At 74.6% G+C, this 226,913-nt stretch carries 216 protein-coding genes, 6 tRNA genes and 1 other RNA gene (2 of these 223 cut by a window edge); 121 read left to right on the forward strand and 102 right to left on the reverse strand.

Annotated elements, in window-relative coordinates; translation table 11 throughout:
• A protein-coding gene (locus tag OKX07_RS06580; protein ID WP_265631039.1) for a ThuA domain-containing protein crosses the window boundary here: on the reverse strand, positions 1-648 show its 5' portion. Its footprint begins 39 nt before the window's first position; the window shows 648 of its 687 coding nt (coding positions 1-648); the start codon lies at positions 646-648; its stop codon lies off the left edge, out of view.
• Between the two features lie 83 nt (positions 649-731).
• On the reverse strand, positions 732-1,745 hold the full coding sequence (locus OKX07_RS06585; RefSeq protein WP_265631040.1) for a LacI family DNA-binding transcriptional regulator: 1,014 nt from the start codon (positions 1,743-1,745) through the stop codon (positions 732-734).
• A gap of 95 nt (positions 1,746-1,840) precedes the next feature.
• On the opposite strand from OKX07_RS06585, the gene OKX07_RS06590 reads away from it, so the two are divergent.
• The gene (locus OKX07_RS06590) at positions 1,841-4,108 is read left to right on the forward strand and encodes a beta-L-arabinofuranosidase domain-containing protein (protein WP_265631041.1); all 2,268 of its coding nucleotides are present in this window, start codon (positions 1,841-1,843) and stop codon (positions 4,106-4,108) included.
• A gap of 78 nt (positions 4,109-4,186) precedes the next feature.
• Here the strand turns inward: OKX07_RS06590 and OKX07_RS06595 are convergent, their stop codons facing one another.
• Positions 4,187-5,098 carry a 3-methyladenine DNA glycosylase gene (locus tag OKX07_RS06595; protein ID WP_265631042.1) on the reverse strand — a complete coding sequence of 304 codons (912 nt, stop codon included), beginning with the start codon at positions 5,096-5,098 and terminating at the stop codon, positions 4,187-4,189.
• A gap of 60 nt (positions 5,099-5,158) precedes the next feature.
• On the opposite strand from OKX07_RS06595, the gene OKX07_RS06600 reads away from it, so the two are divergent.
• The 4 genes from OKX07_RS06600 (at position 5,159) to OKX07_RS06615 (ending at position 8,367) form a co-directional block, all read left to right on the forward strand.
• Positions 5,159-5,803 (forward strand): pyridoxine/pyridoxamine 5'-phosphate oxidase, encoded by a 645-nt coding sequence (locus OKX07_RS06600; RefSeq protein ID WP_265631043.1) that lies wholly within the window; start codon positions 5,159-5,161, stop codon positions 5,801-5,803.
• 284 nt (positions 5,804-6,087) lie between these two features.
• On the forward strand, positions 6,088-6,873 hold the full coding sequence (locus OKX07_RS06605) for an amino acid ABC transporter substrate-binding protein (protein WP_265631044.1): 786 nt from the start codon (positions 6,088-6,090) through the stop codon (positions 6,871-6,873).
• Between the two features lie 31 nt (positions 6,874-6,904).
• Positions 6,905-7,573: an amino acid ABC transporter permease gene (locus OKX07_RS06610; RefSeq protein WP_265631045.1), complete on the forward strand. Its 669-nt coding sequence runs from the start codon at positions 6,905-6,907 to the stop codon at positions 7,571-7,573.
• Positions 7,574-7,602: 29 nt separating this feature from the next.
• Positions 7,603-8,367 carry an amino acid ABC transporter ATP-binding protein gene (locus tag OKX07_RS06615; protein ID WP_265631046.1) on the forward strand — a complete coding sequence of 255 codons (765 nt, stop codon included), beginning with the start codon at positions 7,603-7,605 and terminating at the stop codon, positions 8,365-8,367.
• 2 nt (positions 8,368-8,369) lie between these two features.
• Here the strand turns inward: OKX07_RS06615 and OKX07_RS06620 are convergent, their stop codons facing one another.
• Positions 8,370-9,479, reverse strand: a complete 1,110-nt coding sequence (locus tag OKX07_RS06620) for a heparan-alpha-glucosaminide N-acetyltransferase domain-containing protein (RefSeq protein ID WP_265631047.1) — start codon at positions 9,477-9,479, stop codon at positions 8,370-8,372.
• 114 nt (positions 9,480-9,593) lie between these two features.
• Here OKX07_RS06620 and OKX07_RS06625 point away from each other — a divergent pair, with 114 nt between their 5' ends.
• The 3 genes from OKX07_RS06625 to OKX07_RS06635 all read left to right on the forward strand — a co-directional run bounded on the left by OKX07_RS06625 (position 9,594) and on the right by OKX07_RS06635 (position 12,752).
• Positions 9,594-10,412, forward strand: coding sequence for a methyltransferase domain-containing protein (locus OKX07_RS06625; RefSeq protein ID WP_265631048.1), 819 nt, complete (start codon positions 9,594-9,596; stop codon positions 10,410-10,412).
• A gap of 28 nt (positions 10,413-10,440) precedes the next feature.
• Positions 10,441-11,229 (forward strand): fumarylacetoacetate hydrolase family protein, encoded by a 789-nt coding sequence (locus OKX07_RS06630; RefSeq protein ID WP_265631049.1) that lies wholly within the window; start codon positions 10,441-10,443, stop codon positions 11,227-11,229.
• A 65-nt stretch (positions 11,230-11,294) separates the two neighbouring features.
• The gene (locus OKX07_RS06635) at positions 11,295-12,752 is read left to right on the forward strand and encodes an alanine/glycine:cation symporter family protein (protein ID WP_265631050.1); all 1,458 of its coding nucleotides are present in this window, start codon (positions 11,295-11,297) and stop codon (positions 12,750-12,752) included.
• A gap of 3 nt (positions 12,753-12,755) precedes the next feature.
• On the opposite strand, the gene OKX07_RS06640 is transcribed toward OKX07_RS06635, so the two are convergent.
• Positions 12,756-13,445, reverse strand: a complete 690-nt coding sequence (locus OKX07_RS06640; RefSeq protein WP_265631051.1) for an Ltp family lipoprotein — start codon at positions 13,443-13,445, stop codon at positions 12,756-12,758.
• A gap of 138 nt (positions 13,446-13,583) precedes the next feature.
• On the opposite strand from OKX07_RS06640, the gene gltX reads away from it, so the two are divergent.
• The gene (gltX, locus tag OKX07_RS06645) at positions 13,584-15,095 is read left to right on the forward strand and encodes a glutamate--tRNA ligase (protein ID WP_265631052.1); all 1,512 of its coding nucleotides are present in this window, start codon (positions 13,584-13,586) and stop codon (positions 15,093-15,095) included.
• Complete coding sequence (locus OKX07_RS06650; protein ID WP_265631053.1) at positions 15,092-15,829, forward strand: HAD family hydrolase; 738 nt, start codon at positions 15,092-15,094, stop codon at positions 15,827-15,829. The genes gltX and OKX07_RS06650 overlap by 4 nt, the downstream gene beginning before the upstream one ends.
• A 52-nt stretch (positions 15,830-15,881) precedes the next feature.
• Here the strand turns inward: OKX07_RS06650 and OKX07_RS06655 are convergent, their stop codons facing one another.
• The 5 genes from OKX07_RS06655 to OKX07_RS06675 all read right to left on the reverse strand — a co-directional run bounded on the left by OKX07_RS06655 (position 15,882) and on the right by OKX07_RS06675 (position 20,537).
• A complete protein-coding gene (locus OKX07_RS06655; protein ID WP_265631054.1) occupies positions 15,882-16,625 on the reverse strand; it encodes a class I SAM-dependent methyltransferase in 744 nt (247 codons plus the stop codon).
• A 44-nt stretch (positions 16,626-16,669) separates the two neighbouring features.
• Entirely contained in the window at positions 16,670-17,449 is a 780-nt protein-coding gene (gene hisN, locus OKX07_RS06660) for a histidinol-phosphatase (RefSeq protein WP_265631055.1), read from the reverse strand.
• An 84-nt stretch (positions 17,450-17,533) separates the two neighbouring features.
• Positions 17,534-18,619 carry a ribosome small subunit-dependent GTPase A gene (gene rsgA, locus OKX07_RS06665; RefSeq protein WP_265631056.1) on the reverse strand — a complete coding sequence of 362 codons (1,086 nt, stop codon included), beginning with the start codon at positions 18,617-18,619 and terminating at the stop codon, positions 17,534-17,536.
• Positions 18,619-19,950, reverse strand: coding sequence for a 3-phosphoshikimate 1-carboxyvinyltransferase (gene aroA, locus OKX07_RS06670; protein WP_265631057.1), 1,332 nt, complete (start codon positions 19,948-19,950; stop codon positions 18,619-18,621). The genes rsgA and aroA overlap by 1 nt, the downstream gene beginning before the upstream one ends.
• Positions 19,951-19,985: 35 nt before the next feature.
• The gene (locus OKX07_RS06675; RefSeq protein ID WP_265631058.1) at positions 19,986-20,537 is read right to left on the reverse strand and encodes a DoxX family membrane protein; all 552 of its coding nucleotides are present in this window, start codon (positions 20,535-20,537) and stop codon (positions 19,986-19,988) included.
• Positions 20,538-20,658: 121 nt separating this feature from the next.
• Here OKX07_RS06675 and OKX07_RS06680 point away from each other — a divergent pair, with 121 nt between their 5' ends.
• A complete protein-coding gene (locus OKX07_RS06680) occupies positions 20,659-21,450 on the forward strand; it encodes a sigma-70 family RNA polymerase sigma factor (RefSeq protein WP_416220838.1) in 792 nt (263 codons plus the stop codon).
• Positions 21,447-21,788: a mycothiol system anti-sigma-R factor gene (gene rsrA, locus OKX07_RS06685; RefSeq protein WP_265631060.1), complete on the forward strand. Its 342-nt coding sequence runs from the start codon at positions 21,447-21,449 to the stop codon at positions 21,786-21,788. Before OKX07_RS06680 ends, rsrA begins: the two co-directional genes overlap by 4 nt.
• A gap of 145 nt (positions 21,789-21,933) precedes the next feature.
• Here rsrA and OKX07_RS20455 read toward each other — a convergent pair whose 3' ends face one another.
• The gene (locus OKX07_RS20455) at positions 21,934-22,008 is read right to left on the reverse strand and encodes a 50S ribosomal protein bL37 (RefSeq protein WP_099052597.1); all 75 of its coding nucleotides are present in this window, start codon (positions 22,006-22,008) and stop codon (positions 21,934-21,936) included.
• A gap of 137 nt (positions 22,009-22,145) precedes the next feature.
• Here OKX07_RS20455 and OKX07_RS06690 point away from each other — a divergent pair, with 137 nt between their 5' ends.
• The 3 genes from OKX07_RS06690 (at position 22,146) to OKX07_RS06700 (ending at position 24,870) form a co-directional block, all read left to right on the forward strand.
• The gene (locus OKX07_RS06690; RefSeq protein WP_265631061.1) at positions 22,146-23,234 is read left to right on the forward strand and encodes a type IV pilus twitching motility protein PilT; all 1,089 of its coding nucleotides are present in this window, start codon (positions 22,146-22,148) and stop codon (positions 23,232-23,234) included.
• 128 nt (positions 23,235-23,362) lie between these two features.
• Positions 23,363-24,265, forward strand: a complete 903-nt coding sequence (locus OKX07_RS06695) for a DUF4097 family beta strand repeat-containing protein (protein ID WP_265631062.1) — start codon at positions 23,363-23,365, stop codon at positions 24,263-24,265.
• Positions 24,265-24,870, forward strand: a complete 606-nt coding sequence (locus tag OKX07_RS06700) for a PadR family transcriptional regulator (RefSeq protein WP_265631063.1) — start codon at positions 24,265-24,267, stop codon at positions 24,868-24,870. The genes OKX07_RS06695 and OKX07_RS06700 overlap by 1 nt, the downstream gene beginning before the upstream one ends.
• A 57-nt stretch (positions 24,871-24,927) precedes the next feature.
• Here the strand turns inward: OKX07_RS06700 and OKX07_RS06705 are convergent, their stop codons facing one another.
• The 3 genes from OKX07_RS06705 to OKX07_RS06715 form a co-directional block, all read right to left on the reverse strand.
• Positions 24,928-25,416 (reverse strand): hypothetical protein, encoded by a 489-nt coding sequence (locus tag OKX07_RS06705; RefSeq protein WP_265631064.1) that lies wholly within the window; start codon positions 25,414-25,416, stop codon positions 24,928-24,930.
• Between the two features lie 4 nt (positions 25,417-25,420).
• Complete coding sequence (locus OKX07_RS06710; RefSeq protein ID WP_265631065.1) at positions 25,421-26,026, reverse strand: GDSL-type esterase/lipase family protein; 606 nt, start codon at positions 26,024-26,026, stop codon at positions 25,421-25,423.
• Between the two features lie 146 nt (positions 26,027-26,172).
• Positions 26,173-26,328, reverse strand: coding sequence for a hypothetical protein (locus OKX07_RS06715; protein ID WP_265631066.1), 156 nt, complete (start codon positions 26,326-26,328; stop codon positions 26,173-26,175).
• Positions 26,329-26,420: 92 nt separating this feature from the next.
• Here OKX07_RS06715 and OKX07_RS06720 point away from each other — a divergent pair, with 92 nt between their 5' ends.
• Entirely contained in the window at positions 26,421-27,404 is a 984-nt protein-coding gene (locus OKX07_RS06720) for a GlxA family transcriptional regulator (protein ID WP_265631067.1), read from the forward strand.
• Positions 27,405-27,432: 28 nt separating this feature from the next.
• On the opposite strand, the gene OKX07_RS06725 is transcribed toward OKX07_RS06720, so the two are convergent.
• The 3 genes from OKX07_RS06725 to OKX07_RS06735 form a co-directional block, all read right to left on the reverse strand.
• Positions 27,433-31,218 carry a multifunctional oxoglutarate decarboxylase/oxoglutarate dehydrogenase thiamine pyrophosphate-binding subunit/dihydrolipoyllysine-residue succinyltransferase subunit gene (locus tag OKX07_RS06725; protein ID WP_265631068.1) on the reverse strand — a complete coding sequence of 1,262 codons (3,786 nt, stop codon included), beginning with the start codon at positions 31,216-31,218 and terminating at the stop codon, positions 27,433-27,435.
• A 237-nt stretch (positions 31,219-31,455) separates the two neighbouring features.
• Positions 31,456-32,574: a sensor histidine kinase gene (locus OKX07_RS06730; RefSeq protein WP_265631069.1), complete on the reverse strand. Its 1,119-nt coding sequence runs from the start codon at positions 32,572-32,574 to the stop codon at positions 31,456-31,458.
• A complete protein-coding gene (locus OKX07_RS06735; RefSeq protein ID WP_265631070.1) occupies positions 32,571-33,326 on the reverse strand; it encodes a response regulator transcription factor in 756 nt (251 codons plus the stop codon). Before OKX07_RS06735 ends, OKX07_RS06730 begins: the two co-directional genes overlap by 4 nt.
• 193 nt (positions 33,327-33,519) lie before the next feature.
• Here OKX07_RS06735 and OKX07_RS06740 point away from each other — a divergent pair, with 193 nt between their 5' ends.
• The 3 genes from OKX07_RS06740 (at position 33,520) to OKX07_RS06750 (ending at position 36,960) form a co-directional block, all read left to right on the forward strand.
• A complete protein-coding gene (locus tag OKX07_RS06740; protein WP_265631071.1) occupies positions 33,520-34,839 on the forward strand; it encodes a hemolysin family protein in 1,320 nt (439 codons plus the stop codon).
• Entirely contained in the window at positions 34,839-35,963 is a 1,125-nt protein-coding gene (locus OKX07_RS06745; protein ID WP_265631072.1) for a hemolysin family protein, read from the forward strand. The genes OKX07_RS06740 and OKX07_RS06745 overlap by 1 nt, the downstream gene beginning before the upstream one ends.
• 262 nt (positions 35,964-36,225) lie before the next feature.
• A complete protein-coding gene (locus tag OKX07_RS06750; RefSeq protein ID WP_265631073.1) occupies positions 36,226-36,960 on the forward strand; it encodes a M15 family metallopeptidase in 735 nt (244 codons plus the stop codon).
• 113 nt (positions 36,961-37,073) lie between these two features.
• Here the strand turns inward: OKX07_RS06750 and OKX07_RS06755 are convergent, their stop codons facing one another.
• Positions 37,074-37,982, reverse strand: coding sequence for an aldose 1-epimerase family protein (locus OKX07_RS06755; protein WP_265631074.1), 909 nt, complete (start codon positions 37,980-37,982; stop codon positions 37,074-37,076).
• A gap of 92 nt (positions 37,983-38,074) precedes the next feature.
• Positions 38,075-38,419 carry a SelT/SelW/SelH family protein gene (locus tag OKX07_RS06760; protein ID WP_265631075.1) on the reverse strand — a complete coding sequence of 115 codons (345 nt, stop codon included), beginning with the start codon at positions 38,417-38,419 and terminating at the stop codon, positions 38,075-38,077.
• Positions 38,420-38,589: 170 nt separating this feature from the next.
• On the opposite strand from OKX07_RS06760, the gene OKX07_RS06765 reads away from it, so the two are divergent.
• From OKX07_RS06765 to OKX07_RS06800, 8 genes are all read left to right on the forward strand, one after another.
• A complete protein-coding gene (locus OKX07_RS06765) occupies positions 38,590-39,813 on the forward strand; it encodes a CpaF family protein (RefSeq protein ID WP_265631837.1) in 1,224 nt (407 codons plus the stop codon).
• A gap of 3 nt (positions 39,814-39,816) precedes the next feature.
• A complete protein-coding gene (locus OKX07_RS06770; RefSeq protein ID WP_265631076.1) occupies positions 39,817-40,677 on the forward strand; it encodes a type II secretion system F family protein in 861 nt (286 codons plus the stop codon).
• On the forward strand, positions 40,674-41,603 hold the full coding sequence (locus tag OKX07_RS06775; protein ID WP_265631077.1) for a type II secretion system F family protein: 930 nt from the start codon (positions 40,674-40,676) through the stop codon (positions 41,601-41,603). The genes OKX07_RS06770 and OKX07_RS06775 overlap by 4 nt, the downstream gene beginning before the upstream one ends.
• Positions 41,604-41,666: 63 nt before the next feature.
• Positions 41,667-41,885: a hypothetical protein gene (locus OKX07_RS06780; RefSeq protein WP_265631078.1), complete on the forward strand. Its 219-nt coding sequence runs from the start codon at positions 41,667-41,669 to the stop codon at positions 41,883-41,885.
• A gap of 32 nt (positions 41,886-41,917) precedes the next feature.
• Positions 41,918-42,268: a TadE/TadG family type IV pilus assembly protein gene (locus tag OKX07_RS06785; protein WP_322746847.1), complete on the forward strand. Its 351-nt coding sequence runs from the start codon at positions 41,918-41,920 to the stop codon at positions 42,266-42,268.
• A 49-nt stretch (positions 42,269-42,317) separates the two neighbouring features.
• Positions 42,318-42,794, forward strand: a complete 477-nt coding sequence (locus OKX07_RS06790) for a pilus assembly protein (protein ID WP_265631079.1) — start codon at positions 42,318-42,320, stop codon at positions 42,792-42,794.
• Positions 42,791-43,297, forward strand: coding sequence for a pilus assembly protein TadG-related protein (locus OKX07_RS06795; protein WP_265631080.1), 507 nt, complete (start codon positions 42,791-42,793; stop codon positions 43,295-43,297). Before OKX07_RS06790 ends, OKX07_RS06795 begins: the two co-directional genes overlap by 4 nt.
• Before the next feature lie 141 nt (positions 43,298-43,438).
• On the forward strand, positions 43,439-43,885 hold the full coding sequence (locus tag OKX07_RS06800; RefSeq protein ID WP_265631081.1) for a DUF4345 family protein: 447 nt from the start codon (positions 43,439-43,441) through the stop codon (positions 43,883-43,885).
• 20 nt (positions 43,886-43,905) lie between these two features.
• On the opposite strand, the gene OKX07_RS06805 is transcribed toward OKX07_RS06800, so the two are convergent.
• Both OKX07_RS06805 and OKX07_RS06810 read right to left on the reverse strand, forming a co-directional pair.
• Entirely contained in the window at positions 43,906-44,970 is a 1,065-nt protein-coding gene (locus OKX07_RS06805) for a LacI family DNA-binding transcriptional regulator (protein ID WP_265631082.1), read from the reverse strand.
• 77 nt (positions 44,971-45,047) lie between these two features.
• Complete coding sequence (locus OKX07_RS06810) at positions 45,048-45,293, reverse strand: hypothetical protein (RefSeq protein ID WP_265631083.1); 246 nt, start codon at positions 45,291-45,293, stop codon at positions 45,048-45,050.
• Between the two features lie 178 nt (positions 45,294-45,471).
• Between OKX07_RS06810 and OKX07_RS06815 the strand changes: the two genes are divergently transcribed.
• From OKX07_RS06815 to OKX07_RS06850, 8 genes are all read left to right on the forward strand, one after another.
• Positions 45,472-46,356 (forward strand): universal stress protein, encoded by an 885-nt coding sequence (locus tag OKX07_RS06815; RefSeq protein WP_265631084.1) that lies wholly within the window; start codon positions 45,472-45,474, stop codon positions 46,354-46,356.
• Between the two features lie 37 nt (positions 46,357-46,393).
• On the forward strand, positions 46,394-47,506 hold the full coding sequence (prfB, locus tag OKX07_RS06820) for a peptide chain release factor 2 (RefSeq protein WP_265631085.1): 1,113 nt from the start codon (positions 46,394-46,396) through the stop codon (positions 47,504-47,506).
• 216 nt (positions 47,507-47,722) lie between these two features.
• Positions 47,723-48,412: a cell division ATP-binding protein FtsE gene (gene ftsE / locus OKX07_RS06825; protein WP_265631086.1), complete on the forward strand. Its 690-nt coding sequence runs from the start codon at positions 47,723-47,725 to the stop codon at positions 48,410-48,412.
• A gap of 11 nt (positions 48,413-48,423) precedes the next feature.
• Positions 48,424-49,338: a permease-like cell division protein FtsX gene (gene ftsX, locus OKX07_RS06830; RefSeq protein WP_265631087.1), complete on the forward strand. Its 915-nt coding sequence runs from the start codon at positions 48,424-48,426 to the stop codon at positions 49,336-49,338.
• A 2-nt stretch (positions 49,339-49,340) separates the two neighbouring features.
• A complete protein-coding gene (locus tag OKX07_RS06835; RefSeq protein ID WP_265631088.1) occupies positions 49,341-50,738 on the forward strand; it encodes a M23 family metallopeptidase in 1,398 nt (465 codons plus the stop codon).
• Positions 50,739-50,868: 130 nt separating this feature from the next.
• Entirely contained in the window at positions 50,869-51,342 is a 474-nt protein-coding gene (smpB, locus tag OKX07_RS06840) for an SsrA-binding protein SmpB (RefSeq protein WP_265631089.1), read from the forward strand.
• Entirely contained in the window at positions 51,339-53,255 is a 1,917-nt protein-coding gene (locus OKX07_RS06845; RefSeq protein ID WP_265631090.1) for a DUF2207 domain-containing protein, read from the forward strand. The genes smpB and OKX07_RS06845 overlap by 4 nt, the downstream gene beginning before the upstream one ends.
• Before the next feature lie 137 nt (positions 53,256-53,392).
• On the forward strand, positions 53,393-54,166 hold the full coding sequence (locus tag OKX07_RS06850) for a YwiC-like family protein (protein WP_265631091.1): 774 nt from the start codon (positions 53,393-53,395) through the stop codon (positions 54,164-54,166).
• A gap of 6 nt (positions 54,167-54,172) precedes the next feature.
• Here OKX07_RS06850 and OKX07_RS06855 read toward each other — a convergent pair whose 3' ends face one another.
• On the reverse strand, positions 54,173-55,234 hold the full coding sequence (locus OKX07_RS06855; RefSeq protein WP_265631092.1) for an ATP-dependent DNA ligase: 1,062 nt from the start codon (positions 55,232-55,234) through the stop codon (positions 54,173-54,175).
• Positions 55,235-55,439: 205 nt separating this feature from the next.
• Here OKX07_RS06855 and ssrA point away from each other — a divergent pair.
• The 3 genes from ssrA (at position 55,440) to OKX07_RS06870 (ending at position 57,887) form a co-directional block, all read left to right on the forward strand.
• Positions 55,440-55,807, forward strand: a transfer-messenger RNA (tmRNA) gene (ssrA, locus tag OKX07_RS06860).
• 122 nt (positions 55,808-55,929) lie between these two features.
• Positions 55,930-57,156 carry a PP2C family protein-serine/threonine phosphatase gene (locus OKX07_RS06865; protein WP_265631093.1) on the forward strand — a complete coding sequence of 409 codons (1,227 nt, stop codon included), beginning with the start codon at positions 55,930-55,932 and terminating at the stop codon, positions 57,154-57,156.
• Positions 57,153-57,887, forward strand: coding sequence for a spermidine synthase (locus tag OKX07_RS06870; RefSeq protein WP_265631094.1), 735 nt, complete (start codon positions 57,153-57,155; stop codon positions 57,885-57,887). Before OKX07_RS06865 ends, OKX07_RS06870 begins: the two co-directional genes overlap by 4 nt.
• Positions 57,888-57,893: 6 nt before the next feature.
• On the opposite strand, the gene glsA is transcribed toward OKX07_RS06870, so the two are convergent.
• From glsA to OKX07_RS06885, 3 genes are all read right to left on the reverse strand, one after another.
• On the reverse strand, positions 57,894-58,832 hold the full coding sequence (gene glsA, locus OKX07_RS06875; protein ID WP_265631095.1) for a glutaminase A: 939 nt from the start codon (positions 58,830-58,832) through the stop codon (positions 57,894-57,896).
• A 65-nt stretch (positions 58,833-58,897) separates the two neighbouring features.
• Entirely contained in the window at positions 58,898-60,292 is a 1,395-nt protein-coding gene (locus tag OKX07_RS06880; protein ID WP_265631096.1) for a pyridoxal phosphate-dependent decarboxylase family protein, read from the reverse strand.
• Complete coding sequence (locus OKX07_RS06885) at positions 60,289-61,698, reverse strand: MFS transporter (protein ID WP_265631097.1); 1,410 nt, start codon at positions 61,696-61,698, stop codon at positions 60,289-60,291. Before OKX07_RS06885 ends, OKX07_RS06880 begins: the two co-directional genes overlap by 4 nt.
• Before the next feature lie 232 nt (positions 61,699-61,930).
• Here OKX07_RS06885 and OKX07_RS06890 point away from each other — a divergent pair, with 232 nt between their 5' ends.
• The 9 genes from OKX07_RS06890 (at position 61,931) to OKX07_RS06930 (ending at position 72,940) form a co-directional block, all read left to right on the forward strand.
• Entirely contained in the window at positions 61,931-63,016 is a 1,086-nt protein-coding gene (locus OKX07_RS06890) for a response regulator (protein ID WP_265631098.1), read from the forward strand.
• The gene (locus OKX07_RS06895; protein ID WP_265631099.1) at positions 63,013-63,981 is read left to right on the forward strand and encodes an ATP-grasp domain-containing protein; all 969 of its coding nucleotides are present in this window, start codon (positions 63,013-63,015) and stop codon (positions 63,979-63,981) included. The genes OKX07_RS06890 and OKX07_RS06895 overlap by 4 nt, the downstream gene beginning before the upstream one ends.
• 17 nt (positions 63,982-63,998) lie before the next feature.
• A complete protein-coding gene (locus tag OKX07_RS06900; RefSeq protein WP_265631839.1) occupies positions 63,999-64,712 on the forward strand; it encodes a PHP domain-containing protein in 714 nt (237 codons plus the stop codon).
• A complete protein-coding gene (locus tag OKX07_RS06905; protein WP_265631100.1) occupies positions 64,709-66,196 on the forward strand; it encodes a glycosyltransferase in 1,488 nt (495 codons plus the stop codon). Before OKX07_RS06900 ends, OKX07_RS06905 begins: the two co-directional genes overlap by 4 nt.
• Positions 66,193-66,372 carry a hypothetical protein gene (locus tag OKX07_RS06910; RefSeq protein WP_265631101.1) on the forward strand — a complete coding sequence of 60 codons (180 nt, stop codon included), beginning with the start codon at positions 66,193-66,195 and terminating at the stop codon, positions 66,370-66,372. Before OKX07_RS06905 ends, OKX07_RS06910 begins: the two co-directional genes overlap by 4 nt.
• A gap of 53 nt (positions 66,373-66,425) precedes the next feature.
• Complete coding sequence (locus OKX07_RS06915) at positions 66,426-68,132, forward strand: sensor histidine kinase (RefSeq protein WP_265631102.1); 1,707 nt, start codon at positions 66,426-66,428, stop codon at positions 68,130-68,132.
• Between the two features lie 210 nt (positions 68,133-68,342).
• Positions 68,343-70,454, forward strand: coding sequence for a family 43 glycosylhydrolase (locus tag OKX07_RS06920; RefSeq protein ID WP_265631103.1), 2,112 nt, complete (start codon positions 68,343-68,345; stop codon positions 70,452-70,454).
• A 115-nt stretch (positions 70,455-70,569) separates the two neighbouring features.
• A complete protein-coding gene (locus OKX07_RS06925; RefSeq protein WP_265631104.1) occupies positions 70,570-72,072 on the forward strand; it encodes an endo-1,4-beta-xylanase in 1,503 nt (500 codons plus the stop codon).
• A 187-nt stretch (positions 72,073-72,259) separates the two neighbouring features.
• The gene (locus OKX07_RS06930) at positions 72,260-72,940 is read left to right on the forward strand and encodes a VOC family protein (protein WP_265631840.1); all 681 of its coding nucleotides are present in this window, start codon (positions 72,260-72,262) and stop codon (positions 72,938-72,940) included.
• Here the strand turns inward: OKX07_RS06930 and OKX07_RS06935 are convergent.
• From OKX07_RS06935 to OKX07_RS06945, 3 genes are all read right to left on the reverse strand, one after another.
• Positions 72,895-73,380 (reverse strand): hypothetical protein, encoded by a 486-nt coding sequence (locus OKX07_RS06935; RefSeq protein ID WP_265631105.1) that lies wholly within the window; start codon positions 73,378-73,380, stop codon positions 72,895-72,897. The genes OKX07_RS06930 and OKX07_RS06935 overlap by 46 nt on opposite strands.
• Positions 73,381-73,429: 49 nt before the next feature.
• Positions 73,430-75,094: a hypothetical protein gene (locus tag OKX07_RS06940; RefSeq protein ID WP_265631106.1), complete on the reverse strand. Its 1,665-nt coding sequence runs from the start codon at positions 75,092-75,094 to the stop codon at positions 73,430-73,432.
• Positions 75,095-75,211: 117 nt separating this feature from the next.
• Positions 75,212-76,012 (reverse strand): SDR family NAD(P)-dependent oxidoreductase, encoded by an 801-nt coding sequence (locus OKX07_RS06945; RefSeq protein ID WP_265631107.1) that lies wholly within the window; start codon positions 76,010-76,012, stop codon positions 75,212-75,214.
• 210 nt (positions 76,013-76,222) lie between these two features.
• On the opposite strand from OKX07_RS06945, the gene OKX07_RS06950 reads away from it, so the two are divergent.
• From OKX07_RS06950 to rlmC, 3 genes are read left to right on the forward strand one after another with little or no spacing between them, the layout of a single operon-like run.
• Positions 76,223-76,660, forward strand: a complete 438-nt coding sequence (locus tag OKX07_RS06950) for an ArsR/SmtB family transcription factor (RefSeq protein WP_265631108.1) — start codon at positions 76,223-76,225, stop codon at positions 76,658-76,660.
• Positions 76,657-77,145 carry an SRPBCC family protein gene (locus OKX07_RS06955; protein ID WP_265631109.1) on the forward strand — a complete coding sequence of 163 codons (489 nt, stop codon included), beginning with the start codon at positions 76,657-76,659 and terminating at the stop codon, positions 77,143-77,145. The genes OKX07_RS06950 and OKX07_RS06955 overlap by 4 nt, the downstream gene beginning before the upstream one ends.
• A 39-nt stretch (positions 77,146-77,184) precedes the next feature.
• Positions 77,185-78,312 (forward strand): 23S rRNA (uracil(747)-C(5))-methyltransferase RlmC, encoded by a 1,128-nt coding sequence (rlmC, locus tag OKX07_RS06960; RefSeq protein WP_265631110.1) that lies wholly within the window; start codon positions 77,185-77,187, stop codon positions 78,310-78,312.
• An 88-nt stretch (positions 78,313-78,400) separates the two neighbouring features.
• Here the strand turns inward: rlmC and OKX07_RS06965 are convergent, their stop codons facing one another.
• From OKX07_RS06965 to OKX07_RS07000, 8 genes are all read right to left on the reverse strand, one after another.
• Positions 78,401-79,435 carry an LLM class flavin-dependent oxidoreductase gene (locus OKX07_RS06965; protein ID WP_265631111.1) on the reverse strand — a complete coding sequence of 345 codons (1,035 nt, stop codon included), beginning with the start codon at positions 79,433-79,435 and terminating at the stop codon, positions 78,401-78,403.
• Between the two features lie 168 nt (positions 79,436-79,603).
• On the reverse strand, positions 79,604-80,947 hold the full coding sequence (locus OKX07_RS06970; protein WP_265631112.1) for a patatin-like phospholipase family protein: 1,344 nt from the start codon (positions 80,945-80,947) through the stop codon (positions 79,604-79,606).
• Positions 80,944-81,381, reverse strand: coding sequence for a hypothetical protein (locus tag OKX07_RS06975; RefSeq protein ID WP_265631113.1), 438 nt, complete (start codon positions 81,379-81,381; stop codon positions 80,944-80,946). The genes OKX07_RS06970 and OKX07_RS06975 overlap by 4 nt, the downstream gene beginning before the upstream one ends.
• On the reverse strand, positions 81,378-81,854 hold the full coding sequence (locus OKX07_RS06980) for a hypothetical protein (protein WP_265631114.1): 477 nt from the start codon (positions 81,852-81,854) through the stop codon (positions 81,378-81,380). The genes OKX07_RS06975 and OKX07_RS06980 overlap by 4 nt, the downstream gene beginning before the upstream one ends.
• On the reverse strand, positions 81,851-82,852 hold the full coding sequence (locus OKX07_RS06985; protein WP_265631115.1) for an acetoacetate decarboxylase family protein: 1,002 nt from the start codon (positions 82,850-82,852) through the stop codon (positions 81,851-81,853). Before OKX07_RS06985 ends, OKX07_RS06980 begins: the two co-directional genes overlap by 4 nt.
• The gene (locus OKX07_RS06990) at positions 82,849-83,961 is read right to left on the reverse strand and encodes an alpha/beta hydrolase (protein ID WP_265631116.1); all 1,113 of its coding nucleotides are present in this window, start codon (positions 83,959-83,961) and stop codon (positions 82,849-82,851) included. Before OKX07_RS06990 ends, OKX07_RS06985 begins: the two co-directional genes overlap by 4 nt.
• The gene (locus OKX07_RS06995; protein WP_265631117.1) at positions 83,958-85,838 is read right to left on the reverse strand and encodes a hypothetical protein; all 1,881 of its coding nucleotides are present in this window, start codon (positions 85,836-85,838) and stop codon (positions 83,958-83,960) included. Before OKX07_RS06995 ends, OKX07_RS06990 begins: the two co-directional genes overlap by 4 nt.
• On the reverse strand, positions 85,835-88,306 hold the full coding sequence (locus tag OKX07_RS07000; RefSeq protein ID WP_265631118.1) for a GMC oxidoreductase: 2,472 nt from the start codon (positions 88,304-88,306) through the stop codon (positions 85,835-85,837). Before OKX07_RS07000 ends, OKX07_RS06995 begins: the two co-directional genes overlap by 4 nt.
• Positions 88,307-88,567: 261 nt before the next feature.
• Here OKX07_RS07000 and OKX07_RS07005 point away from each other — a divergent pair, with 261 nt between their 5' ends.
• Positions 88,568-89,212: an alpha/beta fold hydrolase gene (locus tag OKX07_RS07005; RefSeq protein WP_265631841.1), complete on the forward strand. Its 645-nt coding sequence runs from the start codon at positions 88,568-88,570 to the stop codon at positions 89,210-89,212.
• 87 nt (positions 89,213-89,299) lie between these two features.
• Positions 89,300-89,731: a DUF5684 domain-containing protein gene (locus OKX07_RS07010; protein WP_265631119.1), complete on the forward strand. Its 432-nt coding sequence runs from the start codon at positions 89,300-89,302 to the stop codon at positions 89,729-89,731.
• Positions 89,732-89,799: 68 nt separating this feature from the next.
• Here the strand turns inward: OKX07_RS07010 and OKX07_RS07015 are convergent, their stop codons facing one another.
• Complete coding sequence (locus OKX07_RS07015) at positions 89,800-91,254, reverse strand: NYN domain-containing protein (protein ID WP_265631120.1); 1,455 nt, start codon at positions 91,252-91,254, stop codon at positions 89,800-89,802.
• A gap of 87 nt (positions 91,255-91,341) precedes the next feature.
• Here OKX07_RS07015 and OKX07_RS07020 point away from each other — a divergent pair, with 87 nt between their 5' ends.
• The gene (locus tag OKX07_RS07020) at positions 91,342-93,261 is read left to right on the forward strand and encodes a threonine/serine ThrE exporter family protein (RefSeq protein ID WP_265631121.1); all 1,920 of its coding nucleotides are present in this window, start codon (positions 91,342-91,344) and stop codon (positions 93,259-93,261) included.
• Between the two features lie 43 nt (positions 93,262-93,304).
• On the opposite strand, the gene OKX07_RS07025 is transcribed toward OKX07_RS07020, so the two are convergent.
• From OKX07_RS07025 to OKX07_RS07035, 3 genes are read right to left on the reverse strand one after another with little or no spacing between them, the layout of a single operon-like run.
• The gene (locus OKX07_RS07025) at positions 93,305-94,189 is read right to left on the reverse strand and encodes an ABC transporter permease (protein ID WP_265631122.1); all 885 of its coding nucleotides are present in this window, start codon (positions 94,187-94,189) and stop codon (positions 93,305-93,307) included.
• Positions 94,176-95,189, reverse strand: coding sequence for an ABC transporter ATP-binding protein (locus OKX07_RS07030; RefSeq protein ID WP_265631123.1), 1,014 nt, complete (start codon positions 95,187-95,189; stop codon positions 94,176-94,178). The genes OKX07_RS07025 and OKX07_RS07030 overlap by 14 nt, the downstream gene beginning before the upstream one ends.
• A 56-nt stretch (positions 95,190-95,245) precedes the next feature.
• Entirely contained in the window at positions 95,246-96,508 is a 1,263-nt protein-coding gene (locus tag OKX07_RS07035; RefSeq protein WP_265631124.1) for a LolA family protein, read from the reverse strand.
• A 94-nt stretch (positions 96,509-96,602) separates the two neighbouring features.
• Between OKX07_RS07035 and OKX07_RS07040 the strand changes: the two genes are divergently transcribed.
• From OKX07_RS07040 to OKX07_RS07055, 4 genes are all read left to right on the forward strand, one after another.
• Positions 96,603-97,259 (forward strand): response regulator transcription factor, encoded by a 657-nt coding sequence (locus OKX07_RS07040; protein WP_265631125.1) that lies wholly within the window; start codon positions 96,603-96,605, stop codon positions 97,257-97,259.
• Positions 97,256-98,656: a sensor histidine kinase gene (locus OKX07_RS07045; protein ID WP_265631126.1), complete on the forward strand. Its 1,401-nt coding sequence runs from the start codon at positions 97,256-97,258 to the stop codon at positions 98,654-98,656. Before OKX07_RS07040 ends, OKX07_RS07045 begins: the two co-directional genes overlap by 4 nt.
• Before the next feature lie 79 nt (positions 98,657-98,735).
• Positions 98,736-99,539, forward strand: a complete 804-nt coding sequence (locus OKX07_RS07050) for an alpha/beta fold hydrolase (RefSeq protein WP_265631127.1) — start codon at positions 98,736-98,738, stop codon at positions 99,537-99,539.
• Positions 99,536-100,279: an esterase/lipase family protein gene (locus OKX07_RS07055; protein ID WP_265631128.1), complete on the forward strand. Its 744-nt coding sequence runs from the start codon at positions 99,536-99,538 to the stop codon at positions 100,277-100,279. The genes OKX07_RS07050 and OKX07_RS07055 overlap by 4 nt, the downstream gene beginning before the upstream one ends.
• A gap of 58 nt (positions 100,280-100,337) precedes the next feature.
• Here the strand turns inward: OKX07_RS07055 and OKX07_RS07060 are convergent, their stop codons facing one another.
• From OKX07_RS07060 to OKX07_RS07090, 7 genes are all read right to left on the reverse strand, one after another.
• On the reverse strand, positions 100,338-101,828 hold the full coding sequence (locus OKX07_RS07060; RefSeq protein ID WP_416220839.1) for a DHA2 family efflux MFS transporter permease subunit: 1,491 nt from the start codon (positions 101,826-101,828) through the stop codon (positions 100,338-100,340).
• A 161-nt stretch (positions 101,829-101,989) separates the two neighbouring features.
• A complete protein-coding gene (gene mtnN, locus OKX07_RS07065; protein ID WP_265631129.1) occupies positions 101,990-102,739 on the reverse strand; it encodes a 5'-methylthioadenosine/S-adenosylhomocysteine nucleosidase in 750 nt (249 codons plus the stop codon).
• A complete protein-coding gene (locus OKX07_RS07070; RefSeq protein ID WP_265631843.1) occupies positions 102,736-103,188 on the reverse strand; it encodes an S-ribosylhomocysteine lyase in 453 nt (150 codons plus the stop codon). The genes mtnN and OKX07_RS07070 overlap by 4 nt, the downstream gene beginning before the upstream one ends.
• 86 nt (positions 103,189-103,274) lie before the next feature.
• Positions 103,275-104,156, reverse strand: a complete 882-nt coding sequence (locus OKX07_RS07075) for an NAD(P)H-hydrate dehydratase (RefSeq protein WP_265631130.1) — start codon at positions 104,154-104,156, stop codon at positions 103,275-103,277.
• Positions 104,149-104,892: a histidine phosphatase family protein gene (locus OKX07_RS07080; RefSeq protein WP_265631131.1), complete on the reverse strand. Its 744-nt coding sequence runs from the start codon at positions 104,890-104,892 to the stop codon at positions 104,149-104,151. The genes OKX07_RS07075 and OKX07_RS07080 overlap by 8 nt, the downstream gene beginning before the upstream one ends.
• Positions 104,889-105,128, reverse strand: a complete 240-nt coding sequence (locus tag OKX07_RS07085) for a hypothetical protein (RefSeq protein WP_265631132.1) — start codon at positions 105,126-105,128, stop codon at positions 104,889-104,891. The genes OKX07_RS07080 and OKX07_RS07085 overlap by 4 nt, the downstream gene beginning before the upstream one ends.
• 138 nt (positions 105,129-105,266) lie before the next feature.
• Positions 105,267-106,187, reverse strand: a complete 921-nt coding sequence (locus OKX07_RS07090; protein WP_265631133.1) for a DNA-3-methyladenine glycosylase family protein — start codon at positions 106,185-106,187, stop codon at positions 105,267-105,269.
• Between the two features lie 353 nt (positions 106,188-106,540).
• On the opposite strand from OKX07_RS07090, the gene OKX07_RS07095 reads away from it, so the two are divergent.
• The gene (locus tag OKX07_RS07095) at positions 106,541-106,894 is read left to right on the forward strand and encodes an STAS domain-containing protein (RefSeq protein ID WP_265631134.1); all 354 of its coding nucleotides are present in this window, start codon (positions 106,541-106,543) and stop codon (positions 106,892-106,894) included.
• 9 nt (positions 106,895-106,903) lie between these two features.
• Here the strand turns inward: OKX07_RS07095 and OKX07_RS07100 are convergent, their stop codons facing one another.
• The 3 genes from OKX07_RS07100 to OKX07_RS07110 all read right to left on the reverse strand — a co-directional run bounded on the left by OKX07_RS07100 (position 106,904) and on the right by OKX07_RS07110 (position 110,870).
• A complete protein-coding gene (locus OKX07_RS07100) occupies positions 106,904-107,278 on the reverse strand; it encodes an RNA-binding S4 domain-containing protein (RefSeq protein ID WP_265631135.1) in 375 nt (124 codons plus the stop codon).
• A gap of 456 nt (positions 107,279-107,734) precedes the next feature.
• Complete coding sequence (gene pgi, locus OKX07_RS07105; RefSeq protein WP_265631136.1) at positions 107,735-109,417, reverse strand: glucose-6-phosphate isomerase; 1,683 nt, start codon at positions 109,415-109,417, stop codon at positions 107,735-107,737.
• A 151-nt stretch (positions 109,418-109,568) separates the two neighbouring features.
• A complete protein-coding gene (locus OKX07_RS07110; RefSeq protein WP_322746831.1) occupies positions 109,569-110,870 on the reverse strand; it encodes a pectate lyase in 1,302 nt (433 codons plus the stop codon).
• A gap of 176 nt (positions 110,871-111,046) precedes the next feature.
• On the opposite strand from OKX07_RS07110, the gene OKX07_RS07115 reads away from it, so the two are divergent.
• From OKX07_RS07115 to nagB, 7 genes are all read left to right on the forward strand, one after another.
• A complete protein-coding gene (locus OKX07_RS07115) occupies positions 111,047-111,973 on the forward strand; it encodes a PfkB family carbohydrate kinase (protein ID WP_265631138.1) in 927 nt (308 codons plus the stop codon).
• A 228-nt stretch (positions 111,974-112,201) separates the two neighbouring features.
• Entirely contained in the window at positions 112,202-113,380 is a 1,179-nt protein-coding gene (locus OKX07_RS07120; protein ID WP_265631139.1) for an ROK family transcriptional regulator, read from the forward strand.
• A gap of 126 nt (positions 113,381-113,506) precedes the next feature.
• Positions 113,507-114,793, forward strand: coding sequence for a sugar ABC transporter substrate-binding protein (locus tag OKX07_RS07125; protein ID WP_265631140.1), 1,287 nt, complete (start codon positions 113,507-113,509; stop codon positions 114,791-114,793).
• A 67-nt stretch (positions 114,794-114,860) separates the two neighbouring features.
• The gene (locus OKX07_RS07130) at positions 114,861-115,817 is read left to right on the forward strand and encodes a carbohydrate ABC transporter permease (protein WP_265631141.1); all 957 of its coding nucleotides are present in this window, start codon (positions 114,861-114,863) and stop codon (positions 115,815-115,817) included.
• A complete protein-coding gene (locus tag OKX07_RS07135) occupies positions 115,814-116,746 on the forward strand; it encodes a carbohydrate ABC transporter permease (RefSeq protein WP_265631142.1) in 933 nt (310 codons plus the stop codon). Before OKX07_RS07130 ends, OKX07_RS07135 begins: the two co-directional genes overlap by 4 nt.
• 36 nt (positions 116,747-116,782) lie before the next feature.
• Positions 116,783-117,742 (forward strand): ROK family protein, encoded by a 960-nt coding sequence (locus OKX07_RS07140; RefSeq protein WP_265631143.1) that lies wholly within the window; start codon positions 116,783-116,785, stop codon positions 117,740-117,742.
• Positions 117,742-118,524 carry a glucosamine-6-phosphate deaminase gene (nagB, locus tag OKX07_RS07145; protein ID WP_265631144.1) on the forward strand — a complete coding sequence of 261 codons (783 nt, stop codon included), beginning with the start codon at positions 117,742-117,744 and terminating at the stop codon, positions 118,522-118,524. The genes OKX07_RS07140 and nagB overlap by 1 nt, the downstream gene beginning before the upstream one ends.
• Positions 118,525-118,652: 128 nt before the next feature.
• Here nagB and OKX07_RS07150 read toward each other — a convergent pair whose 3' ends face one another.
• Together OKX07_RS07150 and OKX07_RS07155 are read right to left on the reverse strand one after the other, a co-directional pair.
• The gene (locus tag OKX07_RS07150) at positions 118,653-119,015 is read right to left on the reverse strand and encodes a GntR family transcriptional regulator (protein WP_265631145.1); all 363 of its coding nucleotides are present in this window, start codon (positions 119,013-119,015) and stop codon (positions 118,653-118,655) included.
• On the reverse strand, positions 119,012-119,944 hold the full coding sequence (locus OKX07_RS07155) for a hypothetical protein (protein WP_265631146.1): 933 nt from the start codon (positions 119,942-119,944) through the stop codon (positions 119,012-119,014). The genes OKX07_RS07150 and OKX07_RS07155 overlap by 4 nt, the downstream gene beginning before the upstream one ends.
• Positions 119,945-120,076: 132 nt before the next feature.
• Here OKX07_RS07155 and OKX07_RS07160 point away from each other — a divergent pair, with 132 nt between their 5' ends.
• From OKX07_RS07160 to OKX07_RS07170, 3 genes are all read left to right on the forward strand, one after another.
• Positions 120,077-120,451: a DUF3039 domain-containing protein gene (locus OKX07_RS07160; protein WP_265631147.1), complete on the forward strand. Its 375-nt coding sequence runs from the start codon at positions 120,077-120,079 to the stop codon at positions 120,449-120,451.
• On the forward strand, positions 120,448-122,253 hold the full coding sequence (locus tag OKX07_RS07165) for a DEAD/DEAH box helicase (protein ID WP_265631148.1): 1,806 nt from the start codon (positions 120,448-120,450) through the stop codon (positions 122,251-122,253). Before OKX07_RS07160 ends, OKX07_RS07165 begins: the two co-directional genes overlap by 4 nt.
• 304 nt (positions 122,254-122,557) lie before the next feature.
• A complete protein-coding gene (locus OKX07_RS07170) occupies positions 122,558-122,713 on the forward strand; it encodes a hypothetical protein (protein ID WP_203670364.1) in 156 nt (51 codons plus the stop codon).
• A 100-nt stretch (positions 122,714-122,813) separates the two neighbouring features.
• Here the strand turns inward: OKX07_RS07170 and OKX07_RS07175 are convergent, their stop codons facing one another.
• On the reverse strand, positions 122,814-124,214 hold the full coding sequence (locus tag OKX07_RS07175) for a nicotinate phosphoribosyltransferase (RefSeq protein WP_265631149.1): 1,401 nt from the start codon (positions 124,212-124,214) through the stop codon (positions 122,814-122,816).
• A 71-nt stretch (positions 124,215-124,285) separates the two neighbouring features.
• Here OKX07_RS07175 and clpS point away from each other — a divergent pair, with 71 nt between their 5' ends.
• The 8 genes from clpS to OKX07_RS07215 all read left to right on the forward strand — a co-directional run bounded on the left by clpS (position 124,286) and on the right by OKX07_RS07215 (position 131,196).
• Positions 124,286-124,579 (forward strand): ATP-dependent Clp protease adapter ClpS, encoded by a 294-nt coding sequence (gene clpS, locus OKX07_RS07180; protein WP_416220840.1) that lies wholly within the window; start codon positions 124,286-124,288, stop codon positions 124,577-124,579.
• Positions 124,579-125,220 carry a DUF2017 domain-containing protein gene (locus tag OKX07_RS07185; RefSeq protein WP_265631150.1) on the forward strand — a complete coding sequence of 214 codons (642 nt, stop codon included), beginning with the start codon at positions 124,579-124,581 and terminating at the stop codon, positions 125,218-125,220. The genes clpS and OKX07_RS07185 overlap by 1 nt, the downstream gene beginning before the upstream one ends.
• 10 nt (positions 125,221-125,230) lie before the next feature.
• Entirely contained in the window at positions 125,231-126,043 is an 813-nt protein-coding gene (gene murI, locus OKX07_RS07190) for a glutamate racemase (protein ID WP_265631151.1), read from the forward strand.
• A complete protein-coding gene (locus OKX07_RS07195; RefSeq protein WP_265631152.1) occupies positions 126,040-126,828 on the forward strand; it encodes an MBL fold metallo-hydrolase in 789 nt (262 codons plus the stop codon). The genes murI and OKX07_RS07195 overlap by 4 nt, the downstream gene beginning before the upstream one ends.
• A 164-nt stretch (positions 126,829-126,992) precedes the next feature.
• Complete coding sequence (locus OKX07_RS07200) at positions 126,993-127,904, forward strand: type IV toxin-antitoxin system AbiEi family antitoxin domain-containing protein (protein WP_265631153.1); 912 nt, start codon at positions 126,993-126,995, stop codon at positions 127,902-127,904.
• 153 nt (positions 127,905-128,057) lie between these two features.
• On the forward strand, positions 128,058-128,897 hold the full coding sequence (gene rph / locus OKX07_RS07205; RefSeq protein WP_265631154.1) for a ribonuclease PH: 840 nt from the start codon (positions 128,058-128,060) through the stop codon (positions 128,895-128,897).
• Complete coding sequence (rdgB, locus tag OKX07_RS07210; RefSeq protein ID WP_265631155.1) at positions 128,894-129,538, forward strand: RdgB/HAM1 family non-canonical purine NTP pyrophosphatase; 645 nt, start codon at positions 128,894-128,896, stop codon at positions 129,536-129,538. The genes rph and rdgB overlap by 4 nt, the downstream gene beginning before the upstream one ends.
• Positions 129,535-131,196, forward strand: a complete 1,662-nt coding sequence (locus OKX07_RS07215; protein WP_265631156.1) for an ABC-F family ATP-binding cassette domain-containing protein — start codon at positions 129,535-129,537, stop codon at positions 131,194-131,196. The genes rdgB and OKX07_RS07215 overlap by 4 nt, the downstream gene beginning before the upstream one ends.
• Before the next feature lie 25 nt (positions 131,197-131,221).
• Here OKX07_RS07215 and OKX07_RS07220 read toward each other — a convergent pair whose 3' ends face one another.
• The gene (locus OKX07_RS07220; RefSeq protein WP_265631157.1) at positions 131,222-131,776 is read right to left on the reverse strand and encodes an NUDIX hydrolase family protein; all 555 of its coding nucleotides are present in this window, start codon (positions 131,774-131,776) and stop codon (positions 131,222-131,224) included.
• Positions 131,777-131,901: 125 nt separating this feature from the next.
• Here OKX07_RS07220 and trxA point away from each other — a divergent pair, with 125 nt between their 5' ends.
• Both trxA and OKX07_RS07230 read left to right on the forward strand, forming a co-directional pair.
• Positions 131,902-132,270, forward strand: a complete 369-nt coding sequence (trxA, locus tag OKX07_RS07225; RefSeq protein ID WP_265631158.1) for a thioredoxin — start codon at positions 131,902-131,904, stop codon at positions 132,268-132,270.
• Positions 132,271-132,580: 310 nt separating this feature from the next.
• Positions 132,581-135,607, forward strand: coding sequence for a glycosyl hydrolase (locus OKX07_RS07230; RefSeq protein WP_265631159.1), 3,027 nt, complete (start codon positions 132,581-132,583; stop codon positions 135,605-135,607).
• Between the two features lie 57 nt (positions 135,608-135,664).
• On the opposite strand, the gene OKX07_RS07235 is transcribed toward OKX07_RS07230, so the two are convergent.
• A tRNA-Leu gene (locus OKX07_RS07235) sits at positions 135,665-135,747 on the reverse strand.
• Positions 135,748-135,788: 41 nt separating this feature from the next.
• On the reverse strand, positions 135,789-136,256 hold the full coding sequence (gene bcp, locus OKX07_RS07240) for a thioredoxin-dependent thiol peroxidase (protein ID WP_265631160.1): 468 nt from the start codon (positions 136,254-136,256) through the stop codon (positions 135,789-135,791).
• A gap of 129 nt (positions 136,257-136,385) precedes the next feature.
• On the opposite strand from bcp, the gene OKX07_RS07245 reads away from it, so the two are divergent.
• The 4 genes from OKX07_RS07245 (at position 136,386) to OKX07_RS07260 (ending at position 138,982) form a co-directional block, all read left to right on the forward strand.
• On the forward strand, positions 136,386-136,682 hold the full coding sequence (locus OKX07_RS07245; RefSeq protein ID WP_265631845.1) for a GroES family chaperonin: 297 nt from the start codon (positions 136,386-136,388) through the stop codon (positions 136,680-136,682).
• A gap of 116 nt (positions 136,683-136,798) precedes the next feature.
• Positions 136,799-137,131, forward strand: coding sequence for a hypothetical protein (locus tag OKX07_RS07250; protein WP_265631161.1), 333 nt, complete (start codon positions 136,799-136,801; stop codon positions 137,129-137,131).
• A gap of 78 nt (positions 137,132-137,209) precedes the next feature.
• Positions 137,210-137,285, forward strand: a tRNA-Lys gene (locus tag OKX07_RS07255).
• Between the two features lie 134 nt (positions 137,286-137,419).
• Entirely contained in the window at positions 137,420-138,982 is a 1,563-nt protein-coding gene (locus OKX07_RS07260) for a dihydrolipoyl dehydrogenase family protein (RefSeq protein ID WP_265631162.1), read from the forward strand.
• 42 nt (positions 138,983-139,024) lie between these two features.
• On the opposite strand, the gene OKX07_RS07265 is transcribed toward OKX07_RS07260, so the two are convergent.
• The 3 genes from OKX07_RS07265 to OKX07_RS07275 all read right to left on the reverse strand — a co-directional run bounded on the left by OKX07_RS07265 (position 139,025) and on the right by OKX07_RS07275 (position 141,596).
• Complete coding sequence (locus OKX07_RS07265; RefSeq protein WP_265631163.1) at positions 139,025-140,035, reverse strand: glycine betaine ABC transporter substrate-binding protein; 1,011 nt, start codon at positions 140,033-140,035, stop codon at positions 139,025-139,027.
• Between the two features lie 80 nt (positions 140,036-140,115).
• Positions 140,116-140,886 carry an ABC transporter permease gene (locus tag OKX07_RS07270; protein ID WP_265631164.1) on the reverse strand — a complete coding sequence of 257 codons (771 nt, stop codon included), beginning with the start codon at positions 140,884-140,886 and terminating at the stop codon, positions 140,116-140,118.
• Positions 140,874-141,596 carry an ABC transporter permease gene (locus tag OKX07_RS07275; RefSeq protein ID WP_265631165.1) on the reverse strand — a complete coding sequence of 241 codons (723 nt, stop codon included), beginning with the start codon at positions 141,594-141,596 and terminating at the stop codon, positions 140,874-140,876. The genes OKX07_RS07270 and OKX07_RS07275 overlap by 13 nt, the downstream gene beginning before the upstream one ends.
• Positions 141,597-141,854: 258 nt before the next feature.
• Here OKX07_RS07275 and OKX07_RS07280 point away from each other — a divergent pair, with 258 nt between their 5' ends.
• The 3 genes from OKX07_RS07280 to OKX07_RS07290 all read left to right on the forward strand — a co-directional run bounded on the left by OKX07_RS07280 (position 141,855) and on the right by OKX07_RS07290 (position 144,121).
• Complete coding sequence (locus OKX07_RS07280) at positions 141,855-142,868, forward strand: ABC transporter ATP-binding protein (RefSeq protein WP_265631846.1); 1,014 nt, start codon at positions 141,855-141,857, stop codon at positions 142,866-142,868.
• Positions 142,869-142,971: 103 nt separating this feature from the next.
• Complete coding sequence (locus OKX07_RS07285) at positions 142,972-143,895, forward strand: ATP-grasp domain-containing protein (RefSeq protein ID WP_416220841.1); 924 nt, start codon at positions 142,972-142,974, stop codon at positions 143,893-143,895.
• A gap of 149 nt (positions 143,896-144,044) precedes the next feature.
• A tRNA-His gene (locus OKX07_RS07290) sits at positions 144,045-144,121 on the forward strand.
• A 104-nt stretch (positions 144,122-144,225) separates the two neighbouring features.
• Here the strand turns inward: OKX07_RS07290 and orn are convergent.
• The 3 genes from orn to OKX07_RS07305 form a co-directional block, all read right to left on the reverse strand.
• A complete protein-coding gene (gene orn, locus OKX07_RS07295; protein WP_416220864.1) occupies positions 144,226-144,819 on the reverse strand; it encodes an oligoribonuclease in 594 nt (197 codons plus the stop codon).
• 130 nt (positions 144,820-144,949) lie between these two features.
• Positions 144,950-145,255 (reverse strand): hypothetical protein, encoded by a 306-nt coding sequence (locus tag OKX07_RS07300; protein ID WP_265631167.1) that lies wholly within the window; start codon positions 145,253-145,255, stop codon positions 144,950-144,952.
• Positions 145,256-145,324: 69 nt separating this feature from the next.
• The gene (locus OKX07_RS07305) at positions 145,325-145,519 is read right to left on the reverse strand and encodes a hypothetical protein (RefSeq protein ID WP_265631168.1); all 195 of its coding nucleotides are present in this window, start codon (positions 145,517-145,519) and stop codon (positions 145,325-145,327) included.
• 185 nt (positions 145,520-145,704) lie between these two features.
• Between OKX07_RS07305 and OKX07_RS07310 the strand changes: the two genes are divergently transcribed.
• Positions 145,705-147,318 carry a DUF2079 domain-containing protein gene (locus OKX07_RS07310; protein WP_265631169.1) on the forward strand — a complete coding sequence of 538 codons (1,614 nt, stop codon included), beginning with the start codon at positions 145,705-145,707 and terminating at the stop codon, positions 147,316-147,318.
• A 12-nt stretch (positions 147,319-147,330) separates the two neighbouring features.
• Here OKX07_RS07310 and OKX07_RS07315 read toward each other — a convergent pair whose 3' ends face one another.
• The 4 genes from OKX07_RS07315 to OKX07_RS07330 form a co-directional block, all read right to left on the reverse strand.
• Entirely contained in the window at positions 147,331-148,161 is an 831-nt protein-coding gene (locus OKX07_RS07315) for an NUDIX hydrolase (protein WP_265631170.1), read from the reverse strand.
• Entirely contained in the window at positions 148,158-148,754 is a 597-nt protein-coding gene (locus OKX07_RS07320) for an isochorismatase family protein (protein WP_265631171.1), read from the reverse strand. The genes OKX07_RS07315 and OKX07_RS07320 overlap by 4 nt, the downstream gene beginning before the upstream one ends.
• The gene (locus tag OKX07_RS07325; RefSeq protein WP_265631172.1) at positions 148,751-150,112 is read right to left on the reverse strand and encodes a nicotinate phosphoribosyltransferase; all 1,362 of its coding nucleotides are present in this window, start codon (positions 150,110-150,112) and stop codon (positions 148,751-148,753) included. Before OKX07_RS07325 ends, OKX07_RS07320 begins: the two co-directional genes overlap by 4 nt.
• Positions 150,113-150,231: 119 nt before the next feature.
• Positions 150,232-150,304: transfer RNA gene (locus OKX07_RS07330), tRNA-Arg, on the reverse strand.
• 166 nt (positions 150,305-150,470) lie between these two features.
• Between OKX07_RS07330 and OKX07_RS07335 the strand changes: the two genes are divergently transcribed.
• From OKX07_RS07335 to OKX07_RS07365, 7 genes are all read left to right on the forward strand, one after another.
• Positions 150,471-152,171, forward strand: a complete 1,701-nt coding sequence (locus OKX07_RS07335; RefSeq protein ID WP_265631173.1) for a dynamin family protein — start codon at positions 150,471-150,473, stop codon at positions 152,169-152,171.
• Positions 152,168-153,802, forward strand: a complete 1,635-nt coding sequence (locus OKX07_RS07340; protein WP_265631174.1) for a GTPase — start codon at positions 152,168-152,170, stop codon at positions 153,800-153,802. Before OKX07_RS07335 ends, OKX07_RS07340 begins: the two co-directional genes overlap by 4 nt.
• A gap of 165 nt (positions 153,803-153,967) precedes the next feature.
• Positions 153,968-154,588, forward strand: a complete 621-nt coding sequence (locus OKX07_RS07345; RefSeq protein WP_265631175.1) for a single-stranded DNA-binding protein — start codon at positions 153,968-153,970, stop codon at positions 154,586-154,588.
• Between the two features lie 143 nt (positions 154,589-154,731).
• On the forward strand, positions 154,732-156,414 hold the full coding sequence (ettA, locus tag OKX07_RS07350; protein ID WP_265631176.1) for an energy-dependent translational throttle protein EttA: 1,683 nt from the start codon (positions 154,732-154,734) through the stop codon (positions 156,412-156,414).
• Between the two features lie 128 nt (positions 156,415-156,542).
• On the forward strand, positions 156,543-158,492 hold the full coding sequence (locus OKX07_RS07355; RefSeq protein WP_265631177.1) for a dynamin family protein: 1,950 nt from the start codon (positions 156,543-156,545) through the stop codon (positions 158,490-158,492).
• Positions 158,489-160,135, forward strand: coding sequence for a GTPase (locus OKX07_RS07360; RefSeq protein ID WP_265631178.1), 1,647 nt, complete (start codon positions 158,489-158,491; stop codon positions 160,133-160,135). The genes OKX07_RS07355 and OKX07_RS07360 overlap by 4 nt, the downstream gene beginning before the upstream one ends.
• 130 nt (positions 160,136-160,265) lie before the next feature.
• The gene (locus tag OKX07_RS07365) at positions 160,266-160,760 is read left to right on the forward strand and encodes an acyl-CoA thioesterase (protein ID WP_265631179.1); all 495 of its coding nucleotides are present in this window, start codon (positions 160,266-160,268) and stop codon (positions 160,758-160,760) included.
• Here OKX07_RS07365 and OKX07_RS07370 read toward each other — a convergent pair.
• The 5 genes from OKX07_RS07370 to ptsP form a co-directional block, all read right to left on the reverse strand.
• Positions 160,741-162,372 (reverse strand): SDR family oxidoreductase, encoded by a 1,632-nt coding sequence (locus OKX07_RS07370; RefSeq protein ID WP_416220865.1) that lies wholly within the window; start codon positions 162,370-162,372, stop codon positions 160,741-160,743. The two genes, OKX07_RS07365 and OKX07_RS07370, sit on opposite strands and share 20 nt — an antisense overlap.
• A 218-nt stretch (positions 162,373-162,590) precedes the next feature.
• The gene (locus OKX07_RS07375) at positions 162,591-163,583 is read right to left on the reverse strand and encodes a DNA topoisomerase IB (protein ID WP_265631180.1); all 993 of its coding nucleotides are present in this window, start codon (positions 163,581-163,583) and stop codon (positions 162,591-162,593) included.
• Positions 163,584-163,667: 84 nt separating this feature from the next.
• A complete protein-coding gene (locus tag OKX07_RS07380; protein ID WP_265631181.1) occupies positions 163,668-164,549 on the reverse strand; it encodes an acyl-CoA thioesterase in 882 nt (293 codons plus the stop codon).
• A gap of 4 nt (positions 164,550-164,553) precedes the next feature.
• On the reverse strand, positions 164,554-164,937 hold the full coding sequence (locus tag OKX07_RS07385; RefSeq protein ID WP_416220842.1) for a globin: 384 nt from the start codon (positions 164,935-164,937) through the stop codon (positions 164,554-164,556).
• Between the two features lie 92 nt (positions 164,938-165,029).
• Complete coding sequence (ptsP, locus tag OKX07_RS07390; RefSeq protein ID WP_265631183.1) at positions 165,030-166,715, reverse strand: phosphoenolpyruvate--protein phosphotransferase; 1,686 nt, start codon at positions 166,713-166,715, stop codon at positions 165,030-165,032.
• A gap of 262 nt (positions 166,716-166,977) precedes the next feature.
• Between ptsP and OKX07_RS07395 the strand changes: the two genes are divergently transcribed.
• Together OKX07_RS07395 and OKX07_RS07400 are read left to right on the forward strand one after the other, a co-directional pair.
• Complete coding sequence (locus OKX07_RS07395) at positions 166,978-167,208, forward strand: PTS glucose/sucrose transporter subunit IIB (protein WP_265631184.1); 231 nt, start codon at positions 166,978-166,980, stop codon at positions 167,206-167,208.
• Positions 167,209-167,221: 13 nt separating this feature from the next.
• Positions 167,222-167,689, forward strand: coding sequence for a PTS sugar transporter subunit IIA (locus tag OKX07_RS07400; protein ID WP_265631185.1), 468 nt, complete (start codon positions 167,222-167,224; stop codon positions 167,687-167,689).
• 4 nt (positions 167,690-167,693) lie between these two features.
• Here OKX07_RS07400 and OKX07_RS07405 read toward each other — a convergent pair whose 3' ends face one another.
• Genes OKX07_RS07405 through OKX07_RS07420 form a run of 4 tightly spaced genes read right to left on the reverse strand, consistent with a single transcriptional unit; the run spans position 167,694 to position 173,032 of the window.
• Positions 167,694-168,938 carry a mechanosensitive ion channel family protein gene (locus OKX07_RS07405; RefSeq protein WP_265631186.1) on the reverse strand — a complete coding sequence of 415 codons (1,245 nt, stop codon included), beginning with the start codon at positions 168,936-168,938 and terminating at the stop codon, positions 167,694-167,696.
• Complete coding sequence (locus OKX07_RS07410) at positions 168,935-171,115, reverse strand: prolyl oligopeptidase family serine peptidase (protein ID WP_265631187.1); 2,181 nt, start codon at positions 171,113-171,115, stop codon at positions 168,935-168,937. The genes OKX07_RS07405 and OKX07_RS07410 overlap by 4 nt, the downstream gene beginning before the upstream one ends.
• A gap of 34 nt (positions 171,116-171,149) precedes the next feature.
• Entirely contained in the window at positions 171,150-171,926 is a 777-nt protein-coding gene (locus OKX07_RS07415; RefSeq protein WP_265631188.1) for a hypothetical protein, read from the reverse strand.
• A 44-nt stretch (positions 171,927-171,970) separates the two neighbouring features.
• Positions 171,971-173,032 (reverse strand): DUF6782 family putative metallopeptidase, encoded by a 1,062-nt coding sequence (locus tag OKX07_RS07420; protein ID WP_265631189.1) that lies wholly within the window; start codon positions 173,030-173,032, stop codon positions 171,971-171,973.
• Positions 173,033-173,152: 120 nt separating this feature from the next.
• On the opposite strand from OKX07_RS07420, the gene malQ reads away from it, so the two are divergent.
• Positions 173,153-175,279, forward strand: a complete 2,127-nt coding sequence (gene malQ, locus OKX07_RS07425; protein WP_265631190.1) for a 4-alpha-glucanotransferase — start codon at positions 173,153-173,155, stop codon at positions 175,277-175,279.
• Complete coding sequence (locus OKX07_RS07430) at positions 175,276-175,818, forward strand: AAA family ATPase (RefSeq protein ID WP_265631191.1); 543 nt, start codon at positions 175,276-175,278, stop codon at positions 175,816-175,818. Before malQ ends, OKX07_RS07430 begins: the two co-directional genes overlap by 4 nt.
• A gap of 75 nt (positions 175,819-175,893) precedes the next feature.
• On the opposite strand, the gene pepN is transcribed toward OKX07_RS07430, so the two are convergent.
• Positions 175,894-178,500, reverse strand: a complete 2,607-nt coding sequence (pepN, locus tag OKX07_RS07435) for an aminopeptidase N (RefSeq protein WP_265631192.1) — start codon at positions 178,498-178,500, stop codon at positions 175,894-175,896.
• Between the two features lie 232 nt (positions 178,501-178,732).
• On the opposite strand from pepN, the gene OKX07_RS07440 reads away from it, so the two are divergent.
• Entirely contained in the window at positions 178,733-179,362 is a 630-nt protein-coding gene (locus tag OKX07_RS07440; protein WP_265631193.1) for a DsbA family protein, read from the forward strand.
• Positions 179,359-179,895 carry a hypothetical protein gene (locus OKX07_RS07445; protein WP_265631194.1) on the forward strand — a complete coding sequence of 179 codons (537 nt, stop codon included), beginning with the start codon at positions 179,359-179,361 and terminating at the stop codon, positions 179,893-179,895. Before OKX07_RS07440 ends, OKX07_RS07445 begins: the two co-directional genes overlap by 4 nt.
• Before the next feature lie 76 nt (positions 179,896-179,971).
• On the opposite strand, the gene OKX07_RS07450 is transcribed toward OKX07_RS07445, so the two are convergent.
• Positions 179,972-181,966, reverse strand: coding sequence for a M13 family metallopeptidase (locus tag OKX07_RS07450; protein WP_265631195.1), 1,995 nt, complete (start codon positions 181,964-181,966; stop codon positions 179,972-179,974).
• A gap of 58 nt (positions 181,967-182,024) precedes the next feature.
• Here OKX07_RS07450 and OKX07_RS07455 point away from each other — a divergent pair, with 58 nt between their 5' ends.
• Positions 182,025-182,477, forward strand: coding sequence for a ribose-5-phosphate isomerase (locus tag OKX07_RS07455; RefSeq protein WP_265631849.1), 453 nt, complete (start codon positions 182,025-182,027; stop codon positions 182,475-182,477).
• A 39-nt stretch (positions 182,478-182,516) separates the two neighbouring features.
• Here OKX07_RS07455 and OKX07_RS07460 read toward each other — a convergent pair whose 3' ends face one another.
• On the reverse strand, positions 182,517-183,764 hold the full coding sequence (locus OKX07_RS07460; protein WP_265631196.1) for a GNAT family N-acetyltransferase: 1,248 nt from the start codon (positions 183,762-183,764) through the stop codon (positions 182,517-182,519).
• 88 nt (positions 183,765-183,852) lie between these two features.
• On the opposite strand from OKX07_RS07460, the gene OKX07_RS07465 reads away from it, so the two are divergent.
• Together OKX07_RS07465 and OKX07_RS07470 are read left to right on the forward strand one after the other, a co-directional pair.
• On the forward strand, positions 183,853-184,929 hold the full coding sequence (locus OKX07_RS07465; RefSeq protein ID WP_265631197.1) for a PP2C family protein-serine/threonine phosphatase: 1,077 nt from the start codon (positions 183,853-183,855) through the stop codon (positions 184,927-184,929).
• A 2-nt stretch (positions 184,930-184,931) separates the two neighbouring features.
• The gene (locus OKX07_RS07470; protein WP_416220843.1) at positions 184,932-185,294 is read left to right on the forward strand and encodes an MGMT family protein; all 363 of its coding nucleotides are present in this window, start codon (positions 184,932-184,934) and stop codon (positions 185,292-185,294) included.
• Between the two features lie 14 nt (positions 185,295-185,308).
• On the opposite strand, the gene OKX07_RS07475 is transcribed toward OKX07_RS07470, so the two are convergent.
• From OKX07_RS07475 to cysK, 12 genes are all read right to left on the reverse strand, one after another.
• Positions 185,309-185,794, reverse strand: coding sequence for a CoA-binding protein (locus tag OKX07_RS07475; RefSeq protein WP_265631198.1), 486 nt, complete (start codon positions 185,792-185,794; stop codon positions 185,309-185,311).
• The gene (locus tag OKX07_RS07480; RefSeq protein WP_265631199.1) at positions 185,791-187,113 is read right to left on the reverse strand and encodes an O-acetylhomoserine aminocarboxypropyltransferase/cysteine synthase family protein; all 1,323 of its coding nucleotides are present in this window, start codon (positions 187,111-187,113) and stop codon (positions 185,791-185,793) included. Before OKX07_RS07480 ends, OKX07_RS07475 begins: the two co-directional genes overlap by 4 nt.
• Before the next feature lie 49 nt (positions 187,114-187,162).
• Positions 187,163-189,205: an acetate--CoA ligase gene (acs, locus tag OKX07_RS07485; protein WP_265631200.1), complete on the reverse strand. Its 2,043-nt coding sequence runs from the start codon at positions 189,203-189,205 to the stop codon at positions 187,163-187,165.
• Positions 189,202-190,104, reverse strand: a complete 903-nt coding sequence (locus OKX07_RS07490; protein ID WP_265631201.1) for an ABC transporter permease — start codon at positions 190,102-190,104, stop codon at positions 189,202-189,204. The genes acs and OKX07_RS07490 overlap by 4 nt, the downstream gene beginning before the upstream one ends.
• Before the next feature lie 77 nt (positions 190,105-190,181).
• Positions 190,182-191,231 (reverse strand): aliphatic sulfonate ABC transporter substrate-binding protein, encoded by a 1,050-nt coding sequence (locus tag OKX07_RS07495; RefSeq protein ID WP_265631202.1) that lies wholly within the window; start codon positions 191,229-191,231, stop codon positions 190,182-190,184.
• 83 nt (positions 191,232-191,314) lie between these two features.
• Complete coding sequence (locus OKX07_RS07500; protein ID WP_265631203.1) at positions 191,315-192,151, reverse strand: ABC transporter ATP-binding protein; 837 nt, start codon at positions 192,149-192,151, stop codon at positions 191,315-191,317.
• A gap of 304 nt (positions 192,152-192,455) precedes the next feature.
• Entirely contained in the window at positions 192,456-194,390 is a 1,935-nt protein-coding gene (locus tag OKX07_RS07505; RefSeq protein WP_265631204.1) for an acyltransferase family protein, read from the reverse strand.
• A gap of 68 nt (positions 194,391-194,458) precedes the next feature.
• Entirely contained in the window at positions 194,459-195,544 is a 1,086-nt protein-coding gene (locus OKX07_RS07510; RefSeq protein ID WP_265631205.1) for an LLM class F420-dependent oxidoreductase, read from the reverse strand.
• 53 nt (positions 195,545-195,597) lie between these two features.
• A complete protein-coding gene (locus OKX07_RS07515; protein ID WP_265631206.1) occupies positions 195,598-196,593 on the reverse strand; it encodes a DUF1648 domain-containing protein in 996 nt (331 codons plus the stop codon).
• Entirely contained in the window at positions 196,590-196,943 is a 354-nt protein-coding gene (locus OKX07_RS07520) for a GntR family transcriptional regulator (protein WP_265631207.1), read from the reverse strand. Before OKX07_RS07520 ends, OKX07_RS07515 begins: the two co-directional genes overlap by 4 nt.
• A gap of 99 nt (positions 196,944-197,042) precedes the next feature.
• Positions 197,043-197,627 carry a serine O-acetyltransferase EpsC gene (epsC, locus tag OKX07_RS07525; RefSeq protein ID WP_265631208.1) on the reverse strand — a complete coding sequence of 195 codons (585 nt, stop codon included), beginning with the start codon at positions 197,625-197,627 and terminating at the stop codon, positions 197,043-197,045.
• 97 nt (positions 197,628-197,724) lie between these two features.
• Complete coding sequence (gene cysK, locus OKX07_RS07530) at positions 197,725-198,660, reverse strand: cysteine synthase A (protein ID WP_265631209.1); 936 nt, start codon at positions 198,658-198,660, stop codon at positions 197,725-197,727.
• Between the two features lie 528 nt (positions 198,661-199,188).
• On the opposite strand from cysK, the gene OKX07_RS07535 reads away from it, so the two are divergent.
• From OKX07_RS07535 to OKX07_RS07545, 3 genes are all read left to right on the forward strand, one after another.
• A complete protein-coding gene (locus OKX07_RS07535) occupies positions 199,189-199,710 on the forward strand; it encodes a hypothetical protein (RefSeq protein ID WP_265631210.1) in 522 nt (173 codons plus the stop codon).
• A gap of 78 nt (positions 199,711-199,788) precedes the next feature.
• A tRNA-Pro gene (locus OKX07_RS07540) sits at positions 199,789-199,862 on the forward strand.
• 110 nt (positions 199,863-199,972) lie between these two features.
• The gene (locus tag OKX07_RS07545; RefSeq protein ID WP_265631211.1) at positions 199,973-200,428 is read left to right on the forward strand and encodes an iron chaperone; all 456 of its coding nucleotides are present in this window, start codon (positions 199,973-199,975) and stop codon (positions 200,426-200,428) included.
• Here the strand turns inward: OKX07_RS07545 and OKX07_RS07550 are convergent.
• The 3 genes from OKX07_RS07550 to OKX07_RS07560 all read right to left on the reverse strand — a co-directional run bounded on the left by OKX07_RS07550 (position 200,373) and on the right by OKX07_RS07560 (position 203,543).
• Positions 200,373-201,602, reverse strand: coding sequence for a glycosyltransferase (locus tag OKX07_RS07550; RefSeq protein ID WP_265631212.1), 1,230 nt, complete (start codon positions 201,600-201,602; stop codon positions 200,373-200,375). The two genes, OKX07_RS07545 and OKX07_RS07550, sit on opposite strands and share 56 nt — an antisense overlap.
• A gap of 7 nt (positions 201,603-201,609) precedes the next feature.
• A complete protein-coding gene (locus OKX07_RS07555) occupies positions 201,610-202,734 on the reverse strand; it encodes a glycosyltransferase family 4 protein (protein ID WP_265631213.1) in 1,125 nt (374 codons plus the stop codon).
• 116 nt (positions 202,735-202,850) lie between these two features.
• Positions 202,851-203,543: a TetR/AcrR family transcriptional regulator gene (locus OKX07_RS07560; RefSeq protein ID WP_265631214.1), complete on the reverse strand. Its 693-nt coding sequence runs from the start codon at positions 203,541-203,543 to the stop codon at positions 202,851-202,853.
• Between the two features lie 99 nt (positions 203,544-203,642).
• Between OKX07_RS07560 and OKX07_RS07565 the strand changes: the two genes are divergently transcribed.
• The 3 genes from OKX07_RS07565 (at position 203,643) to OKX07_RS07575 (ending at position 205,501) form a co-directional block, all read left to right on the forward strand.
• Positions 203,643-204,110 carry a DUF6326 family protein gene (locus tag OKX07_RS07565; RefSeq protein WP_265631215.1) on the forward strand — a complete coding sequence of 156 codons (468 nt, stop codon included), beginning with the start codon at positions 203,643-203,645 and terminating at the stop codon, positions 204,108-204,110.
• An 80-nt stretch (positions 204,111-204,190) separates the two neighbouring features.
• On the forward strand, positions 204,191-204,646 hold the full coding sequence (locus OKX07_RS07570; RefSeq protein WP_265631216.1) for an iron chaperone: 456 nt from the start codon (positions 204,191-204,193) through the stop codon (positions 204,644-204,646).
• A 255-nt stretch (positions 204,647-204,901) separates the two neighbouring features.
• Positions 204,902-205,501 carry a hypothetical protein gene (locus OKX07_RS07575; RefSeq protein WP_265631217.1) on the forward strand — a complete coding sequence of 200 codons (600 nt, stop codon included), beginning with the start codon at positions 204,902-204,904 and terminating at the stop codon, positions 205,499-205,501.
• Between the two features lie 359 nt (positions 205,502-205,860).
• Here OKX07_RS07575 and OKX07_RS07580 read toward each other — a convergent pair.
• Positions 205,861-205,931, reverse strand: a tRNA-Gly gene (locus OKX07_RS07580).
• 298 nt (positions 205,932-206,229) lie between these two features.
• On the opposite strand from OKX07_RS07580, the gene tig reads away from it, so the two are divergent.
• From tig to OKX07_RS07610, 6 genes are all read left to right on the forward strand, one after another.
• Positions 206,230-207,615: a trigger factor gene (tig, locus tag OKX07_RS07585; protein ID WP_265631851.1), complete on the forward strand. Its 1,386-nt coding sequence runs from the start codon at positions 206,230-206,232 to the stop codon at positions 207,613-207,615.
• A gap of 247 nt (positions 207,616-207,862) precedes the next feature.
• Positions 207,863-208,483: an ATP-dependent Clp protease proteolytic subunit gene (locus tag OKX07_RS07590; RefSeq protein ID WP_265631218.1), complete on the forward strand. Its 621-nt coding sequence runs from the start codon at positions 207,863-207,865 to the stop codon at positions 208,481-208,483.
• 33 nt (positions 208,484-208,516) lie between these two features.
• On the forward strand, positions 208,517-209,212 hold the full coding sequence (locus OKX07_RS07595; protein WP_322746832.1) for an ATP-dependent Clp protease proteolytic subunit: 696 nt from the start codon (positions 208,517-208,519) through the stop codon (positions 209,210-209,212).
• Between the two features lie 264 nt (positions 209,213-209,476).
• A complete protein-coding gene (gene clpX, locus OKX07_RS07600; RefSeq protein ID WP_265631219.1) occupies positions 209,477-210,757 on the forward strand; it encodes an ATP-dependent Clp protease ATP-binding subunit ClpX in 1,281 nt (426 codons plus the stop codon).
• Positions 210,754-211,068 (forward strand): chorismate mutase, encoded by a 315-nt coding sequence (locus OKX07_RS07605; RefSeq protein WP_265631220.1) that lies wholly within the window; start codon positions 210,754-210,756, stop codon positions 211,066-211,068. The genes clpX and OKX07_RS07605 overlap by 4 nt, the downstream gene beginning before the upstream one ends.
• Positions 211,069-211,206: 138 nt before the next feature.
• Positions 211,207-212,403, forward strand: a complete 1,197-nt coding sequence (locus OKX07_RS07610; RefSeq protein ID WP_265631221.1) for a hypothetical protein — start codon at positions 211,207-211,209, stop codon at positions 212,401-212,403.
• A 54-nt stretch (positions 212,404-212,457) separates the two neighbouring features.
• Here the strand turns inward: OKX07_RS07610 and OKX07_RS07615 are convergent, their stop codons facing one another.
• The 8 genes from OKX07_RS07615 to OKX07_RS07650 all read right to left on the reverse strand — a co-directional run bounded on the left by OKX07_RS07615 (position 212,458) and on the right by OKX07_RS07650 (position 221,606).
• The gene (locus tag OKX07_RS07615) at positions 212,458-214,278 is read right to left on the reverse strand and encodes an AMP-dependent synthetase/ligase (protein ID WP_265631222.1); all 1,821 of its coding nucleotides are present in this window, start codon (positions 214,276-214,278) and stop codon (positions 212,458-212,460) included.
• A gap of 67 nt (positions 214,279-214,345) precedes the next feature.
• Positions 214,346-215,122 carry an amino acid ABC transporter ATP-binding protein gene (locus OKX07_RS07620; protein ID WP_322746833.1) on the reverse strand — a complete coding sequence of 259 codons (777 nt, stop codon included), beginning with the start codon at positions 215,120-215,122 and terminating at the stop codon, positions 214,346-214,348.
• Complete coding sequence (locus tag OKX07_RS07625; RefSeq protein WP_265631223.1) at positions 215,119-215,958, reverse strand: amino acid ABC transporter permease; 840 nt, start codon at positions 215,956-215,958, stop codon at positions 215,119-215,121. Before OKX07_RS07625 ends, OKX07_RS07620 begins: the two co-directional genes overlap by 4 nt.
• A gap of 57 nt (positions 215,959-216,015) precedes the next feature.
• Positions 216,016-216,804, reverse strand: coding sequence for an ABC transporter substrate-binding protein (locus OKX07_RS07630; RefSeq protein WP_265631224.1), 789 nt, complete (start codon positions 216,802-216,804; stop codon positions 216,016-216,018).
• Positions 216,805-216,930: 126 nt separating this feature from the next.
• A complete protein-coding gene (gene valS, locus OKX07_RS07635; protein WP_265631225.1) occupies positions 216,931-219,588 on the reverse strand; it encodes a valine--tRNA ligase in 2,658 nt (885 codons plus the stop codon).
• 47 nt (positions 219,589-219,635) lie between these two features.
• Positions 219,636-220,343, reverse strand: coding sequence for a DUF305 domain-containing protein (locus tag OKX07_RS07640; protein WP_265631226.1), 708 nt, complete (start codon positions 220,341-220,343; stop codon positions 219,636-219,638).
• Positions 220,340-220,981 carry a DUF3105 domain-containing protein gene (locus OKX07_RS07645; RefSeq protein ID WP_265631227.1) on the reverse strand — a complete coding sequence of 214 codons (642 nt, stop codon included), beginning with the start codon at positions 220,979-220,981 and terminating at the stop codon, positions 220,340-220,342. Before OKX07_RS07645 ends, OKX07_RS07640 begins: the two co-directional genes overlap by 4 nt.
• 79 nt (positions 220,982-221,060) lie before the next feature.
• Positions 221,061-221,606 carry a CGNR zinc finger domain-containing protein gene (locus OKX07_RS07650; RefSeq protein WP_265631228.1) on the reverse strand — a complete coding sequence of 182 codons (546 nt, stop codon included), beginning with the start codon at positions 221,604-221,606 and terminating at the stop codon, positions 221,061-221,063.
• A 177-nt stretch (positions 221,607-221,783) separates the two neighbouring features.
• Here OKX07_RS07650 and OKX07_RS07655 point away from each other — a divergent pair, with 177 nt between their 5' ends.
• The 7 genes from OKX07_RS07655 to cofE all read left to right on the forward strand — a co-directional run.
• Positions 221,784-222,761 (forward strand): EamA family transporter, encoded by a 978-nt coding sequence (locus tag OKX07_RS07655; RefSeq protein WP_265631229.1) that lies wholly within the window; start codon positions 221,784-221,786, stop codon positions 222,759-222,761.
• 96 nt (positions 222,762-222,857) lie between these two features.
• Positions 222,858-223,277 carry a hypothetical protein gene (locus tag OKX07_RS07660; RefSeq protein WP_265631230.1) on the forward strand — a complete coding sequence of 140 codons (420 nt, stop codon included), beginning with the start codon at positions 222,858-222,860 and terminating at the stop codon, positions 223,275-223,277.
• 1 nt (position 223,278) lies between these two features.
• Positions 223,279-223,506: a helix-turn-helix transcriptional regulator gene (locus OKX07_RS07665; RefSeq protein ID WP_265631231.1), complete on the forward strand. Its 228-nt coding sequence runs from the start codon at positions 223,279-223,281 to the stop codon at positions 223,504-223,506.
• Positions 223,507-223,529: 23 nt separating this feature from the next.
• Positions 223,530-224,543 carry an NAD(P)-dependent alcohol dehydrogenase gene (locus OKX07_RS07670; protein WP_265631232.1) on the forward strand — a complete coding sequence of 338 codons (1,014 nt, stop codon included), beginning with the start codon at positions 223,530-223,532 and terminating at the stop codon, positions 224,541-224,543.
• A 100-nt stretch (positions 224,544-224,643) separates the two neighbouring features.
• On the forward strand, positions 224,644-225,258 hold the full coding sequence (locus tag OKX07_RS07675) for a uridine kinase (protein ID WP_265631233.1): 615 nt from the start codon (positions 224,644-224,646) through the stop codon (positions 225,256-225,258).
• A gap of 104 nt (positions 225,259-225,362) precedes the next feature.
• A complete protein-coding gene (locus OKX07_RS07680) occupies positions 225,363-226,199 on the forward strand; it encodes an LLM class flavin-dependent oxidoreductase (protein ID WP_265631854.1) in 837 nt (278 codons plus the stop codon).
• Positions 226,196-226,913, forward strand: the 5' portion of a protein-coding gene (gene cofE / locus OKX07_RS07685; RefSeq protein ID WP_265631234.1) for a coenzyme F420-0:L-glutamate ligase. It continues 77 nt past the right edge of the window; 718 of the gene's 795 nt are visible here — the first part of the coding sequence; its start codon is at positions 226,196-226,198; the stop codon falls past the right edge of the window. Before OKX07_RS07680 ends, cofE begins: the two co-directional genes overlap by 4 nt.

The raw sequence follows: 226,913 nt of genomic DNA on the forward strand, positions 1-226,913 counted from the left end.
GCGGACGCTGGGGTGCTCGAGCACGTCCAGGCTGTGGCCGGGCGTGACCACGCAGATGCGTCCCGCGCCCCACTGGCGCGTCCACACGGCGGGGCACGTCAGCGGCCGGTGCCACGGGTGCCACGGGGGTGCGGGGTGGGTCGTGGTGGCCAGGACGTCGCACAGGCCGTCGGTCAGCACCCAGTACTGCTCGGTGGTGAGCTCGAACGACGCGATGCCGGCGGTGACGGGGTGCTCCGCGGCCTCCGGGAGCATGTCGACCGTGTAGGGCAGGTAGTTGTCGGACTGGTCGCCGTGGACGTCGTCCGGGTGCTTGGACGGGTGGGTGGCGAACTGCCCGCCGACGAGCTGCAGGTAGTCGGAGCTGGCGCGGAACGAGTCGGCGATCCCGCCGTGCCAGCCGACCAGGCCGGTGCCGGCCCGCACGGCGTCGCGCAGCCCGGCGACGGCCGCGCCGGAGGCCTCGCCCATCGTGTAGCACTGCACGATCAGGTCGACGTCGGCCATCGCGGCCTCGGCGTAGACCTCGGGGGTGTCGACGATGCGGACGGTGAAGCCCGACGCCTCGAGATGGGGGAGGAACATGTCCGTCGCGGCGACGGGCGCGTGCCCGTCCCAGCCGCCCCGGACCACCAGAGCCTGCTTCACGTGGAGCCTTTCGTGGGTCTCGCGTCGGTGAGAGATCGATCTCTGATCGACGCTACCCCGCGCTCGGGACGATGGCCAGCGGGTCAGACGGACTCGCGCGTCGTGAGCGTCGTGGGCAGCACGACGTGCTGCGGCGCGGCGCCCGGATCCCGCAGCACGTCGAGCACGAGCTCGGCGGCGCGCGCCCCGAGCTCGCGCAGCGGCTGGCGGACCGACGTCAGCGGCGGGTCGCAGGTCTCGGCCACGACGGTGTCGTCGAACCCGACGACGGACACGTCCTCCGGGACCCGGCGACCGCCCGCCGCGAGCACGCGCAGCGCACCGAGCGCCATGTGGTCGGAGCCGGCGAACAACCCGTCCACCGCCGGGTCGCGGCGCAGCACCGACGCCGCCGCCGACGCGCCCGACGACATCGAGAACGACCCGTGCACCACCGGGCCCGGTCGGACGTCCCAGGCCGCGAGCTCGTCGCGGAAGCCGCGCGTGCGCGCGTCGGCCGGCGCGTATCCCGCAGGCCCGGCGATCGTCGCGAGGCGGCGTCGGCCGGCCTCCAGCAGGGCCCGGGCCGCGAGGCGTCCGCCGCCGTAGTGGTCGCTGTCCACCGAGGTCAGCGCGTCGTCCATGGTCGCGCGCGGCCGCCCGACGAACACCACGGGCAGCGGCAGGTCCCCGAGCTCGGCGAAGAGCGGCTCGGACTCGCGCTGCAGCACGACCACCGCGGCGTCGACGTGCCCCGAGGTGAGGTAGCGCAGCAGTGGGGCCCGGTCGCGGGCGTCGTCGAGCAGCAGGACGGGCTGCACGGACCGCGCGAACAGCACGGCCGTCGCACCCCGCAGCGGGGCGCCCACGAACGGCCCGCCCTGACCCTCGAGCTCGCTGCTGGGCGCGACCAGCGCAACCGACCCCGTCGCGCCGCTGCGCAGCGCCCGCGCCGCGGCGTTGGTGCGGTAGTCCAGGTCGGCGGCGGCGTCGCGGACGCGCCGCGCGAGGGCGGCGTCGACGGTGGTGAGCCCCGCCAGGGCGCGTGAGGCCGTCGCGCGCGAGACGCCGGCGGCGCGCGCGACGTCGAGCAGCGTGGGACGCGCGGACGGGCTCATGGGGGCATGGTGCCACGGCGGGGGTCCGCGGCGCGCAAACGGGAAATCGATCTCTGGCGCGTGACGAACGGGGCGCGGGATGCCAGGCTGGCGACGTGAGCACCGTCGCCGCCCCCACGTCCTCCGCGACCGCACCGTTCGGCCTGTCCGCGGTGCGGCTCACCGACGGGCCGTTCGCCGCCGCGCAGCGCACCGCCCGGGAGTACCTGCTGGGCCTGCGCCCGGACCGCCTGCTGGCGCCCTTCCGGCGTGAGGCCGGCCTGCCGGCGCTCGCCGAGCCGTACGGCAGCTGGGAGTCGATCGGCCTGGACGGGCACATCGGCGGGCACGCGCTGTCCGCGGCGGCGCTGCAGTGGGGCGCGACGGGCGACGGACGGGCGGCGGAGATGGCACGCACGCTCGTCGACGGGCTCGTGACCTGCCAGGACGCGCTCGGCACCGGGTACGTCGGGGGAGTGCCGGGCGGGGTCGCGCTGTGGGAGTCGGTCGCGGCCGGCGGGGCGCAGGCCGGCACGTTCGACCTGGGCGGCGCCTGGGTGCCCTGGTACAACGTCCACAAGACGTACGCCGGGCTGATCGACGCGGCCCGGTACGCACCGGACGACGTCGCCGCACGCGCCCGGGACGCCGCCGTGCGGCTGGGGGACTGGGGCGTCGCGCTGTCCGACCGGCTCGACGACGACGCGTTCGCCCGCATGCTGCGCACCGAGTTCGGTGGCATGTGCGAGGCGTACGGCGACCTCGCGGAGCTCACCGGTGACGCGCGGTACGCGGCGCTGGCCCGGCGGTTCGCGGACGACTCCCTGCTGGGTCCGCTGCGCGAGGAGCGCGACGCGCTCGACGGGCTGCACGCCAACACCCAGGTCGCCAAGGTCGTCGGCTGGCCCGGGATCGGGGAGGTGGACGCTGCGGCGGCCTTCGTGCGGACCGTCCTGGACCACCGGACGCTCGCGTTCGGCGGCAATTCTGTCTCCGAGCACTTCACGCCCGACGCCGCGGCGCACGTCACGCACCGCGAGGGCCCGGAGTCGTGCAACACCGCCAACATGCTCGAGGTCGAGCGGCGGCTGTACGCGGCCACCGGCGACGTGACGCTCCTCGACGCGGCCGAGCGGCAGCTCGTCGACCACGTGCTGTCCGCGCAGCACCCCGACGGCGGGTTCGTGTACTTCACGCCCGCGCGACCCGGGCACTACCGCGTCTACTCGACGCGCGACGCGTGCATGTGGTGCTGCGTCGGCACCGCGCTGGAGACGTACGCGCGGCTCGGGGAGCTCGCCTACGCACGGTCCGGTGACGACCTGCTGGTGAACCTGCCGGTGCCCTCGACGCTCGAGTGGGTCGAGCGCGGGGTGCGGGTGCGGCTCGCGTCGACGTACCCGACGCCCGCGCCGGTGACGGACGTCGCGCTGACCGTCGACGTCGACACCCCGACCGACCTCGCGGTGCACGTCCGCCGCCCGGCCTGGGCACGCGAGGACGTCGGGCTCACCGTCGACGGGGTGGCGGTGGAGCCCGTCGCCGAGCGCGACGGCTACGCGACCGTGCGGCGGACCTGGCACGGCGGCGAGACGCTCGCGTGGCAGCTGGTGGCCGGACCGGCCGCGGAGCGGTTGCCCGGCGACGACGGCTGGGTCGCGCTGCGCTGGGGCCCCGCCGTGCTCGCCGCCCGCGGGGACACCGACGACCTCGTCGGCCTGCGCGCCGACGACTCCCGCATGGGTCACGTCGCGCACGGCCCGCTGCGCCCCCTGGCCGACGCACCGCTGCTCGTCGGGTCGGACGACGACCTCGCGGCTGCGCTCCACCCGCGGGACGACGGCACGTTCGCCCTCGACCGCGGGGCCGACGGACCGCTCCTCCTGGAGCCGCTGCACACGCTGCACGACGCCCGCTACACGCTCTACTTCCCGGCCGCCCGCGACGCCGCGGACGTGGCGGCCCGGCGCGCCGGCCTCGCCGCCGTCGACGACGAGCAGCTCGGCCTGGCCGCCCGCACGGTCGACGCCGTCGCGTGCGGCGAGCAGCAGCCCGAGACCGACCACCACTACGCGGGCTCCGACACGTGGACGGGCGCCGTCGACGGGCGGCACTGGCGCGCGACGCGCGACCGGTTCTCCTACCGCCTCGCCGACCCCGACGCGCGCGGCGCGGTGCTGCGGATCACGTACCTGGCCGAGCCGGGCCGCGCCCGCGTCGTCGTCGACGGCACCGAGGTGGGCGTCGTCGACGTCGCGGAGCCGGCCCCGGGCCTGCGCACCCTCGACCTGCCGGTCCCCGCCGGCCCGCACGAGCTCACGATCACCGCCGACCCCCCGACACCCACGCCCCCGATCGTCGCCCTCCGCCTCCTCAACCGCTGACACGACCCGACCCGACCACCGACGCCGGCGGGCCGCGTGATCGAACCACGGGTCCGGTGGCTCACCGGAGACGATGCGCTACCTGATCCGCGGTTCGTCGGAGGCTCGGACGAGGTCGAGGAGGCGGTGCCGGAGGACGTTCGACCGGGCCGCGTAGTCGCGCTGGTGGTGCACGTACTCGGCCTTGCCGTCGGGGGTCTCGATCGCGATCGGGTCCAGACCGTAGGACGTCACGTCGTACGGGCTGGCGCGCATGTCGGTCGTGCGGATCTCGCGCGCCAGGTCGAAGCAGTCGAGCAGCAGGCCGCCCGGTACCAGCGGGCCCAGCTTGAGGGCCCACTTGTACAGGTCCATGTTGGCGTGCAGGCAGCCCGGCTGCTCCATGGCGGTCTGCGTCTCGCGCGTCGGGGTCAGCGTGTTGCGTCCGACGGCCTCGGGCGTGAAGAAGCGGAACGCGTCGATGTGCGTGCAGCGGATGCGGTGCGCCTCGACGACGGCGTCCGTGCCGGCGCCGCCGAGCCGCAGCGGCAGCGGGTGGCGGTGGGAGTCGGGGCGCTCGCGGTAGACCATCGCCCACTCGTGCAGGCCGAAGCACCCGGTCGCGGCGGGACGGCCGGCCGTCGCCGTGAGCAGCCCGGCGACGAACCGCACGGCGTCGCCGCGGGCCGCGAGGAACGCGTCGACGTCGAGGGTCACCGTGCCGGCGTCGTCCGTCCGGTACCACTTCCACGCCCCCTGCGGCGCCGGGCCCTGCGGACCGGCGGCCAGCCCGACGTCCGCGCCGGGGTGCCAGCGGCGCAGCTGCGCGGGCGACGCCGGGTAGTACTCGAAGAGGAAGTCCTCGATCGCGTGCTTCTCGTGCCGCGACCGGCGACCCCGGTGCCCGGCGGTGCGCGCGTCGGCGCGCTCGGCGTGCGCTGCGGCGTGCGCCGACCACGTGACCGCGTCGAGCACGGTCACGGCGGGGACGGCGGGCGGGGCGGGACGCACCGTCCCAGGGTAGGTCGCGAGCGGTTGCCCGGTCCCCGGGCACCCGGCAGTGTGACGCACGTGCGCGACCTGCTGCGGTCCCTGCCCGCCCTGTCCGGGACGTCACCGGGGTTCGACCCCGACGCGGCCCCCGACGACCCCCTCGACCTGTTCGCCGCGTGGCTCGCCACCGCGGTGGAGCGCGACGTGCCCGAGCCGCACGCGGCCACCCTCGCGACCGCCGACGCCGACGGCCGGCCGTCGGCGCGCGTCCTTGTGCTCAAGGACGTCGGCCCCGAGGGCCTGGCGTTCGCGACGGACGCGCGCAGCACCAAGGCCGCCGACCTCGCGGCGAACCCGCGGGCCGCGCTGACGTTCTGGTGGCAGCCGGTCGTGCGGCAGGTGCGGTTCGCGGGCGCCGCGCGGTACCTCGGCGACGACGTCTCCGCCGCCGACTACCTGGCGCGGTCGCCCGCGTCCCGGGCGGCCGCCGCCGGGGTCCGGCCGGGGGAGCCGCTGGGGTCGGTCGACGAGCTGCGCGCCGCGATGACGCAGGCGCGGGCGCGCGTCGACGACGACCCCGGGTTCGTGCTCCCCGCGTGGCAGGCCTGGCTCGTGGTGCCGGACGTGGTCGAGTTCTGGCAGGGGGCGGCAGACCGCGCGCACGTCCGGCTGGTGTACCGACGCACGTCGCAGGGCTGGTCGCGCGGGCTCGTCTGGCCGTGAGGAACGCCACGACCGCACCGGGTGGACGCGGTGCTAGGGTCCCCGCATGACCACGACCGAGGGCGCCACCTGCGCCGCCGCGTGTCGTCGTCGTCGCACCTGTCGCCGCTGTCGCTGAGACCGCCGACCCACGCCGGATCGTCCCGGCCCCCGCCCCGCGCGACCGCCCCGCGGTCCACTCCGGTGGCACCCGTCCCCGCCCCGTGGTGCTCTCTCCTCATCCCCCTGTCCGGGGTGGACGAGCCCGCGCGGCGCATCTCCGCCCGCCTCGAAAGGTCCAGCCCATGCTCCGCACGTCCCACCGCCTGCTCGCCCTGCCCGTGATCCTCGCCGTGGGCGCGCTGGCCGCGTGCTCGTCGGGCGACCCCGCGCCGCAGGGCGAGGGCTCGGCGGACGCGGAGGTGCTGCGCGTCGGCACCGAGGGCACGTACTCGCCGTTCAGCTTCCACGACACCGACGGCGAGCTCACGGGCTACGACGTCGAGGTCGTCACGGCCGTCGCCGACGAGCTCGGGCTCGAGGTGGAGTTCTCCGAGACCACCTGGGACTCGATCTTCGCGGGCCTGGAGGCCGAGCGGTACGACGTCGTCGCCAACCAGGTGACGATCAACGACGAGCGCGCCGCGGTGTACGACTTCAGCGAGCCCTACACGGTGTCGACGGGCGTCGCCGTCGTCGCGGCGGACGACGACACCGTGACGTCGCTCGACGACGTCGCCGGGCTCACGGCGGCGCAGTCGGCGACGTCGAACTGGTCCCAGGTCGCCAAGGACGCGGGCGCCACGGTCGAGGGCGTCGAAGGCTTCACGCAGGCCGTCACCCTGCTCACGCAGGGCCGCATCGACGTGACGTTCAACGACGACCTGGCCGTCCTCGACTACCTCAAGCAGTCGGGCGACACGTCGGTGAAGATCGCGTTCGAGACCGGTGAGACCGTCGAGCAGGCGTTCGCGCTGCGCAAGGACTCGGAGCTGACCGCACGGATCGACGAGGCGCTGGCGACGCTGCGCGCCGACGGCACGCTCGCCGAGATCTCGGAGAAGTGGTTCGGCGAGGACGTCTCGCAGTGAGCGAGTCCCCGACCCGGGCGGAGGGGCCGCGGTGACCGGGGACACCTGGGACCTCGTCGCGTCGTCGATCGGCCCGCTGCTGTCGGGGGCGATCCGCGGGACGATCCCGCTGACGCTGATCTCGTTCGCCATCGGCCTGGTGCTGGCGCTGGTCGTGGCGCTCGCCCGGCTGTCGCGCCGACGCGTCGTGTCCGGCGTGGCGCGCGCCTACATCTCGGTGATCCGCGGCACGCCGCTGCTCGTGCAGCTCTTCATCATCTTCTACGCGTTGCCGTCGTTCGGCGTCGTCATCGACCCGTTCCCCTCGGCGGTCGTGGCGTTCTCGCTCAACGTCGGCGGGTACGCGGCCGAGACGATCCGCGCGGCGATCCTGTCGGTGCCGAAGGGGCAGTGGGAGGCGGCGGTGACCGTCGGGATGGACCACACCCTGACGCTGCGGCGCGTCGTGCTGCCGCAGGCCGTGCGCGTCGCGGTGCCGCCGCTGTCCAACACGTTCATCTCGCTGGTCAAGGACACGTCCCTGGCCTCGACGATCATGGTCACCGAGCTGCTGCGCAAGGCGCAGGAGATCGCGGCGCCGACGTACGAGTTCATGACCCTGTACTCGCTGGCCGCGGTGGTCTACTGGCTCATCTGCCTGGTCCTGTCGACCGGGCAGTCGCAGCTCGAGCGCCGGCTCGACCGGTTCGTGGCGCACTGATGGCGACGCGCCACGGCGAGGAGGATCCGATGACGAGCGACGCCCGCCCCCTGGTGGAGGTCCGCGGCCTGACCAAGTCCTTCGGCGACAACCACGTGCTGCGCGGCGTCGACCTCACGGTCGACCCCGGCAGCGTGACCGTCCTCATCGGCCCGTCCGGGTCCGGCAAGACGACGCTGCTGCGCTGCCTCAACTCCCTCGAGGTCCCCGAGGCGGGCACGGTGCGCGTCGACGACGTCGAGCTCGACCTGGTGCGGCCGCCCTCGCGCGCCGACCTGCGCCGCCTGCGCGCGACGTCGGGCATGGTCTTCCAGTCCCACCAGCTCTTCCCGCACCGCACGGCATTGCAGAACGTGACCGAGGGCCCGCGGTACGCGCAGCGCCGCCGGGTCGCCGAGGTCACGGCCGAGGCGACCGCGCTGCTGGCCAAGGTCGGCCTCGCGGACAAGGCCGACGCCTACCCGCACGAGCTGTCGGGCGGCCAGCAGCAGCGGGTCGGCATCGCGCGCGCCCTCGCGCTGCGCCCCCGGCTCCTGCTGTTCGACGAGCCGACGTCGGCGCTCGACCCCGAGACGGTGGGCGAGGTGCTGGCCGTCATGCGGGACCTGGCGGCCGAGGGCTGGACGATGGTCGTCGTCACGCACGAGATCCGGTTCGCGCAGCAGGTGGCCGACCACGTCGTGTTCCTCGACGGCGGCGTCGTCGTGGAGGAGGGGCGGCCCGGCGACGTGCTGGGCGACCCCCGGCACGAGCGCACGCGGCGCTTCCTGCAGCGGATCCTCGACCCGCTCTGACGTCAGCGCGGCGGCACGGGAGCCGCGGGCGACGCGGCTGCCTCGGGAGGCGCGGCGGCGTCCGTCCCGGTCTCCCGTCGCGGCGGCAGCGGGTCGGGGGCGACGTCGGCCGCGCGCACCGACACCGCGTGCAGGATCGTCTCCAGGGGTCCGCGTCCGACGGTCGCGTGCCACAGCCAGCACAGCGCGAGCGTGACCAGCAGGAACCAGAGCCAGCCGGTGACGGTCGCCTCGTAGACGACGTCGTCGCCCAGCACCGCGATGACCAGCAGCTGCCCGACGTACGCGGTGAGCGCGAGCGCCCCCGTCGCCGACACCGGCGCGAGCGCCCGCGGCCAGCGCACGCCCACGGCCAGGCAGACGGCCAGCACCAGCAGGCACGTGCCGACGTTGCCGGCGACCTCGAAGGTCGTCGACGAGTGCGGCTCGGCGGTCAGGAGCCCGGCGGTGGCACCCAGCACGAGCCGTGCGGCCCACGCGCCCCCGTGGCCCGCGACGACGAGCCCCGCACCGACGGCGGCGAGCACCGCGTGGGTCCGTCCCGCCCGCAGGTCGCCGCGGGCGACCGCGAGGCCGACCAGCACGTACGCGAACCACACCACGGCGGGGTAGTACTGCCCGATCAGCACCGACATCAGGTCCAGCGGGCGCTCGTCGGCCACCTCGAGCCGGAGGTCCACGACGAGGACGCGGCGCAGCAGCGGACCCAGCACCGCGACCGCGACGGCGGCGACGATCAGCGCCCAGCGCGGCCACCGCAGCACGGCGACACCCGCGGCGAACAACCCGGCGTAGACGACGAGGATCACGACGACGGGCGTCCCGAGCAGGACGATCCCGGTGCCGAGCACGACGAGCAGGACCGCGCGCACCAGGATCCGCAGCCGCGCCTGGACCAGACGGGTGCCGTCGACGGGGTGCGCACCGCCCGACAGGAGCCCGAGCCCGACGCCGGCGAGCAGCACGAACAGCGCCGACGGGCGCCCGTCGGCGAGCTGGGACCAGCCCCCCGGCGGCCACGTGCGCCACGGGTCGTCCGGTCCGACGTGCGCGGTGACCATGCCGAGCACGGCAAGACCCCGGGCCGTGTCCACCCCGACGATGCGTCGCATTCTCGGCATGCTAGACGTGCCGGCTGGGTGCGGCCCACCCAGCGTTCTCAGCATCTGACCTCATCCGTCCCGGCAGGTGGTCCGATGGCGCGCGCGACGCCTACAGTTCGGCGTGTGACCACGCGGACCCAGGACGCCTACACGCACGGCCACCACGAGAGCGTGCTCCGCTCTCACCGGTGGCGCACGGCGGAGAACTCCGCCGCGTACCTGCTGCCCGCGCTCGCCCCGGGCAGCCGGCTGCTCGACGTCGGCTGCGGCCCCGGGACCGTCACGGTCGACCTCGCGGCGCGTGTCGCACCCGGTGAGGTCGTCGGCATCGACCAGTCCGCCACGGTCCTCGCCGTGGCCGAGGAGCACGCCGTCGACGTCGGTGCCGCCAACGTGCGCTTCGCGGTCGGCGACGCCTACGCGCTGGACTTCGAGGACGACGCGTTCGACGTGGTGCACGCCCACCAGGTGCTGCAGCACCTGACCGACCCCGTGGCCGCCCTGCGCGAGATGCGGCGCGTGACGCGGCCCGGTGGCGTCGTCGCGGTGCGGGACGCCGACTATGCCGGCATGACCTGGTACCCCGCGCACCCCGGCCTCGACGAGTGGCAGGCGCTCTACCACGAGGTCACGCAGGCCAACGGTGCCGAGGCCGACGCGGGCCGTCGCCTGCTGTCGTGGGTGCGGCAGGCCGGCTTCGACCCCGCGGGCGTCGCGCCCGGCGCCGGCGTGTGGTGCTACGCCACCCCCGAGGACCGCGCGTGGTGGGCCGGTCTGTGGGCCGACCGGTGCGTCGCGTCGAACTTCGCGGTCCAGGCGATGGGTCACCGGCTGGCCGACGAGGTCGCCCTGGAGCTGCTCGCCGACGCCTGGCGCGAGTGGGGCACGTCGCCCGACGGCTGGTTCCTGGTGCCCCACGGCGAGGTCCTCGCCCGCGTCTGACCCGAGCCGGACCGCCTAGGGTGGTCGGGTGCGCATCGCCAGGTTCACCAACGGTTCCGACCCCCGCTACGCGCTCGTCGAGGGCGAGCCCGGTCGCGAGGAGCTCGTCGTCATCAGCGGCGACCCCATCTACACCCCCGTGCAGCCGACGGGGGAGCGCCTGCCCCTCGACGACGACGGCGTGCGCCTGCTCGCACCCGTCATCCCGCGGTCCAAGGTGATCGGCGTCGGCCGCAACTACGCCGCGCACGCCGCCGAGCACGGCAACGAGGTGCCCGCCGCACCCCTGCTGTTCCTCAAGCCGAACACCTCCGTGGTCGGCCCGGACGACCCGATCGTCCTGCCGGACTGGACCGACCACGTCGAGCACGAGGCCGAGCTGGCCGTCGTCATCGGCAAGGTCACCAAGGACGTCACGCCGGAGCGCGCGCTGGCCCACGTGTTCGGCTACACGGTCGCCAACGACGTCACGGCACGCGACGTCCAGCGCTCCGACGACCAGTGGACGCGCGCCAAGGGCTTCGACACGTCGTGCCCGCTGGGCCCGTGGATCGTGCCTGGGCTCGACGTCGACGACCTGGCGGTCACCGCACGGGTCAACGGCAGCACCCGCCAGGACGGGCGCACGTCGCAGATGGTCTTCGACGTCGCCTACCTCGTGTCGTACATCTCCGAGGTGTTCACGCTGCTGCCGGGCGACGTCATCCTCACCGGCACACCGGCGGGCGTCGGCCGGCTCGAGCACCGTGACGTCGTCGAGGTCGAGGTCGAGGAGATCGGGGTCCTGCGCAACCCGGTGCTGCGCCGCACGCCGTAGGCCTGGCAGCGCGGTGGTGACGCCCCTACGCTCGGCCCCACGGGACCGGCGGACGGGGGCGCGGCATGGACCTGCAGGTGGGGATCGACTGGCTCACGAACGCGCTGTACTCCTACTGGCTCGTCTACGTCCTCGTCGGCGTCGGTCTGTGGTTCACGGTGCGCACGGGATTCGTCCAGGTGCGGATGTTCCCGGCGATGATCCGGCAGATCGCGTCGTCGCGCGAGGACGCGGCCGGTGGCATCTCCTCGTTCCAGGCGTTCGCCGTCGGCCTGGCCTCGCGCGTCGGCACAGGCAACATCGCGGGCGTCGCGGTCGCGCTGACGCTCGGTGGCCCCGGCGCCATCTTCTGGATGTGGGTGGTCGCCGCCGTCGGCATGGCGACGGCCCTGGTCGAGGCGACGCTCGCGCAGGTGTTCAAGGTGCGTGCCGACGACGGCTCCTACCGCGGCGGCCCCGCGTACTACATCCAGCGCGGGCTCGGCTCGTACCGGTGGGGTGCGGTGTTCGCGGTCCTGCTGGTGTTCACGTTCGGGTTCGCATTCAACATGGTGCAGGCCAACACGATCGCGGACACGTTGTCCTCCAGCCACGACGTGCCCGTCGCGTGGAGCGCGGTGATCCTCATGATCCTCGCCGCGCCCGTGCTCTTCGGAGGCGTCCGGCGCGTCGCCCGCGTCGCCGAGGTCGTGCTGCCGCTGATGGCCGGGGCGTACCTGCTCCTCGCGCTCGTGATCGTCGCGCTCAACCTGTCGGCGCTGCCCGACGTCCTCAGCGACATCCTCCGGGGAGCCTTCGGCCTGGACAGCGCCCTGGCCGGGACCGCGGGCGGGATCCTCGCGGCCGTGCTCAACGGCACCAAGCGCGGCCTGTTCTCCAACGAGGCGGGCATGGGCTCGGCGCCCAACACGGCGGCGACGGCCACGGTCTCGCACCCCCTCAAGCAGGGGCTGGTGCAGTCGCTCGGGGTGTTCGTCGACACCATGCTCGTGTGCTCCGCGACGGCGTTCATCGTGCTGTCGGCAGGTCCGGAGGTGTACGTGCCGGGCGAGACCGGCGCGAACGCCGGCGCGGCGCTGACGTCGCAGGCGGTCGCGCACGAGCTGGGGACGTGGACGACGTTCCCGATGACCGTGCTGGTGTTCACGTTCGCGTTCAGCTCGGTCCTCGGCAACTACTCCTACGCCGAGATCAACCTCACGTACCTGGGCATCCGCGGGCGCGGCGTGACCGCGCTGCGCACGCTCGTCCTGGCGGCCGTCGGCGTCGGCTCGCTGCTCGCGCTGACCACGGTGTGGGCCGTCGCGGACATCGCGATGGCGTTGATGGCCACGGTCAACCTCGTCGCGATCCTGCTGCTGTCCCGCTGGGCGCTGGGCGCCCTCGCGGACTTCCGCGCGGCGCGGCGGGCAGGCACCGACGAGCGGTTCGTGGGGCACGGCAACCCGCTGCTGCCCGGCGACGTGCCGGGCGACGTGTGGGCGGCCGGCGTGCGCGACGGGGAGCCCGTCGCCGCCCGCTAGCCGCTAGCGCAGGCCCGTCGTGCTCACGCCGTGCTCGGCCTGCGCGGGGCTGAAGCCCTCGGCGACGAGCTGGTCGACCAGCTCGGACCGCGAGAAGGAGGTGTACTCGAGATACCGGGCCGCACCCAGCGCGGCCTGCGCGTCCCAGTCGACGCCACCCTCCGCCTCCAGGCGGGCGACGGCGAACTCCGCGTCCGCGGCGACGTGGCCCTCGAGCTCGAGCTGCGCGACGAGCCCTGCGCGCGAGAACGCGGTGTAGTGCAGGGAGCGCACCGCGGCCTCGTGGGCCTCCTGCTGGGCGACGGTGCCCGGCCCGGCTGCCGCGGCCGCTGCCTGCGCGGCGGCGACGCGCTGCTCCTCGGCCAGGCGTTGCTCCTCGGCCAGGCGCTCCTCCTCGGCACGGCGCGCGGCGTCGGCCTCCTCCGAGGCGGCGACCGGCTCGGCGGTGGGCTGCGCCGTCGACGTCCTCGGCTCCGCACGCGTCCCCTGCGCAGTGGCGTCGACGCCAGGGAGCTCGTCGGCAGTGCCGCGCCCCCCGTTCAGGGCGGCGACCACGGTGACGAGGAGCACGACCACCCCCGCCCCGGCGAGGAGCCGGTGGCGAGCGGACCACCGCTGCGACGTCTGCCGGCCGGTGCCGGGGACGGCGCGGGGCGCCGGCCGGCCGGGCGGGTCGTTGAGGTGCTGGGCCACGGGCCCTCCACGGGTGACGAGCACGAGAGACAGCAGCACGCAGTCTGACACGCAGCAGGAGCCGCCCCCGCGCGGGCACGACGCGCCACGCTGGGTAGGCTGACGACGGTCCCCGTCCCTGCCCTCCTGAGGTGTCCTGTGCCCGCCAGCAGCCCCGTGCGCGTCCGTTTCTGCCCGTCCCCGACCGGCACCCCCCACGTGGGGCTGATCCGCACCGCGCTGTTCAACTGGGCGTACGCCCGCCACGTCGGCGGCGCGTTCGTCTTCCGCATCGAGGACACCGACGCCGCGCGCGACTCCCAGGAGTCGTACGAGCAGCTGCTCGACGCGCTGCGCTGGCTCGGCCTGGACTGGGACGAGGGCGTCGAGGTCGGCGGCCCGCACGCGCCGTACCGGCAGTCGCAGCGCATGGACCTGTACCGCGACGTCGTGGCGCGCCTGCTCGACGGCGGGTACGCCTACGAGTCCTTCTCGACGGCCGAGGAGGTCGAGGCGCGGCACCGCGCGGCCGGGCGCGACCCGAAGCTCGGCTACGACGGGTTCGACCGTGACCTCACCGACGAGCAGAGGGCGGACTACCGCGCGCAGGGGCGCGAGGCGGTCGTGCGCGTCCGCATGCCCGACGAGGACGTCACGTTCACCGACGTCGTGCGCGGCGAGATCACGTTCACGGCCGGGTCGGTGCCGGACTTCGTGATCGTCCGCGGCAACGGCCAGCCGCTGTACACGCTGGTCAATCCGGTGGACGACGCGCTCATGGGCATCACGCACGTGCTGCGCGGCGAGGACCTGCTGTCCTCCACGCCGCGTCAGGTCGTGCTGCACCGCGCGCTGCTGGACCTGGGCGTGGCCCAGGTGATGCCGCAGTTCGGCCATCTGCCGTACGTCATGGGGGAGGGCAACAAGAAGCTCTCGAAGCGCGACCCGGAGTCGAACCTGTTCCTGCACCGGGACCGCGGCTTCACCCCCGAGGGGCTGCTCAACTACCTCGCGCTGCTGGGCTGGTCCATCGCGCCGGACCGCGACGTGTTCACGGTGGCCGAGATGGTGGCGGCGTTCGACGTCGCCGACGTCAACGCCAACCCGGCGCGCTTCGACCTGAAGAAGGCCGAGGCGATCAACGGCGCGCACGTGCGGCTGCTCGCGCCGGACGACTTCCGCGACCGCCTGGTGCCGTACCTGCACGCCGCGGGCCTGGTGCCCGCCGCCTCGGCTGCCGACCTGTCGGTCGAGCACCGCGCGCTGCTCGACGCGGGCGCGCCCCTGGTGCAGGAGCGCATGACGCTGCTCGGTGAGGCGGTCGGCATGCTCGGCTTCCTCTTCGTCACCGACGACGCGCTCGAGGTCGCCGAGGACGCACGCGGTGCGCTGCGCCCCGAGTCGGCCGACGTGCTCGACGCGGCGGCGCGCGTGCTGGGCGCGATCCCCGCGGGCGGCTTCACGACGGACGCGACGCAGACCGCCCTGGCGGCTGCGCTCGTCGCACCCGCGGAGGAGGGCGGCCTGGGGATCAAGCCGCGCTTCGCCTACACGCCCCTGCGCGTCGCGCTGACGGGTCGCCGCATCTCGCCCCCGTTGTTCGAGTCGATGGAGATCCTCGGCAAGGACGCGACGCTCGCACGCGTCGCCGCGCTGCGCGCGAGCCTGTGAGGGCTGTCGACGGCGTCCTGTTCGACATCGACGACACCCTCGTCGAGACCCGCGCGGCGTTCCGCGTCGCGCTGGCCGCGGTGCTCGACCGGTACGTGCCGGGGGCCGACGTCGACGTGGCGCTGGCGATGTGGCGCGCCGACGCGGGCGGGCACTACCGCGCCTACACGCGCGGCGAGCGCACGCAGCGCGAGCAGCGCATGACGCGCGCGAACGAGCTGCATGCCGCGCTCGGGGGCCCGGTCCTCGACGAGGACGCGTACGACGCGTGGGACGCGCTGTTCGACGACGCGTTCGCGTCGGGCTGGACGGCGCACGCCGACGCCGACGCCGTGCTCGTCCGGCTGCTCGACGCCGGGATCCGCGTCGGCGCGCTGACCAACGCGGGCCACGCCCACCAGACCGCCAAGCTCGCGCGCGTGGGCCTGGGGGAGCGGCTCGAGGTGCTCGTCGGCGTCGACACCCTCGGCTACGGCAAGCCCGACCCGCGCGTGTTCCTCGAGGCGTGCCGCCGGCTGGGCACCGCGCCCGACCGCACGGCCTACGTCGGCGACGAGCTCGACGTCGACGCCGTCGCTGCGCAGCGTGCCGGCCTGGTCGGCATCTGGCTGGACCGCCCCGGCCCACGCCGGGTCCCGGTGACGGACGCGGAGATCGCCGCGGCCGACGTGACGGTCATCCACACCCTCGCCGACCTCCCCGGCATCCTCACCCGTCCGCCGACCGGAACCTGACTCCTCGTCCGGGGTGCCGTTCGGTGAGCCAGGTTCCGGTCGGGGGGGCGGGTCAGCGGACGCGGGCCGTGTAGACGCGGGTGAGGTACGGGACCGGGATGTGGGCCTGGCCCGCGATGGCCGGGTGGGTGGTGACGAGGTCGCGGACGCGGGCCAGCAGGGCGGCGCGCTCGGCGGGGGGCAGGACGAGGGCGTAGGAGCGGGTGCCCGCGAGGCGCACGAGCTCGTCGGGGGTCAGGACGTGGTCCCACCGCACGTCGGTGCGCACGACGTCCCCGAACGCCTCGCCGAGCGTCGGACGCGTCCCGCGGGCGAGCTGCGGTCCGGCGATCTCGTGCAGCAGCGCGCCGTACGCGCCGACCCACGGGACGTCCTCGTCGCGGTCGTTCCACACGACGCCGACCTGGCCGCCCGGGCGCAGGACGCGCGCGACCTCGGCGGCCGCCGCCGGCTCGTCGAACCAGTGCCACGCCTGCGCGACCGTGACGGCGTCGACCGACGCGTCGGGCAGCGGTATCCGCTCGGCGGTGCCCGCGTGCACCTCGACCTGCGGCAGGCGCGCGACGAGCTGCGCGCGCATCCCGTCGGCCGGCTCGACCGCGACGACACTCAGCCCGCGCGCGACCAGGGACTCGGTCAGCTTGCCGGTGCCGGCGGCCAGGTCGAGCACGGCGGTCGCCCCGGCGGGCACCAGCAGGTCGACCGCAGCAGGCGGGTAGCCGGGGCGGACGGCCGCGTACTCGTCGGCGTTCTGGGTGAAGGACGCCGCGTGCGCGGCGTGCCGGTCGTGGTCCACGGGTTCTCCTCGCGGGGGCGCGTCAGGTCGTCGTGAGGTCGGCGTCAGACGGACAGGGCGGCCAGCACCTCGTCGTGCAGCAGGCCGTTGGTGACGACCGCGTTGCCGCCGTGCGGGCCGTCGACGCCGCGCAGCGACGTGAACCGACCACCCGCCTCGGTGACGACGGGCACCAGCGCGGCCATGTCGTACAGCGCCAGCTCGGGCTCGACGGCCACGTCGACGGCGCCCTCGGCGACGAGCACGTACGACCAGAAGTCGCCGTAGGCCCGCGTCCGCCAGACCCGCCTGCTGAGGTCGAGAAACTCTTCGAGCCGCCCCTGCTCCTCCCACTCCGCCAGGTCGGAGTACGACAGCGACGCGTCCTCGAGCCGCTCGACACCGGAGACGCGCAGCCGCGTCGCCGCCGCGAGCGACTTGCCGGTGAACGCGCCCGTGCCCTTCGCGGCCCACCAGCGACGGCCGAGCGCCGGTGCGCTGACCACGCCGAGCACGACCTCGTCGCCGTCCATCAGCGCGAGCAGCGTCGCCCACACCGGCACCCCGCGGACGAAGTTCTTGGTCCCGTCGATCGGGTCGACGACCCACCGGCGCGGCCCGTGGCCCGTGTCCGAGCGCTCCTCGCCGTGCACCGCGTCGCGCGGCCGCGCGCGCCCGAGCTGCGAGCGCACCAGGTCCTCGGCGGCGCGGTCCGCGTCGGTGACGGGCGTCAGGTCGGGCTTGGTCTCGACCTGCAGGTCCTGCGCCTTGAACCGCGACATCGTCAGCGAGTCGACCGTGTCGGCGACGACGTGCGCCAGCCGGAGGTCGTCGTCGTAGGCCATGGGGCTCCTCGTGCCAGATGCGGTCCCCGTCCGCCGTCGTCGGTGGTCGGTCCGCGCCGACAACCTACCGGGACGCCGCCGCGCTCACCGGCCGCGCGCGCCGTCGTGGTCGGGCTCGTCCTCGACGCCCAGGCGGCTCACCAGCAGACGCCGGAACGAGTCGAGCCGCGCGGCGCGGGCCGCACGCGTCACGTCGTCCGGTGCGTCGGCGACCCACTCGTCCAGCGTGCAGTCCGGGGAGTCCGCCAGGTGCGTGCACCCGCGGGGGCAGGCGCGGGCGACCGCGTCGAGGTCGGCGAAGGCGCCCAGCAGGTGGCTCGGGTCGACGTGGGCGAGGCCGAACGACCGCACGCCCGGGGTGTCGATGACCCACGTCGGGGCGTCCGTCCCGTGCACCTCGAGCGCGACCGCCGACGACGAGGTGTGGCGCCCGCGGCCCGTCACGTCGTTGACCACGCCCACGGCACGTCGCGCGTCCGGCACGAGTGCGTTGACGAGCGTCGACTTGCCGACACCCGAGTGCCCGACCAGCACGGACACCTCACCGGCCAGGATGTCGCGCAGCTCCTCGAACCCGTCGATGACGCTCTCGCCCGTCGCGGGGTCGACGCCCCGGCGCGTCACGACCACGCCGACGCCGATCGGGCGGTACATCGCGATCAGCTCGGCGGGGTCCGCCAGGTCCGCCTTGGTCAGCACGAGCAGCGCCTCCATGCCGGCGTCGTACGCCGCCGCGACGCACCGGTCGATCATGCGCGTGCGTGGCTCCGGGTCGGCCAGCGCGGTGACGATGACGAGCCGGTCCGCGTTGGCGACGATGATGCGCTCGACGGGGTCGGTGTCGTCGGCCGTGCGGCGCAGGACGGTGCGGCGCTCGCCGATCCGCACGATGCGCGCGAGCGAGCCGTCGTCCCCGGTGGTGTCGCCCACGACGTCGACCCGGTCGCCCGGGACGACGCGGTTGCGGCCCAGCTCGCGCGCCTTCATGGCGAGGATCCGCGTCTCGTCCGGACCGCCGGGGTCGATGAGCACCGTGTACCGGCCGCGGTCGACGGTGACGACCATCGCGGTGCGCGCGTCGGCGTGCTCCGGGCGCTGCTTGGTGCGAGGACGCGAACCGCGACCGGGACGGATCCGCACGTCCCGTTCGTCGTAGCGCCGCGTCGGCATCAGGCGGTCGGCTCCGTCGTCAGGCCGCCGCGTACCACTCCCCGGGCGCCGGCGGCGAGCATGCCGGACCACATGTCGACGAAGCCCGGCAGGGTCTTGGCGGTCGTCGCGACGTCCTCGACCTCGACACCGGGGACGCGCAGGCCGACGAGCGCACCGGCCGTGGCCATGCGGTGGTCGGCGTACGTGCGCCACACGCCACCGTGCAGGGGCCGCGGGGTGATGACCAGCCCGTCGGACGTCTGCTCGGCCTGACCGCCCCGGCGCGTGATCTCCGACGCGAGCGCCGCGAGCCGGTCGGTCTCGTGGCCACGCAGGTGCGCGATGCCGCGCAGCCGCGTGGGCGACGCGGCCAGCGTCGCGAGCGCCGCGATCGTCGGCGCCAGCTCGCCCGCGGCGCGCAGGTCGAGGTCGACGCCGCGCACCTCGCCCGTGCCGCTGACCGTCAGCACGTCGTCGTCGAGCGCGACGCGCGCACCCATGCGGGTCAGGATGTCGGGCAGCAATCCGCCCGGCTGCGTCGTGCGGGTGGGCCAGCCCGGGACGCGGACGGTACCGCCGGCGACCATCGCGGCGCACAGGAACGGCGCCGCGTTGGACAGGTCGGGCTCGACGTGGACGTCGCGCCCCGCGACGGGTCCCGGCTCGACGTGCCAGATCTCGGGACGGGAGTCGTCGACGACGACGCCGGCGGCGCGCAGCACGGCCACGGTCATCTCGATGTGGGGGAGGCTCGGCAGCGTCGGGCCGGTGTGCCGCACCGTGAGCCCGCGGTCGAACCGCGCACCGGCCAGCAGCAGGCCGGAGACGAACTGGCTCGACCCCGACGCGTCGACGTCGACCTGCCCGCCGCGGACGGCCCCCCGGCCGTGCACGGTGAACGGCAGGCGCCCCGCCTCGCCCTCGTCGTCGACGCGCACCCCGAGGGCGCGCAGCGCGTCCAGCAGGGGGCCCATCGGCCGGGCCAGCGCCTCGACGTCGCCCTTGAAGTGCACGGGCCCGTCGGCGAGCGCCGCGACCGGCGGCAGGAACCGCATGACCGTCCCGGCCAGGCCGCAGTCGATCGTCACGTGCCCGCGCAGCGGGGCGGTGGCCACCTGCACCACGTCGCCCCCGAGGTCGACCTGCACACCCATCGTCTCGAGCGCACCCGCCATCAGGCGCGTGTCGCGGGACACGAGCAGGGAGCGCAGCGTGCTCGGCCCGTCGGCGAGCGCCGCGAGGACGAGGTAGCGGTTGCTCAGCGACTTCGACCCGGGGACGGCGACCGTCGCGTCGAGCGGCCCGTCGGCGACGGGTGCGGTCCACAGGTCGGCGTGCTGGCTGGTCATGCGCCTCAGGCTAGCGGCGACGGGCGATGGTCACGTCAGTCGTCCACGTGCTTGGCGGCCTCGTGGACCCGCGCCGCCTTGAGCGCGGCGCGGTCCGCGCGCGCGTGCTGCAGGCGCCAGGACACGCCCGGGCGCCCCTCGAGGTCGACGCCCGCGAGGACGGCGCCCCCCGTGAAGGCCAGCGCGCGCACGAGGCGCTCCTGCCGGGCCTTGCGGGCCTCCGGGGTCAGGGCCCCGCGTCGCCCCAGCGGCAGGTTCACCAGGACGACCGGCACGGTGAGCCCCGCGAGCGTCAGCGCGGCCGTGCGCGGCGCCCGCCCGACGGCGAGCATCGCGCCGGCGACGAGCATCGCCGCGCCGTGGACCTGGGTGAGCGTCGCGAGCTGCTTGTCGCTGAGACCGCCGTCGAGGGCCTGTGCGACGGGTGCCGGGGCCGAGGCCCGGGCCGACGCGGGGATGCGCGTAGTCAGCCCGTCGAGCCCGTCCCGCACGACCTGCGCGTGCGCGCCCGGATGGCGCAGCGCGTCCACGCCCTGGCTGACGAACCACGAGGCGAACAGCGGACGGGCGATACGGCGCAGCAGCACGGGTTCCTCCTGGGGGCTCCACCGCCGACGGGCGGTGCCTCCCACGCTAGCGCCGTGCGTCGTCCGCGGCGCGCGCACGCGTCGGGGAATGCCCGTGCGGTCGGGCGGCGTTGGGTCGGTCATGAGCTGTGCTGTCGTGACCGCGACCCCGACCGTCGTGGGGCCCCTCGTCGCGGGTCCTGCCGCCGCCGTCCTGGCGTGGGGGGTGCCGGTCGCCCCCTCGGGTGGTCCACGCCGCGGCGCACTAGGCTCGGTGACGATGAGCGAGCACCCGCAGGACTTCGACGACGGTGAGGGCACCACGCGCGCCCCGGCCGGTGAGGACGACGCTGCTCGCAGCGACCGGTTCGAGGCGGAGGCGCTGGTCTACCTCGACCAGCTGTACGGCGCCGCGCTGCGCATGACGCGCAACCCCGCCGACGCCGAGGACCTGGTGCAGGAGGCCTTCACGAAGGCGTTCGCGGCGTTCCACCAGTACCGCCCGGGCACGAACCTCAAGGCGTGGCTCTACCGCATCCTCACCAACACGTACATCAACACGTACCGCAAGAAGCAGCGTGAGCCGCAGCAGTCCCGGTCGGAGGAGATCGAGGACTGGCAGCTGGCGCGGGCCGAGTCCCACACGTCGCGCGGGCTGCGCTCCGCCGAGGCGGAGGCGCTGGACCACCTGCCGGACTCCGACGTGAAGGACGCGCTGCAGCAGATCCCCGAGGACTTCCGCATCGCGGTCTACCTGGCGGACGTCGAGGGCTTCGCGTACAAGGAGATCGCCGAGATCATGGGCACGCCGATCGGGACGGTGATGTCCCGCCTGCACCGGGGCCGCGCACAGCTGCGCGAGCTGCTGTCCGACTACGCCCGCGGGCGCGGGCTGGCGGGCGCCGCGCCGTCGGCGCCGGACGGTGCGCGATGAGCGCGCACGAGGACGACGCGGCCGTCACCGACGCCCCGCAGGACCCGACCGTCGACGCACGCCGCCCCGCGGCCGGTGCGCCCTGCGGGTGCGACGAGGCCGTCCAGCGGCTGTGGGAGTACGTGGACTCCGAGCTGGAGGAGCTCGACCAGGTGCGCGTGGGCGCGCACCTCGAGGAGTGCGCGCGGTGCCTCGAGGAGGAGCAGGTCGAGCTGGTGCTCAAGCAGCTCGTCCGGCGCTGCTGCCAGGAGGAGGCGCCGGCGACGCTGCGCCTGCGGATCCACGAGCAGATCACGGTGCTGCGGCTGCGGACCGGCGGGTCGGCCGCCGACTCCTGAGGACGACGACGGGCCCGGAGCGATGCTCCGGGCCCGTCGCCGACTCCTGAGGACGACGACGGGCCCGGAGCGATGCTCCGGGCCCGTGACGTCACTGCTTCGCGCTCAGGACTGCTCGACTGGCGCTCAGGACTGCGTCGAACGCTCAGGCGTTGGGACGCTTGCCGTGGTTGGCGGCGTTCCCCTTGCGGGAGCGGCGCTTGCGGCCACGCTTGCTCATCGTGGTTCTCCTCGTGTCGCGGCGCGCGCGCACAGGGCACGGCACCGGGGATGTGGTCCCATCGTCCCACACCGCGCACGCGCGTCGCGACGTGCGTGCGCCTCAAGTGCGGGGGCGCAGGTCCCGATACCTTCTGGGTGACCCCGCAGCCACAGTCCGTCATCCCGTTCCTGCACGCCCTGGCCAGCACGGGCGGTTCCGACCTGCACTGCAAGGTGGGCTCGGCCCCCCGCGTGCGGGTCGACGGTCGTCTGCGCAAGCTGCAGGCGCCGGAGCTGCGGCCTGCGGACACGCAGAACATGCTCGAGGAGGTCCTCCCCGACGACATGGTCGACACGTTCCGTGCCACCAAGGAGGCGGACTTCGCCTACTCGCTGTCGGGCGTGGGTCGCTTCCGGGTCAACGCCTACCAGGCGCGGGGCACGTTCGGCATGGTCTTCCGACGGGTCGCGGTCGGCGCGCAGTCGCTGAGCGAGCTGGGGCTCCCCGAGGTCGTGGGCGAGCTCGCGCTCGAGCCGCGCGGCCTGGTGCTGGTGACGGGGCCGACGGGGTCGGGCAAGACGACGACGCTCGCGTCGATGGTCGACCTCATCAACTCCTACCGCGAGGTCAACATCGTCACGATCGAGGACCCGATCGAGATCCTGCACTCGGACAAGAAGGCGATCGTCTCGCAGCGTGAGGTGCGCCAGGACACGGCGGACTTCACGGTGGCGCTGCGCGCGGCGATGCGGCAGGACCCGGACGTGATCCTCGTGGGCGAGATGCGCGACGTCGAGACCGTGCGCGCGGCGCTGTCCGCGGCGGAGACGGGCCACCTCGTGCTCTCCACGCTGCACACCATCGACGCGGCCGAGACCATCAACCGCATCGTCGACTTCTTCCCGCCGCACGAGCAGAAGCAGGTGCGCATCGCCCTCGCTCAGGCGCTGCGCGGCATCGTCTCGCAGCGCCTGGTGCGCAAGGCGGACGGCAGCGGTCGGCAGGCCGCGATCGAGGTGATGATCAACACGGGCCGCACGGCGGAGGCGATCGTCGAGCCGCAGGAGAACCCGCCGTTGACCGACCTCATCAAGGAGGGCGACTTCTACAAGATGCAGACGTTCGACCAGCACCTGTACTCGCTCGTGCACGACGCGGTCGTGACGTACGAGGAGGCGCTCGCGGTCGCGTCCAACCCCCACGACCTGACGGTCGAGCTGCGCGGCGCCGGCATCGTGGCCTGACGCGCGGCGCACGACCGGACGGCCGGTGACCTACGGGTCGCCGGCCGTCGGCGTGCCTAGGGTCTTGCGGCCGAACAACTCGCGATATAGCGTGTCAGCCACACACGACATATCGCGTTGGAGGAACCATGTCGACAGAGTCCTGGGTCGTTGCCGGCCCGCAGGTGATCGAGGTCGAGGACGTGCGCGCGCTGCGCGTCGGGCTCGTGGGCGGGCGCGTCGACGTCGTCGCGCACGACGACCCGCAGGCGCGCGGTGCGCGTCTCGAGGTGCACCGCGTCGACGGCCGCCCGCTGGAGGTGACGCTGTCCGACGGCGAGCTGCGCGTCGGGTACAGCTTCACGCTCGGGGGGTGGGAGGGCTTCGTCGAGAAGTTCCGCAACTTCCAGGACAAGGACCGCGCCGACGTGCACGTGGCCGTGCCGCGCTCCGTGCTGGCCAAGGTCGCCACGGTCAGCGGGGACGGCCTCGTGGCCGGGCTGCGCGAGGACGTGTCGGTCTCGACGGTGTCGGGCTCCGTCGTCGTCGACGACGTCCGCGGGCGGCTGTCCACCAACTCCGTCTCGGGCGAGATGGTGGTGCGCCGGCACGACGGCGACCTGCGCTTCAACACCGTCTCCGGGGAGTTCGCCGCATCCGGCGACCTGACGCTCGTGCAGGGCAACTCCGTGTCGGGCGCGGTCTCGCTCGACGTCGGCGCCGGCACGTCCTCCCTCACGGTCACGACCGTGTCGGGCGACCTGACCGTCCGCCTCCCCGAGGGTGCGGGCCTGCAGGTGCGCGCGCAGTCCGTCTCCGGGCGGCTCGTCGTCGACGGGCGCGAGCACAAGGGCGCCGGCCCGGGCCACCGCACCGTCGACCTCGAGGCCGGCGAGGGCGGCGCGTTCGTCTCGGCGACCACCGTCACCGGGCACGTCACGGTGCTGCGTGCGGCCGTCGCCGACGACGTGCCGGACGACGTGCAGGACGACGTGCAGGACGACGTGCAGGACGTCGCGCCGGACGACGTCGTCACCGACCGGCCGGTCTGATGGTCAAGGTGTTCGCGCACGGCCAGCTGCGGCTGTACCTGCTGGCCCTGCTCGAGGACGGGCCCCGGCACGGGTACGAGCTCATCACGGCGCTCAGCGACCGGTTCGGGGGCACCTACCGGCCGAGCGCCGGCACGGTGTACCCGCGTCTGGCGCGTCTGGAGGAGGAGGGGCTGGTGCGCCGCTCCGACGACGGTCGCAAGGCGACGTACACGCTGACCGACACGGGCCGCGCGGAGCTCGACGAGCGCCGCGGCGACCTCGCGCACCTGGAGGCGGGGATCTCCGAGACGGTGCGCGACCAGGCGTCCGAGGTGCGGCACGACGTGCAGGCGGCGATGCGTGGCCTGCGGGCCGACCTCGCGTCGGCGGCGCAGCGGGCGCGCGACGCGGCGACGCCGGCGTCGGGGGAGCCGGACCCGCAGCGCACGGCCTCGCACCGCCGCCGCGTCGAGGCGGAGGCGATCGTCCGGCGGTTCGGGGACGAGGTCCGCGCGGACCTGCGCCGCGCGGACGCCGGTCGCGGCGTCGACGAGCTCACGGTCGAGACGCTGCGCACCGTGCTGGACACGGCGCTGCGCACGATGCGCGCGACGGTGCGCTGACGCGCCGGCGAGGTCCCGACGTGTGAAGGGTTGTTGCCGGATCCCGGCAACAACCCTTCACGCTTCGGTGGGGGCGCCGCGTGCGGCTCGGCGGCGGCGCGCGTGACCCGTCCACGCGCGGGCGCCGCCGGCGGACACCGCGCCCACGACGGCCCACACGACCGCAGCGCCGGCGAGTCCCGCGACGAGCAGGACGGCAGCCCCCAGCACGGCGCCGGCCAGCGCGAACGCCGCGACGTGGCGGGCCTCGGAGGCGTCGTGGCGCATCAGGTGCGCCGTCAGCAGGCCACCGGGCCAGCCGAGCACGAGCAGCGCGGCCAGGTGCAGGCCGTACATGAGCGCGACGATCCCTGCGGCGGTCCCGGCGTCGATCGCGTCGCCGGGTGCCGGTCGCTCGACCACGACGTACCCGACGTACAGCACCACCGCGCCCACCAGCAGGATCACCGCGGCGCGCGCGCAGACCTCGAGCACCGGGCGCGCCCCGACGACGCGCGCGTCGTCGGGGGCCAGGCCGGTCGGGGTGTCCGTCGGGACGTCGGGCACCGGCTCAGGCACCGTCGACCGGCAGGCCCAGCCAGGAGTGCCAGCCGGTGTGCAGGACGAGCCACGCCATGAGGCCGTAGCCGGCCTGCCCGGGCAGGCTGCGCGGCGACGTGGCCATGTCGGCGAGCCACTGGTCGTGCGCGGCGAGCGGCGAGTACATGTCGACGTACGGCACGCGGCGGCGCGCCGCGACGTCGCCGAGCGCGGCGGACAGCTCCGCGAGCCGGTCGCCCTCGTGCGCGGCGCCCGGCGGCGGGCCGACGACGAACGCGGGGATGCGCCGCTGGTCGGCGACGTCGAGCACGTTGGCCAGGTTCAGCCGGCTGCGCGCCAGCGACAGGCCGGCGGCGATGTCGGCACGGCCCAGCGCCACGACGAGCCGGTTGTCGGCGTGCGGCGACAGGCGCCGCGACACCTCGGCGTCCCAGCGCCCACCCAGGTCGGTGCTGGTCTCGCCCGGGACGGCGAGCGTGAGGACCGTCAGCGGGTCGGGGGTGCTCGTGCGCGCGGTGACGCGTCCGATCCACCCGAGGCCCTTCGGGTCGCCCGTACCCGCCACGAGCTCGTCCCCGACGACCGCGAGCCGCAGCGGCAGCTCACCCACGCGCATCACTCCTGCCCTTGGCCGCAGCGCCGGACGGCCCGGTGCGTGCTCGGCGACAGTCTCTCAGGCGCAGGGGCGCAGGGGTGTGCGGTTCGCCCGTGCGGGTGGTGCGTGTCGGCGGCGGTCGGGTGCCGCCGTGGGCCCTGCTCGGCTCAGCGGGAGAACACGTGTGTGACGGGTGCGGCGTCGTCGTGGTGCGACGGGGGAGGCGAGCGGTGGCCGAGGCCGTCGTCGCGCACGACGCGGGTGAGCCAGCCGAGCCAGGAGGCGACGGCGAGGAGCGTGACGACCAACCAGAAGATGTCCATGGCTGAAACTCTGCGCGCATCGATATCGCGCCACGAGTGGCAGAACAGACGATGCACGTTGATATCCCGCCACTCCCGTGCGATCGTGGAGCATGCTCCGAAGCGTCGCCGTGCTCGCCCTGCCCAACGTCGCCGCGTTCGAGCTGGGGACCGCGTGCGAGGTGTTCGGCATCGACCGCTCGGACACCGGGGGCCCCTCCTTCGACTTCCGCGTCTGCGGACCCACCCCCGGCGCGGCCGTGCCCACCAAGAGCGGGTTCTCGATCCTCGTCGAGCACGGCCTCGACGCCACGCGGGACGCCGACCTCGTCGTGGTCCCGGCCTACGGCATGCCGCCCGCGCCGCTGGGGGACGAGGTCCTCGACGTCCTGCGCGACGCGCACGCCCGCGGCGCCTGGATCCTCAGCATCTGCAGCGGCGCGTTCGCCCTCGGGGAGGCCGGGCTGCTCGACGGGCGCCGTTGCACGACGCACTGGATGCATGCGGCCGCACTCGCGGCACGCTTCCCGACGGCCACGGTCGACCCCGACGTGCTGTTCGTCGAGGACGACCGCATCATCACCGGGGCCGGCACCGCCGCCGGGATCGACGCGTGCCTGCACCTCGTGCGGCGCGAGCTCGGCGCGGCCGCCGCGGCGAGCGTCGCGCGGCGCATGGTGGTGCCCCCGCAGCGCGACGGCGGCCAGGCCCAGTACGTCGAGACCCCGCTGCCGCCCGAGGCCGAGACGCTGTCCCCGCTGCTCGCCTGGATGCTCGAGCACCTCGACGGTGACCTGGGGATACCCGAGCTCGCCGCGCGCGCGCTGATGTCGGAGCGCACGTTCGCGCGCCGGTTCCGCGCCGAGACGGGCGCGACGCCCGCCGCGTGGGTCGCCCGGCAGCGCGTCGCCCGCGCCCAGGAGCTGCTCGAGCGCACGGACGCCCCCGTCGACGAGGTGGCCCGCCGCTGCGGCTTCGGCAGCGGGGCGCTGCTGCGGCACCACTTCGCGCGGACGCTCGGCACCACCCCGCTGGCCTACCGCCGGCGCTTCACGTGCACGCAGGACGACCAGGTCGAGGACGAGCAGGCCTCCTGAGCGCACTGCGCGCAGGAGGCCCGGACGCTCAGCGGGCGAAGGCCTCCTCGATCAGCGCCCGCTGCTCCATCGCGTGCTTCTTGGCGGACCCGGCCGCGGGCGATGCCGACCCCGGGCGCGACACCGCGCGCAGCGGTCGGCCGACGATCTCCGGCAGGTGCGTGGACACGAACGTCCACGGGCCCTGGTTGCGCGGCTCGTCCTGCACCCAGACCAGCTCGGCGTCGCCGAACGGCGCGAGCACCTCCCGGATCACGTCGGGCTCGAACGGGTAGAGCTGCTCGAACCGCACGATCGCGGTCTGCTGGTCGCCGGACGACACGCGCTGCGCGAGCAGGTCCCAGTAGACCTTGCCCGAGCAGAGCAGGACCCGCGTCACCTGGTCGGCCTTGGCCGCGGCCAGGTCGTCCCCGATGACCGTGCGGAACGTGCCGGACGAGAAGTCCTGCACGTCGGACGTGGCGGCCTTGAGGCGCAGCATCGACTTCGGCGTGATGACGACGAGCGGCCGACGCGGCCGCTGGTACGCCTGGCGACGCAGCAGGTGGAAGTGCGAGGCCGGGGTGGAGGGCTGCGCGACCGTCATGTTGTCCTCGGCCGACATCTGCAGGAACCGCTCGATGCGCGCCGACGAGTGGTCGGGCCCCTGGCCCTCGTACCCGTGGGGGAGCAGCAGGACCACCGACGAACGCTGCGCCCACTTCTGCTGCGCGGAGGAGATGAACTCGTCGATGACGGTCTGCGCGCCGTTGACGAAGTCGCCGAACTGCGCCTCCCACAGCACGAGGGCGTCGGGACGCTCGACGGAGTAGCCGTACTCGAAACCGAGGGCCGCGTACTCCGACAGCGAGGAGTCGTACACCCAGAACTTGGCCTGGTCGCCCGACAGGTACAGCAGCGGCGTCCACTCGGCGCCCGTCTCGCGGTCGTGCAGCACCGCGTGGCGCTGCACGAACGTGCCGCGGCGCGAGTCCTGCCCGGCCAACCGCACGGGCGTGCCCTCGATGAGCAGCGAGCCGAACGCGAGGATCTCGCCGTAGCCCCAGTCGATGCCGCCCTGACGGCTCATCTGGTCGCGCTTGGCGAGCAGCTGCGCGAGCTTCGGGTGGACCGTGAAGCCCTCGGGCGGGCTGACGTGCGCCTGCCCGATGCGCTGCAGGACCGACGACGGCACGGCGGTCTGCCAGCCGACCATCATCCCGGCGTCCTCGAGCTGCGACTCCGGGCGCTCCAGCCCGGCGACCGTCTCGACGTCGGCGGGCGGCGGGGTCCAGCCGTCCTCACGGGTCTCCGTGAACACGCGCTCGAGCTGCGACTGGTAGTCGCGCAGCGCCTGCTCGGCCTCCTCGATCGTGATGTCGCCGCGGGCCACGAGGGTCTCGGTGTACAGCTTGCGCACCGAGCGCTTCGCCTCGATGAGGTTGTACATGAGCGGCTGCGTCATCGACGGGTCGTCGCCCTCGTTGTGGCCGCGGCGGCGGTAGCAGACCATGTCGATGATGACGTCGCGGTCGAACTGCTCGCGGTACTCGAAGGCCAGCTCGGCGACCCGCACCACGGCCTCGGGGTCGTCCCCGTTGACGTGGAAGATCGGGACCTGCAGACCCTTGGCCACGTCGGTCGCGTACTGCGAGGAGCGCGACGACGACGGGCCCGTCGTGAACCCGACCTGGTTGTTGACGATCACGTGGATCGTGCCGCCCGTGCGGTACCCGCGCAGCTGCGCGAGGTTCAGCGTCTCGAACACGACGCCCTGGCCCGCGAAGGCCGCGTCGCCGTGGATGAGGATCGGCAGCACGGAGAAGCCGTCGCCGCCTAGGTCGATGCGGTCCTGCTTGGCGCGCACGATGCCCTCGAGCACCGGGTCCACGGCCTCCAGGTGCGACGGGTTCGCCGCGAGGTACACGGCGGTCGTCGCACCGGACTCGGCCGCGAACACGCCCTCGGTGCCCAGGTGGTACTTCACGTCGCCCGAGCCCTGGACCGACTTCGGGTCCTGGTTTCCCTCGAACTCGCTGAAGATCTGCCCGTAGGACTTGCCGGCGATGTTGGCCAGAACGTTGAGCCGGCCGCGGTGGGCCATGCCGATGCCGACCTCGTCGAGACCGCCGTTCGCCGCCCGCGACAGGATCGCGTCGAGGAGCGCGATGAGCGACTCCCCGCCCTCGAGCGAGAACCGCTTCTGTCCCACGTACTTGGTCTGCAGGAACGTCTCGAACGCCTCGGCGGCGTTCAGGCGCCGCAGGATGCGCAGCTGGTCCTCGCGCGGCGTGCGCGCGTAGCCGGACTCCAGGCGCTCCTGCAGCCAGCGGCGCTGCCGCGGGTCCTGCAGGTGCATGTACTCGGCGCCGACCGTGCGGCAGTACGAGTCGCGCAGCAGGCCGAGGACGTCGCGCAGGGTCGCGCGCGTCTTGCCGGTGAAGCCCCCGGTGGGGAACGTGCGGTCCAGGTCCCACAGCGTCAGGCCGTGGTTCTGGACGTCGAGGTCGGGGTGCTTGCGCTGGCGGTAGGCGAGCGGGTCGGTGTCCGCCATCAGGTGCCCGCGCGAGCGGTAGGAGTGGATCAGCTCGGCGATGCGCGCCGGCTTGATGGCCTCCGCGTCGGGGTCGTGGTTCGCGTCGCGGACCCAGCGGACCGGCTCGTACGGCACGCGCAGGGCTGCGAAGACCCGGTCGTAGAACCCGTCCTCGCCGAGCAGCTTGCGCGACAGGATGCGCAGGAAGTCGCCCGACTGGGCGCCCTGGATGATCCGGTGGTCGTAGGTCGAGGTGATCGTCAGGACCTTCGAGACGCCCATGCGGTTGAGCTGCTCGTCCGACGTGCCGGCGAACTCCGCCGGGTAGTCCATGGCGCCGACGCCGACGATCGTGCCCTGCCCCTGCATGAGGCGGGGGACCGAGTGCACGGTCCCGATCGTCCCGGGGTTCGTCAGCGAGAGCGTCGTGCCCGCGAAGTCGTCGACCGTGAGCTTGTTGCCGCGCGCCCGGCGCACGACGTCCTCGTACGCGGTCCAGAACTGCGCGAAGTCGAGCGTCTCGGCCTTCTTGATCGACGGCACGAGCAGCTGCCGGGTGCCGTCCGGCTTCGCCAGGTCGATCGCGAGGCCCAGGTTGACGTGGGCCGGTGCGAGCACGCCCGGCTTGCCGTCGACCAGCGTGTACGACGAGTTCATCGCGGGCATCTCGCGCACGGCCTCGACCAGCGCGAAGCCGATCAGGTGCGTGAACGACACCTTGCCGCCGCGGCCGCGCGACAGGTGGTTGTTGACGACGATCCGGTTGTCGACCATCAGCTTGGCCGGCACCGCGCGCACCGACGTCGCGGTCGGCACCTCGAGCGACGCCTCCATGTTGGTGACGACCCGCGCGGCGGGACCGCGCAGCCGCTGCACGTCGTCGACGGCCTTCGAGCCGTCGTCCTCGGGGCGGCGCGTGGCGACCTCGGCGTACGGGGCGGTCGCGGGCTGTGCGGTGGCGACGGGGGACGGTGCGGCCTCGGCCGGCGGCGCGGGCGACGGGACGCTCGCCCCGGACGTGCCGGACGTCGTCGGCCGGGCTGCCGGTGCCGGCGCGCGCGACGGCACGGGCGCGGCAGCGGGGGCCGTCGGCGCGGGGGGCGCCGGTGGCGTGGCCGTGGTGGCGTCACCGTTCCTGGCAGCACCGAGCGTCTCGGGCTTGTAGCCCTCGAAGAAGTCCCACCACGCGGGGTCCACCGCGTTGCGGTCCTTCTGGTACTGCTCGTACAGCTCGTCGACCAGCCACTCGTTCGCGCCGAAGTCGGCACGGGTGGAGTCGGACTGCGCGTTCTGCGTCACGCTGGGATCGCCCACTTCCGGTGCGCGGTCACGGACCGCGCCGTCGTCAGTTCTGTTGACGACAACACTACGTGCTCGACGAGGCCGGAGGCCTCTTGCGGAGCGTGGTCGGCGATGATCTGCGCAGCCTCTTCACCCCGTGGTGGGCCGGGGGTCAACGACCCCTCAAGCCCGCCTGCGCGGGTTGTCAAGCCCGGGTCGTCGGCACCCCTGCCTGCCGGGCGCCGCCGGGGACCGTCAGCGTCGGACCGGGCTCACGCGCGGCGTGCCCGCCGTGCCGGGACGCGCCGGCAGCCGCACCCGCATGGTGCAGCCGGACGGGGAGTCCGCGACCTCGACCGACCCGCCGTGCAGCTCGACGGCCCAGCGCACGATCGCCAGGCCCAGCCCCGTGCCCCCGGTCGATCCCTGGCCGGTGAGCGCCGGGGTGTTGCCACGCACGAAGCGCTCGAACACGTGCGCGCGCTGGTCGCGTGCGATGCCCGGCCCGTGGTCCACCACGTCGATCCGCACGTCGTGACCGTCGCGGCGCGCCACGACGGTCACCTCGTCGTCCGGTGGCGAGTGCCGGGCCGCGTTCTGCAGGAGGTTCGCGACGACCTGGTGCAGCCGCTCGGGGTCGGCCAGGACCGTCAGGTCGGCCGGCTCGACGTCGACCCGGAAGCGCAGCCGCTTGTCCGCCCCGACCAGCGACGCCTCGTCGGCCGCCTGGCGCAGCAGCTCGCCGACGTGCACGTCCTCGATGCGCAGGGTCATCGCGCCCGCCTCGACGCGCGACAGGTCGAGCAGCGACGACACCAGGCGCGACAGCCGCTCCGTCTGCGCGAGCGCGACCGCGAGCGTCGCCGGGTCGGGCGGGCTGACACCGTCGACCATGTTCTCGAGCTGCGCCTGCAGCGCCGTCACGGGCGTGCGCAGCTCGTGCGAGACGTTCGCGACGAGCTCGCGGCGGAACGTGTCGAGCTGCTCGAGGTCGTCGGCCATGGTGTTGAACGCCTCGGCGAGCTGCCCGACCTCGTCGCGGCTCGTCGAGCGCACCCGGCGGCTGTAGTCGCCGCCCGCCATCGCACGCGCCGCCTCGGTCATCTCGCGCAGCGGCGACGTCATGCCGCGCGCCAGGACCTGCGTCACGACGAGGGACAGCGCGATCGCCAGCGGCAGCGTGCGGCTGGGGCCGAGCGCCTGCCCGTAGCCGACCCAGATCACGAACGCGGCGAGGGTGACCGTCGCCGCGACGACGACGCCCAGCTTGATCTTGATGCTGCGCAGCGGGTCGAGCGGACGGACGTCCGGGATCCGCCAGCGGTCGGCGTCGCCCCGCGCGTGGCGCGCCGGTGGCTCCGCGGGGGCGGTCACCGGGGTTCGTCCGCACCCGGGTCGTCGGCGTTCGGCGTCGGCTCGTACGCGTAGCCGACGCCGTGCACCGTGCGGATCAGGTCAGGTCCCAGCTTGCGGCGCAGCGCCTTGATGTGGGAGTCGACCGTGCGCGTGCCGCTCGCGTCGACCCAGTCCCACACGTCCGCGAGCAGCCGCTCGCGGGTCAGCACCGTGCGCGGCGAGGCCGCGAGCGTCAGCAGCAGGTCGAACTCGGTGGGCGTCAGGTGCACCTCGGTGCCCGCCCGCACCACGCGGCGCTGCGCGCTGTCGATCGTCACGTCGCCGACGACGAGCGGCGGGTCCGGCTGCTGCACGGTCGCGAGCTCGGCCGCACGGGCGGCGCGCTCGGTGCGCCGCAGCAGCACCTTCGTGCGCGCGACGAGCTCCCGCATGGAGAACGGCTTCGTCATGTAGTCGTCGGCGCCCACGCCGAGGCCGACGAGCATGTCGGTCTCGTCGTCGCGCGCCGTGAGCATCAGGACGGGCACGGGCCGCTCGGCCTGGATCTGACGGCAGACCTCCAGGCCGTCGATGCCGGGCAGCATGACGTCGAGCACGACGACGTCCGGCTGCAGCCGGGCGGCTGCGGCGACGCCCGCGTGGCCGTCGCCGACGGCCTCGACGGTCCAGCCCTCGGCGCTGAGCCGGTGCACGATCGCCTGGGCGATGGCGGGCTCGTCCTCGACGACGAGGACGGTGGTGACGCCCGGACGCGGCACGGTGGTGACCATGGGGCCAGCGTGGCACACGGACCCGTGGGCGGCGCTGTCCGACCCTCGGCAGCGTCCGCCGGTGTCCGTAGGATGTGCTCACCATGAGCAGCTCAAGTCGCTGCCGGCATCGCGCCCCGGTCCCGGTGGGACGCGAGAACGCCGGCCCCCCCTCGCCCCCTCGTACCGCGCGCCCACCGCGCGGGGTGCTCCCGTGCTGACCGACTGGCTGCTGGTCGGCCTCGGTGTGCTGCTGACGGCCGGCACCGCCGTGTTCGTCGCCGCTGAGTTCTCGCTCGTCACGCTCGACCCCGGGCTCGTCGAGCGGCAGACCCGCCCCGACGACGCGCGCGGACGCTCGGTGCTGGACGCGCTGCGCCGGCTGTCCACGCAGCTGTCCGGCGCGCAGGTCGGCATCACCGTCACCACGGTGCTGCTCGGCTACACGACGCAGCCCGCCGTCGTCCGGCTCCTGGGCCTGCCCCTGGAGGCGGGCGGTGTCGGTGCCGCGCTGGCCGGCGTGCTCGCGGTCGTGCTCGCGCTCGTGCTCGTCAACGGGTTCTCGATGCTGTTCGGCGAGCTCGTGCCCAAGAACTTCGCGATCGCCCGCCCGCTGGGCACCGCACGCTTCGTCGCCCCCCTGCAGGTCGGGTTCACCACGGCGCTGCGCCCGGTGATCGCGGTCACCAACGGCACCGCCAACGCGCTCCTGCGCCGGGTCGGCGTCGAACCGCGCGAGGAGCTGTCGGGTGCGCGCTCGCCGGCCGAGCTCGCCTCGCTCGTGCGCCGCTCGGCCGAGCAGGGGACGCTCGACCAGGCCACCGCGACGCTGCTGACCAACTCGATCGACTTCTCGACGCTCACCGCCGTCGACGTGATGACCGACCGCACCCGCCTGGTCGTCGTGCGGCGCGACGAGTCCGCCGCCGACGTCATGGCGCTGGCCCGGCAGACCGGGCACTCGCGGTTCCCCGTGATCGGCGACTCGGTCGACGACGTCGTCGGGCTGGTGCACCTGCGCAAGGCCATGGCGGTCCCGCACGGCCGGCGCGGCGAGGTGCCCGCCGGCGCGCTCATGGTCGAGGCACCGCGCGTGCCCGAGACCGTCGGCCTGGGCCCCCTGCTGGTCGACCTGCGCGCGCAGGGCCTGCAGATGGCGGTCGTCGTCGACGAGTACGGCGGCACCGCGGGCGCGGTCACGCTCGAGGACGTCGTCGAGGAGCTGGTCGGCGAGGTGGCCGACGAGCACGACCGCACGCGCGGCACCCTGGCACGGCAGGCCGACGGCTCCTGGGTGCTGCCCGGCGTGCTGCGGCCGGACGAGCTGCACGAGGCGACCGGCCTGCGGGTGCCCGAGGACGGCCCGTGGGAGACCGTCGGAGGGCTCCTCATGGCGCGCCTGGGGCGCATCCCGCAGGACGGTGACGAGGTCGTCGAGGGCCACGTGCGGCTCCAGGTGGAGCGCATGGACGGCCGACGGGTCGAGCGCGTGCGCGTCAGCGAGCTGCCCGGCGACGACGAGGGCGAGGAGTGATGGACAGCACGCTCGCGATCGCGCTCGCCGTGGTGCTGCTCGCCGCCAACGCCTTCTTCGTCGGGGCGGAGTTCGCGCTGATGTCCGCGCGGCGCTCGTCGATCGAGCCGCTGGCCGAGGCGGGGGACCGGCGCGCCGTCACCGTGCTGTGGGCCATGGAGCACGTCTCGCTCATGCTCGCCGCCGCGCAGCTCGGCATCACGGTCTGCTCGACGAGCCTCGGCCTGGTCGCCGAGCCCGCGATCGCGCACGCCATCGAGGGGCCGCTCGAGGCGCTCGGCGTCCCGGAGGCCTTCACCCACCCCATCGCGTTCGTCGTCGCGCTGCTCGTCGTGGTCTACCTGCACGTGGTGCTGGGGGAGATGGTCCCCAAGAACCTGGCCGTGTCCGGGCCCGAGCGTGCCGTGCTGCTGTTCGGCCCCCCGCTGGTGTGGGTGGCACGGGTGATGCGGCCGCTGATCAGGGCCCTGAACTGGCTCGCGAACCACGTGCTGCGGGCGTTCCGCGTCGAGCCGCAGGACGAGGTCGCCTCGGCGTTCACGGCGCAGGAGGTGCAGTCGATCGTCGAGCGCTCGCAGGCCGAGGGCCTGCTCGCCGACGAGCAGGGGCTGCTCTCGGGGGCGCTCGAGTTCTCCGACCGCACGGCGGCCGAGGTCATGGTCGCGGTCGACGACCTGATGACGGTCGACGGCGAGAGCACGCCTGACGACATCGAGCACCTGGTGGCCCGGACGGGCTTCAGCCGGTTCGTGGTGGTCGACGGCGAGGGTCGGCCGACCGGGTACCTGCACATCAAGGACGTGCTCTACGCCGACGACGCCACGCGCTGGCTGCCCGTGCCCTCGTGGCGCGTGCGGACGTTGGCCGTCGTGGCGCCGCAGGACGAGGTCGAGACGGCGCTCGCGGCGATGCAGCGCACCGGCTCGCACCTGGCGCGCGTCGACGACGACGGCCGCACGACGGGTGTGGTCTTCCTCGAGGACATCCTCGAGGAGCTGGTCGGCGAGGTGCGGGACGCGATGCAGCGCGGGCAGCTGCGGATGGACGTCGCGGGACGTGCGGTGCACGTCTTTCGGACGTCCGCGGGGCAACGAACGACCCCCGGGCCGGTGGAGGATCGGTGAAGAGGCGGCGTGTCGGGCGGCGTGTCGGTCGATGTGTCCACATTGCTACCGGTCTGTGACGTATCAGGGTCTTGGAGACGGCGGCCCGTTGCCGTTATGGTTTCGTGACCGCGTCGGGGGGAACCGATGACGAGCGGGACGAGTGAGCGGAGGTGTCGTGGGATCCCACCGAGCGGAGCAGACGACGCGTGCGCGCCGTCCTCGCGAACGCCGTGGCGGCAGTGCCGCCCCCACGAGCGGTGCACCCTCGGCCCTCGGCCCCGTGACGCAGGACGTCCCCCGTCGCCGCTCGACCCGGTTCTTCGGCCGTGCCGGCGTGCTCGCCGCGCTCGTGAGCGTGACCGTCGTCGTCCCGGTGTCCCAGGGCATGGCCGACGGCGAGATCCTCGTCGGGACCCCCGTCGCTGACGCCAGCCTCCCCTCGACGGTCGCCGCCCTGACAGCGCTCCCGCTCTCGGACCTGCCGCCCACCCCGCTCGTGTCCACCGACGGCAGCTCGCGTCTGCGGGCGCTCGCCGAGGTGTCCCGCGACGCCGAGCGCTCCGCGCTGCCGGGCTGTGACGGCACGGTGCGCCCCTCCGGCGAGAACGGCCTGCTGGCCACCAAGGACCTGTGCACGCTGTGGGACGGTCGCACGCAGATGCGCGCCGACGCGGCCGTCGCCCTCGCCGAGCTCAACGAGGCCCACGTCTCGCGCTTCGGCACCGACCTCTGCCTCAGCTCCGGCTACCGCACGCTCGCGCAGCAGCGGTCCGTGAAGGCGCAGAAGGGCGGCCTGGCCGCGACCCCCGGCAAGAGCAACCACGGCTGGGGCCTGGCGATGGACTTCTGCAGCATCCAGACCTCCGGCGCGCGGTGGACCTGGCTCAACGACAACGCCCCGACCTACGGCTGGGAGAACCCGAGCTGGGCGGTCCGGGGCGGCTCCGGCCCGTACGAGCCGTGGCACTGGGAGTACATCAAGGGCGTCCAGGCCGACGGCGAGTACTACGGCTGACGAGCAGGACGGGCTGACGAGAAGGTCGGCCGACGAGCAGGACGGCTGACGAGCAGGACGTTCGACGCCGACCGGCGGGACCGCAGCACGGGTCCCGCCGACCGGCACACTCGTCAGCGCAGGGACAGTCCCCAGCGGACCTCGTGCGACGCGCCCGGCTCGATCTCGACCAGCAGGTCGCCGGTGCGGAACGCGTCCGCCACGCACGTCATCGGCTCGACCGCGACACCCCGCCGCCCGATCCCGGGGATGCCGTCGCCCGTGCAGACCTGCCACGCGGGCAGGGTCGCGTCTGCCCACACCGCGACCGTCCGGCCGTCGCCGCCGGTCAGCGTCGCCCAGGTGAGCCCGTCGGCGTCGGGGGTGGCGCCCAGCCACGCGTCGTCCAGCGCGACGCCCGCGAGCGGGCGCCCCGCGCGCAGGTCGAAGTCGCCGACGACGGCCTGCGTGCCCGTGGGCAGCAGGCGTTCGTCGACCGTGACGCGGCGCGCGGCGTCGAGCTGCAGCGTGCACGCGTCGACCGGTCCGTCGCCGGGGGACAGCCACGGGTGGAACCCGACGCCGTAGGGTGCCGTCGTCGCCCCGAGGTTCGTCGCCGTGACGGTGACCGTCAGCCCGGCGTCGCCGAGGGCGTAGGTCACGTCCAGGCGCAGCGGCCACGGGTAGCCCGGGATCGGCACGAGGTCGTGGCGCAGCGTCACCGCGTCGTCGGCGACGGACACTGCCCCGAAGCGCTCGTAGGCGACCAGGCCGTGCAGCGCCGTGAGGCGCTCGTGCTCGGTCAGCGGCACCTCGTACGTGCCGTCGCGGTAGCGGTACTGCGCGTCGCGCAGCCGGTTCGGCCACGGCGCGAGGACGGCGCCGGAGAAGGCGGGGGCGATCGAGTCGACCGCGAAGGGCAGGACGACGTCGCGGCCGCCCACGCGGTACTCGCGCAGGCTCGCGGCGACGGACGCGACGACGGCGACCTGGTCTGCGTGCCGCAGCACGTGCTGGTCACCCGTGGGTGGGGGCGTGTTCACGCTCCCAACCTAGTCGCGGTGGGGGTGCGGGCCGCGGGACCCGCCGGTGATCCGCGGGGGGCTCGGCCGGGCGGCTCGGCTGGGCGGCGCGGTCAGGCGTCGGGTGCGTCGACGGGCACGGCCTGGGCCCCCGCGTCGCCCGCCGCGGCACCGGCGTCCGAGTGCCCGAGCGGCTTGCCGGGGGCGACGCGGTCGCGGACGAGCTGCTTGAGCGTCGTGATCTCGGGGAAGCCGCGCCGTTCCGCGCGGTCCCAGATCATCTCCCCGTCGACCTCGACGGTGAAGACGCCGCCGGTCGCGGGGCGCAGCGCGACCTCGGCGAGCTCGCGGTGGAACGTCGTCAGCAGCTCCTGCGCGAACCAGGCGGCCCGCAGCAGCCACCGGCACTGCGTGCAGTACGTGATCGTGACGCGCGGGTGCGGGACGTCGGCGCTCATGGCGGCAGTCTGGCGCACGTTCGTGACGTGGCGCCCGGGTGACGGGTGTCACGCGTTCGTTCCTCCCTGTGGACGAAGCCCCACGCGCCCGCCGACGATGCCCTACCGTCACTCTCGAAACGGACGAACCCGACATCGGTGGTCCGGCGCACGCGGGAGCGGGGGTGGACGTGGACGGGGTGGCGATCCTCGAGGGTGAGGTCCGTGAGCTGATCCGTCGCCGCGGGGTCGACCCCGTGCGCGACCGCGCCGGCGTCGTCGCGCTCGTCCACGCGGCGATGGCCGACTACGACGAGCGTTCCCTCATCGGCTCGGTGCCGGCGCTGGCGGACACGGCGGCCGCGCACAAGGCGGTCGTCGACGCGGTCGCGGGCCTCGGGCCGCTGCAGCGGTACCTCGACGACGACGAGGTCGAGGAGATCTGGATCAACTCGCCGTCCCAGGTGTTCGTCGCGCGGCGCGGCGAACCCGAGCTGACGACGACGATCCTCACCGAGTCGCAGGTGCGGGACCTCGTCGAGCGGATGCTCAAGGTGTCCGGCCGCCGGCTGGACCTGTCGAGCCCGTTCGTCGACGCGTCGCTGCCCGGCGGGGAGCGCCTGCACGCGGTGATCCCCGACGTCACGCGGCGGCACTGGTCGGTCAACATCCGCAAGTACGTGGTGCGCGCCACGAGCATGGAGGACATGGTCGCCCTGGGGTCGTTGACCCCGCAGTCCGCGGCGTTCCTGCAGTCCGCGGTGCGCGTCGGGCTCAACGTGCTGGTCTCCGGGGCCACGCAGGCCGGCAAGACCACGATGCTCAACGCCCTGGCCGGTGCCGTGCCCCCGCGCGAGCGGGTCATCAGCTGCGAGGAGGTCTTCGAGCTGCGACCCGCGGTGCGCGACTGGGTCGCGATGCAGACGCGGCAGCCGAACCTCGAGGGCACGGGCGAGATCACGCTGCGGCGCCTGGTCAAGGAGGCGCTGCGCATGCGCCCCGACCGGCTCCTGGTGGGGGAGGTGCGCGAGGCCGAGGCGCTCGACCTGCTCATCGCACTCAACAGCGGCGTGCCGGCGATGTGCACCATCCACGCGAGCTCGGCGCGCGAGGCGCTGGTCAAGCTGTGCACCCTGCCGCTGCTCGCGGGGGAGAACATCTCGGACCGGTTCGTCGTGCCGACGGTAGCGTCGTCGGTGGACCTCGTCGTGCACCTCGAGCTCGACTCCCGGGGTCGGCGCCGCACCCGCGAGATCGTCGCCGTCCCCGGGCGCGTCGAGGCCGGGGTCGTCGAGACCGCCGACCTGTTCACGACGCGCGGCGGCATGCTGGTGCGCGGGGACGGGTTCCCGCCGCACCCCGAGCGCTTCGCGCGCGCGGGTGTGGACGTCGTCGCGATGCTGCGGCAGGCCTGAGCCGTGGGCGTCGTCGTGGGGCTGCTGCTCGGGGCCGGGCTGGCGTGCGTGTGGTGGTCGTGGTGGCCCGTCGTCACCGTGGTCGGGGGCCGTCGCGACGGCTGGGCCGCACGCGTGCACGACACGCTGACGCAGGCCGAGGTCACGGGGGTCACGCCCGGCGGGCTGGTCGCCGTCAGCGCGCTCGTCGGGCTCGTGGTCGCGGCGGTCTCGTTCCTGGTCGTGCCCGTGGCGGCGGTGAGCCTGTGCTTCGGTGCCTTCGCGGCGACGGCACCGTGGACGCTCGTGCGCGGACGCGCGCGGCGCCGGCTCGCGAGCACGCGTGAGCTGTGGCCCGACGTGGTCGACCACCTCGCGTCGGGCGTCCGCGCGGGGCTGTCGCTGCCCGAGGCGGTCGCGCAGCTCGGCGACCGCGGACCGAGCGAGCTGCGCCCGCCGTTCCGTGCGTTCGCCGAGGACTACCGCGCCACCGGCCGCTTCACCGACAGCCTCGACGCGTTGAAGGACCGGCTCGCCGACCCCGTCGCCGACCGGATCGTCGAGGCGTTGCGCCTCACGCGCGACGTCGGTGGCACCGACCTCGGGCGGCTGCTGCGCACGCTGTCCTCGTTCCTGCGCGACGACCTGCGCACCCGCGGCGAGATCGAGGCCCGGCAGAGCTGGACCGTGTACGCCGCGCGGCTGGCGGTCGCCGCACCCTGGGTGGTGCTGGCGATGCTGGCGACCCGACCCGAGGCGATCCGCGCGTACGACTCGGCGGCGGGCGCCGTCGTGCTGCTGGTGGGCGCCGCGAGCACCGTGATCGCCTACCGGCTCATGCTGCGCGTCGCGCGGCTGCCCGACGACCCGCGGGTGCTGCGGTGAGCCCGGGAGTCGTGGGGGCGCTCGTCGGCCTGCTCGGCGGCTGCGGGCTCGCGCTCGTGGTGCTGCGGCTCGGCGCGCGACGCATCACGCTCGAGCAGCGCGTCGGGCCGTACCTGCGCACCCGCGGCACGTCGTCGCTGCTGCGGGTCGAGGCCGTCCGTGGACCCTGGGGCACGGTCGAGCGGCTCGTCGCCCCGTTCCTCGCCGACGGTGTGCGGCTCGTCGCGCGCATCGGCTCCCCGACCGCGGAGCTGCGGTCGCGGCTCGCGCGCGCCGGCCGCAGGGAGACGGTCGAGCAGTTCCGCGCGCAGCAGGTCGTGTCCGGCGTGGTCGGGATCGCCGTGGGGCTGCTGCTCGCGGTGCTGCTCGCCGCGACGCGCGGCGGCGCCCTCGTGCCGCTGGTCGCGCTCGTCGTCGTCGCCGGCTTCGTCGGTGCGCTCGCGCCCGACTGGGTCCTGGGGCAGCAGGTCGCACGGCGCGAGGCGCGCCTGCTCGCGCAGATGCCGACCGTCACCGAGCTGCTCGCCCTGGCCGTCAGCGCCGGGGAGGGTGCCACGGGTGCGCTCGAGCGCGTCGTGCGCCAGACGCATGGCGAGCTGGCCGACGAGCTAGCGCGCACCCTCGCCGACGCGCGGGCGGGTGCGCCGCTGACCACGGCCCTGCAGGGGCTCGCGGACCGGACGGGGCTGACGGCCCTGGCGCGGTTCGCCGAGGGGGTCGCGGTGGCCGTCGAGCGCGGGTCCCCCCTCGCCGACGTGCTGCGCGCTCAGGCGCAGGACGTCCGCGAGGAAGGCAGGCGGGCGCTCATGCAGACCGGTGGGCGCAAGGAGGTGCTCATGATGGTCCCGGTGGTGTTCCTCATCCTCCCGGTGACCGTCCTGTTCGCCGTCTTCCCCAGCGCGGTGATCCTGCGGGTGGGGCTGTGACCCCGGCCGTGACGCATGCGGGGCCGCCGACCGGCGCGCTCCTGACGACGACGGAGGTCGACGATGAGGTTCTGGGTCCGGACGTGGGGGGCGCTCGCGGAGCGGGTGGCGGCAGCGACGACGGAGGACCGGTACGACCGTGGCGACGTGCCCGGGTGGGTGCTGGTCACGCTGATGACCGCCGGGCTGGTCTCGGTGCTGTGGTTCGTGGCGGGACCCGCGCTGCAGACACTCTTCCTCGACGCCATCAACGGCGTGTCGTCCTCCTCCGGCGGCACCTGAGCCCGGGACCGGGGCGGGAGCGCGGGTCGGCGATCGTCGACTTCACGCTCGTCGGTGGGCTCGTCGTCGTCCTGTTCGTGTCGGTGCTGCAGCTGGCCCTGGTCCAGCACGTGCGGAACACGGTGGTCGACGCGGCCGGGGAGGGCGCGCGGTACGCGGCGCAGGTCGGGCGGACGCCGGCCGACGGTGCGCAGCGCACCACCGACCTGCTGCGCGCGTCGCTCGCGGACCGGTACGCGCAGGACGTCACGGCGCGCCGCGTCGACGCGGGCGACCTCGCCCTCGTCGAGGTCACCGTGCGCGTCCCCCTGCCCGTCGTGGGCCTGCTCGGCCCCGGGGGCGTCATGGAGCTCGACGGCCACGCACCGGTGGAGTGGCCGTGAGCAGGGCGAGCGCGGGCGGACGGGCGTGGGCGAGGCGGGCGTGGGCCGGGTGAGCTGCAGGGTGCGCCGGTGGTGGCGTGCCCGGACCGCGGATAGGCCCGGTGACGCGGGCAGCGCGCTCGTCGAGTTCCTCGGGATCTCGGTCGTGCTGCTGGTGCCGATCGTGTACCTCGTCCTGGTGCTGGGCCGGATCCAGGCCGCGACGTTCGCCGCGGAGAGCGCGGCGCGGGAGGCGGCGCGCGTGTACGTCGCGGCGGACGACGCCGAGCAGGGCGCCGCGCGCGCGGTGACGTCGGTCGCGGTCGCGCTCACGGACCAGGGGTTCGACGACGACCCGGCGGAGGCGCTCGACGTGCGGTGCTCGGCCGACCCGTGCCTGACTCCCGGTGCCGAGGTCGCGGCGACGGTGCAGGTGCGCGTGCCGCTGCCGTTCGTGCCGTCGTTCGTGCGGGACGTCGTGCCGCTCGAGGTGCCGGTCACCGCGCAGCGGGTCGCCCCGGTGGACACCTACCGGGTGGCGCGATGACGGGCCGCGGGCCGGCCGGGGGAGTGCGGCGCCGGTGGCGGGACGTGCGCAGCGGTGTCCGCGGCGGCGCTGACGACGGGCAGGTGATGATCCTGTCCCTGGGGTTCGGCGTGCTCGCGATCCTGCTCGTCCTGGTCATCACCGCCGCGACGGCCGTCCACCTCGACCGCAAGCGGCTGCTCGCGATCGCCGACCTCGCGGCGCTGGCCGCGGCCGACCAGGTGAGCACCCGCTACTTCGGTTCCGCCGACGACCGCGGCCCCGCGGGCATCCCGCTGACCGACGAGACCGTCCGTGCGGCGGTCGAGCAGTACGTCCGCGACCACCCCGAGCCGAGTGCCCGCTGGGACGGCGTGCAGGTGCTCGAGGCGACCGCGCCGGACGGGCGCTCGGCCTTCGTCCGGCTCGGCGCGGTCACCCGGCTGCCGGTGCTCACCTCCGTCCTCCAGCCGTGGTCCGACGGCATCGAGCTGGTGGTCGAGGGCACCGCGCGCGCCTCCTGACACTCCGGGTGCGGGCGTGGACGCGGCCGCGGACGCGGCCGTGGACGACCGGCATCGGATCGTGGACCCGCCGCCGTCGCGACCGGGGTGCCGACCGCGGGAGCGTGGTGCTGTCCGCACCGCACCACCTCGGAGGTCGCCATGACCGCAGCACCGTCCACCACCCGACGCACGAACGAGCTCGCCGAGACACCGCCCCCGACGCCCGCCCGTCGCGTGCTGCTCGTCGTCACGGGGGCGGTGGCCCTGCTCGTCGGGGCGGGTGTGGCGCTCGTTCCCGCCGCCGTCCACGCCGCGAGCGGCGGCACCGCCGTGCCGGACGTCGTCGCCCACTCGGACCTGCGCGGTGCGGGAGTGTTGCTCGCGGTCGTCGGTGTGCTCCTGCTGGTGGCGGGCGTCCGTGGCCGGCACGTCGACGCGGCGCTGCGCCTGGGCGCGGCGGCCTACCTCGCCTACGCGGCCGGCCGCGTGCTCGGCATCGTGCTCGACGGCCACCCCGGGACAGGTGTCCTCGTCGCCGGTGCCGTCGAGCTCGTGCTGGGTGCGGCGTGCGCGGTCGCGCTGCGGCGCGGACGCACCCCCGCCTGACCGCTCGGGCGGCGGTCGCGTCAGCGCGGGACGGGTCCCGTGCTGCCGCGCACGACCAGGTCGACGGGGACGACCACGGTGCCGGGGGCGGGTGCGGCGGCGTCGCCACGGGCTCGCGCCAGCGCGTCGGACAGGGCGCGTGCCGCGATGCGGCCCTTGGCGTCGAAGTCCTGACGGACCGTCGTCAGCGCCGGGGTGACGGACTGCGCGAGCACCGAGTCGTCGAAGCCGACGACGGACAGGTCGTCCGGGACGGCCAGCCCGGCCTCGTGCGCGGCGCGCACCAGGGAGGCGGCCATGAGGTCGGAGAAGCACACGACGGCCGTCGGACGGTCGCGCTCGGCGAGCAGGCCGCGGACGCCGCGTGCGACGTCGTCGGGGGTGTTGTCCCGCAGCTCGTAGACCCGCACGGGCAGGCCGGCGGCCTCGAGCGCGTCGACGGCGCCGCGGGTGCGCTCGCGGGCGACGTGGTTGGGGTTGTCGGCGTGCGGGGCCGTGCGCCAGCCGGGGGTGGTGCGCGTCGGGTCCATCGTCAGCACCGCGATGTCGCGGTGCCCCAGCGCCACCAGGTGCTCGACCGCGATGCGGCCGCCCCCGGTGTCGTCGAGGACGACGCCCGTGCTGCCGGGCAGCGGCGCCTGGTCGACGAAGACGAGGGGCAGGTGGCGGCGGGCGAGCCAGTGCACCGCCTCGGTCTCACCCGCGCAGGCGTACACGACGGCGGCGTCCACGGGCAGGTCGCGTGCGTGCAGGTGGCCGCCGACGCCCGTCGCGGGGATGAGCGAGACCGCGAGGCCCGTGGGGGCGAGCTCCTCGGCCAGCGCCCCGAAGAACGCGGAGGCGGCGGGGTCGCGGAACGCCTCGCCGACGGAGTTGGTCAGGACGACGCCCACGGCGCCGGTGGACCGGCGGGCCAGGGCGCGTGCCGTCGGGTCGGGGCCGGCGTACCCGAGCTCGGCGGCGGCGGCCAGGACGCGCTCGCGCAGCGCACCCGACAGCTGGTCCGGCCGGGAGAACGCGTTCGACACCGTCATGCGGCTGACGCCGACTGCGTCGGCGACGGTCTGCAGCGTCACGCGCCCCATGCCGTCCCCGTCCCCGTCGACCGTGTCACGGTCCCCAGGGTAGGCGGCGTGGCGCACCGCCGCGCCGAGCGGGCGCGTCATCGGACCGGGTGGCCGAGTCCGTCGTGCCGCGGGGTGAGGGCGTCGGCCAGGCGGTGCAGCCCCGACGCCGCCGCGAGGCGGATGTGCTGGGTCCGGGGCAGACGGGTGCGGCGTCGGTGGGCGCGACGCTCGGCGCGCAGGTCCCCGGGGGACGGCGCGACGACGGGGGCGTCACCGCGGGCGCTGGTCGCGCGCAGCTGGGCCGCGCGGACGCCGACGAAGGAGGTTCCGGTGGCGTGCATGGTGGTCCTCGTTCCAGTCTGTACCGCTCCAGTGGTCTGTATCGGTACAGTACGACGAGTATTCTGGACCGGTCAAGTGGACTGTGCGCCCTCACCTCCGACCTGGGTCGTCCGCCTGTTGCTGCGCACCACGGGGGGCGGGACGATCGAGGTGTCGCTCACTGCCGAGGAGGCCGTCATGGACGCGCACGTGGTCGTCGGGTACGACGGGTCCCCGGAGTCCGTCGCCGCCGTGCGGTGGGCCGCAGGCGCGGCCCGTCGGCGCGGGATGCCGCTGCAGGTGGTGCACGTGTGGGGCCTGGCCGGGCACCTCGACACCCCGCCGCTGCGCGCCACCTCGGCGTACGTGCGCGCCGGTGCGCAGGAGGTCGCGGAGGAGGGCGCCCAGATCGCCCGCGCCGCCGCGCCGGACATCGAGGTCACGGGGGTGCTGGACGACGGCCCGCCCGCGCGTGCCCTCGTCGACCGCGCCGCCCACGCGGCGCTGATCGTCCTGGGCCGCCACGGCGCCGCCCGCCTCTCGGGCGTGCTGCTCGGGTCCGTCGCGCTCGGGACGCTGCAGCACGCCCCGTGCCCCGTCGTCGTCGTGCCGCGTACGGACGGGGACCGCGCCCCCACGGGGCTCGTCGTCGTCGGGGTCGACGGGTCGCGGCACGCGCTCGGCGCGGTCGACGCCGCCGGCCGGTACGCCGCCGGGGCCGACGCGCACGTCCGGGTCGTGGCCTGCTGGCAGGTCCCCGTGCACGGGCGGTCCCTCATGGCGTGGCTGCGCGAGTTCCCCGAGGTGCCTCCCGAGGACCTCGCGGTGCAGGCGGCCGAGCGTGCCCTCGAGGGTGCGCGGGCGCTGATCACCGAGCGGTACCCGCAGGTCGAGGTCGAGCTGCTCGTCGAGGAGGGGCCGACCGCGCGCGTCCTGGCGCGGCACGCGGAGAAGGCCGACCTGCTGGTCGTGGGCACGCGCGGCCGCGGCGGGCTCGCCGGGCTGGTGCTCGGCTCCGTGAGCCAGTGGCTCGTCGCGCGGGCCGCCTGCCCGGTGGCGGTCTCGCGCACGGTCCCGGACTGACGGGCCCGCACGGGCGGAGCGGGTAGCCTGGACCGTCGTGGCCACCACCGACTTCCTTGCCGAGATCCGCGAGCTGCGCTCCACGCTGGAGTCGATCCAGGCGGTGAGCGACCCGACGGCGCTCAAGGCGAAGATCGCCGTCCTGTCCGAGCAGGCCTCCGTGCCGAACCTGTGGGACGACCCCGACGCCGCGCAGAAGGTCACCAGCGCGCTGTCCGCGACGCAGGCGGAGCTGGACCGCGTCGACCGGCTCCGCTCGCGCATCGACGACCTCGAGACGCTCGTGGAGATGGCGACCGAGGAGAACGACGAGGACACGCTGGCCGAGGCCGAGGCCGAGCTCGTCGCCATCCGCAAGGACATGGGCGAGCTCGAGGTCCGCACGCTGCTCGCCGGGCCGTACGACCAGCGGGACGCCGTCGTGACGATCCGCGCCGGCGCCGGTGGCGTCGACGCCGCCGACTTCGCCGAGATGCTGCTGCGCATGTACCTGCGCTGGGCCGAGCGCCACGGCTACCCCACGACCGTCCTCGACACGTCGTACGCCGAGGAGGCCGGGCTCAAGAGCGCGACGTTCGAGGTCAAGACGCCGTACGCCTTCGGGCACCTGTCGGTCGAGGCCGGGACGCACCGCCTCGTGCGCATCTCGCCCTTCGACAACCAGGGCCGCCGGCAGACGTCGTTCGCGGCCGTCGAGGTCATCCCGCTCATCGAGCAGACCGACTCGGTCGACATCCCCGAGTCGGAGATCAAGGTCGACGTGTTCCGCTCGTCCGGCCCCGGCGGGCAGTCCGTCAACACGACCGACTCCGCCGTCCGCATGACGCACATCCCGACCGGGATCGTCGTGTCGATGCAGAACGAGAAGTCGCAGATCCAGAACCGAGCGGCCGCGCTGCGCGTCCTGCAGTCGCGGCTGCTGCTCGTGCGCCAGGAGCAGGAGCGGGCCGCGAAGAAGGAGATGGCCGGCGACATCAAGGCGTCGTGGGGCGACCAGATGCGGTCCTACGTCCTGCAGCCGTACCAGATGGTCAAGGACCTGCGCACCGAGCACGAGGTCGGCAACCCGGCGGCGGTCTTTGACGGGGACATCGACGACTTCATCGAGGCGGGCGTCCGGTGGCGGCGGGGCCAGCAGGTCGACGCCTGAGGTCGTGACGTCGGGCAGCAGGCTGTCCCGTCCCGGACGCATGTCCGGGACGCACCAGGACGACCCGGACATCCGGGCCGCCCGGACCTCGATTCACAGGGACGCCGGCGGCGTGTCCTGCCCCCGAGCGGGTGATCGGCTTCCTACCCTCGATGAGGCCCGCGGTCCGCGGGTGACCACGGGTACGCCCGCGGCCAGGACGAGGCGAGGTCGGTCGTGATCCGGTTCGAGAACGTGACGAAGGTCTACGCGCGCGGCGCCAGGCCCGCGCTGGACCGGGTGTCGCTCGACGTCGAACGCGGCGAGTTCGTCTTCCTCGTCGGCGCGTCCGGGTCCGGCAAGTCGACCTTCCTGCGGCTCGTGCTGCGCGAGGAGCGGGCGTCGGCGGGCAAGGTGTTCGTCGCGGGCAAGGAGCTCGGGACGCTGTCGAGCTGGAAGGTCCCGCACCTGCGCCGGCAGATCGGCGCGGTGTTCCAGGACTTCCGGCTGCTGCCGACCAAGTCGGTCTTCGAGAACGTCGCCTTCGCGCTGCAGGTCATCGGCAAGCCGCGCCACCACATCCTCACGACCGTGCCCGACGTCCTCGACATGGTCGGCCTGGCGGGCAAGGAGAAGCGCCGCCCGCACGAGCTGTCCGGCGGTGAGCAGCAGCGCGTGGCCATCGCCCGCGCCTTCGTCAACCGGCCGTCGATCCTGCTGGCCGACGAGCCCACCGGCAACCTCGACCCGACGACGTCCCTGGGGATCATGCGCCTGCTGGACCGCATCAACCGCACCGGCACCACCGTGGTCATGGCCACGCACGACGACGAGATCGTCGACCAGATGCGCAAGCGCGTCATCGAGCTGAGCACGGGCGAGATGGTGCGCGACCAGTCGCGCGGCGTCTACGGCTCGGACCGCTGAGGGGGCGGGAGATGCGCGCCCAGTTCATCCTGTCCGAGATCGGCATCGGCCTGCGCCGCAACCTGTCGATGACGATCTCGGTCGTGCTCGTCACGTTCGTGTGCCTGACGTTCCTCGGTGCCGCCGCGCTGCTGCAGACGCAGATCGACAAGATGAAGGACGACTGGTACGACAAGGTCGAGGTCTCGGTCTTCCTGTGCCCGGCCAACTCCGCGGCGCCGACGTGCGCATCGGGTGAGGTCAGCGACGAGCAGCGCGCGGACATCGTCGCGGCGCTCGAGGCGCCCCAGGTCGCCGAGTTCGTGCAGGAGGTCTACCCGGAGTCGCAGGAGGAGGCCTTCGAGGCCTTCCAGCGGCAGTTCGGTGACCAGTTCTGGGCCTCGGCCGCCACCGCGGAGGACATGAACGCGTCCCTGCGCATCAAGCTCACCGACCCCGAGCAGTACCAGGTCGTCGCCGACGTGGTCTCGGGCAGACCCGGCGTCGAGTCCGTCGAGGACCAGCGCCGGCTCTTCGACAACCTGTTCCTCGTGCTCGACCGCGCGACGTGGGCGGCCGGCGGGCTCGCGGCCATCATGCTGCTCGCCGCCGTGCTCCTCATCACCACGACCATCCGGCTCTCCGCCATGAGCCGACGCCGGGAGACCGGCATCATGCGCCTCGTCGGCGCCTCGACCCTGTTCATCCAGCTCCCGTTCATGCTGGAGGGCGCCATCGCCGCCACCCTGGGCGCAGCCCTCGCCATCGCCGGGCTGTGGTTGGGTGTCGAGTACCTGGTGACCGACTGGCTGGGGCAGTCCGTGACGTGGATCCCGTACGTGGGGACGTCCGACGTGCTGACGATCGCACCGTTGCTCGTCGTCGTCGCGTTCGTGCTCGCCGCGATCTCGTCCCTGGTCACCCTGAGCCGCTACACGAAGGTCTGACCATGCGCCGAGCCGACCGCACGCCGCCCACCACCGCCCGCAGCCCGCTGCAGGCGGTCGTCGCGGTGCTCGCCGCGCTCGCGGTCGCGCTGCCGGCGCTCGCCGTCGGCGCCGGCCCGGCCCTCGCCGACGACCTCTCGAACAAGCGCGCCGCCGCCGAGGAGCGCGCCGCCGCGGCCGACCAGCGGGCTGCCGACCTGACCGAGGCGATCGAGGAGCTCAGCGGCGAGCTGGCCGACGCGCTGACGCGGCTGGCCGAGGTCGAGGCGCAGCTCCCCGCTGCGCAGGCGCGGCTCGACGCGGCGCTCGCCGCCGCGCAGGCCGCGCAGCGCGAGGCGGAGATCCTCGCGGCCCGCCTGCAGGCCGCGCGGGACGAGGAGGCGGCGATCACCGAGCAGATCGCCGTCGACGACACGCGTGAGCAGGAGATCCGCGCGGCCATCGGCCAGATGGCCCGTGAGGCGTACAAGGGCGGGCGTGACGTGTCCGGCATGAGCGTGATGCTCGACGCCGAGAGCTCGCAGGACTTCGTCGAGAAGTACGGCCTGGTCTCGACCGCGCTGCGCACCCAGACGCAGGTGCTCGACGAGCTGACCGAGCTCGCGGCCAAGAACAAGAACGCGCAGGCGCGCCAGGCGGCCGTGCGCGAGAAGGTCGACGAGCTCAAGGCCGCAGCCGACCTGAAGCTCGAGGAGGCGCGGGCGGCGCAGGCCGAGGCCGAGGCGGCGAAGGCGCAGGTCGAGGCCCTGCTCGCCGAGCAGCAGCAGCGCGCGGCGGAGATCGAGTCGCGCAAGGCCGAGGCGCAGCAGCAGGTCGCGGCGAACGACGCGGAGCGCGCCCGGGTCGGAGCCGAGCTCGCGGCGATCGTCGAGCAGCAGCGCGCCCAGCGGGAGGCGGAGGAGGCCGCCCGTCGGGCCGCGGAGGCCGCCGGTCAGAGCCCCGTGGGTGGGGGAGGTGGCGGCAGCCCCCAGCCCGGCGGTGCGCGGCCCGGGGCGATGTTCGCCAACCCCACGGCGCACAACCCCATGGTCGTGACGTCGGAGTACGGCAACCGGCTGCACCCCGTGCTCGGGTACTGGCGCATGCACGCGGGGATCGACCTGCGCGACCGCTGCGGCGAGCCGGTGTACGCCGGGCGGTCCGGCACGGTGCAGTGGGCCCGGTTCCGCAGCGGGTACGGCAACCAGGTGATGATCGACCACGGCTGGGTCGACGGGTCGTCGCTGATGTCGAGCTACAACCACATGTCGGGTTTCACGGTCGGTGCCGGGTCGCAGGTGAGCGCGGGCCAGGTCCTCGGCTACGCGGGCAACACCGGGACGTCGGCCGCGTGCCACCTGCACTTCGAGGTCTACATCAACGGCGCGACCGTCAACCCCCGCTCCTACCTGGGGCTGTGACCAGGCCCGAGGGCCGGGCCGACGGCGTGCGGCGCAGCATTGACCTGGGGCCTGCGGCGGGTCGCCGGTAGGCTGTCAGACCGGCACGACGCCCGTCGCGCCGCCCCTGCACCAGGACGGAGGCCGCGCCGTGGCCAAGGCGAAGACCGACCGCACGGTGGTCGCCAACAACCGCAAGGCGCGGCACGACTACCTCATCCAGGACGTCCTCGAGGCGGGGCTCGTGCTCACCGGGACCGAGGTCAAGGCGCTGCGCGCCGGTCGGGCGTCCCTCGTCGACGGCTGGGGCGAGATCGACGGTGGCGAGGCGTGGCTGCACGGCGTGCACATCCCCGAGTACTCGCAGGGCACCTGGACCAACCACGCGCCGCGGCGCAAGCGCAAGATGCTGCTCCACCGCGAGGAGATCGAGCGGCTCGAGGCGCGCACGCGCGAGAAGGGGCACACGATCGTGCCGCTCGCGCTGTACTTCCTGGGCGGCCGCGCGAAGGTCGAGATCGCGCTCGCCGTCGGCAAGAAGGAGTGGGACAAGCGCCAGGCGCTGCGCGAGCGTCAGGACAACCTGGAGTCGGAGCGGGCGATCCGCGAGCGGCGCGACCGGTGACGCACGACGGACCGACCGGCCCCGACGCCGATCTGGCCCGCGCGGTGCGTCGGCTCGGCGTGCTCGCGCTCGTGCTGCTCGTGGCGCTCGGGGTGGTGCTGCTGTCGCCGATGGTGGCCGTCGCCGCCGGCGCCCCCGGCGACCTGAGCAGCGGGCGGGAGATCACGCGCTACGACGTCATGGCCGACGTGGCCGACGACGGCACGGTGGCCGTGACGATCGACCTCGACTTCGACTACGGGGACGACCCGGGCCACGGCCCCTACCTGACGTTCCCGACGCGCGTCTCCTACGACGACGAGCAGGACAGGTTCTTCGAGTTCTCGGACGTGCGCGCCTCGAGCCCGACGGGGGCGCCCGCGCAGGTGAACCGCGAGGACGAGACGTCGGCGATGCTGCTGCGGATCGGCGACGAGGACGTCGACGACGTCTCCGGCGTCCAGACGTACCGGGTCGAGCTGACCGTCGACGGGTGGCTCAACCCGGCCAACGCGCAGCACTCGGGCGACGAGCTGTACTGGAACGTCATCGGCGCGGGGTGGGAGATCCCCCTGTCGGACGTGTCGGTCACCGTCACCGGGCCGGCGCCCGTCGCGGGCGCCGCGTGCTTCGTCGGACCCGCCGGGTCGACCACGCCGTGCGGCTCGGCGACGACAGCAGGTGCGTCCGCGACGTTCACGCAGGACGTCGTCGCCGTGGGCGACCAGCTCACGACCGTCACGGGCTGGCCGGGCGGCACGTTCCCCGGCGTCGAGCCGATCCTGCGCGACAAGCCCGACCCGCTGCTGCCCCTGCGACCGGTGAGCGTCGGCGGCGCGATCGCCGCGGTCGTCGCACTGCTGGGCGGGGCCTTCGCGGTCGCCCGCGTCCGACGGACGGGCCGCGACCGCGCGTACCTGGGCCTGACGCCCGGGCTGCGGCCCGCGGACGGCCAGGAGGTGCCCACCGGGCACCGGGACCGGCGCACACCGGTCGGCGTGCAGTTCCAGCCGCCGGCGAACGCCCGCCCGGGCGAGATCGGCACCCTCGTCGACGAGAAGGCCGACCCCGTCGACGTGACCGCCACGATCGTCGACCTCGCGGTGCGCGGGTGGCTGCGCATCGAGGAGGTGCCGCGCTCGAACCCCCGCAAGAAGCCGAAGGACTGGACGCTGGTGCGGCTGCGCCCGGGCACCGAGGGGTTGCTGCCGTTCGAGGCGTGGCTGCTGAGCGAGCTGTTCGAGAAGGGGGAGCAGATCGCGCTGTCGGACCTGCGGACGACGTTCGCGACGTCCCTCGCCAAGGTGCAGGACATGATGTACGAGCACGTCACGAGCGTCGGCTGGTTCCGCGCCAACCCCAAGAGCGTGCGCACCGGGTGGATCGTCACCGGCGTGCTGCTGGCGGTCGTCGGAGGGCTCGGGGTCATGGTCGGCATGGCCGTCGGCAGCGTGCCCGGGCTGGCGCTGGTCGGCGTCGCGCTGCTGCTGGTCGGCGTCCTCGTGCTCGTGCTCAGCGGCTCCGCACCCGCCCGCACGCCCGACGGGACCGCGGTGCTCGCCGAGGCCCTCGGGTTCCGGCGCTACCTGGCGACCGCGGAGGCGAACCAGATCCGGTTCGAGGAGGGCGAGGACGTCTTCAGCCGGTACCTGCCGTACGCGATCGTGTTCGGCCTCACCGACCGGTGGGCGCGGGTGTTCTCCGAGCTCGCCGCGCAGGGCCGCGCGGTCGCCGCACCCGGCTGGTACGTGGGCAGCTACGCCCCGACCGCGAACGTGTTCTGGGCGACCGGGTTCGTCGGCGCGATGGACCGCTTCGAGTCGATCGCCACGTCGGCGATCACGGCGCCGACGCCCGGGTCGTCGGGGGGGTCGGGCATGAGCGGCGGCTTCTCCGGCGGTGGCGTCGGCGGCGGTGGCGGCGGCGGTTGGTGAGGCGGGCCGGAGGCCGCCGCAGGAGCACACCCACGAGCCCGGACCCCTTCGTCGGCGACGCGAGGGGCCTGGCGGACTGACACGTCACGGACCTGGGTCCCAGCCCGGACGGGAAGCGTCGCCCTAGGCTCCGCAGGGTGAGCGCCACCTCGACTCCCACGCGAGGGCCACGGCCGCGCACGCGGCGACCGGGCCCCGGGTGGGTCCCGCGGCAGCACGGTGCGTGGGCGATGCTCGTCGTGCCTCCGGTCGTCGGGGGCGTCGTCGGTGGGTGGTCGTGGCGGCACCTGCTGCTGGTGGTCGCGTGGCTCGTCGGCTACCTGGCGTTCCACGCCGCCGGGCTGTGGCTGCGGTCCGGACGCAAGGCCCGCTACCGACCGCCGGTCCTCGCGTACGGCGCGCTCGCCGCCGTCCTTCTCGCTGCGCTCCTCGCGGTCGCGCCCGCCCTCGTGGCGTGGGCCCTCGTGTTCGCGCCGCTGCTGGCCGTCAGCCTCCTGGCGTCCGTGCGCCGTGCCGACAGGTCGTGGTGGAACGACACGGTCACCGTCGTGGCCGCCGCCCTGCTCACGCCCGTCGCGGCCGGCCTCGGCACCGGTCCGCCGCAGGCCGCGGCGGTGTGGACCGCGACGGCCGTCCTCGCGGCGTACTTCCTGGGAACCGTGCCGTACGTGAAGTCCCTGATCCGTGAGCGCGACGACCCGCGGGTGCGACGCGCCTCGGTCGGGTACCACGTCGTGGCCGCGGTGGTGGGCGCGGCCGTGCACCCGTTGCTCGGCGTCGTCGGCGCCGCGCTGGCGCTGCGCGCGTGGCTCGTGCCGCACCGGTGGCCCCAGGTCCGGCCCGCGGTGATCGGTGTAGGCGAGATCGTCGCGACGCTCGTCGTCACGGCGGCCGTCCTCGTGGTGGTGTGACGGGCGTCAGCCGCCGAGGACCTCGGCCAGGTCGAACCGTACGGGCTCGTCCAGCTGCGCGTAGGTGCAGGTCCGCGGGTCGCGGTCCGGGCGCCACCGGCGGAACTGGGCGGTGTGCCGGAACCGGTCACCCTCCATGTGGTCGTACGCGACCTCGACCACCAGCTCGGGGCGCAGCGGCACGAACGACAGGTCCTTGGTGGCGTTCCACCGGCTGACCGCGCCGGGCAGGCGACGGTCGGCGTGCGCCTGCTGGTCGGCCCACGCCCCCCACGGGTGGTCCGCCAGGTCGACGTCCCGGTAGGGCGCGAGGTCGTCGAGCAGGGTGCCGCGGCGCACCATCGTGAAGGACGCGCTGACGCCGACGTGCTGCAGGTTGCCCTCGTCGTTCCACAGCCCCAGCAGCAGCGACCCGACGACGTCGCCGGACTTGTGCCACCGGAAGCCCGCGACGACGCAGTCCGCCGTCCGCTCGTGCTTGATCTTGAACATCGCGCGCTTGTCCGGCTGGTACGGCGCGTCCAGCGGCTTGGCGACGACGCCGTCCAGCCCTGCCCCCTCGAACTGCGTGAACCAGCGCTGCGCCTCGGCCGTGTCACCCGTCGCGCGGGTCAGGTGCACCGGGGCGCGCGCGCCGGCCATGGCCTCGACGAGCAGGGCGCGGCGCTCGGAGAACGGTCGACCCGTGAGGTCGTCGTCGCCCAGGGCCAGCAGGTCGAACGCCACGAACGACGCGGGCGTCTGCTCCGCCAGGAGCGTGACGCGGCTCGCGGCCGGGTGGATGCGCTGCTGCAGCGCCTCGAAGTCGAGCCGGTCACCCGTCACGACGACGATCTCGCCGTCGACGACGCACCGCTGGGGCAGGTTCGCCTTGAGCTGCTCGACGAGCTCGGGGAAGTACCGCGTCATCGGCTTCTCGTTGCGGCTGCCGAGCTCGACGTCGTCCCCGTCGCGGAACACGATCGTGCGGAACCCGTCCCACTTGGGCTCCACGTGCCCCAGATCGGGGATCTCCTTCACCGACCTCGCGAGCATCGGTTTGACGGGCGGCATCACCGGCAGGTCCATGTGCCCATCGTGGAGCACCCCACCGACACCTGCACCCCACCGTCCGGGCGACGCGGGCGAGGAGGTCCCGGTGCGGGTCAGGCGTCGTCGACGGTCAACGGCGCAGGAATCCCGGCGACGCGGCGGGCGTTGTGACGTACGCTGGGCCCACGTCTCCCCGCCCCTCCAGGGCGGACGGGGCGGGTTGACAAGTGAATACACCCTTGGGGGTGATCGGTTTCGACGGTGATCGTCGATCCAGGTGAAGCGGGTCGAGGATGCACGGTTATCTCGTGAACGCTCCGTGCAACTTATAGGTGCCGATTCCAAGCGCACCGACTTCGCCCTCGCCGCCTGAGCGAGGCTTCGAAGTCCGTCGGCCTAGGCTTGCTTCCGTCCTAGTTCCCGGCGTCATCTAGGGAGCCACTGCTGTCCGTCCTCGTCGGTGGGACGGGCGGGACTCTTAGCCGACTGAGCCCGTCCACGTCTTGTTCGCGTGATCGTGGGGGCTGAGAAAATCTACTGCGGACTGCACCCGGAGAAGCCCTGGTTCAATGTCATCGGACGCGGGTTCGATTCCCGCCACCTCCACGTCGCGAGGCCGCCGTCCCACCGGGACGGCGGCCTTCGTCGTGCCCGGGGGAGCCGCTCGGTCTGCGCCAGGGGCGTATCGTCCGGGTATGGGCGACGCGATAGCTCCGGACTTCGCTGATGCGATGGCTGAGGTGGCGCGCGCCCTGCAGGCGGAGACCGACCCGCAGCACACCCTGCAGCGCATGGTCGACCTCGCGGTCACGACCGTGACGGGCTGCGACTACGCTGCGGTCTCCCTGTTCGCGCCCGACCGGATCTACACGCCGGCGGCGTCGCACGACGTCGCGCGGCAGGTCGACCTGATCCAGTACGACACCGACCAGGGACCGTGCCTGTCCGCGATCCGGGACCGCGACATGTACGTCACGGGGGACCTGCGGACCGAGGACCGCTGGCCGGCCTTCGCCACCCGCGCGGCCGAGGCGAGCGGCGTGCGGTCGATGCTCTCGCTCCGGCTCTTCGTCGAGGGTGACAACCTCGGTGCGCTCAACATGTGCTCCAAGCGGCCGGATGCCTTCGACGACCTCAGCATCGCCATCGGCCGCCTCTTCGTCGCCCACGCCGCGATCGCCCTGTCGGCCGCGACCGAGAACCAGCTCTCCGAGCACCGCGCGGACCGGTTCCAGGCACAGGCGGGGATCGCCGTCCAGCTGCAGCGGAGCATGATCACCGCGCTGCCGGACATGGCGCCGTTCACCGCGGTCGCCCGCTACGTGCCCGCGGTCGCCGCCGCGGAGGTCGGCGGCGACTGGTACGACGCGCTCGTCCTCCCGTCGGGTGACCTCCTGCTGGTCGTGGGTGACGTGACGGGCCACGACATCGCCGCTGCGACGGGCATGACGCAGGCCCGGAGCACGCTGCGCGCGCTGGCCGTCAGCTACGACGAGCCGCCCGGCGCCCTCCTCACCCGGCTGGACGAGACCCTGGGCTACCTGGGGGAGGAGCTCATCGGCACGTGCGCGGTGGTCCGCGTCGCGCACCGTGACGGAGGGTGGATCGCGCAGGTCGCGACCGCCGGTCATCCGCCACCCCTGCTCATCCGTGGCGACAGCACCGCGTACGTCGACATCTCGCAGGACGTCCTGCTCGGCGTCACCCGCTCGGCGACCCGCCGGACCACCGAGAGCACCCTGCCCCCGGGCTCCACCCTGCTGCTCTACACCGACGGCCTGGTCGAGCACCGCAACAGCGAGATCACCGACGGCATGAACGCGCTGCGTGCCCTCGCAGCCACCATGCCCGCCGACGACCTCGGAGCCCTGTGCGACACCCTGGTGTCCCGGCTCGCCCCCCACCCGACGGACGACGTGTGCCTGCTCGCGGTGCACCTGCCCGACGCGACCGCGTGACGGACGGACGGCGGCGCTTCGAGGAGCTCGATCACCAGGAGACCCGGATCGGCGCGGTCAGCCTGCGTCGCCGGATCGACCCCCGGACCGGCGAGGACGTCTACGAGGTCAAGCTCGACGACGACTTCCTCATGTCCAGCCTGTTCACGACGGCCGAGACCGAGCTGGCACGCATCGCCCTCCTGCACGCGCCGGACCGCCCGCTGGACGTCGTCGTCGGAGGTCTGGGCCTCGGCTACACCGCCGTGGCGGTCCTGGACGACGACCGGGTGCGCGAGCTCGTGGTGGTCGACGCACTGGCCCCGGTGATCGGGTGGCACCGCGACGGGCTCGTCCCGCTCGGACCTCGCGTCGCCGGTGACCCGCGGTGCCGGCTCGTGCTCGGCGACTTCTTCGCCCTCGTGCTGGGGACCGACGGTCCCGGCGTCGACGACGCGAGCGACGTGCCGCGCGTCGACGCGATCGTCGTCGACATCGACCACTCGCCCCGTCACCTCCTGCACCCGGGGCATGCCCCCTTCTACACCGCGGTGGGCATCGCGAAGGTCGTCGCGCGGCTGCGCCCGGGTGGGGTCTTCGCGCTCTGGTCGGACGACGCGCCGGACGCGGAGTACCTCGCGCGGCTGCGCGCCGCCATGCCGGACGCCGCCGCCCACGTCATCACGTTCCCGAACGAGGTGCGCACGGCCGCCACGAACACGGTGTACGTCGCGTCGGCGCCGCTGCCCTGACGCGCGTCAGGCCGCCAGCGACCCGAAGACGTGCAGGTCGAGCTCGGCGCTGAGCGCCTCGCAGGCGAGGCGGCCGCGGACGCTCGTGCCCTGCTCGTCGAGCGGCGGGCTGATGACGGCACCGCCGAGGACACCGGGCGTCGAGAGCACGATCCCCCCGGACACGCTGGACTTCGCCGGGATGCCCACGCCGCGCATCCACCGGCCCGACCCGTCGTACACACCGCAGGTCGCCATGACGGACACGACGTCGCGCGCGACGTCGGCCGGCACGACGCGCTCCCCGGAGACGGGGTTGACGCCGCCGCACGCGAGCGTCGCACCCATGACGGCCAGCGCCCGCGCGTCGACGAGCACCGCGCACGCGCGCGCGTAGACCGCGACGGCGTCGTCCGCGCCGACGCCCAGGGTGCCCTCGGCGCGCATGAGGTGCGCCAGGGCGTGGTTGCGGTCTCCCAGCAGGTGCTCGCTGCGTGCGACGCCCTCGTCGACCTCGAGGTCCTGGGCGGCGAACGCGGACAGGCCCCGCAGGATGCGGTCGTTGCGGGCCTCGACGTCGTCCCCGTCGACGAGCGCGGCCGTGAGCAGCGCGCCGGCGTTGACCATGGGGTTCGGGGGCCGGCCGGTGCCGGTCTCGAGCTTGATCGCGTCGAAGGCCTCGCCCGTCGGCTCGATGCCGATGAGGTCCAGCGCGTCGCCCCGGGTGTCGAGCAGCGCGAGCGCGAAGAGGAACGGCTTGACGGCCGACTGCACGCTGAAGCGCACGTCGGCCTGCGCGCTGGCCAGGAGCGTCCCGTCGGTGAGCACGAGCGCGAGCCCGCACAGGTCGGGATCGGCCGCAGCCAGCTGGGGGATGCTGTCGTCGACCGTCCCGCCGTGCTCGGCCATGACCCGGACCCGCAGGCCGTCGAGGTCGTAGTCGCGGGGATCGGGGGAGCGGGTCATCCGTCCATGCTGTCAGGGTCGGGACAACGCGGCCCGGGCCCGGCCTGCGCGCCGAGCCGTAGGGCTCAGCCGCCGACGGGCCCCGGGTCGATCGCCGCCTGCAGCACCGCGACGAGCGCGGGCCGGACCACCTCGGCGGGCAGCGCCTCCAGCGTCGCCATGACGCCCGCGACCTCGACGGGCAGGCCCTGCGTCAGGACGCGCTCGACGAGCGTCGGGTCGGGCGTGGCGGGGACCGCGCCGCGGACCTCGTCGGCAGCCCGCCGCAGGTCGCGGGCCAGGGTGTCCGCGACGTCGGCGGTCACGGCGGTGAGGGTCAGGTGCGCGGTGCGGGGCAGGACGGTGCCGTCGGGCTGGGTCATCGCCGGCTGGCACTGCGCGAGCCAGCCGTGGCCGCGCAGCGCGTCGACCAGGCGGAACGGGTCGACGCCGCCGTCGTCGGCCACGGCCAGCAGCGGACCGGTGGGCTCGCCGACGACCCGCAGGCCGGGGCACGCGTCGACGGCGGCCCGGACGGTGGCGGTCGCGGTCCGCGTGCGGGAGACGAGGTCCGCGTAGCCGTCGTCGCCCAGCGCCTCGCCCACCGCCCAGGCCGCGGCCATCGACCCGGCGGCGCGCGACCCCAGCACGGTCGGGTTGACGACGGGATAGCCGGGCCATGCGGTCGTCGCGAAGTACTGCGCCCGGTGCCGGTCGCGGCCGCGGTGCAGCACGAGCGACGCGCCCTTGGGCGCGTAGCCGTACTTGTGCAGGTCCGCGGACAGCGACGTCACGCCCGGCACGCGCAGGTCCCACGGCTCGACGTCGCCCCACCACGGCAGCACGAACGCGCCGATGCACGCGTCGACGTGGCACGCCACGCCCCGCGCGGCGGCACCTGCGGCGACCTCCGCCACGGGGTCGACGACGCCGAACGGGTACGACGGCGCGGACACCACGACCAGCGCCGCGCGCTCCCCGGCCTCGTCGAGCGCCGCGAGCAGTCCCGTCGCCGACGCGCGCCCCGACGCGACGTCGACGGGCACCGCCACCACGTCGAGGTCGAGGTAGGCCGCGGCCTTGTGGAACGCCGGGTGCGCGGTCGTCGGCAGGACCAGGACGGCACGCCCGACCGCGCGCGCCGGGTCCGCCCCCCGCCACAGGTCGCGCGCCGCCTTGACGGCCAGCAGGCACGACTCGGTCCCGCCCGACGTCACCGACCCGACGACCTCGTCGTCGCCCCCGAGCAGCGCGCGGCCCCGCGCGACGAGCGCGCGCTCCAGGACGGCGACGGAGCGGAACGTCGTCGGGTCCAGGCCGTTGACGGGCAGGAACGCGGTCGCCGCCTGCTCGGCCAGGCGGTCCAGCTCGGGACGGCCGTGGTCGTACACGTACGCCAGGACCCGGCCGCCGTGGGTCGGCGGGTCCGCGTCGCGCAGCGCGGCGAGCTCCGCGAGGACCTCGGGGGCAGGGCGGGTCATCGGGCGCTCCGGGGGTGGTCGACGTCGGCGGCGGACAGACGGTACCGGGACAGGGGTACGAGCGAGAGCGCCACCAGCGCCGCCGGGAGCAGCGAGAACGCGACGACGATCCCCGTCAGCGCCGACCCCGGCTGCGCGACGACCTCGTCGCCGGTGCGGGACACGAAGCCCGTGACGGCGAGCAGCGCCAGCACCAGGGTCGGTCCGAGCGCGAGACCCGCCGTCTCCCCGGCGGTCCACACGCCGGCCAGCACGCCCGCACGGTCCGCGCCGCGCTCGCGGGCGTCCACCGCGGCGACGTCGGGGAGCATCGCCAGCGGGTAGAGCTGGAGGCCCGCGTACGCGACCCCCGCCAGCGCGACGGGCACGTAGACCCAGGCCCCCGGGGCCGCGCGCGCAGGGATCAGCAGTGCGGCCGCGACCGCGAACAGCACGGACGCCGCGACCAGCGCGCGCTGCTTGCCGATCCGGTGCGCGAGCCGCGTCGCCAGCGGCATGACGAGCAGGGCCGGGGCGACGAGCGCGACGAACAGGAACGTCACCGCGGACTGCGACCCGAGCGTGTACGTCGCGACGTACTGCGCGGCCGCGAGCATGGCGCCCGTCGCCAGGGCCTGCAGGACGAACGTCGCGAGCAGCACCCGGAACGCCGGCACCTCGCGCAGCGCCGCGCGCCCCGCGCGCAGCGCGTCGCCCCGCCGGGCAGGCCGGGGGGCGACGGGCGAGGCGCCGGGCTCCGGCGCGGGGACGGCGGTGCGTCGCGGCGCACCCCACCACGCGGCGAGCATCCCGAGGCCGATGACGGCACCGCAGACGGCGCCCATGACGAGGTACCCGGAGCGGCCGCCGCCGGCCGCGTCCCGCAGCAGGGGGCCGCCGCCGCCGAACGCCAGGATCGCCACCGCCAGCACCGCGATGCGTGGGCCCAGCAGGCGGGTGCGGGCCGCGGACGTCGGCGCGATCTCGGCAGGCAGCGCGATGTACGGGACCTGGAAGAGGCTGAACGCCGACGCGGCGGCGACGAACGTCACCGTGACCCACGCCGCGGCGGCGGGACCGGTGAGCGCGGCCGGCGTCGCGAACAGCGCCGCGAACAGCAGCGGCAGGCTCAGCGCCCCGACGAGCAGGTACCGGCGGCGCGAGCCGTGCCGGGCGGCCGACGCGTCCGAGCGTGCACCGATGAACGGGTCGATGACGACGTCCCACAGCTTCGGCACCGTGACGACCAGGCTCGCGAGCCCGGCGGCCACGCCCAGGGTGTCCGTCAGGTAGTACGCCAGCACCAGGCCGGGCAGGGTGCCGAAGCCGCCCGTGCCGACCGAGCCGAGCGCGTACCCCGCGACGGCGCGGCGCGGCACGGCGCGCGGCGCCGCGGCGCCGACGTCAGGGTCCGGGCGGGCAGTCATGCGGCGCATCGTGCCGCGTCCCCGGCCCGGCCGACGGGCGGCGCGCCGGGGGGCGGGGGCCACCCGTTCGCCAACTTTCACCCGGTCGTGGTCACCGCGGGCGGCGCCCTGGCGGCCCTTTCGCGTCGATCGTCCCTTTCCGTCCGCGTGCGTGCGGCGCGGGATGAGGACGCGACCGCGTCGCCCCCGTAGCGTGGGTCACGGCGCTGCTCACGGGGGTGGGAGGCAAGCAGTGACGCAGAGACGGACACGTGTGCTCGTCGTCGAGGACGACGCGGACACCGCAGGATTCGTACGGACGGTGCTGGAGCGACGCGGCGGCATGGACGTCGTCGTGGCAGGCGACGCCATGACGGCGCTCGCCGAGGTCGACCAGCAGGTGCCGGACGTGATCCTCACCGACATCCAGATGCCCGGCATGTCAGGGCTCGAGCTGCTCGGGGAGCTGCGGTCGCGGGCTCCGGGTGTGCCGGTCGCGGTCATGACGGCGTTCGCGTCGGTCGACTACGCGGTCGAGGCGCTGCGCCGTGACGCCGACGAGTTCCTCGTCAAGCCCGTCGCGGCCGCGACGCTGCTCGACCGGGTGACCGCCCTGGCCGCCGTGGGTCAGGCACGGCGGGACGCGGTCGGGCCGCGCGACGTCGTGCTGGCCGTCGGCGCGCACCCGGACGACGTCGAGATCGGCGTCGGCGCGACGCTCGCGTCGCACCGTGCAGCGGGTCACCAGGTCGTCATCCTCACGATGTCGGGCGGTGCGGTCGGCGGCGACAGCCAGACCCGCCGGCACGAGGCCCTCGCTGCCGCGGCCGTCATCGGCGCCCGGCTGTTCCTGCACGACTTCGAGGACACCCGCATGCAGGCGGCCGGCGGTCTCATCGCCGTCGTCGAGGAGGCCGTGAGCGACCTGAGCCCCACGGTCGTCTACACGCACTCCGCGCACGACCGGCACCAGGACCACCGCGCCGTGCACGAGGCGGTCATGGTCGCGACACGCAAGGTGCCGTCGGTGGCGTGCTTCCAGAGCCCGTCGTGCACCCTCGACTTCCGGCCCACGAGGTTCGTCCCCGTCGACGGGTTCGTCGAGACGAAGCTCGAGATGCTCGCGGCCTTCACGTCGCAGTCGCACCGGGACTACATGGAGCCGGACGTCGTCCGCTCGACCGCGCGGTACTGGTCCCGGTTCGGCACGGGCGCCTACGCCGAGCCGCTCGAGACGGTGCGCGCAGCGGCGATGCTGTCCGGAGCGGGTGCGACGACCGGTGCGGTCGGCCTCGTCGCGCAGATGCCCGAGCCGCGGACGGGCGAGGCGCCGGCATGACGCGCGTGCTGGTGACCGGCGCGGGCGGGCCCGCCGGGGTCGCCGTCATCCGCTCGCTGCTGCGCCGCGGCGACGTCGACGTGGTGGCGGCCGACATGGACCGCTGGGCGAGCGGCCTGTACCTCGTCGCGGCGGAGCGCCGCCGGCTCGTGCCCGCGGGCCGCGCCGACGACTTCGTCGACGTCGTCCGGCAGATGTGCGCCGCCGACCACATCGACGTGCTCTTCCCGACCGTGGACGTCGAGCTGCCGCGGCTGGCCGCGGCACGCGACCTCCTCGCGGCCGCGGGGACGCTCCTGGCGTCGCCGTCGCTGCGGACCCTCGACACGTGCCTCGACAAGCTCGCCCTCGCCCACGCGTGCACGGGGGTCGTCCGGGTGCCGCGCACCGAGCTGTTCGGCACGCCGCAGGCCCTGTCGGGCTGGGACTTCCCGGTCATCGTCAAGCCGCGGCGCGGTGCAGGGTCGCGCGGTGTACGCACCATCGACTCAGCCCGGGAGCTGGACGCCGTGCACGACGACGACGACCTGCTGGTGCAGGAGATGCTGCCCGGCCAGGAGTACTCGGTCGACGTCCTCGCGGACGCGACGGGACACGTGATCGCGGCGGTGCCGCGCGCACGGTTGCGCGTCGACTCGGGAGTCGCGGTCGCGGGCGTCACGGTGCACGACGACGAGCTCGTCGCCACCGCGACGGCCGTGGCGCGAGCCGTCGGGCTGACGTCGGTCGCGAACGTCCAGCTCAAGCGCGACGCCGACGGCGTGCCCGGGCTCCTCGAGGTCAACCCGCGATTCCCGGGCGCGATGCCGCTGACGATCGCGGCGGGCGTCGACATGCCGTCCCTCGTGCTCGACGACGTCCTCGGCCGGGCCCTGCCGCGGCACCTCGACTTCGTCGAGCTGGCCAACGTGCGCTACCTGGAGGACGTGTTCCTGCCCGTCGCCGACGTGCTCCCCGAGCCGTGAGCGGCGCGACCACCGACATGCCGCGGGTCGACGGCGACCACCACGTCCACTCGACGTTCTCGGACGACGCCGTCAGCACGCTCGCGGAGAACCTCGACGCGGCGCGGCGCGCGGGTCTGCGCGAGGTCCGCATGGTCGACCACGTGCGCGTCTCGACCACGTACGTCCCCGAGATGCTCGCCGCCGTCCGGGCGCTGCCGCACGTGCCGGGGCTGCACGTCCTGACCGGGGTGGAGGCCAAGATCCTCGACGCGTCCGGCGCGATCGACGCACCGCCCCAGGTGCTCGCGGCGCTCGGCACCCCGGACGGGCCGGACCGCGTGCTGCTGGCCGACCACCAGGTGCCCGGGACGGACGGGCCGTGGAGCCCGGCGACCACGATGCGGCTCCTCACGCAGGGGCGCGTGACGTCGGCCGACGTCGTCGAGCTCGTCGTGACCGCGACGGTCAGGGCCGTCGGACGTGCCGGGCGGGCGCAGCTCGCCCACCCGTTCTCGATCCTGCCGAAGATCGGGCTCACCGAGGACGACGTGCCCGACGACCTGCTCGACGAGCTCGCCCGCGTGCTCGTCGCGACGGGCACCCCGGCCGAGGTCAACGAGAAGTGGCGCTGCCCCGGGCCGCGGATCACCGAGCGGTGGCGCGCGGCGGGCGTGACCCTCGTCGCGTCGACCGACGCGCACCGCGCGAGCGACGTCGGCGTGTACAGGTGGGTGGGGGCGGCGCCGTGAGCGACGGCACGTGGCACGCGCTGCTCGTCGCGGTGCTCGTGGCCCTCGTCGCGATCGGGTTGCTGCCCGCGGTCGGCGGCATCTACCAGTACCTGCTGGTGCCGGTGCACGGGTTCCGCAACCACCTGGACCGGGCCGCGCCGCGCCTGCCCCGCGTCGCCGTGATCGTCCCCGCGTGGAACGAGGGCGCGGTGCTGGCCGCGTCGATCGAGCGGCTCATGCGTCTGCAGTACCCGCCGGAGCGGCTGCGGGTCTTCGTCGTCGACGACGCCAGCACGGACGACACCCCCGACGTGGTGCGCGCCAAGTCGGCCGAGTACCCCGGCCGCATCGTCCTGCTGCGCCGCGAGCAGGGCGGCCAGGGCAAGGCGCACACCCTCAACCACGGGATCGCGCACCTGCTGACCGACGACTGGATGGAGGCGCTGCTCATCATGGACGCCGACGTCATCTACCGCCCGGACGCGCTGCGGCGCATGACCCGCCACCTCGCCGACGAGCGCGTGGGGGCCGTCACCGCGTACATCCGGGAGGGCAGCCGGCACCCGGGGGCCGTCGCGCGGTTCATCGGGTTCGAGTACGTGACCGCGCAGGCGTGCGCGCGCCGCGCACAGAACGTGATGGGCGCGATCGCGTGCCTCGCGGGCGGCGCGCAGCTGCACACCCGCGCCAACCTCGAGGCCGTGGGGGGGCGGATCGACACCTCGACGCTCGCGGAGGACACGTTCACGACGTTCCTCACCCAGCTCGACGGGCGCAAGGTCGTCTTCGACGGGCACGCCGTCGTGCTGGCCGAGGAGCCGGACTCGGTGCGCGCGCTGTGGAAGCAGCGGGTGCGGTGGGCGCGCGGGAACGTGCAGATCACGCACCGGTTCCGGCACGTGTGGTTCCGGCCCTCGCGCGTGCAGCGGCTCGGGAGCGTGGACTTCGGCGTGGTGTGGTTCTCGGTGTTCGCGCTGCCGTTCACGCTGATCGCGGCGTCCGTCGGGCTGATCGGGCTGTACTTCGCCTCGCCGGGGACGGCGGCCGCGATCTTCGGCGAGCTGTGGTGGTTCGGCATCGCCACGTACCTGTTCATCACGGTGACGACCCTGCTGGTCGACCTGGAGACCGCGCGTCGCTCGTGGTTCGAGGGCCTGCTGTTCCCGGGGGTGGGTGCGCTCGCGCTCGTCGTCGCGTCGGCGGACCCGCAGCTGTGGGAGGTGCAGGTCCCCGAGCTGCTGGGCCTGCAGATGACGCCGACGGGCATCGCCGTCGGGACGCTGCTGCTCTACTCCTGGCCCGTGCTGTCGATGGTGCTGGCCCGGCTGGTCCACGACCTGGAGGGCCGGCCGGTGCTCGGTGTGCTGTCCAAGCCGCTGCTGTACCTCGTGGGGTACGGGCCGCTGCTGTGCGCGATCACCCTGGCCGCGTACGTGCGCGAGTGGCGCGGGGCGGAGCAGACGTGGGACAAGACCGAGAAGACGGGGACGGTGGCGGGATGAGCACACCGGAGGTGGGGCCGGAGCACGGGGGGCGGTGGTGGGCGGCGCTCGACGACGACGCGCTGCAGGCCGAGGTGACGGCGAACCGCCGCGCCGAGCGCTGGGTCGCGGTGGCCGGGCTCGCGGGCGTCGTGCTGACCGCGCTCGTGCTGCTCGTCGTGGCGGCCGCCCGGTGAGCACCAGGCAGGCCCTCCCACGCGACCCGTCGAGCCGGGGGACCCTGGGGCCCGTGGCGCGGTACCTCGGGATGGGCGCGTCGGTCGTCGAGCGGCAGCTGCCCTTCACCGTCCTGTTCGCCCTGGCGATGCTCGGCCTGCTGGTCAACGGGCTGGAGCCGACGTCGAGCGTCGCGGTCGTGCTCGCCGCCGTGCTGACGGTGGCGATCCTGGTGCTCGCGGCCGCCGTCCCGTGGCGCCGGTTCCCCCCGTTGGCCTCCGAGGTGCTCACGCTGCTGCAGTTCGTCGTGGTCGGTGCCCTGCGGTACGGCACGGGCGGCCCCCTGTCGCCCTACGCCGGCATGGTGCTCCTGCCGGCCCTCATGCTGGCCATCCGGGCCGGGTTGCCGGGGGCCTTCGCGGGCTCGGCCATCGCGGCCATCACCGTCCTCGTCGAGTTCTGGCTCGGGACCTCCGGCATGACGTCCGGCCCCGTGCTGATGCGCAGCCTGTTCGTCGCGGCGATCGCGCTGATCATCGGCCTGTTCGTGCACGAGGCGACGACGCGGCTGCGGTCGCGCAACGACGCGCTCGCGGGCCTGCAGGCGGAGCAGGACGACCTGCTGCGCCACGCGCGCACGACGGCGGCGGAGCTCGAGCGCGCGGTGGCGATCCGGGCGGCCGCGTACGACCAGCTCGTCTCGGTCATCGACTCCGCGACGGAGCAGGCCATCATCGCCACGGACGCCAGGGGCCGGATCGAGGTGTTCAACGCGGGGGCGGAACGCCTCCTCGGCTACCCGCAGGGGGAGGTCGTGGGCCGTCGGCACCTGACGGACCTGCACCTGCGTGACGAGGTGCAGGCACGCACGGGCGAGGCGTCCTGGCGCGACATGCAGGACGCGCTCATCGCGGCCCTGGTCGCACCGCGCCGCGGCGAGGCCGGGTCGCCGGCGGTGGACTGGACGTACGTGCGGAGCGACGGGTCCCACGTGACGGTGCACCCGGCGGTGACGCGCCGCACTGAGCCGGACGGGAGCGTCGCCGGGTACGTCGTGGTCGCGACCGACGTGACCGCGGAGCGGGAGGCCGCGCGGCTCAAGGACCAGTTCGTCGGGCTGGTGAGCCACGAGCTGCGCACACCGCTGACGTCGGTCCTCGGGTACGTCGAGCTGATGCTCGACGGCACGGAGGAGCTCACGCAGGACCAGCGGGAGTACCTCGGCATCATCGACCGCAACGCACGGCGCCAGCTGCGGCTGGTGAGCGACCTGCTGCTGACGGCGCAGGTCGACGCGGGCACGTTCTCGATCGCTCCGCAGGACGTCGACGTCGCCACGGTGGCGCGGGCCTCGATCGAGTCGGCGGGCCCGGTCGCGTCGACGGCGGGTGTGACGCTCGCGGGGGACCTGCGCCCGGCGCCCGTGCGCGCGGACCCGGTGCGGCTGGGGCAGGCGATCGACAACCTGGTGGCGAACGCGGTGAAGTTCACGGGGCGCGACGGCGCCGTGCACCTCGCCGTCGCCCCGACCCGCGGCGGAGGGGCGACGGTCGTGGTGCGCGACACGGGCATCGGCATCCCCCCGGAGGAGCTGTCGCGGCTGATGGAGCGCTTCTACCGGGCGAGTACCGCGACGCAGCGCGCGATCCCCGGGGTGGGCCTGGGGCTGTCGATCACCAAGGCGGTCGTGGAGGCGCACGGGGGGACGGTCGAGGTGACGAGCACCGTGGGGGAGGGCACGTCGTTCACCGTCACGCTGCCGGCGCACCCTCCCCGCTGAGGCACGGCACGACGGGCCGGTCTCACCCGCACGGGTGACCGGTGAAACGCTTCGACGATCCGGTGGGTCTTGTCCGAGGGGCGGAGGGAAGGGCAGCATGGCGCCGATCCCCACGGCTGACAGCGCTGTCATTCCTGGCGGGTTGTGAACGATCACAGGCGCCCCTCGTGGCGCGTTCCGGCACGCTCGTCCCCGTCCTGAGGAGCACCGATGCCCGTCTCCGACCCGACCCCCCGCCGTCGTCGCCGGCTGGTCGCGTTCGCCGCCGCCCTGGCCACCGCCGCGGCCGCCGGTGTCCTCGGCACCGCGCTCGCACCGGCCGCGTCCGCCGCCACCGTCGACCCCGCGACGTCGTACGTGCTGGTCAACCGCAACAGCGGCAAGGCGCTCGACGTCTACAACTTCGCCACCACCGACGGCGCGCGCCTGACGCAGTGGACGCGGGGGACGGCCGCCAACCAGCAGTGGCGCTTCGTGGACTCCGGCGGCGGCTACTACCGCATCCGCTCGCAGCACTCGGGCAAGGTGCTCGACGTCCACGGCTGGTCCACCGCCGACGCCGGCAAGGTCGTCCAGTGGACCGACGGCAACGGCGCCAACCAGCAGTGGCGCCTGCAGGACACGACCGACGGGTACGTTTCCCTGATCAGCCGTCACTCCGGGAAGGCGCTCGAGGTGCAGAACGCCTCGCGCGACGACAACGCCGAGATCGTCCAGTACAGCCCCTGGGGCGGCACCAACCAGCAGTGGCAGCTCGTGCCCGTCGGGAGCACCGTGACACCCACCCCCACACCCACACCCACGACGACGACCCCGCCGGTCACCGGCTCGTTCACCAACCCGGTCGTCTGGCAGGACTTCGCCGACGGCGACATCATCCGCGTCGGTGACGCGTACTACTACTCCGCCTCGACGATGCACTACTCGCCGGGCGCGCCGGTCCTGCGGTCCTACGACCTCGTCAACTGGGAGTACGCCGGTCACTCCGTGCCGCGCCTCGACTTCGACGACGCGAAGTACGACCTGTCCGGCGGCAACCGGTACGTCAAGGGCATCTGGGCGTCGACGCTGAACTACCGGCCCAGCAACCAGACCTACTACTGGTACGGCTGCGCCGAGTTCAACCGCACGTACGTGTACACCGCCACGTCCGTCGACGGGACGTGGACCAAGAAGGCGCGCATGAACACCTGCTACTACGACGCGGGCCTGCTGATCGACGACGACGACACGATGTACATCGCGTACGGCAACGGCACGATCAGCGTCGCGCAGCTCAACGCCGACGGCACGCAGCAGGTGCGGGCGCAGCAGGTGTACCAGACGCCCTCGAACATCGGGACGCTCGAGGGCGCCCGGTTCTACAAGAAGGACGGCTACTACTACATCTGGCTGACGCGGCCCGCCAACGGGCAGTACGTGCTGCGCTCGCGCTCGCCGTTCGGCCCCTACGAGCAGCGCCAGGTGCTGCTGGACCTGCCCGGCCCCATCAGCGGCGGGGGAGTGCCCCACCAGGGCGGCATCGTGCAGACCCAGAACGGCGACTGGTGGTACATGGCGTTCACCGACGCCTACCCGGGCGGTCGCATGCCCACGCTCGCACCGCTGACGTGGACCGACGGCTGGCCCAGCGTCCAGACCGTCAACGGCCGGTGGGGCACGACCTACCCGCGGCCGAACATCAGCACGACGCGCACGGTGGCGCCCATGACGGGCAGGGACACGTTCAGCGGCACCCGCCTGGGGCACCGGTGGGAGTGGAACCACAACCCCGACACCAGCCGGTTCTCGGTCGGCAACGGGCTGCGACTGCAGACGGCGACGGTCACGAACGACCTGTACGCCGCCCGCAACACCCTCACCCACCGCATCCAGGGGCCGTCGTCCACCGCGACGGTCGAGCTCGACTACTCCGCCATGGCCAACGGCGACCGTGCCGGGCTCGCGATGCTGCGGCAGTCGTCCGCGTGGATCGGCGTGGTCAAGGGCGGCAACGGTGCCACCCGGGTCGTCATGACCGACGGGCTGACGATGAGCTCGTCGTGGGCGACCACGAGCACCGGCAGCGAACGGGCGAGCGCGGACGTCACCGGCGGCCGGATCTGGCTGCGGACGTCGGCGGACATCCGCCCGGGTTCGGGCCGGCAGGCGACGTTCTCCTACAGCACCGACGGGACGACGTTCCGGACCCTCGGGCCGGCGTTCACCCTCAACAACGACTGGCAGTTCTTCATGGGCTACCGGTTCGGCATCTTCAACCACGCCACGAGCAGCCTGGGTGGTGCGGTCACCGTCCGCAGCTTCGACCTCACGACGCCGTGAGCACCGCCGCCCGCACCCGCTGACCTCCCCACCCGCACCATCCCGATCCCCCACCGCTCGACCGGACGGGGCGCCCCGGCGCGCCCGCCCGCCCCCCGAGAAAGAGAGTGACGACGTGACCACGACACCACCACCCACCCGGCGCAGCAGGCTGCGCACGGCGACCGCCCTGCTCGCGGTCGCGGGCCTGACCGCGACGACCGCGCTCGCCCTGGCCGCACCGGCCGCGGCCGGCACCACCCTGGGCCAGTCGGCGAACGAGCGCGGCCGCTACTTCGGTGTGGCGATCGCGGCAGGCCGGATGAACGACGGGACCTACATGGGGATCGTCAACCGTGAGTTCGACTCGATCGTGGCCGAGAACGAGATGAAGATGGACGCCACGGAGCCGAACCAGAACCAGTTCACCTTCACCAACGGCGACCGGATCGTGAACCACGCCATCAGCCAGGGCAAGAAGGTCCGCGGTCACACCCTGGCCTGGCACGCCCAGCAGCCCGGCTGGATGCAGAACATGTCCGGCACCGCGCTGCGCAACGCGCTGATCAACCACGTCACGCGCGTTGCGACGTACTACCGCGGCAAGATCCACAGCTGGGACGTCGTGAACGAGGCGTTCGCGGACGGCAACGGCGGCGGCCGTCGTGACTCGAACCTGCAGCGCACGGGCAACGACTGGATCGAGGCCGCGTTCCGTGCCGCCCGTGCCGCCGACCCGGGCGCCAAGCTCTGCTACAACGACTACAACATCGACTCGATCAACCCGAAGTCGACCGGCGTGTACAACATGGTCCGCGACTTCAAGTCCCGTGGCGTCCCGATCGACTGCGTCGGGTTCCAGTCGCACTTCGGCACGACGATCCCCGGCGACTACCGGGCCAACCTGCAGCGGTTCGCTGACCTGGGCGTGGACGTGCAGATCACCGAGCTCGACATCGAGCAGGGGTCGAACCAGGCCAACGCCTACCGGCAGGTCGTCGAGGCGTGCCTGGGCGTGGCCCGCTGCACCGGCATCACCGTCTGGGGCGTCCGGGACTCCGACTCGTGGCGCACGGGAGCGAACCCGTTGCTGTTCGACGCCGCGGGAAACAAGAAGGCCGCCTACACCTCGACCCTCAACGCCCTCAACGCGGGGAACACCGGCGGCGGCGGCAACGGCGGGGGCGACAACGGCGGCGCGACGTCGATCGACACGAACGCCTGGTACGTGCTGGTGAACCGCAACAGCGGCAAGGCGCTCGACGTCTACAACCTGTCGACCGCCGACGGCGCCGACATCGTCCAGTGGGCCCGCAACAACGGCAACCAGCAGCAGTGGCAGTTCGTCAGCGCGGGCAACGGCGCGTACCGCGTCAAGTCGCGGATCTCGAACAAGATGCTGGACGTGTCCGGATGGTCGACCGCCAACGGTGGCGAGATCGTCCAGTGGTCCGACACCAACGGAGCGAACCAGCAGTGGACCGTGACCATCGCGAACGGTTACGCCTCGCTCGTCAGCAGGCACTCGGGCAAGGCGCTCGAGGTCCAGGGTGCCTCGACGGCGGACGGCGGCAACGTGGTGCAGTACACGAGCTGGAACGGAGCCAACCAGCAGTGGCAGCTCGTCAAGGTCGGCTGACGGCGGCTCGGCCGCGTCGATGAGCTGCTGACGGGTCGTGATCGCACCGGCTGCCTCCGCACCTCGTGCGGGGGCAGCCGGGCGTGGGCGTGTCGGACGGAGCGGCTAGCGTGCGGTCCGTGACCGTGACCTGGACGACCGCGTTCGTCGACCTGCCTGCGCCGTTGCACCCGGCCGGCAGCGCGTTCTGGGCCGCCGTCACCGCGACGACCCACTCGGAGCCCCGCGGCGAGGACGGGCAGTCCGGACGTTGCTGCCTGCCGAGGGGGACGCGTTCCTCCGGGTCCAGCAGCTCGACGCCGCGCCGCGCACCCATCTCGACCTGCACGTCGCCGACGTCGCCGCGCAGACCGGCCGCGCGGTCGGGCTCGGTGCGCGCGTGCTGCTGCGCGAGGAGCACGTCGTCCTGGCCTCGCCCGGGGGGTTCGTCCACTGCCTGGTGCCCGACGCGGGGGAGCGGGTCCGCCCGGAGCCGGTGACGGGTCCGCTCGGTGGGACCGCGCGGGTCGACCAGCTGTGCCTCGACGTCCCGTCCGCGCTGCTGGTGGTCGAGGTGGCGTACTGGACGGCGCTCACCGGGTGGCCCGCGCGCGCCGGGTCCCGTCCGGAGTTCACGGTGCTGCACCGGCCGGCGGGCGTCCCGCTGCGGCTGATGCTGCAGGAGCTCGGTGCGCAGGACCCGCGCACCACGGTGACGGCGCACCTCGACCTCGCGTGCGGCGCCGACGTCGACGTGGTGGCCGCCGAGCACCGGGTGCTCGGCGCGCGGGTGGTGGACGACGCGCACCCGTGGACCGTCCTGCGTGACCCCGCAGGGCTGGTCTACTGCCTGACGCCCCGCGACCCCGGGACCGGCACCGTCGGCTGAGCCCGCGCGGTGCGCCAGGCCCGCCACGCACCCGTGGACCACAGGGCCCACAGCACGAGGACCCCCTGGAACGGCAGCCGCGCGAGTCGCTTCGCGTCGGTGTCGAGCCCGAACCCGTCGTTGCCCTCGAGGTACTGCGCGACGTTCCCGGGGAAGATCGCGACGAAGAACGCGGCGGCCGCCGCACCCACCCACGGGCGGTACCGCCGCGGCGTCACGACCAGCGCGGTCCCCAGGGCGATCTCCACGACGCCCGAGCCGACGACGACCAGGTCGGCGTCGACCGGCACCCACGACGGCACCTGCGCCTGGAACTCCGCGCGTCCGGTCGTCAGGTGGCTGATCCCGGCGAACGCCAGGAACCCCCCGAGCACCACACGGCCGATCGTGCGGGCGATCCCGTCGCGTGCGGGGTCGTGCTGGTCGCTGTCGGTGCCCACTGCGTCCTCCTCGGCCGGTGCGTTCCCCCGAGGTTAGGACGCGCGCGGGTCACGCGCTCGGCGCCAGGAACGACCAGCTGGCTGCCAGGACGCGCGGGGCGGTGTCGTCGGGCACGAGCAGGACGCTCTGCACGACGCCGGAGGCGCGGATGTTCTGGCGTTCGCCGGTCTGGCCGGTCGCCTGGGCGAGCGCGTCGTCGGTGAGGCTGACGGTCCAGCCGGCCTCCATGCGCTGGTTGAACGTCAGGGACAGCGTCGAGGTGACCAGCACGCCGCCGTCGACCGGCACCACCTGCACGGGGCCGCCGGGGGCCGTGGGGTCCTCGGGTGCGCCGAAGACCGTGACCTGGGCGAGGTCGACCACGAGCTTGCCCTCGAGGTCGTTGCCCAGGAAGCTCCCGCGGGCGTCCGCCAGCTCGCCGAGCTCGACGCCCACCTCGGCGCCCGTCTCGAGGTGGGACCGCAGGAGCTCCACGCCCGCGAGCCCCGCCGCCACCTGCTCGGGCGTCGCGACGCTCGCGGCACCCGGCGCAGGCAGGGCCACCGTGTCGGCGGGCACCTCGAGCGCGAGGCTGGCCCGCCAGGGTGCGGTCGCCCGGTCCCGCTCGAACACCCGGATCTGGGGGTTCTCGCCGGGCGTGCCGTCGGTCGTCGGCTCGAGGAGCGCCACGAACCACATCGGGTACGACGTGAACTGCGGCACCGCTGCGTCGAGGGCCGAGTACGTCACCGTCGTGGCCGTCGGGGCCTCGCCACGTGCGGCAGCGAGCGTGGTGCGGAACTGCAGGAGCGCGAGCAGGCCGTCCGTGTCGGACGCCGCCCAGCCGCTGGCGTCGAGCTGCGAGGCGAGCGCGCTCGCCGCCGTCCTGCGCTCGCCGTACGACGCCAGTGCCGCGGCGATCTCGTCCTCGTCGGCGGCGATCCGCGCCGGGGCGGACGGGTGCTCGACGGCGGACGGCAGCGGGGTGCACGCGGTCAGCGCGACGGCGACACCCGCACCCAGCACGGCGGTGCGCGTGAAGGTGGGGCGCGCGGCGGCGGGGCGCGTGGCACCGACGGGTTCGGGCTCCGGCCCCGTGGACGTCCCTGCGCGCGACGTGGCCACCGCGGGTGGCCCCTCGGTGCGCACGCGGCGTCGGCGCACGAGCACGGCGCCGGCCACGAGCAGCGCGCCGACCGCGGCGACGCCGAGCGCCGCGACGAACGACCGCGGGACGAGCACGCCGAACGCCAGGGTGGTCGCCGCGGGACCACCCTGCGGCGCGACGACGAACGACACGGGCTCGTCCGCGAGCCTGACGTCGAGCGCCTGCGTGCCGTCGCCCGACGCGGAGTCGGTCCAGAACGTCGCCGCGGTCGGGTCCACCTCGGGTGCGTCGAGCTCGCCCTCGATCGCGTCGGTCCGCAGGGTCCCGGTGCGGTCCACGCCCCGCACCCAGGACGCGGCCACGCCGCGGACGTAGTCGCGCCCGTCGACGGGGTGGGCCGTGCCGAGGAACACCGGCCCGCCGGCCGACGTCGCCTCGACGTGCAGCGTCAGGTCGCGGACCGGGAACATGTCGAAGGCTGTCAGCGCGACGCCCGAGGGGGAGGGGACCTCGTCGGCGGGGAGCGAGGCGGTGTCGTCGGGACCGACGACCACGGCCACGGCACCGCCGACGAGCAGGAGGAGCCCGCCGACGGCCGACAGGACGATGGTGAGGAACGTGCGCACGGGAGCCCCCTGGGTGACGAATACGGTCAAACCGGGCGCGACGCTAGCAGCCCTCGGAGGCGCGGGGGGCGTGTTATCCACAGCCCCGTGGACAGGCCGCGCAGGCCGACCGGGTGCTCAGCAGGCGAGGAAGCCGCCGTCGACGGCGACCACGTTGCCGGTGACGTACCGCGCCTCGTCGGAGAACAGCCAGGCGACGGCGTCGGCCACCTCGCCCGTCGTGCCCGCTCGCCCCATGGGGAGCAGCGGCTCCCAGGCGTCGGCGCCGTCGGGGTGCAGGCCCGGCCCGGCGAAGAGCCCGGTGTCGATGGGACCGGGTGCCACGCCGTTGACGCGGATGCCCCGGTCGGCGAGCTCGACCGCGGCGCACCGGGTCAGGGCGTGCGCCGCGGCCTTGGAGGCGGCGTAGGGAGCGACGCCGCGGAAGACGGTGCGCACCGAGTGCACCGAGAGGTTGTTGACGATGGAGCCGCCGCCGGTGCGGGTCATGTGGCGGACCTCGGCGCGCATGCACAGCCACAGGGCGCGGGTGTTGACGGCGAAGGCGCGGTCGAAGTCCTCGGTCGTGGCGTCGGCGACCGTGCCGGGGCCGGTCACGCCGGCGTTGTTGAAGGCGTGGTCGAGGCGGCCCCAGATCGACGCCGCCTCGTCGATCGCGGCCTCGAGCCCGTCGTCGTCGCACAGGTCGGCGGTGACGAGCGCCGCCTGCCCGCCGGACGCGCGGATGCGCTCGACGACGCCGGCGCCGCGCGCGGTGTCGCGTCCCAGCACGACCACGCGCAGGCCGCGCCAGGCGAGCTCGAGCGCCGTCGCGGCGCCGATGCCGGAGGTGGCCCCGGTGACGAGGGCGACGCGTCGGGCGTCGTCGTCCCCCGGGACGCGGGCGTGCGTCGTGACGGTCTCCGCGGTGCGGTCCATCGGTGGTCCCCCTGGTGCCGTCGATGAGCAGGCTGCGGGCCGGCTCCGTCGGCAGCACGCGTGCGGGAGCGCTCCCGCGATCGTGACCCTAAAGGATGACGGGCGTCCGCCACAACACGATCCATCCCGTTCCGGGCGGGTTTGTCCGTATCCGTGAGAGGCGGCCGAAGGGCTTGTGCGGGCTGCCGTCCACCGCTAACGTACAACCTTGTGGTTGTAGATCAGCGGGCGCGCGAGGACCGGGAGGCCGACAGGCTCTTCCATGCCCTCGCCGACGGCACGCGGCGCGACATCCTGCGCCGCGTGCTTGTGGAGGGGGCCTCCGTCTCGGCCCTCGCCGCCCCCTACGCCATGAGCTTCGCGGCCGTGCAGAAGCACGTCGCGGTGCTCGAGCAGGCGCAGCTCGTCGTCAAGGAGCGGCGGGGGCGCGAGCAGATCGTGCGCGGCGACGTCGCCACGGTGCGCCGCGCAGCCGACCTGCTCACCTCGCTCGAGGAGCTGTGGCGCTCCCGCGTCGAGCGCATGTCCGCCGTCCTGGTGGACCTCGACGTCGCCGCCGACGCGCCGCACCCAGCCGCGGACGTCACGCCACCCGCACGACCCGCCCCGGAACGCCGGGACGGCCGACCCACCGGAGGAACGTCATGACCGTTCTGAGCGCCACACCCGACACCCAGGAGCTCACCCTCGTGGTCGTCGCCGACCTCGCCGCCACCCCCGAGCGCGCCTGGCGCCTCTGGGCCGACCCGACCCAGCTGCAGCGGTGGTGGGGCCCGCCGACGTGGCCGGCCACGTTCGACGCCCACGACCTGCGCCCCGGTGGCGTCGCGAAGTACCACATGACCGGGCCCGACGGCACGCGCGCGAACGGCCACTGGACGTTCTCCGACGTCGACGAGCCCCGCGGGCTCGAGATCGACGACCGCTTCGCCGACGAGCACGGGGAGCCCGACGCCGCCATGCCCGCGACGCGCATGGTCGTGGCGCTCGAGCCGGGCGGCACCGGCACGATCATGACGATCACCTCGCACTTCCCGTCCGCGGAGGCGCTCGCGCAGATGCTCGCGATGGGCATGTCCGAGGGGCTGCAGGAGGCCGTCGGGCAGATCGACGCGATCCTCGCCGAGGGCTGACCTCGCAGGGCCCGGGGGCGCGGCCCGTACCCTGGGTGGGTGCGCTGCGGGTACTTCGACGCGGGGGTGTGCCGCTCGTGCACGCTCCTCGCGCAGCCGTACCCCGACCAGGTCGACGCGCAGGCGCGGCACGTCCGCGCGGTGCTCGGCGACCCGGCCGACGTGGGGTGGCTGCCGACCGTCGTGAGCGCCGAGGCGGGATTCCGCAACAAGGCGAAGATGGTCGTCGCGGGCACCGTGGACGCACCCACCCTCGGCATCCTCGACGCCCACGGCCACGGGGTGGACCTGCAGGGCTGCCCCCTGTACCCCGCGGCCCTGAGCGCGTCCTTCGCGCCGCTCGCGGCGTTCGTGACGCGCGCCTCCCTGACGCCCTACGACGTGCCGACGCGCGCCGGCGAGCTCAAGCACGTGCTCGTCACCGCGTCACCGGACGGCGAGCTCATGGTGCGGTTCGTGCTGCGCAGCACCGAGGCGCTCGCCCGCATCCGCAAGCACCTGCCGTCGCTGCGGTCCGACCTGCCGCACCTCGTCGTCGCGTCCGTGAACGTGCAGCCGGCCCACGCCGCCGTCCTCGAGGGCGACCACGAGATCCTGCTCACGGAGCGCGCGACCCTGCGGATGCGCGTCAACGGGCTCGACCTGCACCTGCGTCCGCGCAGCTTCTTCCAGACCAACACCGAGATCGCCGCCGCGCTCTACCGCCAGGCGGTGGCGTGGGCGGACGAGGCCGCCGTGACGTCCGTATGGGACCTGTACAGCGGTGTCGGGGGGTTCGCGCTGCACCTCGCGCGTCCCGGGCGTGACGTCGTCGGCGTCGAGACGAGCGCCGAGGCCGTCGCGAGCGCCGAGCTGACCGCGCGCGACGCCCGGCTGCCCGGCACCCGGTTCCTCGTCGGGGACGCCACGGCGTTCGCCCTCGCCGCCACCGACGTCCCCGACCTCGTCGTCGTCAACCCGCCCCGGCGGGGTCTGGGCGAGCCGCTGAGCCGCCGGCTCGAGGCCAGCGGGGTGCCGCGCGTCCTGTACTCGTCGTGCCACGCGGGCTCCCTGGCCCGGGACCTGACGCACATGCCGTCGCTGCGCCTGGTCCGCGCCCAGGTCCTCGACATGTTCCCCCACACCCACCACCACGAGGTCCTCACCCTCCTCGAACGCACCCCCTGACCCGCGAGTGCGGGGGATACGTGTCGAGTGCGGGGGAAACGACCCCCGCACTCGTGACGTTTCCCCCGCACTCGCGGGAGGGGGAGCGTCAGGCGAGGGCGGCCGTCAGGAGGCGGAGGGTCTGCTCGCGGGCCGGGGACGTGCCCGCGGGGGTGCCGCGGGTGGCGCCGGCGACGGGCTGGATCATGATCTCGTCGGTGCCGAGGCGCGTCGCCAGCGCACGGACCTGCGCCGCGGCGGACGTCGGGTCGCCGATCACCCAGCTCGCGGTCAGCGCGGCGAGCGCGTCGTCGGCGCGGGCCGGCAGGGGAGCAGCCTCGGCGTCCTCGACGAGCTCCTGGGGCTCGAGGGTCATGCCGGAGCGCAGCCGCCACATGGTGCGGACCTGCGGCAGGGCGAGGCGGTGGGCCTCCTGGGTGGTCGGCGCGACGGCCACGTTGGCGACCGCGATCGTGCGCGGCTCGGGCATCGCGTCCGACGGCACGAACGTCCGGCGGTACAGCGCGACCGCCTCGTCGGTCCCGCTCCCCGCGAAGTGGTGGGCGAACACGTACGGCAGCCCGAGCCTCCCGGCGAGCTGCGCCGAGTACGACGACGACCCCAGCAGCCACAGCTGCGGCGCCGACACGGCGCGGGGCGTCGCCCGCAGCGGGTACGACGTCGAGCCGACCCGCACCGTCACACCCTCCGGGCGGACGAGGCCCGCGAGCGCGGCGACGTCGTCGTCGAACGTGTCGACCCCGTCGCCCGTCGACCCGCGCCGCAGCAGGTGGCTCGTCACCGGGTCGGAGCCGGGTGCCCGTCCGATGCCGACGTCGACGCGGCCCGGGTACGCGGCCTCGAGGAGCGCGACCTGCTCGGCGACGACCAGCGGCGAGTGGTTCGGCAGCATCACCCCGCCGGACCCGACCCGCACCCGCGTCGTCGCGGCGGCGACGAGCGCCATGAGCAGCGGGGCGTTGGTCGCCGCGACGGCCGGCATGTTGTGGTGCTCGGCCACCCAGTAGCGCACCGCGCCGACCTCGTCGGCGACACGCGCCAGCGCGAGGGTCGCCGCGACGGCGTCGGCCGTGGTCTGGTCGGAGCGGACGGGCACGAGGTCGAGCACGGAGATCGCAGTCACCTCGAGGGCAACCCCGTCGCCCACCACACCATTCCGCGCCCGTCCCTCTCCCGCCCGGCGTCACACCTGTCGAGTGCGGGGGAAACGTCACGAGTGCGGGGGAGACAACCCCCGCACTCGTGCAGTTTCCCCCGCACTCGCCGTGGGGGTGGGCGGGTGGGGGTGCGGTCAGGCCGGTCGGGTCAGGGCGTCCGCGCGGGCCAGGAAGCGGCGGACCACGTCCGCGCGGCGCAGGACGCCCCGCACGCCCACCGGCTCGACCGACGCGAGCAGGCGTCGCAGGCCGTCACCGCCCAGGCGCAGCTCGCCGTCGAGCACCGACGCGCCGTCGTCGCACGCCCGGACCGTCAGGTGCACGCGGTCCAGGTCGCGCAGGCGGTCCGGGCCGGGGTCGTCGACGGTGTCGCGCCGGGCGACCACCTCGAGGAGCCGCCCGTCGATCCGGGTCGTCGCGACGTACGCGAGCGTGCCGTCGCCGCGCACCACGTGGCCGTCGGCGAGGAACGAGCGTGTGTCGCCGACCGTGAGCGCGCCCGCGACCAGGGCGGCCGTCGCGAGCCCGTCGAGCGGCAGGACGACCGTGAGGTCGAGCGTCACGTCCTGCCCGTCGGCCTGCCCGCGCAGCCGCTCGGTGAAGCGGGCCGACGGCGGCGGGTCGGGGGTGGCCGTCGACGCGACCGTGTGCGGGACGCCGCCGGCGGTGCGCGCGTCGAGGTACCGGCGTGCGTCCCGGTAGCCGAGCTGCACGAGCGAGTCCGCGTCGACGCGCCCCAGGTACAGCTCGGGGTCCAGGGGCAGGGGCAGCTGCGGGTGCACGACGTGCAGGACGAAGTCGCGGCCGGTCGCCGCCGCGAGCTGCAGGTCCGCGGCGAGCGCACCCGCGGCGCTCATCTCGATCATGTGGACGTACTGCTCGAGCGGGCCGTCGCGCCAGGCCGGGCTGTTGCCGATGCACCACACCAGCCACACCTCGTCGGCGCCGCGGCGCAGGGCCTCGGCGACGTTCGCGTCGCGGACCCACACGGCGTCGGTCCAGACGTGCCCGTCGCGGTGCAGCGGCGTCACCCAGCCGGGCAGCGACATCCCGGCGGCCAGCAGCGGGGCGTCGACGTCGCGCGCGTCGAGGGCGACGCACGCCTTGGTGACGAAGTCGACGACGTTGAACGTCCCGGCGACGTCGGAGCGGCGCACGGCGTCGACGTCGATCCCGAGCGCCGGCATGACGCGCTGCACCATGCCGTCGGCGTCGCCGATCGCCGGCAGGTTCCACGGCCCCCGCAGGTAGTCGCGCAGGGGCAGCGCGGAGCCGAAGTCCCGGACGTCGACGTCGCGCCACCGCCGGCACAGGTCGGCCGCGCCGACGCCCGACAGGTGCGCCGCCGCGGTGAGGATGCCGCCCGACGTGCCGTCGACGTGGTCGAACGTCAGGCCGTCCTCCTCGAGGGCCAGGAGCACGCCCGCCTGCCAGGCGACGCGCATTCCGCCGCCGGCCAGGACGAGCGATCGGCTCATGACGCGCCCGTGCGGCGCCCGTGCGGCAGCCGCCGCAGGTGGAGGAGCAGCAGCGCGGCGGTGAGCAGGTCGAACGCCGCGACGGAGAGCGCGAGCGGGTCGAAGACGCCGCGCGCGACGCCGAGACCGACGGCGAGCGCCGCGCCGGCCTTCTGCACGGCGGCCCACAGGACCACGTCCGGGTCGTGCCGTGGCCGCGCGAGCGTCGTCGCGAGCAGGGCGCCGACGACGACCATGAACATGCCGACCGTCGCGAACAGGTGCGCCGTGGTCACGTCCGTGAACGCCCCGAGCCGCGTCAGGACGAACGCCGGGGCGACGACCTGCAGGACCCCGGTCGCCACCGTCACCCACGCGATGACGCGCAGCACCAGGACGAGCCGGTCGGCGGGTGACGTGCGCGGGCCCGTGCCGCGGTCGCCGGCGGTGCTCACGTCAACGCCCCCAGCAGGTCGCCGCGCGCGACGACGTACCAGACGATCGCCACCCAGGTCAGCGTGGACCCGTAGAACCGCACGTCGTTGAGGACCATCCAGCGGCGCAGCAGGCCGGAGAGCTCGGTGTCGTCGGCGAACAGCCCGCCACGGATGCGCTTGTTGACGGGGATGATGAGGGCCTGCCCGACGAACGTCAGGACGAACACCCCGACGAGGCACGCGACGCCGAACCACACCCAGCGGGTGCCCCACTCGGTGACGACGAGCACGATCGCGGCGACGAACATCGGCGGCACCACGACGGTGAAGAACGTCGTCGCCCGGCGGGTGGGGACGCCGAAGTGCACGGCGACGTTCTCGCGCGTCAGGCCGGGCCACGTCGGGAACAGGAACAGCTTGAGGACCCACATGGTGCCGACGTACATCGTGGCGCCGAACAGGAACACCAGGGCCGCGACGTAGGTGATCACGGTGCGTCCACCGCCTCCTGCTGCGCGCGGTCCGGTGCCTCCGCCTCGACGCCGGGCCGCGACCGGTCCGGCGCCGGGGGCCACTGCTCGCCGCGACCCAGCCCGACGACCGACTCCAGCGGCCCCCCGAACCGGCCGGCCGCGGTCGCCGCGTCGGCGTCCGCGAGGGTCGGTGCGGTGAGGAACCACGCCTCGTAGTGGTCGTCCAGGACGCCGCGCGCGGCCGGCAGGTACGCGGTGAACAGCGGACGCCGACCGATCCCGAGGTCGCGCAGCGGTGCGACGCCGGGCGCGTCGCCGAGGACGAGCCGCGCGCGGGCGCCCGGGCCGACGGCCACGTCCCCGACCGCGTCGATGTAGATCGTCGAGCGCCACAGCATGCCCCGCCACGCGCAGTAGTTGGCCGCGGCCATCCGCAGCGGCAGCCCGGTGGGCGACGGCCGCTCGATCTCGACGTACGCGCCGAGCCGGCCGTCCTCGTCGTCGTACTGCGCGGACACGGTGCGCTCGCCCTCGACGAAGTCCAGGCGCGCCCGGTGCTTCGGCATGCCCCAGATGCCCTTGCCGCCCTTGACGGACACCTCGGTGCTGACAGGCAGGTCGACCACGTACTGCCCGACCCGCAGGGTGCGCTGCAGGGCCATCGGCAGCAGGGGCGGCGCCGGTCGCGGGCCGTGCGTGCACGCGATCGCTAGCGAGTACTCGATGTACCGGCCGATGTCGGTGGCGCGGTAGTCGACGACCGTGACCACCAGGACGCCCTTGCCGAAGCCCAGGCTCACGGGGTGCAGCTCGTCGCCCGGCAGCGCGGCGCGGGCCGCGGCCAGGGAGATCGGGAACGCCGCCATCAGCACGGCCGACTCCTCGGAGCTGACCGGCAGGGCGTACGGGATGGTGTCGACGCGTGCCGCTCGGCCGGTGAGGCGGCGCTGGCGGCGGGGGACGGGCGACGGCAGGGCGCCGAGCACGGCGCGGGCCACGGAGACGACGGCGTTCATCGGTCCAGCTCCTCGAGGATGACGGGATGGGTGTCGCGCCACGCGTGGCGGCCGAAGACCACGTCCAGGTGCCCGTACCCGGGCAGGACGTGCAGTGTGTGGCCCGCATCGGGCTGGTGGTGGGTGAAGAACGCGTGCGACCGCACCTGCGACTCGGGCAGGAAGCACCGGTTGTCGACGCCCGCGAGGAACGAGAACCGGGCCGTCGTGCGCGGGGCGCGGACGCCCAGGCCGACGGGGAGCTCCGGGTGGTCACGGACGGCGACCAGGTGCCCGGCGTCGATCGAGGCCCGCATCTGCGCGAAGAACGACATCGGCACCTCGGCGAACTCGCCGGTGATCCAGTCGTGCGTGGCCCGGTCGAGGTTGCGGTGCGACCACAGCGCCGGGTACCCGCTGCCGTACGTGAAGCTGACCATGCGGCACACGAGGTTGTCGCACTCGGGGTGCGTCAGGTCGACCAGCCGACGCACGACCTTCGACAGGTTGCCCTCCGAGCGGTACGCCCACGCCGGTGACAGGTGCGGCGTCAGGTGCTCGAGCAGCGGCGCCAGGTACCGGATCTTGAACGCCGAGAACCACGGCACCACCGGGTGCAGGCTCACGGCGTTCGTCACGACCGTGTCGACCCGCGGCAGCAGCCCCGCGACGGCGGCCATGGTGAACGACGTCGACCCCTGGCAGTGGACGAACGCCTTGAGGGTCGGCGCGCCCGTGGCCGCCAGGACGTGCTCCACGGCCGCCGGGTGGTCGTGCACCGCCACGTCGCACAGCGTCCACGGCACGGGGTCGAGGTCGATCGACGCGCGCCAGTTGAGCATCCACACGTCCCAGCCGGCCTCGAGGAGCAGGTCGACGAGCGTGCGGGGCGTCGGCGGGCGGAACAGCTCGGCGCGCACGCCCGCCCCGTGCACCAGCAGCACGGGCCCGCGCCACGGCTCGACGGGTCCGCGCACGTGGACGAGGGACAGGCGGGTGCCGTCGCCCGCGGTGAGCGGCACGACCTCGGTGCGGTGGTCCGCGCGCGTCACCCGCGAGCCGCGCGGGGGAGCGGGGGGCGGCACGGGCGGCGACGTGGCCGGGGTGCGGCGGGCGGGTGCGACGGTCATGGTGCGAACCCCTTCCGGGCGATGACGAGCGGTTCCTCCAGCAGGCGCACGCGCGGCAGACCGCCCGCGGGCACGGGTCGGGCTCCGGCCGCGTCGCGCGCGACTTCCCAGTCGCGGCACACCGCGTCGACGACGAGCGTGTGCAGCACGAGCGCGCCGTCGGCCCGCAGGTGCAACCGCAGGAACCCCTTGTGGTCGTCGACGGACTGACCGGACATCTGCCACGACGCGACGGCGCCGGTGCGTCGCGAGACCAGGAGCAGCGCGAACGCCTGCGTGCCGAGCAGCGCACCGGCGGCCCACGCGACGACGACCACCCCCGCGACGACACCGGCGGACGACCATGCGGCAGGCCACGGCAGCGCCGTCAGCAGCACCAGACCGGTCAGGCCGGCCGCGAGCTGCAGCACCAGCCCGACGCTCGCCGGGACCGTGCTCGCGAGCCGGCCTCGGGGGGCCAGACGCGCGGCCACGACGTGCACGACGACCAGCGCCGCCCCCCAGGTGAGCACGACCGCGGCGAAGCGCGCCGCGTCGGACGCCGGCGTCGCGCGGACCGTGACGACGCCCGCACCGGGACGCACGAGGTCGAGCACGGCCGCGAGTGCCACGACGAGGACGAGCTGCACGCACCCGAGGGCCACCAGCAGCCCGGGGTTGCGCCGACCCGCCCACCACCGTCCGCACGGGTTCGCGACGCGGCGGGCCAGCCGGCGCGACGTCGCCCGGTCGGGGTAGGTGGGGCCCGACCTGTCGAACGGCACGCGGGGTGCGTCGTCCCGTCGCCGCGCCCCGGGGGCGGGCAGGTCGACGTGGTCCGGCAGCCGGTGCGTGTCGCCCAGGTACGCCCCGCCGAGCCCGCAGGTGACGGCCTGCACGGACCGGGGGTCGCGTCCCGCGGGCGCCCCCGCGGGGCCGTCGGCGTGGGCGCCGTCCGGGGGGCGCTGCGCGTAGCGGCTGGCGTGGTGCGAGTCCCCCGAGAGCCACAGCCGGACCGCGGCGCCGGTCGGCTCGGGCTCGTCCCGGCCGGGGACGCGTCGCAGGTGCACCAGCTCCCGCTCCACGAAGTGGAGCTGGTCGAACGCGTCGCGGTGGTCCGCGACGTGCGCCCAGGCGGGTTCCGCGGCGCACACCACGACGGCGTCACCCGGGCGCAGGTGGGCCGTGAGGTGCGTCCGCAGGTGCTCGAGCTGGGGCTCGTCGACGTACTCGCCGAGCTGGCTGTCGAGCAGCAGCAGCCACCAGCCGTGCCCCAGGCGCATCGCACCGTACGAGCGGCGCTGGACCGTGCGCCAGCCGCCGATCGCCGCGCCGCGCGCGAACACCCGCAGGAACGAGGTGAGCCCGTCGTACCAGTCGTGGTTGCCGGGGACGGCGAGGAGCGTCGGCGCGGTCGTCGCGTCGCGCGGGGTCCCGGGGGCCGGCGCCGGCAGCGCGGCGGCGTACGGGCCGAGCGTGCGGTCCTCGTACGCCCGCGCGGAGGCGGCGGGGTACACCTCGTCGCCGCCGAGCACCAGCACGTGCCCGCGCGGCAGCGTGCGGGGGATGCCCGGTGACCCGTCGGGGCCGTCGGGGCCGGCGACGGTCAGCGTCGGCGCGGCCAGCAGCGCCGCGACCGTCGCGGTGGCGTCGAACCCGTCGCCGAGGTCGGCCGTGAAGTCGATCCAGAGGTCGCCGTCCGGCCGGTGCACCGGCTCGAGCGGTCCGGCCGGCAGCGCCGCCTGCACCTCGCGCTTGTCGCCGTAGTCCGCGAAGACCTGCGCGAGCACCGCCTTCAGGGCGGTGCGGGCGAGCTCCGGCGGGTCGAGCCAGCGCACCGCGGGGCGGGGGACGAACCCCAGCTCCTCGGCGTGCGCCGCCAGCTCCCGAAGCCTCATCGCGCGGCCCCGACGCTCACGGGACGCGGGCCGCGGGGCGCGACGTACACGTCCCACAGCTCGCCCAGGAACAACCGTCCGAAGGCCGCGAGGGTGTGCCCCCCGCGCCCGCCGGTCGTGCGGAACGTCGTGAGCTGACGCGCGAGGTCCTGCGGGCGGATGACGATCACACCCGCACCCAGCACCTCCGCCCCGGCCGCGTGCGGCCCGGCGCCCACGGCGTCGTCGGCGAGCGCCGCCAGGACGGTCTCGACCTCCTCCGGGGTGTCGTCCGGCGGCGGCGGCACGTGCCCGACGAGCACCCTGACCAGCAACGTCGTCGTGTCGGCCCAGACGTCCAGGCCGGGGTCGTCCTCCACGTGCTTGGCCCCGACGAGCGTCAGCGGGGAACCGGCGGCGTCGCGCAGCCAGAGCCGGTACAGCATGCGCCGGCCCGGCACGCCGTGGGGGTGCACGAAGAGCGAGAACCAGCCGCGTGAGACCTCGAGGCGCCCACCGAGCGCGTCGCAGTCGACGTGGCCCGTCGCCTCGGCGCGGTGCAGCGGGTCGTCGACGAACGCCTCGACGTCGTCGGCGGTGATCGTCAGCACGAACGTCAGGCGGGTGCGGCGGGACCGGCCCAGCGCGGCGCCGCGGTGCGGGTCGGTCTCACCCAGCGCGAACGCACCCGTCATCCGCTCGGTGAACGCGACCGAGCGTGGCGGGCGGGCGGGCGTCTGGGCGGGGCGCGCCGCCGCGGCGTCGGCCGGTGCCGCCCGTCCGGGCGTGCGGGCCCACGACCAGTCCTGCGCGAGCATGCGCGTGCAGGCGCGGTCGGCCATCGCGGCGATGGTCAGGGCGGGGTTCGCCCCGACGGGTCCGGGCATGGCGGCGCCGTCGACGACGTGCAGGCCCCGGTGCCCGCGGACCTCGCCGTGCTCGTCGCACACGCCCTCGCCGACGTGCCGGCCGACCGGGGCCCCGCCCAGCGGGTGCACGGTGACGACACGCTTGACCCACCACAGCGGGTTGTCCTCCATGTCGGCACCGAGCTGTGCGCCGATCGCGGCCATGCGTGCGCGCAGGTCGGCGAAGTACTCCTGGGACGTCGCGGTCGTCCAGTCGACGGCGAGCCGCCCGTCGTGCAGCGACATGCGGCCGTCGGGGATGTCGCGCCCCATGCCCAGCAGGGGCAGCGAGCCGGACGAGAGGTGGCCGTCGCCGAGCAGGGCGGCGAGGTCCGCGGAGATGTTCGACCGTCCGTGCGCGAACGTCCGTTTGCGCACGACCTGCCAGGCGAACGCCGCCGCGCGCCGCGCGACCGAGCGCAGCTGCGCGGTCTCGACGAGCCAGCCCATGAAGCCGGGGAAGCCCGCGTCCTCGATGTAGGCGCCACGGCCCGTGGCCTGGCCCCCGTCGAGCGCGTCCGGGGTGCGCACCGCGGTCGTGATCACGGGCCCGGTGCCGCCGTCGACGGCCAGCGGCCGCCCGTCGCGCGTGCAGTTCAGCAGGAGCGTGAGCAGGTCACCGTTGCCGGAGAACCGCGTGCCGAGGGCCGGCCCGAGCGCGGGCAGGGACGCGCGGTTGCGCAGCAGCAGGAACGTCGTGCCGAAGGAACCGGCGCCGAGGACGACGCGCCGCGCGAGCAGGTGCCGCTCGGGCAGGTCCCGCGTGGCCGTCGCGCCGTCGGACGTCGGGTCGTGCACCAGGTACGTCACGCGGTACCCGCCCCCGTCGAGCGGCCGGACGCCGCGCACCTCGTGCAGGGTGCGCAGGTCCGCCCCCGCGTGCGCGGCGGCGGACAGGTAGGTGTGGTCGAGGCTGTTCTTGGCGCCGCTGTTGCAGCCCAGGTCGCACTCCCCGCAGAGCGTGCACGTCCGCCGTGCCCCGCGCTCCGCGTGCACGCTGCCGTAGGCGGCGGGCGGCAGGTCCCGCCCCGGGGTGGGCTGCTGGCCCGGGAGCCCGAACGTGACGGCGAGCGGGGGGCGCATCGCGGGCATCCCGAGCTCGACCGCCGCGCGCTCGACGGCGAGCGTCTTGGGCGTGTCCTGGTAGGGGTACGGCGTCGGGTGCAGCATGCGCTCGACCTCGTCGTAGTGCGGGTCGAGGTCGGCGCGCGACAGCGGCCAGTGCTCGTAGCCGCCGCCCGGCAGCGGGGACTCGTGGACGAACCACCGCTCGTCCTTGCGCAGCAGCACGTTCGCGTAGATCAACGAGCCGCCGCCGAGGCCGCTGGACACCAGGCCCTCGAGCCCGCGGAACGTCCACGCGTCGAACAGGCCGTACAGCTGCTCGCTCGGGTCCCAGAAGCTGCGGCCCATCTGCGCGGGGGTCCGGGCGAAGTCGCCGGGCGCGTAGGCGCGGCCGCGCTCCATGACGACGACCGAGCGGCCGCCGGTCGCCAGGCGGTACGCCGCGACCGACGCGCCGAACCCGGAGCCGACGACGAGCGCGTCGACCACCTCGTGCCCCGCTGCGCCGTGCGCCATCGTCGGCCACCTCTCCGTCGCACCGTGCGCCGCGCTGCGGTGCTGATGGGAAAGAGGTGTGATGCGCGTCACAGATACGACGGGTGGGGCGGGGACGTCCCGGGCCGGTACCGGACGGCGGGTCTAGGGTCGCCGGGGTGAGGCAGGACGCGGTGGAGCGCTCAGGAGTCCGTCCGGACCGGCTGCCCCGGCACCCGGCCCCCGGGGGGGCTCGTCGGGCCGCTGTGGGTCGTCACGCGGGGGACCGGCCCGCCGCTCGTCCTGCTGCACGGCAACGGCGAGGACCACCACGTCTTCGACCTGATGGTCCCCGCGCTGGGCGCCCGCCGCACGCTCGTCGGCATCGACATGCGCGCCCACGGGCGCAGCCCGCGCGGCGACGGCCCGCTGCGGATCGCGACGATGGCCGACGACGTGGCCGAGGTCCTGGACGAGCTCGGGCTGGTCGGCGCGGACGTGCTCGGCTTCTCCGACGGCGGCAACGTGGCGCTCGAGCTGGCCGTCCGTCACCCCGCGGGCGTGGGCAGGCTCGTCGTCGTCGGGGCCAACCTGTTCCCCGCCGGGCTGACCGCGTCGACCGTCGCCGAGATCCGCGCGGCGCACGCCGTCGTCGGCGCGCTCGCGCGCGTGCTGCCCGCCCTGCGCGTCCGGGCCGAGAAGGTCGCGCTGATGGTCCACGACCCGTGCCTCGACCCGGCGGACCTCGCCCACGTGCGGGTGCCGACGCTGGTCGTGGTGGGCGAGCGGGACCTCGTGCGACCCGAGCACACCCGGCTCGTCGTCGACTCGATCCCCGGCGCGCGCCTCGCCGTCGTGCCCCGCGCGGGGCACCTGCTGCCGCGACGGCGCCCCGCCGAGCTGGCCGCGCTGGTCGACGACTTCCTCGCGGTGGCAGCCCTCCGCTGAGGGGTACGACGACCCCGCGAGAATGCACCCGGTCCAATCATCCGAAACGGGGCACAGCGGGCTCCCAGGAACGCTACGGTTCGCGCCATGTCCCTCTTCCTCACGGTCCCCCTCACCGACGCCGAGACGGCCGCCGCAGCCGGCGGTGCCGCCGTCGTCGGCCTCATCTTCGGCCTCATCGGCTACGTCATCGGCGCTCTCGGCCTCATGGGCGTCTTCACCAAGGCCGGCAAGCCCGGCTGGGCCGCCTTCGTCCCGATCTACAACCTCATCGTGCTGCTCGAGGTCGTCGGCCGGCCCCTGTGGTGGTTCGTGCTGTTCCTGATCCCGGGCGTCAACGTCATCGCGATGATCATCGTCATGAACGACCTGTCGAAGTCCTTCGGGCACGAGGTGGGCTTCACCGTCGGCCTCGTCCTGCTGACCGTGGTGTTCACGTGGATCCTGTGGCTGGGCTCCAGCACGTACCGCGGCCCGTCCGCGGCCGTCGCGGCGCCGAGCACCGCCTACGCCGCCTGACCCACCTCCCGTCCACCGTCCGGCCCGGTCGCCCTGCGGGGGACCGGGCCGGACCGCGTCCGGGGGCGTCAGCCGACGAGCCCGCCGCCCACCCACGCGCGGATGGCCGCGGCGTCTCCGTTTGTCAGCTCCATGCGGGCGCCGCGGCACAGGCCGATGACGTTGTCCGCCCAGCCGCGCGCGACCAGCTCCGGGGTCGGCTTCCCGTCGAGCGACAGGCCCGTGTAGAGCACGCCCGAGATGACGAAGTTGACGGTCGAGCGCCCGACCTTGGCCCCGGACTGCTGGCAGGCCTCGTGCACGCGGCGCGACGTCGCGACCCGGTCGAACGGGTGCGCGCCGACGTCCGCCGCGAGGGCCTTGAGCAGCACGCGGTACTGCGCCTGGCTCAGCCCCGGGGTGTCCGTCACGGCGATGACCTGCCGCTGCAGCTCGTTGGGGGCGGTGTCGGCGACGGCGCCCGGCAGGTCGGCCTCACCGAAGCGCTGCGGGTCCCACACGTGCCCCGGCGGCCGCGTCGACACGTCGAGGTCGGGCAGCGCACGGGCGAGCCACTGCGTGAAGCCGCCGGTGCCCGCCCACTGCGACGCTGCGAGCGACGGGTCGGCGCTCTGCGCGACCTGCGCGGCCGCGCCCAGCGGGAGCGGGGAGTCGGCGGTCCGCACGGCGCGGCGCACCGCGCGACGGGCCCGGGCCTCGGCCTCGTCGACGACCCGCTCCGTGACGCGGGCCTTCGCCGTCGTGCGCGGCGCAGCCACGGCGGGCGGGGCCTCGTCCGCAGGTGCGTCGGTCACGACCGGGGCCTGGTCCGCGGGCTCGTCCGCGACGACCGGACCCGTGGCGGTCGCCGCACGCGTCGCCCGACGCGACCTCCCCCCGCGCGCCGTCGGGGCAGCGGCCTCCGGGGCGGCGGCGCCGGGCTCGGCGACGACCGGCTCGGGCTGCGCCGCCACGGGCTCCGGCGTGGGCTCGGCCACGAACGTCGACGCCGTCTGGGTCACGAGGTCGGCGAGCGCGTCCGCGCCGATGACCGTGTCGGCGACCGAGCGGTACGCCGAGGCGGCCGGCGACGCCGTGATGATCGTCACGCGGCGGTCGTCGGCCCGGCACCGCTGCGCGAGCGGGGTGAAGTCCGCGTCGGCGGACACGATGACGAACTCGTCGTAGCGCGTGGTCGCGGCCAGGGCGTCCACGGCGTCGAGCACGAGGTTGATGTCGGCGCTGGACTTGCCCTGCTGCGTCAGCGACGGGCAGTCCACGACCGTGAACCCCGCGCGCGTGAAGTTGGGACGGAACCGCGAGTACACCGACGGGTTGAGGTAGCACGCGCGGACCAGGAACCTGCGGGTGAGGTCCCCGTCGACGTCGGACCCCTGGCCCAGCTCGGACAGCCAGTGGCCGGGGTCGGTCGCGAACGCCTCGGCCGCCTGCGGGTCGAGCCGCGCGAGGCCGATGTACACGTTGTCGAAGTCGACGAACAGCGCGGAACGCAGGCGGCGGACGGGTTCGGAGGTGATGGTCACACCCCCATCCTGCCGTGCCGGGTCGGCAGGCGTGCCCCTGCGTCGATAGCCTGCCCCCGTCGGGTGGTGGTCCAGCGGAGGCGGGTCGTGGTGGGCAACGTCGTGGTCGCGGGTGCGGCGGTGCCGTGGTTCGCGACGTCAGGGACGGCGACGACCGGGACCGCGACGTCCCTGCCGGCGGCATGGTGGGCGGTCGACCCCGACGTCCCGGAGGTCCCCGACCCGCAGGAGCCGGGGGTGCCGGCCGCGACCGACGAGGCCCCCACGCCCGTCTCGACGTCCGACGCGCCGACGTCCGACGAGCCCACGCCCGACGTCACGCTCCCGCCGTCGACCACCGCACCGCCCGCGCCGACCGAGCAGCCGGCCGAGCCGACGCCGGACGTGACGACGGGCACGACCCCGACGGACCCGACGCCGGAAGCCACCCCTGCACCCACGTCCACGTCGACGGCCGTCGTGCCGGCCTGGCCCTCGTCGCGTCCCGCGGTCGTGGAGTCGGAGCTGCCGTGGGGGATGGTCGCGGTGGCCGTGCTCATCCTGCTGCTCGCCGCGGGCGGCCTGTGGGCGTGGTGGCGGCGCACGGGAGGGGGCGCGGTCGCGGCAGGGGCGGGCGCCGTCCCGAGCGGCCGCGCGACGGCTCCCGACGACGCACCGACGGTCGTCCTGCCCGCGACCCGCCCGGGTGGCGCCGACCTGCTCGACGCGACGGTCGTGCTGCTGCCCACCGACGAGGACTCCTCGGACGCCGACCCGCTCAGTGGGCGCTCCGACTCGACCGTCCGGTTCCTCGTACGCCTCGGCGAGGCGATGATCGACGCAGGCTCGCCGATCGTGCAGGTCAACGCGACGCTCGAGCGCGTCGCCGCCGTCAACGGGTTGCCGGACGCCGCGGTCGTCACCTTCCCGACGGCGCTGATCGTGTCGGTACCGCACCACGGGACCGTGCAGACGGCCGTCTCGACGGCCGGCGGGCGCGCGCTGCGCCTCGACCAGGTGGCCGACGTGCTCGACCTCGCTCACGCGGCGTCCCGAGGTGAGGTGCACCCGCACGACGGGCTGGAGTCGCTCGAGACGATCGTGACGTCCGCGCCCCCGTCGTCGGCCGTGCGCCGCGCCGCGGGGTACGTCGGGGTCGCCGCGGGGCTCTCGCTCGTCCTGGGCGGAGGGTGGCTCGACGTCCTGGTCGCAGCGGTGCTGGGCGGCGCCGTCGCCGTGCTGACGGCCGCGACGCGCCGCGTGCCGGCGGTCTACCAGGGCCTGATCGTGGCGGTCTGCGCGTTCGCCGTCGCGGTCCCCGTGCTGCTGCTCGTGCGCACGGGCTGGCCCGTCGGCCTGCTGGCCCCGCTGGTCGCGCCGCTCGTGACGTTCCTGCCCGGCGCGCTGCTGACCACGGGCGTCATCGACCTCGCGACGCGCCAGATGATTGCCGGCTCGTCGCGGCTGGCGGCCGGCATCATGCAGCTCGTGCTGCTCGCGCTGGGCATCACGGCGGCGGCCGGGCTGGTCGGCGTGCCCGCCGCGGACGTCGGGACCGCGGACGGTGGGCAGCCGCTCGGCTGGGCGGGGCCGTGGATCGGTGTGCTCGTCTACGCGGTGGGCGTGGTGCTGCACAACGACGCGCACCGCGGTGCGCTGCCGTGGATCACGCTCGTCCTGGTCGTCGCGTACGCGGGGCAGGTGCTGGGCGGCGTGCTGCTCGGCGCTGTGGTGTCGTCGTTCGTCGGGGCCCTGGCGATGACGCCCGTCGCGATGCTCGCGGCGGCGCGCCGCGGGGGCCCACCGTTCCTCGTGACGTTCCTGCCGGGGTTCTGGGTCCTCGTCCCCGGTGCGCTCGGGCTCGTGGGGGTCACCTCCGCGCTCGGACGCTCGACCGACCAGGCGATCACGACGATCGTGACGACGGGCGTCTCGATGGTCGCGATCAGCCTGGGTGTGCTGGCCGGGCTGGCGCTCGGCGGTGGGCTGCAGCGCAGGCTCGCGCCGGACGCGCCGCGGATCGTGTGACGGCGCGTCCGGACGTGACGTCCGGACGCGACCAGTCGTCCGGTCAGGACGTGACGTCGGCGGTCGTGAAGCGTGCCCACGCGAGCGCACCGAACACCGCGACCCAGCCCGCCTGCACGGCGAGGCCCTGCGCCAGCACGTCCGCCGACGGCACGACCCGCAGCATCTCCGCGAAGTCGAACCAGTGGTGCGTGAGCAGCGCGGGGTGGATCGCCGCGAGCTGCGGCAGCGTGTCGAGCACGCTGGAGACCACCGCGACGACGACGGTGGCGGCCATCGCCCCGACGGGCACCTCGGTGAGCGTCGAGAAGAACAGCCCGACCGCGACCAGGCCCGTCATGGACAGCCCGACGTACGCCACGACACCCGCGACGCGCAGGATGCCGTCGGCGAGCGGCACGGTCGTGCCGGACAGCAGCGTGAGGTCGCCGACCCCGAACAGGATCGCCCCCGTCAGCAGCCCGACCAGCGCGATCGCCAGGACGGCGGCCGCCGCGAACACCAGGGCGCCGAGCGCCTTGACGGCGAGCAGCCGCCCGCGGCCCACGGGCACGACGAGCAGGTAGCGCAGCGTGCCGGTCGACGCCTCGCCGGCGATCGCGTCGCCCGACGCGATGCCGATGGTCAGCGGCAGCAGGAACGGCGTGCACAGGAACAGCGACGCGACGACGAGGAAGAGCCCGTTGCCCGTGACGCGGGCGACGAACGGCGGCCCCTGACCGGCGAGCCCCGAGTCCTGCGCGAGGAACAGCACGAGGCCCAGCAGCAGCGGCACGAGGGCGAGGCCCACGAGCAGCACGACGTTGCGGCGCCGGCCCAGCACGAGCGTCAGCTCGGAGCGCACGAGACGTCCGAGCGCGCCGCGGTGACGGACCGGCTCGGCGCCCGGGGGCGCGACGTCCGGCGGCGCGGTGTCAACGAGCGACATCGAAACCCTCCCCGGTGAGCTCGACGAAGATCTGCTCGAGCGACGGACGGTGCACGTCGAACCCCAGGAGCCCGACACCGGCCCGCACGAGCGCCGCGGCGACGTCCTGCGCCGCGGGCCCGTCGGGGCGCGCCTCGTGCGTGCCGTCGTCGGGTGCGTCGTCGCGCGTGTCGGCGGTGATGGCCGCGGACACGGTCACGCTGCCGTCCGCGACGGGCCGCTCGGCCGCGGCGTCCGCCAGGCCCAGGCGACGCAGCTCGGCGACCGCGGCGTCGCCGTCGGCCTGCGGCGTCCGCACGACGACGCGCGCACCGCGACGTGCGGTGAGCTCGGCGCGCGGGCCCTGCAGCAGCAGGCGGCCGCGGCCCATGATCCCGATGTGCGTGCACACCTGCTCGATCTCGGCGAGCAGGTGCGAGGACACCAGCACCGTCGTCCCGGCGTCGGCGAGCTCGCGCACCAGGTGCCGCACCTCGCGCGTGCCCTGCGGGTCCAGCCCGTTGGTCGGCTCGTCGAGCACCAGCAGGTCGCGCGGACGCAGCAGCGCCGCGGCCAGCCCGAGCCGCTGCTTCATGCCCAGCGAGTACTGCCGGTACCGCTTGTCGGCCGCGGCACCCAGCCCGACGCGCTCGAGCGCGTCGTCGGACCGGGTGCGCGCGGTGCGGGGGTCGGCGGACGCGTCGACGGCGTCGAGCCGCGCGAGGTTCGCGCGCCCCGACAGGTACGGCTGGAACGCGGGCCCCTCGACGAGGGCGCCGACGCGCGGCAGCACGCGCGCCGCGTCCTGCGGCATCGGTGCCCCCAGCAGGTGCACCTGCCCGGACGTCGGCTGCACGAGCCCCAGCAGCATGCGGATCGTCGTGGTCTTGCCCGACCCGTTCGGGCCGAGGAACCCGTAGACGGCCCCGCGCGGCACGACCAGGTCGACGTCGTCGACGGCGACCTGGCCGGTGCGGAACCGCTTGGTCAGGCCGCGGGAGCGGATCGCGTCGTCGGTCACGGGACCAGCCTGCGCCACGGCGGGCACCGGCGTCGCCGCCGTGGCGACCGAGGTCGTCACGCGCCCGCCGCCGCGCGCAGCGCCTCCACCGGGACCGCGCCGACGAGCACCCGGCCGTCGTCCAGGACGAGGACCGACAGCAGCGTCGAGGACAGGACGCGCCCGCCGTCGACGGCCGTCGTCAGCTGGTCGTACAGCGCCGTGGTGTCGAGGTCGACGGACGGGCCGTCACCCTCGGAGGCGAACTCCTCGTACAGCTCCTGTGCGCCCTCCGAGTCGAACTGCTTGTCCATGTGCGTCAGGTCCGCGACGGCGGCGGGGTCACCCGCGACCAGTGCGGCGATGTCGACGTCGGTGAGCTCGACGATCGTGTCCCAGCCCGTGCCGGTCACCGTGACGCCCTCGGGCAGCGGCAGGTCCGCCGGGTCCTCGGGGAGCGTCGTCGGCAGGTCGTCGGGGGCGGCGTGGGTGAGCGCGGCCTCGTCGGGCAGCGGGACCGCCACCTCGCGGACGGTCGCACCCGGGGGCGCGGAGAACGCGAGGACCGCGTCGTCCGGGGCCGCGAACGTCACGTCCGTGAACCCGAGCTCGAGCGCGGGCGTCGCGGCGTCGTCGCTGCCCCACACCTGCACGCGCAGCGGGGTCCACGTCTGCGCGTCGACCGCGACGACGATGCGTCCCACGAGCGTCGTCGTGCTGCGCGGGGTCACGACCACCTGGTACGCCTCGCGGCCCGCGACCGTGGTGGCGGCGTCGACGCCGACCGTCGCGTGCTCCTCGGCGCGCTCCAGGGCCTCGCGGCCCATCTCGTCCGGCGTCGGCAGGTCCGCGGGCGGGGTCGCCGCCGCGTGCAGCTCCTGCGCCCGCGCCGCGTCGGCCTGCGACATCGCGTAGTGCACGACCTCGTCGTCGGACGACGAGTACGTCCACGCCTCCGCGCCGTCGGCGACCACGGAGTACTCCGACGCCGGACCCAGCAGGGAGACGCGCGAGCGCTGCTCGCCGTCGGTCCACACGCGCAGCGTCGTCGACCCGCCGAGCAGGCTCACGGGGTCCGCACCGGTCATCTGCGTCAGCGACAGGTCCGGCAGCCCGAGGCGCGCGGTGTGCACGACCGTGCCCGACAGCGCCTGCGGCTCGGCGTCGGCCACGCGGGTCAGCAGCTCGGCGGCCGTGACCGGCGGCAGCCCTGCGGTGTCCGCGGACGCGAGCAGCGGGGGAGCGGCGAACGCGGCGGCGACGGTGGCCGCGGCGACGGCCGGCACGGCCCAGGCGGCGCGGCGGCGCGTCCTGGCGGGGGCGACGGGGGTGGTGTCCATGCCTCCACCCTGCACGTCGGCGCCTGAGCGGACCCTGAGAGACGCCGACGGCGGGGGGCGCGTGCGCGGGCCCGGCGGGTGGGATGCTGCCGGGGTGCGCGTGCTGGTGGTCGACGACGAGGTCGGGCTCGTGCGCGCGCTGCGCCGCGGGCTGACGGCCGAGGGGTTCGCGGTCGACCACGCGCACGACGGCGAGACGGGCCTGACGATGGCCGTCGACGGCGAGTACGACGTCCTCGTCGTCGACGTGATGCTGCCCCGCCGCAACGGCTACGACGTCGTGACGGCCCTGCGCGCGCAGGACGTGTGGACGCCCGTGCTCATGCTGTCCGCCAAGGACGGCGAGCACGACGTCGCCGACGGGCTCGACGTTGGCGCCGACGACTACCTCACCAAGCCGTTCTCCTTCGTCGTCCTGGTCGCCCGGCTGCGGGCGCTCGTCCGGCGTCCGGTCGCGCCGCGCCCGGCGGTGCTGCACGCCGGTGCCCTGACCCTCGACCCCGCGTCCCGGCAGGTCACGCGCGGCGACGAGGTCGTCGAGCTCACCGTCCGCGAGACCGCCCTGCTGGAGTACCTGCTGCGCCACGCCGACCGGGTCGTCGGCAAGATCGAGCTGCTCGACCACGTCTTCGACACCGGCGGGGAGGACCCCAACGTCGTCGAGGTGTACGTCGGCTACCTGCGCCGCAAGCTGGGGCGCGACGCCGTCACCACGGTGCGCGGCGCTGGGTACCGGGTGGGCGGGGCATGACGACGGACGCCCGCGCGGCTGGGACGGGCACCCGCCGGTGGCGTGCCCGGTCGTTGCGCGCGCGCCTCACGACGGTCGCGACCCTCGCCGTCGCGGTCGTGCTCGTCGCCGGCGCGCTCGCGCTGTCGGCCGCCCTCGGCACGGCCCGCACCGCCGCGCTCGACGACGTGGTGCGCGAACGCAACGACACGCTGGCGGCCCTCGTCGCCGACGACCGCGTGCCCGACGCGCTGCCCGTCGCCCAGCCCGGCGAGGTCGCCCAGCTGCTCGACGTCGCGGGCGGCGTCCTCGCCACCTCGACCACCGCGAGCCGCACGCTGCCCGTCGTCGACCCCGCGACCCTCGCGGACTGGCGCGAGCGCGCCGGGGACGACGTGCTCGTCGTGGGCACGGCCGCGAGCGCGTACGACGACGCCGCGCGCGCCGCCGTCCGCGCCGTGGTCTACCGGGACGTGCCGGCGACCCTTGTCACGACCGTGCCCGCGACGGACGTGCTGGGCGTGCTGCGCGCGCTGCGGGTCGCGCTGCTGCTGGTCGTGCCCGTGCTGACCGCGGGGTTCGGCGTCGTGCTGTGGGCCGTGCTCGGCCGCGCGCTGGCGCCGGTCGAGCAGCTGCGCGCCGCAGCCGACCGTGTCGCGCTCGCGGGGGGTCCCGGGTCGCTGCCCGTGCCGCCCGGCGACGACGAGCTCGGCGCGCTGGCCCGCACCCTCAACGCGATGCTCGACCGGCTGGAGGTCGCCGCCGCGCGGCAGCGCACCTTCGTCGCCGACGCCGCGCACGAGCTGCGCTCACCCGTCGCCGCCGCCCGCGCCGCGGTCGAGGTCGCCGCCGCGCACCCGGGCGCCTACCCGGTCGCCGACCTCGTCGCCGACCTCGGGCCGCAGGTCGCGCGCATGCAGACCCTCGTCGAGGACCTGCTGGTGCTCGCGCGCGTCGGCGCGTCGGCCGGCGAGCGCGGCCCCGTGGACCTGGCGGCGGTCGCGGCGGGTGCTGCGGCGTCGGCCGCACCGGTGGCCCGGGCGCGGGACGTGCGGGTGGGCGTCGCGGGCTCCGCGAGCGCCACGGGGACGGTCGACGGCGTCGGCCGCGTCCTGCGCAACCTCGTCGAGAACGCGGTGCGGCACGCGCGGAGCAGCGTCGAGGTGCGCGTCGAGGACGGGCCGGGGGTCGTGCGCGTCGTGGTCGACGACGACGGAGCGGGCGTCGCGGACGCGGACCGGGAACGGGTCTTCGAGCGGTTCGTGCGGCTGGACGAGGCGCGCGAGCGCGACTCCGGGGGCACCGGGCTGGGCCTGGCGATCGCCCGGGAGGTCGCGCGTGAGCTGGGCGGCGACGTCCGCCTCGAGGGCGCGCCGACCGGCGGTGCGCGAGCCGTCCTGGAGCTCCCCGCCGGGTGAGTGCCCCTGCGGGCCGGCCGGAGCCGTGGGACGATCCCGGGGCACCGGCCGTCGGGGACGTTGCGCGACGGGAGGGTGCATGCCGCAGATCGTGCGGGGTCCGCGGACGGGTGACCGGACGGACGTCAGGGTCGACCGGGTCCGGATCGACGGCCTCGCGCTGCGGACGTGGACCGTGCGGCACGCGGCCGTCGACGACCTGGCCCCCGAGGACCGGCGCGACTTCGTGCTGGTGCACGGGCTCGGGGCGTCGTCGGCGACGTACGAGCGGCTGACCGCGCGACTCGGGCTCACCGGGACCGTGCACCTGCTCGACCTGCCCGGGTTCGGCGGCGTACCGCGGCCGGCCGGGCCGCTGGGCATCGAGGAGCTGGCGCAGCTCGTCACGCGGTGGGCCGAGCGCACGGGCGTGAGCGGGGCGACGTTCCTGGGGCACTCCATGGGGGCCCAGGTGGTGGTCGAGGCGATCGCGGCGGCACCCGGGCTGGCGTCCCACGCGGTGCTCATCGGCCCGACCGTCGACGACCGGGCGCGCACCGCCCCCGAGCAGCTCGTGCACCTCGCCCGCAGCGCCGTCCACGACTCGGCGCGGGTGCAGAGCCTCCTGCTGCGCGGCTGGGTCGAGTGCGGGCCGCGGTGGTTCGGGACCGTCCTGCAGGGGATGCTCCGCCACCCGGTCGCGGAGCGGCTGCGCGAGGTCGACGTCCCGGTGCTCGTGGTGCGCGGCGAGCACGACCACGTCGCACCTCCCCCCTGGGTCAGGACGCTCGTCGACGCCGCACCGCGCGCCCGCGCCGTCACGGTGCCCGGTGCCGGGCACGCACCCATGTACGAGCACGCCAGCGAGGTGGGGGACCTGGTGCTGGATCTCGTCGCGCCATGAGCACCCCCGCGGCCGCCCCGGAGCGCCCCCGCGGTGTGCTGCGTCGGCTGCGCGAGGCCGTCGCGTGGGGCCAGGACTACGCGTGGATCGTCGCGGCGCAGGCCCGGGCCGTGCTGCGACCCCCGGCCGCGGGCTCGTGGGACGGCGGGGACCGGGTGCCGGTCGTCCTGCTGCCCGGCATCTACGAGACGTGGCCCGTCATGGCCGGCCTCGGCCGCGCCCTGCACGACGCCGGCCACCCCGTCCACGCCGTCCCCGCGCTCGGCTTCAACCAGCGCTCCCTGGAGGTGTCCGCGCGGCACGTCGTCGACCGGCTCGGCGAGCTCGCGCTGGACCGCGTCGTGCTGGTCGCGCACTCCAAGGGCGGGCTGATCGGCAAGATCGCCCTGGCGGACCCGCACGTCGGGCCGGGTGTCGCCGGGCTCGTCGCCGTCAACACGCCGTTCGCCGGGTCGGTCTACGCGCGGTGGTTCCCCGCCCGGTCGGTCCGCGCGCTGGGGCCGAGGGACCCGCACCTGATGCAGCTCGCGCGCGACGTCGCGGCGCACGCGCGGATCTGGTCGATCTACGCGCGGTTCGACCCGCACGTGCCCGGGGGCAGCGAGCTGGCGGGCGCGGTGAACGTCCGGCTGCCGCTGGACGGGCACTTCCGTCCGCTCGACGACCCCCGCCTGCACGCCGCGGTGCTCGACGCGATCACGCACCTGGCCGCGTCCGGTCCGGCGCCCGTGGGCACCTGACCGGACGCGACCCGGTGGGGACGCGGCCCGGTGGGACTGCGACCCGTGGGGACTCGACTCAGTGGTGAGCGGGGGCGTCGTGCCCGGCGGGGGCGGGTCGGATCGCGAAGGCCGCGGCGATCGCCGGCAGCGTGACGACCGCGCCGACGAGGAACGCGGCGTGCACGCCGCCCGCCGTCGCGACGACCTCGGACGCCCCGTCGGCGGCCAGGCCGGCCGCCGTCGCGGACAGGACCGTGATGAACAGCGCCGTGCCGGCCGCGCCCGCGACCTGCTGGACCGTCCCGATCACCGCGGAGCCGTGGGAGTACCGCTCGCGCGGGACGGACCCGAGGGCGGAGGTGAACAGCGGCGTGAACACCAGCGCCAGGCCCGCCGACATCGTCAGGTGCGCGGCGACCAGCAGCCACGGCGAGGTCCCCACGTCGAGCAGCAGCGCCATGCCCCAGGCCGACAGGCTGACGAGGACCGTCCCCGGGACGAGCAGCGGGCGCGGCCCCACCCTGTCGTACGCACGGCCCACGGCGGGTGCGAGGAGCCCCATGAGCAGCCCGCCGGGCAGCAGCATCAGGCCCGTGCGCAGGGTGTCGAGGCCCAGCACGTCCTGCGCGTAGATGGGCAGCATGATGATGACGCCGAACAGCGCCATCATCATCACGGCCATCAGCCCGACGCCCACCGCGAACGTGCGGGAGCGGAACGTGCGCAGGTCGAGCAGCGCGTCGTCGGTGCGCTGCAGCCGCAGCTGCCGCGCGATGAAGATCCCGAGCGCAGCCGCGCCGCCGACGAGCGCACCGACCGTGATCGGCTGCACACCGCCCTGCACGGCCTCGCCGATGCGGGACATGCCCAGGACGATCCCGCCGAAGGCGAAGGCCGACAGGAGCACCGACGGGACGTCGACACGGGCCCAGCGCGGCTCGGTCACGTTCGGCAGCCGCGCGGCGCCGAGCGCGAGCGCGCCGAGCGCGACCGGCAGCACCAGCCCGAACATCCACCGCCAGTCGAGCACCGACAGGATCAGGCCGGAGATCGTGGGCCCGAGAGCCGGGGCCACCGAGATGACGATGGAGATGTTGCCCATGGTCCGCCCGCGGGTGGCGGGCGGGGTCACCGTCATGACGGTCGTCATCAGCAGCGGCAGCATGATCGCGGTCCCCGTGGCCTGGACCACGCGACCGGCGAGCAGCATCTCGAAGCCGGGGGACAGCGCGCACACGAGCGTGCCGAGCGAGAACAGGCCCATGGCCGTCAGGAACGCCGCCCGCGTCGTGGTCCGCTGGAGGAAGAACCCGGTGACGGGGATGACCACGGCCATCGTCAGCAGGAACGCGGTGGTCAGCCACTGCGCGGTGCCTGCGGTGATCGCGAGGTCGTCCATGAGGCGCGGGAGCGCGACGCCCATGATCGTCTCGTTGAGGATGACGACGAACGTCGACACCAGGAGCAGCGCGACCGCGAGGCGGTCGCGGGCCGACATCGCGTCGGGTGCGTCGGGTGCGTCGGCGGGCGGGTCCGCCACGGCGGTGGGTACGGTGCGATCGGTCACGAGGTCGCCTGTCACGTCTGGGCCCTGGTGGGGCGGGTCGGCCGGCGCGGGTGGGGTCACGCGCCCGGACAGTCTGTGACGCCAACCGCCCTCGGGTCGACGTCATTCCCTACCGACCGCCCCCGACGCCGGAACTCACCGCGTCCGTGGGGCGCGGTCCGTCAGGCGGTCGCCAGCGCAGCGTCGAGCAGACCGAGCACGACCGTGGCGGACCGCTCGGCGGCGTCGTCGACGTGCGCGCTGAAGTCCACGCCCGCGATCGGGCCGCACAGGTCGGAGATGCCGCGCACCGACAGGAACGGCACGCCCGCCAGGTGCGCGGTGTGGGCGAGTGCGGTCGACTCCATGTCGCACGCGAGCGCGTCGGGGAACGTCGCGCGCAGCCCCACGACCCGCTCGGCGTCGACGAACACGTCGCTCGACAGGATGGTGCCGGTGCGGACCGTGAGCTCGCCCACGTCGAGACGGGCCGCCGCGGCCAGCAGGGCCGGGTCGGCGTCGAAGCGCGCCGGCATGCCCGGGACCTGACCCGGCGCGTACCCGAAGACGCGTGCGTCCGCCGCGCCGTACACCGTCGTCGCCCCGACGACCACGTCGCCGACGCGGACGTCGAGGCCCATGCCGCCTGCCGACCCGGCGCTGAGCACGACGCGCGCACCCGAGCCCTGCAGCGCGAGGGCCGCGGCCGTCGCCGCGTTGACCAGGCCGATGCCGCACGTGACGAGCAGCACGCGCGGCCCGCCGAGGTCCAGGACGCGACGCCGCGCGCCGGTGACCTCGACCTCGTCGCCGACGGCCGACGCGCGGTCCAGGAACGGGGACGCCTCGACGCCCATCGCCGTGACGACGACCGCGTCGACGCGCGCACCGGGCAGCGCGGACAGCGCCGGGCGCTCGCTGGCGAGGCTCACGCCGTCACCGAGCTCCACTCGTCGCGGGCCGCGAGGAACGTGCGCGCGACCTCCTGCGCACCCGTGAGCGTGTGGTTCGCACCCCAGCCGCACTGCACCTCGTTCGCTGCGGGCACCTCGTCGGCGCCGACGACGTCCGTGAGCGTGGCCGCGACGAGCTCCGCGACGTCCTCGAGCTCCCAGCGGCCCTCGAGCATGAGGTAGAAGCCCGTCTGGCAGCCCATGGGGGAGAAGTCGAGCACGCGCCCGGAGTGGTTGCGCGAGTGCTCGGCGAACAGGTGCTCGAGGGAGTGGACGGCGTCCATCTCGAGGTGGCCGACGTTCGGCTGCGTGAAGCGGACGTCGAACTTGGAGATGACGTCCCCGTGGGGGAGCTCCTTGAGGTCCGCGAGCCGGATGTACGGCGCGACGACGGTGCGGTGGTCCAGGTTGAACGACTCGACGTTCATGCGCGGTGTGTCCACGGGACAAGTGTGCGGCATGCCACCGACACCGCGGGCGGGGTGTCCGCCGGTCGGGAGGGTGGGCGCGGGGTTCAGCGCGTCCGCAGCCCCACGAGCACGGCCGGCAGCTCGTCGACGAGCTCGCGCGCGAGGTAGCCGAGCGGGCCGACCGCAGCGGCGAGCCGGTCACCCGCCACGCCGTGCGCCTCGGTGCCGAAGCAGGCGGCCTGCGCCAGGGTCGCGCCGCGGGCGAGCAGCCCGCCGATCGCACCCGCCAGCACGTCGCCGCTCCCGGACGTCCCCAGCCCCGAGTAGCCCGTCGACGAGCGCCACCGACGCCCCCCGGGCTCCGCGACCACGCCCGCGCACACCACGACCGTGCCGTACGCGTCGGCGAGCCGGGCCGCCACGGGGTCGTCGTCGTCCGCACCCTCGTCGGGCGCGTCGGCGGGGTCCTCGCCGAGCAGGCGGCGGGCCTCGGCCGCGTTGGGCGTCAGGACGGCGCGCCCGCGGACCGCGTCACGCACGTCGGGGGCGTCGCGCAGCACCCCGAGCGCGAACGCGTCGAGCACCAGCGGGGTGGTGCCCGGCGCACCCGCGACCACCGCCCGCAGCAGGGCCAGCGTCCCCTCCGGCGCGTCGAGGCCGGGCCCCACGACGACCACGTCGGCGCGGTCGAGCTCACGCCCCAGCGCGTCGCCCGGACCCGTGACGGCGCCGTCGGCGTCCTCCGGCAGCCCCAGGACGCCCGCCTCGGGGAACGCGACGGCCAGCGGGCCCGCGACCGACGCGGCGACGCCCAGCGTCAGGCGTCCCGCGCCGACGCGCAGCGCCGCGCGCCCGGCGAGCAGGACCGCACCCGGCGTCGCCCGCGCACCACCGAGCACCAGCACGCCGCCCCGCGCGTCCTTGCCCCCCGTCGGCTCGGGCAGGGGGTGCTCACGCAGCAGGGCAGGGCTCAGCACGTCAGCCACCGGTGTCCCCCGTCCCCTCGTGCTCGGTGATCGCGGCGTCGAGCGCCTCGAGGTGCGCGACGTCGTCGAACACCGCCAGGAGCCAGGCGTCGTCGACCCGGTCCAGGCGGGTGACCGACGCGTTGCGGACGCTGCGCTCGCGGATCACGCCCATGAGCGCGTCCTCGGTCAGCTCCTCCAGCACGTACCGCAGCAGCATGACCACGGCGTCGTGCACGACGACCAGGACGCGTCGTCCGGCGTCGCGGCCCTCCAGGTCGCCGAGCGCCGCCCGCAGGCGCAGCGCCACGTCCGCCCACGACTCGCCGCCCGGCGGGCGGTGGTACATCTTGCCGAGGTGCCGCCGACGCTCCGCCTCCTCGGGGTGGCGCGCCTGCACGCCGCGCCACGTCAGGCGGTCGAGGATGCCCAGCTCGCGGTCGCGCAGCCGTTCGTCGGTGCGCACGGGGAGGTCCAGGCCGGCCACCTCGAGCGCGAGCTGCGCGGTCTGCTGCGTGCGCACGTACGGCGAGCACCACACCACCTCGGGGCGCTGGTCCGGCGGCAGCGCCGCGATCCAGGCCCCGAGCGCGCGCGCCTGCTCGCGGCCGCGGTCCGACAGCGGGGTGTCGGCGTCACGGGTCGCGACGTCGACGACCAGCGCCTCCTCCCGGTCGGCCCGGGTCGCCGCGACGTTGCCGACGCTCTCGCCGTGGCGCACGAGCACCAGGCTGGTCGGGGTGGCCGGTGCGGTCACCGGCGGCCGCGCTCCTCGAGCGCCGGCAGGATCGTCGTGGGGATCCCGAAGGCGAGGCTGAACGCCAGGATCCCGCCCGTGACGAGCCACGGCCCGGTCGACCCGTCCGCGTCGAACCCGAGCGTCAGCAGCACGAACGCGCCGGCGAACAGCAGGAGGCACAGCAGACCGGTCGCGGCGCGCGAGGGGGCCTCCGGCGGGGCGTCGGTCGGGCGCGCGGTGGGCTCGTGGGCCATGGGGTCCTCCAGGGTGCGGGTGCGGATCGGTCCTGGCTCAGTATCGCCGCGCGGCCGCGCGCGGGCACGTCCGCCCACGGGCGGCCGCACGGCGTCGGCGAAGCGTCGGCGAAGCGTCGGCGCAGCGTCAGGTCACCGTCACCGCAGGGGCAGCGCGCGCGGCGCGCGGGGACCGTACGCGGGCGGTCGTGCACCGTGGGCCGCGCCGAGCAGCACGAGGACCCGCTGGCGCTGACCCTGCCAGGGCGCGAGCAGGTGGAGCATGCCCGCGTCGTCCGCGCGGCGCCCCGTGAGCGCCCAGCCGACGAGGTGGGGCAGGTGCGCGTCGCCGACCTGCACGGCGTCGGGGTCGCCGAGCGCTCGTGCGGTCACCTCGGCCGTCGTCCACGGGCCGATGCCGCGCACGGTCGCCAGGCGCCGCGCGAGCTCGACGGGCGGCAGGTCGGCCCGGAACGCGTGGGCCACCGCGGCGGCCCGGCGCACCGTGTCGGACCGCTGCGCGTCGACGCCCGCCGTGCGCCACTCCCACACGGGCAGCGCCCCCCACACCCGCGGGGGCGGGGCCACCCGCAGCCCCGGCGGTGCGGGGCCGGGGGCGACGGTGCCGTGCCGTGCGACGAGCCTCCGCCACGACGCCAGCGCATCGACCCCGACGACCCGCTGCTCCAGGACCGCGGTCACGACCGCCGACCACACGTCGCCGCCGCGTGCGAGCCGCATGCCGGCGTGCGCACGGTGCGCCCGCGCCACCACCGGGTGCAGGTGCGCGGCGAAGCCCTCGGGGTCGTCGTGCAGGCCGATCAGCCCCGGCACGTCGGCGAGCAACGCCGCGGCCCCGGGTCCCCACGCGTCGGCGCGCACGCCCCCGGGCACGGCGCGCAGCCGGAGCGTCGCCTCGCCGGTGGCCCGCCGCGCGGCGTGCCACACGGCGTCCGGCGCCCACGCCCACGTCGGGTCGCCCGCCCCGCGCCGCAGGCGCACGACCGTGCGCCGCACGTCCAGCCCCGGTGGGCAGGCGACGACGACGTGCGCGTCGCCGGTCGCGGGGTTGGCGGTCACCGCTCCAGGATGCCCCCACCCACCGACGTCGGCGGCCGAGGTGCCGCGCACCCGGGCTCCTCGGTCTGGCGAGACCGAGGTTTCCGGGTGTCGGAGTGCCGGTTTTCTCGGTCTGGCGAGACCGAGGTTTCGGGGTGTCGGAGTGCCGGTTTTCTCGGTCTGGCGAGACCGAGGTTTCGGGGTGTCGGAGTGCCGGTTTTCTCGGTCTCGCGAGACCGAGGGTTTCCGGGTCGAGTGCCGGGTTCCTCGGTCTCGCCAGACCGAGGGTGCAGGGCCCACGGAAGGCCAGGGGCAGGGAGGGGAGCGCGCGCGTCGGCGTGCATCGACGCGGTGTGGCGCGGCACACTCTGCCGGTGGACGCGCGACGAGGGGCAGCCGACGGCCGCCTGGTCGTGCGCCGCGACGGGCCCGTGCTGCGCGTGGTGCTCGACGGCGGCGTCGACCTCCTGGTGCGCGAGCGCGACGCGCCGGCCCTGTGGGGGGCGCTCGACGACCCGCAGGTGCAGCTCGTCGAGGTGGACGCGGGCGCCGTGACGTTCCTCGACTCGAGCGGCCTGTCCGTACTGGTGCGCCTGGCACGGGACGCCGCCGCGGGCGGGGTGCCGCTGCGGCTCGTCGCGGTCAGCCCCCGCGTCGACGACCTGCTGGAGCAGACCGGGGTCCGGGCCTGGATGACGACGATCGCCGGGGTGCCGCGGGTGCCCTGACCGGCGGGCTCAGTGCCCGCGCAACCGCTCGATGGCGCGCCGCTCGCGCTTGGTGGGGCGGCCTGCGCCGCGGTCCCGCTGCGCCGCGACCGCGACCTGGGACCGTGGCGGCGGCACGGGGGAGCGGTCGAGGTAGGAGGCCTGCGCGACCTCGGCCGACACCCGCTTGACGAGCAGACGGTGGACCACGACGAGCCGCTCCCGGGCACCGCCGCGCACCTGCACCTCGTCGCCCGGGACGACCTGCGTGGCCGGCTTGGCGCGGTCGCCGTTGACGCGCACGTGCCCCGCGCGGCACGCGGCAGCGGCGGCGGACCGGGTGGCGAACAGGCGGACCGCCCAGATCCAGGCGTCGACGCGCACGCGTCCCTGCGGCTCGGCCACCTCGCCACCTCCCGTCCCGGGCCCGTCCCGCGGTCCCGGACGCCAGCCTGCCACGGCCGGGGGGCGAGGAGGTCGACCGCCGAGACGGTCCGACGGTCCCGCCGGGCGGCCCCTGGGCGGCACGCTCGACCGGGCGCCCGGATGCTGGCGACGTGGCTGCCCGCGGCGCAGCGTGCGCTCGCGCTCGTCGGCGGGCCACGCCGACCCCGACGCCCTCGTCCGACCCGACCCCGACGCCCAGCCCCAGCCCACCCCGACGTCGACGGGATGCGTCGACGGAGCTCGGGTTCCAGGGCACGGGCAGCGCCACGCCCGGTGCGGTCACCTGCCTGCCGACCTACTCACGGCACCGCCGACATCACGCGCGACGACCCGCGGGTCTCGTGGCTCACGCCTCCGGGTGAGCCACATGATCCGCGGGTCGTCGTGGTGCGACCGGGGTCCGGTCAGGTGCGGTCAGGCGCGCAGCTCCAGGTAGCGCTCGATGAGCGCGCGCGTCGACGGGTCCTGCGCGGCGAGCGCGTCGGCGTCCCCGGTGACCGCGGGCGCGATCTCGGTCGCGAGCTTCTTGCCCAGCTCGACGCCCCACTGGTCGAACGAGTCGATGCCCCACACGACGCCCTGCGCGAACGTGATGTGCTCGTAGAGCGCGATGAGCTGCCCCACGACGGACGGCGTGAGCGCAGGCGCCAGGATCGAGGTGGTCGGCCGGTTCCCGGAGAACACGCGTGCGGGCACGATCTCCTCCGCGGTGCCCTCGGCGCGGACCTCGTCGGCGGTCTTGCCGAACGCGAGCGCCTTGGTCTGCGCGAAGAAGTTGGCGAGGAACAGGGCGTGGACGTCGGTGCCGCCGTCGCGCAGCGGGTACGCGGGGTTGGCCACGGCGATGAAGTCGGCGGGGATCAGCCGCGTGCCCTGGTGGATGAGCTGGTAGAACGCGTGCTGGCCGTTGGTGCCGGGCTCGCCCCAGAACACCTCGCCGGTCTGCGTGGTGACGGGCGTGCCGTCCCAGCGCACCGACTTGCCGTTGGACTCCATGGTGAGCTGCTGGAGGTAGGCGGGGAAGCGGTGCAGCTGCTGCGCGTACGGCAGCACGGCGTGCGTGTGCGCGCCGAGGAAGTTCACGTACCAGACGTTGAGCAGGCCCATGAGGAACGGCACGTTCTGCGCGACGGGCGTCGTGCGCGCGTGCTCGTCGACGGCGTGGAAGCCGGCGAGCAGGTCACCGAACGCGTCGGCGCCGATCGCGATGGCCAGCGACGTGCCGATGGCCGAGTCGACGGAGTAGCGGCCACCGACCCAGTCCCAGAAGCCGAACGCGTTGGTCGGGTCGATGCCGAAGTCCGCGACCTTGTCGAGCGCCGTCGACACGGCGACGAAGTGCTGGGCGACGGCACCCGTGCGCGCCTCGTCGGTGTCGGCGATGTGCCCGCCCGCGAGGAGCGCGTCCCAGAGCCACTGCCGCGCCAGGCGCGCGTTCGTGAGCGTCTCGAGGGTGGTGAACGTCTTCGACGCGACGACGAACAGGGTCGTCGTGGGGTCGAGGCCCGCGGTCTTCTGCGCGAGGTCGGTGGGGTCGATGTTCGAGACGAACCGCACCTCGAGGTCGTCCGCGACGTACGGCTCGAGCGCCTCGTACACCATGACGGGCCCCAGGTCGGAGCCGCCGATGCCGATGTTGACGACCGTGCGGACGGCCGCGCCGGTCACCCCGGTCCACTCGCCCGAGCGGACCTTCTCGGCGAACGCCATGACCTCGCCGAGCGCGGCCTGCACGTCGTCGTCGATCTGCTGCCCGTCCACGACGAGCGGCGGTGAGGCCTCCGCCGGCCGGCGCAGCGCGGTGTGCAGGACGGCGCGGTCCTCGGTGACGTTGATGTGCTCGCCGGCCAGCATCGCCTCGAACCGGTCGGTGAGGCGGACCTCGTCGGCCAGGCGCGCGAGCAGCGCGAGCGTCTCGTCGGTGACGAGGTTCTTCGACAGGTCGACGGTGAGGTCGGCGACCTGCAGGGTCAGGCGCTGCGCACGGGTCGGGTCGGTGGCGAACCAGCCGCGCAGGTCGGGGCGCAGCGCGCCCTCGTGCTCCGTGAGGGCCTGCCAGGCGCTCGTGGTCGTCGGGTCGATGGGAGGCGTCGGCACGGGGGTCTCCTGGGGTCAGGCGGGGGGTCTCCCGCCCACCGTAGGGGGCCCGGGGTGTCGTCCGCACGGGACGTCCGACGGACGCGGGAACCGGGGCGCGCGCCCGGGCTCCCGCGTCCGCGGGCTCGAGGTCGGCCGGTCGGCCGACGCGTCAGCGGTACGTGATGCTCGACGTGCTGTACCCGCACGCTGTGCTGGGCCCGGAGCCGACCTTCGTCGGCTCGCCCGAGGTCACGCCCCGGTACTCCTCGCAGATCGCGATCTTCTTCGACGAGTCGCCGATGATGGTCACGCCGGAGATCGTCGCCCGGTCGCCGAGGTTGGGGTTGATCCCGACCAGGGCCTTGCCCGGGGCCGTGACCTGGACGTTCGAGATCTGCACCGAGCGGGCGTGCTGCGTGGAGCAGTTGCCGCACGAGCGGTAGAGCTTGCCGAAGTCGGAGACCTGGAAGTTCTTGATGACGAAGGTGCCCGGGCCGTTGTGCTGGAACACCTTGTCGTGCGCCTTGCGTGCGCCGCCGCCGTCGACGGTCATCCGCTGCGAGGACGACGTGCCCTTGAACGTCGCCGCGTCCTCGCCGACGTCCTCCCACCAGACGTTCTGGATGGTGCAGGTGCCCTTGCAGTGGATCCCGTCGGCCGCGCCCGTACCGAGGATGACGTTCTTGATGGTCGCGCCGTCCGCCAGCTCGAACATGGGCGGCTGACCCTCCTCCTGGTCGCCGGAGGACAGGCCGTAGTACCGCACGTTCTTGCCGTCGAGCGTGCCGCTGACCTTGATGGTCGCGGACACCTTCTGCTGCCCCGTGGCCGAGGGCCACGACACGTTGCTCGTCGGCGGGGCGGTGGTGGGCGAGGTGGTCGGTGCGGTCGTCGGTGCGGTCGTCGGCACCGTCGTCGGGGTGCTGCCGCCGGACCCGACCCTCACCAGCTGCCACTGCTGGTTGTACTGGTTGTTGTCCGTCAGCTGGGTGACGCTCGCACCGTCGGCGGTGGAGCGGTCGGTGACCGTCACGGCCTTGCCGGAGTGCCGGTTGAGCAGCCGGACGTACGCGCCGCTCGCCGAGTCGGCGAGCTTGAACTGCTGGTTCGTGGCGTTGAGGTCGGTGTACTGACGGAACTGGCCGCGGTCGGCGGTCGACCACTCCCACAGGTCGAGGACCTTGCCGGAGTGCCGCGACTTGAGCCGGTAGTACCCGGACCCGGAGTCGACGAACTGCCACTGCTGCCAGTTCCCGTCGTTGCGCGGCCACTGCTGGATGGTCGCGGCGTCGGCCGTCGACGAGCCGGTGACGTCCATGACCTTGCCGCTCTGGCGGTTGACCAGGACGTACCAGGCGCTCGTGTCGACGCTCGCTGCGGCCGCGCCGACGGCCGAGGCCAGGCCGAGCGTGCCGCCGAGCGCGAGCGCGAGGGCGGCGGCGAGCGCGACGCGGATCGGGCGTCGTGCCACCGGGTGTCTGCGGGACATGTCCTGCCTCTCATAGGTGAAGCGCTTGCGCGCCGAGGGAACCACGTCGGGACATGTCGGGTGAACCCCCTGAAAGCGGTGTGAAACGTTCAAGTCCCGTGAACGTTCACAACCGAGGACCCGGCCCGTCGGGTCGGAGGGCCTGCGAGGATGCGCCCATGCGTGACCGGCTGGTGTGCTGCGGCCTGACGACCCTCGACGTCACCCAGGTCGTCGACCGCCTCCCTGCCCCGGACGAGAAGGTCGTGGCCGACGGCCTCGACGTCACGTTCGGCGGGCCCGCGGCCAACGCGGCGGCCGTCGCGGTGGGGCTCGGGGTGCCGACGACCCTCGTGACCGCGCTCGGGTCCGGCGTCCTCGCCGACGTGGTGCGCGCCGGCCTGGCGGCGGCGGGGGTCGACGTCGTCGACCTGGTCCCCGACGTGCCGGGCGTCCTGCCCGTGTCGACCGTGCTGGTGACGCGCGGGACGGGGGAGCGCGCCGTGGTGTCCGTCAACGGCGCGCGCGTGCCGCACCTGCCCCCGCCCGACGACGCCGTGCTGGCCCGCGCCGGTGCCCTCCTGGTCGACGGGCACCACGGGGCGGCCGCACTGCCGCTGGCCGTCGCCGCCCGCGCGGCCGGGGTGCCCGTGCTGCTCGACGGCGGCAGCTGGAAGCCCGGCACGGCGGAGCTGCTCGCGGCCGTTGACCTCGCGGTGCTGTCGGCGGACCTCGAGCTCCCGGGCGGCCTTGACGGTGGGGGTGGGCCTGGCGGTGGGTCGGACGAGGCGATCGACGCGCTGCTCGACGAGGTCGCGGCGCACGGCCCCTGGTTCGTCGCGCGCAGCGCCGGCGCCGGGCCCGTACGGGTGCTGCAGGTGGTGCCCGGCGGGTCACCCGCGCGGTCCTCGCAGCGTCCGCCCGCGGTGCCCGCGGGCGGCGTCGTCGACACGCTGGGGGCGGGCGACGTGCTGCACGGCGCGATGGCGGCGGCGCTCGCGCGCGGCACCGACCCGCTCGCCGCGCTGGCCGACGGCATGCGCTGCGCCACCCTCTCGGTCCAGCACGCAGGCGCCCGCGCCTGGCTCCTCGACCCACGCCGCTGACGCACGGAAGTGGTCGCACGGGTGACCACTTCGCGCCGCCCGGGCGGTCGGAGTGACCACTCTCCGAGGTGTCAGCCGAAGCTGGCCCGCGTACGCGGGCCCCCCGCCCGCAGCCCTGTGGCCGGGACGTATCGGGCATCGCTCGGACGTGTGAACGCGCGGTCACGATGTGATCACGGTCACTCCGGACCGTTGACGGGGATTAGTAAGGAAGGTCTACTAACAAACATGTCCACGTCGACGAGGGCGGCCGCCGGTCGCACCGCGAGCCCGGTCCAGCGTCAGCTGCGACCCACCGCGAAGGTGCTCCCCGAGCACGCCCGCGCCCACAACCGCTCGCTCGTCCTGGGCCACCTCTTCCACGACGGCCCGTCGTCCCGCGCCGACATCGCCCGCAGCACCGGGCTGACCCGCGTCACGGTCTCGGACCTCGTCGCGGCCCTGCTCACCGAGGGCCTGGTCGCCGAGCTCGGCGTCCGCGCCGAGGGCAAGGTCGGCAAGCCCGCGACCCTCGTCGGCCTGCGCTCGGCCGACCACCACGTCGTCGTCCTCGACCTCACCGACGACGAGACCCTCCACGGCGCCGTCATGACCCTGGTCGGCGAGGTCGTCACCCGCGAGCACGTCGCCAGCGGCGGCGCGACCGGGGCGGACGCCGTCACGCTCGTCGAGGACCTGTGCCGCCGGCTCGTCGACGGTGCCACGCGGCCCGTCATCGGCGTCGGCATCGCGTCGCCCGGGATCATCGACGACACCGGCCGCGTCGTCGAGGCACCCAACCGCGGCTGGTACGACGTGCCGCTCGCCGCACGGCTGTCCGCCGTCCTCGGCGCGCCCGTGCACGTCGCCAACGACGCCAACACCCGCGCGCTGGGGGAGTACACGTACGGCGGCGCCGACGCGAACGCCATGATCGTCACCGTCGGCCAGGGCGTCGGCGCCGGGATGCTCGTCGACGGCGCGCTCGTGCGCGGCCGCGGCCACGCCGCCGGGGAGATCGGCCACGTCACCGTCGTCGACGAGGACACCCCCGGCGAGACCCCGCAGCCGTGCGCGTGCGGACGCACCGGCTGCCTCGAGACCGTGCTGAGCGCGCCCGCCCTGCGGCGGCGCACCGCCGGTCTGCCCCCCGAGGACGCCGACGCCGCGCTGGCGTCGGTCGGACGGATGCTGGGCCGCGCCCTGGCCCCCGTCGTCAGCGCGCTCAACCTCGCCGAGGTCCTGCTCTCCGGCCCCCCGGAGCTGCTCGACGGACCCCTGCGAGAGGCGGCGAGCACCACCCTCCGCGACCGGACGATGCCCGTCGTCGGGCACGACCTGCGGTTGCGGATGGCAGCCCTCGACGAGGACGCGGCGCTGGCAGGCGCCGCCGTGCTCGTCCTGTCCGGTCAGCTCGGGGTCACGTGACGGCCCCGCGCGACCGGTGTCGGCCCGGGGTCACGTGACGACCCCGGGCCGACGTCCAGCAGTCGGCAGCACCACCCCCGGCGACGTCGTGGTGACGATCGCCTCGCACACGGGAGGACCCCCAACGTGAAGATCCTACGTATCGGCGCCGTCGGACTGGCAGCCGCGCTCGTGCTCACCGCGTGCTCGAGCGGGGGCGACACCGGTGACGGCAGCACCGACGCCGCGTCCGGCGGCACGGAAGGTGCCGAGATCCGTGTCTGGCTCGTCGGCACCGACACCCCCGACGCCGCGCGCGAGCACCTGAAGGAGACGTTCGAGTCCGAGAACCCCGGCTCGACGCTCACCATCGAGGAGCAGTCCTGGACGGGCCTGACCGACAAGCTCACGACCGCCCTGGCCTCCTCCGACTCGCCCGACGTGGTCGAGGTGGGCAACACGCAGGCCGCGACGTTCACGTCGGCGGGCTACTTCACGTCGCTGGACGACATCGCCGAGGACCTCGGCGGCGACGACCTGCTGCCCGGCTTCGTCGAGGCCGGCACGTGGGAGGACGTGTTCTACGCCGCCCCCTACTACGCGGGCTCGCGCATCGTGTTCTACAGCGCCCAGGTGCTCGGTGACACCCCCGTGCCGACGACCCTCGAGGAGTACGTCGAGACGGCGAAGGCCCTCAAGACCGACGCGCGCTCGGGCCTGTGGTTCCCCGGTCAGGACTGGTACAACGCCCTGCCCTTCGTGTGGGAGAACGGCGGCTTCATCGCCGAGCCCGCGGACGACGGCACCTGGGAGGCCGGCTTCTCCACCGCGGGCGGCATCGCGGGCCTCGAGCAGGTCCAGGACCTCATGGTCAACGCCTCGAACGCACCCAAGGACGGCGACGAGGCCGACCTGCAGGTCCCGTTCTGCGCGGGCCAGACCACGTTCCTGTCGGCCCCGAACTGGATCCGCTGGTCGATCCAGGCCCCGGCCGACGCCGAGGCCCCGGGCTGCCCGGACACGTTCGGCTCCGACCTGCACGCCTTCCCGCTGCCCGGCGCGACGGCGGGCGAGACGGCCAAGGTCTTCGCCGGCGGCTCGAACGTCGCGGTCGCGACGAAGTCGCCGAACGTGGACCTGGCCAAGAAGGCCCTGATCATCATGCTGTCGGACGAGTACCAGACGATCCTCGCCGAGAACTCGATGATCCCGGCCAAGAAGTCGCTCGCCTCGGCCCTGCCCGACGACGAGTTCACGCAGGCGTCGGCGCAGGCCGCGGCCAACGCCCAGCTCACCCCGGCGACCCCGCGGTGGGGCGACGTCGAGACGCAGCGCGTCATCCAGGACGCGCTCGTGCAGATCGCCCAGGGCGGTGACGTCACGACGATCGCCGAGGAGCTCGACGCGACGATCGAGTCCATCCTCAACGGCTGACCCGGCACCACCGGTCGGGCCCGCGCACGCCGCGGGCCCGACCCGGTCGGCTCCCTGGAGGGACCCCATGAGCTCCACCACGCTCCCGGCCGCGCCGCCCGAGGCGGCGCCGGCACCGCGCGCGACCCGCACGATCACCGCCGCGCGCCTGCTGCCCTGGTTCCTGCTGGCACCCAGCCTCGCCGTGCTGGCCGTCGTCACCGGCTACCCGCTCGTGCGCATGCTGTGGCTGTCGGTGCACGAGTACGAGCGCGCCCAGCTGCTCGGCGTGCCCGCCCCGTTCGTCGGGGTCGACAACTACGTCGCCACGCTGACCGACGGGCGGTTCTGGACCGTCACGGCCCGCAGCTTCGCCTTCATGCTCGTGTGCGTCGCGCTGACCATCACGGTCGGGACGCTCGTCGCGCTGCTGCTGATGAAGCTGGGCCGGGTGATGCGCCTCGTGCTGTCGGTGGGGCTGCTGCTCGCCTGGGCGATGCCGCCGCTGGCGGCGATGCTGGTGTGGGGCTGGATCTTCGACACCCAGTACGGCGTCGTCAACCACCTGCTGACGGGCCTGACCGGTGACAGCTGGATGGGCCACTCGTGGCTCATCTCGCCGCTGTCGTTCTTCGCGGTCGCCGCGCTCGTCATCGTCTGGGGCGCGATCCCGTTCGTCGCGTTCACGCTCTACGCGGGGTTCACGCAGATCCCGGGCGAGGTGCTCGAGGCCGCGCAGCTCGACGGCGCCAGCGCGCGGCAGCGCTTCTTCGACGTGCAGGTCCCGTACGTCCGGACCATCTACGTCGTGCTGATCGTGCTGTCGATGATCTGGGACCTCAAGGTCTTCACGCAGATCTTCGTCCTGCAGGGCATCGGCGGCGTGAAGTCCGAGACGAGCACGCTCGGCGTCTACATCTACGAGATGGGCATGGCCCAGGGCCACTACGGCGCCGCCAGCGCGATCGCCGTCATCTTCACGATCATCATGCTCGCGATCTCGGCGTACTACGTGCGCGCGACGGTCAAGGAGGAGCAGCTGTGAGCCTCGCACCCGCCGGCGCCCTGCCGTCGTCGGCCGCCGTCACCGCCGCCGGCGCGCGGGCGGCCGTGCCCGTCGCGCGCCGACGCCCCGCGCGCCGTCGGGCCGCGGCCTTCGGCTGGGGCGTGCTGGCCGCGTTCCTGGCGGCGGCGTTCGCGTTCCCCGTGTACTGGATGATCCGCACCTCGCTGCTGCCGACGAACCTCGTCTCCGGCCCCGAGCTGCACCTGTGGCCCGACGAGCTCACGCTGCGCAACTACGACACCGCGATGTTCCACCAGGAGCGCGCGCCGTTCGTGCCCGCGCTGAGCAGCTCGCTGCAGGTCACGTTCCTCGTGCTCGTCGCCTCCATGGTGCTGGCGTTCTTCGCGTCGCTGGCCGTCACCCGCTTCCGCTTCCGTGGGCGGCGCGCGTTCGTGCTGTCGATCCTGGTGATCCAGATGGTCCCGGGCGAGGCGATGATGATCTCGGTCTTCCAGCTGGTCGACTCGTGGCAGCTGCTCAACACCGTGATCGCGCTCGGCGTCGTCTACCTCGCCGGCGTCCTGCCCTTCACCATCTGGACCCTGCGCGGGTTCGTCAACGGCGTGCCCGTCGAGCTCGAGGAGGCCGCGATGATCGACGGCTGCTCCCGGCCGCGGGCGTTCTGGAAGGTGACGTTCCCCCTGCTCGCACCCGGGCTGGTCGCGACCGGCGTGTTCGCGTTCCTGCAGGCGTGGAACGAGTTCATGATGGCCCTGATCATCATGACCCGGCCCGAGTCCATGACGCTGCCCGTGTGGCTGCGGACGTTCCAGCAGGCCACCAAGTCGACCGACTGGGGCGCGCTCATGGCCGGCTCCGTGCTCGTCGCGATCCCGGTCGTCGTCTTCTTCCTCATCGTGCAGGGACGCATGACCGGCGGTCTGGTGTCCGGAGCGGTCAAGGGCTGAGCCATGGACCCAACCACCCCGGGGGGGAGCGCCGTCGTGCCCGCAGCACCCGACCCGCGCGCACCCGGCTGGTCCGTCGGCGTCGACATCGGCGGCACCAAGGTGCTGGCCGTGCTGCTCGGGCCCGACGGGCAGGTCGCGCGGTCGCACCGCACCGCGACGCTGCCGGGCCCCGACGGCCTGGTCGCCTCCGTGACGACCGCGGTCCGTGCGCTGACGGGCGTGCACGGCGTCCCCGTCGACGCGCTCGCCGGCACGGGCATCGGCGTGCCGGGCGTGGTCGACCCCGCCACCGGGACCGTCGAGCACGCCGTGAACGTGGGCGTCGAGCAGCGGTTCGGCCTCGCGGCCGCGGTCGCGAGCATGCTCGGCGCCGGCGCGCGCGTGCGCCTCGAGAACGACCTCAACGTCGCGGTGCTCGGCGCCGCGCACACCGTCGCGCCGCCGTCGGCGCGCCGCGACCTCGCGTTCCTCGCGCTCGGCACCGGCGTGGCCGCGGGCCTCCTGCTCGACGGGCAGCTGCGGCGCGGGTCGCGCCGGGCCGCGGGCGAGGTCGGGCACCTCACGCTCGTGCCCGACGGGCTGCCCTGCAAGTGCGGGCAGCACGGGTGCGTCGAGCAGTACGCGTCGGGCGGCGCGCTCGACGCGGCGTGGCCCTCGACGGACGGTCGACCGGCCCCGCTCGTGCTGTTCGAGGCCGCGGCGTCCGGTGACCCGCGCGCCGTCGAGGTGCGGGACCGGTTCGCGTGGGCCGTCGCCGGGGCGGTGCGGATCCTCGTCCTGACGTGTGACGTCGACCACGTCGTCATCGGCGGGGGAGTGAGCGGGGTGGGTGACCCGCTGCTGGACGCGGTGCGCGCCGCGCTCGCGCGTGAGACCTTGGCGTCGCCGTTCCTGGCGTCGCTGCGACTGGCCGACCGGGTACGCCTGGCGCCGCGCGACGTCCCCGTCGGTGCCGTCGGTGCCGCGCTGGTGGGACGAGGGGAGATCGTCTGATGGAGGTCGTCATCGCGCCGGGGCCCGTGCTGGCCGGGCTGGCCGCGGACGCGGTCGAGCGGCTGCTCACGGACCGCCCCGACGCCGTGCTGGGGCTCGCGACGGGCTCCAGCCCGCTGCCCGTCTACGACGAGCTCGCGCGCCGGCACGCCGAGCACGGCCTGTCGTTCGCGCGGGCGCGCGCGTTCCTGCTCGACGAGTACGTCGGTCTGCCCGCCGACCACCCCCAGCGGTACCGGCAGGTCATCGACACCGAGCTCGTCTCGCGCGTCGACCTCGCACCGGGGGCTGTCCACGGCCCTGACGGCCTCGCCGACGACGTGCCGGCGGCCTGCGCCGCGTACGAGCAGGCGATCGTCGACGCGGGCGGCGTCGACCTGCAGATCCTCGGCATCGGCAGCGACGGGCACATCGGTTTCAACGAGCCCGGCTCGTCGCTCGCGTCGCGCACCCGCATCAAGACCCTGACCAGCCAGACGCGCGAGGACAACGCCCGGTTCTTCGGCGGCGACGTCGCCGGGGTGCCGACGCACTGCCTCACGCAGGGCCTCGCCACGATCATGGCGGCGCGGCACGTGGTGCTGATCGCCCAGGGGCGCGGCAAGGCGCAGGCGGTGCAGAAGCTCGTCGAGGGGCCGGTCAGCGCGCGGTGGCCCGCGACGGTCCTGCAGCTCCACCCGCACGTCACGGTCCTCCTCGACGACGCGGCGGCGGTGCGTCTCCAGCTCGCCGACCACTACCGCGAGACCTACGCCAACAAGCCGGCCTGGCAGGGCCTCTAGCCCGACCGCCCCTGCACCCAGTCCGCGAGCGCGGGGGAAACGCGTCGAGCGCGGGGGTTGTTTCCCCCGCGCTCGAGCTGTTTCCCCCGCGCTCGACGAAGGGTGGGCCGGGCGCGTTCGGGGAGCGGTCAGGTCAGGAGGGCGCCCCGGACGAGGTCGAGGGCCTCGTCCGGGGTCATGCCGGCCGCGCGGGCGGCGCGCACGTAGGCCGTCGCGGCGTGGCGTGCCGTGACGTGGGCGGGGGCCGCGTCGTCGGCGACGACGGTCCCGGTGCGGCGCCGGGTGACGACGACACCGGCCGTCTCCAGCTCGCGGAACGCGCGCGCGACGGTGCCGGGCGCGACGCCGAGGTCGGTGGCCAGGGCACGGATGGTCGGCAGCCGGTCGCCCGGGCGCAGCCGGCCCGCCGCGACGTGCGCGACGACCTGGGTGCGGACCTGCTCGTAGACGGGCACTCCCGACGTCGTGTCGACCTCGACGTGGACGCTCACGCGGCCACCGGGACCGGCGCCGGCGCGGTCTCGCGGGACGCCCGTGCGAGCGCCACGCCGGTGACCACGCACGTGACGAGGAGCACGCCCGCCGCACCGAGCTGCGCCGCGACGCCGAGCGCGTGCGCGACCGGCTCGGTCGAGGTCGTCCAGACGTCGTCGACGGCCCAGGTGGTGGTGGACGCCCGGGCGAGCGCGGTGCCGGTGACCAGCAGCACGCCGCCGAGCGTGCCGCCGACCACGAGCTGGACGCCCGCGAGGACGCGTCGTGCGCTCGCGCGTCGCAGCCGGGCGTCGTCCGCCGTGGAGACGTCCGCGACGGTGGGACGCGCCGCGACCAGGTGCAGCGTCGTGCCCGTCGCCACCAGCAGGACGACCGTCGCCAGCGCGAGCGGGACGCCGTACGGCGTCCCGGGGTACGGCCCGGCGGACGAGGACGACACGGCGTCGGGCGTGAACGTCACGGTGCGGCCGCCGGGGTCGGCCGTCAGGGCGGTGGCGACCAGCACGAGCAGGAGCGCCGCTGCCCAGCCCAGGACCAGCCCGGCCAGGGTGCGGGGCGCCACGTCGCGCACGGTGCGACGCGCGAGCGACGCGCGCCGGACCGGTGCAGCGGGGCGCGGCCACGTCCGCTCGCCCACGGCGGCCACCAGCAGCGCGACCACCCCGGCGATCGCCGGCATGCACGCGAGCACGATGCCCTGGTCGGCGCCGAACGGCACGGCCTCGGGCAGCAGCAGGCACGCCAGCACCAGGGCGACCCAGGACAGGCCGGCGACGAGCGCGGCATGGCGTCGGGCGCGCAGGTAGGCGCCGGGCGATGTCTCGACGTCCGCGGAGGGTGTCGCGCCGCGGGGCACGAGCGCCGTCACGACGGTCGCGACGAGGACGGCGAGCACGGCGAGCGGGAGGAGGAGGACCAGTCCCACGGCGGACTCCGATCTGTAGATCAATGAGTCGATACTTTGACACATTGATGCGCCGTGGTCCAGCCCGACGGGACCCGGGGCGGCGCATCCCCCCGCCCCGGGACGTCGGACCCCCGACGTACGATGTGCGCCATGAGCGAGCCCACCCAGCCGACAGGACCCGACGACCCGTTCGGCACCCAGGGCGGCACCTCTGTCCTCGAGCGCGAGGAGACCACCGAGCAGGTCGAGCCGGGGGACCACGAGCGCTTCGCGCACTACGTGCGCAAGGAGAAGATCATGGAGTCCGCGATGACCGGCAAGCCGGTCATCGCGCTGTGCGGCAAGGTCTGGGTGCCGGGCCGCGACCCGAACAAGTTCCCCGTCTGCCCCATCTGCAAGGAGGTCTACGACGGCCTGCGCGCACCGCAGGACGGCGGCGACGGCGACTCCGGCGGTGGCGGGGGACGCGGGTTCCTCGGCTTCGGTCGCGGCAAGGGCTCCGGCTCCGGCTCGGGCGGCGCGTGAGCGCGGCCCGTCGCCCCGTCGCCCCGGTCCACACCCCGCAGCACCCCTCCACGTCGGCAGCGCAGCAGCTGCCGCCGGCGTTCCCCGCGCGTGCGCCGTGGGGGGCCGCGGGGAGCCTGCGGGCGTGGCAGGCGCGGGCCATCGACCTGTACCGGGAGCGCTCGCCACGCGACTTCCTCGCCGTCGCGACGCCCGGCGCCGGCAAGACGACGTTCGCGCTGCGGATCGCGACCGAGCTGCTCGAGTCGCGCACCGTGCGACGGGTGACGGTCGTGGCGCCCACCGAGCACCTCAAGAAGCAGTGGGCGGACGCCGCCGCGCGCGTCGGCATCCGGCTCGACCCGCGGTTCTCCAACGCGCAGGGCCGGCACGGCGCCGGCTACGACGGCGTCGCGGTGACGTACGCCCAGGTCGCGAGCAAGCCCGCGCTGCACACGGCACGCACCGAGGCCGAGCCCACGCTCGTCATCCTCGACGAGGTGCACCACGGCGGTGACGCGCTGTCGTGGGGTGACGCGGTCCGCGAGGCGTTCGAGGGTGCGACGCGGCGCCTCGCGCTGACCGGCACGCCGTTCCGGTCCGACACCGCGCCGATCCCGTTCGTCACGTACGCCCCCGACGCCCACGGCATCCGCCGCTCGCTCGCCGACTACACCTACGCGTACGGCGACGCGCTGCGCGACCACGTCGTGCGGCCCGTGATCTTCCTGTCCTACTCGGGTGCGATGCGCTGGCGCACCAAGGCCGGCGACGAGGTCTCCGCGCGCCTGGGGGAGCCGCTGACCAAGGACATGACGTCGCAGGCGTGGCGCACCGCGCTCGACCCGAACGGCGAGTGGATCCCGTCGGTGCTGGCGGCCGCCGACCGGCGCCTCACCGAGGTGCGCCGCACGGTCCCCGACGCGGGCGCGATGGTCATCGCGACCGACCAGACCGACGCACGCGCGTACGCCGGGCACCTCGCGCGGCTCACGGGCCGCTCCCCGGTCGTCGTGCTCTCCGACGACGACGGCGCGAGCGACCGCATCGAGGAGTTCGCCGAGGGGGACGCCCGCTGGCTCGTGGCGGTGCGCATGGTGTCCGAGGGCGTCGACGTGCCCCGGCTGGCCGTGGGCGTGTACGCGACGAGCACCGCGACGCCGCTGTTCTTCGCGCAGGCCGTGGGGCGCTTCGTGCGGGCACGACGGCGCGGCGAGACCGCGTCCGTCTTCCTGCCGAGCGTGCCGCAGCTGCTCGAGCTCGCGGCGACCCTCGAGATCGAGCGGGACCACGCGCTCGACCGGCCCACGGACGGCTCGGAGGACCCCGAGGCCGACCTGCTCGCGCTCGCGGAGCGTGAGCAGAGCAGCCCGGACGCGGTCGGCACGGACGGCGTCGCGGGGTCGTTCCAGGCCCTCGAGGCGCAGGCGTCGTTCGATCGCGTGCTGTTCGACGGTGGCGAGTTCGGCACCGGGGCCGAGGTGGGCTCGGACGAGGAGCTCGACTTCCTCGGCCTGCCCGGGCTGCTCGACGCCGACCAGGTCACCACGCTGCTACGGCAGCGTCAGGCCGATCAGCAGGGCGCACGACGGGCACGCGGGGTCGTCGAGCCGCAGGTGGTCGACCACCGCCGGCAGGCCGAGCTGCGCAAGGAGCTGGCGCAGCTCGTCGGGGCGTGGGCGCGGCGCAGCGGTCAGCCGCACGCCACCGTGCACGCCGAGCTGCGTCGTCGGTGCGGTGGCCCGGAGGTGGCGCTCGCCGCACCCGACCAGATCGAGGCGCGCGTCGCGATGCTGCGCGGCTGGTTCGTCGGCAAGCGCTGAGCGGTCCTGACGCCTGGCGTACAGGGCAGTGGAGTGCTGGGCGCCCGCTGTGAGCCCGCTGTGGCGAGCACGTTCGTCTCACCATGTGGACCATGAGAGCCGCATGAAAGCGCAGGTCACAGCGCTGGACGCGTGACCACATACCAGGGGGCCGCCGGCGCGCAAGTCGACCTCTCGACGTGCCGAGTGCCGCCGGCACTGCCACGCTTCTTCCCGTGACAAGACCGGCCCGGGTTCCCCCGGTGCCGCATCCGGGAGCCCGGTGGCGCACTCGCCACCGGCGTTCACTCAGAGAGGTGCCCACATGCCGTCCTGGCTCATCCTCATCCTCGTCGGTGTCGTCCTCGTCGTCCTCGGCGTCGCGACCAACATCGGCCAGTTCCTCATCTGGATCGGCGTCATCGTGCTCGTCGTCAGCCTGATCCTCGGGCTCGTCGGCCGCGGACGCTCCAGGGTCTAACGCTGCGCACGGTCGGCACCCCCTCCGCCGGCCGCACGCACCCGGGCCGGGACGCCACGCGCGTCCCGGCCCGTGTCATGTCCGCACGCGGCCGTCCCCCTCAGGCCAGCCGCAGCTCCGTCGTCGGGACCGCGGCGTCGTCCGACGAGAGCCTGCGCGCACCGCGCGGCAGCTCGTCGCGCGACACCCGGTGGCGCTCGGTGGCCGCCCGGACGCCCGCCGCGGCCGTCAGGCCGGGCTGCACCTCGCCGGTGCGCACCAGCGGCACGTGCAGCGGACGCAGCCCCGCGTCCGGCGCGTCGACCTGCGCGGACGTCCACCGCGCGACCGCGTCGTCCGGCCCGACCACGAGGACCTCCTCGACCGCGCGCCCGTCCCGGTCCAGCCTGCGCGCCGCCGCCTTGCGGCCCCCGGTGCTGGTCTTCGAGCGGGACGCCTTCGCCACCGGCTCCATGGCGCCCGACGCACCCTCGCGGGCGACCAGCTTGTAGACCATGCCGCACGTCGGCGCCCCCGAGCCCGTCACCAGCGCCGTCCCGACGCCGTAGGTGTCCACGGGGACGGCGGCCAACGAGGCGATCGCGTACTCGTCGAGGTCGCTCGTCACGACGATCCGCGTGTCGAACGCGCCCGCCGCGTCGAGCTGGGCGCGCACCTCCTGCGCCAGCACGCCGAGGTCCCCGGAGTCGAGGCGCACCGCACCGAGCGCCGTGCCCGCGGCCGCGAGCGCCCGCTCGACCCCCCGCCGCACGTCGTACGTGTCGACCAGCAGCGTCGTCCCCGCGCCCTGCGAGCGGACCTGGGAGGCGAACGCCGCCTCCTCGTCGTCGTGCAGCAGGGTGAAGGCGTGCGCCGCCGTGCCGATCGTGGGCAGGCCGTACCGGCGTCCCGCCTCGAGGTTCGACGTGCCCGCGAAGCCCGCCACGACGGCGGCCCGCGCGGCCGCGACGGCGGCGTCCTCGTGCGCCCGCCGCGCCCCCATCTCGAGGCACGGGCGATCGACGGCGGCGCTGGTCATGCGCGACGCCGCCGACGCGATCGCCGAGTCGTAGTTGAGGACGGACAGCACGAGCGTCTCGAGCAGGACCGCCTCCGCGAACGTGCCCTCGACGACCAGCACGGGCGACTGCGGGAAGAACACCTCGCCCTCGGCGTACCCCACGACGTCCCCGCCGAACCGGTAGTCCGCGAGGTACTCGAGCGTCGCGTCGTCGACGATGCGCTCGTCGCCGAGCCAGTCGAGCTCCGGGGTGCCGAAGCGGAACGCCGCGAGCTGCTCGAGCACGCGGCCGGTACCCGCGAGCACGCCGTACCGGCGCCCCGCCGGCAGCCTGCGCGTGAACACCTCGAACACGCAGCGCCGGTGCGCGGTGCCGTCGGCCAGCGCGGCCTGCAGCATCGTCAGCTCGTACCTGTCGGTCAGCAGCGCGGTGCTGCCGGAGCCGACCGCTGCGACGGCCGGCGTGGTCGGGGTCGGCGCGGCTGCGCGCGTGTCCGTCATGACGTCAACGTAGACGCCGCCGCACCGACGCGACATCCGCCGCGTCACCGCGCGCACCTACAGTGGTCGTCGTGCCTGCGACCGCCACCCCCGACACGCGCTCCGCGGTGGACGAGGCCACGTCCACCGCCGACGCGTGGGTGACGATCGTCTGGAACGACCCCGTCAACCTCATGACGTACGTCACCTACGTGTTCCTCACGTACTTCGGCTACCCGCGCGAGAAGGCGGAGCGCCTCATGCGCCAGGTCCACGAGGAGGGGCGGGCGGTCGTGTCGACGGGCAACCGCGAGGCGATGGAGGTCGACGTGCAGGCCATGCACTCCTACGGGCTGTGGGCCACGTTGCAGCGCGGCGGTCAGTGATGCGCGCGTTCCGCCGGCAGAAGGGGCGGTACGTCGCGCGGCTGGACGCGGCGGAGCGGGCCGTCGTCGCGTCCGTCGTCGCCGACGTCGCCGAGCTGCTGGGGGCCGGGCGCCTCGAGGACACGGCCACGCCCGGGCCGTCCGCGGACGCCGCCCCGGGCTCGCCCGACGGCTGGACCCTGCGCACGTCGCCGGTGCCGCCGCCGCAGGACCCCGCGGTGCGCCGCCTGCTGCCCGACGCGTCACGCGACGACACCGAGGTCGCCGACGAGTTCCGACGCCTCACCGAGGACGACCTGCGGGCCCGCAAGGTCGCGCGCCTGCGCTGCCTGTGGACGTCCCTGGTGGACGGGGAGCCGGGGTGGCCGGAGCACGCGCTGGTCGTGACGCCGCAGTCCGCCGACGACGTGGCGGCGACCCTCACGGACCTGCGGCTCGTGCTCGGCGAGCGGCTCGGCATCCGCACCGACGCGGACTCGGAGGCGCTGTACGACGGGCTCGGCGGGGAGGACGAGGGCGACGTGCGCGCCTACCTGGCCTCCGTCTACGGCGCGCTGTCGTGGTTGCAGGAGTCGCTGCTCGCTGTGATGCTCGCCGCACCGGAGGGCCCGGTCGGGGGTCGCGGGCGGTCCGACGGCTAGTGTCGGTCGCGTGAGCGACGCCCCGATCGGCATCTTCGACTCCGGCGTCGGTGGACTCACGGTGGCCAGGTCGATCCTCGACCAGCTGCCGCACGAGTCCACCCTGTACATCGGTGACACCCTCAACGGCCCGTACGGGCCCAAGCCGCTCGCAGCGGTCCGCGCCCACGCGCTCGAGATCATGGACGACCTCGTCGACGCGGGTGTGAAGATGCTGGTCATCGCGTGCAACAGCGCGTCGGCCGCGGTGCTGCGCGACGCCCGCGAGCGGTACACCCAGCGTCGCGGGCTGCCCGTCGTCGAGGTCGTCCTGCCGGCCGCGCGCCGCGCCGTGGCCGCCACGCGCAACGGCCGCATCGGCGTCATCGGGACGCGCGCCACGATCGACTCGCGCGCGTACGACGACGCCTTCGCGGTCGCGGGCGTCGAGCTGACGTCGCGCGCGTGCCCGCGGTTCGTCGAGCTCGTCGAGGCCGGCATCACGTCGGGGCCGGACGCGCTCGCGACGGCCCACGAGTACCTCGACCCGGTCCGGGACGCGGGCGTCGACACGCTCGTGCTGGGCTGCACGCACTACCCGCTGCTCACGGGCGTCATCTCCTACGTCATGGGGGAGCAGGTCACGCTCGTCTCGAGCGCCGAGGAGACCGCGAAGGACGTGTACCGCACGCTCGTCGCGCACGACCTGGAGCGGAGTCCCGCCGCGGGCGAGCCCACGCACCGGTTCCTCGCGACGGGTGACCCGGGGGGGTTCGCGACGCTCGCGCGCCGGTTCCTGGGGCCGGAGGTCGAAGCCGTCGAGCCGCGGGGGGCGCTGCGATGAGGCTGGTCGTGCTGGGGTGTGCCGGGTCCTTCCCGGGGCCGGACTCCGCGGCGTCGTCGTACCTGGTGCAGGCCGAGGACGCGGCGGGGCGGACCTGGTCCGTCGTGCTGGACCTGGGCAACGGCGCCCTGGGCGCCCTGCAGCGCTGGGGCGACCCGGCGGCTGTCGACGCGGTCGCGCTGTCCCACCTGCACGCCGACCACGTCGCGGACATGGCCGTGCTGGGCGTGTACCGGCGGTACCGGCCGGCGGGCGCGCTGCCGCCGCTCGTCGTGCACGGGCCCGACGGCACACGGGACCGGATCGCGCACCTGTCCGGCAACGACCCCGCCACGGACACCAGCGGGCAGTTCGACGTCCGGACGTGGGAGGCGGGGCGGTCCGTCGACGTCGGCCCGTTGACGCTGCAGGCCGTGCCCGTGGAGCACCCGATCCTGGCCTTCGGCATCCGCGTGACCGGACCGTCGGACGTCGACCCCGCGCGCCGCGTCACCCTCGCCTACAGCGGCGACACCGACGCCTGCGCGGGTCTCGACGACCTCGCGACGGGCGCCGACCTGCTCCTCGCCGAGGCCGCGTTCGTCGAGGGTCGCGACGACCACGTCCGCGGCGTGCACCTCACCGGGCGCCGCGCGGGGCAGGCCGCCGCCCACGGCGGGTCCCGCAGCCTCGTGCTGACCCACGTCCCGGCGTGGAACGACCCCGAGGTCGCCGTGCGCGAGGCGCGCGCCGTCTACGACGGCCCGACGACCCTCGCGACCCCGGGCACCACGTACCCCCTCTGACCCCGCCCGCGCACGCCCCGCCCCACCTGCCACCCGTCGAGCGCGGTACATGACCGTCCAGCGCGGTACTCGTTTACCCCGCGTTCGACGGTCGTGTACCGCGCTCGGCGGGGGGTGTGGATGGCGGGAGCGGGAGCTCGGGGCGTCGTGGCAGCCTGCCGCGCATGAGCGGTGGAGCGTCGGACGGGCCTGGTGCCGCGGTCGTGCACGTGCACCTCGGCGGGCAGCCTGTGCTGAACGATCCCGAGGTGCTCCAGCGCCGGGCCAGATCGGGCGAGGTCGTGCGGGTGCGGCGTGGCACCTACGTGGACGCCGAGGCGTGGCGTGGTCTGGACGACCGCGCCCGGCAGGTCGTCCGGGTCCGGGCCGTCCTCGCAGCGGCATCCGCACCGCCGGTGTTCTCGCACTGGTCGGCCGCGGCGGTTCTGGGGCTGCCGGTCGTCGGCCGTCGCGACGAGGCGGTGCACGTCGTCCAGGGCTCTGCCGGCGGCGGGCGGTCGCACGGCGACGTCGTCCGGCACGCTGTCGGCGGCGGCGCCGACACCACGGTGGTCGACGGGATCCGGGTCACGTCCGCAGCACGGACCGTCGTCGACCTCGCGCGGGTGGGAGGGGTCGTCGCCGGCGTGGTGGCCGCCGACGCCGCTGTGCGGCGGGGCCTGACGGATGTCGAGGAGCTGCGAGCCGAGGTCGCGGTCGTCGCACGCGGGCGAGGCGTTCGCGCCGCGCGCTGGACCACCGGGCTCGTGGACCCACGCTCCGAGTCGCCCGGAGAATCGCTGAGCCGCGTGCGCATGGCCGAGCTCGGCCTGCCGGCGCCCGTGCTCCAGCACGAGGTGCGCGACCGGTACGGCTTCGTCGGCAGGGTGGACTTCTGGTGGCCGGAGCAGGGCGTGGTGGGGGAGTTCGACGGGCGCGTGAAGTACGGCTCCGACGCGCCGGACGTGCTGTGGGCGGAGAAGCTGCGCGAGGACAGGCTGCGTGCGGCCGGCCTGGCCGTGGCGCGGTGGACCTGGCCCGACGCGTGGGCCGGCGAGCCCATGGCGGCGCGGCTGCGCGCAGCGGGCGTCCGCTGAATGCGTCCGCCTCGAGCGCGGTACTGAACGGTCGACCGCGGTACTCGTTCGTACCGCGCTCGGCAGTGGAGTACAGCGTTCGGCGGTGGGGGGCACGGTGGGGGGAGGGGGGTGGGTTCGGAGGGTGGGTGGGGGCGCACGTAGGGTCGTGGCATGGTGAATGCGGGTGGGTCGGGTGCGGGGGTCGCCGTGGGTACGGGTACGGGTGGGGTGCGGGGGGACGGGCGGCGGGCCGACGAGCTGCGGCCCGTGACGATCACGCGGCGCTTCCTCGACGCGGGCGAGGGGTCGGTGCTCGTCGAGTTCGGCGGGACGAAGGTGCTCTGCGTGGCGTCCTTCACCGAGGGGGTGCCGCGCTGGCGCAAGGGCTCGGGCGAGGGCTGGGTGACCGCCGAGTACGCGATGCTGCCGCGCGCCACGAACAGCCGGTCGGACCGTGAGTCGGTGCGCGGCAAGGTCGGCGGGCGCACGCACGAGATCTCGCGCCTGATCGGACGCTCGCTGCGGGCCGTCATCGACGTCGCCGCGCTCGGCGAGAACACCGTGGTCCTCGACTGCGACGTGCTGCAGGCCGACGGCGGCACCCGGACGGCCGCCATCACCGGGGCGTACGTGGCCCTCGCGGACGCGGTCGCGTGGGCGACGTCGCAGCGGCTCGTCAAGCCCGGCCGCCAGGTGCTGCGCGACTCCGTGGCCGCGGTCAGCGTCGGCATCGTCGACGGCGTGCCGGTGCTCGACCTGCCGTACCCCGAGGACGTCCGCGCCGAGACCGACATGAACGTCGTCACCACGGGTTCGGGCACGTTCGTCGAGGTCCAGGGCACGGCCGAGCACGCGCCGTTCGACCGCGCCGAGCTCGACGCCCTCCTCGACCTCGCGCTCGCGGGCACGGCGCAGCTCGCGGCGCTCCAGGCGGCGGTGCTGGCGGCACCCGCGGGCGACGGCAGCGCGACGCGCTCGACCGGCCCGGCGGGCCCCGGGTCCGCGCCGTGACGGGTCGCTCCGGCGTCGTCGTGCCGCCGGGGGCCCGCCTCGTGCTGGCCACGCACAACGCGCACAAGGTCGGGGAGCTGCGCGCGATCCTCGCGCCCGCGCTGCCCGGGCTGGACGCCGCGGCCGTCGTCGGTGCGGGCGACGTGCATGCACCCGAGCCCGTCGAGGACGGCGTCACCTTCGAGGAGAACGCGCTGATCAAGGCCCGCGCGCTCGCTGCGGCGACCGGCCTGCCCGCGGTCGCCGACGACTCGGGCCTGAGCGTCGACGTCCTGGGCGGTGCGCCCGGCATCTTCTCCGCGCGGTGGGCGGGCCGGCACGGCGACGACGCCGCGAACCTGGCCCTGCTCCTCGCCCAGCTCGCCGACGTCGGCCCCGCCCACCGCGGGGCGCGGTTCGTCTGCGCGGCCGCGCTCGTGACGCCGGACGGCGCGGAGCACGTCACCGTGGGGACGCTCGAGGGCACGCTGGCGGCCGCGCCGCGCGGTGCGCACGGCTTCGGCTACGACCCCGTGCTCGTCCCCCTCGGCGACACGCGCACGTGCGCCGAGCTCACCGGCGAGCAGAAGAACGCGATCAGCCACCGCGGCCAGGCCTTCCGTGCCCTGGCGCCGCACCTCGTGGCGGCGCTGCGGGCATGAGCGCGTCCGGTGCCACCCGGCCCGGCGACGTCCAGCTGGTCGCCGAGGGCGTGACGTTCGGCTACCCCGGCCGGCCGGTGCTCGACGGGCTGGACCTCACCGTCTCCCCGGGCGACCGCATCGGGCTCGTCGGGGAGAACGGGGCCGGCAAGTCGACCCTGCTGGGCGTCCTCGCGGGCCGGCTCCACCCGCAGGGCGGCCGGGTCCGGCGCCACGGCACGCTCGCGGTCGTCGAGCAGGACCTCGCGGTCGCGGACGACGACACGATCGGGACGCTCCGGCAGGCCACGGGTGCGGCGACCCGTGCCGCGGCGGCGGACCTGCAGGCCGCGATCGACGGGTTCGACCACGACGGCGGTGACGTGGCGGCGCTGTCGCTGGCCATCGCGCAGTACGAGCACCTCGCGGCGTGGGACGTCGACCGGCGGGTCGACGAGGGTCTGTCGCGGCTGCACGCCCCGCGGGACCCGGACCGACGCCTCGCCGAACTGAGCGTGGGGGAGCGGTACCGGGTGCGCCTCGCGTGCCGGCTCGCCGAGCGCGCGGACCTGCTGCTGCTCGACGAGCCGACCAACCACCTGGACGCCGGCGGCGTGGAGCACCTCACCGGGCAGCTGCGGACCTGGACGGGCGGGCTCGTCATCGTCACGCACGACCGTCGCCTGCTCGACGACGTCATGACGGCGATCCTCGACCTCGACCCGTCGATGGACGGCCGGCCCGTCCTCTACGGTGCCGCGCGCTACGCGGACTACCGGTTCGCGCGTGACCAGATGCTGCGCCGGTGGCGCGCCCGCTACCGCGCCGAGCGCAAGCGGGCGCGCGTCCTGGCGCAACGGCTCGACGCATCGTACGAGGGCCTGTCCGACGAGTGGCGGCCACCGAAGGGGTCGAACCCGCACCGGCGCGCGACCCGTGCGCGGCAGCACGTCAAGGCGGCCGACCGGCTCGTCCAGCAGCTCGAGGCGCAGGCGGTCGACGTGCCGGTGCCGCCGCCGGCCCTGCGGTTCCCGGACCTGCCGTCGGTGCCACCGGACTACGCGGGCGGTCCGCTGGTCGAGGTGCGCGGACCGCGCGTGGCCGGGCGGCTGGACCTGCCGGGCCGTCGGGTCGAGGTGATGCCGGCGGGTCGCCTGCTCGTGACGGGCGCGAACGGCGCGGGTAAGTCGACGCTGCTGGCGGCGCTCGTCGGGACGGTCGGCCTGGACCGGGGGACGCGTGCGCTCACGCCGGGGGTCCGGCTCGGCGTCCTCGCGCAGGAGGGCCCGGGGGAGCGTGTGGCCCCGCCCGACGGTGCGTCACCGACGGCGTTCGACGCGTACGCGCGGCACGCCCTGGACCTGCTCGACGCGGGCGCGCTCGACCCCGACGCGCTGGTGCCCGTGGCCGCGCTCGGCCTGATGACCGAGGACGACCTGGACCGGCCGCTGCGCGAGCTGTCCGTCGGGCAGCGCCGGCGGTTCGACCTGGCCTGCGCGCTGCTCGCGGCGCCGCACGTGCTGGTGCTCGACGAGCCGACGAACCACCTGTCGGTCGGGCTGGTGGACGAGCTGACCGTCGCGCTGCGTGCGACGTCGGCGGCCGTCGTCGTCGCGACGCACGACCGCCGGCTGCGGGCGGACCTCGCCGACTGGCCCCACCTGGACCTGGGCGGCTGACGAGACCCGCGTCAGCGGGCCGCCGTCACGGCAGGCGACCGACCCACGCCATGGCCTGCCGCAGGATCAGCCCCTGGCCGCCGTTCATCTCGACCTGGACGGCCTCGGTGCACGCCTCCTCGGGTGTGAGCCAGGCGAGGTCGAGCGCGTCCTGCTGGGGCCGGCAGTCACCGGAGACCGGCACGACGTACGCGAGGGACACGGCGTGCTGGCGGGGGTCGTGGTACGGCGTGACCCCCGGTGTCGGGAAGTACTCGGCGACCGTGAACGGCTGCGGGGACGCCGGGACCTGGGGGAGGGCCACGGGGCCCAGGTCCTTCTCGATGTGCCGCAGCAGGGCGTCGCGCACCCGCTCGTGGTACATGACGCGGCCCGAGACGAGCGCGCGCGACATGACGCCCTCGCGCGTCGCGCGCAGCAGCAGACCGACGGCGACGACGTCGCCGGACTCGTCGACGCGGACCGGCACCGCGTCGACGTACAGGATCGGCAGCTGCGTGCGGGCGGTCGCGATCTGCTCGGGCGAGAGCCAGCCGGCGGGTCGCTCGGGGCGCGGGGGGTAATCGGCGGACGCGGTCACGGTGCAGTTCTACCCCGTCCGCGCCCGTGCCGCGCGCACCGCCTCGCGGGCGGACGCGCGAGGGGAATACCTCCGGGCGGCCGGGTGCTGTACGCGTCGAACCCTGCAGGATGGAGAGAGACACGATGGCCACCACCACGCTGACCGCCGGCACCATCGCCGAGACGATCAAGGACAACGACATCGTCCTGGTCGACTTCTGGGCGTCCTGGTGCGGCCCGTGCCGCCAGTTCGGCCCCGTCTTCGAGGCGTCGAGCGACAAGCACCCCGAGGTCGTGCACGCGAAGGTCGACACCGAGGCCGAGCAGCAGCTCGCCGCGGAGCTGCAGATCACGTCGATCCCGACGCTGATGGCGTTCCGTGACGGCGTGCTGGTGTTCAACCAGGCCGGCGCCCTGCCCGCGCCCTCGCTCGAGCAGGTCCTGACGGCCGTCAAGGAGCTCGACATGGACGACGTCCGCGCCAAGATCGCGGAGCGTCAGTCGCAGATCTGAAGCGTTTTGTCACGGGTCGTCCACCTCTGGGTGGGCGACCCGTTACGCGCGATTTGCCTGCCGGAAACCCGGTGTTACGGTGGTGTGAGATCGCTCTCATCGCAGCGCGGCCAACGGGGGTCGTGCGGGGATCGGTCTCGGTGAGCGGCAACGGAGCCGCGTACCGGTAGTGCGGTGGTGCCTCCGCGCAAGCAGCGCGGAAGCCGGCCACCTGGGGGCTTCACACATGCAACCAACACCCCGGGCCCTTCACGGGTCCCTGTCCCTTCCTGCCCTGAACCCGGTCGCAGCACCGGGTCTGCGACGACGGGTGGCCGCCGGTGCGGCGCTCGCACTCCTCGTCGCCGGTGCGCTGGTCGTCGTCCCACGGGACGCCGCCACCGCAGCCGAGGGGATCGTCGACGTCGGCGCCGGTGGCTATGCGGCGACCCCCGTCGGTCCGACCCCCGAGGGCTGCGACTCGATCGAGGCCGACCCCCGCGCGGCCCTGACCGACGACGCGCCGCAGGGTCCGCTGCCCACCAACGACTGGTGGTCCTCGTTGCTCTACAAGCGGCTCGACTGCCGCATGAGCGAACCGCTGCACGCCCACCCGGCGTCGTACCAGCCGACGCCCGCGGGCCTCGGCCTGTCGACTCCTCGGGTGCCCACGATCTCGGGCACGCCCGGCGGGATCGGCGAGTTCCACTACATGTACGAGCAGGACGTGCTCGTCGGCGTCGCGGGCCTGGACGCACCGACCGTGCAGGTCGCGGGCTGGACCGACTGGACGGTGACGCCGTTCTGGACCGACGGGACGCGCTCGCTGCGCGCGACGATCGGGCACGGCCTGCCGACGTCCTGGTACCACCTCGAGGGTGGCGACGCGCTCCTCACGTCGAGCCACGACGTGAGCGTGTGGTCCGACGACGGGGCCACGCTCGGCTTCACGGCCAACGGGCACGACTACGCCGCCTTCGCGCCCACGGGCTCGACGTGGCAGGTCTCCGGCTCGACGATGCGCTCGTCGCTCGCCGGTGAGGGCTACCTGGCCGTCACCGCGCTCGCGACGGCTGAGGACGCGACCGACGCGGACCGCGCCGAGGCGCTCGCGGCCGTCGCCGGCTCGGCGTTCGCCGAGGTCACCAGCACGGTGGCGGACTACGAGTACGACGCCGCCGACGGGGTCGTGCGCACGACGTACCAGGTCGGGACGACGCCGCTCGAGGGTGACGCCGACGGCGCGGTCGTCGCGCTGTACCCGCACCAGCAGCGGTACGTGACGGACGTCGAGGGCGTCGAGCTCGACACGACGTACGTGAGCCCGCGCGGCAGCATGACCGCGTACGCGGGGACGACGTCGTTCACGACGACCACGCCGTTCACGGGCATCCTGCCCGAGATCCCGGCCGTCGCGACGTCGACCGGCACCGCCCGCGAGACGCTCGACGGGCTCCTCGCGGAGGCCGCGGCCGACCCGATGCCGATCCTGCGGGGCGACACCTACTGGACCGGCAAGGCCCTGGGCCGCGCCACCCGCATCGTGGAGATCGCCGACCAGCTCGGTGAGTCGACGGTGCGCGACGAGACCCTGGCCCACGTCCGGGACACCCTCACGGAGTGGTTCACCGCGACGCCCGGCAAGGCCGACCAGGTCTTCGCGTACGACGAGCGCTGGGGCACCCTCATCGGGTACCCGGCCTCGTACGGCTCGGACACCGAGCTCAACGACCACCACTTCCACTACGGGTACTTCATCGCGGCCGCGGCGACGCTCGCGCGCTTCGACCCCGAGTGGGCCTCCGACGAGCAGTACGGCGGCATGGTGGACCTGCTGATCCGGGACGCCAACAACTACGACCGCGACGAGACCCTGTTCCCCTACATGCGGGACTTCGACATCTACGCCGGCCACGACTGGGCGTCGGGTCACGGGGCCTTCTTCGCCGGCAACAACCAGGAGTCCAGCTCCGAGGGCCAGAACTTCGCCGGGGCGCTCGTCCAGTGGGGCGAGGCGACCGGGGACACGGCCGTGCGCGACGCGGGCGCGTACCTCTACGCGACGCAGGCGGCCGCGATCCAGGAGTACTGGTTCGACCAGGCGGAGGCGATCCCCGACGGCTTCGGCCACTCGACCCTCGGCATGGTGTGGGGCGACGGCGGGACGTACTCGACGTGGTTCTCCGCCGACCCGGAGATGATCCAGGGCATCAACACCCTGCCGATCACGGGGTCGCACCTGTACCTCGGGCTGCGTCCCGACGACGTGGTGTCGAACTACGCCGAGCTCGTGAGGGCCAACGGCGGGCAGCCGACCGTCTGGCAGGACCTGCTGTGGAGCTATCTCGCGCTCGGCGACGGCGAGGAGGCGCTGCGGCTGCTGCAGGCCAACCCCGGCTACGCGGTCGAGGAGGGCGAGTCGCGGGTGCACACGTACCACTGGATCGCCAACCTCGCGGCGCTCGGCACGCTGGACACCAGCGTGCACGGGTCGAGCCCGCTGTCCGCGGTGTTCGTCAAGGACGGTGAGCGCACGTACGTCGCGGCGAACGTGTCCGCCTCCGAGCGCACCGTGCGCTTCAGCGACGGCACCGAGCTCGTCGTCCCGGCGGGCAAGACCGTCACCACGGGCGCCTACACCTGGTCCGGTGGCGGCGCGCAGGGCGGACCGGACCCGACGTCGTCCCCGACGCCGACGCCGACCCCGACGCCGAGCGTGAGCCCGACGCCGACCCCGACGCCGAGCACCAGCCCGACGCCGACCCCGACGCCGAGCGTGAGCCCGACGCCGACCCCGACGCCGACGCCGAGCGTGAGCCCGACGCCGACCCCGACGCCGAGCACCAGCCCGACGCCGACCCCGACCCCGACCGTCACCCCGGACCCGACCGAGGGGCTCGACCTGGCCTTCGGTCCTGACGGGACCCTCGTGCCGGCCCCCGGCGCCGACGGCTCGTTCGAGGTGGCGCCCTCGCGGGGCGTCGACACGGCGGCGGAGCCGCCCGGTGCACTCGTCTTCCAGGCCACCGGCCTGACGGCGAGCGCCACCGGGGGGACCACCGCGTTCGACATCGCGCTGGACGCCGGCAACCGCCTCGGCAACGGCACACGGCTGTCCGTCCAGTACGACCTGACGGGCGACGGCACGTGGGACCGCGTCGAGGTGTACCGGTACTTCGCGACCGACCCGATCCCGGGCGCCGAGAGGTACACGCAGGCCGTGGGCCTCGACCGGGCCACCGGGACGTTGGGTGACCTGCGCGGTGGCACCGTGCGCGTCGCGCTGTGGAACGCGATCGGCAGCAGTGCGTCGACCGTGCTGACGGGAGACTCCGTGCTGGAGCTGCCGTTCGACTGACACCGGGCACGACAGCGGGGCCGGGGTGCACGCGCACCCCGGCCCCGCTGTCGTTCGTGCGAGAGGCGGGAGTCGAACCCGCACGCCCTTGCGGGCACCAGGACCTAAACCTGGCGTGGCTGCCGTTTCACCACTCCCGCGCGCTCCGAGTCTGGCACGTCGGCCGGACCCGGGCGGGGCGTCAGTCGATGCCCAGGTCGCGTCGCAGCTTGGCGACGTGGCCCGTGGCGCGCACGTTGTACTGGGCCAGGGCGACGGTGCCGTCCGGGTCGACGACCACGGTCGAGCGGATCACGCCGGTGTACGTGCGGCCGTAGTTGGTCTTCTCGCCCCACGCGCCCCAGGCCTCGAGCACCGCGTGGTCGGGGTCGGACAGCAGGGGGAACGTGAGGCCCTCGTCCTGGGCGAACGTGGTGAGCCGGTCCAGCGGGTCGGGGGACACACCGAGGACGGTGTACCCCGCCCCCGTCAGGGACGCGAGCGAGTCGCGGAAGTCGCACGCCTGCGTCGTGCAGCCGGGCGTCCCGGCGGCCGGGTAGAAGTAGACGACGACCGAGCGACCACGCAGGTCCTGCAGGGACACGGGGTCGCCGGTGGTGCTCGGGAGCGTGAGGTCGGGCGCGGTGTCACCGACGGCGAGGCGGGGCACGGTTCACTCCTGCGGGTCGGGGCTGGGGACGACGAGCGCCAGCCTAGATCGCGTCGGGGTAGCGTCGGCCTCGTGAGTGCACCGAGCGAGACACACCGGGCGGGTGCGGGGCGCGACCTTCCCCTGCGGATGCTCAACGACCGCCTCCTGGTCGAGCTGGACGCGGACGCGGCCGAGCGTCGCACCGGGACCGGCATCCTCATCCCCGCGACGGCCGCGATGGGCAAGCGCCTGGCGTGGGCGAGCGTCGTCGCGGCCGGCCAGCACGTCCGGCAGGTGGAGGTCGGGGACCGCGTGCTCTTCGACCCCGAGGACCGTGCCGAGGTCGAGCTGGCGGGCACCACGTACCTGCTGCTGCGGGAGAAGGACGTGCACGGCGTCGCCGACCCGCGCGTCGGGGGAGCGGGCACCGGCCTGTACCTGTGAGCGGCCACGTCCGGGTGCCCGACGACGCCACGGCCGGAGCGGGCACCGGACCGCAAGGTGTGGTCCGATGACAGGGTCGGGGGTGAAGCCGCTCCCGCGGGAGACGAAGGAGGACCGTGGACGAGCACCCGGCGACGGCCGATGACGACGGACCCGACGTCGACGGTGCACCGCCGACCGACGGGCCGACGACCGGTGAGTCGGCGACCGCCGAGCCCACGGCCGACACGCCCCCCGCCCTGCCGACGGATGCGGACCCGGACGCCGACCAGGACGCGGAGGCCGTCCGGCACGCGGAGGAGCTGCTGGCCGAGCACGTCCCGCTGACGCTGCTCGTCGACCTGCTGCGGCCCTCCGGTGAGACGTCGGACGAGCTGCTGGCCGCCGAGGGGCTCCCGGAGGACCGGTGGTGGGAGCAGCCGACCGAGGCGGACACCGACGGTGCGTGAGCGTGGTCACACCCGGTCGCGGGGTGCGGCATCGGGTTCGCACCTGCCCCGCAGATCCTGCTAATCTCGTCCAGCCGCGCGCCTCTAGCTCAACTGGCAGAGCAGCTGACTCTTAATCAGCGGGTTCCGGGTTCGAGTCCCGGGGGGCGTACCAGCCACGAAGCCCCGTCAGGTCCGTCCTGACGGGGCTTCGTCGTGTCCCGTCACGGACACGCCGACGCTCTGCTCGCCAGGCGTTCGCACGCACCACGCGCCACCATGGGCGTGACCGGGGCGGACGGAGGAGCGATGGGCGACGTGGTGGACGACGGCGACAGTGTGGACGACGGCCACGTGGTGGACGAGTACGACGTGGTGGTCCTGGGTGCCGGTGCGGTGGGCGAGAACGTCGCCGACCGCGCGTCGCGCACCGGGCTGAGCGTCGCGGTGGTGGAGTCCGCGCTGGTCGGCGGGGAGTGCTCGTACTGGGCGTGCATGCCGTCGAAGGCGTTGCTGCGCCCGGGCGACGTCCTGTCCGCTGCGCGTGCGGTGCCCGGGGCGGACGGTGCGGTCGACGGCGCGCTGGACGTCGCCGCGGTGCTCGCGCGCCGTGACGAGGTCGCCGCCCACTGGGACGACGCCGGTCAGGTCGCGTGGGTCGAGGGTGCGGGGTTGACGCTGCTGCGCGGCCACGCCCGGTTCACCGGGCCGCGGACCCTCGTCGTGGAGTCGGCGGACGGCGGGAGCCGGGCCGTCCGTGCGCGTCGGGCCGTGGTCGTCACGACGGGGTCGGCCGCGGTCGTGCCCGGGACCTTCGCGGACGTGCGTCCCTGGACCAGCCGCGAGGCGACCTCGGCCCACACGGTGCCCCACCGGCTCGCCGTGGTCGGCGGCGGCGTCGTCGCGACCGAGATGGCGACCGCGTTCGCCGACCTGGGCAGCGAGGTCACCGTGCTGGTGCGGGGGAGCGGGCTGCTGCCGTCGGCCGAGCCCTTCGCGGGCGAGGCCGTGGCCCGCGCCCTGGTGGACCGCGGCGTCCGGGTCGCGTTCGGTGCGTCGGTCGTCTCGGCGACGCGCGACGACGACGGCGTGCACCTGGTGGTCGAGCACCGACCGGTGACGGACGGCCGGACCGGCGAGCTCGCACCGGAGCGGATGCTGGTCGACGAGGTGCTGGTGGCCACGGGGCGGCGGCCGGCGACCGAGGACCTCGGCCTTGAGACGCTGGGCCTGCAGCCCGGTGACGCCCTGACCGTCGACGACCGGTTGCAGGTGTCCGGCGTCGACGGCGGCTGGCTGTTCGCGGCCGGTGACGTCACGGGCCGCACGGCGACCACCCACCAGGGCAAGTACGACGCGCGCGTCGTGGGGGACGTGGTCGCGGCGCGGTTCGACCCCCGCGCGGACGCGGCAGGCGACGCCACCGACCCCCCAGGGGGCGTCCCACGCGGTCTGTCGCGGGCGGGCGAGGCGTCGGCGGAGCCGTGGAGCCGGTACCGGGCGACGGCGGACGCGGCCGCGGTGCCGCAGGTGGTGTTCACCCGGCCGCAGGTCGCCTGGGTCGGCCGGACGCAGGACCAGGCGCAGCAGGACGGGCTCGACGTCGAGGTGGTCACCTACGACCTCGGCGGTCTGGCGGCGGCGAGCATCACGGCCGTCGGGTACGCGGGGCGCGCCCAGCTCGTGATCGACACCGCACGGGACGTGGTCGTCGGGGCCACCTTCGTGGGCCCTGACGTCGCGGACATGCTGCATGCCGCGACGATCGCCGTCGTGGGCGAGGTGCCGCTGTCACGGCTGTGGCACGCGGTGCCCTCGTACCCCACGCTGAGCGAGGTGTGGCTGCGGCTGCTGGAGGCGGCCGGTCGGTGACCGGCCGCCCCCGGTGCTACGGGAGTCGGTCGCCGGTCGCCGTCAGTCGCCGGTCGCGAGAGAGCCGTCCGACGACGTGACCAGGCCGAGGGCCGCGTCGCCGTAGCGCACGGCCTCGCCGATGAGCGCGAAGTCGTAGGACTTGAACTCGCTGATCGTCAGCCCGTACGTCTCCTCGAGGCCGATCTGGCAGAACGGGCGCTCGGGGCACTCGGGCGGGCCGGCGAGGATCACGCCCCCGCAGGCGGCCGCGAGGTCGGACAGCGTGGTCAGCTCGTGCTCCTGCGCGAACTCCGCGGTGACGGCGAACGCGTTCTGGTCCTGCGCGGCCGACGCCGCACCGACGACGAGCCCGCTGGCCTCGGCCAGGGGGGTCAGCGCCGCGACCGTCTCGTCCACGTCGCTGGAGACGACGGGCTCCGCGTCGGCCCCGTTGGCCTGCGAGTTCAGGAACGTCGCGAGCGTGGCGGCGTACTCCGGCACCGCCGCGAGCTCGCCCGACTGCAGCGCGGGCAGGTACGTCTCGCGCGCGCCGATCGTCTGCGCCTGAGCGTCGAACCCCGCGCTGCGCAGCACCTGCGCGTAGATCTCGGCGAGGGTGATGCTCTCCGAGAAGTTCGCGGCGCCGACGGTCAGGCTCGTGCCGGCCCCCACGGTCGCGTCGGTGGCGGCCAGGCCCTCGTCGGTGACGAACTGCGCCGCGACCTCGCTGGACGTGCGACGGTCGACGTCGACGGCCTTGTTGAGCGTGATGAGCAGGTCGGTGTCGAGCGCGGCGGAGACGGTGTCGAGCAGCTCGATGACGACGGGGTGGTCGGCGGCGACCTGCGCGTTGACCGCCGGGATGATGTTGTCGGCGTTCTGCAGGCCCTGGTCGTCCTCGAGGACGACCAGGCTCTCGCCGGCGACGGGCTCGCACGCCGGCATGCCGGACGAGCCGGTGGGCTCGGACTCCGCCTGGCCGCCGCCCGAGCCGGGCGTGCCGCAGGCGGTCAGGGCGAGGGTCGCTGCGGCGAGGACGCCGAGCAAGCGGGTGCGCGGGCTGGTGCGCATCGGGTGTCTCCTGTCATGGGTGCGACGCCGGGGAGGTGCGGCGAGGGGAGTGGCCGGCCGCGCGAGCGGTCGACCGGAGGTCAGGGCGACGCCGCGGACCCATTCGATCCGTCCCGACCCGCGGCGGCAACCCGAACGGGTCGGGGGCGTCGGGCGTCGGCCCGCTCGTCGGCCGTCGCGGCGTGCCCGCGGCGACGCAACCCGGGTGGGGTCACGACGCGCTCGAGGATCGCGAGCACGCCCTCGACCAGCAGGCACAGGCCGGCGACGAGGAGCCCCCCGGCCAGCGCCTTGCCGTACCGCTGCGTCGCGAACCCGGTGACGACGATCGTCCCCAGGCTCGTCCCCCCGACGAGGGCCGCGAGCGGGACCGTCGCGAGGACCTGCACGGCACCGGTGCGGATGCCGGCGGCGATCAGGGGCAGCGCGAGCGGGACCTCGACGGTCCACAGTGCGCGGGTGCCGGACATCCCGAGGCCGCGTGCGGCGTCGCGCACGTCAGGGTCGACACCGCCGACGCCCGTGACGGCGTTCGCCAGGATCGGGGGGACGGCGAAGACGGCGCACGCCAGCGCGGTGGCCGTGTTGCCGAACCAGCCGGACGCGGCGAGGAGGGTGAGCAGCGCGAGCGTGGGCAGTGCCCGGGTCGTGTTGGCGACGACCACGCCGACCGTGGCGCCGCGCCCGCGGTGCCCGAGCCACAGCCCGACGGGCAGTGCGACGACCAGCGCGATCGCGACGGCGACCGCCGAGATCTCGAGGTGCGTGCGCGTCAGCGCGAGGACGCCCTGGCGCCCGGTCCAGTTGAGCGGGTCGTTGAGCCACGCGAGGGCCTCCGTCAGGATGTCCACGCGGACTCCTCCTGCGGTGGTGCCGACGCCCGGCGCGAGCCGGACGCGCGCTGCCACGGCGTGAGGAGGCGTCCGACCAGCGCGAGGGCGAGGTCCGCGACGAGCGCGAGCAGCAGGCAGAGCACCGTGGCCGTCATCACCTCGGCGTGGTAGTTGCTCCGGAAGCCGCGGAACATCAGCTGCCCGAGCCCGCCGTAGCCCACGACGACGCCGACGGTGACGAGCGCGACCGTGCTGACGGTGGCGAGCCGCAGGCCGGCGACGACCGCGGGGACCGCCTGCGGGAGCTCCACGCCGACGAGCATGCGCAGCCTCCCGTAGCCCATGCCGCGTGCGGCGTCCCGCACGGCCGGGTCGACGCCCTGCAGCCCCACGAGGACGTTGCGGACCAGCACGAGCAGCGCGTACACGACGAGCCCGATGAGCACCGTGGTGCGTCCGATGCCCGTCGCGGGCGCGAGCACGGCGAAGAGCGCGAGCGACGGGATCGTGTACAGCACGCCCGTGGTCGCCAGCACGGGGCCGGCGAGCCGCGGACGCAGGTGCGCGAGCGCCGCCAGCGGCAGGGCGACGACGAGCGCGATGAGCACGGCCTGGACCGTCAGCGACGCGTGCTGCTCGGTGTAGCGCAGCACGTCGGCCCCGTTGCGCTCGAGGTAGTCCCACGAGAACCACGGGTTGGCGGCGGCCGCGACCGGTCCAGACGGCATGCGCCCGAACCTACTGACCCCCTGTGACACCCGCGCGCCGAGCGCGCCACGTGTCGTGCCCCAGGAGGAGCCGCCCCGCGGACGGCGTGGGCCTCGCCGCGCGCGTGTCGGTGGCGGGCGATAGCGTCCGTGACCGTGACGAGGTCCGAGCCGGGAGACGCGCCGGCAGCCGAGCCCGGGCGGCCGGGGCCCGTCCGCGCGAGCGACGGCACGACCCTCGACACGACCGTCGAAGCGGACAGCACGACCGGCGTCGCGATCCGCTTCGACGCCGTGCGCAAGGAGTACGCGGGCGCCGTGGCGGTCGACGACCTGAGCCTGGCCGTCCGCGAGCACGAGCTCCTGGTGCTCGTCGGACCGTCCGGGTGCGGCAAGTCGACGACGCTGCGGATGGCCAACCGGCTCGTCGAGCCGACCGCCGGCCGCATCGTGCTGGGCGACGAGGACGTCACCGACGTCGACCCCGTCGCGCTGCGCCGCCGGATCGGCTACGTCATCCAGAACGTCGGCCTGTTCCCGCACCGCACGGTCGCGCAGAACGTCGCCACCGTGCCCGGTCTGTTGGGCTGGGACCGCCGGCGCACCCGCGACCGCGTGGCCGAGCTGCTCACGCTCGTCGGCCTCGACCCGGGTCGGTACGCCGCGCGCTGGCCCCACGAGCTGTCCGGCGGCGAGCGCCAGCGCGTCGGCGTCGCCCGCGCGCTGGCCACCGACCCTCCCGTCCTGCTCATGGACGAGCCGTTCGGCGCGGTCGACCCCGTCGGTCGCGCTCGCCTCCAGCAGGAGTTCATCCGGCTGCAGCGTGACCTGGGCACGACCGTGATGATGGTCACGCACGACATCGACGAGGCGGTGCGCATGGCCGACCGCGTCGTCGTGCTGAGCGGCGGGGCCCGTGTCGAGCAGCTCGCGCCGCCGCTGGAGATCGTGGCGCGTCCGGCGACGGACGCGGTCGCCGACCTCGTCGGGCGCGGGCGCACGGCACGCCTGCTCGCGCTCGGTCGGCTCGAGCCGGCCGACCTCGACGACCTGACGGACCGGCCCGACGCACCGGGTGCGTCCGGCGAGCGGCGAGGCGACGGCGTGCCCGGTGCGCTGCGGCTCGGCATGGAGCTGGGCGACGTGGTCGCCGCCCTGACCGACGTCGCCGCCGCGCCGACGGGCGGCACGCTGCCCGTCCTCGACGCGTCCGGTCGCGTCGTGGGGACGGCCTCCGCGCAGAGCGTCGTCCGGGCGCTGCACCGCCTCACCGCGGACCCCGCACGCGTCTGACGGCGCCGGCCCGGGACCGTCCGGCCGCAGCGCCGCCGTCGGGACGTCTGCGCGTCACACGGGCGGAGCGTGGCCGTCACACACCCTGGGTACAGTGCCAGGCGTGAGCGACTCCTCCGCACGTCTCGTCCTGGCCACCTGCGCGCAGCTGCCGGACCTGGACCAGGACGACCTGCCGCTGCGGGCCGCGCTCGTCGAGCGTGGCGTCCCCACCGACGTCGCGGTGTGGGACGACCCGACGGTGGACTGGTCCGCCTACCCGCACGTGCTGATCCGGTCCACGTGGGACTACACGGACCGGCCGACCCAGTTCGCGGACTGGACGCGTCGCGTGGAGCGCTCCTCGACGCTGCTCAACCCGGCCGACGTCGTCGCGTGGAACATCGACAAGACGTACCTGCGCGACCTCGAGCAGCGGGGCATCCCCATCGTCCCGACGATCTGGCTCGACCCCGAGCGCAACCTCGACGCCCGCGCGATCCACACCCGGTTCCCGGCGTTCGGCGACTTCGTGATCAAGCCCACCGTCAGTGCCGGTTCGCGCGACACCGGGCGGTACGACGCCGGGCAGACCCCGTCGCGCTCGCTCGCGATCACCCACGCCAAGAACCTGCTGGCGGTGGGCCGCCGCGTGATGCTGCAGCGGTACCTCACGCAGGTCGACACTCAGGGCGAGACCGCGCTGGTGTACGTCGACGGCGAGTTCAGCCACGCGGTCCGCAAGGAGCCGCTGCTCGAGGGTCCGTACCGCGCGGGCGAGACGGGGGGCGCGCTCTTCCGCGAGCGCGTGCTGGCGGCGCGCGACGCGACGGAGCAGGAGCGCGCGCTGGGTGACCTGGTCGTCGCGGAGCTCGGCAAGGTCTTCCCCGACCGGGCGCCGCTGCTCTACACGCGCGTCGACCTCATCCCCGACGACGAGAGCCGACCGGTGGTCCTCGAGGTCGAGCTCGCCGAGCCGGCGATGTTCTTCGAGCACGCACCGGGTGCCGTCGAGCGGTTCGCGGACGCGGTGCTCGCGCGGCTGTGACGCGTGCCGCACCTCCCGACCCGGCCGTCGGGCCGTATGCGTGACGTCGCGCCCCGCGGTAGCCGCTACACTCGTCGTCGGCCCGGCGCTCGCGTCGGACCAGGTGCTGCAGGACCGTTCCCTCGGGAACGCGGTCCGTCGGCATCGCGGTGGCTATAGCTCAGCCTGGTAGAGCACCTGGTTGTGGTCCAGGGGGTCGCGGGTTCAAGTCCCGTTAGCCACCCCAGCAGGAGCAGGACGAGCACAGGGCGCCGACCGTCACGGTCGGCGCCCTGTGTCGTCCACGTCGTCCGTCACGGCGGCGGCCACGGCGCGACGGCCCCGCTGCGGTCACGCTCCGGGCAGCACACCCCGCTTGACGCTCGTCGCGACGACCTCCGCGGCGATCCTGCGCGCCTGGCCCGAGTCGGGGCCCGGGGCGGCGGGCAGCAGCGCGGCCCGGTAGTAGCGCAGCTCGTCGATGCTCTCGAGGATGTCGGCGAGCGCCCGGTGCCCGCCCTTCTTCTCGGGTGCCGCGAAGTAGACGCGGGGGTACCAGCGGCGCGCGAGCTCCTTGATCGACGACACGTCGACGATCCGGTAGTGCAGGTGGCCGACCAGGCCCGGCATGTCGCGGTCGAGGAACGCCTTGTCCGTGCCGACGGAGTTGCCGGCCAGGGGCGCGCGGCCGGCGTCGGGGACCCACGTGCGCACGTAGGCGAGCACCTGCGCCTCGGCGTCCGCCAGGCTCACGCCGTGCTCGAGGGCGGGCAGCAGCCCCGACGTCGTGTGCATGGTCCGCACGAAGTCGCCCATCTGCGCCAGCGCCTCCGGCGGCGGGGCCACGACGACGTCGACGCCCTCGCCGAGGACGTTGAGCTCGGAGTCCGTGACCACCGCGGCGACCTCGACCAGGGCGTCGTGGACCAGGTCCAGGCCGGTCATCTCGCAGTCCACCCACACGATGCGGTCGGCGCTCGTGTGGGAGGAGCCGCCCGTGGGGGCGGCGGTCGCGGTGGTGGCCAGGGCGTCGTCGGCGGTGCTCGTCACGTCGACAGACTAGGACGCGGCGGGGTCACAGGTCGTCGCGGGGCGTCGGTCGGCGCGTCCCGGGAGGGTCGGTGCCGGCGGGTGGCAGCGGTTCCGGCGGCGCGGGCATGGTGGCGGCCATCGCGGTCGCGGCGACGACGAGCACGGCGGCGGCCGCCCCGAGCGCGCGGGACGCCTCCCACGACGTGCCGGCCCAGCGGGTCGCCCCCAGCACGACCGCGCCGGCGAGAGCCCCCAGCGCCAGCCGTCCCAGCCAGCGCAGGGCGACCTGGCCGGTGCGTGCGTACCAGGGTGCCGTCGGGGGTGCCGTCCCGCCGTCGTGCCGGCCCATCACGGACGACGCCCGCCCGCGGCGCGGGCGCGGCGGGCGGGCGTGAGCACGGGGTCATGGTGCCACGGGTCAGGTCGTCGGTGCCCACCGCGGCCGGGCGGCCACGGCACGGTCGCCGACGCGGGACGGGGTCGGATCCGGTGGGCGGCCGTGGGCGTCGTCGCGGGGTCTGCCGTCGTGCTCGCGCACGTGCTGCTGAGTCGACCGGCGCAGGAGCGCGACCTGGTCCTGCCGGTGGGCCTCGTAGGTGCTCAGGGGGTGCATGGTGTGCTCCAGGTGGGCATGGCGGGACCCACCCCGGGCGGGGTGCGTCTCGTGGTGGTGGGGTGACTCCACTGCACCAGAGCGGTGGTGCCCGTGTCATCCCATTTCGGGCGACCCGGGACGTCGTGGCAAGATGCCAGGCGTCCGGGGGCGGGTCCCCGTCGACGCAGCGCGCTGGAGGTGCCGTGCAGTCGCGAGAGCCCTCGGCCACGGGCAGCACGGGCGCCGTCGTCGCGTCGTCGTCGGACGTGCCCGGTGACGTGCCACCGGACGACGAGCCGACCGAGCCGTCGGAGCCGACCGAGCCGGCCGAGCCGTCGGAAACGACCGAGCCGATCGAGCCGTCGGAACCGACCGAGCCGGCCGAGCCGTCGGAACCGACCGAGCTGGCCGCTCTCGAGCCGGGGACGGGGACCTCGCGCACCGACCGGGCGCGCGCCCTCGCGCGGACCTGGGCGCTGCCCGCCGGTGTGGGTCTGCTCGTCGCGGCGCTCTACACCGTGTACTCGCTGGCGCAGTGGCGCGCGTTCGTCGTCCGCTCGTGGGACCTCGGGATCTTCACGCAGCTCGCGTCGCGGTACGCCGGGTTCGAGGCGCCGATCGTGCACATCAAGGGCCCGGAGTTCCACCTGCTGGGGGACCACTTCCACCCGCTGCTCGCGCTCCTCGGCCCGGTGTACGCGGTGTTCCCGCACGCGTTCACGCTGCTCGTCGTGCAGAACGTGCTGCTCGGTCTCGCCGCGGCGGTCGTCACGTGGGCGGCCGTGCCGCTGCTCGGGCGGGTCGTGGGCGGGCTCGTCGGCGTCGCGTTCGGCCTGAGCTGGGGTCTGCAGTACGCGGTCGAGGCGCAGTTCCACGAGATCGCGTTCGCCGTGCCGCTGCTCGCGATCGCCCTCGCGGCGACGTTGCGGGAGCGCTGGCGCTGGGCCGTCGTCGCCGGTGCGCTGCTCGTCCTGGTCAAGGAGGACCTGGGCCTGACGACGGCGGTGCTGGGCGTCGTGCTCGCGTGGCGTTCCCGCCGTCCCGCGATGCTGTGGCTGACGGCGTGGGGCGTCGGCGGGTTCCTGCTCGCCACGCGCGTCGTGCTCCCGTGGCTGAACCCGGACGGGGAGTGGGCCTACGGGTCGCGGCTGGACCTGGCCGCCGCGCTGTCGGACCCCCTCGCGCTGTACGCGCCCGCCAAGGGCTACACGGTGTGGCTCCTGGTGATCGTGACGGGTGCGATCTCCTTGCGCTCACCGTTCGTGCTGGTCGCGGCGCCGACGCTGGCCTGGCGGTTCCTGTCGGCGGAGCCCGGCTACTGGGAGCCGACCTGGCACTACAGCGCCGTGCTGCTGCCCGTGGCGTACCTCGCGATGCTCGACGGCATCGACCGCGCCCGCCGGGGACGCGTGCGCTGGCTGCGCCGGTACAGCCGGTACGCGCCGGTCGTCGGGCTGACGGCCTCGCTCATGCTGCTGCCGCAGCTGCCGCTGTGGCAGCTGACCAACCCCGGCTGGCACTTCGGTGCCCCGCGCGCGCAGGCGGCGCACGACACCCTGGCGGTCATCCCCGACGGGGCCGTCGTCGAGACCGACGTCGGCCTCATGTCCTACCTCGTCGACCGCACGGACGTGTACTACCTCGGCAACGACAACCCCGTCCCGGACTACCTGCTCATCGACCGGCAGGCCGGCGGGACGCCGCAGGAGTGGGGCGACGTGCTGCAGGTCGCCGAGCTCCTGCACCCGGGCGTCCCGTTCGAGGTCGTGCACGTGCAGGACGGGTACGAGGTGGCGCGGTCCGTCGGCGACGACTGACGACGTCGCCCGTCAGCGCGTGCCGTCGGTGCGCAGCGCGCGTGCGTCCTGCGGTCGCAGCAGCGGCGGGTGCAGGGTCCGGACCCCGTCCGTCCGCGCCTCGAACAGGGCCGCCGGTCGGCCGCGTCCCAGGGGCATGCGCACCTCGTCGGTCGCAGCGGGGCGCACCAGCCCCGTGGTCTGCTGCACCCACCGGCGGAAGTTGGAGCGGTCGAGCCGCACGCCCCACACGGCCTCGTACACGTGCTGGAGCTCGCCGAGCGTGAACGTCGGCGGGCAGAACGCGGTCGCCAGCGACGTGTACTCGATCTTGGCCGCCACCCGGTCGAACGCGTCGGCGAGGATCCGCGCGTGGTCGAACGCCAGCGCCGGTGCGTCGTCGACGTCGCTGTCGTGGTTCCCGCCCCGCAGGCCCGGCAGGTTGAGGTCGTCCACGTCCCACCAGCGGGCGTTGCGGGCGTCCGACCCCGCCTGGGGGTCGGGGAGGTCCGGCGCGAACGCGACGTGCGCGACGGAGACCACCCGCATGCGCGGGTCGCGGCCCGGGGTGCCGTAGGTGCGCAGCTGCTCGAGGTGCCAGTCCGTGCGGGTCAGACCGGTCTCCTCCGCGAGCTCGCGCCACGCGGCGTCGACGATGTCCTCGGCGATGTCCACGAAGCCCCCGGGCAGCGCCCACGCCCCCTCGTACGGGTGCGCGGACCGCTCGACGAGCAGCACCTTGAGCGCACCGTCGCGGACGGTGAAGATCGCCAGGTCGACCGTGACGGCGAACGGCGGGTAGTCGTGCGGGTCGTACCCCTGCGGTGCCGTGGCCTGCTCGCTCGTGCGTCCCACGGTGGTCATCGCGACTCCTCCAGGCGGATCTTGTGCGCGGTCAGGTCGGTCAGCGCCCGGATCGCCGTCGGTGCGGACACCGCCGCGGTCAGGTCGGTCAGGACGGTGACGATGGTCGCACCGCCACGGCGGGCGTCCTTGGCGGTCGCGGCGACGCAGAAGTCGGTCGCGAGGCCCACGACGTCGACGCAGGCGATGTTCCGCTCGAGCAGCAGCTGGGCGAGCTGCCGGCGGTCGGGGGCGTCCAGGACGCGGCCCTGGAACCCCGAGTAGTCCTGCCGCGACTCGCCCTTGACCACGTGCACGGTGCGGTCTGGCAGCACGAGGTTCGGGTGGTACTCGGCACCGGACGTCCCGGCCACGCAGTGCACGGGCCAGGTGGTGACGTAGTCCGGGTCACCGTCGGCGGCGAAGTGCCCGTCGTTAGTGTCCGGCAGCGGTGCGTGCCAGTCGCGGGTCGCCACCACGGTGTCGTACCCGTCGCCACGCCGGGCGAGGTAGTCGCTGATGCGGGCGGCGACGTCGGCGCCGCCGGCGACGGCCAGCGACCCGCCCTCGCAGAAGTCGTTCTGCACGTCCACGACGATCAAGGCGCTCTTCATGCTGTGGCTCCGATCAGGTTGCCCAGGGCGGTCGGGTCCGCGGCCAGGCGCGGGGTCCCGGGGGTCAGGTCCAGGTCCAGGGGGGTGAGCTCGGCCTTCGCCCCGCGGTGGTGCGCGCGGATCTCGGCCAGGGTGGGGCGGTGCACGACGTGCCCGTCGCGGATCACGGGGACCTGCAGCGGCCGGCCCGTCCCGGTCTCCGGTGCCCCCGGCAGGTGGCGGACGACGACGACCTCCCGGGTCGCGTTGCCCTGGTGGTCCAGCGCCCGGTAGGCGACCTTGCGCCCGCCGACGCTGCCCTTGCTGGTCGCCTTCTTCGCCACCGGCCGCAGCGGGGCGTCCGGGCCCGGCGCGTCGGCGATCGCGACCAGCTTGTAGACCATCCCGGCGGTCGGGTGGCCGGACCCGCCGACGAGCCGGGTGCCCGCACCGTACGTGTCGATCGGTGCGTCGGCCAGCGCGGCGATCACGTGCTCGTCCAGGTCGGAGGTGACCGTGATCCTCGTGTCCGTCGCGCCGAGGGAGTCGAGGAGCGCGCGTGCCCGGCGCGCCTCGTCGGCCAGGTCGCCGGAGTCGATGCGGATCGCCCCGAGGTCGCCGGCGGCGGCGACCGCGTGCCGGATGCCCTGGGCGGTGTCGTACGTGTCCACGAGCAGGCTGGTGCCGGCGCCCAGCGCGGCGACCTGGGAGGTGAACGCGGTCGGCTCGTCGAGGTGCGCGAGCGTGAACGCGTGCGCAGCGGTCCCGCGGGTGGGGATGCCGTAGCGGAACCCGGCCTGCAGGTTGCTGGTGGCGTCGAACCCGGCGACGTACGCGGCGCGCGCGGCGGCGACGGCGGCGGTCTCGTGGGTGCGGCGGCTGCCCATCTCCAGCAGGGTGCGTCCGCCGGCGGCGGTGACCATGCGCGCGGCGGCCGACGCGACCGCGGTGTCGTGGTTGAGGATCGACAGGACGAGCGTCTCGAGGACGACGCACTCGGCGAACGTGCCCGTCACGGTCAGCACCGGGCTGTGGGCGAAGTAGAGGTCACCCTCGCGGTACGCGTCGATGCTCCCGCGGAACCGGTAGGTGGCCAGGTACTCCGCGGTGGGGTCGTCGACGACGCCCGTGTCGAGCAGCCAGGCGAGCTGGGCGGTGTCGAACGCGAAGTTCTCGACGGCCTCGACGACGCGTCCCAGACCGGCGACGACGCCGTAGCGCCGCCCCTCGGGCAGACGACGGGCGAACGCCTCGAAGACCGCCTGGTGGTGCGCGGTGCCGTCGGCGAGGGCGGCGCGCAGCATGGTGAGCTCGTAGTGGTCGGTCAGCATCGCGGTGCTGGTCGCGGTCGCCTTCGCCTCTGTGGTCATGGTGACCATTATTGCACCTGAGCACGAAGCCGGCGCGCTTCAGTGGTCGTCATGACCATTCAAAGGGTGTGAGGTGCGTCACGGGAGGCGAGGGGACAGCAGCTCTGCTGGTCATGGCCTCGCACGGGCGCCCCCGGCAGGACTCGAACCTGCAACCTACGGATTAGAAGGCCGTTGCTCTATCCATTGAGCTACGGGGGCCGGTGCGGCCCAGCGTAGTGGGGGCTCGTCGACCGGCCGACGACGGGCAGCAGCCGGGCAGGCGACGGGTACGGAGGCGTCCGGTGCGGCCGCACGCACCAGACCGGGGACGTGTCACCCGCGCGCCGCGTTTGGCCTGGTCAGGTGTGGCACCGACAATGGTCCCGTGAGTGCGCAGCCCGGAACCGTGCCTGCGCAGCCGTCAGCGTCTGCGCCGGGGCGTTTCGCCGACCCGTCGCCGGCCGCCCAGATCCTGGCGCGGCCCCTCGCGCAGACGTCGCTGCTCGACGCGGTGCGTGACCTGCGACGCGACGTCGAGGCGACGAGCTTCCCGTTGGAGATCGCGGGCGTCGACCACGCGCGGGCGTCGCGGGCGCGGCTCGTCGACCAGCTCGACGAGCACCTCGTGCCGCGCCTGACCGAGCTGTCCGCACCCGCCGTGGTGGTCGTCGCCGGCTCGACGGGTGCGGGCAAGTCCACGCTCGTGAACTCGCTGGTCGGACGCGAGGTGAGCGCCGCCGGGGTGCTGCGCCCGACGACCCGCGAGCCCGTCCTCGTGCACCACCCGCTCGACGCCGACCTGCTGTCCCACCACCCCGTGCTGGACGAGGTCGAGGCCGTGGCCGTCGACACCGTGCCGCGCGGCATCGCGATCCTCGACGCCCCCGACCTGGACTCGGTGCTCGACTCCAACCGCGACACCGCGCACCGGCTCCTCGAGGCCGCGGACCTGTGGCTCTTCGTCACCACCGCGGCGCGGTACGGCGACGCGCTGCCGTGGCAGGTGCTCGAGGCGGCCGTCGAGCGCAGCACGTCGGTCGCGATGGTGCTCAACCGCGTCTCACCCGCGTCGCTGCCGACCGTCCGCGGGGACCTGCTCGAGCGGTTGCGCGCGCACGGCCTGGCCGGGTCGCCCCTGTTCGTCATCCCCGACGTCGGCCCCCACTCGGGCCCGCTCACCACGGCCGTCGTCGCGCCTGTCCTGCGCTGGCTGACGATGCTCGCCGGCCCGGACCGGGCGCGCACGGTCGTGGCCCGCACGCTGCGCGGTGCGCTCGCGGCCCTGCGGCCGTGGGTCGACGAGCTCGCGGAGGCCGTGCAGGACCAGGCCGACGCGGCAGCACGCATCGCGCAGGTGCTCGACGAGGCGACCGCGGCGCCCGGTGACGCGGCGGCCGAGACCATCCGCGCCGGCGCCGTCGCCGACGGCGCGGTGCGGGCCCGCTGGGCCGAGCTCGTCGCGAAGGGTGCGCCGTTCTCCCGCCTCGTGGGCCGCTCGGGTCGGGTGCGCGGGTCGTCCCGCACGGCACGCGCCCGCGGTGCGGCCGTCGCCCCGCTCCTGACCGACCTCACGGAGTCGACGACCGCGGCGCTGACCGCCGTCGGGCACCGGGGGAGCGCGGCGCTGCGGGAGTCGCTCGTCGGCCCGTCGGCGCCGGCCGGGGGCTCGTCGGTCCTGGAGCGCTGGCCCGACGGCGACGCCTCGCGCGTCGCGGCCGCCGAGCGCGCCGCCCGGGCCTGGACCGGCGAGGGGGCGCGCGTCGTGCGCGTCGCGCTCGCGGGCAGCGGCGCCGACGCCCGGCGACGCGCCCAGGTCGGCAAGGCGGTCGGCGAGGAGGGCCTGACGGCGCTCGCGCTCGCCGCCGCCGCCGGTGTCGACGAGGCCGCCGAGGCCGTCCGCACGCTGCTCGGCGACGCCGGCGACGACGTCGTGACCACCCTGCGGGAGGACCTGGTGCGCCGTGCGCGCGCCCAGGTCGACCTGGAGCGGACCATCGCCGACCGCACGCTCGACGACCCGGACCTCGCCGCAGACGCGTCGTCCCGGCTGCGCCTGCGGCTCGCCGTCCTCAAGGGGCTGACATGAGCGACGGGCCGACGAGCACCACGACCGTCCCCGCCGACGACCGGCACGACCGCGACGCGCCACCCGCCACCGGCGGGCCGCGCGTCGGGTCGGGCGCTGTCGCGTCGGCCGCTGCTGCGTCGGGCGGTGCTGCGTCGGGCGTTGCCACGCCGGACGGCGCCGTCCGCGGCGCGACGACCGCGGCGCTCGACGAACGGGTCGACGCGCTCGACGGTGCCCTCGCGGTCGGTGGCACGCGCTTCGACCCCGCCGTCGTGGAGCGCGCCGGTGCGACGATCGACCGGGTCCGGGAACGCCTCGCGCTGGGTGTCGACCACACGGTCGTCGCGCTCGCCGGGGGCACCGGGTCCGGCAAGTCGAGCCTGTTCAACGCCGTCAGCGGCCTGCAGTTCGCCGACGTGGGCGTGCGCCGGCCCACCACGTCGCGCGTCACGGCGTGCGTCTGGGGCGCCGACGGCGACCCGCTGCTCGACTGGATCGGCGTCGAGCCCGAGCACCGCATCGAGCGCGAGAGCCTGCTCGACGGCGACAGCCAGGCGTCCCTGCGTGGGCTGGTCCTGCTGGACCTGCCCGACCACGACTCGATCGCACCCGAGCACCGTGACGTCGTCGACCGGGTGCTGCCGCAGGTCGACCTGCTGATCTGGGTCGTCGACCCGCAGAAGTACGCCGACGACGCGCTGCACTCCGGCTACCTGCGCCGCATGACGGGCCGCGACGCGTCGATGCGGCTCGTCCTCAACCAGGTCGACACGGTCCCCAAGGACATGCGCGACTCCCTCGCCGCGGACGTGCGGCGCCTGCTCGTCGACGACGGCCTGCCGGACGTGGCCGTGCACGAGGTGTCGGCGGTCACGGGCGAGGGGATCACCGGGCTGCGCGCGGCGCTGGCCGCTGCGGTCGAGGAGCAGTCGGTGGCGGCCGTCCACGCGGACGCGGAGATCGCGGACGCCGCGCGGCTCGTCCAGGCGCAGGTCGCGCCCCGCGAGCCGGCGCCCAGCGCGCTGGCGATCGGTGTCGTCGTCGACCGGTTGTCGTCGGCCGCGGGACTGACGGCTGTCGGTGCGGCCGTGGCCGCTGCCGTCCGCGGGGGCGCGGGGACGCCGCCGCGGCTGGGCGAGGTGCACGCCGACGGCGTCGGGCTGGCGCGCGCGTCGTGGCTCTCCAGCGTGACGCAGGGCCTGCCGCCGCTCTGGGCGGCGGACCTGCGCGAACGGATCGCGACGACCGCCGAGCTGCGGCTCGCGGTGACCGATGCCCTGGCGCACGTGCCGGTGGCCGCCCGGCGGTCCCGCGCGGCGACGGTGCTGCTCGTGCTCGCCGCCGTGGCCGGCGCGGCCGGCCTGGTGGGCGCGGGGCTGCTGCTCGCCGACCGTCTCGGGGCGTCGGCGCCGTGGCTGCCGTCGACGGCGCTCGTGGCGGGGGTGCTCGGGCTCGCGGTGCTGCTGCTCGCGGTGTCGACGCTGGTCCGGCGGCGCGCGGCGCGCACCCGCGGGGCCAAGGTCGTCGCGGACGGGCGCGCGGCGATCGAGTCGGCGGCACGCGGGCGCCTGCTCGCACCGACGCAGGACGTGCTGGCCGAGCACCGGCACGCGCGGGAGCTGGCGACGCGCGCACTCGGCGCGCACTGACGCCCGGCCGGCCGGTCCACCCCGCGTCGCGAGCCGACCACAGCCCCCGCCGTCGCGCGGCTCGTCCACGGATCCGGATCCCGGCCCTCGCGCCCCCGCTGCGGCCCTCGACGATGGCTGCTCAGCGCCCCGCAGGAGTGGGGCCACGGCAGACAGGGGACCTCGATGGGAACGCACACCCAGGACGTGACGGTCGTCGGATGGGTCGGCTCCGACCTGCGGACCTACCACCTCGACGGCGTGGGCGGCGTGCCGTACACGCAGTTCAGGCTGGCCTCGACGCGTCGCGTGCTCGACCGGCGGACCGGGGAGTTCCGCGACGGGCCGACGCTGTGGTTCACGGTCAAGGCGTGGCGCGCCGCCGCCGTCAACCTCGACGCGTCGCTGCGCAAGGGCGACCCCGTGGTCGTGGTCGGGCGGCTCGGGCAGTCCGAGTGGGTCGCGCAGGACGGCGGACCCCGCTCGGAGCTGGTCCTGGAGGCGCTCGCGGTGGGGCACGACCTCAGCTACGGGTCCGCGCAGTTCCGCCGGACCCTGGCGGGCGCGCGGCGCGGGCGGGACGAGGCCCCGGCCGGCGCCGCGCAGGCGGCACCCGGGGTGCCTGCCGAGGCTCCGGCCGGCGTGTTCACGGACGACCCGTGGGCGTCGGTGGCCGACGCGCCGCCCCCCGCCGACGAGCCCGACGAGGCGGCGGCGGACGAGGTCGACCCGGCGGACGCCGAGGGCCCGCAGGGCGGGACCGACCACGGGTCGCGGGGCGGTCTGGCACTGGCCGGACGCGGGTGATCGCCTAGGCTGGTGGATCGGCACCGGCGCCGCCGGCCGGGCGACCCCGGCGCGGACCCTGGACGCACGTGACGTGCGCTCCGGGGCGTGCGCACCCCGGCCCGCGGCACCACCACCACCTACGAGGATCGGACGAGCACTCAGTGGCTGAGTTCATCTACACCATGTACAAGGCGCGCAAGGCGCACGGCGACAAGGTCATCCTCGACGACGTCTCCCTGAACTTCCTGCCGGGCGCGAAGATCGGGGTCGTCGGACCCAACGGCGCCGGCAAGTCGACGATCCTCAAGATCATGGCCGGGCTCGACCAGCCCTCCAACGGCGAGGCGCGGCTCGCTCCGGGCTTCACCGTCGGCATCCTGCAGCAGGAGCCGCCGCTGAACGAGGCGAAGACCGTCCTCGGCAACGTCGAGGAGGGCGTCGCCGAGATCAAGGGCAAGCTCGACCGGTACAACGAGATCTCCGAGCTCATGTCCCAGCCGGACGCCGACTTCGACGCCCTCCTGGCGGAGATGGGGGTGCTGCAGGAGGCCATCGACGCCGCCGACGCGTGGGACCTCGACGCCCAGCTGGACCAGGCGATGGACGCGCTGCGCTGCCCGCCGCCGGACGCCGACGTCACCGTGCTGTCCGGCGGTGAGCGCCGCCGGGTCGCGCTGTGCAAGCTGCTCCTGGAGAAGCCGGACCTGCTGCTCCTGGACGAGCCCACCAACCACCTGGACGCCGAGAGCGTGCTCTGGCTCGAGGCGCACCTGAAGGACTACCCGGGCGCCATCCTGGCGGTCACCCACGACCGGTACTTCCTCGACCACGTCGCCGAGTGGATCTGCGAGGTCGACCGCGGCCGGCTGTACCCGTACGAGGGCAACTACTCGACGTACCTGGAGAAGAAGGGCGAGCGCCTCGCCATCCAGGGCAAGAAGGACGTCAAGCTCGCCAAGCGCCTCAAGGAGGAGCTGGAGTGGGTGCGGTCCAACGCCAAGGGCCGGCAGACCAAGTCCAAGTCGCGCCTCGCGCGCTACGAGGAGATGGCAGCCGAGGCGGACCGCACGCGCAAGCTGGACTTCGAGGAGATCCAGATCCCGCCGGGCCCGCGCCTGGGCTCGATCGTGCTGGAGGCGAACAACCTCCAGAAGGGCTTCGACGGGCGCGTCCTCATCGACGGCCTGAGCTTCACGCTCCCGCGCAACGGGATCGTCGGCGTCATCGGCCCGAACGGCGTCGGCAAGACCACGCTGTTCAAGACGATCGTCGGGCTGGAGCCGCTGGACGCCGGCGAGCTCAAGGTCGGCGAGACCGTCTCGATCTCCTACGTCGACCAGTCGCGTGGGGGCATCGACCCGAAGAAGACGCTGTTCGAGGTCGTCTCCGACGGGCTCGACTTCCTCAAGGTCGGCAACGTCGAGATGCCGTCGCGGGCGTACGTCGCCGCGTTCGGGTTCAAGGGCCCCGACCAGCAGAAGCCCGCGGGCGTGCTGTCCGGTGGTGAGCGCAACCGCCTCAACCTGGCGCTCACGCTCAAGCAGGGCGGCAACCTGCTGCTGCTCGACGAGCCCACCAACGACCTCGACGTCGAGACCCTCGGGTCGCTGGAGAACGCGCTGCTCGAGTTCCCCGGCTGCGCCGTGGTCGTGTCCCACGACCGGTGGTTCCTCGACCGGGTGGCGACGCACATCCTGGCGTACGAGGGCTCCGAGGAGAACCCGGCGAACTGGTACTGGTTCGAGGGCAACTTCGCGTCCTACGAGGAGAACAAGGTGCAGCGCCTCGGTGCGGACGCCGCGCGCCCGCACCGCGTGACGTACCGCAAGCTGCGTCGCGACTGACACCCGCCCGCCCGCACGACCGCCCGGCCGAGCACCTCGGCCGGGCGGTCGTGCGTCGGGGCCGTCGTGCGTCGGGACCGGGCGCGGGTCGACGGGTGGGCCGGCAGGGTGTCGTGCAGACTGACGCCATGACGGAGCCCGAGGTCAGCGGCCCGACCGTGTCCGCCGACGGCGCTGCGGTGGGGCTCCTCGATGCGCTCGAGCGGCTGCAGCAGCGGCTCACGACCCTCGCGCTGCCGCTGGAGGCGCCCGGTGTCACCGAGGCCCGCCGCGACCGTGCCGCCGCGCTCGGGCAGCTCGACGACTACCTGCTGCCGCGCCTGCGCGCGCGGTCGGCGCCGCTGCTCGTCGTCGTCGGCGGGTCGACGGGCGCCGGCAAGTCCACGCTCGTGAACTCGCTGCTCGGGCTGCAGGTGTCAGCGCCCGGCGTGCTGCGGCCCACCACCCGAGCCCCGGTGCTCGTCCACCACCCCCTCGACGAGCGGTGGTACTCGACCGACCGTGTCCTGCCCGGTCTCGCGCGTCTCACCGCCGGTCACAGGGGCCCCGCCGGACCCGCGGACGCCGGCACCGACCCGAGCCGAGCGCTGCGGCTCGTCGCGTCGGACGTGCTGCCGCGCGGCCTGGCGCTGCTCGACGCACCCGACGTCGACTCGGTGGACGTCGGCAACCGGCGCCTGGCCGCGCAGCTGCTCGACGCCGCCGACCTGTGGCTGTTCGTGACGACGGCGGCGCGCTACGCCGACGCCGTCCCGTGGGACCTGCTGCACCGCGCGGCGCAGCGGCACGCGCAGGTCGCCCTCGTCGTCGACCGGGTCGACCCCGGCGCCGAGGAGGTGGCGGAGGACCTGCGGCGGATGATGGACGAGAACGGCCTGCCGGACGCGCCGCTGTTCCTCGTGCCCGAGTCGCCCCTCGTCGACGGTCTGCTGCCCGAGTCCGCGATCGCCGACGTCGCGACCTGGCTCAGCGCGCTGGGCGCCGACGCGCCCGCGCGGGAGGCCGTCGCGCGCGCGACCCGCGACGGCGTCGTCGACGACCTCGCGCGCCGCGCCCAGGTGCTCGCGGACGCTGCGGACCTGCAGGTCGCGACCGACGCGCGGCTCCGGCAGGTCGTGGCCGCCGCGTACGCCGACGCTGCCGCGCACGTGCGGATCGCGACGTCCGACGGCGCGATGCTGCGCGGCGAGGTGCTGGCACGGTGGCAGGAGTTCGTCGGCACGGGCGAGCTGCTGCGATCGGTCGAGCAGGGCGTCGGTCGGGTGCGCGACGCCGTCACCGCGTTCTTCCGGGGGACGCCCGCGCAGGCACCCCGCGTCGAGCAGGCCATCGCCCACGGGCTCACGGCCGTGGTGCTCGACGCCGCGGACGCAGCCGCGGAGCGCACGCACGCGGCCTGGCGCGGCGACCCCGCGGGGGCTGCGCTGCTGCAGGGGCTGGACCTGGCGCGGGCGTCGACGACGTTGCGTGGCGAGGTGGACGCGCAGGTGCGGGGCTGGCAGTCCGACGTGCTGGAGCTCGTGCGGGAGCAGGGCGAGTCGCGACGGGGGACCGCGCGCTACCTCTCGTTCGGGGTGAACGCCGCCGGGGTGAGCCTCATGGTGCTGGCGTTCGCCTCGACGGGCGGCCTGACGGGCGTGGAGGTCGGCATCGCCGGGGGCACCGCCGTCGTCGCGCAGAAGCTGCTGGAGGCGGTGTTCGGGGACGACGCGGTCCGGCGGCTGACCACGTACGCGCGGGAACGGCTCGACGCGCGCGTCGACGACGTCCTCGCGCGCGAGGCCGAGAGGTACACCGCGCAGCTCGACGCGCTCGGTGCCGCCGACGTCGAGGCCGCCACGCTGCGTGCCGCGGCTCGTGACGTGGACCTGGCGGCCGGCACCGAGCGGTCCGCGCGTCCGCAGGCGACGGCGGGCGCGCCCGTCGGGACGAGCCACGCGCTGCGCGGTGCCGGTGCGCGCGCCGGCGGCGGGGGGGCGAGCCGCCACGACCCGGACGGTTCCGGTCCCGCCGCGGCCGAGCCACGGCCGGGGTTCTGGCGACGCCTGTTCGGTGCGACCGTGCGGGACGACGCATGAGCCTGACCCTCGACGAGCGCCTCGCCGCGCTCGACGGTGCGTTGCGCGCGGGCGACGGCCGGCTGCCCGTGCCGCTGGTCACCGAGGCGCGCACCGTCCTCGGACGCGTGCGCGAGCGTGCCGGCCTGTCCGCCGAGCACACCGTGGTCGCCCTCGCCGGCGCCACCGGATCGGGCAAGTCGTCGCTCTTTAACGCCCTCGTCGGTGTCGACCTGGCGGGGACGGGGGTGCAGCGCCCGACGACGTCGCACCCGCTGGCCGTCGTCGTCGGCGACGACCCCGAGGCGGACGGCCCGGCGCGGCTCCTGGACTGGCTCGAGGTCGGGCGCCGTCACGCCCTGCACGCCGGGCCGGTCGGTGCACCCGCGGGGCAGGCCGCAGGCGGCGCGGCCGCCCGCGGCGCCCGGCTGGCCGACGGCCTCGTGCTGCTCGACCTGCCGGACCACGACTCGGTCGTCGTCGAGCACCGCGTGCGGGCCGAGCGCCTCGTCGCGCGCGCCGACCTGCTCGTGTGGGTGGTCGACCCGCAGAAGTACGCCGACGCCGCGCTGCACGAGCGCTACCTGCGGCCGCTCGCCGGCCACGACGACGTCGTCGTCCTCGTGCTCAACCAGGTCGACCGGCTGAGCGCCTCCGACATCGACGACGTCCTGCGCGACCTGAGACGGCTGGCCGGCCTCGACGGCATCGAGCGCGCCCGCGTCCTGGCGGCGTCGGCGCGCACGGGCGCAGGCGTCGACGACCTGCGTGGTCTCGTCGCCCAGGCCGTCGACCGCCGCGAGGCGACCAACCAGCGCTTCGGTGCCGACCTGCGCGCGGTCGCCCGGGACGTCGTCGACGCCTGCGGCCCCGCGCCGCACGGCCGCCGCCGCGACGTCACCACCGACCGGCTGCTGGACGCCCTCGAGGACGCTGCGGGGGTCCCGACCGTCGTCGCGGCGGTGCGTCGCTCGGCCGTGCGTCGCGCCGGTGCGCACACCGGCTGGCCGCCCGTGCGCTGGCTCGCCCGGCTGCGCCCCGACCCGCTGCGGCGGCTCCACCTCGCGCCCCGCTCCGCCGCCGAGGCCGACGTCACGCACACGTCGCTGCCGCCCGCCGGGCCCGCACAGCGGGCGGGCGCCGCGACCGCGGTGCGGGACCACGCGGACGCCGCGCTCGCGGGCGCGCCCGACACCTGGGTCCTGGCCGCGCGTGCCCGCCTGGACACCGCGGCCCTGCCCGACGCGCTCGACCACGCGGTCGCGCGCACGCCCCTGCTGCCGGGTCGTCCCGTGTGGTGGTGGCGCGCGGCCGGGGCGCTGCAGTGGGTGCTGCTCGCGGCCGCCGTGGTCGGTGCGCTGTGGCTCGGGGGCATCGCGCTGCTCGCGTACCTGCAGCTCCCGGACCCGGTCACCCCGGTGTGGGGGCCGGCGCCCGCACCCACGGTGCTGCTCGTCGGTGGGGTCCTCGGAGGGCTCCTCGTCGCGGCCGTGGGTGCGCTCGCGGGCCGGCTCGGCGCCCGCGCACGGGCCAGGGCGGCCCGGCGGCGGTTGCGGACGGCTGTCGCGGAGGTCGCGCAGCGGCTCGTCCTGGCGCCGCTGGCCGGCGAGACCGACGCGCTCGGCGCGTGCCGCGCCCAGGCGGCACGCGCCGCGGGCCGCTGATCCGGCCGGCGAGCGGTTCCGCGGTCAGGCCCGGCGCTCGCGCAGCATGAGCTGATTACCGCCGCACGCCCGCGCCGCGCGAGGATGCTGCGGGCGCCGGGACCGGCGTCGGGGCGCCGCAGGAGGACACATGACGAGGCTCGAGGTGCCGGTGCAGCTGCGCTGGTCCGACATGGACGCGTACGCGCACGTCAACAACGTCGAGATGCTGCGCCTGCTGGAGGAGGCGCGCATCGAGGTGTTCTGGCGGCACCCCGAGGGCGCTGACGGTGCGGCGCCGCCGAACGCCCGCGCGACCGCCGTCCTCGACGCCGGCCCGGGCGCGCTGACCTCGACGCTCGTGGCGCGCCAGGAGATCCAGTACGTGCGCCCGCTGCCGTACCGCCGCGCACCCGTCGTCATCGAGCTGTGGATCGGGCACCTCGGCGGCGCGAGCATGGACGTCTGCTACGAGGTCCGCGACGCCCCCACGTCCGTCGAGGGCTCGACGGTCTACGCGCGGGCGACGACGACGATCGTGCTCGTGGACTCGGCCGCGGGAACGCCGCGGCGCCTGACCCCCGACGAGCGGGCCGTCTGGGAGCCGTTCGTCGAGGAGCCGGTCGTCATCCGCCGTCGCGGCTGACCCCCGCGCGGAGGGCGGGGGAGTCGCTGCGGGCACGCTCGGCGGCCGCGGCCGCGCGGGCGATGTTGCGCTGCATGCCACCGAAGACCGCGCCGTGGAACGGGTACACCGACCACCAGTAGAGCTGCCCGGCGAGCCCGTGCGGGTGGAACAGCGCGCGCTGCGCGAAGACCACGGGACCGTGGCGCCACGCCTCGGGGTGCCACGCGACCGGCTCCCCGTCGGCCGACGGCTCCGGCGGGTCGCCGTGCCCGGGCTCGACCCGCAGCTCGAGCCACGCGAGGCCGGGCAGGCGCATCTCGGCGCGCAGGCGCAGCAGCCGCCCCGGCTCGATGTGCTCGACGCGCCAGAAGTCGACGGCGTCGCCGACGAGCAGCCGCGAGGGGTCGCGTCGCCCCCGGCGCAGGCCCGGGCCGCCGACGACGCGGTCCAGGAGCCCGCGCACGCGCCAGGCCAGGCCCCAGGAGTACCAGCCGCGCTCACCGCCGACCGCCTCGACGACGCGCCACAGCGCGGCCGGTGAGGCGTCGACCGGCACGCGTCGTTCGTCCACGTACAGCGAGCCGCCCGCCCAGTCCGGGTCGGAGGGGAGCGGGTCGCTCGGTGCGCCGACCGAGGCCGCGGACGACCAGCGGGTCGCGACGCTGGCGCCCTGGACGCGCTCGAGCGCGAGCCGCACGGCGCGGTCGAAGCCGACGAGACCGCCTGGCGGGTCGGGCACGTGCTCGGCGATGTCGTGCTCGTCGCACACGACCTCGTGCACCAGCGACTCGACGAGGGGCCGCGCGAGGCCGCCGGGCACGGGGGTGACGAGCGAGACCCACAGGCTCGAGAGCCGCGGGGACAGCACCGGGACGGCGACGATGATGCGCCGCGGCAGTCCCGCGATGCGGGCGTAGCGCTGCATCATGTCGCGGTACGTGAGCACGTCGGGGCCGCCGATGTCGAAGGCGCGCGAGACGTCCGGCGCCATGGCGGCCGACGCCACGAGGTACCGCAGGACGTCGCGGATCGCGATCGGCTGGATGCGGTTGGCGACCCAGCGCGGCACCGTCATCGCGGGCAGCCGCTCGGTCAGGTAGCGCATCATCTCGAACGACGCGGACCCCGAGCCGAGGATGACGGCGGCGCGCAGCACGGTCGTCGGCACCCCCGATGCCAGCAGGATCTCGCCGACCTCGGTGCGCGACGCCAGGTGCGGCGACAGCTCCTCGCCCTCGGGGTACAGGCCCCCCAGGTAGACGACGCGGGCCACGTGCGCCTCGCGGGCCGCCTGCGCGAACACCTGCGCGGTCTGCCGGTCCCGCTGCTCGAACGTCTTGCCCGAGCCGAGGGCGTGGATGAGGTAGTACGCGACGTCGGTGCCCTCGAGCGCCGTGCGGATCTGCTCGGGCTCCGTGGCGTCCGCCTCGACGACCTCGACCTGGTCGTACCAGGGGCGTCCGCGCAGCCGGTCGGGGTTCCGGGCGAGCGCCCGCACGCGGTACCCGGCCGCCAGCAGCTCGGGGACCAGGCGCCCCCCGACGTACCCGGTGACGCCGGTGACCGCGGCGATCGGCGCGTCCGGCCGCGGCCGCCCGTCGGGGCCGAGCCCCGGCACCAGCCCGACCAGGGTGCTCGCGACGGGCTCCGGTGCGAGATCCGCCTCGGGTGCGAGGTGCGGCTCGGGGACGAGGTCGTGCGCGGGGGCGTGGTGGGGCGTGCTGCCGGTCGGGAGGGCGGTGCGGTCGTCGCTCACCTGCGCAGTGTGCGGCCGCCCACCGGTGCGCGCACGCGGGGGACGCACGCGGCGGACGCACCGGTCGGCCGGCGTCGCGACCGTCGGGAGCGTCAGGGCGAGAGCAGGGCGAGGGTGCGTCGCTCGGCGACCTGCTGCGACCGCGTCGGGGTGATCGTCTCGCCCCGCTCCCAGAGGTCGACGATCCGCGGGTCGATGTACGACGCGCGGGCCACGGCCGGGGTGTTGCCGAGCTCCTCGGAGACCGCGCGGACCACCGAGGTGACGACCCGGCGCCGCGCGCGCTCGCTGCGGGGGGCAGGGCCGGCGTCGGCCAGCCCGCGTGCGGCCAGCACCGTGGCGTGCCACGTCCGGAAGTCCTTGGGCGTGGCCTCGCCCAGGCGGTCGCGCACGTAGCCGCCGACGTCGGCGCTGGTGATGTCGTGCCAGCCGGCGTCGTCGCGCCACGCCAGCAGCTCCGGGCTCTCGTCACGGCGCCGCAGCAGCACCCGCACGAGCTCGGCGACCACCTCGTCGTCGACGACCGTGTCCCGCACCTGGCCCGACTTGGCGGGGAAGAGCAGGTGCACGGCACCGGGGGAGCCGTCGTCGTCCGTCAGCACGCGGACGTGGTCGCGGCGCAGCGTCGCGAGGCCGAACGACCCGTGCTTGCGCGTGTACCCCTCGGTGCCGATGCGCAGGTAGGCGCGGTCGAGCAGCCGGAACGCCAGCGCCAGCGCCTTGTCCTTGGGCATGCCGTCGAGCGCGAGGTCGGCGCGGACGCGGCGGCGGGCGGCGGGCAGGCGGCGTGCGACCTCCAGGACGTGCTCGTGCTTGCGCTGCGCGCGGCGGGCGTGCCACTGCTGGTGGTAGAGGTACTGGCGGCGGGCGGCGTCGTCGAGGCCCGCGGCCTGGATGTGCCCGTGCGGCCACGGGCTGATCCAGACCTCGCGCCACGCGGGCGGGATCGCGAGCGTCCGGATGCGGGTGAGGTGCTCGTCGTCGGCGATGCGCTGCCGGTCGACGTCCAGGTACACGAAGCCGGAGCCGACCTTGCGCCGGCTCCACCCCGGCTGGTCGAGGCGGACACGTCGGAGCCGAGGCATGCGGGCAGTCTCACCCGGCGTCCCGGATCGCGCATGCCGAGCCGACGGGGTCGAGCAGGGGGCCCGTCCGGACGTCACCCGCGGTCAGTCGGGGATCCGGACCATGCCCTCCTGGGCGATCGACGCGACGAGCGTGCCGTCCTGGGCGAAGACGCGAGCAGCGCCCAGTCCCCGGCCGCCCTGCGCCCCGGGCGTGCTCTGCGCGAACAGCAGCCAGTCGTCGACGCGCACGTCGCGGTGCCACCACATGGCGTGGTCGAGGCTCGCCATCGACAGGCCCGGCGTCGCCCACGGGCGGCCCGAGCGCCGCAGCACCGGCTCGAGCATGATCTGGTCGCACGCGTACGCCAGCAGGGCGCGGTGCAGCAGCTGGTCGTCCGGGACGGGCCCCCGCGCGCGGGCCCACACGAGTTGGCGTCCCTGCGCGGACTGCGGGTCGGCCCGCAGGTAGATCGGGCCGTCGACGTGCCGCAGGTCGAACGCCGACTCCTGCGCCCAGAACCGGGCCATCGGGTGGTCCACCTCCCCGAGCGCCTCCAGCGCCGAGCCGACGTCGTCGGGGCCGGGCACGTCCTGCGGCATCGGCTCGGCGTACTCGATGCCGGGCTGCCGCTCCTGGAACGACGCGATCATCGACAGGATCGGCGCGCCGGCCTGCAGCGCGTGCGCGCGGCGCGCCGAGAACGACCGGCCGTCGCGCAGGCGCTCCACGGCGAAGTCGATGGGCGCGGACGCGTCACCCGGGCGCAGGAAGTACCCGTGCATCGAGTGCGGCAGGCGCGCGCCGTCGACGGTGCGGCCGGTCGCGAGCAGCGCCTGGGCGAGCACCTGGCCACCGAACACCCGGCCGTGCGGCTGCGGCAGGCTCCGGCCGTGGAAGACGTCCGGCTGGGTCGCGTCAGGGGTGAGGTCCAGGGCGTGCAGGACTGCGCCGACGGGGTCGGTGGCCGGGTCCGGCTGGGTCATCGCGTCAGTCCTCGAAGGAGTTGAGCATCGAGTGCGCCGCGCGCTCCAGGTAGTCCCAGAGCTCCGCGCGGTGCAGGGGTGCGAGGTCCAGGGAGTCCACGGCGGTGCGCATGTGCCGCAGCCAGCGGTCCCGGGCGTCGGGGTTGACCTTGTACGGGGCGTGCCGCATCCGGAGCCGCGGGTGGCCGCGCTCGTCGGAGTACGTCGTCGGGCCGCCCCAGTACTGCTCGAGGAAGAGCGTGAGCCGCTCGGCCGCGGGCCCGAGGTCCTCCTCGGGGTACATCGGCTTCAGCACGGGGTCGCCTGCGACCCCCCGGTAGAACTCGTCGACGAGCCGGACGAAGGTCTCGTGCCCGCCGACGGCGGCGTAGAACGAGTCGTCTCTCACGTCGTCCATCCTCACACGCACCGCAGGCCCCGCCGCGCCCCCGCCGGTGTGCGTCGTGCCACCCTCGCCCGACGTCACGGCCCCGGCTCGTGTCACAGCCCCAGCTCGTCCAGCACCGGCAGCCCGGCGCGGACGACGGCGCGCGCGTCCGCCGCGCTCGACGCGTCGGCGGCACGGCGCGCGAGGACCCGGCACGTCGCGAGGTCGGTCACGGCGAGCACGGCCGCGACGTCCGGGAGCGCGCGCGGCGTCATCGACAGCGACGTGACGCCGAGCCCGACGAGGACGACGGCCAGCGCCGGGTCCGCGGCGGCCTCGCCGCACACCCCGACGGGCCGGGCCTGTGCCGCCCCGCCCCGGGTGGTCGCCTCGACGAGGCGCAGCACGGCCGGCTGCCACGCGTCGGACAGGGCCGCGACGGCGCCCAGCAGGCGGTCCGCGGCCATCGTGTACTGCGTCAGGTCGTTGGTGCCGATGCTCGCGAACTGCGCGTGCGCCAGCAGGGGACCGGCCAGCAGCGCCGCGCTGGGCACCTCCACCATGATCCCGGCGGTCGGCAGGCCGTGCCGTGCGCACGCGGCGACGAACTGCTCGGTCTCGTCGACCGTCGCGACCATCGGTGCCATGACCCACGTCGTCGTGCCGGGGTGCGCGGCGGCCGCGCGGGCGATCGCGGTGAGCTGGTCCTCGAGGACCTCGGGCCGCTCCTGCGCGACCCGCAGCCCCCGCACCCCGAGCGCGGGGTTCGTCTCGGGTGCCGCGTGCAGGAAGGGCAGCGGCTTGTCGGCACCCGCGTCGAGCGTGCGGACCACGACCTTGCGTCCCGGGAACGCGGCCAGGACCCGCCCGTACGCCTCGGTCTGCTCGTCGACGTCGGGCGCGTGCAGCCGGTCGAGGAACGCGAACTCCGTCCGGAACAGCCCGACACCCTGCGCGCCCGACGCCGCGGCGGCGGGCGCCTCGGCCGGGTCCCCGACGTTCGCGAGCAGCTCGACGCGGTGACCGTCCGCGGTGCGGCCGTCGCCGTCGAACGTCCGCACCGCCGCAGCCAGGGCACGGACGCGCTGCACGGACGCCTCCGAGGGGTCGACGCGCACCGTCCCGGCGGCGCCGTCGACCAGCAGCAGCGTGCCTTCGGCGAGGTCCAGCACCCCGGGCGCGGCGACCACGGCGGGGATGCCGCGCGAGCGCGCGAGGATCGCGGTGTGCGACGTCGGCCCACCGGCCGCGGTGACGATCGCGACGACCCGCTCCGGGTCCAGGGTCGCGGTGAGCGCCGGCGCCAGGTCGTGGGCGACGAGCACGTAGGGGTGCGCGCGCACCGGCAGGCCCGGCGACGGCTGCCCGGTGAGGTGCGCGACGAGCCGGTCCCGCACGTCCACGACGTCCCTCACCCGCTCGGCCAGGTACCCGCCCAAAGCCTCGAGCTGCGCGGACACCGCGTCGGCGGCCTCCCACACGGCGCGCTCGGGGACGAGGTGCTCGTCACGGACCCGCTGCTGGGCGTCGGCGACGAGCGACGGGTCGGCCGCCATCGCCGCCGCCGCGTGCAGCAGCGCCGCGCTGTCACCCTCGGCGGCCCGCGCGGCGGCGTCGAGCTCGTCGCGCACGGCGTCCGCGGACCGCGCGACCCGCTCGGCCGCGGCCTGCGTGTCGGCGCCCGGCGGCAGGCGTCGACCCGCGGGGGGCTCCGGGACGGCGTCGGGCAGCCGGACGACGGGACCGACCGCACGTCCCGGGCTCACACCGATGCCGGTGACGACGCTCGTGCTGCCCACCCGACCTCCTCCGCGCTCGTGGGCGACCGGGGCGGTGCGAGCCGCCGTCGTCGCCGTGCCCCCGCAGTCTGTCGCGCACGCGGGCGACGGGCCAGCGCCGACACGCGTGCGGGTGCGGACGCCGCAGGCGTCGTGCGGGGTCACGGCGGTAGCCTGGTGGGGACCGTGCACGCGACCGGTCGGTACGGACGGGCGGGTGGACGGGCGGTGGATCCCCCCGTCCACCGGGCGTGCGTGCCGGCGACGACACCGGGGAGAGCCATTGAGCAAGGCAGAGCAGATCCTGGCCGCACTGGGCGGGGAGGCGAACGTCGTCGACCTCGAGCCCTGCATCACGCGGCTGCGGGTCGAGGTCGGTGACGTGCAGCTCGTCGACGAGGCTGCGCTCAAGGCGAGCGGAGCGTTCGGCGTCGTGCGCTCGGGCCGCATCGTGCAGGTCATCGTCGGGCCCGAGGCGGACAACCTCGCCGCCGAGCTCGACAGCCTGCGCTGACGGCGTCGTCGGCGTGGCAGTGCTGCGGCTCGCGAGCCCCGTCCCGGGGGTCGTGCGCCCGCTGACGGACGTGCCGGACGCCGTCTTCGCCCAGCAGATGGTCGGGCCCGGCATGGCGGTCGAGCCCGACCGCACCGGCCGGCAGGACGTCCTGGCGCCGTGCGACGGCGTCGTCGCCGCGCTGCACCCCCACGCGTTCGCCCTCGAGCTGGACGACGGGCGCGCGGTGCTGGTGCACGTCGGCATCGACACCGTGACCCTGGCCGGTCTCGGCTTCGACCTGCACGTCGAGCGTGGCGAGCGCGTGCGCACGGGGGACCGGGTGCTGACGTGGTCGCCCGTGGACGTCGCCGCCGCGGGCCTGTCGACGATGTGCCCCCTGGTCGCGCTGCAGGCCGACCCGGCGCACCTCGTCCACCTCGTCACCGACGGCGAGCACGTGGTCGCCGGCGTGCCCGTCCTGGACTGGGCGACCGACTGACGGGTCAGTCCCGCGTGGTCCCCGAGGGATCGCGCCCCTCGACCGAGGGGTCGCGCCCCCCGACCTGGGGGTCGCGCTGCTCTACCGCGTCGTGCACGGGGGTGTCGTGCGGGTCGCGGGGCGCGGCCGCGTCCTCGGCAGCCGGGTCGGCCGACGGCTCCGCACCCGGGTCGGCCGGCGCGGTGCCGTCGGCCGGGGCCGGCTCGTCCGCCTGCTGGGCCCCCGGGGACGCGCCCGCCAGCCGTTCCTGGTGCGCGACGAGCGCGTCGCGCTGCCCCGCGAGCGGGATGCCCGCGTCCTCCAGCGCACGGCGCACGGCGACGCGCAGGTGGCGCGCGACCTCCCACTGCATGGCGGGGGCCGTGCGCACCGACAGGCGCAGCCCGACGGCGTCCGCCGCGAGCCGCTCCGCACCGGTGACGCTCGGTGCGCCCTGGAGGTAGGCCCCGACGACGGGGTCCGCGGCGACGCCGCGGGCCGCCTCGGTGAGCAGTGCGCACGCCTCGTCGAGGTCGACGAAGTAGTCGACGTCCACCTCGACCACGGCCGTGCTGAAGCCCTGGGTCTTGTTGCCGACGCGGATCATCGAGCCGTTCGGCACGTACCAGAGGGTCCCGTCGCCGTCGCGCAGCTTGGTCACGCGCAGGCCGACGGCCTCGACGGTGCCCGTCGCGGCGCCCACGTCGACGACGTCACCGACGCCGTACTGGTCCTCCAGCAGCATGAACAGGCCGGACAGGAAGTCCTTGACCAGGCTCTGCGCACCGAAGCCGACGGCCACACCGACGATGCCCGCCGACGCGATGAACGGCGCGAGGTTGATGCCCAGCGCGTCGAGCACGAGGATCGCGGCGATCGAGCCGACGACGATGGACGCGGTCGAGCGCAGCACCGACCCGATGGTGCGGGCGCGCTGTGCGCGCCGCGCGGTGGCCAGCGGGCTCGCCTTGAGCAGCGCCGAGCCGACCTCGGACCGCCCGAGCGGGCGCAGCACGCCGCGTTCTGTCACCGGGTCGCCCTCGGCGACGTGGCGCGTGATGCCTGAGATGGCGCGGCGGAGCAGGAGCAGGGCGATCGCGCTGAAGACGATGATGAGGACGATGCGCAGCGGGACGCCGACGAACCACGACCCCCACTGCTCGGCCCACTGGGTCCACCCGGTGTCGTCGGGCTTCAGGACGGGCGGTGGCGTCACGGTGCCTGTCGTCGCGGTGGGGTCGGGCGTGGCCGTCGCGGTGGCGGCGCTCATCGCGCGTCCCGGCCGAGCAGGCCCGTGCGGTCGGCCACGAACTGCAGCTGCTCGACCGACAGCCCGATGGTCCGCGACAGCGCGCGCGCCCCGTGCCCGACGCCGATCTCGCGGCGGACGAGGACGGGCCGCTCCCGCGGGTCGGACGACGTCGCGGCCTGCAGCGCCGCCGCGAGCTTGCGCGCGTGCAGCGGGTCGACGCGCGTGTCGCCCTCGAAGACCGTGAACAGCACCGCCGGGTAGGCCGTCCCGTCGACGACGCGGTGGTACGGCGAGTAGCCCAGCAGCCACCCGAGCTCGGTCGGGTCGGCGGCGTCGCCGTACTCCTCGGTCCACGTCACGCCCAGGCCGAAGCGCTGGTAGCGCACCATGTCGAGCAGCGGGGCCGAGCAGACCGCTGCGGCCCACAGGTCGGGGCGCTGCGTCACGGCCGCACCGACGAGCAGCCCGCCGTTGGACCCGCCCCAGCACGCCAGCATGTCGGGGGTCGTCCAGCCCGCGACGACGACGTGCTCCGCGACGGCGTGGAAGTCGTCGAACACGTTCTGCTTGGCGCCGCGCATGCCGGCGCGGTGCCAGTCCTCACCCTCCTCGCCGCCGCCGCGCAGGTTCGCGACGACGTACACGCCCCCCGCCTCGACCCAGGCGAGCGTCGTCGCGGAGTACGCGGGGTCGAGGCTCACCTGGAACCCGCCGTACCCGTACAGCACCGTCGGCGCCGGGGCGAGGGGCCGCCCGTCGGGGTCCACGCGGTCGGCGCGGGCCAGCACGAACGCGCGCACGGTCGTGCCGTCGGCGCTCGTCACCTCGATCTGGCGGGTGTGCACGGCCGGCACGTCGGGCAGCGCGCCAGGGGGCGCGGCCCACAGCGTGACCGCGCCGGTCCCGGCGTCGTACCGGTGCACGCGCGGCACGGTGACGTGGTCCGTCCAGGAGAACCAGACGGACTCCCCGCCCTCGGGCCGCGTCACGAGGCCCGAGATCGAGCCCAGGCCGGGCAGCGGGACCGCGCCCGTGCGCTCGCCCGTGCGCGGGTCGTGGACGGTGACCTCGCTGACCGAGTGCCGCCGCCACGACGCGAGCAGAGCCGTCGGTGCGCCTGCGTCGCCGTCGTCGACGAGTGCGACGTCCTCGAGCACGGCCACGTCGTCCTGCGGGAGCAGCGTCTCCCAGTGCGCGAGACCGGGGGTCGTCGGGTCCGTCACGGCGAGCCGGCCGCGCGGCGCGTCCAGGTCCGTGTGCACGTACAGGCGCCCGTCGCGGCCCACCCACGCGCCGACCTCGGCGTCCAGACCCACGGCGACCTCGACGAACACCGGGGCCTCGTGCGCACCGGGTGCGGTGAGGTCCGCGATCCAGACGTCCGTGCGCGGGGCCGTGCCCGCCGCCGCGGACACGATCAGCCAGCGCCCGTCGCGGCTGACCTGCACGCCGTAGTACGTCGTCATGTCCTTGCCCGCGCCGAAGACCTCGACGTCCTGCTCGGTCGGGGTGCCGACGCGGTGCAGCCACACCCGCCGGTGGTACTGCTCCTCGTCGGCGGGCAGCAGGTCCGGTGCGAGGCGGCGCACGTAGTAGAACGCCTCGCCGCCCGGCAGCCACGCGACGGGGGAGTAGCGGGCGCGGTCGATCGGCCCGTCGACGGGCTCACCCGTCGTGACGTCGAGCACGTGCAGCACGCTCTGCTCGGTGCCGCCGTGGGACACCTGGTACGCGAGCAGGTGGCCCTCCTTCGACGGCTGCCATGCGTCCAGCGTCGTCGTGCCGGCGGGGTCGAGCAGGAGCGGGTCGATCAGGACGCGCTCGTCCTGACCCTCGGCCACCACGACGACCGCGTGCTCCTGGTCGCCGGTGCGCCGCGAGAAGAAGCGTCGGTCCCCCCGCCACGCGGGGGCACCGACGAACCCGGCGCCGAGCAGCGCGCGCAGCCGCGCGTGCAGCGCGTCGTCGGCGAACGGCGTGCCGGCCGTGGCGTCGGTCACCCGCGCGCGGTACGCCGCGTACAGGTCGTCCTGCGCGCGCGACCACGCCTGCGTGCGATGGTCGTCGGCGTCCTCGAGGGCCCGGTACGGGTCCGCGACCTGGTGGCCGTGCAGGTCCTCGACGAGGTCGGCGCGCGGCGCGTCCGGGTAGGGGCTGGCGCCGTCGGCGCGGGGGGTGGTCGGCTCGGTCGTCACGGTGCCCCAGGCTACGTCGGGCGCGGGCCGCACCTCAGCGGGAGATCGGTACCGGGAGTCCCGAGACCTGCGTGGACGGGCGGTCGCTCAGCTCGCCGTCCGACGTCACACGCACGTCGTGGCGCACGAGGACGTCGCCGTCCTGCATCCACGCCTCGACGTCGAAGCCGTCGCCACGGGGCTGTGCCGTCGTCGGACCGATCTCGGTGGCGAGCTGGGCGCGCGCCGCGTCGACCGTGGCCTGCGCGGCGTCGTCCAGCGTCGGACGCAGCTGCACGTCGTCGAACGACGCGATCCGCTGGGACCACTGGCGGAACGTGCGTGTCGAGTCGAGGTACGTCTCGACGACCGCGGCGGCCGTCCCCTCGTCGTCCACCTGCACCCCCGCCTCCGTGAGCAGGTCGACGTACGCGTCGGTGCGGCCCGTGAGCAGGGTCGCGACTCCCTCGTCGGACAGCGCGAGGTACGCGCGAGCGCCGTGCGCACCGGACCGCGACAGGACGTCGACGACCTGCCAGCCGTCGAGCCAGGGCGTGTCCAGCACCGTCAGGGACGTGTCGTCCTTGGCGACGAGGTCACCGAGTCCCGTGGTGTCGTCCTGCAGCGCCTGCGTCAACCTGGTCCGCACGTCCGTCTCCTCGTCTGCCGTCCCGCCCGGTGTGCCGGCGGCTGCCGTGCCCGACGCCGACGGTGCGGCCGTCCCGTCCGGTCCCTGGGGCTCGTCGCCCGTGCATCCGGTCAGCGCGAGCACGGTGGCCAGCACGGTGGCCAGCACGACGGCCACGGACCCGTCACGCGTCCTGCGTCCCATCGGTGCTCCTCGTCCTCGTGCCGGCCGGCGTGCCCGGCGCCCGGTCAGTGCCGCTCGTCCCACGCGTCACCGTAGTAGTCGTCGTACGGATCACCGGTGTTCGAGGTGACGAACGTGCCGTCGAGGAACAGGTTGCGCACCGCCGCGAACGCCGCGTCGCGTGCCTGCTGCTCGTCGCCGCCGTCGGCGACCGCCTGGTCGTACGCGTCCCAGTACGTGGTGTCCGAGACGTCGGTCGGCATCGTCACGCCGGCGTCCTGGAGCTCGCGCGCCGCGCGGATCTCCTCCACGACACCCTGCGTCTCCTCGTCGAGCATGCCGTTCACGTAGTCGTCCCGGGAGTCCGCGTCGATGTCCGCGCTGGTGCCCTCGGCGTCGTTGAGCGCGTGGTTGTACTCGTGGACGAGGGTCCGCACGGTCTCCATGTCGGTGTTGGCCGTGTCGATGAAGATCGCCGTCCCGTCCCAGTACGAGCCCTGGAAGCTGTCGCGCACCGGGATGCCCTGGTCGGCGAGCCACTGCAGGATCTCGCGGCCCCGCTCGGTCTGCAGCAGCGCGGCCACGGCGTCGCCGTCGGGGTCCATGCCCTCGGGGATGGTGACGCCGTCGACGATCGGCAGCCCGTTCGCCGGGTCCGTGGGGTGCGCCGACGGGGTGGGCGTGGACGTCGGTGTCGACGTCGGGTCGTCCTCGGGCTCGTCGGGGCAGAACCAGCCGACCGTCTCGCACCACCAGCCCGGCTCCTCGTCCTGCTGGTCCTCGTCCTGCTGCTCGTCGTCCTGCTGGTCGTCCGAGCACCACCAACCGACGTTCTCGCACCACCAGCTCGGGTCGTCCTCGCCGGGGGCGTCGGGCGAGGGCTCGCCGCAGGCCCCCTGCCCGAGGGTGGCGATCTGGCACATCGCACGCATCGCGGACGACCGCGCCTGGGAGTTCGACATGACGAGGAGCACCGCCACGACCAGCAGTGCCACCAGGGCGAGGACGCCGATGTACTCGAGCGTCCCCTGACCGGCGTCGCGACGCCGCGGGGCGGCACCGGTGCGCTGCGTGCTCGCACCGGTGACCGCCCGTCCCGGCGTGCGCGCCCTCCACGTGTGCGCCATGTGGTCAGCCTGGTGCGCCCGTCCCGGCAGCGGCAGGGCCCTGGAGCCCGGGTGCGACGCGCCGGTGGGCCCGCGGGCCCGCCGCGGGCCTGGTGACGCACCCTCTGGCAGGATCGGGGCGTGCCCGACGCGACCAACCACGAGGACCTGTGGCGGCTCGCTGCCGCCTACGACGTCGTACCCGGGTACCGCGGTCACGACGGGCAGGACCACGAGGCGACCGACGCGACCGTGGTCCGGGTGCTCGCGGCCCTCGGCGTGGACGCCTCGTCGCCCGAGCGGGTCGCGCTGGCGCTGGGGCACGTCGAGAACATGCCGTGGCGGCGGGTGCTGCCGCCCGTCGTCGTCGTGCGGCAGGGACGGACCGCCCACGTTCCGGTGCACGTCACGCACGGCGACCCCGTCGAGGTGTGGCTCGAGCTCGACCCCGAGGCGGGCGGCGGGCGGCGTGGGCTGACGCAGGCGGACGTCCCCGTGGCACCGCGCACCGTCGACGGGCGACTCGTGGGGCGCGCGACGTTCACGCTGCCCGACGACCTCCCGCTCGGCTGGCACGAGATCCGGACCGACGGGCCCAGCGCGCGCGCCCACAGCCCGGTGGTCGTGACCCCCGAGCGCCTCGAGCTGCCGGAGCGGCTGCGCGAGGGCGGGGTCTGGGGCCTGATGGCCCAGCTGTACTCGGTGCGCTCGCGCACGTCCTGGGGCGTGGGTGACCTGGCGGACCTCGCCGAGCTCGGCTGGCTGGCCGCGCACCGGTGGGGCGCCGACTTCGTGCTCGTGAACCCGCTGCACGCTGCCGAGCCCGTCGAGCCGCTGACCCCCAGCCCGTACCTGCCGACGACCCGACGGTTCGTCAACCCGCTGTACGTGCGCGTCGAGGACGTGCGCGAGACGGCGTACCTGTCCGCCGCGGACCGCGCGCTCGTCGAGTGGGCCGGTGAGCAGGTGCTCGTCACCGACCCGGACCCCGGCCCGATCGACCGCGACGTGGCCTGGGCCGCCAAGCGGGCGGCGCTCGAGGTGGTGTTCGCGCACCCGCGCTCGGCGGCGCGGCAGGCGGCGTTCGACGCGTTCGTCGAGGAGGAGGGCGAAGGGCTGCGCGAGTTCGCCCTGTGGTGCGCCCTCGTCGAGCGTCACGGGCCGGCCGCGGGCTGGTCCGACGACCTGCACGACCCGTTGTCCGACGCGGTCGCGGCCGCTGCAGTCGAGCTGGCCGACCGCGTGGTGTTCTGGTCGTGGCTGCAGTGGGTCGCCGACGAGCAGCTCGAGCGCGCGCAGCGCGTCGTCCGTGAGGGCGGCATGGCGCTGGGGATCATGCACGACCTGGCCGTCGGCGTGCACCCGGAGGGCGCCGACGCGTGGGCGCTGCGCGACGTCCTCGCGACGGGCGCGTCCGTCGGTGCGCCCCCCGACATGTACAACCAGCAGGGGCAGGACTGGTCGCAGCCGCCGTGGCACCCCGAGGGTCTGGCGCGCGCGGCCTACCGGCCCTACCGCGACATGCTGCGCACGGTGCTGCGGCACGCGGGCGCGATCCGCATCGACCACGTCATCGGCCTGTTCCGGCTGTGGTGGGTGCCCGTCGGCAACGACGCCAAGGACGGCGCGTACGTGCGGTACGACCACGACGCCCTCATCGGGATCCTCGCGCTCGAGGCCCACCGCGCCGGCGCCGTGGTCATCGGCGAGGACCTCGGCACCGTCGAGCCGTGGGTCCGCGACTACCTCTCGGAGCGCGGCATCCTGGGCACCTCGGTGCTGTGGTTCGAGCAGGAGCACGACGGCCGCCCCCGCCCGCCGGAGGCGTACCGGCGGCTCGCGCTCGCGACCGTCACGACGCACGACCTGCCCCCCACCGCCGGGTACCTGGCGGGCGAGCACGTCACCCTCCGCGACCGCCTGGGCCTGCTGTCCGCACCCGTGGCCGAGGTGCGCGCGCACGCCGCCGCCGAGCGTGACCGCATGCTCGACGCGCTGCGCGAGCGCGGCCTGCTCGGGCACGACCCCAGCGAGCGGGAGATCGTGGAGGCGCTGCACCGCTGGATCCGCGCGACGCCCGCGGTGCTGCTGGGCGTCTCGCTCGTCGACGCCGTCGGGGAGCGCCGCGCGCAGAACCAGCCCGGCACCGACCGTCAGTACCCGAACTGGAAGGTCCCGCTCGCCGACGGCACGGGCCGCCTCGTGCTGCTGGAGGACCTGTTCACCAACGCCCGCGCGCAGTCGCTGGCCGACGCGATGGACGAGTGAGCGCGCCCCTGCAGCGGGTGCGCGTCGTCGGGGCGTCGGGGGCCGGCAAGACGACGTTCGCGCGCCGGCTGGCTCGTGCGCTGGACGCGCCGCTGGTCGAGCTCGACGAGGTGTTCTGGGGTCCGGGCTGGGTCAAGCGGGACGTCGACGAGGCGCGCGCGGACCTGCGGGCACGGACCGCGGGCCCGACCTGGGTCGCCGACGGCAACTGGGACTCGCGCCGGGAGGGCGTGCTGGACGACGCGGACACGATCGTCTGGTTGGACCACCCGCGCCGCACCGTCATGGCCCGGGTCGTGCGCCGCACGCTGTCGCGCGGGCTCACGCGACGCGAGCTCTGGCACGGCAACCGCGAGTCGCTCGCGAACCTGCGCAGCCGCGACCCGCACCGCAACATCGTGCTGTGGGCGTGGCACCACCACCCGGTCCTGGTCGAGCGCTACACGGCGCGGTCGCAGGCTCCCGGGTCGGACGTCGTGCGGCTGCGGGGGCCCCGCGCGGCGGAGCGGTGGCTGCGCGCGCTCGAGCGCACGCGCTGACCCGGGGCGCGGCGACCGGGACGACGGCAGCCGGGACGACGACAGCCGGGCACGTGCGCACCCGGCCGTCGTCCGTCAGGCGCGGCGGCGGTCGGCCTCCTGCGCGGCGAGCGCGCGGCGCACCCCGTCGCGGGACTCGAGGACCAGGCGCCGCAGCGCCGACGGGGCGTCGGGGTGCCCGTCGAGCCACGCGTCGGTCGCGCCCAGGACGTCGACGCGGGCGTCGTCCGCGAGGGCCGTGGGGTACAGGCCGAGGACGATGTTCTGGGCCATCTCGTTGGTCTTGCCCGTCCACACGCGCTCGAGATCGGCGAAGTACGGCTCGACCCACGGCACCAGCAGCGCGTCGTCGTGCACCCGGCCGAACCCGGCGATCGTGGCGGCCTGCAGGGCGTTGGGCAGCTCGTCGCCGGTGACGACGGCCGCCCACGCGCGCTCCTTGGCCTCGGCCGTCGGCACGGCGGCACGCGCGACGGCCGCGGCCCGCTGACCGGTGGCGGTCGGGTCGGCGACCTGCTGCGCGGCCACGTCGGCATCGCCCGCGCGCCCGCCCGCGACGAGGGACGTGAGCAGCTCCCAGCGCAGGTCGGTGTCGACCGAGAGGCCCTCGAGCGTCCGGCGGCCGTCGAGGACCTCGGTGACCACGTCGAGGTGCGCCTCGGTGCGCGCGCGTCCGGCGAAGGCCTTGGCGAGCTGCAGCTGCTGGTCAGACCCCGCGGGCGCGGCCTGCGCCAGCGCGAGCAGCCGGTCGGCCGCCGCGGTCGCGGTCGCCTCGCGGTGCTCGGCGGCCACGTACAGGTCCAGCGCCGTGGTCAGCTGGCGGAGCAGGACCAGGATCACCGACGAGTCGGTCTCGTGCGCGATGTTGTGCAGGACCAGGTCGACGAAGTCGCGCGCCGAGGTCTCGCCGTCGCGCGTCGCGTCCCACGCCGCCGCCCACACCAGGGTGCGCGGCAGGGAGTCCGTGAACTTGTCGAGGTGCGCCACCGACGTCGCGAGGGACTGCGGGTCCAACCGGACCTTCGCGTACGCGAGGTCGTCGTCGTTGACCAGCAGCAGCGCGGGACGGCGCACGCCGACGAGCTCGGGGACCTCGGTGCGCGGGCCGTCGACGTCCAGCTCGACGTGCACGGTGCGGACCAGGCGCGCGTCGTCGCCCTCGCCGACCAGGTCGTACCCACCGACCGCGAGGCGGTGCGGGCGCTGCACGGGGTGCTCGGCGGGGACCTCCTGCAGCACCGCGAACGACGTGATCACGTCGTCGGCGTCGACCTCGAACGCGGGCCGCAGCAGCGTGACGCCCGCCTGCTCGAGCCACAGGGCCGACCACGCCGACAGGTCGCGCCCGCTCGTGGTCTCCAGCTCGGTCAGCAGGTCGTGCAGCTGGGTGTTGCCCCAGGCGTGGCGCGCGAAGTACGCGCGCACCCCGGCGAAGAACTGCTCCTGGCCGACCCACGCGACGAGCTGCTTGAGCACCGAGGCGCCCTTGGCGTAGGTGATGCCGTCGAAGTTGACCTCGACGTCCTCGAGGTCGCGCATGTCCGCGACGATCGGGTGCGTCGACGGCAGCTGGTCCTGCCGGTACGCCCACGACTTCTCGAGCGAGGAGAACGTGGTCCAGGCGCTGGTCCACGGCGTCGCCTCGGCGGTCGCGAGGGTCGAGACGTACTCGGCGAACGACTCGTTGAGCCACAGGTCGTCCCACCAGCGCATCGTCACCAGGTCGCCGAACCACATGTGCGCGAGCTCGTGCAGGATCGTCACCGCGCGGCGCTCGACCGTGGCGTCGGGGACCTTGGAGCGGAAGACGTACGACTCGAGGAAGGTCACCGCGCCGGCGTTCTCCATGGCGCCGGCGTTGAACTCCGGCACGAAGAGCTGGTCGTACTTGGCGAACGGGTAGGGGTGCCCGAAGCGCTCCTCGTAGAACGCGAAGCCGGCGCGCGTGATGTCGAGGATGTTGTCGGTGTCGAGGTGCTGGGCGAGCGACGACCGGCAGTACACCCCGAGCGGGACCGTGCGGCCGTCGCTGCTCGTCAGCTCGCCGTGCTCGCCGTGGTACGGCCCCGCGACCACGGCGGTGATGTACGAGGAGATCCGCGGCGTGGTCGCGAACGTCCACGTCGCCGTGCCGTCGTCCCGCCCGCCGTTGAGGTTGCGCCCGCCCTCGACGCGCTGCGGCTCGCCCAGCTGCGGGTAGTTCGACACCACCGTCCAGTGCGCGGGCGCGGTGACGGTGAACGTGAAGGTCGCCTTGAGGTCCGGCTGCTCGAACACCGCGAACACGCGGCGGGAGTCCGCGACCTCGAACTGGCTGTACAGGTACACCTCGTCGTCGACGGGGTCCACGAAGCGGTGCAGGCCCTCGCCGGTGTGCATGTACGCGCACTCCGCGACGACGGTCAGCTCGTTCTCCTCCGCCAGGTCGGCGAGCAGGATCCGGGAGTCGGACACCACCGCGGCGGGGTCGAGGCTCCGGCCGTTGAGGACCACCTCGTGCACCGTCGGCGCGATCAGGTCCACGAACGTGCTCGCCCCCGCCGTCGCCGAGAACCGCACCGTCGAGCGCGACGAGAACGTCTTCGGCCCGGTGGTGAGGTCGAGCACGACGTCGTACGCGTCGGTGCGGACGCGTGCGGCGCGCTCGGCCGCCTCGGCGCGGGTGAGGTTCTCTCCGGGCACGGATGCTCTCCGATCGTTCTGCGGCGGTGGCCACGAGGGGCTGTGGCGGCGCCCGGGCGGTCGGCGACGACCGGGGTCGGGTCGGCCAGGGCGGGGCGCTGCCGTGTCGCACGTGCGCGACCGCACGATCATGCCACGGGGGTCCGACGGGACGTGGGGGACCGGAGGGGATGTGCGTCGGACGGCCGGAAGGGGCACACTCGGGCTCGTCCCGTCAGCGAGAGGAGCTCGTGTGCCCGTCGTCGACCTCTGGTTCGACCCTGCCTGCCCGTGGGCCTGGATGACGTCCCGCTGGATGCTCGAGGTCGAGCGCATCCGCGACGTCGAGGTCCGGTGGCACGTCATGAGCCTGTCCGTGCTCAACGAGGGCCGCGACCTGCCCGACGAGTACCGCCGCCTCATGGACGGGTCGTGGGGCCCGGTCCGGGTGCTGGTCGCCGCCGCACGTGACCACGGCGACGAGGTCCTCGAGCCGTTGTACACCGCGATGGGCACGCGTCGGCACCCCGGAGGCCGCACGGACACCGACGCGATCGTCGCGGAGTCGCTGGCCGAGGTCGGGCTGCCGGCCGCGCTCGCGGACGTCGCCGCCGACGTCCCGGGCGACGAGGTCGACGACCTGCTGCGCGCGTCGCACGCGCGGGCGATGGAGCTGGTCGGCGACGAGGTCGGCACCCCGGTCGTCGCGATCGACGGTGTCGGGTTCTTCGGTCCCGTCATGACGCCCGCGCCGCGCGGGGACGCCGCCGGGCGGTTGTTCGACGGTCTCGCGCTGATCACGGGGGTGCCGGGCTTCTACGAGCTCAAGCGCACGCGGACGCTGGGCCCGGTGTTCGACACCCCGGCCCCGCCGCAGGCGTGAGCGGGTCGGGCCCCCTGCGGGGCCTGAGCCGCGGCATGCAGGTGTTCCTGCTGGTCGACGTGCTGCTCGTCGTGCTGCTGGTGGTCCTCGTGGCCACGCTGCCCGAGCGCGGGCGCGCCGACGACGACGCGGGCGCGTCGTCCACCGCGTCGGCCCCCGCCGCGACGGCGACCGCCACGGACGAGGCGTCGACCGAGCCTGTCGCGTTCTCGTTGCCGAGCGGCAACATCGCGTGCGAGATGAGCGTCGAGGGTGTGCTGTGCACGATCGGCAGCTTCACGTACGCGGCACCCCAGGTCACCGGGTGCGAGGCGGAGACCGGGCACGTCGTGCACCTCGACGCCGAGGGCTTCCGGTTCCGGTGCGAGGACGACGGCATCCCGGAGCTGCCGCCCGGCGCCGAGCTCACGTACGGCGCCCGCGAGACCGTCGGGGACTACACCTGCGCGTCCGGGACCGACGGGGTCACGTGCCTGGACGCCGCCGGGGTCGGGTTCCGGCTCGCCCGCGCGCAGTGGACCGCGCTGCCCTGACGCCGGCCGCTCCGACGCCCCGACGACGACCCGACGTGCGTGCAGCCCCCTCGCCGGGGGCCGCACGCACGTCACCTCACCAGATGCGGACGCGGTCCTCGGGGTCCAGCCACAGCCCGTCGGTCGGCTGCACGTCGTACGCCGTGTAGAACTCGTCGATGTTGCGGACCACGCCGTTGCAGCGGAACTCGTCCGGCGAGTGCGGGTCGACGGCCAGGCGCCGGACGACCTCCTCGTCCCGGCCCTTGGTCCGCCAGGAGTGCGCCCAGCCGATGAACAGCCGCTGCAGGCCCGTGTGCTCGTCGAGCACGGGAGCGTCGGCGAGCGGTCGGCCGAGCGCGATCTCGTACGCGCGCACCGCGATGGCGAGCCCGCCGAGGTCCCCGATGTTCTCGCCGATCGTCAGCTCGCCGTTGACGTGGTGGCTGCCGCCGAGCTGGCGCGGGGAGTACTGCGCGTACTGGTCGACCAGCGACTTCGTGCGGCGCTCGAACTCGGCACGGTCCTGCGCGGTCCACCAGTCGACCAGGCGCCCGTCGCCGTCGTACTTCGAGCCCTGGTCGTCGAAGCCGTGGCCGATCTCGTGGCCGATGACCGCGCCGATGCCGCCGTAGTTGACGGCGTCGTCCGCGCCCGCGTCGAAGAACGGCGGCTGCAGGATCGCGGCGGGGAAGACGATCTCGTTCATGCCGGGGTTGTAGTACGCGTTGACGGTCTGCGGCGTCATGAACCACTCGTCGCGGTCGATGGGCCGGCCGATCTTGTGCAGCTCGCGGTCCAGCTCGAAGGCGTGCGAGCGGCGCACGTTGCCGACCAGGTCGTCCGCGCGCACCTCGAGCGACGCGTAGTCGCGCCACTTCACGGGGTAGCCGATCTTCGGCGTGAACTTGTCGAGCTTCTCCAGCGCGCGCTGCCGGGTCTCCTCGCCCATCCACGTCAGCGACGTGATCGACGCGCGGTACGCCTCGACCAGGTGCGCCACGAGGACGTCCATGCGCTCCTTGTGCGACGGCGGGAAGTGGCGCTCGACGTACACCTTGCCGACGGCCTCGCCGAGCGAGCCCTGCACGAGGGACACGCCGCGCTTCCAGCGCTCGCGGACCTCCGGCGCGCCGGACAGGGTGCGGCCGTAGAAGTCGAAGTTCGCCTCGACGAGCTCGTCGGTCAGGTACGGCGCGCGCGCCGACACCACGTGGTACGTCGCCCACGCCTGCCAGTCGGCGAGCGGGACCTCGCCCCACAGGGACGCGAAGCCCTCGGCGAACGACGGCTCGCGCACCACCAGGCGGTCGAGCGTGCCCTCCGGCGCGCCCAGCGCGGCGGCCCACGCGCGCCAGCCGAAGCCCGGTGCGCGCTCCGCGAGCTCGGTCAGCGTCAGCGCGTTGTACGTCAGCTCGGCGTCGCGGTCCTTCACGACGTCCCAGTGGTGGGACGCCAGGCGCGACTCGAGCGCCACGACCCGCCCGGCGAGGTCCTCGGGGTCGCCGGCCGCGACGACGCCGGACACGGGCGCGGCGAGGCGCAGCATGCGCGCGACGTGCGGCAGGTACTTCTCGCGCACGGCGGCGTGCTGCTCCTCGCGGTAGTACGCCTCGTCCGGCAGCCCGAGGCCACCCTGCACCAGGTGCACGACGTAGGTGTCGGGGTCCTTGGCGTCGTTGTCGACGTACAGGTCGACCACGGCGGCGGCGCCCGTGCGCTGCAGCGTGCCCAGCGCGGTGGTCAGGTCGGCGGCCGACGTCGCGGCGTCGACGAGCGCGAGGTCGGCGCGCAGCGGCTCGACACCGGCGGCGGCCACCGCGTCGGCGGCCATGAAGCTCGCGTACAGCGCGCCGATCTTGCCCTCGACACCCTCCGCGTCGCCCTCGCCCGCTGCCTGTGCGGCGTCGGTGATGATGTCGAGGACCTGGCGTTCGGCCTCGTCGTAGAGCGCCCGGAAGGGGCCGTCCATGGCCCGGTCCGCCGGGATCACGTACGAGGCGGCCCACCGGCCGTTCACGTGGGCGTCGAGGTCGTCCTGGGGTCGGACCGCCGGGTCCAGGTCGTCGAGGGGGAGTCCGCTGCGCGTCATGCCGACAGCCTACGGACGCCCGGACGTGGTGCGGCGCACGCTGCGGCAGGATGTCCCCATGCGCATCCACGTCGCCGCCGACCATGCCGGGTACGAGCTGAAGGTCGCGCTCCTCGAGCACCTGCGGGCCGCCGACCACGAGGTCGTCGACCACGGGGCCTTCGCGTACGACGAGCTCGACGACTACCCGTCGTTCTGCTTCGCCGCGGGGGAGGCCGTCGTCGCCGACCCGGGTTCGCTGGGCGTGGTGATCGGCGGGTCGGGCAACGGCGAGCAGATCGCCGCGAACAAGGTCGCGGGCGTGCGGGCCGCGCTCGCGTGGAACGCGGACACCGCCCGCCTGGGCCGCCAGCACAACGACGCGAACGTGGTCGCGATCGGCGCGCGGCAGCACACCGTCGACGAGGCCCTCACGCTGGTCGACCTGTTCGTCGCCGAGCCGTTCAGCGGCAACCCGCGGCACCAGCGCCGCATCGACCAGCTCGCCGCGTACGAGGCCGCGCGCCGCTGACGACGGGGCGCGTCGGCGCCGCCCTCGGGAGCCGGTGCCTCAGAAGACCCAGGGGCACACCGGCGCGAGCGGCGACGCGAACGTCGTCGTGAGCCGGTCCAGCACCGGCCGGTCCCCGTGGACGAGTCCCGCGCTCGCCAGCGCGGTCGCCGACCGGCCGCCGAGGTACAGCGCGCCCAGCTCCCGCACGTCGAGCCGCACGTCGGGTGCCGCGTGGGTCCGCACGACGTCGGCGGCGCCGTCCGTGTCGACGATCAGCCGCCAGCGGCCCGCGTTGGCGGGCAGCAGGGTGTCCGTCACGTCGAGCACGACGTCCGCCGGCCCCGCGTACCGACGCCCGACGAGCGCCTGCGGGAGGTCCAGCAGCCGCACCCACAGGTTGTCGCCCGTGCGACGGCGTGCCGGCCGCAGGTCGACCAGCAGGTGCAGCAGCGGGTCGTCGACCGGCAGCATCGGCGTCTCGACCGTCGTCGTGAGGTCCAGGTCGAGCAGGAACGACCACAGCCGGTGCGCGGAGGCCGCGTCCGTCGCGGACGCCTGGCGGACCCTCACCGTGAAGTCGGGCCCGTTCTCGCCCCACGAGTCCTTGCGGGCCAGCAGCGCGAGGGCGCGGACCTCCTCGCCCGCGAGCACCGTCGCCAGCAGCAGGGGCTCGACGCCGTTCCGCCGGGACGGGGGGTCGGCGACGGTGCGCGCCCGCACCTCGGGTGCGGCGCGGGGCATCCAGCCGGGTCGACCTGCGCCGGCGCGCACGTGCAGGTCCTCGACGACGTCGCAGTGGCGGGCGGGGTCGACGCGCTCGAGCCGCACCGTGAGGTCGTCCGACCCGGCCACGGGACGCAGCGCCGCACGACGCGGCAGCGTCATCCGGACGTCGTCGGCGGCGCTGCCGTACCCGAACCGGCCGTAGATCGCCGGCTCGGCCGCGAACAGCGCCGACACGGGCTCGCCGCGCGCCAGCGACCGCTCGACGTGGGTCCGGATCATCGACGTCAGCAGGCCACGCCGGCGGTGGTCGGGACGCACCGCGACCCACGACAGCCCCGAGCACGCGACCTCGCCTCCCGGCACGGGCATCGCGAAGGGGTACGAGCCGTGCACCGCGGCGTAGGTGCCGTCGGACGCCTCCACGGCCATGAGGCGGTCGAGCGGGATCGGGAACGGCAGGGACGCCTCGATCTCCGGCTGGGGGGTGACGGCGAACGCGAGCTCGTCGGTGGTGCGGAAGTCCGCGACGCGCTCGGGGGTGACGACGACGGTGCGGTAGCCGTCGGGCAGGGTGCTCATGGCGCCATCCTGCTCGCGCGGGGCGTCATGACGCACGCGGATTGCGTCGTCGTGACGTGCGACGTGCGCGCGGGCCTAGGCTCGGGTCGTGGGCTCCTCACCGTTCGGTGCGCGTGGAGGCTGGGCGTGGCGGCTGTTCGCGGGCTGGGCCGCCGGGCCGCAGGCACGGGTCGTCGGTGTGCTGGTGCTGCTGGCCGCCCTGTACTCCCTCGGCGCCCTCTGGCAGCCGGACTGGTTCGCGCTGTCAGGGTTCGTCCTGCTGCTGCTGGTCGGCGCCTTCGTGCTGCGGTGGCGCTACCTCGTCGTCCTCGTCGTGGTCGTCGCCGCGCTCACCGTGGCGTGCGTCGTCGTCCGGCCCGCCGCGCCCACGCCGGGGCCGCTCGTCGTGGTCGGGCTGGCCTGTGCCGCGGTCCTGGTGTTCGGCCGGGAGCGTGACCAGCTCGGCCTGCAGGGCGCGCCGGGTGCGCTGATGCTCGTCGACCTGCGGGACCGGCTCGCCGCCGGCGGCCGCCTCCCCGGGCTCCCGCTGCGCTGGCAGGTGGACGCCGAGGTGCGCTCGGCGCACGCCGCCGCGTTCTCGGGCGACTTCCTCGTGTCCCACCTGCGCGGGACACGGTTCGAGGTCGTGCTCGTCGACGTCTCCGGCAAGGGCCAGGCCGCGGGGGTCCGGGCGTTGCAGCTCCAGGGGGCGCTCGGCGGGCTGCTGGGCGCGCTGCGGGTCGAGGACTTCCTGCCGGCCGCCAACTCCTACCTGCTGGGTCAGGGGTGGGACGAGGGGTTCGCGACCGCCGCCCACCTGTCCGTGGACCTCGCCACGGGGGCGTACCGGGTCGGGACCGCAGGGCACCCGCCGCCCGCGGTGCTGCACGCCGGGTCGGGCCGGATCGAGCTGCTCGACGGGGGCGGGGGCATCGCGCTCGGCGTGGTCGAGGACATGGAGCCCGGCGTGCGCCGGGGCGCGCTGCTGCCGGGTGACGTGATCGTGCTCTACACCGACGGCCTCGTCGAGGCACCCGGGCGCGACGTCGACCAGGGCATCGACCGGCTCCTGGGCGTCATCGAGGAGGTCCTGGCGGCGAACCCCGGCAACGCTCACGAGGTCCTCGTCGGTGCCCGCGTGGGCGACGACGACGACCGGGCTGTCGTCGTGCTCCGGCGGAGCTGAGCGTGGGGCCCGACGTGGGCACGGGAGGACCCGAGGTCGATCCCGACGACTGGGTCGAGGAGGTCCACGTCCTCGTCGCGACGATCCCTCCCGGCCGGGTGATGACGTACGGCCTGGTCGCCGAGGTCCTCGCCGATCGGGCGCTCGCGGCGGGCCGCACGCCGCGCGGCGGACCGCGCCAGGTGGGACGGGCCATGGCCCGTGGTGGTGACGTGCCGTGGTGGCGCGTCGTCAACGCGTCCGGCAGCCCGCCCGCGCACCACCTGACGCGCGCGCTGGTGCACCTGCGCGCCGAGGGCACGCCGCTGACGCCCGACGGCGAACGCGTCCGGCTGCGCCAGGCGGTCTGGTTCCCCGACGACTGACGCGGGACCGCCGGTCAGCCCAGCGCGCGCCGCGAGGAGATCACGCCCGTGTCGAACCCGGCGAGGTGCAGGCCGCCGTGGAAGCGCGCGTGCTCGATCTTCACGCAGCGGTCCATGACGACGGCCAGCCCGGCCTCCTCGCCGCGCCGTGCGACGTCCTCGTGCCACGAGCCGAGCTGCAGCCACAGCGTCTTCGCGCCCACCGCGAGGGTCTCGTCGAGGACGGTCTCGAGGTCGTCGTGGCGGCGGAACACGTCGACCAGGTCGGGCACCACGGGCAGCGCGTCGAGCGAGGGGTAGACCGGCCGACCGAGGATCGTCTCGGCGCGCGGGTTGACGAAGTACACGTCGTACGGCGAGCTCGACAGCAGGTACGTCGCGACGAAGTACGACGCGCGTGCGGGGTTGGTCGACGCGCCGACGATCGCGATGGATCGCGTGGCGCGCAGGATCGCCAGGCGCTCCGGCGCGCTCGGGCCGAGCCAGGTGCGGGCGTTCATCGGGCCTCCTCCCGGGTGGTCCCGGTCGCGACGGTCAGGGCCTGGTCGAGGTCCCACAGGATGTCGACGGCGTCCTCGATGCCGATGCTGATGCGCACGAGGTCCTCGGGGACCCCGGCGGCCTCGAGCTGCTCGGCCGAGAGCTGCTGGTGCGTCGTCGAGCCGGGGTGGATGACCAGCGTGCGGGCGTCTCCCACGTTGGCCAGGTGGCTCGCCAGCTGCAGGGCCTCGATGAACCGGCGGCCGACCTCCCGGCCGGCCAGGTCCGGCGTGCCGGCGAGGCGGAACGCGAACACCGAGCCGGGGCCGAGCGGCAGGTACCTCCGTGCGCGCTCGTGGTGCGGGTGCGACTCCAGGCCGGCCCACAGCACCGACGCGATGCGTGGGTCCGACTCGAGCCACGTCGCGACCTCGCGCGCGTTCGCGAGGTGGGCGTCGATGCGCTGGGGCAGCGTCTCGACGCCCTGCAGCAGCTGGAACGCCGACATGGGGGACAGCGCCGGGCCGATGTCGCGCAGCTGCTCGGAGCGCAGCTTGGTGAGGAACCCGTACTCGCCGAAGTTCTCCCACCAGCGCACGCCGCCGTACGACGCCACGGGCTCGGTCATGGTCGGGAAGCGCCCGTTGCCCCAGTCGAACCGGCCGGACTCGACGATCACGCCACCGAGCGTGGTCCCGTGCCCGCCGAGGAACTTCGTCGCGGAGTGGATGACGATGTCCGCGCCGTGCTCGATGGGGCGCACCAGGTACGGGGTCGAGAGCGTGGAGTCCACGACGAGCGGCACCCCGGCGGCGTGCGCGACCTCGGCCAGACCGGCCAGGTCGGCGATCTCGCCCGACGGGTTCGCGATGACCTCGGTGTACACGGCCTTGGTCTCCGGGCGGATCGCCGCCGCGTAGTCGGCCGGGTCCGTGCCGGGCACGAACGTCGTCTCGACGCCGAAGCGCCGCAGCGTGACGTCGAGCTGCGTCACGGTGCCGCCGTACAGCTGCGCGGAGGCGACCAGGTGGTCGCCCGCCCCGGCCAGCGCCGCGAACACGAGGAACTCGGCGGCCATGCCGGACGCCGTGGCGACCGCACCGATGCCGCCCTCGAGCGACGCGAGACGCTCCTCGAACGCCGCGACCGTGGGGTTGCCGATGCGCGAGTAGATGTTGCCGTACTTCTGCAGCGCGAAGAGGTTCGCGGCGTCGGCGGTGTCGTCGAAGACGAACGACGTCGTCTGGTAGATCGGCACGGCGCGCGCGCCCGTGGTGGCGTCGGGGATGCCGCCGGCGTGCAGCGCACGGGTGCGGAAGCCGAAGCGGTGCTCGCTCACGGTGCTCCTGTCGGGGTGACGGGGTCGGGGGACGGGGTCGGACGACGGGTCAGGCGGACGGGCGCGGCAGGCCCGCCGCGACGAGCGTGCCCACCTGCTCGACCGCCCACGGGTTCTGCAGCGACGTCGTGTCGCCGAGCGTCGAGCCCTCGACGAGCTGCGCGAGCAGCCTGCGCATGATCTTGCCCGACCGCGTCTTGGGCACCTCGGGGACGACCAGCACGTGGCGCGGCCGGGCCACCGGACCGATCGCGTGCGCGACGTGCGCGCGCAGCTCGTCCCGCAGCGCGTGGGTCGCGGCGAGCCACGCCTCGACGTCCTCCACGGGCCCCGGCGGTGTGCTCGGCACGACGAACGCCGCGATGGCCTGCCCGGTCACGGGGTCGGCGACGCCCGCGACACCGGCCTCGCCGACCGCGGGGTGCGCGACGAGCGCCGACTCCACCTCGATGGTCGACAGCCGGTGCCCGGAGACGTTGATGACGTCGTCGATGCGGCCGAGCAGCCAGATGTCGCGGTCCTCGTCGTACGACGCGCCGTCGCCGGCCAGGAAGTACGCTCCCGCGGGGCCGTGCCCGGCGAACCGGCGCCAGTACGCGTCGAGGTACCGCTGCGGGTCGCGCCACACCGTGCGCGCCATGCCCGGCCACGGCCGCTCGACGACGAGGAACCCGCCCTGCCCGGGCTGCACCTCGACGCCGTCGTCGCCGACGACCTTCGCGGCGATCCCGGGCAGCGGGCGCGTCGCCGAACCCGGCTTGAGGGTCGTGACGCCGGGGACGGGCGCGATCATCGCCGCACCCGTCTCGGACTGCCACCAGGTGTCGACGACCGGCACCTCGTCGCGCCCGAACGTGCGCCGGAACCACACCCACGCCTCGGGGTTGATGGCCTCGCCGACGGTGCCCAGCAACCGGATGCTCGACAGGTCGTGCTCGACGGGCAGCACGTCACCGAACCACGTCATGAAGGTCCGGATCAGCGTGGGCGCCGTGTAGTAGGTCGTGACGCCGTAGCGCTCGATGACCTCGAGGTGGCGCTCGCGGTGCGGCGTGTCGGGGGTGCCCTCGTAGATGACCTGCGTGAGGCCGTTCGCCAGCGGGCCGTAGATCTCGTAGGTGTGCGCCGTGACCCACGCGAGGTCGGCGGTGCACCAGTGCACGTCGTCGTCCTTGACGTCGAAGACGGCCCAGTGCGACCACGCGGCGTGCGTGAGGTACCCGCCGGAGGTGTGCACGAGCCCCTTGGGCTTGCCCGTGGTCCCCGAGGTGTAGATGACGAACAGCGGGTGCTCGGCGTCGAACGCCTGCGCCTCGTGGACGTCGGGCTGGGTGTCGACCACGTCGTGCCACCAGACGTCCCGGCCGGGCGTCCACGCGACGTCCTGGCCGGTGCGCCGCACGACGAGCACGTGCTCGACGTGGTCGAGCCCGGCCACGGCCTCGTCGGCGGCGGACTTCACCTCGACGGCCTGGCCGCGGCGGAACTGCCCGTCGCTCGTGACCAGGACCTTGGCCTCGGTGTCCTGGACACGGAACCGCACGGCCTCGGCCGAGAAGCCGCCGAACACCAGCGAGTGCACGGCGCCGAGGCGCGCGATCGCGAGCGTCACGACGACCGTCTCGGCGATCACCGGCAGGTACACCACGACGCGGTCGCCCGGGCCCACGCCGAGCGCCGTCAGCGCGTGCGCGGCCTGCGCGACCTCGCGCTGCAGCTGGGCGTACGTGATCGACCGACGGTCCCCGCGCTCGCCCTCGACGTGCAGCGCGACCTTGTCGCCGCGGCCGGCCGCGACGTGCCGGTCGACGCAGTTGACGGCGACGTTGAGGCGCCCGCCGACGAACCAGCGCGCCTCGGGGACGGTGAGCTCGTCGGGGTCGCCGCCCTCGACGGGGACGGGCGGGGACCACGTGTGGGCGGTGTGCCACGGCGTGTCCCACTCGAGGCGCCGCGCGGCGTCCTCCCAGAAGGCGACGGGGTCGGCCGCGGCGCGCGCCCAGTCCTCCGGGCGGACGTTGGACGTCGCCGCGAGGTGGGCCGGCGCCGGGTAGGTGCGGGTCTCGGACTGCAGGGTGTCGAGCGTGGTCACGCGAACCTCCGCAGCAGCTGCTTCTCGGCCAGCCCCAGGATCGAGTCGGTGAGCTTGCCGATGAGCGCGAGCAGGACGATCGCCAGCAGGATCCGGTCGACGCGACCGTTGTTCTGGGAGTCGACCAGCAGGAAGCCCAGGCCCATCGAGGAGGCGATCAGCTCGGCTGCGACGAGGAAGAGCCACGCCTGGGCGAGGGCCAGCCGCAGCCCGGACATCACGGAGGGCAGCACCGCGGGCAGCTGCACCGAGCGGAAGAGCGTGGCGCCACGCAGCCCGAACGCGCGTCCGGCCTCGACCAGGTGCGGGTCGACGTGCCGCAGCGCGGCGGCGACCGTCGAGTAGACGGGGAAGAACGCGCCGATCGCGATGAGCGTGATCTTGGAGTCCTCGCCGATCTGCATCCACAGGATGAGCAGCGGGACCCAGGCCAGCGAGGGGACGGCGCGCACGGCGGCGAGCGTCGGGGCGAGCAGGACGTCGCCGGCCCGGGACAGGCCCACGACCGCCGCGACCACGAGCGCGATCGCGCCACCGATCGCGAACCCGATGAGCACACGCTGGACCGAGATCGCGATGTGCGTGGCCAGCTCGCCCCGCTGGTGCAGGTCGACCCCGGCCTGCCACACCGCGGCCGGGCTGGGCAGCTGGTACGCCGGGACGAGACCAGCGCCGGTCACGTACTGCCACGCGGCGAGCAGCAGCAGGGGCAGCAGCGCCCCACCGACGACCCGCGTGGCGCGCCGCGACCAGAACGACGACGCCGCCGCGCGCGACGGGCCGGTGTCGAACGGGTTCAGCGCGCGCAGGGGTCGGCCGTCGGCGTCGGTCACGGGACCGGTGCCGGGTGAGCCGGGCACGACGACGAGGTCGGCTCCGGCGGGTGCTCCGTCGGTCATGGGCGGTCTCTCCTGGGGGCGGGGAGGGAGGGTGCGGGGGCGGCGCCCCGCCGCGCGGGCGGCGGGGCGCCGGTGGATCAGCCGGCGACGTTCGCGGCGTCCGCCTGCTCGGCGAACGTCGGCTCGAACAGCTCGGCGAGGGCCTTGTCGATCGTCGCCTGGTCCGTGACGTCGCCGGACTCGACGAAGATCGGGCCGACGACCTCGAGGACCTCGCGCTGCGCGTCGCCGGGGACGGGGTCGACACCCAGGTTGGTGCGCTCGACGATGACCTTCTCGGCGACCGCGGGGTCGATGCCCGCGACCTCGGCGAGGATCGCGACGACCTCCTCGGGGTTCTCCTGCGCCCAGGCGCGCGCCTTCTCGTACGCGTCGACGACGAGCTGCGCCAGGTCGGGGCTCGCGTCGAGGAAGTCCTGCGTCGCGTTGAGGAAGCCGTAGGTGTTGAAGTCGATGTTGCGGTAGACGAGCTCGAGGCCGGACTCGGCCTCGCCCGCGGCCATGATCGGGTCGAGGCCCGACCACGCGGCCACGGAGCCCTGCTCGAGGGCCGTGCGGCCGTCGGCGTGCTGCAGGTTCTGCACCTCGACGTCCGCGAGCGGGACGCCGGCCTCCTCGAGGGACTGCAGGAGGAAGAAGTACGGGTCGGTGCCCTTGGTCGCGGCCACGGACTTGCCCGCCAGGTCCGCGACGGACGTGATGTCCGAGCCGGCGGGCACGACGATCGCGGCCCACTCGGGCTGGGAGTAGATGCCGATCGTGTGGATCGGCGAGCCGTTGGAGCGGGCGAGCAGCGCGGCCGAGCCGGCCGTCGAGCCCACGTCGATCGCACCGGCCCGCAGCGCCTCGTTGGCCTTGTTCGACCCGGCGGACTGCACCCAGGTGACGGTGACGTCGTCGCCGAGGGTCTCCTCGAGCCAGCCCTGGTCCTTGATGACCAGGCTCAGCGGGTTGTACGTCGCGAAGTCGAGCTCGAGCGTGTCGGCGCTCCACTCGACGGCGCCGTCGGCGGTGCCGGTGGGCTCGGCGGCCTCGGGCTCGGCGTCCTCACCGGCGACGCAGCCGGTCAGCGCCAGGGCGGTCACGAGGGCCAGCGCGGTGGCGGAGACGGCGGTGCGGATCGTCATCGTCGGTTCTCTCATCTCAGGGGGGAGGGGCCTGCGGCCCGGGGGTGGGGACGGGCGCGGGGGTGCGCCGGCGTGCGGACGGGTCAGATGGAGTGGTGCAGGTCGGGGTCGGCGGGCGCGGCGTGGTGCGTCGCGACACCCAGGCCCTCGAGCAGCTCGGCGCGCAGCTCGGCGAGCTGGTGGTCGGCACGGTCGCGCGGCCGGGCGCCCGGCACGTCGATGACGCGCGCGACCGTCGGCGTGCCCTCGGGACACCGCGCGAGGTTGCGCAGCAGCAGGACGCGGTCGGCGAGGTACAGGGCCTCCTCGACGTCGTGCGTCACGAGCAGCACGGTCGTCGGCTCGGCGGCGCGCACGTCGAGCAGCAGGTCCTGCATGCGCAGGCGGGTCAGGGCGTCGAGCGCGCCGAACGGCTCGTCGAGCAGCAGGACGCCGGGGTTGCGGGCCAGCGCCCGGGCCAGCGCCGTGCGCTGCGCCATGCCCCCGCTGACCTGGCGCGGGCGCAGGCCGGCGGACTCCTCGAGGCCGACCAGGTGCAGCAGCTCGGCGACGCGCGCGCGGCCGGCCTGCTTCTCGGTGCCGGGCGGCAGTCCGAGCGCGACGTTCGCGGTCAGGGTCCGCCACGGCAGCAGGCGCGGCTCCTGGAACGCCATCGCCGTGCGCCGGTCGACACCGGTGACGGGCGTGCCGTCGAGCAGGATGCGCCCGGAGTCCGGGGTGTCCAGGCCGCTGACCTGCCGCAGGAGGGTGGACTTGCCGCAGCCGGACGGGCCGACGAGCGCGACGATCTCGCCTGCTCGCAGCTCGATGTCGACGGCGTGCAGCACGGTGCGCGTGCCGGTGGGCGTCGGGAAGGTGCGCCGCACGGCGTCGAGCGTGACCGTGTGGGCGCGGCGGTCGAGCGTGGGGTCCTGCGTCATGGGGGACGTCCGGGGGTTCAGGCGCGGGCGTCCGGCGTGCCGGGCGGCCACGGGGGCGGGCACCGGCGGGGCGACCCGGGGGAGGGTCGGCGTGTGCTGGGGGTCAGCGGGGGCCGGTGCGGGGCTGCATCGAGCAGCACGGGCAACAGCGGCAGGCGGGGGAGGCGACGGGCAGGCGGCGTGCGGTCATGGTCGCGGGCCTCCCGTCGTGTCGCTCGCGGCCCGGCTGTTCTCACGATGTGAGACTCGGTGACCACGCTTCGAGCAGACTGTAGCGGTACGTGCCGCGTCCCGGCAACGCGCGTCAGCCGTCCGGGGTGATCTCCCCGACGATCCAGTCCGCGTAGCCCTCGCGGCCGCCGCCCTCGCGCAGGTGGATGCCGTCGTCGTAGAACCAGGTCGGGTTGGCCTCGGCGCCCGACTTCCAGTCGAGCAGGTGCGCGTGCCCGTACTCCGGCACCACGCGCCCGAACAGCTCGTTGTCGTACTGCTCCCACGCCCGCGGCACCCGAACGTTGACCACGAACACCCGTCGGTCACCGGTGGCGTCGAGCAGCCGGCGCAGGTCCGCCTCGTCGATCGGCCCGTTGGTGCCACCGTGCACCACCACCGTGTGACCGAGCGTGCCGGCGGCGGCCGCACCGAGCACGAGGTCGACCATCTCGGTGAACTGCCGCGAGACGGCCGCGTCGACCGGGACGCCGCGCGCCGCGAGCTCGGCCGCCGCCCCGAGCATCACCGAGTCCCCGTACGCCGAGACGGTCCCGACCACCTCGACCGGCGAGGGTGCCGGCGCCGGGCTGCGGTCCTGCTGCGGGACCGCGGAGCCGATCGCGTCCGGTCCCCGCGACGGAGTCGTGGACGGGCTGACGGCCGCCCCTGCGAGGGCGTCCTGCGTCGCACCGGCCGGCGCCTCGAGCGGTCCGGCCGGCGTCCGCGCCACACCGACGCCCACCAGCACGACGACCGTCAGGACGCCCACCGTGGCGGCGCCCGTCCGCAGCGCGAGCACCGCCCGACCGGGTCCCAGCTGCCGCAGCCGCACCGCGAGCCGACGCAGCGCGCCGCGCCGCACGGGGGTCTCGACCCAGCGGTACGACGCCTCGGCCAGCAGCAGCGTCACGCCCACGCGCACGAGCGGGGACGCCCAGCCGGGCAGCGCCAGGTCCTGGTCCGGACGCGTCAGCATGAGGACCGGCCAGTGCCACAGGTAGATCCCGTACGACCGCTCGCCCAGCCAGCGCAGCGGCGGGCACGCGAGCGCGCGGCCGAGCAGCCCCGCGGGGTCGGCGGCGGCGCCCACGAGCACGATCGCGAGGCCGGCGAACGCGAGGAAGCCGCCGCGGTACAGCGCACCCGAGAACTCGTCGACCAGCACCACGCACGCGACGACGCCCGCGAGCGCGGCCACCCCGAGCACGTCGGTGACGCCGGCCTCGAACCGGCGCACGGGGTCTCCCCGCTCGCTCGCCCAGGTGCCCGCGCGGCGCCACGTGCGCCACGGCTGCCAGACGGTCGCCGCCGCCACCCCCAGCAGCAGGCTCATGGCGTGGGTGTCGGTGCCGACGTACACGCGGGTGGCGTCGTGCGGGACGGGGATGCCGCCGCGGGCGGCGAGCACGCCCATCGCGACGGTGGAGGCGACGGCCAGGCCGGCGGCGACCTGCCCGAGCCGGGCCCGCCCCGCACGCAGCACCAGCAGCGCCGCCAGCGGCATGACGAGGTAGAACTGCGCCTCGACCGCCAGGGTCCAGAGGTGCTGCAGCAGGGGCGGACGTCCGGTGAGCTCGAAGTACGAGCGGTCCGCGACGACCTGCCACCAGTTCGACGTGTAGGTCGCCGCCGCGACGAGGTCGCCCCGCAGCGCGGGCAGCGCGTCCCGGACGACGAGCCCCGCGGCGCCGACCGCGACGAGCAGCACGAGCAGCGCGGGGACGAGCCGGCGGACGCGGCGCGCGAGGTAGCGCCCGGCGCGGAACCGTCCCGTCGCCTCGACCTCGTCGAGCACCAGCGTCGCGACGAGGAACCCGGACAGGACGAAGAACACGTCGACGCCGAGGAACCCGCCGCGCGCCCACGGCACGCCCAGGTGGTAGAGCAGCACCGCGACGACGGCGAGCGCGCGGACCCCGTCCAGGCCGCGCAGGTGGGGCAGGGGGGTCGGGCGCGCGGCTGCGGGAGGCGTGCTGTGCGCGGTGCGTGGCCGCGGGTACGCGACGACCTGCTCGACGACTGCCATGCGACCCCTTGCGGACGTGCTCCGTGCTGCTCGACGCGCCCCCGTCCCGTCGCGTCGAAGGGCTCAGGCTAGGGCCGTTCGGGCGCCGAGCCGTCCAGGGGTCCGCCGTCCGGTCCAGGATCACCCAGCATCGCGGCGATCTGCGGCAGGGCGCGCGGGTCTGCCTGGGCGAGCACGGTCGTCACCGCGGTGGCGCGCCACGCGGGCAGCTGGGCGCGCACGTCGTCCTGCGTGCCGACGAGGGCGATGTCGCGCACGAGCTCGGTCGGGACCGCCGCGGTGGCGCGTGCCCGGTCGCCGGCCAGGTAGTGCGCCTGGATCTCGTCGCAGGCCTCCGCGTAGCCGAGCCGGTCCAGCACGTCCCGGTGGAAGTTCGCGCCCTTGGCGCCCATGCCGCCGGCGTACAGCGCGACGAACGGCCGCACGACGTCGGCGGCGGACTCGACGTCGTCGCCCAGCACCACGGGGACCGTCGCGACGACCTCGAACTCCTCGGGCGGCCGGAGGGTCGCGGCCCGGCGCGCGAAGCCGTCGGCGAGCAGCTCGCGGTACGTCGCGTCCATGCGCGGGGAGTAGAACAGCGGCAGCCAGCCGTCGGCGATCTCGGCGGTCATCGCGACGTTGCGCGGCCCCTCGGCGGCCAGGTGGATCGGCAGGTCGGCGCGCAGGGGGTGCACGGTCGAGCGCAGTGCCTTGCCCAGGCCCGCGCCCTCGTCGGCGGGCAGCGGCAGGCGGTAGAACGCGCCGTCGTACGTCACCGGGGCCTCGCGGGCGAGGACCTGGCGCACGACGTCGACGTACTCCCGCGTCCGCGCCAGCGGACGCGGGTAGGGCTGCCCGTACCAGCCCTCGACGACCTGGGGGCCGGACGCACCCAGCCCGAGGACGAAGCGCCCGCCGGACAGGTGGTCGAGCGTGAGAGCCGCCATCGCCGTGGCCGTCGGGGTCCGGGCCGAGATCTGGGCGATCGCCGTCCCGAGGCGCACGCGCCGAGTGCTCGCACCCCACCAGGCCAGCGGCGTCAGGGCGTCGGACCCGTAGGCCTCGGCGGTCCAGACGGAGTCGAGGCCGAGGTCGTCGGCCGCGCGCACGGCCTGCGCGGCCCCCGGCGGGGGTCCGGCCGACCAGTAGCCCGTGTGGTACCCGAGGCGCATGCGCTGCTCCTTGTCGTCGCCGTCGACGTGCGCCCGACGGCGCCCCGGTGACGTTACCGGGCGGTAGCGCCCCCGCGGGCGCGGTCCGCCAGGGTGTTGAGCAGGGCGGCGCCGGTCGCGGCGTCGTCGACGGTCACGACGTGCACCCGCCCGCCGGTGCGCTCGACCTCGATGCCCTCGCCCTTGCGCAGCACGAACCCGACGCGCCCGCCCTGCCCGACCCGGTACCCCCATCCGCCGAACTCCCCGAACGGGTCGATCTGCGTGACGCGGGCAGCGACGACCTCGTCGAGCGGGACGCGGACGCTCGGCCGGCCCAGGGGCGAGCGCGCGACCAGCCCACGGGCGTCGACGCTCACCCGCAGCACGAGCATCGAGGCGAGCAGCAGCCCCAGGCCCGCCGCGAGGATCAGCAACGCAGGGACCTGCAGCACGATCGCCAGGACCACGACGACGAGCACGGCCCCGCCGCCGACCCACGCGCCGACCGGGCTGGTCACGGACCGCGTCCAGGCCGCACGCTCCTCCGGCGCGAGCGCCGTGCGCGGGGCCGTGGGGTCGACCGGAGCGGTGCTCGGCATCGGAACGTCACGCGGCACGACGAGCGCGGCAAGGGTCCCCGCGAGGATGCCACCCCCGAACGCCCACGCCACGACGTCGTTGATCCCCGGGGCGTCGGCCGCGTCGGCGAGGTCGAGCTGCACCGCGAGCGAGCCCAGGACGACGACGGACATCAGCACGGCCAGGCCGGTCGAGAACCCGGCGGCCAGGCGACGCGTGGACGCGTCCCGGCCCGCCCAGAACGCCAGGGCCCACATGCCGAGCGCGAACAGCGGCGCGAAGAGCAGGGGGATCGCGACGGCGTCCTTCAGCGAGCCGAAGGCGTCGGGTCCCTGGGAGCCGGACCAGTGCACGGCCAGCGGGTCGGGCAGGCGCGGGGTCCAGCTCACCGCGACGACCACGGTCGTGGCGATCACGAGCAGCGGGACCACGAGCGTCGTGACCGTGGTGGCGAGCCGGTGCGGCGGCGTCGGGCGGGTGGTGGTCATCGCAGGGCCTCCTGGACGAGGGCGGTCACGGTCGCCGGGGCGACGTGCAGTCGGCGGGCGGTCGCGGCGAGCGCCTCGACCGCGGTGTGCAGGTCGGTCAGGTCCGGGGCGGCGTGGCCCGTGACGACGGCGCCGCGGCCGCGGCGCAGCTCGATCAGACCCTCGTCGCGCAGCTCCTGGTAGGCGTGCAGCACGGTGTGCAGGTTGACCTCGAGCGACGTCGCGAGGTCACGGGCCGACGGCAGGCGCTCGCCGGCGTGCAGGTCGCCGTGGGCGACCGCGGTGCGGACCTGCGCCGCGAGCTGCGTGTACAGCGGGTCGTCCGACGTCGGGTCGATGCGGAAGAGCATGCCGTCAGTCTAGTAGTTACACAACAACTAGAACAACTCTGCGCCGACCCGGCCGCCCTGCGCCGACCCGACCGATGTGGCGGGGTGGCCCCGGCCTCGTCAGATGTAGATCGCGGGGTCGTCGACCTCGACGTCGAACGGCACGGCCGCGCTGCGGCGCCGGATGGTCGCGGGCACGCCCACGGCGATCGCGCCCGTGGGCACGTCGGCGATGACGACCGCGTTGGCGCCGATCTGCGCGTCGTTGCCCACCCAGACCGGACCGAGGATCTTGGCGCCGGCACCGACGACGACACGGTCACCGAGCGTGGGGTGGCGCTTGCCCCGCTTCATCGAGCGCCCGCCGAGCGTCGCGCCGTGGAACAGCACGACGTCGTCGCCGACCTCGGCCGTCTCGCCGATGACGACGCCCATGCCGTGGTCGATGAACAGCCGCTCACCGAGCCGGGCGCCGGGGTGGATCTCGACGCCCGTCGCCGCGCGGGCGGCCTGCGAGACGAGGCGCGCGGCCAGCCGCAGCGGCGGGACCTGCCACATGCGGTGCGCCAGCCGGTACACCCAGATCGCGTGCACCCCGGGGTACGCCAACGCCACCTCGAGCAGGGAGCGTGCGGCGGGGTCGTGCTGGTGGGCCGACTCGAGGTCGCCGCGCAGCGTGCGCAGGAAGTCGTGCAGGGGGCGCATGGCGGGCTCCGGACGAGGCGGTGGGAAGGGGGTGCCCGCCGGGTGCGGGCGGGGGGCCCGGTCGTCGTCGGTGAGGACGACGACCGGGCCGGGCCGCTCAGTCGAGCAGGTCGGCGTAGAGCACCGAGGTCAGGTAGCGCTCACCGAACGACGGGATGATCACGACGATGAGCTTGCCCGCGTTCTCGGGGCGGTGGGCCAGCAGGGTCGCGGCGTGCAGGGCCGCACCGGAGGAGATGCCGACGAGCAGGCCCTCCTCGCGCGCCGCGCGCCGCGCGACGGCGACGGCGGTCTCGGCGTCCACGTCGATGACCTCGTCGTAGACGCTCGTGTCGAGGATCTCGGGGACGAAGTTCGCGCCGATGCCCTGGATCTTGTGCGGGCCGGGCGCGCCGCCGTTGAGGATGGGGGACTCCGCCGGCTCGACCGCGACGATCTGCACGCCGGGCTTGCGCTCCTTGAGCACCTGGCCGACGCCCGTGATGGTGCCGCCGGTGCCGATGCCGGCGACCAGGATGTCGATCTCGCCGTCGGTGTCCGCCCAGATCTCCTCGGCCGTCGTCCGGCGGTGGATCTCCGGGTTGGCCTCGTTGGCGAACTGGCGGGCGAGGATCGCGCCGGGCCGCTCCGCGACGATCTCGTTGGAGCGGTTGACCGCGCCCTTCATGCCCTCGGAGCCCGGCGTGAGGATGAGCTCGGCGCCGAACGCGCGCAGCAGCGCGCGCCGCTCCTTCGACATCGTCTCCGGCATCGTCAGGACGACCTTGTAGCCGCGCGCGGCCCCGACGAAAGCCAGCGCGATGCCCGTGTTGCCGCTGGTGGCCTCGACGATCGTGCCACCGGGCTTCAGGTCGCCGGACTTCTCGGCCGCGTCGATGATCGCGACGCCGATGCGGTCCTTCACCGAGCTGGCGGGGTTGTAGAACTCCAGCTTGCCGACGACCTGGGCGGGGGCGCCGTCGGTGATCTTGTTGATGCGGACGAGCGGGGTGTTGCCGATGAGCGCGGTCGCGTCCTCGTAGATGCGTGCCATGGTTCCTCTTCGGTCGGTGCCGTGCCCCGTCGGGGCCGGCAGGTGCGGGGGATCTGCGATGGGGAGCGCCTCAGGACGACGCAGGTGGAGCCAGGGAGGCGTGCGGCGACCCCTCCGGGGCGAGCGCTGGCGCGGGGTGCACCCGCAGGGGTGCGCGCACGACGTGCGTGCGGGAGCGGCCAGCGCTCTACCGACAGCGACAACAGGTGCACGCCACGCAGGCGCGCGGGACGGGGGCAACGGCGGCGGTGGGCACGCGCATCGCTCTCCTCGTCCTGGGCCAGCCGTACGGCGGGCCGGTGGCACGGGAGCACTCCCGTGGTGGTGCCGACGCTAGCGTCAACACACCGGCGCGCGCAAAGGTTCCCGTGAGACGGACGTCCCGCGATGCGGACGGCACGGCAGGCGCGGTGCGCTCGTCCGGTCCGCCCCGTCGCGGTCCGGGTGCGCCCGTGGCACGACCTCCGCGCGGGACCGTCCTCCCGTCGGCGGACTCCCGACCTGCCGGTCGCGCCTTAGCGTCGCACCGTGACCCTGTACCGGAGGCCCTCCGAGCTCGCGCTCGTGGCGCTCGTCGTGCTCGCAACGGCCGCGTGCGGGCCGTCGGGTGGGACGCCGACCGACGACCGGCCCGCCGGCGAGCAGCGTTCGGGACGCCCAGCGTCCCCAACGCTGCACGCGACGGACGACGCGAGCACCGGCCCCACGTCACGCGCGCTGGGCGGCGGCACGATCGGCGTCGGGTGCGAGGAGATGCTCGGCTTCGTCGGCACCGGCACGCCCCTGCCGGGCGAGCCGACGTGCACGCGGTCGGACGGCATCGACACGGCGTACGGCGCCGTGCTGACGGCGTCGCGCGACGAGATCGCCGCCTGGCTCGCCACGGTGGCCCCGGACGCCGTCCTCGGCGACGCGTGCCCGCCTGACGAGCAGGCGTGCGTGCAGGTCCCGCACGCGCCGCACCACCCGGGCGACTGGCACTACCTCGACGTCGTGGTGCGCGGGACCGGCGCGGACGCCGCCGTGACGGTGACGGCCATGACGGTCTGAGCGCTGCCGTCGACGGGACGGTCGGCCGTGATCGCGCCGGTAGGCTGAGCGCGTGCCGTCGGCCCTGCCGGCCGTGCGCGGGGTGTGGCGCAGGTTGGTAGCGCGTCCGCTTTGGGAGCGGAAGGTCGTGGGTTCGAATCCCGCCACCCCGACCGTGTGAGGACGCAGGCCGCCGCCGGAGGCGGTCAGGTTCGAAGAAGCGCCGCCGCGGCCGCGGTTCCTAGCATCGGTGACGTCCACGAGGACCGATCCGAGGAGCGTCATGACCGGCACCGAGCAGTCCGGGACGAGCGGCCGCTTCACCGCCCAGGAGCGCGCGGCGATGAAGGAGCGTGCCGCCGAGCTGCGGGCGCAGGCGAAGCAGGGTGGCAAGGGCTCCAAGGCCGCCAAGCAGGAGGCCGAGGTCCTGGCGACGATCGCGGCGATGCCCGACGCCGACCGCGCGCTCGCCGAGCGGGTCCACGCGATCGTCCAGGAGCACGCGCCTGACCTGGCGCCGCGCACCTGGTACGGCCAGCCCGCCTACGCCAAGGGCGACAAGGTCGTCTGCTTCTTCCAGGCGGCGTCCAAGTACGACACCCTCTTCTGCACCCTGGGCTTCAACGACGTCGCCGAGCTGGAGGACGGCCCGATGTGGGCCACGTCGTACTCGCTCACGGCCATCACCCCGGAGGCGGAGCAGACGATCGCGAACCTGATCCGCCGCGCAGCAGGCTGAGCGCCCCCGGGCTGAGGGCCCCGAGGAAGTGGTCACACACGCGACCACTTCCCGACCCCGGCGGTCCAGGTGTGACCACTCTTGCGTCCCGCGGTGGGGGGACGGGGGCGCCGTGGAGCTTGAGCAGGGTGCTGATGGTTGTCGACCAGCCGAGGTGCTCGGCGCGGGAGCGGGCCGCGTCGCGTGCTGCCGGACCGGCGCCCACCAGGTCCACGACGCGGGCGGCGAACTCGCGGGGGTGCGACGCCGGCACCCCCAGCGCGGCGACGGCGGACCCGCGTGCCGCGACGACCGGCGTGCCGCACGCCAGCGACTCCAGCGCCGCCAGCCCGAACGTCTCCAGCGGGCCGGGTGCCAGCGTCACGTCGGCGTCGGCGAGCGTGCGCGCGACCAGCCGCCGGTCCTCGACGTGGCCCAGGAACGTCACGGGCAGGTCCCGGGCGGCGCGCGCCAGCCGCGACGCCTCCGGGCCGTCGCCCAGCACGACGAGCCGCGCGTCCACACCGTCCGCGCGCAGCAGGCCGAGCGTCGCGACGGCCGCGCCGGGCGCCTTCTCCGGTGACAGCCGGCTGCACAGCGCGAGCACGACGCCCCGCTCGCCGACTGCGCGCGTCCGCAGCGACGGGTGGAACGCGTCGAGGTCGACGCCGAGCGGCACCCGCGTGGTCGGGATGCCGATGCGGTCGAACTCCTGCGCGCCGAACGGGGTCGTGACGACGACGCGGTCGAACGCGGCGGCCCAGCGGCGGTTCGTGACGTCGGCCAGGGCGCGGGCCGACGCCTCGGGCAGCCGGCCCAGGCTGTGCGCGAGCCCGTCGAGCCGCTCGTGCGCGAACAGCGCGCTCGGGACCCCGCGCTCGCGCGCCCACGCCCCGACGTGCCGCAGGGTGAACCGGTCGGACACCTCGACGCGGTCGGGTGCGAGCCGGTCGAGCGTGCGGCGCACGGCCGCGGTGTCGAGCAGCACCCGGTAGCCGGCGGTGCCGGGGACGTGGAGGCCCGGCAGCCGGACGCGGGTGCCCCAGTGCTCCTCGTCGACGCCACCCGACGAGGCGGGTGCGACGAGGGTGAACCGGTGCCCGTGCGCGCGGTAGCCCGCGCCGAGCGCGTGCACCATGGTCCGTACACCGCCCGAGGCGGGTGCGTACGCGTTGGTCAGGTGGACGACGTGCACGCCGCGCTCAGCCAACCTGCGCCGCGGAGCGGTGCCCGGCCACCGCCGTCGCGTAGTACGAGAGCAGCTGTTCTCCCACGACCTGCCAGGTGCGGCCCTCGACCTGTCGGCGTCCGGCCGCGCCCATGGCCCGGCGCTTCGCCGCGTCCCCGGCCAGGTCGGCGACGGCGTCCCGCAGCGCCGCGAGGTCGCCCGGCGGGTACAGCCAGCCGGTGCGGCTCGGGTCGACGAGCTCGGCGACGGCGCCCGCCCCGACGGCCACCAGCGGGACGCCCGCGGCGAGGGCCTCCTGGGCGGACTGGCAGAACGTCTCGTGCGGGCCGGTCTGCACGGCCACGTCGAGGCTCGCCACCACACGGGACAGGGCGTCGCCCGTGACCTGGCCCAGGAACACCGCGCGCGGCAGGGCGCGCCGCAGGTCCGCGGCCTGGGGCCCGTCGCCTACGACGACGACCCGCACGCCCGGCACGTCCTGCAGCACGGCCAGGTCCTCGACCTGCTTCTCGGCGGCCAGCCGGCCCACGAACCCGACGAGCGCCTCGCCGCCGGGCGCGATCCGCCGGCGCCACGCCTCGTCGCGGTGCAGCGGGTTGAAGCGCACGGTGTCGACGCCCCGCGGCCACACCGCCACGCGCGGCACGTCGTGCGCCGCCAGCGCCCGCGCCGACGTCAGCGACGGTGCGAGCGTCAGGTCGACCTGCTCGTGGATCGTGCGCACGACGCGCCACGCGGTGTCGGTGGCCGCGCCCAGGCCGTAGCGGCCCGCGTACCCGGCGACGTCCGTCTGGTAGACCGCCACGGTCGGCAGGTCGAGCGACGCGGCGGCCCGGACCGCCGGACGGCCCGTCGCGAAGGGTGAGGCGAGGTGCACGACGTCGGGTGCGAACGCGGCGAGCTCGCGCGCGACCGTCCGCGTGGAGGGCACCGCGACCCGCACCTCCGCGTAGCCCGGCAGCGGCACTGAGCGCAGCGGCACGACCCGCGCACCGTGCACCCGCGACGGCGGGTCGCCGGGTGCCAGCACGAGTGCCTCGTGCCCCGCGGCCTGCAGCTGCTCCAGCGTCCGGACCACGGAGTTGGTGACGCCGTTGACGTGGGGGAGGAACGACTCGGTGACGATGGCGACGCGCACGCCGCGTAGCCCACCAGGCGCGGAGGACGGGCGGTCGACGCGTGGGCGGCGGGATGGTGTCGGCTAGACGGACACGTCGCGCTGCGTCGTCCGGCGCACGATCGGGACGACGGCCCTCAGACGGAGCTCGACGGCCCGCCGGCCCGGCGGGCGCGCTCCTGCTCGAGGCCGTCGAGGACCAGCCCGAGGGTGAAGACGAACTCGGCCCTCGTGTCGCACCCGCTCAGCGCTCCGTCGGTCTCGTGCACGACGGCGGCCGCCAGGCGAGCCAGGTGGGGCATCTGGGCGGCGATCACGGCCATCGTCGCCTCGTCCGGGGGTTCCGCGCCGCCGTCGGGCTCGAACAGCTCGGTGCTGAAGCCGAAGAGCATGGAGCCCAGCGCGTGGACCGCGCGGTGCGCGAGGTCGTCGTCGAAGCCGGCCGACGCCAGCGTGGCCAGCAGGTGCTCGTACAGCACCCAGGCGGACGGTGGCATCTGCGTGCTGCTCGTCAGCACCGACGGGCCCCACGGGTGCTGCAGCAGGACCTCCCGGGCCATCAGGCAGCGCTCGCGCACGGTCTCGATCCAGGTCGACGCCGTGACCTGCACCGACACCTCGACCACGAGGCCGACGACCCGGTCGGTCAGCGCGGCCAGGAGCGCGTCCTTGCCCGGCACGTGGTGGTAGAGCGACATCGCCTCGCAGTGCAGCGCCGTCGCGACCCGACGCATCGTGACGGCCTCGAGCCCTTCGTCGTCCGCGAGCGACATCGCGACGTCGACGATCAGCTCGCGGCTCAGCCGCTCACGGACCACGCGCCTCGCCATCGGCGCCTCCCTTGCGTCAGCAAATTCTTACACAGTACGATTTTCTTACAAGCTAAGGCCGGCCGATCCGGCCCTGCCCCAGTATCCTGGAGGACCCCCGTGACCACGCTCGCGACGCCGGCTACGTCATCCGCGCCCCCCCGACCCCGCAGGCTCGCGCCGCGCACGGTCGTCAGCTCGCTGTGGTTGTTCGCGGTGCTGTGCTACCTGTACTGCGACGTCCTCGGCTTCTACTGGGCCGAGCACCTCGAGGAGGTCCTGGCCGGCAGCATCGGCGGTGTCGAGATCACCCAGGGGTTCCTTCTCGTGTCAGCCGTGCTGATGACGATCCCGATCTCGCTGGTGCTGATCACGCGGATCGCTCCGCACCGGGTCGCGCGGTGGGGGACCGTCGCCGGCGGCGCCGTGATGACCGCCGCCCAGGTTGCGTCCCTCTCCGTCGGGGACGTCACGCTCCACTACGTCTACTTCTCGGTGATCGAGATCGCGACCACGGCGTTCCTGGTGCTCTACGCACTGCAACGGTGGCGGACCGACGACGAGCTGTCGACGGGTGCCGCCGCCTGAGTCGGTCACGATCCGAGAAGCCTGACGGCGGGCAGGTCCCTAGCGTGGGTGCCACACCCATGACGGACCGAGGAGCACCCATGAGCGCGAAGTCGACGACCGGCAGCACCGACACCTTCAGCGCCGAGGAGCGCGCCGCGATGAAGGAGCGGGCCGCAGAGCTCAAGGCGCAGGCGCGGCGCGGGACCGCGGCTGCAAAGGCGGCCGAGGCGGAGGCGCAGGTGCTAGTGAAGATCGCCGAGCTGCCCGACGCCGACCGCGTCATCGCCGAGCGCGTCCACGCGATCGTCCGCGAGGTGGCGCCCGACCTGGCACCCCGCACCTGGTACGGCATGCCGGCGTACGCGAAGGACGGCAAGGTGCTGTGCTTCCTCAAGCCCGCGGGCAAGTTCGAGTCCCGCTACTCGACCCTGGGCTTCGAGGACCCGGCGGCGCTCGACGACGGCTCGATGTGGCCGACGTCGTACGCGTTGACCGGTGTGACGCCCGAGGTCGAGGCGACGATCGCCGACCTCGTGCGGCGCGCAGCAGGCTGAGCGTCGGACCGGCGCAGGTGGCGCCCGCGGTGAGGGAGGGTGTTCCGGAAAGGGTGTGACCTGATGAGATCGTCACATCTGCGCGGTCGGCCACCCCACACGTGTCACGCCCACCACATGGGCTGCCTGACCTGGGGTCGCGACTCCGCCGGCATGACCGTCGGACGGGTGGGTGCCAGCGCCGTCGCTCCGCCGGAAGGGTGACGCACTGGCGACACGCTCCGGAGGGCGTCCCCCGACCGTAGGGTTCTGCGCATGTGGGACAAGAAGCTGCTCGGCGACGTCGAACGTTGGGTCAAGGCGGGCGACCTCGACGGGGCGTGCGAACGCCTCGCCGACATGCTCCACGACACCGGCATCGACGGATTCACTCGGGCTGCGCGCGACGGGTTCACCAACGAGCCCGACGAGGTTCGGCGCTGGTTGCAGCGGTGCGCCGGCCTTCTGACCGAGAGCGAAGGCGAGTACCCAGCCCTCTACACAGAGATGAACGGGTACACCATCAATCCGGACCACTGGCACGCCGGGTTGGATGCGTGGTCGTCACCGATCAACGACTTCGAGACGCTGGACGACGGGCCGGCGGACATTCCATTGCACTACCGGGAGGATCTGACGTTGCGCGGCTGGGCGTCCATGCAGGGGTCGTTCGAGCGTTACTACGGCGGCGACCACGCGCCCAGGTCCGCTGAGGTCGAGGCTGCGACGAACATCGCCGACCTGCTCGTCCACGTCACGTTCCTGCGCCTGATCCGAGACGCGTGGCTGACCGGTCCGATCGACGGCATCTCGGTGCCGCTGGCGGTCACCACGCACGACTCCGAGCTCGGGATCGTGTTGCAGCCCTTGGTGTGACGGGCCCCGGATGCCCGCGACCTCGCGCCCGTGCTCACCGAGATGGTGGTGCTGCGTCCTGGACGTCGGGACGGAGCGCTCTCTGGGCTCGTGGGTTCGAGTGCGTTCGGACCCGGACGTGGGCTCCACGACGACCAGGCCGAGGTGCAGCACAGCCGCCCAGGCCGTGCGCTCGCGTATCGGTAGGCCGGGTATCTCAACGGTGTCGGCGGACAGAGACTGACGAGCGGTTGGTCGGCGCAGTCGTTCCGGACGGAGCGTCCACTGCCACGGAGTTCTCAGACGACCTTCGGAGGCATCGAGGCTGCCGTGACCGCAACCACACGGAGGCACGAGAACCTGAACCACCCTGAGAGGGGAGCGGACGACGGGAATCGAACCCGCGTAGCCAGTTTGGAAGACTGGGGCTCTACCATTGAGCTACGTCCGCGCGCCCGCCCGGCCGGTGTCGACCGCGGGGCGCAGCAAGGGTACCGGGTGATGAGGCGTGAGGCCGCTTTGGCGGTCGGCGCGGCTCGTGGCGTAGCATCGAGGGTCGCGCGTACGCGCCCTCGGGTGCTCGCACGTCGCCCCACCGTGGCAGGTCCACGGGAAGGTCACGACGTCGCCCGGGCCGCAGCGTGCAGTGCCCCACAGCGCCTGCAGATCGACCCAGAGCGTGCAGATCGAAGCGAGCCACCTCGTCGGATCCTCCGGCGCCCGGCCATGACCAAGTGGAGACCACTGAAGTGAAGAGCGCCGTCGAGACCCTGGACCCGACCAAGGTCAAGCTGTCCGTCGAGGTGACGTACGACGAGCTCAAGCCGAGCATCGAACACGCCTACCAGCACATCGCCGAGCAGGTGACGGTGCCGGGCTTCCGCAAGGGCAAGGTCCCGCCGCGCATCATCGACCAGCGCGTGGGCCGCCCGGCCGTCATCGAGCACGCCGTCAACGAGGGCCTGTCGACCTTCTACGCCGAGGCCGTCCGCGAGAACAAGCTGCGCCCCATGGGCCAGCCCGAGGTCGAGGTGACGAAGGTCCCCGGCCTGGTCCCCGCCGACGCCGAGGGTGAGCTGCACTTCACGGCCGAGGTCGAGGTCCGCCCCGAGATCACGCTGCCGGACCTCGACGCCCTGAGCGTCACCGTCGACGACGTCGAGGTCGCGGACGAGGACGTCGACGCGCGCCTCGACGCGCTGCGCGAGCGCTTCGGCTCCCTCGTCGGCGTCGACCGTCCCGCCGAGTCGGGTGACTTCGTCGTCATCGACCTCGTCGCGACGATCGGTGACGACCAGGTCGACCAGGTCTCCGGCACCAGCTACCAGATCGGCTCGGGCAACATGCTCGAAGGCCTCGACGAGGCGCTGACGGGCCTGTCGTCCGGCGAGACGACGACGTTCGAGACCGAGCTCGTCGGCGGCGACCGCAAGGGCGAGAAGGCGCAGGTCACCGTCACGGCCACCGGCGTCAAGGAGCGTCAGCTGCCCGAGGTCGACGACGAGTTCGCGCAGCTCGCGAGCGAGTTCGACACGATCGACGAGCTCAAGGCGGACCTGCGCGAGCAGGCCGGCAAGATCAAGGCGTCGAACCAGGCCGTGCAGGCGCGCGACCTGCTGGTCGAGAAGCTGACGGCCGAGACCGAGATCCCCGTGCCGAGCGGCGTCGTCGAGGCCGAGGTGCACCGCCACCTCGAGTCCGAGGGCCGCCTCGAGGACGACGAGCACCGCGTCGAGGTCACCGAGCAGGCCCAGACCGCGCTGCGCAACCAGATCCTGCTCGACACCCTCGCCGAGCAGCTCGACATCAAGGTGAGCCAGAGCGAGCTGCTCGACTACCTCGTGAGCGCGTCGCGGCAGTACGGCATGGACCCCAACACGTTCATCACGACCCTCGACCAGCAGGGGCAGATCCCCGCCATGGTCGCCGAGGTCGCGCGGTCCAAGGCGCTCGCCGTCTCGCTGCGCCGGGTCGCGGTCGTCGACGGCTCCGGTGCGTCGGTCGACCTGTCGGAGTTCATCGGCACCGACGAGGAGGACTCCGAGCTCGAGCAGGCCGAGGCGCCCTCGGGCGACGCCGCCACCGACGTGTCGTCCGTCATCTTCGGCGACGACAGCGCCGACGAGAAGGCCTGACGCGACGACCCTCTCGCCGCACGTGACGACGGCCCCGCGCGCCCGTACCGGGAGCGCGGGGCCGTCCGCGTCGCCGCTGCGGGCCGTCCGGGCGCACCGGCTGCGCCGACAGCGAAACGGCGCGTCGGCGGGACATGGCCGGGCGCGCTCGGGCGTTAGGGTCGCTGCAACGCGCGGCCGGACGACGCCCCTCGCAAGGGCTCGACCCGGCCGTGCACGTAGGACGTAGCCAGACGAGGGAGCCTTCGTGAACGAGCAGGTGCCGGCCCTGGCCCGGGCAGATTCTCCGGGCCTCGGCCTGAACGATTCCATCTACAACCGACTGCTCCGCGAGCGGATCATCTGGCTCGGCTCGGAGGTCCGCGACGAGAACGCCAACGCCATCTGCGCGCAGATGATGCTGCTGGCCGCGGAGGACCCGGACAAGGACATCTGGCTGTACATCAACTCGCCCGGCGGGTCGATCACGGCCGGCATGGCGATCTACGACACGATGCAGTACATCAAGCCGGACGTCGCGACGATCGCGATGGGCATGGCGGCGTCGATGGGGCAGTTCCTGCTCTCCTCGGGCACCAAGGGCAAGCGGTACGCCACGCCCCACGCCCGCGTGATGATGCACCAGCCGTCGGGCGGCATCGGCGGCACGGCGACCGACGTGCGCATCAACGCCCAGCTGATCCTGCACATGAAGAAGGTGCTCGCCGAGCTGATCGCCGAGCAGACGGGCAAGAGCGTCGAGCAGATCAACGCCGACTCGGACCGCGACCGCTGGTTCACGGCCCCCGAGGCCCTCGAGTACGGCTTCATCGACAACGTGGTGACCAGCAGCCACTCGGTCGCCGGTGGCGGCGGGACCGCGGCCTGACGGCCGGGCGACGCAGAGAACCAGGAGAACTTCGTGAGCATGGAATCCCAGTTCATGGCCGCAGCCGGCCGCCTGGCCGGCGGCACGGCACCCGCCTCGCCGTCCGGTCGCTACGTGCTGCCGCAGTTCGAGGAGCGCACCGCCTACGGCTTCAAGCGCCAGGACCCGTACACCAAGCTGTTCGAGGACCGCATCATCTTCCTCGGCGTGCAGGTCGACGACGCCTCGGCCGATGACGTCATGGCGCAGCTGCTCGTCCTGGAGTCCACGGACCCCGACCGCGACATCACGCTGTACATCAACTCGCCCGGCGGCTCGTTCACCGCGCTGACGGCGATCTACGACACGATGCAGTACATCAAGCCGCACATCCAGACCGTCTGCCTCGGGCAGGCGGCCTCGGCGGCGGCCATCCTGCTCGCGGCCGGCTCGCCCGGCAAGCGTCTGGCGCTGCCGAACGCGCGCGTGCTGATCCACCAGCCCGCGATGGAGGGCGGCGGCTACGCGCAGGCGTCCGACATCGAGATCCAGGCGAACGAGCTCATCCGCATCCGCGAGTGGCTCGAGGCGGCGCTCTCGCAGCACACGGGTCGGCCGATCGAGCAGGTGCGCCAGGACATCGAGCGCGACAAGATCCTCACCGCGGCCCAGGCCAAGGACTACGGGATCGTCGACCAGGTGCTCGAGAGCCGCAAGGGTGTCCACCCCGCGGTGGTCCAGCCCGCCTGACGCTGTGACCGCGGCATGACCTCCGGTTCCGTCGTTCGCGACGGGACCGGGGGTCATGCGTGGGTCACGGCTGGGCCATCCGTGCGAACCGGGACGCATCGGACGGCGTGTCACCCCCGACACGCCGCGACCCGCCCGACGGGTTCGGCTGACAGGTGGCCCTAGGTGGTGTGCAATGGGGGAACGTGACTCGCGGACTGCGAGGTCACGACGACGGCGCAACCGCATCGACCGCGGTGGGCGACACGAAGGAAGGGGACGCACGTGGCGCGGATCGGGGACGGTGCGGACCTTCTCAAGTGCTCGTTCTGCGGGAAGTCCCAGAAGCAGGTCAAGAAGCTCATCGCCGGGCCAGGGGTCTACATCTGCGACGAGTGCATCGACCTGTGCAACGAGATCATCGAGGAGGAGCTCGCCGAGGCGACCGAGGTCGGCATGGTCGATCTGCCGAAGCCGAAGGAGATCTTCGAGTTCCTCGAGCAGTACATCGTCGGCCAGGAGTCCGCGAAGCGGTCGCTCTCGGTCGCGGTCTACAACCACTACAAGCGCATCCAGGCCGGCGAGAGCTCCCGTGCCGTCGCCGGCGAGGAAGCCGTCGAGATCGCCAAGTCGAACATCCTGCTGATCGGCCCGACGGGCTGCGGCAAGACGTACCTGGCCCAGACGCTCGCGAAGATGCTCAACGTCCCGTTCGCGATCGCGGACGCCACGGCCCTCACCGAGGCGGGCTACGTCGGCGAGGACGTCGAGAACATCCTCCTCAAGCTCATCCAGTCGGCCGACTACGACGTCAAGAAGGCCGAGACGGGCATCATCTACATCGACGAGATCGACAAGATCGCCCGCAAGAGCGAGAACCCGTCGATCACCCGCGACGTGTCGGGCGAGGGCGTGCAGCAGGCGCTGCTGAAGATCCTCGAGGGCACGACCGCGTCGGTGCCCCCGCAAGGCGGGCGCAAGCACCCGCACCAGGAGTTCATCCAGATCGACACGACCAACGTGCTGTTCATCGTCGCCGGGGCCTTCGCCGGCCTCGACGAGATCATCACGTCACGGGCCGGTCGCCGCGGCATCGGCTTCGGGTCCCCGCTGCACTCGGCCGACGACATCGACGTCTACGACGAGGTCATGCCGGAGGACCTGCTGAAGTTCGGCCTGATCCCCGAGTTCATCGGCCGCGTGCCGATCATCACGACCGTCTCGCCGCTGGACCGGATGGCGCTCGTGCGCATCCTCACCGAACCGCGCAACGCCCTCGTCAAGCAGTACCAGCGCATGTTCCAGATCGACGGCGTCGACCTGGAGTTCGAGCAGGACGCCATCGAGGCGATCGCCGAGCAGGCGCTGCTGCGGGGGACGGGCGCGCGCGGGTTGCGGGCGATCCTCGAGGAGGTCCTGCAGCAGGTGATGTTCGAGGTCCCGTCGCGCGACGACGTCGCCCGCGTCGTCATCTCGCGCGCCGTCGTGCTGGACAACGTCAACCCGACCCTGGTCCCGCGCGACGCGTCGCGCGACAAGCGCACGCCGCGCGAGAAGAGCGCGTGAACGATCAGGGACGCGTCGTGCCGGCCGAGCTTGCGCGGCTGCGCGGCAGCATCGACAACGTCGACGCCGCGCTCATCCACATCCTCGCCGAGCGGTTCAAGGCCACGCAGCGGGTCGGTGTCCTCAAGGCGGAGCTCGGGCTGCCCGCGTCGGACCCGGGCCGCGAGGCGCAGCAGGTCGCGCGCCTGCGGCGGCTCGCCCACGAGGCCGAGCTCGACCCCGTGTTCGCCGAGAAGTTCCTGGCGTTCATCGTCGCCGAGGTGATCCGTCACCACGAGGACATCGCGCAGGGGCACGCCCACCGGACCTGACGGACGCCCGTCCGGCTCTTCCTCACCCCCTGCGCCCGTTGGCGGACCCCGGTGCGGTGACCCAAGGTAGGAGGGTCAGCCCCGGTGGGACGCACCGGTCGTGCGGTCGCCGGGGACCTGCCCGCAGGAGGAGACCCCATGCACCTGCACTGGCTCACGCCGCTGCTCGGACGTCCCGGACCGTTCGTCACGGTCTACCTCGATGCGTCGCCGGGTGAGGTGGCGGGGGAGTCGGGCACGGCCGACCGCTGGCGGTCCGTCCGCCGCGGCCTCGAGCGTGACGGCGTGCCGACCGACCTGCTCGACGAGATCGCCGAGCACGTGGCGCGGCCCGACGGGCGACGCGACCCCCACGGCCGTGTGATCGTCGCCGACTCGGGGGGTGTCGTCGTGGACCGCGTGCTGGGACCGGCGCCGGTCCAGTCGCGTGGCGTGTACGGGTCCGTGCCCGCGCTCTCGCAGGTCGTGCGGGCGTCCGAGGAGGGCGTCTGCTACCTGCTCGTCGCCGTCGACAGGACGGGCGCCGACCTGCGCTGGGTCGACACCGACGAGGTCGACGGGGACGCGCCCGCGGTCGAGACCGTGGACGGCGGGCACGACGACGTGCACAAGGTCCGGGAGGGCGGCCTGGCGCGCCGGGGACAGACCCGCGCGGAGGACTCGTGGCAGCGCAACTCCGAGGCCGTGGCGGCCGTCGTCGACCGCCGCGTGCGCGAGAAGGTGCCCGGGATGGTGCTGCTCACGGGCGACCTGCGGGCCGTCGCGCTGGTCAAGGAGGCGCTGGGCCAGCACGTGCGCGACGTGCTGGTCGAGGTGCCGGGCGGCGGACGCGGTGACGGTGTGCGTCAGGAGGCGTTCGCGGCACGGGTGACCGAGGTGGTCGCGGCCCACCGGCTGCACCGGCGCACGGCGCAGGTCGAGCGCTACCGCGAGGCCCAGGGCCGCGGCGAGGGCGCGGTGACGGGTGTCGACGACGTGGTCGAGGTGCTGCGTCGTGGCCAGGTCGACGAGCTCGTCGTCTCCGCCGACGCGCTCGACCGGGGCCTGGCCGACCGGTCGCTGTGGGTGGGCCCGGAGCCGCTGCAGGTCGCCACGACCGTCGGCGAGCTGGCCGCGATGGGCGTCGCGGACGGGGACTCGCGCAGCCTGCCGGCAGACGTCGCGCTGGTGCGGGCGGTGCTCGGTCAGGACGCCGGGTTCACGTGCGTCCAGGACGGCGACGTGGAGCTGGTCGACGGCATCGGTGCGGTGCTGCGCTGGGCGGACGTCTCCACCCCCAGCGAGTCGGTGCTGACGCAGTCGGCAGACAGCCACCGGCTGCGCGCGCCCGGCTGACGCGCCCCGGGACGGTGACCGTGCCCGGGCCGTGGGGCCCGGGCACGGCGGCGCTCAGTCGCCGGACCCGGCCCGGGTGTCCGCGTACAGCGCGTCGACCTCGGCGGCGAAGTCGACGAGCACGGCGCTGCGCTTCACCTTGAGCGACGGCGTGAGGTAGCCGTTCGCCTCGGTGAAGTCCGTCGGCAGGACGCGCACCTTGCGGACCGACTCGGCGCGGGACACCGCCTCGTTCGCTCGGGCGACGGCGCGGTCGAGGGCCTCGAGCACCTGCGGGTCCGTCGCGGCGGTCGTGACGTCCATCGGGGGCAGCCCGTGCATCGCGAGCCAGCCCGGCAGCATCTCGGCGTCGAGGGTCACGAGCGCCGCGATGAACGGCCGCTGGTCGCCGACGACGACGACCTGGCTGACCAGCGGGTGGCCGCGCAGGCGGTCCTCCAGCGCGGCGGGTGCGACGTTCTTGCCACCGGCGGTGACGATGATCTCCTTGCTGCGTCCGGTGATGCGCAGGTGGCCGTGCTCGTCGAGCGTGCCGATGTCGCCGGTGTGGAACCAGCCGTCGACGAGCACCTCCGCGGTCTCCTCGGGCATGTGCCGGTAGCCGCGGAAGACGTGGGGACCCTTCACCCAGATCTGCCCGTCGTCGCCGACGCGCAGCGAGGTGCCCGGGAACGCGGGACCGACGGTGCCGACCCTCGTCGAGCCCGGCAGGTTCACGGCCGTGGCCGCGGACGTCTCGGTCAGGCCGTAGCCCTCGAGCACGTGCACGCCGATGCCGCGGTAGAAGTGGCCCAGCCGCTCGCCGAGGGGCGCACCGCCGGACACGGCGTACTCGGCACGTCCGCCGAGCGCCCCGCGCAGCTTCACGTGCACGAGTCGACCGGCGAGGCGGTGCTGCGCGGTGAGCGCGGCGGACGGGCCCCCGTCGGTGTCGAGGGCGCGCGAGTAGGCGATCGCGACCTTCGCCGCCCACCGGAACAGCTTGAGCTTGACGCCCGAGCCGGCCTTCTGCTCCGCCGAGTTGTAGACCTTCTCGAACACCCGCGGCACGGCGAGCACGAACGTGGGCTGGAACGAGGCGAGGTCGGGCAGCAGGTTGCGGGTGTCGGGCGTGTGGCCCAGCACCGCGCCGGACGGCACGCACAGCACCTGGATGAACCGCGCGAACACGTGGGCCAGCGGCAGGAACAGCAGGGTCCGGGAGTACGACTTCGCGCAGACCTCGCCCAGGCCCTCGACGCCGTTGCGCGTCAGCGCGACGAAGTTGCCGTGCGTGAGCTCGACGCCCTTGGGGCGTCCGGTGGTCCCCGAGGTGTAGATGACGGTCGCCAGGTCGTCACCGCGCGCGAGCGTGCTGCGCCGGTCGATCTCCTCGTCCGGGACGTCGGCGCCCCGGGCGACGAGCGTGCTGATGGCGTCCTCGTCGATGACGAGCACCTCGGTGAGCCCGGGCAGGTCGCCCCGGACCTGCGCGACGACGGCCGCGTGCGCCGCCGTCTCGACGACCGCGACCCGCACACCGGAGTCCGACGCGATCCACCGCACCTGCTCGGCGGACGAGGTCTCGTAGACCGGGACGCCGACCGCGCCCGCGGCCCAGACCGCGAAGTCCACGAGCGTCCACTCGTACCGGGTGCGCGACATGATCGCGACCCGGTCCCCGGGCTCGACACCCGCCGCGACCAGGCCCTTGGCCACCGACCGGACCTCGGCGACGAACGCGGCGACGGTCACGGGACGCCAGGTCCCGCCCAGCGAGGTCTGCCGCTCGGCGAACACGCCGTCGCGGTCGCGCGCGAGCCGGTCGGCGAGCATCGTGCAGATCGAGGCGGCCGGGTCGGGCGCGGCCAGGGCGGGGGACGTGAACTCGGGCATGCGACGCGCTCCTCGTGGCGGGGAAGGGTTCGACCCTAGTGGGCGCCGTCCCGTCGGCGCCGGGACGTCACGCCGGCGGGTGCTGGTGCGTGGGGTCGAGCACCCGCTGCAGGAACACGCGGGTGCGCTCCTCCCGGGGTGATCCGACGACCTGGTCCGCGGGGCCGGTCTCCACGACCAGGCCGTCGTCCATGAACACGACCCGGTCGCCGACCTCCCGAGCGAACGCCATCTCGTGCGTCACGACGATCATCGTCATGCCGGCGTCGGCCAGGTCGCGCATGACGGCGAGCACGTCCCCGACGAGCTCGGGGTCCAGCGCCGAGGTCGGCTCGTCGAACAGCATGAGCCGGGGGTCCATCGACAGCGCTCGCGCGATGGCGACGCGCTGCTGCTGCCCGCCGGACAGCTGCCCGGGCATCGCGTGCGCGCGGTCGGCCAGGCCGACGCGCTCGAGGTTGGCCAGCGCGACCTGCTCGGCATCGGCGCGCGAGCGGCGCAGGACGCCGCGCTGCGCCATGGTGCAGTTCTCGAGGACCGAGCGGTGGCCGAACAGGTTGAACTGCTGGAACACCATGCCGACGTGGGTGCGGACGCGGTCGATGTCGACGTCCGGGTGGGTGACCTCGACGCCGAGCACGTCGACGCGCCCCGACGTGGGCTGCTCCAGCAGGTTGATGCAGCGCAGCAGGGTCGACTTGCCGGACCCGGACGGGCCGATGACGCAGACGACCTCGCCCGCGGCGACCGTGAGGTCGATCCCGCGCAGCACCTCGCGCTCGCCGAACGACTTGTGCAGGTCACGGACGGAGACGACGGTGTCGTCGCTCGGGTCGTCGTTCACTTGCCGCGTCCCTTCGTGGCCGTGCGCCGCTCCAGCCAGCGCGTGAGCTGGCCCAGCGGCAGGGTGAGGATCAGGTAGCACGCGCCGGCGACGAACAGGGCTGTCAGCCCGCCCTGCGCGGTGCTGAGGGCGTCGCGGCCGATCTTCGTGAGCTCGTACTCGGCGACCTGCATGCCGAGCAGGAACACCAGCGAGGTGTCCTTGGTCAGCAGGATGATCTCGTTGGTCATCGGGGGCAGCACGATGCGGAACGCCTGCGGGACGACGACCTGCACGAGCGTGCGCCCGTGCGACATGCCGAGCGACCGGGCCGCCTCGACCTGCCCCTTCGGCACCGCCTCGATGCCGGCGCGCAGGGTCTCGGCGATGTACGCGGACGCCACGACACCCAGCGCGATCGAGGCCTTCGCGAGCATCGACGGGATGCTGACGCCGAACGCGATCGGGACGGCGAACCCGACCGACAGGACGACGAGCAGCGCGGGGATGCCGCGGAAGAACTCGATGTACACCGTTGCGATCCAGCGGTACGGGCCGACGGACGACAGCCGCATGAACGCCAGCAGGGCGCCCAGCGGCAGGCCGACGGCGAACGCGCCGAGCGTGTAGCGGACCGTGTTCCACAGCCCGAGCGGCATCCGGTCCACCAGGTCGGCGGCGACGGCGGGGTCGAACAGCTGGGAGGACACGTTGGACCAGTCGGTCAGCACGACGACCGCCGTCAGGGCGAGGGCGAGCACGCAGTACTGCACGGCACGGGTGATGCGGGCGCGCGTGCGGGGGCTGGTCCGGCGTCGGCCGGGCGGCATGGCGAGGGTCTGCGGGGCGGTGGTCATGCGCACTCCCGGGTCGGCGCGGTGCGGTGAGGACGAGGGTCCCGCCCCGCGGGGTCGTCAGTCGGCGGCGGGTGCGGTGCCGATGCGCGTCGTGTAGATCGCGTCGTACGTGCCGTCCTGCGCGATGCGCGCGAGCGTGGCGTTCACGGCGTCGAGCAGCGCGGCGTTGCCCTGCCGGACGCCCAGGCCGTACTGCTCGCCCGTCGGGAAGGTCGTGGCGACCTCGAAGCCCTGCGCGACGAAGGGTCCGAGCACCGCGATGTCGTTGATCACCGCGTCGACCTGACCGGTGCGCAGCGCCTGCACCTGCAGCCCCAGGTCCTCGAACTGCACGGTCGTCAGGTCCTGCTCCTGGGCCCAGGTCTCGCCCGTGGTCGCCATCTGCACGGCGACCTTCGCGCCGGCGAGCGACTCCACGTCGTCGAGCCCGGAGTCCTCGGCGACGAGCAGGCCCTGGTCGGCGTCGAAGTACGGCGCGGAGAAGTCGAACTTCTCGGCGCGCTCGTCCGTGATCGTGAGGCCCGAGGCGACCAGGTCGCACGCGTCGGTGTTCAGCGACGCGCCGGACTGGATCGAGTCGAACGGCGTGACGACGGTCCGCAGCTCCACGCCGAGGTCGTCGGCGACCTCCTGCGCGAGGTCGATGTCGAGGCCGACGACGTCGCCGTTGTCGTCCTCGAACTCGAACGGCTCGTAGGGCGGGTTGGTGCAGACGGTGAGGGAGCCTGCGTTCACCAGCGCGAGCTCGTCACCGCCCGCCGTCGCGGCGTCCCCTGAACCGGAGGTGCAGGCCGTCGTGGCGAGCAGGGCGGCGGCGAGGGTGCCGAGGAGCAGGTGGTGACGCATGGTGGTCCTTCCGGGCGGGACGATGCACGCATAGCTATGCGTGCAACATCATCCCTATCCGTCACCCGGGGCGACCCGGGACGTCGGTCCCGGTCCGACCGCGTGACGGCACCCGGTGCCGTCGCGTCAGCGGGCGACGGCCTCGCCGAGGCGCGCGTCCTGCGCCACGACGGTCTCGCCGTCCCCGGCGGTGATCTCGAGCGTGCCCGTCGCGCGCCCCGCGTTGCGCACGTCGTCCAGCGCGGCCTCCACGCCGGCCCGCAGCGCGTCCGGGACGTGCAGCACGGCGTGCTCGACGGGCGTGCGCATCGACACCTTCGCCTCGGACTTCACCTTGCGCAGCGCCGCCAGCGCGGCGCCGGCCCCCGCGACCAGTCCGGGATCGGTGCCGGCCGCGGCGTCGCGCAGGCCGGCGCTCGTCGGCCACGGCGCGCGGTGCACCGTGCCCTCGCGCCACCACGACCAGACCTCCTCGGTCGCGAAGGGCAGCACGGGCGCGAACAGGCGCAGCAGCGTGTCGAGCGCGATCCCCAGCGCGGCGCGTGCCGACGCGGTCGCGGGGGTCACGTCGGCGGTGGCCGCACCGGCCCCGTAGGCGCGGTCCTTGACCAGCTCGAGGTAGTCATCGCAGAACGTCCAGAAGAACGTCTCGGTCAGCTCCAGGGCGCGGGTGTGGTCGTACCCCTCGAGCGCCGCCGTGGCCTGGTCGACGACGTCTGCGAGGCCCGCGAGCATCGCGCGGTCCAGGGGCTGCGTGACCAGCGCGGGGTCGAGCGGGACCGGCTCGTCGGCCGCACCGAACGACAGGACGAACTTGCTCGCGTTGAGCACCTTGATCGCCAGGCGGCGACCGATCTTCATCTGCCCGACCTCGAACGCCGCGTCGGTGCCCAGGCGCGCGCTGGCCGCCCAGTAGCGCACGGCGTCGGAGCCGTGCTCCTCGAGCAGGCCCATGGGCGTGACGACGTTGCCCTTGGACTTGCTCATCTTCTTGCGGTCGGGGTCGAGGATCCACCCGCTGATCGCGGCGTGCTTCCACGGCAGCGTGCCCTCCTCGAGGTGAGCACGCACCACGGTGGAGAACAGCCAGGTGCGGATGATGTCCTGCCCCTGGGGGCGCAGGTCCATGGGGAACGTCCGGGAGAACAGGTCGGGGTCGTCGAGCCAGCCGCACACGATCTGCGGGGTCAGGGAGCTCGTCGCCCAGGTGTCCATGATGTCGGGGTCCCCGACGAACCCGCCCGGCACGCCGCGCTGGTCGGCGGTGTAGCCCGCCGGGACGTCGCTCGACGGGTCGACGGGCAGCGCGGCCTCGCCGGGCACCAGCGGGGAGTCGTACCGGGGCTCGCCCTGCTCGTCGATCGGGTACCACACGGGGATCGGGACGCCGAAGAACCGCTGGCGCGACACCAGCCAGTCGCCGTTGAGCCCGCCGACCCAGTTGTCGTAGCGCACCCGCATGAAGTCGGGGTGGAAGCCCAGCTCACGACCCCGCGCCAGCAGGTCCGCGCGCAGGTCCTCGTCGCGCCCGCCGTTGCGGATGTACCACTGACGGCTCGTGACGATCTCGAGGGGCTTGTCGCCCTTCTCGTAGAAGTTCGCCTTGCGCTGCGTCGCCACCGGCTCACCCAGCAGGTCACCGGACTCGCGCAGCCCGGCCACGACGGCCTCGCGCGCGCTGAACGTCGTCTTGCCGGCCAGCTCGCCGTAGACCGCCCGTCCCGCCTGCGACGTCAGCCACTCCGGGGTGTCGCGCAGCACGCGGCCGTCGCGGCCCACCACCGAGCGCGTCGGCAGGCGCAGCTCGCGCCACCACTGCACGTCGGTGAGGTCGCCGAAGGTGCAGCACATCGCGATGCCGGCGCCCTTGTCGGGCTCCGCCAGGGGGTGCGCGAGGACGGGCACCTCGACGCCGAACAGCGGGCTGGTCACGGTGGTCCCGAACAGGTGCTGGTACCGCTCGTCGTCGGGGTGCGCGATGAGCGCGACGCACGAGGGCAGCAGCTCGGGGCGGGTGGTCTCGATGACGACCGCCTCGCCGTCCGGGCGGTGGAAGGCGACCTTGTGGAACGCGCCCGGGTAGTCGCGCGCCTCGAGCTCGGCCTGCGCGACGGCGGTCTGGAACGTCACGTCCCACAGCCCGGGCGCCTCGGCCTGGTACGCCTCGTTGCGGCCCAGGTTGCGCAGGAACGCGCGCTGCGACACCGCCCGGGCGGTCGCACCGATGGTCTGGTAGGTCATCGACCAGTCGACGGACAGGCCGAGGCGACGCCACAGGGCCTCGAACTGCAGCTCGTCCTCGCCCGAGAGCCGCTCGCACAGCTCGATGAAGTTGCGGCGCGAGACCGGCACCTGGTCACCGGGCTTGATCGACTTGCCCTCGCCGCCCTCGTGCGGGGGCACGAAGCCCTCGACGTAGGGCAGCGACGGGTCGCAGCGGACGCCGTAGTAGTTCTGGACGCGGCGCTCGGTGGGCAGGCCGTTGTCGTCCCAGCCCATGGGGTACATGACCTGGCGGCCGCGCATCCGCTGGAATCGGGCGACGACGTCGGTGTGCGTGTAGGAGAACACGTGGCCGACGTGCAGCGAGCCGGAGACCGTCGGGGGCGGGGTGTCGATCGAGTAGACCTGCTCGCGCTCGGCGGTGCGGTCGAACGTGTAGGTGCCGGCGTCCGCCCAGGCCTGCGACCAGCGGTCCTCGAGGCCGTCCACCGTGACCTTGTCCGGTACCTGGCGGGCGGCGTGGGCGCTCGTCGGGGCGTCGGGTCGGGTCAGGTCGCTCATGAGGACCCATCCTCCCAGATCGTGGCGGTCGTCCGCGCACGTCGGGGTCAGTCCGGCAGCGCCCCGCCGCGCGCGTCGAGCAGGTCCTGCAGCACGACCTGCTCGCGCGTCTGGGAGTCGACGACGCCCTGCGCGAACCGCACGACCTCGGGGTGGTGCGCGTGGTCGACGGCGTGCCGCGCCATCTGCACCCCGCCCGCGTGGTGGTCGATCATCAGGGTGAGGAACAGCCGCTCGGCCTCGACGCCGTCGGCGGCACGCAGCCGGTTCATGTCCTGTGTCGAGACCCACCCCGGCATGTCGGCGAGCGCGCCGCCGGACGCGTGTCCGTGGTCCGCGTCGTCGGCCATCCACGCCATGGGGCCGTCGGGCGCGGCGGCCGGCAGGCCCCACAGCCGCAGCCACGCGGCCATCTGGCCGATCTGCTGCTGCTGGATCGTCAGGACGTCGAGGGCGATCGCGCGCAGCGTGTCGTCGTCCGACCGGTCACGGACCAGGATCGACAGCTCGACCGCCTGGGCGTGGTGCGCCTGCATGTCGCGGGCGAACCCGGCGTCGACCGAGTCGTCCGTCGGGGTGGCCGCGTCCGGCCGGGCCACCAGCGTCGCGCCGACCGCGAGACCGACGAGCGCCGCGAGCAGGACGAGCACGGCGACGACCGCCCGGGCCGTGCCGGTGATCCCGGCGAACGCCTCGCTGAAGGCGGACCGGGGGGCGCTGCTCGTGACCGGTGGGGTCGCGGGCTCGTCGCTCACGCCGGTGTGCCGACCCCGTTGCTGCACAGCGCGCCGGCCTCGGGCAGCTCGGGGTTCAGCAGGTACTTGCGCACGAACACGGGCAGCCGGTCGTCGTCCGCGGAGTCGGTCTGCAGCTGGAAGCCCCAGGCGGTGGCGACGACGGGGGAGGGCAGGCCCGGGAACGGCGAGACCAGGACGTACGACTCGCCCTCGGCGAGCGCGTGCAGCGCGGCGACCTCGTCGGCCGGCAGCTCCGGGTCGTGCGTGATCCACACGGCGCCGTGCTCGAGCGAGTGCACGGCGTGCTCGTTCACGACGGGGTCGGTGTAGATGCCGCAGTTCTGCCACGCCGCGTTGTGCTCGCCGCCGACGGGCGGGGTCTGCGGGTAGTCGACCTGGGTCTCGACGTGGTCGAACGACATCTCCCCGAAGGTCTCGACGCCCTCGATCTCGGCTGCGGCCTGCGCCTCGAGCTGGGAGGCGCGGCGCGCCTCCCCGACGAGCACGAACGCCGTCGCGGAGATCAGCGCCAGGACGAGGACACCGACGATGCCGCCGACCAGCCACGTGCGGCGCCGTGTGGTGCGGCTCTGCTCCGCGCGGATCCGGGCGAGCCGGGCCGCGCGCTCGTCGTCGCGCTTCGAGGTCGTGCTCATCGCCGGGGGTCTCCGTTCGGGGGCGTCCGGTGGGGAGGTCAGCGTACGCGAGGTTGAACCGTCAACCCAGGCGGCCCGGTCAGCCGGCCTGGCGCGCGCGGTACGCGGCGACGTGCGCGCGGTTGCCGCAGTGGTTCACGTCGCAGAAGCGGCGGGACCGGTTGCGCGAGAGGTCGACCAGGACGGCCCGGCACCCGTCGCCCTCGCAGACCTTCATGCGCGCGTACTCGTCGGACCGCACGACGTCGACGACGCCCATCGCGGTCTCGACGACGATCACGGTGGCGAGGGCGGCGCCGGGTGCCGTCGCGTGCAGGTGCCAGTCGACGGCGTCGTGGCGGACGAGGAACGGCACGGCGTCCGACTCGCGCAGCATCGCGTTGACGAGGTCCGCGGCCTCGTCGCGGTCGACGTCCCAGAGCAGCGCGATCCGGTCGCGCGCCGCGCGCACCTGCGCGACCTCGTCGTCGTCGCGGTCGTGCCGGCCGGTGTAGCCCCAGCGCGTGAAGTAGTCGTCGAGCTCGTCGACCGTGCTCATGGCGTCGCGCCCGTCGCGGCGGCGCGCGGTGTTGACCAGCTCGGAGGCGGCCTGCAGGTTCATCTCGGTGTCACGAGCGAAAACCATCTTGACTCCTGTCAGGGCCGGGAGCTAGCGTCATGAGCATAGGAGCAGTTGACTGCTGACACCCGGGAGGCCGGGACGGTCGCTCCCGTGCGTCGGCCCCTCGCCGACGCCCCAGCTCCCGCCACCGTCCCGATCGCCGCACGCGACGGGGGTGCGGGCCGACGTGCGGGAGACGACATGCAGGGCACCGGGACGCGTGGGGTCGGCATCGCCGCGGGGCTGATCGCCGCGCTCGCGTTCGCGACGAGCGGGCCGGTCGTCAAGCCGCTGCTCGCCGCGGGCTGGAGCCCGGGCGCCGCCATCCTCGTACGGCTGACCATCGGCGCGGTGCTGCTCGCCGGGCCCGCGCTGTGGGCGCTGCGCGGACGCTGGGCCGCGCTGCGGTCCGACTGGTCGACCGTGGTCGGGCTCGGCCTGCTGGGCGTCGCCGGCGCGTCCACCATGTACTTCTTCGCGGTCGAGCGGCTGCCCGTCGCGGTCGCGCTGCTGGTCGAGTACACCGGGCCGCTCCTGCTGCTGCTGTGGGCCTGGGCGCGCACCGGCCGCGTGCCCGCGCGGGCGACCCTCGTCGGCGCGTCGCTCGCCATGGGCGGCCTCGTGCTGGTGCTGGACGTGACCGGCAGCGTGCGCCTCGACCCCGTCGGCCTGCTCTTCGCGGGGGCCGCCGCGATCGGCAACGCCGCCTACTTCGCGTTCACGGCGCGACCTATCGCACTGCCGCCGGTCAGCCTGGCCGGGGCTGCCATGACCGTCGGCGCCGCCGTCGTCGCGCTGCTCGCGCTCGTCGGCGCGCTGCCGATCGAGGCCCCTGACGTGCGCGTGGACCTGCTGGGCGCGCAGGTGCACTGGATGGTGCCGCTGCTGATCGTCGGGGCCGTGCCGACCGCCTTCGCCTACGGGATCTCGGCGGTGTCCGTGCGGCTGCTGGGGGAGCGGCTCGCGTCGTTCCTCGCGCTGTCCGAGGTGCTGCTGGCCGTCGCGCTGGCGTGGGTGCTGCTGGGGGAGCAGCCGCTGGTGGTGCAGGGGGTCGGCGCCCTCCTCGTGGTCGCGGGCGTCGCGCTCGTGCGCTCCGGGTCCGACCGTGACGTCGAGCGCGGTGCGACGCCGCCGCCGGCCGTCGAGGTCCGCGCCGAGCGGGCGCCCGAGCCCGTCTGACCCGACTCGGGCGAGGTGTCAAGAATTCTTGACATCGGGCGTCGATCGCGCCACGCTAGGGATGTCAAACATTGTTGACATCACCAGGGAGTGGGCATGACGTACGAGGAGAAGGGCGCGTGGGTCTACGGGCTCGTCTCGCTCGCGGTCTGGGCCGGGTACGTGGCCGTCGTGCTGCAGCGCAGCGACGGGGGGCCGCTGACCGAGGTCCGGTACGTGCCCGTGCTGCTGTGGACCATCGGGATCTCCGTCCTGCTCAACGTGGTCGTCCGCGTCCTGGTCGAGATCGTGCGTCCGAGCGACACCCAGCGGGCCGACGTGCGCGACCGCGAGATCGACCGGCGCGGCGAGTACGTGGGCGGCGCCGTCCTGGCCATCGCGATGGTCCTGCCGCTCGGTCTCACGCTGGCCGAGGTCGACCACTTCTGGATCGCCAACGCCATGTACCTCGCGTACGTGCTCGGAGCGCTCGTCGCCAGCGTCGTCAAGGTCGTCGTCTACCGGCGGGGCTTCTGACGTGGGTGGCCGACCGACCCGCGTCACCAACCGCATCCGCCTGCTGCGCGCCGCCCGCGACGACATGACGCAGGCCGATCTCGCGGCACGCCTCGGCGTGACCCGGCAGACCGTCATCGCGATCGAGCAGGGCCGGTACTCGCCGTCCCTCGAGACCGCCTTCCAGATCGCGCGGGTGCTCGGGGTCCCGCTCGACGAGGTGTTCGACTACCCCGACGACGAGAACTGACCACCCGCCGCCAGGAGGCCGCCGTGCGCACCACCAGCCGCACCACCACGTCCCGTCCGACCGCCACCATGACCGCCGTCGTGTGCGACCGCTACGGCCCGCCCGACGTCCTGCACGCGGCGCGCGTGCCCGTCCCGGAGCCCGGGACGCAGGACGTCGTCGTCGCCGTGCACGCCGTCGCCGTGAGCCGGGCGGAGACCGCGTTCCGGGCCGCCGACCCGGCGTTCGCACGGCTCGCGTCCGGGCTGCTGCGTCCCCGCCACCGGGTGCTCGGCGGCACCCTTGCGGGCGTCGTCACGGCCGTCGGTGCCGACGCCGCCCCGTGGCGCGTCGGCGACCGCGTGGTCGTCCAGACCGGGATGGCCATGGGCGGCTACGCCGAGCAGGTCCGCGTCCCCGCCGGACACGTCGTGCTCCTGCCCGACGACGTGACGGACGACGACGCGGTAGCCGTCGTCGAGGGCGGGCTCACCGCGCTGCCGTTCGTCCGCGACTACGCACGTGCGCGGCCCGGCCTGCGGCTGCTCGTCAACGGCGCCGCCGGGGCCGTCGGCGCCTCCGCGGTCCAGCTCGGCGCGCACCTGGGTGCCACGGTGACCGCGGTCTGCGGACCCGCGCACGCCGACCTCGTCGCGGGCCTCGGCGCGGCCGACGTCGTCGACCGCTCCCGCACTCCGCTCGAGCGGCTCACCGGGACCTACGACGTCGTGCTCGACGCGGTCGGGACCAGCTCGCCGCGCGCGTGCCGCCACCTGCTCGACGCCCACGGCAGCTACCTCACGACGGTCCCGACGATCGGCACGCTGGTGCGGACCGCGACCCGCAGGTGGGAACGCGGCCGCACCGCGGCCGTCGGGTTCACCGGGCTACGGCCGGTGCCCGACCAGCGTGCCGACATGGAGGTGCTCGTGGGTCTGCTGCGCGACGGGCAGGTGCGGGCCGTCGTCGACCGGACCTACCCGCTCGGCGGGGCCGCCGCCGCCCACGCGTACGTCGACACCGGGAGCAAGGCGGGATCGGTGCTGCTGCACCCGTGACGCAGCAGGGCGCGGGGGTGGACGCTGCGCCCTGGACCCCGCGCCCTGCGCCCGTCGGCCACCACGGCGTGATCCGCAGGATCCGTGATGGGGTGGGCGGGTGCTCGTGCGTCCGACGACCCCCGCCGCGCTCGTCGCGCACGTGGCCGACCTCGTGCGCGCCGAGCCGGGGCGCCGGCGTGTGCTCGTCGACGGCGCCCACCCGCTGGGAGCCGCCGCGCTCGCCGACGCGCTCGTCGAGCCGCTGCGAGCCGCGGGACGTGCCGTCGTGCGCGTGCGCGCCGACGACTTCCTGCGCCCGGCGTCGGTGCGCTACGAGCACGGGCGCGAGGACCCCGACGCCTACCTCGAGGACCGGCTCGACACCGGCGCGCTCGCGCGTGAGGTGCTCGACCCGTTCGCGGTCGACGGCACGCACCTGCCCGCGCTGTGGGACGCGACCCGCGACCGGGCGACCCGCGCGCCCCGGACCCGGGCACCCGACGGCGCGGTGCTGGTCGTCGACGGCGAGCTGCTCCTGGGGCGCGGGCTCGCGGCGGACCTGACGGTGCACCTGGCGGTGCGCCCGACGACCCTCGCGCGGCGGCTCGGCGACGCGCACGCCTGGCAGCGGCCCGCGTTCGCGCGCTACGACGCCGAGGTCGCACCGCAGGACGTCGCCGACGTGGTCGTGCGCGTCGACGACCCGCGGCACCCGGCCCTCGTCGAACGCTGAGCGCACCGGCACCTGTCGGCGGACGGGGCTACGCTCGACGAGCAGGGGGACGAGCAGCCGGGAGGGCGCACCACGTGGCAGGTCTGACGGTCGGGTACGCAGCGATGCTGGAGCAGTTCCACCCGCGCGAGGCGGTGGAGCTCTCGGCGTACGCCGAGCAGCACGGGTTCTCCGGGGTCATGGCCGCGGACCACTTCGCGCCGTGGGTGCCCGCGCAGGGGCAGTCCTCGTTCGTGTGGAACGTGCTGGCGGCGGTCGGCGAGAACACGACGGGCGACCTCGGCCCCGGGGTCACCGCGCCGACGTTCCGCTGGCACCCCGCGATGGTCGCGCAGGCGTCCGCGACGCTCGCCGCGATGTACCCGGGGAGGCACTGGCTGGGCCTGGGCTCCGGCGAGGCGCTGAACGAGCACGTCGTGGCCGGCTACTGGCCCGAGGCGCCCGAGCGCATCAACCGCATGTTCGAGGCCATCGACATCATCAAGAAGCTGTTCTCGGCGTCGCTCGCCGACGGCATCATCACGGTCGGCGCGCCGCTGGAGAAGATCACCGGGCTGTTCGGCAAGTTCGCCGAGGGCGCGCGCGAGGCCGGCAAGGACCCCGACACGATGCCCAAGGTGCTGCAGCTGCACCTGTCGTGGGCCGAGACCGACGAGGTGGCACTCGCGAACGCGATGCACGAGTGGCCCAACGGCGGCATGAAGTTCCCCAAGGCCGACATCCGCTCGCCGTTCGACTTCGAGCAGATGGCCAAGCTCGTCCGGCCCGAGGACTTCGAGGGACGCATGGTGATCTCGTCGGACCCCGACGTGCACCGCGCCGAGATCCAGAAGTACGTCGACCTCGGGTTCGACCGCATCTACCTGCACAACGTCGGCCGCAACCAGCGCGAGTGGATCGAGGTCTTCGGCCGCGACGTGCTGCCCCACCTCGCGCGGTGAGCGTGGGGGAGCTGCGGGTCTGGGCGCCCGACGGCATCCGCGAGGTCGTCCCCGGCGACGACCTCGTCGCGCTGCTCGTCGCGGCGCTGCACGCGGACGCCGCCCACGACCCGGGCCACGCGCTCGTCGACGGTGACCTCGTCGTCGTCACGAGCAAGGTCGTGTCCAAGGCCGAGGGTCGGGTGATCGACGCCGACGACCGCGAGCGCGCGATCACGGACGAGACCGTGCGGGTCGTGGCGACGCGCGAGCACGCCGGCGGCGTCACGCGGATCGTCGAGAACCACCTGGGCCTGGTCATGGCCGCCGCCGGGGTGGACGCGTCGAACACGCCCGAGGGCACGGTCCTGCTGCTGCCCGTCGACCCGGACGCGTCGGCGCGCGCGCTGCGGGCCGGGCTGGTGGCCGCGTTCGGCGTGCGGCTGGGGGTCCTGGTCACCGACACCGCCGGCCGGCCGTGGCGGCAGGGCGTCACCGACCTGGCCATCGGCGCGGCAGGCGTCGAGGTGCTCGACGACCTGCGGGGTCAGCTCGACACGTTCGGCCGGCCGCTGACGATGACCGTCGCCGCCGTCGCCGACGAGGTCGCCTCGGCCGCGGAGCTCGTCAAGGGCAAGGCGTCGGGGCGTCCCGTCGCCGTGGTGCGCGGCGTGGGCCACGTCGTCACCGACGACGACGGCCCGGGGGCGCGTCTGCTGGTGCGCACCGGGCCGG

Origin of the sequence: Cellulomonas sp. S1-8, from assembly GCF_026184235.1 — a bacterium.
In the GTDB taxonomy this organism is placed as follows: Bacteria; Actinomycetota; Actinomycetes; order Actinomycetales; family Cellulomonadaceae; genus Cellulomonas.

Excerpts from the sequence above, each read along its gene's own strand:
- OKX07_RS06585 (WP_265631040.1), bottom strand. The coding sequence starts at position 1,745 with ATGAGCCCGTCCGCGCGTCCCACGCTGCTCGACGTCGCGCGCGCCGCC.
- OKX07_RS06605 (WP_265631044.1), top strand. The coding sequence starts at position 6,088 with ATGCTCCGCACGTCCCACCGCCTGCTCGCCCTGCCCGTGATCCTCGCC.
- OKX07_RS06615 (WP_265631046.1), top strand. The coding sequence starts at position 7,603 with ATGACGAGCGACGCCCGCCCCCTGGTGGAGGTCCGCGGCCTGACCAAG.
- OKX07_RS06620 (WP_265631047.1), bottom strand. The coding sequence starts at position 9,479 with ATGCGACGCATCGTCGGGGTGGACACGGCCCGGGGTCTTGCCGTGCTC.
- OKX07_RS06635 (WP_265631050.1), top strand. The coding sequence starts at position 11,295 with ATGGACCTGCAGGTGGGGATCGACTGGCTCACGAACGCGCTGTACTCC.
- hisN (WP_265631055.1), bottom strand. The coding sequence starts at position 17,449 with ATGGCCTACGACGACGACCTCCGGCTGGCGCACGTCGTCGCCGACACG.
- rsgA (WP_265631056.1), bottom strand. The coding sequence starts at position 18,619 with ATGCCGACGCGGCGCTACGACGAACGGGACGTGCGGATCCGTCCCGGT.
- aroA (WP_265631057.1), bottom strand. The coding sequence starts at position 19,950 with ATGACCAGCCAGCACGCCGACCTGTGGACCGCACCCGTCGCCGACGGG.
- OKX07_RS06680 (WP_416220838.1), top strand. The coding sequence starts at position 20,659 with ATGAGCTGTGCTGTCGTGACCGCGACCCCGACCGTCGTGGGGCCCCTC.
- rsrA (WP_265631060.1), top strand. The coding sequence starts at position 21,447 with ATGAGCGCGCACGAGGACGACGCGGCCGTCACCGACGCCCCGCAGGAC.
- OKX07_RS06695 (WP_265631062.1), top strand. The coding sequence starts at position 23,363 with ATGTCGACAGAGTCCTGGGTCGTTGCCGGCCCGCAGGTGATCGAGGTC.
- OKX07_RS06700 (WP_265631063.1), top strand. The coding sequence starts at position 24,265 with ATGGTCAAGGTGTTCGCGCACGGCCAGCTGCGGCTGTACCTGCTGGCC.
- OKX07_RS06710 (WP_265631065.1), bottom strand. The coding sequence starts at position 26,026 with ATGCGCGTGGGTGAGCTGCCGCTGCGGCTCGCGGTCGTCGGGGACGAG.
- OKX07_RS06715 (WP_265631066.1), bottom strand. The coding sequence starts at position 26,328 with ATGGACATCTTCTGGTTGGTCGTCACGCTCCTCGCCGTCGCCTCCTGG.
- OKX07_RS06720 (WP_265631067.1), top strand. The coding sequence starts at position 26,421 with ATGCTCCGAAGCGTCGCCGTGCTCGCCCTGCCCAACGTCGCCGCGTTC.
- OKX07_RS06735 (WP_265631070.1), bottom strand. The coding sequence starts at position 33,326 with ATGGTCACCACCGTGCCGCGTCCGGGCGTCACCACCGTCCTCGTCGTC.
- OKX07_RS06745 (WP_265631072.1), top strand. The coding sequence starts at position 34,839 with ATGGACAGCACGCTCGCGATCGCGCTCGCCGTGGTGCTGCTCGCCGCC.
- OKX07_RS06760 (WP_265631075.1), bottom strand. The coding sequence starts at position 38,419 with ATGAGCGCCGACGTCCCGCACCCGCGCGTCACGATCACGTACTGCACG.
- OKX07_RS06780 (WP_265631078.1), top strand. The coding sequence starts at position 41,667 with ATGAGGTTCTGGGTCCGGACGTGGGGGGCGCTCGCGGAGCGGGTGGCG.
- OKX07_RS06795 (WP_265631080.1), top strand. The coding sequence starts at position 42,791 with ATGACGGGCCGCGGGCCGGCCGGGGGAGTGCGGCGCCGGTGGCGGGAC.
- OKX07_RS06800 (WP_265631081.1), top strand. The coding sequence starts at position 43,439 with ATGACCGCAGCACCGTCCACCACCCGACGCACGAACGAGCTCGCCGAG.
- OKX07_RS06805 (WP_265631082.1), bottom strand. The coding sequence starts at position 44,970 with ATGGGGCGCGTGACGCTGCAGACCGTCGCCGACGCAGTCGGCGTCAGC.
- OKX07_RS06810 (WP_265631083.1), bottom strand. The coding sequence starts at position 45,293 with ATGCACGCCACCGGAACCTCCTTCGTCGGCGTCCGCGCGGCCCAGCTG.
- OKX07_RS06815 (WP_265631084.1), top strand. The coding sequence starts at position 45,472 with ATGGACGCGCACGTGGTCGTCGGGTACGACGGGTCCCCGGAGTCCGTC.
- ftsX (WP_265631087.1), top strand. The coding sequence starts at position 48,424 with ATGCGCGCCCAGTTCATCCTGTCCGAGATCGGCATCGGCCTGCGCCGC.
- OKX07_RS06835 (WP_265631088.1), top strand. The coding sequence starts at position 49,341 with ATGCGCCGAGCCGACCGCACGCCGCCCACCACCGCCCGCAGCCCGCTG.
- OKX07_RS06855 (WP_265631092.1), bottom strand. The coding sequence starts at position 55,234 with ATGGACCTGCCGGTGATGCCGCCCGTCAAACCGATGCTCGCGAGGTCG.
- OKX07_RS06865 (WP_265631093.1), top strand. The coding sequence starts at position 55,930 with ATGGCTGAGGTGGCGCGCGCCCTGCAGGCGGAGACCGACCCGCAGCAC.
- glsA (WP_265631095.1), bottom strand. The coding sequence starts at position 58,832 with ATGACCCGCTCCCCCGATCCCCGCGACTACGACCTCGACGGCCTGCGG.
- OKX07_RS06880 (WP_265631096.1), bottom strand. The coding sequence starts at position 60,292 with ATGACCCGCCCTGCCCCCGAGGTCCTCGCGGAGCTCGCCGCGCTGCGC.
- OKX07_RS06885 (WP_265631097.1), bottom strand. The coding sequence starts at position 61,698 with ATGACTGCCCGCCCGGACCCTGACGTCGGCGCCGCGGCGCCGCGCGCC.
- OKX07_RS06895 (WP_265631099.1), top strand. The coding sequence starts at position 63,013 with ATGACGCGCGTGCTGGTGACCGGCGCGGGCGGGCCCGCCGGGGTCGCC.
- OKX07_RS06900 (WP_265631839.1), top strand. The coding sequence starts at position 63,999 with ATGCCGCGGGTCGACGGCGACCACCACGTCCACTCGACGTTCTCGGAC.
- OKX07_RS06910 (WP_265631101.1), top strand. The coding sequence starts at position 66,193 with ATGAGCACACCGGAGGTGGGGCCGGAGCACGGGGGGCGGTGGTGGGCG.
- OKX07_RS06920 (WP_265631103.1), top strand. The coding sequence starts at position 68,343 with ATGCCCGTCTCCGACCCGACCCCCCGCCGTCGTCGCCGGCTGGTCGCG.
- OKX07_RS06945 (WP_265631107.1), bottom strand. The coding sequence starts at position 76,012 with ATGGACCGCACCGCGGAGACCGTCACGACGCACGCCCGCGTCCCGGGG.
- OKX07_RS06955 (WP_265631109.1), top strand. The coding sequence starts at position 76,657 with ATGACCGTTCTGAGCGCCACACCCGACACCCAGGAGCTCACCCTCGTG.
- OKX07_RS06970 (WP_265631112.1), bottom strand. The coding sequence starts at position 80,947 with ATGAGCCGATCGCTCGTCCTGGCCGGCGGCGGAATGCGCGTCGCCTGG.
- OKX07_RS06985 (WP_265631115.1), bottom strand. The coding sequence starts at position 82,852 with ATGAACGCCGTCGTCTCCGTGGCCCGCGCCGTGCTCGGCGCCCTGCCG.
- OKX07_RS06990 (WP_265631116.1), bottom strand. The coding sequence starts at position 83,961 with ATGACCGTCGCACCCGCCCGCCGCACCCCGGCCACGTCGCCGCCCGTG.
- OKX07_RS06995 (WP_265631117.1), bottom strand. The coding sequence starts at position 85,838 with ATGAGGCTTCGGGAGCTGGCGGCGCACGCCGAGGAGCTGGGGTTCGTC.
- OKX07_RS07000 (WP_265631118.1), bottom strand. The coding sequence starts at position 88,306 with ATGGCGCACGGCGCAGCGGGGCACGAGGTGGTCGACGCGCTCGTCGTC.
- OKX07_RS07010 (WP_265631119.1), top strand. The coding sequence starts at position 89,300 with ATGTCCCTCTTCCTCACGGTCCCCCTCACCGACGCCGAGACGGCCGCC.
- OKX07_RS07025 (WP_265631122.1), bottom strand. The coding sequence starts at position 94,189 with ATGTCGCTCGTTGACACCGCGCCGCCGGACGTCGCGCCCCCGGGCGCC.
- OKX07_RS07035 (WP_265631124.1), bottom strand. The coding sequence starts at position 96,508 with ATGGACACCACCCCCGTCGCCCCCGCCAGGACGCGCCGCCGCGCCGCC.
- OKX07_RS07045 (WP_265631126.1), top strand. The coding sequence starts at position 97,256 with ATGACGACGGACGCCCGCGCGGCTGGGACGGGCACCCGCCGGTGGCGT.
- OKX07_RS07050 (WP_265631127.1), top strand. The coding sequence starts at position 98,736 with ATGCCGCAGATCGTGCGGGGTCCGCGGACGGGTGACCGGACGGACGTC.
- OKX07_RS07055 (WP_265631128.1), top strand. The coding sequence starts at position 99,536 with ATGAGCACCCCCGCGGCCGCCCCGGAGCGCCCCCGCGGTGTGCTGCGT.
- OKX07_RS07070 (WP_265631843.1), bottom strand. The coding sequence starts at position 103,188 with ATGAACGTCGAGTCGTTCAACCTGGACCACCGCACCGTCGTCGCGCCG.
- OKX07_RS07085 (WP_265631132.1), bottom strand. The coding sequence starts at position 105,128 with ATGGCCCACGAGCCCACCGCGCGCCCGACCGACGCCCCGCCGGAGGCC.
- OKX07_RS07115 (WP_265631138.1), top strand. The coding sequence starts at position 111,047 with ATGCGTGACCGGCTGGTGTGCTGCGGCCTGACGACCCTCGACGTCACC.
- OKX07_RS07120 (WP_265631139.1), top strand. The coding sequence starts at position 112,202 with ATGTCCACGTCGACGAGGGCGGCCGCCGGTCGCACCGCGAGCCCGGTC.
- OKX07_RS07130 (WP_265631141.1), top strand. The coding sequence starts at position 114,861 with ATGAGCTCCACCACGCTCCCGGCCGCGCCGCCCGAGGCGGCGCCGGCA.
- nagB (WP_265631144.1), top strand. The coding sequence starts at position 117,742 with ATGGAGGTCGTCATCGCGCCGGGGCCCGTGCTGGCCGGGCTGGCCGCG.
- OKX07_RS07160 (WP_265631147.1), top strand. The coding sequence starts at position 120,077 with ATGAGCGAGCCCACCCAGCCGACAGGACCCGACGACCCGTTCGGCACC.
- OKX07_RS07170 (WP_203670364.1), top strand. The coding sequence starts at position 122,558 with ATGCCGTCCTGGCTCATCCTCATCCTCGTCGGTGTCGTCCTCGTCGTC.
- OKX07_RS07175 (WP_265631149.1), bottom strand. The coding sequence starts at position 124,214 with ATGACGGACACGCGCGCAGCCGCGCCGACCCCGACCACGCCGGCCGTC.
- OKX07_RS07185 (WP_265631150.1), top strand. The coding sequence starts at position 124,579 with ATGCGCGCGTTCCGCCGGCAGAAGGGGCGGTACGTCGCGCGGCTGGAC.
- OKX07_RS07195 (WP_265631152.1), top strand. The coding sequence starts at position 126,040 with ATGAGGCTGGTCGTGCTGGGGTGTGCCGGGTCCTTCCCGGGGCCGGAC.
- OKX07_RS07200 (WP_265631153.1), top strand. The coding sequence starts at position 126,993 with ATGAGCGGTGGAGCGTCGGACGGGCCTGGTGCCGCGGTCGTGCACGTG.
- rph (WP_265631154.1), top strand. The coding sequence starts at position 128,058 with ATGGTGAATGCGGGTGGGTCGGGTGCGGGGGTCGCCGTGGGTACGGGT.
- OKX07_RS07215 (WP_265631156.1), top strand. The coding sequence starts at position 129,535 with ATGAGCGCGTCCGGTGCCACCCGGCCCGGCGACGTCCAGCTGGTCGCC.
- trxA (WP_265631158.1), top strand. The coding sequence starts at position 131,902 with ATGGCCACCACCACGCTGACCGCCGGCACCATCGCCGAGACGATCAAG.
- OKX07_RS07245 (WP_265631845.1), top strand. The coding sequence starts at position 136,386 with ATGCTCAACGACCGCCTCCTGGTCGAGCTGGACGCGGACGCGGCCGAG.
- OKX07_RS07260 (WP_265631162.1), top strand. The coding sequence starts at position 137,420 with ATGGGCGACGTGGTGGACGACGGCGACAGTGTGGACGACGGCCACGTG.
- OKX07_RS07265 (WP_265631163.1), bottom strand. The coding sequence starts at position 140,035 with ATGCGCACCAGCCCGCGCACCCGCTTGCTCGGCGTCCTCGCCGCAGCG.
- OKX07_RS07275 (WP_265631165.1), bottom strand. The coding sequence starts at position 141,596 with ATGCCGTCTGGACCGGTCGCGGCCGCCGCCAACCCGTGGTTCTCGTGG.
- orn (WP_416220864.1), bottom strand. The coding sequence starts at position 144,819 with ATGACCGGCCTGGACCTGGTCCACGACGCCCTGGTCGAGGTCGCCGCG.
- OKX07_RS07300 (WP_265631167.1), bottom strand. The coding sequence starts at position 145,255 with ATGGGCCGGCACGACGGCGGGACGGCACCCCCGACGGCACCCTGGTAC.
- OKX07_RS07305 (WP_265631168.1), bottom strand. The coding sequence starts at position 145,519 with ATGCACCCCCTGAGCACCTACGAGGCCCACCGGCAGGACCAGGTCGCG.
- OKX07_RS07315 (WP_265631170.1), bottom strand. The coding sequence starts at position 148,161 with ATGACCACCGTGGGACGCACGAGCGAGCAGGCCACGGCACCGCAGGGG.
- OKX07_RS07320 (WP_265631171.1), bottom strand. The coding sequence starts at position 148,754 with ATGAAGAGCGCCTTGATCGTCGTGGACGTGCAGAACGACTTCTGCGAG.
- OKX07_RS07325 (WP_265631172.1), bottom strand. The coding sequence starts at position 150,112 with ATGGTCACCATGACCACAGAGGCGAAGGCGACCGCGACCAGCACCGCG.
- OKX07_RS07340 (WP_265631174.1), top strand. The coding sequence starts at position 152,168 with ATGAGCGACGGGCCGACGAGCACCACGACCGTCCCCGCCGACGACCGG.
- OKX07_RS07345 (WP_265631175.1), top strand. The coding sequence starts at position 153,968 with ATGGGAACGCACACCCAGGACGTGACGGTCGTCGGATGGGTCGGCTCC.
- OKX07_RS07355 (WP_265631177.1), top strand. The coding sequence starts at position 156,543 with ATGACGGAGCCCGAGGTCAGCGGCCCGACCGTGTCCGCCGACGGCGCT.
- OKX07_RS07360 (WP_265631178.1), top strand. The coding sequence starts at position 158,489 with ATGAGCCTGACCCTCGACGAGCGCCTCGCCGCGCTCGACGGTGCGTTG.
- OKX07_RS07365 (WP_265631179.1), top strand. The coding sequence starts at position 160,266 with ATGACGAGGCTCGAGGTGCCGGTGCAGCTGCGCTGGTCCGACATGGAC.
- OKX07_RS07375 (WP_265631180.1), bottom strand. The coding sequence starts at position 163,583 with ATGCCTCGGCTCCGACGTGTCCGCCTCGACCAGCCGGGGTGGAGCCGG.
- OKX07_RS07380 (WP_265631181.1), bottom strand. The coding sequence starts at position 164,549 with ATGACCCAGCCGGACCCGGCCACCGACCCCGTCGGCGCAGTCCTGCAC.
- OKX07_RS07405 (WP_265631186.1), bottom strand. The coding sequence starts at position 168,938 with ATGAGCGCCGCCACCGCGACGGCCACGCCCGACCCCACCGCGACGACA.
- OKX07_RS07415 (WP_265631188.1), bottom strand. The coding sequence starts at position 171,926 with ATGGGACGCAGGACGCGTGACGGGTCCGTGGCCGTCGTGCTGGCCACC.
- OKX07_RS07420 (WP_265631189.1), bottom strand. The coding sequence starts at position 173,032 with ATGGCGCACACGTGGAGGGCGCGCACGCCGGGACGGGCGGTCACCGGT.
- OKX07_RS07450 (WP_265631195.1), bottom strand. The coding sequence starts at position 181,966 with ATGACGCGCAGCGGACTCCCCCTCGACGACCTGGACCCGGCGGTCCGA.
- OKX07_RS07455 (WP_265631849.1), top strand. The coding sequence starts at position 182,025 with ATGCGCATCCACGTCGCCGCCGACCATGCCGGGTACGAGCTGAAGGTC.
- OKX07_RS07460 (WP_265631196.1), bottom strand. The coding sequence starts at position 183,764 with ATGAGCACCCTGCCCGACGGCTACCGCACCGTCGTCGTCACCCCCGAG.
- OKX07_RS07475 (WP_265631198.1), bottom strand. The coding sequence starts at position 185,794 with ATGAACGCCCGCACCTGGCTCGGCCCGAGCGCGCCGGAGCGCCTGGCG.
- OKX07_RS07490 (WP_265631201.1), bottom strand. The coding sequence starts at position 190,104 with ATGACCGACGGAGCACCCGCCGGAGCCGACCTCGTCGTCGTGCCCGGC.
- OKX07_RS07495 (WP_265631202.1), bottom strand. The coding sequence starts at position 191,231 with ATGACGATCCGCACCGCCGTCTCCGCCACCGCGCTGGCCCTCGTGACC.
- OKX07_RS07500 (WP_265631203.1), bottom strand. The coding sequence starts at position 192,151 with ATGACGCAGGACCCCACGCTCGACCGCCGCGCCCACACGGTCACGCTC.
- OKX07_RS07505 (WP_265631204.1), bottom strand. The coding sequence starts at position 194,390 with ATGGCAGTCGTCGAGCAGGTCGTCGCGTACCCGCGGCCACGCACCGCG.
- OKX07_RS07510 (WP_265631205.1), bottom strand. The coding sequence starts at position 195,544 with ATGCGCCTCGGGTACCACACGGGCTACTGGTCGGCCGGACCCCCGCCG.
- OKX07_RS07515 (WP_265631206.1), bottom strand. The coding sequence starts at position 196,593 with ATGACCACCACCCGCCCGACGCCGCCGCACCGGCTCGCCACCACGGTC.
- OKX07_RS07520 (WP_265631207.1), bottom strand. The coding sequence starts at position 196,943 with ATGCTCTTCCGCATCGACCCGACGTCGGACGACCCGCTGTACACGCAG.
- epsC (WP_265631208.1), bottom strand. The coding sequence starts at position 197,627 with ATGCGCCCCCTGCACGACTTCCTGCGCACGCTGCGCGGCGACCTCGAG.
- cysK (WP_265631209.1), bottom strand. The coding sequence starts at position 198,660 with ATGGCACGCATCTACGAGGACGCGACCGCGCTCATCGGCAACACCCCG.
- OKX07_RS07545 (WP_265631211.1), top strand. The coding sequence starts at position 199,973 with ATGACCGGCACCGAGCAGTCCGGGACGAGCGGCCGCTTCACCGCCCAG.
- OKX07_RS07560 (WP_265631214.1), bottom strand. The coding sequence starts at position 203,543 with ATGGCGAGGCGCGTGGTCCGTGAGCGGCTGAGCCGCGAGCTGATCGTC.
- OKX07_RS07570 (WP_265631216.1), top strand. The coding sequence starts at position 204,191 with ATGAGCGCGAAGTCGACGACCGGCAGCACCGACACCTTCAGCGCCGAG.
- OKX07_RS07575 (WP_265631217.1), top strand. The coding sequence starts at position 204,902 with ATGTGGGACAAGAAGCTGCTCGGCGACGTCGAACGTTGGGTCAAGGCG.
- OKX07_RS07610 (WP_265631221.1), top strand. The coding sequence starts at position 211,207 with ATGCACCTGCACTGGCTCACGCCGCTGCTCGGACGTCCCGGACCGTTC.
- OKX07_RS07615 (WP_265631222.1), bottom strand. The coding sequence starts at position 214,278 with ATGCCCGAGTTCACGTCCCCCGCCCTGGCCGCGCCCGACCCGGCCGCC.
- OKX07_RS07625 (WP_265631223.1), bottom strand. The coding sequence starts at position 215,958 with ATGACCACCGCCCCGCAGACCCTCGCCATGCCGCCCGGCCGACGCCGG.
- OKX07_RS07630 (WP_265631224.1), bottom strand. The coding sequence starts at position 216,804 with ATGCGTCACCACCTGCTCCTCGGCACCCTCGCCGCCGCCCTGCTCGCC.
- valS (WP_265631225.1), bottom strand. The coding sequence starts at position 219,588 with ATGAGCGACCTGACCCGACCCGACGCCCCGACGAGCGCCCACGCCGCC.
- OKX07_RS07645 (WP_265631227.1), bottom strand. The coding sequence starts at position 220,981 with ATGAGCACGACCTCGAAGCGCGACGACGAGCGCGCGGCCCGGCTCGCC.
- OKX07_RS07650 (WP_265631228.1), bottom strand. The coding sequence starts at position 221,606 with ATGGTTTTCGCTCGTGACACCGAGATGAACCTGCAGGCCGCCTCCGAG.
- OKX07_RS07655 (WP_265631229.1), top strand. The coding sequence starts at position 221,784 with ATGCAGGGCACCGGGACGCGTGGGGTCGGCATCGCCGCGGGGCTGATC.
- OKX07_RS07660 (WP_265631230.1), top strand. The coding sequence starts at position 222,858 with ATGACGTACGAGGAGAAGGGCGCGTGGGTCTACGGGCTCGTCTCGCTC.
- OKX07_RS07680 (WP_265631854.1), top strand. The coding sequence starts at position 225,363 with ATGCTGGAGCAGTTCCACCCGCGCGAGGCGGTGGAGCTCTCGGCGTAC.